We start from the raw sequence: 218,565 nt of genomic DNA, 5'->3' as shown, positions 1-218,565 counted from the left end.
TGTGGGGCTTCCCCATGTGAGAGTAGGTCATCGTCAAGATTAAATTCCGAAACCCCTATCTGCGTATGCAGGTAGGGGTTTTGTTTTGTCCGCAGGAAAAGAGCACTCTGGCGACAATACAAAATTGCACAGTTATTTTCGAGTCAGGACACTAGAATAGGTCCAACTTTTTTGGAGCCAGAGCCTTTATGCCAGATCCGGTTGACGCCCCAGGGCTGTCAGATTTACCGCTGGACGACTTGGTAGCGTGTCATGAGTGCGACTTGCTGATGCGCAAGCCTGAGCTTGCTCATGGTGAGAAAGCCATCTGTGTACGCTGCGGTTATGAGCTGTATGCCCATCGACACAATGTCGTGCAGCGCAGTCTCGCCTTGGTCATTTCCGCGCTGTTGTTGTTCATCCCGGCGAACTTTTTACCCATCATGCAACTCCATCTACTCGGACAGTCGTCGCACGATACTGTCTGGAGTGGCGTTGTCGGTCTGTTCGATACCGGTATGCGAGGTGTAGCGGCAGTGGTATTCCTTTGCAGCATGGGGATTCCGCTGCTCAAGCTGCTTTGCCAGCTGTTCGTGTTGCTGAGTATTCGTTTCGATATCGGACGCAGTTATGGCCTGCTGCTCTACCGCATTTATCACCATCTACGGGACTGGGGGATGCTCGAGGTTTACCTCATGGGCGTACTGGTTGCGATCGTCAAATTGGCCGATATGGCGGCGATCACCGTGGGTCTTGGTCTGGTGTGCTTCATCAGTTTGTTGTTGGTTCAGGTCTGGCTGGAAGTAGTGATGTCACCGCACCAGATCTGGCAGGCTCTATCAGGAGAGGATGCCCATGCGGGCGATTGATGCAGGCATTCTGATTTGTGCCGAATGCCACGAGTTGAACAAGCAGGAAGCCGATACCGACGAGCAGGTTTGCACCCGCTGCGGCGCGCTGGTTCACGCCCGCCGCCCGAACAGTCTGATGCGTACTTGGGCGTTATTAATCACGGGCGCGATTCTCTACATCCCGGCCAATGTGCTACCGATCATGACCGTCAATTCCCTGGGGCAGGGCGATCCGAGCACCATTATGTCCGGTGTGATCCAACTGGTTCAGCACGGCATGATTCCTATCGCTGCCGTGGTTTTTATCGCGAGCATCCTGGTACCCACGTTCAAGCTGGTAGGCATCGCATTGCTGCTGTTTTCGGTGCAGCGCCGTCAGCCGCTCTCGGCACGCCAGCGCATTCTGATGTACCGCTTTATCGAGTTCATCGGCCGCTGGTCGATGCTGGATATCTTTGTAATCGCCATCCTGGTGGCGGTTGTGAATTTTGGACGGCTTGCCAGCATCGAAGCCAATCTTGGCGCCATCGCCTTCGCCAGTGTGGTGATTCTGACGATGCTTGCCGCAGTAACTTTCGATCCCCGACTGATTTGGGATAACACGGAGTCGGACGACGACCATGACTGATTTGCCTAAAGCGAAAACCCGACCGGCCTCGAACTGGTCAGCCATTTGGGTGTTGCCCCTGATCGCCTTGATCATCGGCGGCTGGCTCGGCTGGCGTGCCTACAGCGAGACGGGCATCGAGATTCAGGTGCGCTTCGAAAGCGGTGAAGGCATTCAGGCCAACAAGACCGAAGTCGTCTACAAAGGCATGTCGGTCGGTAAGGTGAAAGCCCTCAAACTCGATGACGAAGGCAGCTCCAAAGGAGTGATCGCTACCATCGAGATGAACAAAGACGTGGAGCAATACCTCAGGACCAGCACACGTTTCTGGCTGGTCAAACCGAGCGTGAGCCTGGCCGGTATCACGGGCCTGGAGACGCTGGTCTCGGGTAACTATGTGGCCGTCAGCCCGGGTGAAGGCGAGCCCACCCGCAAGTTCAAGGCCTTGGCCCAAGAGCCTCCGCTATCGGACGCCCAACCCGGCCTGCACTTGACCATCAAGGCTGATCGCCTCGGCTCGCTGAATCGCGGCAGCCCGGTGTTCTACAAGCAGATCCAGGTCGGTCAGATCAAAAGCTACGTGCTCTCAGCAGACCAGAATACTGTCGAACTCAAAGTCTTCATCGAGCCTACCTACGCCAACTTGGTGCGTAAACACACGCGTTTCTGGAATGCCAGCGGCATCAGTATCGACGCCAACCTTTCCGGTGTGAAAGTGCGTAGCGAGTCCCTCGCCAGCATCGTCGCCGGTGGTATTGCATTTGCCACTCCGGAGAACCGCAAGGACAGCCCGCCCACCGATCCAAGCCTGCCGTTCCGTCTCTATGAGGATTTCGATGCAGCCGCAGCGGGTATTCGGGTCAAGGTCAAACTCAGCGATTTCGAAGGACTGCAGGCCGGTCGCACGCCGGTAATGTACAAAGGCATCCAGGTCGGTAATCTGAAAACGCTCAAGATTGACCCGGACCTGTCCAGTGCTAGCGCCGAGTTGACTCTCGACCCGTTGGCCGAGGATTACCTGGTCACTGGCACCCAGTTCTGGGTGGTCAAACCATCGATTTCTCTCGCCGGTATTACGGGCCTGGAAGCGCTGGTCAAAGGTAACTACATCGCCGTGCGCCCAGGCGACAAGGGCGGTGCACCGCAGCGCGAGTTCGAAGCACGGCCCAAGGCGCCGCCGCTGGATCTGCGTTCACCAGGCCTGCACTTGGTGTTGTTCACCGACAACCTTGGTTCTCTGGAAGTCGGCAGTCCGATTCTCTACAAACAGGTCAAGGTCGGTTCGGTTCAGAGCTATCAATTCTCCCGCACCAAAAAGCAGTTGGTGATCGGGGTGCATATCGAGAAGGAATACGAAGGGCTGGTCAACGCCTCGACCCGTTTCTGGAATGCCAGCGGCATCACGCTCACCGGTGGGTTGACCGGCGGCATCCAGGTCAAAAGTGAGTCGTTGCAAAGCTTGATGGCCGGTGGCATCGCCTTCGAAACCCCGGAAGCCAAAGCGCCGTTGCAGAAGCGTATTCCACGTTTCCGCCTGCATGCCAATCATGATGAGGCAACGCAGAAGGGCACTATGGTCACGATCAAGGTCGATCGCGCTGATGGCCTGCGCAGTGGCACGCCAGTTCGATTCAAAGGCCTGGACGTTGGCAAAATTGAGGACGTCGACCTCAGTGATGACCTGCAATCAATACTGCTGACCGCGCGGATCACAGAAGTGCCGGAGCGTATCGCTCGGGTCGGCAGTCAGTTCTGGGTGGTCAAACCTGAGCTTGGCCTGATGAAAACCTCGAACCTCGAAACTTTGGTCACCGGGCAATACATCGAAGTGCAACCGGCGCCGAAGAACCTCGGCCCGCAGAAGACCTTTGTGGCCTTGACCAATCCTCCGGAAACCGCCAAGGAAGAGGCTGGTTTAAGCCTGGTGTTGAGCGCTGCTCGTCGGGGTTCGCTGAAGACTGGCGTCCCCGTCACCTATCGCGAAATCACGGTAGGCAAGGTGACCGGTTATGAGCTGGGCCAGACGGCTGATCGAGTGTTGGTGCACATCCTGATCGAGCCGAAGTACGCACCCCTGGTGCGCAGTGGCACGCGGTTCTGGAACACCAGTGGTTTTGGTTTTGACTACGGCTTGTTCAAAGGCGCGACAATACGCACTGAATCGCTGGAGACGCTGGTTCAGGGCGGTATCGCCTTTGCCACACCGGATGGCGACCGCATGGGTGTCCCGGCGCGGCCTGAGCAAACCTTCCCGTTGTTCGATCAGTTCGAAGATGAGTGGCTGACCTGGGCGCCGAAGATCGCAATCGGCAAGTAATTTATCGGCGCCTGTGATCTGCCTTCGCGGGCAAGCCTCGCTCCTACAATGAAAAGATAAAAAAAGGCCGCGATCCATTTGGATCGCGGCCTTTTTGTTGGCTTGGATTAAGTCAAATCAGACCGCATCCAACTCTGGCTCATCAGCTTGTACAACAACGGTAGACTTCACTTCATCGTGGCGGCGGATGTACTTCCAGTCCGCTTCGTCGATGTAGATGCCGTTCGGGCCGCTGCCGCCTTCCAGGTCGATGGCGACACTGGCGCAAACTTGCGGCTTCACACTCGCCAGAATCGGCACGAAGCCCAGTTGCAGGCTGGTTTCCAGCAGCGCTGCCTGGTTCTTCTCGTCGATGTCCGCCGCCTCGTCGAGGTAGTACGGTAGGCGCACGCGCCCGGCCTGGTCGCGGTCCATCAAGTGCAGCAACAAGTACATGTTGGTCAGCGCCTTGATGGTCATCGTGGTGCCGTTGGACGCCGCACCGTCGATGTCGGTATGGATCACCGGTTGGCCGTTGACCTTGGTGATCTCGAACGCCAGCTCGAACAGATCCTTGAGACCGAGCTGGTTGTGGTTCGCCGCCACCAGCCGCGCCAGGTATTCCTTGGCTTCTTCGTTCTTGTTGTCCTGATCGGCGCTTTGGCTCAGGTCGAAGACGGAAAGGGTTTCGCCTTCTTCGTACTGACCGGCGCTGTGGATGATCTGGTCAATGTGCTTGAGCGCTTCCTTGTTCGGCGCGAGCACAATGCGGAAGCTTTGCAGGTTGGAGACCTGACGCTTGTTGATCTCGCGGTTGAACAGCGCCAGTTGATGCTCGAGGCTGTCATAGTCGCTGCGGATGTTACGCAGGGTCCGGGCGATGTCGGTGACTGCCGCACGGCGCGCCTTGCCGAGGGTCAGGGCTTCGTCGGTGCGGTGTGCATAGGCGTTGATCAGCAGTTGCAGGCGACGCTCCATATCGTCTTCGCTGTCAAACTTGGCCACGCCTTTCAGGCGAACCTGAGCGTAGAGCGCGTCGATTTGCCCGTCGCTGCGCAGCAGGCCTTGCCAGCTGTCCTGATAGTCGTTGAGCAACGGCAGCAGGTTGTCCATGGAATCGTCGATCGGGTCCATGAACGGCGTGCCGAATGGCAGGTCCGCCGGCAACAGCTGACGGCGGCGCAGGGCGTCGTCGAGGGTGCGTTGCTTGGCTTCCATGTCGCCGATCTGCCGGCCGACCAGTTGCAGCTTGGCCGACAGCTGCTGGACGCGCTCGGTGAAGGCATCGCTGGAACGCTTCAATTCGTCCTGAGCGGCTTCCATCTGCGCCAGTTGCTCAAGCTTGTCGCCTTCTTCGGCGCTCAGGGTTTGCGCGCGGCGGAAATCTTCCAGGGCTTTCTGCGCATCCAGCACTTGCTGGTACAGGGCTTCGGTCTGGGTCTTGCTGGCCGCACGGTCGGCTGCCACGGCAGCTTGCGTTTTCAGCTGCTTGAGTTCTTTTTCCAGGCGGTCTTTCTGATCGCGCAGCGCCGCGCGGTCAGCCAGGGCTTGCAGCGCTGGCGGCTCGATGTGCGAGATGTCGATGGACAGGCCCGGCACTTCGAAGCGCTCACCTTTGAAGCCATCCAGGATCAGTTCCATGGATTTGACCCACTGACCCTCCTCGTCCAGCGTAATGCCATGTTCACCCAGCGGGAGGCTGAACAGTGCGCTGTTGAACAGGCGCATCAGGCGCTCGACGTCCTGCTGCGAAAACTCTTCGCGCAAACGGGCGTAGCTGTTGTTGTCGGCGTGATCGAGTTGCTGCTTGACCGACTTCAGGCGTTTTTCCAGTTCCCGCAGACGCTCTTCCAGATCTTCGGCGCTGAACTGTCGCGACTGGGCCAGTGCACCGGCCAGTTCGTCGTGCGCGTCCTTGGCGGCCAGCAGTTGCTGCTCGAGGACTTTGACGTCATCGACCAGCGCGAAGCGATGCTTGAGCACCGACAACTCGCCGAGCCAGCGCTGGATACCGGTGATTTCCCGCTCCAGACGCATCAGCTCCTGAGTGCCACCACGCTGATCGTTTTGCAGCGCGTCCTGCTCGTTGCGGTAGTGCTCGGCCTGAATCGTCAGTTCTTCCTTGCGCGCACTGGCGTAGTCCGACCAGGTGCCGAGCAAGGAATCGAGCAGCGGCGAGATCCGGTGCAGTTTACCGCGCAGGATATTGCGCTGGGCCACGCCAGCGGCCAGTGCTTCAACCAGCGGGCCAGCGGTGACCAGCGAGTTGTAATCCTGCTCCATGCGACGTACATCGCGGAACGCTTCTTCACACGCTGCGATGTAATCGACGCTACCGGAACGCAGGCTGTGTTCGAAAGCATCGAGGAACAACTGCTTGAGTTTGGCCGCGGTGATTTCGCGCATGTGCAGCAAGTTGATAAACAGGGCCCGGAAAGTCTTCAGGCTCTGCTCGCTGGTGGAGCGCAGCGGGATCAACGTCAGGTCCAGCGGAATCGAAGTGTGGCCGCCAACCAGCAAACGACGCAGTTCATCCGGCTTGAGTTCGTAGGCTTTCAGGCCTTCGCGTTCGAGGTTGTTGAACAGCTCTTTCTGCCGCAGGCAGGTGTCGTCTTTCTGGTAATGGGCCAGGTCGAGTTTGCCGGCGTAGGCAAAGAACTGGTGACCGAAACCACCGCCCGGGCCGCGGCCGACCACGCCGATTACGTGCGGGCCGTGGGGCAGGGAGACTTCCACCAGGATGTAACTGGTGTCCGAGGCGAAGTAGAACCGCCGGGATTGCTCCAGGCTGTACTTGCCGAAACTCATGTCCGACATGCGCGCCAGAATCGGGAACTGCAAGGCGTTGATCGAAGCGGATTTACCGAGGTTGTTCGCGCCGTAAACCGACAGCGGCTCTTCCAGCGGGAACAGGCCGAGGCTGTAACCGGCGGTGTTCAAAAGGGCAAAGCGGCGAATGCCGTAGCGTTCCTTGCTCATGCGTCGGTCTCCTGTTCTTCGGCAATGGCGCGGGCCATGGCGAGTTCTTCGCTTTCTTCCTCGAAGTCGCTGAGGTCTAGCGGATCATCGGTTTGCAGCAGCTTCTCGTCGCTGTCGTCATCGATCAACACCGGAACGGGCAATGGCAACACGCTGTGCAGGCTGGCCGCCAGATCGCGGTCCTGCTGAACCGACAGGCACACATCGAGGAAGCGGTGCATCGGCGGCAGGAAACGGTAGATGCCGGGCTCTTCGCTGGCGAAACCGAGCTGGGTCATGCGACGCATGATCTTCTCTTCCAGTTCGTCCTGAGTCTGGACCTCGGCCTGGATGAACAGGTCGCGGTACTTTTCCAGAAGCGATGGCAGTTCATCACGGCCGAGACTGCCGCCGTCGAGCACGGAGATCGGGTCGCGGCCCTGGTCGGCCAGATGCTCGACGAGGATGAAGGTGAACAGCGCCAGACGTTGCGCGGTCTTGTTTACTGCCGCAGCAGCCAGGTCTGGCACAAAGTAATAGAAACCACGGGTGTCGCAGACCAGTTCAAAGCCTAGCGCCTTGAACAGCGTGCGGTACTGGTCCTGGAAGTTCGACAGTTGCGCGTACAGCTCCGGATCGCGGCGGCTGACGTGGTAGCCCTTGAACAGCTCGCGAAAGATCGGCGCCAGCTGGGACAGTTCGGATAGATCAAGATGCATTTGGAATGCTCGCAGAATTCTCGGCGGCGGTGTCACCGGACGAGAGCAGGGCGAAGGAGCGCAGGCTGACCTGATGCTCGTGAGTGTGGTAATCGCGGCGTTCCAGACGCTCGCGTTTGAAGCGTTTCTCCCGCGACAGGCGCGAGAACCAATAAAGCAATTCGTCAGTAGCGCCGTCCGGCTCCTGCTCGAGCAGCCAGGTCATCAGGTCAGGCATCGGCAGGGCGTCTTCGCAGCGTTCGAGCATCTCCCGAACCGTGCGTGGCGCGCGCGGGGCTTCGCCTTTCTGGGTCTTGTGAGCCTTGGGGAAACGCGCCGGTTTCGGCTCGAAACGGGCCAAGGCGTACACGTAGGCTTCGACCTGACTGGCGCTGCCGAGGAAGGTGCTTTGCGGCCGGGTGAACATCGGCATCGCGGCTTGCGGTACCGCATCGATACCTTTACGACGAATGGCCGACAAGGCCAGCGCCGCGCCACGGGTCACGGCGTTGTGCCGGCGCGCTTCTTCACGCAACGGCAGCAACAGTTCACGGGCATGACGCAACGTCAGCTGGGCACTGGTCTGCATTTCGAGAATGCGCGCGTGGGTGCGCAGCAGCATGTCGTCATCGACCAGATGCCCGAGGCGCTGCTGTTCAGTGAGCATCTTCAGCAGGACGTTTTCGACCTTGCGTACGCCTTGTTCGAAGGCGCCGTCGGCGTTCACCAACTGGATCATCGGCTCAACGTATTCATCCCAGGTCGCCAGTACTTCAGCGTAGCGTTGACGCAGCGGGATCTGCCGGTCGCTGGTCTTGGCCCGCTCGGCGACGGCCACCAGGGCCTGTTCGTCGTTGGCAAGCTTCTTCAGAACGTCCCGCACGCGCATGTCGAGCAGACGCAACTGGCGCGCCAGATCGTTGCCGTCGCGAATCTCGAAGGCGTCCTGAATGTAACCGGCCAGGCGCTCGAGATGGCGCAAATAGGCTTCGATTTCCAGACACAGGCCCAAACGGTGCTCGCGGCGCAGGTACGCGAGGAAATCGTGGATCTGCGCATTGAGCTCGAAACGGTTCGGGCTTTTCGCCACGGGAACCAGAATGTCGAGGCGGATCCACACGTCCAGCAGGCTGGTGATGTCCTGCGGTGTACTGTCGAGTTGCTGGGCGGCCAGTTGCGTGCGCAGTTCGTTGAGGCTCAGGGTGCCTTGGTCGAAGTGCTCGCACAGTGGCTCCAGAAGTGCCCAGTGTTCAGCGAGGGCGCGCAAGACGCGCTTGGGTTCGATCATCGGAATGGCCGGCTGGTTGGCGATTAAAAGTCGCGATTGTACTGCATCACGCCCGTTGCGATTCACTCTCGGGACGGACAGTTGGCTTTCTATCGATCAAGCGCGGGCGATCTTGAGCGAAGGGCGGTAGAATCAACGCACTTTAGTTATCCACAAGTGGCCGACCTTTGCTTATCGAGTCTCGTCGCCGCGCTTATTTGACCGCCATGCAGGTGGTCAACTGGCTGCCGCGCACCGAATTGCCCTTTGCTGCGCCCTCGCGCCCCGAACTGCTGGAGATGCCCGAGCCGTTGGTCGTCGCCCCGGTTGCGCCGGCTCCCGTGGCCGAGGCACCGATAGAGCCCGTGGTCAAACCGGCCGAACGGGTAAAAATCGAGGTGCCGCGGCCATCGTTGGCCAGCACCCGTACGAACGCCAAGGTCGAAGAAGAGGAGGCCCCGGTCGCGGTCAAGGCGCCGGTCGTTCCGCCACCGCGTTTCGCCCTTCAATTGCTGCGCGCAGGTCGTTGCCTGTTGCTGGTGGAGTTACCCACAGGCGAAAGCTTCCAGACCCGCGATCCGGCGTATCTGTTGCTCAAGGACATGCTGCGCGCCGCCGGCCTGCCAGATAGCCCGCAGATCGTCGGCGAGCCGGTGCGCTGGCCGCTGCTGGCTCGCGGCACCATGGATCAAGGGCCGGAAGCAGCTCGGGATTTCGTACAAGGCTTTCTCTCGGCCCGTCTGGAAGACGCTCCATGCGTCTGCCTGTGGCTGATCGGCTTGCCGGCGGTGCGTTTTGCCGGTGAGGCCAACGCCGAATCCTTCAACCGTGAACTTCAGGTCGAAGGCCTGGGTTCGGTCTGGGCCCTGCCGGGTCTGGAATTATTAATGGAAGAGCCACAGCGTAAGGCTGATGTCTGGCAAGCCATGCGTCGGCTGATGGCGCGCTGGAAAGAATCGAATGAGTGACGCTGTATCGTTCCGCCCGATGACCGAGGCGGACCTGGACACTGTACTGAAAATTGAATACGCGGCTTACAGCCACCCCTGGACCCGCGGGATTTTTCTCGATGGACTGGGTAAGTACCAGATCTGGCTGATGTTCGAAGGGCAGCAGCAGGTCGGTCATGGCGTGGTGCAGATCATTCTCGACGAGGCGCATTTGCTGAACATTACCGTCAAACCGGAAAATCAGGGCCGAGGCCTGGGTTTGACGCTGCTGGAGCATTTGATGTCGATTGCCTACAAGGCAGAGGCGCGGGAATGTTTTCTGGAAGTGCGCGACAGCAACCGGGCGGCATTTCGGTTGTATGAGCGGTATGGGTTCAACGAAATCGGACGTCGACGGGATTACTACCCGGCGGTTGGCGGGCGCGAAGATGCCGTGGTCATGGCCTGCACCTTGGTTGACTGAGCCCTGTACGAGCTGCCGAAGGCTGCGATCTTTTGATCTTTATAAGCGCACCATCGAAAAATCAAAAGATCGCAGCCTTCGGCAGCTCCTACGTTGGAATCTGGTCAGACCTGTAGATCAACGCTTGCCATCCATCGGATCGCGCCGCGCCATCTCTTCTTCATCCAGCCCATTGCCCCCGCCGATGTCGTCCTCATCGACAATGCTCAGATCCCAATCCGCCTGGTCGCCTTCACCCTCTTCGCGGGCGTCCCGTGCGCCGTCTTCACGGATCAAGGTTTCCGGGCTCATGTCATCGTCGGTGGATTCATGGTCATCGGTCGAGCCCCCGGTCATGCCAGCTTCACGGACGCGTTCCTCGGGCATCTTCTCGGGGATCAAGTCGCCGATTCTGGCGCTAGGTTCTTCCTTGTCGAAATCCAGCTCATGCACTGAGCCCATGCGGTCTTCGTTGTCGTCGATGGGCTCGGGTTGCGCCTCATCGAACGGACGTCGTGAATCAGTCATGGCATTCCCTCATACTGTAGGCCTTACTACAGTTGACCCACTGGGCTTGCGAGAATTCCACCGGCAGTGAGCGCCGGGTAGCCATTTAATGCATTAGGGAGTATCTGCATCTCGCGCGTGACCCCGACACACGGTTGTCTGTCAAAGCAGCAAATCATTCTTGAGGCTTCATTGCATGAACGAATTACAAGATCTGATTGATAACAATGAGCGCTGGGCCGACGCGATCACCCAGGAAGATCCTGATTTCTTCGCCAAGCTGGCCCGTCAACAAACCCCGGAATACCTGTGGATCGGTTGCTCCGATGCCCGCGTGCCAGCTAATGAAATCGTCGGCATGCTGCCGGGCGATCTGTTTGTGCACCGCAACGTGGCCAACGTTGTACTGCACACCGACCTCAACTGCCTGTCGGTGATTCAGTACGCGGTCGACGTACTCAAGGTCAAACACATCCTGGTCACCGGCCACTATGGTTGCGGCGGTGTACGCGCCTCGATGCAGGACCGTCAGCTGGGCCTGATCGACGGCTGGCTGCGCTCGATTCGCGATCTCTATTATGAAAAGCGCGACGAACTGGCCAAGTTGTCCACCGAAGAAGAAAGGGTCGACCGCCTCTGCGAGCTCAACGTGATCCAGCAGGTGGCCAACGTCGGTCATACCAGCATTGTGCAAAACGCCTGGCACCGTGGGCAGAGCCTGTCGATCCATGGTTGCATCTATGGCATCAAGGATGGACGCTGGAAAAGCCTCAACGCCACGATCAGCGGTTTCGAACAGTTGCCGCCGCAGTACCGTTTGCGTCCGGTCGAGGCGTTGTAAAAGCTTTTCAGTCGAGACTTCGTCGACGCCGGTGTTGAAAGAACTGTTCTCCATTGGCATTCGGCGACTCGTCGTAGCCGATGATCCAGCCACGGCAGCAAGAACAACCGCAGCGGCAGGCGAACTGTCGCTGCAGCTTGTCTTCTGTCGCGGCGAAATCCATCGTCAGCCGGTCATCCTTTTTGATGTCTTTGAGCGCCCATAACCACAGCTCGCTCATGTCGAGAAAGACGTTGGGGTCGCAGGAGTGGCTCAGCAAGCCGCAGAAGCGCGGATCGTAGACGTGGATGCCTGGCGCCAGCTGCCGGGTGTGTCGGCAGCGATAGGGCAACAGATGCCCGGAAACCCTGCAGATTCGGCTGATTCGGGGGAACTCGCGCAGCGCCGTGACAGCTATTGCCGATCCCTCAGCGTTGTAGATGATTTTAAAGTCGTCTTTGGAGGGGAATCCAAGGCGCAGGGGCAACTCTACAAATGGATAGATGCCATCGGATGAGGGTGGGGTTATTCCTTGTTCGGCATGGGCTCTCATAACAATCCTTGTCAGCTGGGTGCTACGAACTCTGTCTGCTGACATCCTGTCAGCTCTGCAGCACATGGGTACGCCCCAAGCCTCTCGCAAATGAAACATTTGATCTACTGTCAGATATGACAGACGAACAAGGCTCTTTCCCGCGTCAGCCATGGCTCACGCGGGAAAGACTTTCATCGTTTACAAGTGTGGGGCAGGAGCAGAGGTCGCAAGAGACGGGCTCTTCAGCTGTTTCAGCTGAGATTTGACCGTCGTTGTTGCGCATTTGGCCACGGCCTGTTCGGGCTTCAGGTTGCGGATCGAGGTGTAGAACAGTTCGCAGGTTTTTTCTTTCTGGGTCACTTGCCAGGTCTGAGTACAGCTTTTCAGCTGAACGGTAGGGTCAGTGCCCGGTTTGCTGCCCATACCGGCCTGCCAGCACGCGGCGCTCAGATCCTGCCCCATGACTTTCAGCCCCGCGGCGTCAGCCTTGGCCTGGGCATCGCTGCCGCTATAGGCCTCGGGATCGGCGGCGTACCAGATGTAGCTCGGATGGTTGGAACCCAGTACTGGCACCTTCACACCCTCGCTTGGGCTGATGGTTGCCAGGCCCAGCACGTCCACGGTCGGCCCGTACTGTTGCTTGATCCAGTTACGCACCGGTGCGCCGAAGGCAACCATTGGCAATGCAACGCCACTGGCGTTCTGGCTGACTTCCTTGACCATGGTGGTCTGGTAATCCTTGAAGTAGTCATAGACGCCTTCGAGGTCCTTGCCGGCGCTGGACGGCGCGGCAATCGGTGCGATGTCGATGATGGTCTGATAGCCCGGTGTCTGGTCGTCAGGGATGCCATTGGCGGTCAGCAGCGTGGCCCAACGATCGGTGGTCTTGGACTCCAGATAGTCCTGGGCCTGGGTCAGCGAATAATCCGGCGGGAAATGCAGCAGTTCGACGCTTTTGCGGTTTTCCAGCGCCATGCCCAGCGGCAGGAACAGGTACCAACTGTAGGTCCATTTACCATCGGCACTCAGCTTGCTGGCGCCGTTGTAAGCCAAATCCCCAGCCTTGAGCAATGCGGTCAATGGCTTGTCGTAGCCTTTGGGCACACCGCTGATATTGGCGTAGAGCTGCTTATTATCGGTTTTGACCACCACTTTTGCGGTTTTGTAGCCATCGCGTTGTACGCTCTGGGTCAGGTAGTGCTCGACTGTCTGTTCCAGCGTCCAGTTGCGATAGCAGATGACGTTGCAGTTGTTGGGGTAGGCGAACAGCCGGGTAACACGTTCGGTACTGCCCAGATTCAGATCGACATCGGCGTGAGCGGCGGCACTCAGGGTGAGGGCTGCGAGGGTGAGTCCTGTGAGTTTTAACATGCTCAGATCCTTTTCAGCGTGGTCCCGATGATGGGATGGATGCCATATTGGATCAGCGGCGTTACATATAAAAGCGGGTTCTCATGGTTTTTTTACAGGGCGGCCCCGGCCTATTTGCAGGCCTGCCGGAGCGAGAGTCCGGCCCCCAAGTAAATGTCCGGAGCCGGGTTAATATTAAGTATTACAACAAATGCAATGCCAAATGGCCGCCAGCGCGCAGGTATTCTATTTGCGCAACAACAGCATCCTTGACGATGGCTTCGCCTGTATCGGTCAACTTGGCTTTCTTGGCATCGATGATGGACGATTGCATTAATTGCATGACCACATCCATTGCTTTCTGGAACGCTGTCAGATTGTTGTGCGGGCCGAACTCGCGAACGACGGCGTCCATGCGGCGATCTGCATCATCACGCAACTTCCTATATTCAACGACTGAAACTCTACCGTCCTGGTAAATCTCATTGATCATTTCTTCCAGCGTTTTTGATACTAAAGACATCTGACTTGTTCATCCTTGGAGTGGTGTCGTTTTTAACTTTAAAAATCAAGTTGTGAGATGCCGAAGTTTAACCCGCTGATTTATATATTTGAGATAGGAACCGGCTGGATTTAATGTCAGGCGCAATCGAGCCTGTATGTAGGAGAAGTCTTGGTCGTTGCCGATTAGCCTGATGGCGAGGCCCGTTCGGTTGGTGCCAACAGTCAACCAATCGGTCCATTGCGGTGATGCTGTTTGGGACGATGGCCTAACGGGTTGTCCACAAGCGCATTTGCGTAGACCATGAGCGCCTTGGTTTTTTGCCTGCCAGAGTTTTTTCCATGACTACCCATAACGATGCGCGTCCGGCGCCCTTCACCCGCTCGGACTACAAGACACTGGGGCTTGCAGCCCTTGGCGGCGCGCTGGAAATCTACGACTTCATCATTTTCGTATTTTTCGCGCTGACCCTCAGCCAGCTGTTCTTTCCGCCAGAAATGCCCGAGTGGCTGCGTCTGCTGCAAAGCTTCGGGATCTTCGTTACCGGTTACCTTGCGCGGCCTCTGGGCGGGATCCTGATGGCGCATTTCGCCGATAAATTGGGACGCAAGAAGGTTTTCAGCCTGAGCATCCTGATGATGGCGTTGCCATGCCTGCTGATCGGGATCATGCCGACCTACGCCCAGATTGGTTATTTCGCTCCACTGCTGCTGTTGGCCCTGAGGGTCCTGCAAGGCGCTGCGGTAGGTGGTGAAGTGCCGAGTGCCTGGGTGTTCGTCGCCGAGCATGCACCGGTCGGGCATCGCGGTTATGCCTTGGGTTTCCTGCAGGCGGGGCTGACCTTTGGCTACTTGATCGGAGCCCTGACGGCGACATTTCTGGCACAGACGTTCACCCCGGCGGAAATCCTTGATTACGCCTGGCGCTACCCGTTTCTCCTGGGCGGTGTGTTTGGCGTCATTGGTGTCTGGCTGCGTCGCTGGCTCAGTGAAACTCCGGTATTCATGGCTATGCAGGCCCAGCGCGAGGCTACTGTCGAACTGCCACTGCGCACAGTCCTGCGCGAGCACCGCCTGGCGATGTTGCCGGCGATGATTCTCACCTGCGTGCTGACCTCGGCCGTGGTGGTGTTCGTAGTCATTACCCCGACCATGATGCAAAAAACCTTCGGCATGACCGCCAGCCATACTTTCGCCCTGAGTGCTTTGGGCATCGTGTTTCTGAACATCGGCTGCGTACTCGCGGGGCTGCTTGTCGACCGCATTGGCGCCTGGCGCACGGTGATGCTGTATAGCCTGCTGCTGCCTTTGGGCATCGGCGTGCTTTATACCTGCCTGATCATTGAAGGCCAGTGGCTCGGTTTGGCCTATGCGGTGGCCGGCCTCGGTTGCGGGGTAGTTGGTGCGGTGCCATCGGTGATGGTCAACCTGTTTCCGGCGCGGATTCGCGTCTCGGGGATTTCCTTTACCTACAACATTGCCTACGCCGCCTGGGCCAGTATCACGCCGCTGCTATTGATCGGTCTGATGCCGTGGAGTCCATGGATTTGTGTGATTTTCTGCGCAGTGATGGGGACGGTGGGCGTCAGCAGCGCAGCGTATTTCGGCGCGCGAGTACCGCGAATCGGGCGCTGTTCGGTAGCCGGCGCGGTATAAAGGTGATCGTGTTGCCACTATTTTTGTAGGACAACCCCGAAACACTCTTCAGAAAATATCCCCAAGGCCGATGGTTAGGCTGTATGCAGCTTTTTATCCCTGTCCATCGGTGCTTCCCATGTTCAACAAACGCTTGAAGCAGGAGCTGTCGGCTCTTCGCGAAGAACTCTCCAGCCTTCAGCAAGTCAAGGAGAGCCTGGACAGCGAGATGCTGGCCCTGACCCTTGATTCCGACGGCAGGATTCAATCGGTCAACCAGAACTTCATGGGTGAGATGCTCTACAAGGGCAACGATCTGGTCGGCCGACACATCGAAGACATCGTCCCCGTCCATGTGAAATCTGACGAATTCCACCGCCGCTTCAAGACTGCGCTGACCCGTGGCGAGCACTTTGCCGGCACGGTTCGTTTATTGCGGGGCAATGGTGCCGAAGCCTGGCTGCGGTCGATCATGCAACCGGTGCGGTCCTCGAATGGCCGGATCAAACAATTCTCGATTTACTCCAGCGACCTGACGCGCACCATTGAGGCCTCCCGTGAACATGAAAACCTGATCGGCGCACTGGTGCGTTCGACCGCGGTCATCGAGTTCGACCTCAATGGCAATGTGCTGTCGGCTAACGAGCGGTTTCTCAATGGCATGGGCTACAGCCTGGCGCAGATCCAGGGCAAACATCACCGCACCTTCTGCGCGCCAGAGGATTACAACAGCGCCGAGTATCAGAACTTCTGGCGCCGTCTGAACGCCGGCGAGTTCGTGGCCGGCCGTTTCAAGCGTATTGATAGCCACGGTCGCGTGGTCTGGCTGGAGGCTTCCTACAACCCGGTGGTCGATGCCAACAACAAGCTCTACAAAGTGGTGAAATTCGCCACGGTGATCACCGATCAGGTCAATCAGGAGCAGGCCGTTGCCGAAGCGGCCAACATCGCCTACAGCACCTCGTTGCAAACCGACAACAGCGCCCAGCGCGGTACCACCGTGGTGACTCAAGCGGTAGACGTGATGCGTGACCTGGCCAAACACATGCAAACCGCTAGCGAAGGCATCGAGGCGCTGAACGAGCAATCAGTGGTGATCGGCACTATCGTCAAAACCATCAGTGGCATCGCCGAACAGACCAACCTGCTGGCGCTCAACGCGGCCATCGAAGCGGCTCGCGCGGGTGAACAGGGTCGAGGTTTTGCCGTGGTGGCTGACGAAGTCCGGCAACTGGCCTCGCGCACGAGCCAGGCGACCGATGAAATTGTCGGCGTCGTACGCCAGAACCAGGACATGGCGCGCAACGCCGTGGCCCTGATGACCGATGGCAAACTCCAGGCCGAACAGGGGCTGGCGCTGGCGGCGGAGGCGGGCACAGTGATCGTCGAGATCCAGGATGGGGCGCAGAAAGTGGTGAGTGCGGTCGGGCAGTTTGCCAATCAGTTATCGACTTGATGCTATCTGTGCGGCATGAATAGCTCTAAAAAGGTCAGGCCTGCTTTTGCGGCTTGATCAGGCTAGGATTCTTCGCTAACAAAAAAGGCCTACCTCCCGGTAAGCCTTTTCTTATTCCTGCGTACGACTCAATCCCCCAACGCTTCCCCCTCGCGCCGTGGATCGGCCCCGCCGGCTAACGCTGCTTTGCCCTGCGCATCCTTGACCCGAACAATCGCCTGAGTCCCGCTGGTCATCTCGATCTCGTTCACGTTGTGTCCTTTGTCCTTCAGCGCCTGAATCAGCGCCGGGCTGAACTGCCCCTGTTCCAGTTCGGTCGGGCCGTTGCGGCTGCCGAAGTTGGGCAGGTTGATGGCCGCTTGCGGGTCGAGGTTCCAGTCGAGCAGGCCGATGGTGGATTTGGCCACGTATTCGATGATCTGTGAGCCGCCGGGGGAGCCGACGGTGACCAGGAACTCGCCGCTCTGTCGGTCGAAGATCAGTGTGGGTGCCATGGACGAACGGGGGCGTTTACCCGGTTCGACGCGGTTGGCAACTTTTTGCCCGTTCTCTTCGGAGATGAACGAGAAGTCGGTCATCTGGTTGTTGAGCAGAAAACCCTGGACCATCAGGTGCGAGCCAAACGCTGCTTCCACGGTGGTGGTCATCGACACCGCGCCACCTTCGTCATCGACCGCCACCACTTGCGAGGTAGAGATGCGCAGTGGCGAGCGGTCCGGCGCATAGGCAATCTGAATCCCCGGCGGGGTGCCGGGTTTGGCCTGGCCCATGCTGCGGTCACCAATCAGCGCGGCGCGGCTGGCCAGATAAGTCGGGTCGATCAGACCTTTTACCGGCACGGGTACGAAGTCGGTGTCGGCGACATACTGCGCTCGGTCGGCGTAAGCCAGGCGCTCGGCTTCGGCGATCAGGTGCACAGCTTCTGGGGCTGGTTCGATGCCCGCCGGTTTGCTGGTCTTGACCGGTTTGAGTGGTGCCAGGGCAAAACGCGGGTCGCGGGATTCCAGCGCCTGCAAGGTGCCGAGAATTTGTGCCACGGCGATCCCGCCCGACGATGGAGGTGGCATGCCGCAGACCTGCCAGCGTTTGTAGTCGGTGCAAAGCGGCCCGCGTTCCTTGGCCTTGTAGCCTTGGAGATCGTTCAGCGACAGGCTGCCGGGGTTGGCGTGACCCTGAACCTTGGCGACGATCTCTTTCGCGATCGGACCTTTGTACAGCGCGTCGGGACCTTCCTTGGCTATGCGTTTCAACACTGCGGCGAGTGCCGGGTTCTTCAGCTGTGTACCGATGGCTTTCGGGCTGCCATCGGCGTTCAGGAAGTAGGCGGCCATGTCGGGTGAACGCTGTATGAACGCGTCTGCCGCGATCAACTGATGCAGTCGTGGCGAGATGGCGAAGCCTTGTTCCGCGAGTTTGATGGCGGGTTCGAACAACTTCGCCCACGGCAGGCGACCATGCTTTTGATGGGCCAGTTCCAGTGCCCGCAACACGCCCGGCGTCCCCACTGAGCGTCCGCCGATCTGTGCCTGGGTGAACGGCATCGGTTTGCCGTCGGCTTGCAGAAACAGTTTCTCGGTGGCGCCCGCCGGAGCGGTTTCGCGACCGTCGTAGGTGCGAACAACCTTGCCATCCCACAGCACAATCAACGCGCCACCGCCGATACCCGACGATTGTGGCTCGACCAGTGTCAACACCGCTTGCATGGCAATGGCCGCATCAATCGCCGAGCCGCCCTCACGCATCATCTGCCGTCCGGCTTCGGCTGCCAGCGGGTTGGCGGCTGCGGCCATGTGTTTGGAGGCGTATCGGGTCTGCAGGTCGGTGCGATAACCAGAGGCGATTTCTGGCGCGACTGGCAGGGTTGAGACTGACGGCGAAGAGGGCGGGGCACTGCACGCGGCGAGGGTTAAAGCGGTTGCGATCAGCGAAAAGGCTGACAGGCGATAGCGACTCAAGTGGAAGGCTGAGAACACGCGGAGCACTCCGTCCATGGGATAAAAGGTCCGGGGGACTTTATCGACCTGAGGGGAGCGACGCAAATCAGGTCCGCGGTCTTGAAACGAATACCACTTTTCTCGAGGCATAAAAAAACGGCCTACCTTTCGGTAAGCCGTTTTTAGTACTTGGTGGCTACACAGGGACTTGAACCCCGGACCCCAGCATTATGAATGCTATGCTCTAACCAACTGAGCTATGTAGCCAAGTGGCGCGCATTATTCACCTGGAACGAAGATGCGTCAAGCGTAAATTTAAAATATTTCTCCACACTTTCAACCGCTTATCCCGCTGACCCGAAAAATCGGGCCAGGGGAGGGCGTCAACCGAGCTGAAATTTCCCGGTATTCGCACTCAAAGCCTTGCTGCCCTGGCTCAAGGTGTCCGCAGCCAGATTCACCGCCCGTGCGCCTTCAAGTAAGCGCACCGCGGCCTGATCGACTTGCTGGATGTTGCCGCTGACTTCATCGGCGGTGCTCGCTTGCTCTTCGACAGCGGTGGCGATCTGCGCCAGGGTGTCGGTGACGCTCTGCACCGCGCTGGCGATTTCCCCCAGTCGCTCGCCGAGACCGGTGACGGCTTGCGCATCCGATTGTGCCTGGCCGCAGGCGGCTTCCATCAGGCTTACGGCTTCATTGACGGTGCTGCGCAGGCTGTCGACGGTGCCGGCGATTTGCGCAGTGGAGGATTGGGTGCGTTGTGACAGGCTGCGCACTTCATCGGCTACCACGGCAAAACCGCGACCTTGCTCGCCGGCCCGTGCGGCCTCGATGGCGGCGTTGAGGGCCAGCAGGTTGGTCTGCTCGGCGACGCCGCGAATGGTATCGACCACCAATTGAATTTGCTGTCCTTGCTCGCTGACCCGGCCCAGTGCCGCCGCAGTGTCGTTCAAACGCTGATTGAGCTGCTGAATACTCGCTGTCGTGCGTTGGCTGTCACGGCTGCTGTCGGCGGCGATGCGCTGGGTGTGTTGAGCGCTGCCTGAGGCCTGTTCGCAACTCTGGGCGACCCCTTGAGAGGTCGCGGCCAGTTGCGTGGCTGCAGCGGCGATCTGGCTGATCTGCAACTGCTGAGCTTCGACTTCCCCAAGGGCACTGCTCGAGTGATGGTTGAGGGTGCGCACCGCGTTGCTCAGCTGCAAGGTCTCATGATCGACGCCCAGCAGGCTGTTGCGCAGTTGCACTACCGCAACGTTGAGGGCGGTGCTGATAGCAGCCAACTCGTCGCGGCCCTGCACCGGTACTTGCAGGCTCAGGTTGCCGTCACGCAACGCTTCGGCCAGTAGCGTGATGCCGCTGGCGCTGCGACGGATCGAGGCCTGCAAACAGATGAACAGGTACAACGCGGCCAGCAGCAGGCAGCCAAAAACTGTCGCCACCAGGATGAACTGGCGGATGGCCGAGCCGTGGTAATAATCCAGTCGCTGATCCAGAGAAACCAACGATTGCTGGCGCAGCGAGGCGAGGTCGCCGAGGAGGGCGTCGAGACTGCGTTCAAAGTCTTCCGGCTTCAGGTTGATGCTGCCGCCGAAGACACCCTCGTCCAGCACTTTCAAACCGGCGTCCAGGTGTTTGAGGCTGTCGTGGTATTGCCCGGCCCAGGTTTGCAGGGCGCTGGGCAGGCGTGCTTCCAGCAGGCTGGCGGTTTTCACCAGTTGCTCCCGGGCATCGCCGATGCGGCTGCGCAAGTCCCGCAGTTGCAGGCGGCTTTGCAGGGTGAACTGCCCGGATACTACTGAGGCCTGACCGACGGCGGCGAGGCGTCCGACCCGTTCGATCAGGTCCGGTGCGTGTTGAGTGGAGATTTGCGTCAGCAGCCAGGTTTCCAGCCATGGGGCGAGGGTCAGGCGACTGTCCATGGCGATTTGTTCGCGCAAGGCTTGCAGGGCGCTCAAGGCATTGGTGAAGCGATCGTAACCGTCCGGCCACCAACCGACGCTGCTCAGGCTTTTCGAGTCCAGGCCGGTGAGGGCGCTTTGCAGGGCTTGATAGCGGGTGAGGGTTTGACCCTCGGCGCCTTCGGTTTTCAGGGCATTGCCCAGGTCCGTGGTGGCTTGGGCGACAGCCGGCTGAACCGCGTCGAACGCTGCCATCGCCGCGATGGTTGCGGGTGTCGGCTGGCGATTGGTTTCGGTGGCGCGCCAACGAGCGGCGCGGTCACGCTGGGCGGTGAGCAGATTGTCGAGCGCATCCAGGGCGAGCAATTGACGAACTCCGGCGCGTTCGCCGGAAATCAGGTTCAACTTGTCACGATAATCCTGACCGATCATCCACAGACTCCCCGCGAGTGGCAGGATAAACAGCAGAAACAGCAGCTGAAATTTGCGCGCGAAGCCGAAGCGCCCCAGTAGCCCGATCCCCGGTGATAAAAAAGCCTGCATGCCCCATGACTCCTCTGGACACCACGCACCATTGGCGTGCGTCGAGGTCATTGCGACCGCGACTTGTGCCCTGCTAAAAGGCCTCGAAAGTTCACCCTTGGTCCGCTCTGTAGGCCGACTCTGTAGCGAAACTTCCCATTCTCGGTTCCCTTTGTAAGGGGCCGCGTTGAAGCGGATAAACAAGGCAAGATTCAGACCATGGCTTTGCGCTATCACCTTCTTTTTTGAAGTCGTTAGCAGGCTAAGGGGATGGCGCTACTGCACCGAAAAATGGCACATTGACCGGCCTGCCAGTGCGCACCCATCCGCAGTACGGAAACTCTCATGGCTATCAGCAACACTCAGTCCGCCGCCACGTCGGCGCCCGCCGCTTCACAAAGCAGCCCGCTGGTCATGCGCATCATTGGCGCGGTGGCGCTGGCGCATTTGATCAACGACCTGATTCAGGCGGTATTGCCGTCGATCTATCCGATGCTCAAGGCCAGCTATGGCCTGACCTTCACCCAGATCGGTCTGATCACCCTGACCTTTCAACTGACGGCCTCGCTGTTGCAGCCATGGGTCGGTTACCACACTGATCGTCATCCCAAACCCTGGCTGTTGCCGGCCGGTACTGTCTGCACATTGATCGGCATTCTGATGATGTCTGTGGTCGGTAGCTTCCCGATGATTCTGCTGGCGGCGGGGTTGATCGGTGTCGGCTCATCGACCTTTCACCCGGAAGCTTCTCGTGTGGCGCGATTAGCCTCAGGCGGACGTTTCGGCTTGGCACAGTCGACGTTTCAGGTCGGCGGTAATGCGGGCTCGGCTTTCGGGCCGTTGCTGGCGGCGGCGATCATCATTCCCTACGGTCAGGGGCATGTGGCGTGGTTCGGATTGTTCGCGCTGTTTGCGCTGTTCGTGCTGTATCGGATCAGTCGTTGGTACGCCAACCACCTGAACCTGTTCAAGCTCAAACAAGGTCAGGCAGCGACTCACGGCTTGTCGAAAGGCCGGGTGATCAGCGCACTGGTGGTCCTCGGGTTGCTGGTGTTCTCCAAGTATTTCTACATGGCCAGTCTCACCAGCTACTTCACGTTCTACCTGATTGAAAAATTCGACCTGTCGGTGGCCAGTTCGCAGTTGCACCTGTTCCTGTTTCTCGGTGCGGTAGCGGCGGGGACCTTCTTCGGCGGGCCGATCGGCGACAAGATCGGACGCAAGGCGGTGATCTGGTTCTCGATCCTTGGTGTCGCACCGTTCACCCTGATGCTGCCCCACGTCGATCTGTTCTGGACCAGCGTTCTGAGCGTGGTGATCGGTTTCATCCTCGCCTCGGCATTCTCGGCCATTGTGGTGTATGCGCAAGAACTGGTGCCGGGGAATGTCGGGATGATTGCCGGGGTGTTCTTCGGCCTGATGTTCGGTTTCGGCGGGATTGGCGCGGCGTTGCTTGGGCATCTGGCAGATGTCCACGGCATTGAGTACGTGTACTTCCTGTGTTCGTTCTTGCCGCTGCTTGGGGTGTTGGCGATCTTTCTGCCACGAACCAAAAAAGTCTGACCCGTACCGACCGGTATAGAGATTTGTAGTATTAAAGCGCGCTTGCAGCCGGGATTGCCGTTTGCGCAAATCACTGTCCTGATGGAAACTTCGCGCCTTTCTGGACTCGATAAGGACGCGAGCAGTGGAGTTTGACAGGAATCAATTTATCGCCAATCACGGCATTGTCTTCAGCGTCACCCGTTTCAGCGTCACCCCCAGTGACCGGGGTGGTCTCAGGACGCTCCATTTCGGGGAAGCGAAATCGGCCCATTTTGAGGTCAGCAGTTTGCTGGTCGAGCTGTATGACAAGATGCTCGCCAAAGACCTGCCCTGCGTGATGATGGCAGGTATCTCCAACCCGCTGACCCGAAAGCAAGGTGACCTGCTCAACGACCAGCGCATGAGTATTGCCAACATTACTGCCGGGATCTTTACAGCGGCTGGCTCTCGAGTGCCGATTATTGGTCTCGCCACCGGACCGGCGGCAGGCTATTTGGGCCGAGAGTTGGTGAAGAGCAAGTTACCGGCCTATCACGCTGGCGATGTCATCGTCAGTCTGGACGCTCAAGTCAGCGGCGGTATCGGACCGCAGCGCTTGGTGTCTTCCATGATCATCAAGTCCCAAGGGGCATAGGCCCATGAGTCTCTACAGTCAGTATGCGTTGGCCGGTCTGGGGATTGTGCTGTTGTACACTTGCATAAGGAGCTACGTACTCAGGAAATGGCTGGGTATTGCTCTGGTCGGTTTGGGCTTTGGTGTGATATTTGTGCTGCCGCCCTACATTGGCAGCATCGATGTCGGGATCTTTGCAATTGCGATAGTGGGGGCGGGGGCTTCGATGTTCTTCAATCGGAGTAAGTACCGAGTGTGAACATAACGGTGGCAGCGCCTGAAAAAGGAGCCGCCGTAGCCTTTGTTGTGCTGGTTTTATACGCGAAAAAAGAGGCACAAAAAAGCCGCGTCTAAACGCGGCTTTTTCTTGAGCGGGTGTTTACACGTTAAAGCGTAAGTCTGGCCTGCAGGTCCCGTTCTGCAAGGGGGTTGTGCCCCATCCCGCAGAATATAGTCACCCTCGTATACACTTTGGCTTTTGCTACCCTCTTCGCAGCTCTAGAAGCCAGGTTGGTACCGCGTCCTTCATCGAGGGAGCCAATCACGGATTTTCGAGATGTGAAAATAATAAAATGAGACTCCGTGACTTTGGAATGACCGCTGCTGACACTGCATGCAACTGATAAAGCGCAGAGGTAGTCATGCAGATCATTCGCCGGAAAGCCGTTTGTAAAAAGCTAGGGGGCATCAACCCTTCAACACTTTGGCGTCTGGAGCGTAACGACCCTTCATTCCCACCATCGGTGCAATTAAGCGGCGGGATAGTAGGCTGGTTCGAGCATGATCTTGATCATTGGCTCGAATCCAAAGCAGCCAAACGGCCCCCGATAGCCGAATCCGCCGCTCGGCAGAACCCCTGAATACAGAAGCCCGCTTTGGCAAGCGGGCTTCTGGTGACTACAGCAGGGGTGTGTCGCATTCTTCAGCTTGGCGGCTGAGGAACCACAATACGATGCAACTATCGACAAGTTAGCATCCTAGCCCCCATCCCTGCTGTTCGCAAGTAGGTGTGCTCTGACGCACAAGAGGCGAGTGTGCCCGATGGGAAATTCAATAAAACTCAATCCGATGTCTCATCGTTATAACGGTGGAAGCAATACGTATGCACTGAATCGGATTAGACAGATTGCTCAGTACAAGCCAGGGTGCGTTGGAGGTGAGGGATGACCTACCTCAAAGCCGTCAGGCTCTCCCCCTCTGATTCAAATCACGCGGACGAGGACCCGTCAGCAAGCAGTACGCATACCCCTCCTCCGCGTTTTTTCGAAGATGGTACTGCACTCAATCGTGTGTTGCTGGAAGCGCCTTACATGGCGCGTTGCAGTGACGATAAAACCGCGACGCGTATACGTCCTCGCGAGTACGCCCTGCGTTACCCCTATATGCAGATCAATCGCCCTGGCATGGTGTCGTGGCTGATTTTCGACCTCGATCATGCGAACTCATTGATTTGGGACGATGCTGGCTTGCCTGCACCGAACTTGATGGTGCGCAATCGCAAGAGTGGTCATACCCACCTGTACTATGCAGTCCCTTCGGTCTGCACTACCGAGAGCGCTCGACCCAAGCCGATTCAATTCATGAAAGCGATCTATGCCGCTTTTGCAGCTCGCCTCGATGCTGACGTCGACTACAACGGCGGCCCGGTTGCTAAGACGCCAGGTCATCCTTGGTGGGACACGACTGAACTGCACAACCACGTGTACGAACTGGGCGAACTGGCGAGCGCTGTGGAGTTGACTGTCAAACCGTGGGCTACCGGTCCCAAACTTGACCAAGTGAGTCATTCGCGGCATTGCATCTTGTTTGAGCAACTGCGCTATTTTGCTTACAGCATCGTCAATCGCGAGCGTGAGCTGGGTTCTTTCGAGTCCTTCATGCGCTCGCTCGATGCGTATGCCTACAACCACAATAGCTTTCTCAAACAAGGGTTTTCCGAAAACCTGCCGCTGTCTTCAATCCGCGCCACTGTCAAATCCGTTGGCCGCTGGACATGGGATCGCTACACCGGGGACCGCCGTTGCCATCGAGGCGCAATGCAGCTCGATCGGAGCCTATCGCTCGCTGAACGGCAAAGCCTCGCCGCTAAGCGCACCAATGAGATACGACACAGAGCCACGGAATCAAAGATCCGCGCCGCCTGCAGGCAGCTTCAGGCTCAAAGCAAAGCACTGGTGCGTTCGGCGATTGCGACTCTTGCCGGCGTTTCTGTAAGAACCGTGGCCAGCTACGCACACATCATGACTGAAGTTTCCAAACCGGCGACCGTGAGCGTGCTCAAGGTGAGTCCTGAAACTGCGCCTGAGACTAATAGACACGTCAACTCAGCATCCCCTAAGCCGGTTTCGGCCCTGAAACAGCAAGCCCGTTCAGGTAGCTCTCAGGGTGTGCAATCCGGTGTACATCAGATATCTGCGGTACCGGAGGGGCCGCAAGCCGGAGAGCGGCGCCTATCAGGCGATGAGAAAGCCTGTCTAAGCGGCTTAGGGCGAAGAAGCTGCCCCTGCCTTGGCCTCCGGCCACTCTGCGGGCGCTAAGACCCGGATAAATTGACCCAAACCGGCAAGTCGGCCCGGGATTCAACCGGGCGCCTTTGCGTGCTGGCTGAATCAAAAAATACAAAACGTTTAGGCCGTCATATGCCTTCAACGAATGCATGTTTTTTGAGGGCCGCGTCCGGTCAACTCAATGGCATCGACTGCAAGGAAATACTGATTGCCGTCACGAAGCACAGCGGAAAATGCTTGAGTGCAATTCTCCAACAGTCGCTGTACAGAGTGCATGCGGATTTTTAGTTGAGCCGGAGAGCAATGCTGGAATAGTGAAGCTTTCCGGCTTTGTTGTCAGGCCGACAACGAGCGAAGCGAGGCGTCAGTCACGACCGGAAGCCAGGTGCAGTGCAGAAACTTAAGATAGGACTGGGTGAGCGGACTTAGATAATTGCTATATTTTCAAGCGGCGTATCCACGCTGAAACGCAAATAATCACTGGCACACACAGATACCCTGAAACTGCGTTTCAACGAGTCTTATGATTTCACCGATTCAAAGAGCTTTGATGCCCACACAAGTGGGGAGTGCCGGAAACGGACCTGTGCGAGTTCTTCGAGCCTATGAGCCACAATGCGTGGGTGGGTAACTCCGACGACAGCCCTAGGAATCGCGCGTTCACTTGGGTCAGTGGCCAATGGCGTTCGTCATCAGTGTACAACGCGGTGCCCGTCCTTGAAGGAGGGCCTGCCCGATTGCTCGCAATGTCCCTGGGAAAGGAAGGGGCATCGGATCAATCTTGCAAATCTGCTTAGTGAACATGCCAGGTTTGCGGTGTCGTTGAATCATGCCGAGCACCTTTTGGAACAGGTGGCAGGGTGGGCAGAGGAGCTTCGTGAGCATTACAGCCAGAGTCTCTCGGGAGACGATTTGTAAACCGCGATTGAGGCAGCCTGCGTTGAGCGAATGTCCATTTAGATCATCCAATTGCCACTGGCCATTCAGGGGAGTCTCATGGTTTATTGAAACAGAAGATGCTCAGGCCAACCGGCTCGGGTTGTTGCGCTTTGGAGTTTTGTTTGGATTTGCCTATTCCTTTCAACCTGATCGTTAAAGCTGCTTCCTGGGTTTGGCAGCGTGTTACCAAGGTATTGCTGTACAAGACCTATGTTGGATCACATCGAAAATGGAATTCCCGCCATCGGCTCGGATCGCGGTGGGAGCCATTAGGAAACCACCTCGAATACTCCTTGAGGCTAGCGCAGCCTACCGATCACAAACCCCATGTTTCTCAGCTTGCCTTAAGATCGACCGGTCAAAGCTTGGTAAATGTGGATCTCTATTTCGAGGCCCGTGGCGCCGGAGTGCGCTATCAGGACAAGATTTCAGTATGCGACGTCGACCGAACCCCAATAGTCTGGAACTTGATGAATGTTCCGGTTCTGGAGTTTCTTGGAGCACCCCGAGAGCAAATAGCGTTCTCTGTTGAAGAAGTCGAATTGCGGCAGTGTGTTGTGAGGCTTCCGAGCGGTGAGGTTCTGCCACCTTATGACTCTATGCGTTCCTACCTCACCCAGAGTTGGCTCATGAGTGATGAATGGGTGTATCAATGGGGTCATTGGTGGAACTGTAATGCGATAAAGTTTGCTAAGGGAGAACTCGCTATGTATTGGCGTTTATGCTTTGGGCTCTCAAGAAATCGTGTGTATTCGCCTTACGCAACAGGTCCACGTCGCAAGCCAGTCATGCAGTCACTTCTTCGAGGTCTTGGTTGGGTCATGGCGCTACCCCTGGTTGTGACAGCGCAGTTCTGGTTGGCTATCTGGTCTGGGCTGTGTGTGATAGATCGCGATGACAGGCTCAGCTTCAGGTGGCGCGCTGGCAGGAAGGATGAAGCCGATCCTGCTTGATCGCACGGATTTCTTACTCCGTCTGTCGGCTAGCTCGGCATTCACCTAAGTACGGGATCTGGGTAGCTTAATGGGTGAGAGAGGTTCAACTGGCAAGTGGGGAGGCGTGATGAACGAACGCTTCTGGCCGTTCACTGCCGGTTATGTTGCTAAGGGTGCAGGGTAAAATATGGTGCAAATGGCTGGTTAGGTCGATTGCAAATGGGTCATGCGAATACGGCAGTTATAGGCTGCTGCCCCTCCTTCATGAACGAGTCCCGGTGAATGCTGAAAAAATGGGATTCTTCGGAAAGTGGGAAACTGCATTCCACGTGACCAACAGGCGTCGTAGTGATGACCGACACAGAACGGCCATTTGCAGACATTTATAACGCAGAGGTTCAGCCGCAGGCTTGCTGGAGCGAAGCGGTGGCAAGGCAGTGTCGGGACCGTTTGTTGGATACAGCTATTCGCACCATACATCGCATTTTTCGCGTGTTCTCAGGTTAAGAAGCTCTGCGCTTGAGCATGCACCGAGCGGACTTCCCTCTAAAAATAGAACTTCGTCTCCTTCTTCCCATCCCAGGCAATACGTTTGCGCTTCAAATTTTTCCCCGTTGATGATGAAAAGCTCATCGTTGTGAGCTACCTCGATTTCATAGCTCCCACGCCCAGAAGCTTTGCTTGGTGCGCTATAGCCCTGACGCGGAGCAGGGGACGCTGCTGCGCGTGGTTGTGGGGAGGCGGATTTTTCGCCACGAAGAGCAGCCGATTCTCTTTGAACGCATAACAGGAAGAGAGAAGGCCCCAGTGATGTGGAACAGGAGCTCGACAACCATTGCTTTTGTTCTTCGGTAAGAGACGAGATGTTTGGCAGCCCGTCTGCCAGTGCAGCCTTCTCGCGGTTGAGGCAACTAATGGTAAGGGACGGACCGAGGGAGTCGGAGCAGCTACTTATGACCCACGCTCGTAGCTCCGGCTTTAGGCTTGAGAGGTCTGGTTTCCCACGCGATGCAGCTGATGCTTCCCGCACGACGCAGCTAGACCAGAGCGATGGCCCGAGGCTGCGAGTACATGAGCGATTGACCCAATCGCGTGCGTCGGGAGAAAGCCTAGACAGGGCCGCGTCGGGATCTTGAGCAATCGCTGAGCGAGCGACCAGCATCGCAAGAATGGTGAAAAGCTTAGCTTGTAATCGCACGTGCTTCCCTCGACAGAATGCGGCGTGCTTACTCATCGACGGAGATCCTTCAGAGCGTTCGTGACGCACTGCAAATAGTTCACAGGTTTCGGACTGATGTCATACCGGTTAATTCCCCAGCAATCCGCTTCGCTGCCGCTAATCCAGACAACTTCGTCGGATGGGATCTTCTCGATAAAAGCCATCACTGCACCGTATGCTGTCCCATGGGCTATTGCATGCTCCGCAATCGCGTCGTTGCAGAGAGTTTCGATTTTTCTTGTTTGTGCATTAAAGCAGCCATGAAACCCGAGGTATGAACCAGGAACGGCTACATGCTCTCGTCCAGCAATGAAAATAATTGCGGCGCAAGCGGAGATGCACCTCCCGCCTGGAGCTATATAGGTATTTACGTAGTTGGCATCGATAACCCCGGATAGCGCAAACGCAGCTTGAACACTGCCCCCAGGGCTTTCCAGAACCAATGTGTAGTATCCATACGAATGTTTGGCATTCGGCGTCAGAGCAGCCTTGAAGCGAGTTGCATCTCCAGCCACAATCCCACCGCGACCCAGGATTGCGGGTTCACCTTTCATGGCCACCACGTCAAAGGTCATTGCAGATGAGCACTCACAAGCAAGTGACCATAAGGCGATTGCGACTAGCTGCATCACAGGCGCTCTCATGGTATTCGATTCATTTCGGCGCATTAGCGTCCAATTCCTTATAGACGGCAAACCGTGTCGCGGTGGCGTGTCGTATAACGCTTCTAGTCGGTCTGTAAGTCCTTATCTAGCTTAGACGTGAACACGGCAAACGCGACATTGCCCAGAGAGAAACACGAAAAGGTGATGGCCTCCATGGACCGAAATTGCGGTATCACTTGTTCGCTAGATAGGCGCTTGAGCAGCGCGCGAAGTCCGGTCACGCGAGACTATCAATTCAAACTCGTCATTCAAAACAATTAGTGTTGGTAGTAAAGTTCTCGAGCCTCCTCTCTCAGACGTATCGATTTTTCGTGATTGGTTTCGCTACCCTTATTCTTGATCACCGTCACGCCAGGGATTTTCGGTTTCAGACTGTCGAGATACTCCTCCTGAGCCCTTAAGCGTCGCTTGACACGACCATCCCTTGTATCTTCATCGGCGGAATCTTGGACTACGGTCGGCGAGTTATGAGACGAATCCGGATCCACGCTTTGGGTTTTCCGTTGCCCAGAAGATGGTTTGATGGGCTCTCCCATGTTGTTGATTTTCAGTTCTTGTAGTTCTGCGCTCCCGTTTGCGGTTCCGCATCCGGAGTTCGAGAAAACCACACGACCATCCGGGGTTGTGCATTTGTACACATCCGCAGCTTGGACGATGGTGGTACAAAGGGCCGCGAGTGCTAAGTGCGAAGTCCATTTCATGATGCAACCCCCAAGAAGGCTGGACGACACCGCAAACTGCTGTGACGCTTCCCATTTCTGAACTTAATCGTAAAAAGTACAGTGACATTGATGATAGCCGCAATGGTCAAGATTGCTGCCGGGCGCGCGCTCTATTATCGGAAAGGGGGAGACTGGCTTTCGAAGACTGACCGCCCCTTGGCTGGTACCTGCCCGTCAGGGAGGGCTACTGCCTGCATCAGTATTCCCCCAAATGGCAATCACCGCACAACACTCACGCTATCATAGTCAAGTCACTATGCACTGCCTGCGAGACCAACAAAACCAAAGCAGAGGGCAGCCTGCATTGGCATTATCCAGTTGACGGGTTCCCTGCACGATCCCGACCACCAAGGAGTAATCAATTGAACAACGGACATGTCATCCATGGCTTCATGTTATGTGCAGCACTTACCGCACTTTCAACCCATGCCTGGGCTGAGGACAAACAGTGGGTGACCACTGAGCGTACCGACCGCCATACCTGCCCTTCTACAGAATGTGGTGTGGTCGGGCATCTGATGTTCCGGGAAGGTGTCGATGTGCTGGAGACCAAGGGTATGTGGAGTCGAATTACCAAAGCCTACTCAGCATCCTGTGTAGAGGGGGAAAGTGAGTACGTGAAGGAGGACAATAAAGCCTGCACCACCGCCAATGGCATCAAAAATGGGCTGTTCGCTGAATGGATACAGAATAAGGATCTGAGCCAAAATCGACCTACAAACCCGGACGAGGACGCGAGCGGTGATGATGCGCTGATCAAAGGCTCCGATGATTACCGAATCTACAAGGATCAGTTCACCAAAGCAGCGCGCCAGCTGATCAACGACGGCACCTGCACAGAAGGCGACTTCAAAGAGATGGGCGGCTGGATGGCCTCCACCAATCGTGGCCAAGACGTGTACTTCACCTACTGCGGCGGCATGACTCTGAGCAACAAGGTGTACCTGAATGCCAAATCCGGCAAGGTTAGCCGATAGCTCGCTCAGCTACCGACGATCTTCCAAACATAGTTTGTGTTGGTCATGGTTGACCAAGCTCACTTCGACTGATTGGGGCGAACCGCGTGAATGCGTTGGTCCTGGCTACGGTTCCTGGGAATCGCTACTGTTTTCACGCCAAGACGTGGGTGCATAAGAAAACGCGATGAATCGCCCATTGAGTATCGTTCTCGCTGAAGCCTTCGACAGCGTCGTGCACGATGTTCTTGTTGCTCCGCAGGTCTTAAAACAATAAATACTTTTTCTATTTTAAGGTAAACCTCACTGAAATTCCCTACAGTAAAGCGGCATTCTGAAATCCTCGCTTTCGGAAATATGCCCGGTAATTACGCCTTTTATAACAGTTCTATCCCACCTTTCTGCAAGTTTGGCGCATTCCTTTCGGCGCGATGAAATATAGTCATCCCAACTATCCCTAGACTTCTTGATGCGATTTTTGTCTACTGAAACCCCAGCGCGCGCAAAAATGTTAATAATTAATTTCTGGTTATTTGAATTATAATATATGGCACTTTCTGGAACGTTCAAGCCATTGCCGTCGCGGTATTTTGGGTTGCCGCCAAGCTTTCTAATAAGTCTGAATATTTCAAGTTTAGGGTCCGCTTGAATTCCGAGCTTCGAAATCAATCCAGTATAAGAAAAGTAGGTATAATCCTTTCCTATAGGGCACCCTTTGTCGATTAAAAAATGGAATGTTTTGGGTTTTCCATAATTTAAGGCGGCGTCAGGCCACGCTGCGCTACCTCCGTAGTTCGGATTGGAAATATTGACTCCATGACTTTCTGCCAGCTGAAGTAATTCGATTGTTTGATCATCACTTAATTGATTTTCTTTATTGTCTGACCGAAAAAATTCGCTGACGACTCCTCCTATGTTTTTGTTTAGGCTGGATGAGTCAAGCTTGCCGCTCTCAAGCAAAATCTTTATTAAATCGTATGGCAGTTGCGGAATAAGTGTTGCCGGGTCAGCCGCGTAATAATAGGGTCTTTGTTGCGCTTGATAATCCACGGTATTTTTCTTAGTCCCAATATTTTCTGACCCTGTGACCCCGTTGTCTTTTAGGAGGATAGCAATCTGTCGGGTCTTGATGTCGAGTGATACATAGCCATTTTTTAGTACAAAATAAACCTCATCGAAACATCCACTATTGCAGTATCCCGACGCTACTACTTCCTCGACCAACTGGATTTTGTCGGCGTGCATAAGTGCTGTTTGCATATAAAATTGAGAGAGCTCATGCTCTTCATTGGTTTTCTTCTTGTTTTTAGGTGGCGCGTTAATTTCAGTGTTGTCGCATCCTGACAACGATAAAGCAAGCGTCATTATGGATGTAAAAATGCAAGTGCTAACTTTGCGCTCCATGCTTAAGCTGGCAGATGCGGCCATTGTGATCGCGCGCGGAGTGTTAATCATGACGAACCCCGAGCTGCTATATCAAACGCTGAGTAGGTCGGCATCAAAGTTATCCATATCTGCTTTAAGTCTATACATTAAGATTGGAGAGCTTAGTAGTAAACCGCTACGCGAGATCTCTTTTAATGCAGCATAGCCATCCTTGCCGATTTCACCCAATTCATTCGCAATTCGATGCAGTCACCGTAAGCAGCGCCACCGAAAGCGGCCAGAAGCGGACGCTCAACCCACGTCTTTTTTCGGCCAGAAGTCGCCGGCCGGAATACCATCACGAAAAGGATTTACACTCGTTTGGCCCCGACTCAGATCGCTGTCTAGATACGGAAAATAGATTTGTGCAGATTCAAATTATCTACACTCAAACAGACATGTTGCTCTCCAAGCACCCTTACCCATCGTGGAGAGAGATTCAAAATCAGTACCCTGACTACGTGACTTCGCTCGGTCCCTGGGATGAAGATACGGTTATCGAATACCTAGCAGATGAATACCCCGATCTTTCCCCACATCCAAAAGAGCAAGTCGTTGCATTAATTGAGGATACTGAAGAGACAAGAGTGCCCGTGTCAAAAATCTCCCTGACAACCATTCGCAGATATTCGTGCGCAATTGCATGGACTTGACCACCCATTTGCATTGCCACAGACCAGTCAATTGCATCCGTGCTGACCAACCGTTTGCATTCGACTTGACCAGCACACGCCGAAGTGACGACCGGCAGAGAACGGCTGTGGATTCAACTGGTCGACGCACCAGATTGGCGAAATCGTTCGGTATTCACCGGCCTTCCGGCATCAGCCAGCCCTTGGGTGGCCCGCTCCAGGTAGACAGTGTTCCACAGTACGATAGCAGCTGTTACCAGGTTGAGGGGTTTGGGGAGCAACGGAACAGAAAGTGCACTTAAGCCCTACCTGTAGCAGCCGCTGGGTCTGATCCTCCTCGAATATTCCCCCTGGATCTCGAGTCCCCTCATCGACACCTACATCGGGTTTCGAACGAGAAGCTACCCACGCTGGCTCAGATGCGCGGGAGCGTGCATCCGCCGATCCCCGGAAGGCCCTATCCAAAAACTGCCGGTTGGCCGGCTTCCGGGGCATAGGCGGCGTCCCCTGCTACGCTGAATTCGCAGACGGGCATACCTTCACCCCTGCTGCGCCTTGACGCGACTAGATCAAGACGGGCCGAGGGAAACATGGTGCAACCGATGAACTTGACACCGTATGTCGCCTAATTAAGTGCAAGGGAGTTCAGCAATGGCAATCATCAAGTGCAAAGAGTGCGGCAAGGACAAGAGTCAGACGGCTGAGGTATGCCCTCACTGTGGTTTCAAGCAGCGCAAAACTAGTTTTGTCACATGGCTATTCGCTATCCTCATCGGCTTGCCGATGCTTGCCAGCATCTTTATAGGCGCAAGCCATGAGAGTGCTGCTCCAAGGTCGATGACGCCAGAAGAACTTGCTGTAAAGAAAAAAGAAGATGCAGCCACCCAACGAGCCGCTGCTGGCGCTGTTCTATTGAAGAAGACGATGCGTGATCCGGATAGTTTTAAGCTGGAGTCAGCTTTAGTTATCGATGGCAGCGGAGCGGTTTGCTATAACTACCGAGCAAAGAATGGCTTCGGCGGTGTAAATCGGGGCCATGCTGTCCTTTCTACAGATGGCAAAAGATTTAAGACTGATGATATGGATGGCTTTACTACGCTTTGGAACAAAGAGTGCGCGAATAAATCAGGCTCAGAAACGGCAACTGCAATTAATTGGTTCACTCTGTAGCACACCAGGTTCCTGGGGGTATATCGCTTCGCGCTGGACTGTTGGAGCCGACGTCGAATTGACCCAGTTGCCGAGATATCGCTGGCCCGGTCTGATTTCTCGCGAACCATTACCTTTACTGGATTTGTACCGGTATGGAGGTGGGTTAGTCTTGCGCCAGCACGTGGGTCAATTTGGCGTTGGCGTCAACAGCAGTAGTCAGCCAGGCGTGGCAGGTTCTTTGCTTTCTCGTCGGATTCAATGGGCCCGAAACGCCCTTGGTGTAAAGCAAGTCGAGACGATTTCTGAGAAAAAAATTTTCGAGCAGTGAATCGCCCCAGATTTCGTAGACACTCTCATCGGCTGCTGTGGGTTGGTAGCTGCCCTTGGTGAAAGGCAGCTATCGGCCAATCGATGACAGACATAGTGGCTCCTGGAGATGTACTCAGATTTGAGTGTATCTCTGTAAGCCAGTCAAAAACCCTGCGAAATCACGCACCCATAGTGGAATATCGCGCAATGTGAGTTTTTGGTCTCAGTAAGACAGTTCGGTCTACTGGGCATCAGTGATTCCTGCTCTGAGACATGAACAACCAGGTGTAGCTAGTGAGCCTTAGTAGTCATCGAAAATAGGTATCCCAAGGATCGTCATGCCATGGATAATGGTAAGGTGATATCACCATCCTCCCTGCCACCAGGAAAAATATATAGAAATCTGTAACTATACGATGCCCGTTAGATTCCTGAACTTAGTATGCATAGCACAAGCATATTCTGGATGGGGCATACTAAAACTGCTAGAGGATCGCGCCTTTTTCGAAAAGGAAGGGCTCAAAGAATATCTCAAAGCTTGGCACGATTTGAAACAACAGCTCACGATTAATCCGCGAGCTCACACTTGAAAATTTTTTAAGAGTGCGCCTGACCAAGAAATTTAAACATCGCACCTAACTCACGGTGAAAAATGTCTAAGATACAAAATACGGGCAAGGATTTTGAGAGTTACGTCCAGTACGTCTACAGCACGCTACTCAATCTCCGCGGCGAAAAAACACAAGTATCTCGCCGAACCACCTTCCAACTACCCACCGGCGATAGTTATGAAGTTGATGTATACTATGAATTTTCGAGGGTCGGCGTTCGACATAGGGTAGCTATCGAGTGTAAAGATTGGAAGCGCCCCATTGACCAAGGAAAAATCCTCGAATTTCACCAGAAAATTAAAAACATCGGACATGATGTTATTGGAATAGTTGTGTCTCGATCTGGCTACCAAGCAGGTGTTGAGATGGTAGCCGCTAGACACAACATATCACTACTCGCCGCGGACGACCTGCCATCACTTCCAGAGTTAGTAGGTCGGCAGCTTATCAGTTCTGGACTGCATGAACCTGATTTACTAGGCGAGCCTTTCTGGATTATCGCTGAGCGGAGTAATAGTCCAACCCAGTACAGTACTGGAAGCTACCATGCTCCAGTGGCCGACGGCCGACCCACAGTCCCTTTATTTTTATCGAAAAGGTATGCAGAACTTTACTTAGCAAAGCTTAAGGATCGGGAGCTATGGTCGGTTTACGGCATGCCGCAATACAAGTTGAAGGTATTCCTTGCGCTCGCGAAACTTCATGATTTGAATACTGCGATTGTTTACGCCCCCCCAGAATCAAACGGCACCATTTCTGCGGTAAAAGCCTCGGTGAGCGAACTAGAGCGCGACTTTATCGTTTGATCCCCCTGACGGCAGGCTGGAGCAGACGCGTTAACGCGTGTACCGAGACGGTAAGGGGCTAGGTCAACGCCGCGATGTACGCCGGCAGATCGCCCGGCACGGGCCTCAACATCTGCTCGACCAAGACCATTTTCTCGCCGTAACCACCTGGATAACGGTTGGAAAAACCGATGTGGTGGAAATATTGCGGAGTGGTCACGAACGACAGTAAACACACTCGCGTACCCTATTCATCGAAGACCAAGCTGAGGAGCGAGCTCTCTGGAACACTTGCTGCGTGTTTGAAAAACACCTTCCTATGGAAGGAAGCTACGCCGACATTCTTAAGATGGCGCGGGAAAGGCTCAGGGATGAATGACTGCAATGGGTCGATTGCAGCCCTCACTAGATACTGCTGATACGAAACGTGCTGGAGTATGGATCGTATCTAAAATTTCGAGTTTTTTCTAGTTATTCAAATTGTGGCTTTACTGTGGCTCTACTGTGGTTTGATTGCGGTGAGACTGTGGCGAGACCTCGGTAAGAGTACGGCTAGTCAGTGGTTAGATTGTGGTTAGATTGTGATAGTTATTTAGTTGATTTGGAAAGAGTGTAGAAACATTGTGGCGAAAGTGTGGCGTTAGTGGGTATATATTGAATATCCATAAGCGTGTTGACACTCTTCGTACTCCAATTTAGTTTCAAATACGAGGACAGGGTGTGGTTTGAGCTACCGCGCACTTCGTGCTGGTATCTCACCGGGGTTCTTCCTCGCTCCGCTCGTCATCGCCCCTAACCTGCCCTGCTCAGGGCTGTGCCCCGAGACCCCTGCCGCTGTGCGGCCACTAGAAGCGGAGTTTGTTATGGCCTCAAATGGTCGTTCTGGTTCGAATACAAGGAAGCGGACTGTGGTCGTTCACACTCGCTGTCTGCCCGAAGAGGCAGACGCGCTAAAGGTTAAAGCCGAGGATGCAGGCATATCGTTGTCGATGTTTATTCGTTGCGCCGGATTGAATCGCCGTATACGGAATCAAACAGACCGTATTATCTGTGCAGACATAAAGACGTTTGCCGCCCAATTGCGTAGTTTAGGTGGCTTGCAAAAAGAGCTATTTAATAGCAGTGGTGGTGCCTATTCACAGCAGACGTCGGAGATATTGATTGCGTTTAAATATGCCGTTGACGAGGCGGCATTGGCACTTAAACGCATAGCCCCAGACATTGAGGAAGCGGACAGCGATGATCGCTAAAATTGGCGGTCGTCGAAGCGATGGAAAAACAAGCTTTCGTAGTTTGTCTAAGTACATTAACAGTCTTCGAGATGGTGTTGATCCTGAGACTGGGGAAGTCACAGTTGGAGCAGTGGCAGTGCAAACAAACTGCCTTTCTGAAGACACTGCGTGGATTGAAATGTGGGGTACTTCTGTTCGTAGTACGCGCACGAAAGACCCGGTAATGCACCTTGTTCTGAGCTGGTCAGTAGGAGAGTCCCCAACCGACGATCAAGCTTTTGATGCGGGTAAATTTGCGCTCGCCGCTATTGGGCTCGACGGCCACGAGTATCTGTCGGCTGTACACCGTGATACCGACAATGCGCACTTGCATATCATGGTGAATAAGGTTCACCCGGATACGCACCGAGTACCGAAAATGTCGTTTTCGAAATTCACCTTAGATAAGGCAATGCGACAGATCGAAATTGACCAAGGGTGGAAACACGATAATGGGCCTTTTTCTGTCAGAGAGGTTGACGGTAAGAAGTCTATAGATTGGACCCATACGAGTGCAGCAAACCGGTTCAAGGCACGGGAAGGGACGCGCGCAGATCTGCCAGAGAAGGCCCGGCAGTTTGAGGTTCACAGTGGCAATGAGTCGTTAGCAGGCTATGCCAAAGGCCAGCCCAAAGATGATGCCGGGGCGCTAATGAAATCCGCCAAGGCGTCGTGGCAGGCGTTGCATACCATACTAGCCACTCATGGACTTGAGTTAAGACCAGCAAATGAACGAAACAACGCTTTCTATGTGGCGTCGGTACGTGATCCCGCTCAAGCTCCGATCAAGGCATCTGACATGGGGTTGGGAGGGGGAAAACTTATAAAGCAGCTTGGCCCATACGAGCCACTTGAAACCAGGTATTTTGACCGGGAGGCGGTAGAGAATCAGACCTATAGCAAGCATCGCCCATTGCGTGATCCCACTAAGCGTGCCGAAAACCGCGAGAAGCGCGCCAAAGAACGCGCAGAGCTGCGCGGAAAATATGACGGTTTTGTCGTTGAGTGGAAGGCCATGAAAGCCCCGGCTAAGGCTGAGCTAGCCAACACCCAGAAATTGCGCCGTAAAGCTCTCACTGATCGACTTAGGGCAGAACGGGAAGCCATCCGTCGAAGTGGGCTAGACGGCAATCATCGCAGAGCACTTCTATCGGTCGCAGCGTTTACTGCTGCGGCCAAACGAGACGAATTAAAAGTCATATTCAAGGCTGAAAATGCCAGTCTACGAAAAGAGAAATATCCATCTTATCGGGACTGGGTGGGGGATCGTGCAGAGGCAGGCGATCTCGCAGCCATATCGCAGCTTCGGGGCTTTGCCCACGCAGACAAGCGGAAGGGCAAGCATCCGCAAGAGCCAGACATTGCGAACGCACAGCGGGCATATTTTTCAGCTTTTTCGGATAGTGATCTTGACCCGGTGTGGCCTACGAGGCTTTCGGAGCGCGTTACATGGGCTGTCGATCGTTCTACAGGTTCGGTGAACTATTTGATTAATAACCGCCTGGCGTTCCGAGATGAAGGGCGGCGTATCACCCTCAACAATGACAGCCACAACGATGCGGACAGCATCGAGATGGGCCTGCTTCTTGCGAAAGAAAAATTCGGAGCTGTAGTCGTGCATGGCGATCAAGAATTCTGGGATCGTGTACTTGCGGTGGCGGCTGAGCGGCGGCTAGACGTACGGTTTGCCGATCCTGAGCTTGAGCAACGACGTAAGGACGCTATCAAGGCCGATATAGACCAAAAGCGGCAGCGCGTTGTGGAAGATCAAAAGCAGGTCGATGTTTTGCGGACGCAGGCGGAGGCCAAGATAGCAACCCAGCAGCCTGGAATGGTGCGAGACGCGGCAAAACAAGTTTTATCAGCAAGGGAGCCGGTCCGGCCAGTCCGTGACTATGTAGAGATGGAAGCAATCGATGCCGAGATAATTCGGTATCGGTCTAAGCTGGATTGTACATTCCGGGAGTCGTTGGGCGAACGTCCAGACCCGGAGAAGGCGGGCGGCTTTATTGGTCGACATATGGCGAAAGGCAAGGCCATGCAGTGGGACGAAGATTTTGACAAGAATGTGACCCGGCCATTGGCGGCGCGGCGCGAGCACTTAAATAGCAATCATCCCGATGCCGTTAAGTTTAGAGATGATGCTTGGAAGCGGGCGATCATAGAACACGATTCATCGGTCATTGATTGGACAGAGATGCGCGATTATGCGAGGCAGACACTAATGGATTTTCACCTAGATAGCGAGCCTCCACCGAGCCAGCACGATCAGCGAGCCGCTCGACAAGCCGAGACTCAGCGATTGCAGCAGCGACAGGAAGAGCAGGAGCGGGAGCGTCAAAACTCACTCGACCGAGACACGCCGGACTTGGATATATGAGGGCTGGATCATGTTAGAAAGAATGAAGTATGCATGGCGGTTCGACCCGGACGCGCAGGAGTTCCACGCTGTTCTGCCGCTCATGGTGTGGAATGATCCCGGCGCGTATTACGTCATCCGGGACGGTCTGGGTGATTTATGGGTGCACGATCCTTGGGGTCGTGAGTGCCCGGCACATTTTGAATATGTAGAGGTATACGGTATGACATTCGATAGAGAGCAGTTCGACCCGGAAAGGGTAGATGGTCAGCGCATGACCAAAGAGCCACCCTTGCGGTCGTTGTTTTCGCTGCTGCCTGAACAGGTCGATGAACTGCGGGCAGAGATGAGGCGGGATGGTCAGTGGATGCGCGAGCAACTGAACACCCGTCGTGGCTGCTAAGCAATGTCTTCGTTTTCGTTGGCGAGCTTACTGCGCGCTTGTAAGGCCTTGTAGCGTTCTACGAGGGAGCGGTATGCACACTCAAGTGGGGAGCCGAGCTGATCGAGGTTAGACATTATGGGCAGCCCCTCTTCTGGCGCAGGTAGGTCCATTGCAGGCGGGCGACCGCGCCCTCGTGGTGGTCGCTCCACTCCGGCCTTCTCCAAGGCTCGTGTGAAGGCGTCCAGGGCCGACCAGATGGCGGTCTTTTGTACCTCCTTGACGGTGTGTGCGCTCTCAGCCAGCGCCGCCGCCGCATAGCGCAATGTGAGCGGCAAGGCATCCAGCGAAGCCTCAAGTTGCTTGCGTCTGAATCCAGCATCGTGGGACTTCTTCCACGCTTTCCACTCCCCTATTTCAACCTCTGTCAGTAACCGGACAGCATGCTCCGGTAGCTCGGTGTCCCATCGACTAATCGTGCAGACGTAGCTTTGCTTTTGATTGCCGCTTTTTGTCGTTTCATTCAGGAGGCGAAAACAAGTCACAGGGTTGCCGATGTACTGGATGCCTAGTGTTTTGCTGTCCTGGTACTTCAGCTTAAATCTCAATTTTGCCATCTCTGCTAGCAAGTTCTGGAATGCCCTGAGTCTAAGTTATGCCCAATTTTTAATAAACATTATTGTGATCGCTTTTTTTAGCGTCTATTCGCGTTGCTGAAAATATATTTAAACCAATAAAATCAGCTAGTTAATGAGGCGTTTTCCAAAAGTTATGGACTATAGTCCATGTGCGAATTTTTCCCGTATTTTAAAGGAGGTTTTTGACCTATAGACTTAATTGTAAATATCCCACGAGGCTCTACAAATGGCAGGCATGCCCTTTTCACCGTGCGGCACTACGGACGGCGCGAGCAGTTGCTCAGACGCAAGTGTTGGAGTGCTTCAAGCGGTCTTTGGGCCGGTCATTGACTCTTTGGCACAAGGCAGCGACCCGGAAACCGTTACTGCCAGCTCTAACGTGCTGGCCTCGATGTTCGTGCAATACAACTCGGGCCTGATGGTGCTGGCCTCCTTATTCGTTTCGTATATCGCCATTGTCGGCGTCGCCAACACGGCCAATGAAGGCGAAGCGATGGGCAAGGCATGGAGCACGCTTTGGACTCCCTTGCGTATCGTGTTTGGCGGTGGGGCCTTACTGCCCGCATCAAGCGGCTATTCATTTATCCAGATCATCGTGCTGACGATTGGACTTTGGGGCATTGGCTTTGCCAATGGCGTGTTTAAATCCGGTGTTGAAAACGGGATCGTCAACGGCTCTCTCAGCAGCGTAAGCAGCCAGCTTGGGTTTGGCAGCGGCGCGAAGCCTAACCCCAATTACCCGCTGTACGACATTCGCCAGTTCGGCCAAGCCTATTTGGCGTCGAGCTGGTGCGCCCGGTCACTGAATGCCATTTACGGCTCGCTTGACCAGCCTGCTGCTGTACACGCGCTTTCCACGCCTGACTACAAGGTGGATGACGGCATCGGCCGACAGGCTGCGACTTATCTCGTCAAGGATCGCAATGCGGTTACCAACCTTGGCGGTGGCACCCCAATTTGTGGGTCGATCAAGGTCTATAGCTTTAGCACTCCTGCGGAGTTGGTGACAACCTCGACCTCTACGGGTTCTATTTTCGACCCCGCTACGATCACCAGTAACAAAGCCGCGATGCAGGCGGTACGCCATGCTGCTCTTAACGCCAAGATAGTCGCCATGAACAAGGTGATGGCCGATATTGATGCATGGGTGAACACTTGGCCCAGCGACCTAACTCAGACTGGCTGGGACACCGTTAACAGTGACCGCTTTAACACCATTATCAATCAAGCCCAAAATACGCTTACTCAAAATCTAACGTCGCAAATGACGAACGATACGACGCTACAACAAATAATGGCGAAGTACGTCGATGACGTGACTAAAGACGGCTGGGCGATGGCTGGGGGTTTTTATCAGCGTCTCTCTGGTATTCGGCAAGAGATGGGGACTATGTTTGCGGAGCCTGTAGCTGTTGCAACGCAGCCAAACCTCAATATGTTGCCCAGAGACGCTGCGGGCCAGTTGGCATTGAGCAGCTATCAGACGGTTTATCAGGCGATTATTAGTAAGTCGCTTGATGGTTCAAGCTATAAGCAGCCCGTAACGCCCAATGCAGCAGACATTAAAGCGGCTTTAGCCCCGTCATCGCTGGATGATTTAAATATTGATACCTTAGGTAGTCGCGGCGACAGCATCATGAGCAACTTCATCGGCTGGGGCATGGAGCGAGTTACGGCCACGCTAATTGGTACGGACGGTGATGTTGATGCAATTGCCCGGATCAAGACGACTGGCGATGTTCTGGCACTCATGCAGGCGTCCGCTGTAGCAACAAATCGCATCGTGCATACCGCTCTATCAGGCGCTAAAGCGGTAGCTGCTGGGGTTGGTTCAGTATCGTTTTTCGGAACTAGTATTGATGCAACCCCGTTGGCTGATACATTGCTTGAATGGGTGATCTATAATTTCTTAACGCCACTCGTTGAAGTCGCTAGTTGGGTCGGAGTATTAGCATTTTACTTCGGTGTTTTTCTGCCATCCCTGCCTTATAGCATTTTCATTATTGCCGTGGTCGGATGGGTTCTTGGTGTTCTGCAATCAGTTGTGGCCGCGCCACTTTGGGCGCTGATGCACATGACGCCAGAGCGTTCGTTTGTCGGTTCGCAGACCCAAGGTTATTTAATGCTGTTGTCGTTGTTTGCTCGACCTGTACTGATTGTTTTCGGTTTGTTTGCAGCAATGGCTATAGCAAATCCGATCCTGTTGTATATCAGTAAAGCGTTTTGGGCGATGCACGCGGCCAACGTGACCAGTGCGGAATCTTTGGGCTGGTTTGTTGAGTTCTTCCAATGGCGCAACTGGCTCATCATGTACGGCCTGTTGTTGCTGCCTGTCATCTACATGATCTTTGGGCTTTCGCAGACTTTGCCGGATGTGGTCTTGAAATGGATCGGCGTTGGCATCGACTCTATGGGGTCTACGCAAGCCACGGGTGAGATGCGCTCTTACACAGAGAAATATGGCCCAAGTCGTTTGGGTGGTGGTGGTCAAAAAGTCGGGGCGGATAAGCCGGACGGTATACAGCGCGACGGCTCTACCGGGAATGCACCGAGTGGCCCGCGTGGTGGTGGCGGCGGCCCGAGCAGTGCGCCTATGTTGCTCAGCTCAGGCCAGCAGGGGGTTACTCCGTCCGGTGGGGCTGATGAAGGGCCTAGCGGATTCGGTGGAGGGTCGCCCTCCTTTGAAACTTCGTCGAAGCCTAATGGCCGAGATAGCAATGCTAACAATGACAAGCCGATAATTATTTAAGGGACTAGAACTATGTCTTATGACTTTAACGCTGAAACCACTGGCGTAGTTATTGGCCGCAGGCAGGGATATAAAAAAGGCTATGACGAAGGCTTTAAAGACAGTTGGGTAATGCATTGACTTGACCAGCCTTTTGCATTGCCACGGACCAGCCGACTCGTGGTGGATATCTTCAGCGAGTGCCGCTCTAGGGCTCACGGATCCTAAAGCTCAAGGACTGCAATCAACCCTTAGCTGCCCTTCGCAGAGGGCAGATAGGGGGCGATTGCTACCCGTCACCACAGGCAGCTTTTGGATCGCCAACAGTCGGTTGTGAATTAATCGATGAGCTGGGTGGGGCGTCTTCTCGGTGAGGGCTTATCTTGAGTCAAACCTGCGCAATTACTATAGCCAGCTTGATGACATTCCTTTGATTGGATATGGGCAGACCCCAGTCGGCCATGCCACTAAAACATCCGTGTGAGACTCACATGTGGACTACGCTTCGGACTCCAGGTTGGAAAGTTCAGATTCTTTCAGGGCACTGAAAAAACCTGACCACCCCCTAAGTACTACAGGGAGTTATGACCATGACGTTTTCGCATTGCACGCAGCCCTCCTCACAACCGTATTTGGACGGTAGCGATACTCTGGTAGGCAAGGAGACTCGTATGCGGCGCAACCGGGTCGTTCACACCGGTGTCGGTATCCTGGGGGCTTTCGCGCTCGGTCTGCTGTCCACTTCGGCCATTTCAGCCACCGATACCGCAACCTTCGCCGTCTCCGCGAGCATTGTGGCCGGTTGCGGGATCACGGCTTCTCCCTTGGCCTTCGGCGCCTATACAGGCGTGCAAACCGATGTCGAGACCAGCCTCTCGGTCAACTGCACCAACACGACGGCCTATAGCGTCGGCCTCGGTGCCGGGACGAGCGGCGGGACCGCGACAGCCCGGCAGATGCAGATGTCCGGTACTCCGGCTACCAAGCTGTTCTATGCGCTGTACTCGGACACCACGCGGTTGATCAATTGGGGCGACACAGGTGGCACTGGTCTCGCTACCGGAACCGGCAGTGGCTCTGCCCAAGTGATCCCGGTCTATGGCCGGATGGCGGCAGGGCAGCTTAGTCCGCCGGGCACGTACGCCGACACAATAACGGCCACCGTCACCTTTTGACCTCAAGGGCCGTGGTCAGACCCGCTTCTTCCCACCAGAAATATTACCGGTACCAAAACAATCACTGACACACACACGAAATGTGCCCCTTCGTCGCAAAGGTGCGGATTTGACAGGTTAAATGCCGCCTTGACTGGTTGTTTCCCCCTTGGATGCTAACCTCAGCTTGCAAATAACCCCTTAATGGGAATGGGTATTCGAATGGACTCGGGTTTTTGGCAATCATTAGCACGATGCTCAGTGCAACTGCGTTGGCGGCGCAGCTACAGATTGAGGTCCGGGTCAATGTGCAGCGCGGTTGCCAGTTGGTAGGTCGACAGCGCGAGGCGGATGGCGAGCAATTGGGAGTGCTCGGCTTCGGCACCATCGCCCGCCTGGACGATTCGGCCGGGCCATTGAGCGCGGCACTGGTGACCACACGCCTGTCACGCCTGGAATGCAATCCCGATACCCCTTACCAATTACAGGTCGATGGCGGCCTGCATGGCGGCATAGGCGAGGTCCGCTACCTGACGGGCAGCGCAGAGCACAGCAAACCCATTCCTTATTGTCTCTATCGAGACGCCGCGCGGCAGATTCCGCTGCCGGTGAACGCGTTATTGAGCGGACGGGTGCCGGATTCTGGCACGGTGGACTTGCCCCTGTACGCACGTATTGAACGGCTGGCCGAGATCCCCCATGTCAGCTGCTATTCCGACCTTTTGAAAGTGACCGTGAGCTGGTAGCAAGGCGTTGAGTGACACCTGCCCGATGGATTCGGGCAGCACAAGGAACGTCGTTCGCAAGCGGACGACCAATGTTTGAATCCTGATGGAACTAGGGTCGGTGCAAGACGATGAAGAGTTGGGTGGTGATGACCCTTGGCACAGTTCTACTACTGGCTGAGGAGACGCAAGCGGCGATCAGCGGGCAGATTGATGCGCGGCTGACAATCATCGCCAGCTGTGAAGTGACCAATGATGCCACCAATACCTCCGGCATCCCGGTCAGTGATTTCGGGCTGCTGGATTTCGGCTCGCAAGGTCCGACCTGGACCAACCCGATCAATGCCAACCTGAGTGATACCAGCAACGGCAAGCTGAAGGTTTCCTGCAACCCTTCGGTCACCGGTTTTACCGTGACCATCGATGGCGGCGCCCATGGCGACGGCACCACGCGGCGCCTGAGCAACGGCACCGAGACCGTCCCTTATCGATTGTTCTTCGGTGCTTCCGGTGACGGCAGCTACAGCATCGGTCAAAAACGCAATTTCGCTGTTACCAATGGAGGCCAGATACCAATCCCGGTATTTGGCTCGGTGGTCGCGAATACCCGCGCGGTCCCTGTGGGGGCTATACCGACACCCTGAAGGTCACGCTGGATTGGTAAACCTCAGAGGATGGACATCATGCAGATGCGTGTACCAAGGATTGGATTTTCAGCGCTCGTTCTGGCGCTGGTCAGCAATGCTCAGGCGGGTTCGAATACCGGCCTGATCACCTTCAGCATGACACTCAGCAGCAGTTGTCTGGTCAACGGTGCCGACGGGGCTACCGCGGTGAGCTTCGGCGCGCTGGACTTTGGCACCACCGGCAGTCTGTTCACCGTGAACGGGGAGGTGCTCGCTGGCGGGGGCGGCGCGCTGTCGATTCTCTGCTCCAGCGGCATCTCACCTGTCGTCACAATCGGTGCTGGCGCCCATGACGGTGAATCTGTCGGCGGCACCCGGGCGCTGGCCGATATCAGCGGCAACTTCGTGCCTTACGACCTGTATACCGACTCCGGTCGTACGCAGGTCCTGGCGATAAATGGGGAGATCGCGCTCGAAGGCAGTACCGGTGCGGCACGGACGGTGAACATCTATGGCAAGGCCGTGGGCAAGGCAGATTTGCCCGCAGGCACCTATTCGGACACCGTCGCTGTTGAGCTGACCTTCTAATGAGGTGGAGTTCTGCCGCGCTGACCCTGCTCTGCGCGGTCAGCATACCGTTGCCATTGCCAGCGGTGACCAGTGAGAGCTTTCAGGTCAGCGCGACAGTGGCGGCTGCGTGCCTGGTGGAGGATGGCGTTTCCAATTACGGCGATCTCAACTTCGGCACTCAATCGGCGCTGGCTACCAACAGGGTGCAGGTGCAATTAAGCGTCGGCATGCAGTTGCAATGTACACCGGGCGTGACCCTGAACATGAGCGTCGATGGCGGCCAGCACAACAGCAACGGGCGGCACCTGCAGCTCGAAAGCGGCAGTGCGCGGGTGGCCTATCAGCTGTTCAGTGACGCGGCTTTAAGTAACAGCCTGGGTATCGGTCAGAGCGTGACCGTGGTCTACAACGATGCGAACAACATCAGATTGCTTATTTACGGGCAAGTGCAGTTGCCGGGTGATCAGCCCGGGGGGATTTATAGCGACGTGCTGCAGGTGCAGCTGTCGTGGTAGCAAGTTGATTTGGATCAAGCCTGTAAGACATAAGGAGTAGGAATATGTGTTCACTTTCCCGCAGGTCACCGGCCGCGCGTTGCGCTGTGCTGGCGATGGTCTTGCTGGGCGCAGTCAAGGTCCAGGCAGCCAGTTCGGTGCTGATTTGGCCGATTGATCCGGTGCTCGAGGCTGATCAACAGGCCAGTGCGCTATGGCTGGAAAATCGCGGCAATGAAACGGCCAACCTGCAGATCCGGGTGTTTGCCTGGAGCCAGAGTGGTTTCAGCGATCAGTATCAGAATCAACGCGACGTCATCGGCAGCCCGCCGGTAGCGAAAATCGAACCCGGCCAGAAGCAACTCGTGCGTCTGACTCGTACCCGTGACATACCGGCGGGGCAGGAGTTGGCCTACCGCATCATCATCGATGAAATTCCCTCGGCCAGCCCCGTGACGACTGACGACGGCAAAACCGCTGCTGCCATTCGGTTCCAGATGCGTTATTCGGTGCCGTTGTTTGCTTATGGCGCCGGTCTGTGGAGCAAGGAAGACATGACCCGCAAGCGCGACCCCAAAGGTGCCGGCGTGCCTGATCTGAGCTGGCGCAAAGTGGCGGTCGATGGTCGTTCCTACATGGAGGTGCGCAATCAGGGCGCCGTGCATGCACGGCTGACCGAGGTTGCATTCAAGCAGGGCGGCCAGACACGGCCAGTGGTTGAAGGGTTGCTCGGCTATGTGTTGCCGGGGGCGATCATGCGTTGGCCGACACCGGAGTCGATTACCGCGGATCAGACATTGAAAATGCGGGTCAACGGTACGCCGCAGCCTCAGATTATTTCGCCGGGACGGTGAGTTTGAGACCGGTAAATCAAGAAAAGTGAGGTGTCGAATGTTAAGTCTGTGGCGAGGGGCAAGCCCTCTCGCAAAAAGTACGTCGACTGAGAGGCACTCAGGCATCCGCTAGTCATAGTAAGGAAATGTCCATTGACGGACGTAAAGCGGAGGTGAGCCGAGATCGGGCTCGCAGCATCAAGTGTCCGCTGTGGGCTGCGATTGGCCTGTGCTGTCTGGTATTCACCCACCACGGCCTGACGGCTGACCTGCCGCCAGCGCCCAGCGGCATGGAGGCGATTGCCGATGCACAGTTGTTTTTGGAACTGGTGGTCAACCAAATGAGCACCGGGCGCGTGGTTGCGGTGGAACAGCGTGGCGGACGCTTCTTTGTCCCGGTCGCGGTGTTGCGCGAAATCGATATGAAGTTGCCCCAAGAACTCAGCGGTGAGGTCGCGCTCGACAGCTTGCAAGGCCTGCATAGCGATTATGACCGCGAGGGTCAGCGGCTGTTGTTGAACGTCCCGCCGGGCTGGTTGCCGGAGCAGTTTTTCGGCAGTCGCGAGGTGTATCCGCGCACTCCGGCGTTGAGCAGTTTCGGCGCCTTGCTCAACTACGACCTGTACCTCAATGACACCGACGACAGTGGCACCTACCTCGCGGCATGGAACGAGGTGCGGCTATTCGACAGCTGGGGCACGCTGTCCAACACCGGGCAATACCGGCGCACTATTTCCGGCATCAGCAGCGGCACACTGAACAATGGTTATCGGCGGTACGACACCACGTGGCGTTACTCCGATGACGAGCGCCTGCTGACTTACGAGGCGGGCGATCTGGTCAGCGGTGCCTTGCCCTGGAGCAGTTCGGTGCGCCTGGGCGGTGTGCAAATGTCGCGCGATTTCGGCGTGCGCCCGGACCTGGTGACTTACCCTTTGCCGCAGTTCGCCGGGGAAGCGGCTGTACCGTCCTCGGTCGACCTGTTCATCAACGGCTACAAATCCAGCAGCGCCGAGCTGCAGCCTGGCCCCTACACCCTGACCAACATTCCGTTCATCAACGGTGCGGGCGAAGCGGTGGTGGTCACTACCGATGCCCTCGGCCGACAGGTCTCGACCACCGTGCCGTTCTATGTCACCAGCAACCTGCTGCAAAAAGGCCTGATGGATTTCTCGATAGCCGCCGGTACCCTGCGCCGTGACTTCGGGATTCGTGATTTCGGTTACGGTCCGGGTGTGACCTCCGGCAGCCTGCGTTACGGACTGAACGACAGTCTGACCCTCGAAAGCCATGCCGAGGCCTCGGACGCGCTGACCCTTGGCGGCGTTGGTGGCAACCTGCGCCTGAGCAATTTCGGTGTGCTCAACACGGCGGTCAGTCAAAGCCGGTTTGACGGCAATCGCGGACAGCAAGTCAGCCTCGGATATCAATACAGCAGCCAGCGCTACAGCGTTTCTTATCAGCGTCTGCAGCGCCGCGACCAGTATGCCGACCTGACTGTTGTCGACAGCCCCTATATCAGCCTCAGCCAGCGCAGCGAGCAGTTGACCCTGAGCGTGAATCTCAACGACTGGGGTAGCTTGGGTGCGGGCTATTTCGATGTGCGGGCGGCCGATGATTCGCGTACCCGGTTGCTTAACCTGACCTGGAGCAAGCCGCTGTGGCGCAATAGCAGTTTTTACTTGTCGGCCAATCGCGAGATCGGCGATAGCGACTGGGCGATGCAGGCGCAACTGGTCATCCCCTTCGATCTGCGCGGTAGCCTGAGTGTGAGTGGCGAGCGCAGCAAAACCGGCGAAAGCCGCCAGCGCGTCAATTACAGTCGCGCGGTACCCAGCGGAGGCGGTGTCGGTTTCAACCTCGGTTATGCCAACGGTGAAGGCCCGGATTTTCGTCAAGCCGACCTGACCTGGCGTCTGCAATCGGTGCAATTGCAGGCTGGGGTTTACGGCAGCAGTGATGCTGAAACGCGCTGGGTCGATGCCAGCGGTTCGCTGGTGTGGATGGACCACCAGGTGTTCCTCGCCAATCGTATCGACGATGCCTTTGTTGTGGTCAGCACCGGTGGATATGCCGATATTCCGGTACGTTACGAGAATCAATGGGTTGGGCAGACGGATAAAAATGGTCATCTGCTGGTGCCATGGAGCAGCGCCTACTACCGCGGCAAATATGAAATCGATCCACTGAACCTGCCGACCAATGTACAGAGTTCGAATGTCGAACAACGGATCTCGGTACGTCGTGGCAGTGGCTATCTGCTGGAGTTTCCCCTCAGCCGGATCATTGCTGCGAGCGTCGTGCTGGTGGATGCACAGCAGCACGAATTGCCCTTGGGCAGCAGCGTGCGACACGAACAGAGCGGCGGGTATGCGGTGGTCGGTTGGGACGGGCTGGTCTATCTGGAGAACCTGGAAGAACACAACAGTTTGCGTGTGACCCTGGCCGATGGTCGGACCTGCCAGGCGCAGTTCACGCTGGACATGCAGCAGAAACAGGTGCCGTTGATTGGGCCGCTGCCGTGTCAATGAAAGCGCCAAATAAATAGAACAGGGAGATGGTGCGTGCAATTTTCTGATGGATGGCCGGGTAAACTGATCGGGTTGATGGCGATTTTTCTGCCGTGTCAGGCTTATGCCTTGTGCGAGGTGGTCAGTACTTCACCGGCCGGTTTTGGTTCGATGAGTTCGATCGCGGTGCGTACCACTTCGCAACCCAGTTCCACCACCAATGCGGGGCTGAGTTGCACCGGATCCTTGCTGTCGTTGTTGGCGACCAACGACCATTTCTATGCCACGGTCACCTCCACTCAAACCGGTTTGCTCGGTCCGACTGGAGACGTCATTGGCTATACGCTGTATGCCAACAGCTCCACCAATTACCCGCTGACCCGAGGCGTGGCGTTCGACTTTGCGCGCAACGGCATTATCGATGCCTTGGGTCTGTTGGGGAGCGAGGTGCCAAAGACTGTGCCGATTTACTTGGGAACAACGATCGGCAGCAACGTCGCGGCCGGGATCTACAGCGAAACGTTGAGCATCGCCTGGGACTGGAATTACTGCTCCGGCATCGGCATTGGCAACATTTGCCTGGGGCGCGACATCAGCAGCGGCAACACCACCCTGACCGTCAATATGACGGTGGTCAACGATTGCACGATCACTGCGCCAAACATCAGTTTTGGCAGCGCCTCGATGATCAGTACGTTCGCCACCGTCACTGGCCAGACTATTAACCTGGCCTGCACCAAGGGCAGTGCCTACACGGTGGGGTTGGACGATGGTCAGCATGCTGTCGGCGTGGGTGGGCGCAGGCAAATGATCTCGGGCAGCAATTATCTGGCTTACGACATCTTCAAGAGCGCCGGAACTACCCGCTGGGGCAGCGTCAGCACGGCCCGCCGCACCAGTTCCGATGCAGAGGTCAACCCCGGCAATGGCCTGGGCACCGGCAGTCAGATCTTCAACTACAACGCCAAAATCTACACCGACCAGAGCACACCGCCACCGGGAACCTATCTGGACAGTGTGGTGCTGGATGTGGGGTTTTAGAAAGACTCTGAATACAGGGTTGCGACCGTTGTAATTGAGTGGACTCGCCCAAGCCGAGGCGTCTGTGCGCCGCGGTGGCATTCTTATAGAAGCCAACGACAGCAAGTCCGGAGCATGCGGAAACTTTTGCGAAAATCCAGCCGATGGGCGCGCTATGGTCTGGTCGCCGTTTTGCTGACAATCAACGGCTTCGCGGTGTGGTCTTCAATTACCACCGGGCGCCTGGGGCAGGAGGCGATCGCCTCGAGCGTTCTGTCCGACCACTACACGGCGGCTGCGACTGCGGCTGCTGCCGCTGCCGCCAAGTCGCTGGAGAGTAAATATCGGCTAGACCCCAGTCCGAAGATACGTCGTAGCTTCAAGACTGTCGTAGCGCAACTGATCATTGCACTCGAGCGTATTCACCGCTCCGGATCGCCTGCGGACCACCTTCTGGTCGAGGATGCTCGCACGGCACTGACCTCCTACCTGGAAAGCATCAATAAGATGTTCAATGGCGTCGATCGTGGAGATGACGCGCGGGTGCACCGGATCGACTACGAGGAGGCTGCCCCGCGATTCGAAACGATTGAAAGAGCCGTCCTGCAAGCCGCGGCCGATCAGCATGAGGAGCCTATCCGGTCGCCGGAGAAGCTGCGCACCCGGAAGGCCTTCAACGCCAATAGCACGCCCATCGTTTTTATCGCCGGGCTGCTTCTTACCGGCCTGTTCGCCCAAGTGTTGTGGCGTATGCGGGTCGAGCTCGACAGTCAACGCGAGGACGTCTTGCACGCATCGCTGCACGACAAGCTCACCGGGCTGGCCAACCGAACCCTGCTGTTGAGATCAGCGGACGATATGGAGCGCGAAGGCCTTATCACCAGCACCGAGTGGCGCAAGCTCGTTCAACAAGCAGGTACGTTGTTCGCGAGGACAGCCGAATGCATGAGGAAGGGGAAGTAGGAGGCGAAATTCGCATCTTGCCAATCAAAGTGGGCTCTGGCGACAGTCCGCTCCTGGCCGAGGCTGTGTAAAAACGTTTTTGACCAGCAGATGCGGACGAAAACAGTCCGGAAATCGTGTTCCTACGCAAATTGTAGGTCCATTGAATAAGCGAGCGCTGGCAGATTTTACATAGCAACGCAGACTTCAAAATGACGGATTCGTTTTTACACACTCTGGGCCGATTGCGGCCCGTTTGCGAAGGGCCGTCTTCAACCCAAAACCGACTGTCGTTACAAGGCGGAACCTGTCTGAGAGAGGCAAGATGGTTTGAGCTCTGCATTCCTTGTAGGAATGCAGTACATAAAATTAATGAATTTTTATTATTTCTGAGGTTGGCGTAGCTTGATTTGAGGACATGGAGAACCGCCTTGAAATCATCCCATCTCAACTCAGCTGAAAAATTTGATATCTCACGGGCCAATGAGTACGGTCGACAGAGCCGCATTGCACTAGCAGGATACGACGCCTGCCAAGACTTGGCGGCATGCATGCTGGCGGCGATCCTTGGCAATATGGGCTCGGCAAAAATACTTGTGGTGGGCGCTGGCGGTACGGCGCAGGAGATCATTGCTATGGCCAAGCTTGAGCCGGGTTGGCGCTTCACTGCCGTTGATCCGTCCGGGCCTATGCTGGAGGCAGCGAAGCAGCAGTTAGACGCAAACAACTTGCTCGGAAGAACAGCCATGCATCTTGGGCAAGTTGAAGACCTGGCGGCAGACGAGTCATACGACGCAGCCACCTTGATCGGTGTACTCCATCATCTCGATGGGGACGATGCCAAGCGAAACATATTACGATCCATTCGGGCTCATCTTAAGCCGGGGGCGCCGCTGATTGTCGCGGGGAATCAATATGCGTATGCCAGCCAGCCGTTACTCCTCGCAGCCTGGGGGCACCGGTGGCGACAGCATGGAGCCAGCCCGGAGGAAGTGAAGGTCAAGCTTGGGAAAATCCTTCAAGGCGCCGACCCTCCACATTCCGAGGCAGCGGTTCAAAAGCTGCTGGATGATGCAGGATTCGGGAGCGCAACCCGCTTCTTCAGCAGCCTTTTCTGGGGCGCCTGGTTGACGTGCAAAACGGCCTGAACATGGACGCGTAAGGCCGCTTTTGGCCGATTGTTGCCTGTCATGAAGGGCCGCAATCGACCGAGGCTGTGTAAAAACGTTTTTCAGCGCGATTGGAGCCCAGTGTTGGACTGAAAATCGCGTTTCTACGCAAAATCCAGATCGGCTGAACAGCCGATTATTAAACAGAAACTCAACCACCTTTGACTTTGAGGGCGTGAGTCATGATTTCCATCCTTGAGCTTCGCCACATCATTGAGTGCGGTTTTTTGCCTCTTACTTGCGTCTGCACCTCAAATCCAGATGGATCGCTCATGATAAAAGTGTTCAAGCCGTCATCTGGTCATGTCGAATTGTTAGTTACTGGGGTGAAGATCGAGAAATTAACGTCCAGTCGAGCCATCGCGGAGCTAATCAGCGAACTACACGGTGAAATGTTGGCTTTGAAAACGGAGTACGCATAAGGAATGGTCGTGCAGGGGCGTGGTAATGGCTGTCGATCTCACCGACGTATTGGTGCCCAGGACGCCTGCTTTTGCCAATTGCTGCCATAACCATAGGCTGATACCGACCCTTTGTGGAGGTTCGTGTTGGCTGGACAAAAAGCGGTTGGCGTACACATGACAACTGCTTCTTTGCAGCTGTAGCTACAAGGGAAGGAGTTCAGGCGTAGCGGCGATCAAGTCAGTGTGAACTATCCCCCTGCAACCGCACTCAACCGTCCGAGGAACATCGGTTCTTCAATGGCGGTGAGGTCCGCCAAAGGCAAAGACCATGGCATCTATCGACGACTTCAGAATCGAGTCACATAAACTCTTAATGGAGCTGGACGCCGCCACAATGGGAATGATGATGCTGGTGTCAGCTAGATGTGTTTCAGGCCCCGACTGGGACGCTGCGAGCAAGAGGCAGCGCGATGCCTACGAAAGCTGGGACGCGTTTATAAATTTTCCATTAGGGGCGGCCCCTAGCAATGCTCCGTTTGTCAGCTGAATTGTTGCTCTTCCTCTGGAGATTTTTATTGCGCCGGCGAGTAGCGTTTTTAAAGGAAGCCATTGAGGTCCATCGTGCTTACGAGCAGGCCACGGATACTTTGCGTCAGTTATTGAGAGAGAACAAAGCATGTAGCCCTGAGTGGGATGAGGTAATTGCACATCAGCAGCAGCTTTTGGCGGCCTGGTCGGCACTTCCGCTCAAATACGGCGACTTCGATTCTGAGGACAATCCGGGTTGAGCGCCGTGTCGGCACGCACCTTTAAATTGGTCGTTGGCGCTCGTGGGATATATCTTGTTGTCCGTGAAGATGTCAGCAAACGGTAGACCGCTTTTGGCCGATTTCTGCCTGTCCTAAGGAGCCCCTGACAGCCTTGGACGAACCCGGTTGACGATGGGGTGACCCGCTGGGTTGCAAACTCAGGGGGGTGGGGATTCGCTCGGCGTCGGCTTCAGCACTATCGCTCCGTCAATCACCTCAACAGTAAACACGTCGCCGATGCTCAATCCTAAGTCAGCGACTAGGTCCAGTGGCAAGTCAACGATAACGTCGCCGCTTCCATCCGCAGGATCTTGGCATTTCACTGTCCAACGTTGGGCTTTGTTCATGATGTCGTTCGAGCTGCGTTGTTGGGGGCGTTTCATTATGCTCGCGGTGTCTTACCCAATTGAAGCGTAATGCTGAGCAGTAATGTCCCTTATGGGTCGGTTAGCGACCACCACGCACCGTAACTGATCCACCCTTGCCCTCCCTCAACGTGGAGGACAAACCATGAAGATCATTGCTACATATAGTCATCAGCCTTGGAACAAGGGAAAGCTTGTCGGACAGAAAGCCCCGCTCCGAGTCAGAGATATCTGGGCCATTCGGGTAAGACTCCAGCTCGCGGAGAAAACACGGGATCTGGCTCTCTTCAACTTGGCCATCGACAGCAAGCTGCGTGCCTGTGACTTAACCAAGCTGCGAGTACGAGACATAGCCCATGGGGAACATGTGTCGTCACGGGCCATCGTGATGCAGCAGAAAACCCAGCACCCAGTGCAATTTGAAATCACAGAGCAAACCCGAACAGTTCTGGAGGCTTGGATGCATCAGGCCCGCCTCCGCAGCGAGGACTTCTTGTTTCCGACCCGGTTGCACGGCTCAGACCATCTATCCACCAGGCAATACGCTCGAATAGTCAAAGCGTGGGTGACAACCATTGGCCTTGACCCAACCATGTACGGTACTCACACGCTCCGGCGAACCAAGGCATCGCTGATCTATCGCAGGACGAAGAACCTGAGAGCTGTGCAACTCCTGCTTGGTCATACGAAGCTTGAAAGCACTGTCAGATACCTGGGTATCGAGGTCGATGATGCCCTAGAAATGGCTGAACAGACGGAGGTGTAATTCCTCTGCGATGGTCGCAACTGTCGCCAATAGCTGCCAGTGAGGTGAACCGGACTGACTAACCGAATTGTAAGTGCTCCATAAAACCCTCCTGCACATGAAGCGCCGATTCAAGGATGCTGAGCTCCCATTTCTCGCTCGGATCGACCGATCCGCCGGATGGTCTGTTAGTCGTTACGTGTCTGTTCAAGCCGCTTATCAAGCTCGCTTGCCGGCAAGTTCGGCGTCGAGTGAAGCGTCAGCCAGACGGCCCGCAGAATGTTGATCGCGGCCATGTTCAGGTGTTGTTCGGCGGCGTGCAGGGCCAGTTCGGCTGCCAGGCGCTTGTCGGCAGCACTGAGGTGCGCCGTTTTGTGGGTCATGTCCGCATCGACGTTGGCCAACAACCCCTGGAGTTCCTGCACCGCCTGATCCGATGCCAGACGCATGTCCGCCAGCAGGCGGCTGGCTTCGGCAGGCGTCATGGCCAAGGCGCGGACGCTGCGAAAAGTCAGGCGGGCGGGCAAGGTGGCCAAACTGAAACCCGTCGAAATTAACTTGCCAATCATGCGAATAACTCCTGTAAACGAGTGCTTCAGCAGCGTATCAGAGTAAATCGCAAAAAAATGTCTGCTCATCGCTTGCCAGAATCAACTCTCCGCCTCTTTTTGGCATCAAGCGTCTGATCGTCGTCAGAACCCTCGAACGATGCGCCCATTGGCACTTTGGAGTCGGATTCAGGCAGCCTTGGCAAAGGTGTTGCACCTAGCCGATGTCCAATTTCTTCAATCGAGCCAGGCCTTGTTTGATATGACCGGCGTTTTCACCCATGGTCCACAGTGCACCACGGACATTTCCGCCCACTTCCTGTGCCCCTTGCTCCTCAATCAGCAGGGTCAACTCCATAATGGCCGCCTCTAAGGCCTGCTGATTTTCGAACAGCCTTTCCAGTACATCCGACAGTGAATAATCGCTTGGCATGGTGTCGATTCCTTTCGAGAAAGCTCAAGCATAGCAGCGACAGTGCCCCCAATTGGAACCTGCAATAGGTTGATTGGAGTATGGTCAATTGAAAAAGGCTGTCACCGGCTACTTTCAACCCAAACCGGTCATTCGCGATAGGCAGAAAACGGCCAAATGCGGTCGTTCTGTTGGCGCTGTGCGATTTTGACCCTGGGTCAAAATCGCATCAGCGCCAACACTTTGCACCACATGGTGGATGTCATGACGCCAAAGATTGGTATTAAGTAGCGATTGCCTGCTCGTCGTCGGTCCGGAGCTCGCCCAATACTGAGCGCACCGGACGAGGTGCACCGAGATGCAGGTAACGTAGTTCATCCATCAAGGCACTCCAAAGCGAAGGGCCGCCCTTTTCCAGCACCTCCGCGCGCAAAGACGCTTCCTTGCTCGGATGCGTATGCCGAACACCCCAGGCAGCCATATGCGCGAGCAGAGGTACAAGCTGTATTGCCGCTTCCGTGAGGCTGTAAATTCCTTTCTGCTGGTGATTCGGATCCGGACATCGTGTCAGCAGGCCAGACGCAGCCAAGTGTTTCAGCCTACTCGCGAGGATGTTCGTGGCGATGCCTTCCTGGTTTTTCTCCAGCAGGATGCCATAACTGCGTCTGTTCTCGAACATAACATCGCGGATAACGATCAGGCTCCAGCGGTCGCCGATCTGCTCAAGCGTCAGGTTGATCGGGCAGCCCGATCGTCTTGTTTGTTGCACAGCTACTCTCCTTAAATTCCACTTGCATTGTGCAAGTTGCTCGAATATTATTCAACCACTTGCACATTGCAAGTACTATAGTAACTCAGGGGGATCAGCAAAAGAATCGAACCTCCGGGCTTTCATCACGGGTAACACCGGCAATTCGGTGCTGCGAATGGCCGGAAAGGCGGTAACAGCGACATGGCACGATGAGCTGGCGTTTTGCTAAAGATCATTACAGCTGTACGTACCTACATACCCACCACACATAATGGTTAGGAACACTATGAAATTCTCCACCATCACTTCGCGTACCCTGCTCGCGGTATCGTTAGCATTCGCGGGCACCTTCGCTGCTGTAGTACCGGCCCAAGCTGCAGCACCGATGCAGCACAAGCAGGTGCCGGGCTTCTATCGCACGATGATTGGCGACTATGAAGTCACTGCGCTCTATGACGGCGGCGGCAGTATCGACTCCAGCCTCCTACAAGGTGATCCCGCGCTCATTCAGTCCCTCTTGGCGCGCTCCTTCCAAAACGATCCCAAGCATGTTTCGGCAACCGTCCAAGGCTTCCTCGTCAACACTGGCTCCAAACTCGTTCTCATCGATACCGGTGCAGGCGGCCACTGGGGCCCTCCCACTTTGGGCAAGCTCGTGCAGAACTTGAAGGCCTCCGGCTACAAGCCGGAGCAGATCGACCTGGTTCTACTGACTCATCTTCACGCTGACCATGCTGGCGGTATTTACCAAAACGGGAAACGCGTCTTTCCGAACGCGACCGTGATGATGACGAAGGCCGACGCCGACTTCTGGCTGTCGAAGGAAATCATGGCCAAGGCCCCGGAAGAAGCAAAAATCTTCTTCAAAGTCGCACAGGATGGCGCCGCGCCTTACATCGCTGCAGGCAAATGGAAGCCGTACGAAGGCATGGCCGAAATCGTCCCCGGTATCGCACCGTATGCCATTCCCGGCCACACGCCCGGTCACACCGGCTACATGATTTCCTCAAAGGGTCAGTCGCTGCTGGTCTGGGGCGACGTAGCTCATGTTGGCGCCGTCCAAATGCCGCATCCGGAAATCAGCATCGCCTTCGACTCAGACAGCGCGTCGGCCATCAAAACGCGTGAAGACCTGCTGGTGAAACTCGCTGCGGACAAGACGATGATTGCCGCAGCCCACATGCCGTTCCCTGGACTGGGCCGTCTTCGCAAAGCCGACAACGGCGCGGGCTACGACTGGGTACCGGCGACTTTCCTCAACCTGGAGTGAACTGACCATGACTTACGATTCATCTTCCGTCCGTGAGCTTCGGGATGCGATGTTCGCCTTCGACTTTGCGCATCCCGTACGCACCATCGAGACGCTCCGCGTCGGCATGGAGGCAATTTCACAAGCGAACCCGCCGGCGGCCGACCTAACCGTCGAGACGATCCAACTCGGTGGCGTAGCCGCAGTGGCGATTACGGCTCCTGGCGCATCTAAGGACCGAGTCATCTACCATTTCCATGGTGGTGGCTGGGTGGCTGGCTCTCCTGCCTCGCATTTGGGCATGCTCGGAGAGCTGTCTCGAGCGGCAAAGTCCCAGGTCATCGTTCTGGACCACTCCAAGGCACCCGAGCACCCATTTCCGGCGTCCTACGACGAGTCCATCCGCGGCTACGAAGCAGTGCGTGCGCTTGGCAAGCCATTCGCCGTGACAGGTGACTCCAGTGGCGGTGGCATGGCTCTCAACGTTCTGGCCTATGCAGCCTCGAAAGGCCACAAGGACGCGCGAGCAGCGCTACTAATTAGCCCATGGGCAGACTTAACGCTGACGCTGCCCTCGTTAACGCAACTGGCTCACCGCGACCCAATGGTCAACGCGAGCGCGATGCGGGAGATGGTAGAGGCTTACGCTGGCAACCACGATTTGAAGGATCCGCGCATCTCACCCATGTTCGCCGACATGCACGGTTTTCCTCCGCTGCTCATACATGTCGGAAGCGACGAAGTACTTCTCGACGACGCGCTTGAAATTGACAGAAAGGTGCGCGCGGCCGGCGGCGAGTCACACCTTGAGGTCTGGCCGGAGATGCTGCACGTCTGGCACATTCAGACAGCTTCTTTACCTCAGGCCCACGACGCACTCCAGAGAGCCGGCGAGTTTCTCATCGGGCACCTCGCTGACTAGCACGCGCACGCACACTGCAAAACTGCAGACACTAGATAGGAGATTGTAATGACTACTGACGCCACCGCGCCGGGAACGGCATGGATGCAAATCGTCAAGAAGAAAGGAACGAGCGACTTCGCGGCGTCGTTCACTGCTGACGCCAGCCTTCAGACCTCAGCCCTAAGCAAGACCGTGATCGGCCCGACATCCATCGGTGCATTCTTTGCCGCGACGAGTACGATGTATGAAGACTTCGTGTTCACTGCGGAGACGGTTGACGGTGCGAAGACTTACCTTGAGTGGGATGCCATCCACGGTGGTAAGCCGATCGCCGGCACCACCATCATCACTCGGAATGAGTCTGGCCTCGTCCACAATATCAAGCTCTTTCAAAGCCCGTTCCCCGTCGTTCGTGAGTTCTCGGCTGGCCTGAAAGAGCGACTCGAAGAAACACTCGGTCAAGACTTCTTTAGCTAAGCCGGGCCAATTCGTCGCCGCGTATTAGCTGAACAACACAACTGAGGAAACACTCATGCCAATTTTTCACGCCCACATTCCAGCTCAAAAATTCTCTAGCGAAGAGAAACGCGCGCTGGCGGATGCCTTGAATCTCGCTCTTCATGAAGCCATGGATACTCCCAAGGATGACCGTTTCGTCATCATCAGTGAGCACAAGGACGATGAGCTTTTCATCCATCCGACTTTTCCTGACATGAAGAGATCTGACAAGCGCATGGTCGTAACGGTGACGATAGGCACGAGCAGGACAGTGGAGCAGAAACGCAAGCTCGCGGAGCTGGTCACCCGTTACGCGGTAGAAAAGGCGGGCGTCAGTCAGGACGATATCAGCCTGATCATGTATGCCGTTCCCTTGGAGAACATGAGCTTCGGCGGTGGCAAGCTGGTCTCTGACATTGACCTCTCCATGCCTTGGGTAAACAAGTAAGAAATACGAAAGCCGCCCCGTTCTTCAGAAACGGCGCAGCAGAATTGACTCGAAACGAATGTCTCGTTCGTTTCTCAGGCGTGGGGCTCATGTGGCTCCGATCCGACACCATGTTCTGGACGGGTATCGGGATGAATGCAGCCATCACTTCGACCATGGTGTTGCGCACGCGCACCGAGCCGGAGGCGCTGTAGGCGGCAGTCCTTGCGCTCGTCCCAAAAGAGGTAAAGCTATGACCGATTGGCATGTCTACGAACCGGCGCAGGGACATTCCCTGCGGCACGATCCACTCAACGCCATCGTCGCTCCGCGCCCGATTGGCTGGATCAGTACTGTCTCCAACGACGGCGTACGTAACCTTGCTCCCTACAGCTTTTTTAACCTATTCAGCTACAAGCCGCCGATTATCGGCTTTTGCTCGCTTGGCGCGAAGGACTCGCTCGCCAATGCGCGTGCGACCGGCGAGTTCGTATGGAATCTGGCGACGCGAGAACTCGCCGAGGCGATGAACGCCTCTGCGGCGATGGCGCCAGCGGACGTCGATGAGTTCGAGTTGGCCAAGTTGGAGACGCTGCCCTCCGAAAAAGTACGGCCATCGCGCGTTGCGGCTAGCCCGGTGCAGTTCGAGTGCGTGGTCACCCAGATCGTGCAGCTTGAGGCGCAAGGCGGTGCTGCGCTCCCGGCGTGGCTGGTGTTGGGCGAAGTAGTAGCGATCCACATTGACCAGCAACTGATCAAAGACGGCGTGTATCAGACTGCGCAGGCGCGCCCGATCCTGCGCGGAGGTGGGCCGGCCGACTATTTCGAAATCGGCGCGGAGCAACTCTTCACGCTTGAGCGGCCAGGCAATTGACCTGGCATCGAGTGACCGAGGCAAAAGGGTGGAAGGCATGAACTGCCGCTGCGCATAGGGTTTACGGCGCCGCCTGACCTCTTTTTACAAGGAGAACTTCCATGTTTCGACGTACCGATATCGCGTTCGAAGCCGAGGGCGGCGTCACGCTGCGCGGCTGGCTCTATATTCCCACCGGCGGCACCGCCCCCTATCCTGCCATCACGATGGCGCATGGTTATGCCGGCGTGAAGGAGCACGGCCTGGAGCCATTCGCTGAGAAATTTGCCTCCAACGGCTTTGTCGTCCTCCTGCACGATCACCGCAACTTCGGCGCCAGCGAAGGCACGCCGCGCCAGGATATCGACCCATGGAGTCAGATCGCCGATTGGCGGCGCGCGATCAGCTTCCTCGAAGACCAGGACGCCGTCGACGCGAAGCGCATCGGCTTATGGGGCACGAGCTATTCCGGCGGTCACGCACTCGTGCTTGGCGCAACCGAACGCCGCTTGCGTGCGGTCGTCGCGCAGGTGCCGACGATCAGCGGCTTCGAGCAAGGACTGCGCCGCATTCCGCCCGATGCTGTCGCCGCTATCGAGGATGCCTTCACGGCGGACGAGCGCGCGCAAGCACGCGGCGAGCCGCCGCGTAGGCAGGCAATCGTCAGCGCCGATCCGGCCGTCCCTGCTTCGTATCGCACCAAGGAAGCCATCGAGTTCTATCTGCAGCCCGTACCCGACGGCGCCTGGGAGAACAGCGTCACGGTGCGCTCGACGCGCGCTGCGCGCATGTACGAACCGGGCACGTGGATTGCGCGCGTGTCCCCCACGCCGCTGCTGATGGTCGTCGCGCTGCAGGACACGATCACGCTGACCGATCTTGAGCTGGCCGCCTACGAGCGTGCCGTTGAGCCAAAGCGCCTCGTGACGATTCCCGGCGGCCACTTCGATCCGTACATCACCAGATTCGATCAATCAAGTACCGCCGCGCTGGACTGGTTCAAGGAACACCTCTCCTAACCTCAACTTGCGACAACGCAGGAGCCCGACATGTCTCATCTCACCCATACCATCGAGAACGGCATAGCAACGATCATTCTTGATCGCTCGCCGCAAAACCGCATCGACGACCAGATGGTTGACGAACTGGCTACGGCAGTCAGCGCGATCGAACGCAGTGACGCACGCGTCGTGCTGGTGCGCGCCGAAGGCGAGAGCTTCAGCTTTGGCGGCGACATCACGTCCTGGCCCGATGACACCCCCCGCCAGTTGCGTGCACGCTTCGAGGGTTACATGGACGTCTTCAATCGCTTCGAACGTCTGCCCTTGCCTGTCATCGCCGTGGTGCAAGGCTTGTGCGCAGGCGGTGGTTTCGAACTGGCGTTGCGTGCCGATGTAATCTTTGCCGCCGAAAGCGCAACATTCTGCCATCCGGAACAGTCGCTTGCTTTAGTGACCCTGTTGGGCGGCATCTACCGCGTCGCCGAACGTGCAGGACGCGTACGAGCCATGGAATGGGCGCTGACTTCCGAGCGTGTCCCCGCCGCGACGATGGAGCGCTTCGGCGTAATCAACCGCGTCGTCGCCGATGCCGAACTGTTTGCAACGGCGCATGCGTTCGCCGCGAAGTTTGTGCATGGCCCCACACGCGCCCACGCAGCTCACAAAGCCTTGCTGCGAGCCTGGGCAAACGGCGGTATCCAGGCGGCCGACGATGTGATGTTCAACATTGCCATGCCCTTGTTCGAGACAGAAGACGTGAAGAACGGGCTTGCTTCGGCCATCAAGGCCCTGAAGGCCGGTACGCCGCGTCTGGAGCTCGAATTCAAGGGGCATTGATTCCCGCTACGCAAACCGACTCAAGACGAGGACCATTTACAAATTGCTGGCGCGGGTAGGCGAGGTGCATGAAAGAATCGGTGCGCTGGAAGCGGCATGAAACGCTCAGCGTCACTATCGTTACCGGGCGCACTACGGGCGCTGAAGGCACTGGTTCATGATGTCAATACGCGTACAGCTTCTGCGCGCATGCACATCCGAACGGGTCGCGATTGAAACGCTCCAGGGTGAAGTCGTGCAAGAGCGCAGGGATGCGCGGTTCGAGACACCGATCAATGCTGCGCAGAAGGTGATTGGCTGGGATGTGATCTTCAAGGTGGAACGAGTAAAACAGCCGTTCCTGCCCACTCGATAACTGTCCCATCATGCTGCGTGCTTCCCTGCTGGCCAATGTAGAGATTTTGCCGCAGGCCAGGCAGGGGAGTTACTTTTTCAACAGAATCGGCCGATTTCAGCCCTTCGTGACAGGCAGAAATCGACCCGAAGCTGCCTCTCGAATGAGTCTACGGATGTAGGGGCGGCTCAGTAATTGGAAGCTTGACTAAAAAAGTGGTGCCTCCACTCGAGTCAGAGCTGACATCGATTGAACCGTTATGTGATGCCACGATCTCTGACGCGATGAACAGGCCCAAGCCCAGCCCCTCTGTCGGCCCGTGATCAATTGCAGATCTCTGAGAGAAACGACCCATAGGGTTAAATATAAACGGGAGAACGTCCTCTGGTATGGGCTCACCACGGTTATGGACGGTGAAAATAGCGCAGTCTTCTGAGGTCTCTAACTCCACCTTGATAGAGAATTGATTATCTCCATGCTGTACAGCGTTGCTGATTATGTTCGAGAAGACTTGTTCCATTCTGGCGCCGTCGAATTGCCCTTGAACTGGAGTCTTCGCGTCGAACAAGACCATTGCCTCCGGATGAAACGCTCGGATTTCTTCGACAACACGTTCGCAAACGTGTGAGAGATCTACATCCGCCGTTTTGACAGGAATGCCTGGGCCCATTTGGCAGCGTGTTAAATCAAGTAGGTCTCCAACAATTTGGCTCGCTCGCCGCACGCTTGTATATATCTGATTGGCAACCTTGGTAGCCCGGGCTCCGGTCCCTTCTGAGCGCCTCAATATATCGGCACCCAGCAAGATCGCTCCAAGCGGGGTGCGCAGGTCGTGGCCGAGAATGCCTAAAAATACGTTGCGTGACGCCTCCACCGCGCGGGAGTAACTGGCGATGGATTCGGCGAGAGCCTGATCGATGGCCTCATGGAATCGGGTCATGTCATCGACATTAATCGGCCTGCCATCCTTCACTTGCCTCATCCACTGACTGACGACACTCGTTCTTAGTGCTCGATATTCCGACACCATTTGATCGATCGTGAAACCTGCCATTAGCCGCGTCATTGCATGAGTTTCAGCTGCGGTTTCTTCATCATCTGAAGGGGCTTGGCCTTGAGACTTGGCAGCTTGCTCTCGCTTCGTCTGCTTTGTTCGCAGGTCACTTACTATTGCCCGCAACATCTGTTCGGCATGATCTCGCAGAGCTTCACTATCGAGGTCCGCACCCGGCGTCTCAATGGTTCTGGCGAAATCTTCCCAGGCCTGCAAAATCGGCTCAAGGTTCTCAAGAATGAAATCGGACAGGCGCATGTCGGTGATCCTAATGGGAGGCGATGCAGAGGCCGGCAGGAGAGCGAGGCTGCGCAGATACGGTGTGAGCGGGTGTTCAGCAGTGTAGGAGGTTGTTTATAGCTTTTAAAGCTCAGCGCGTATGAAGCCTGCTTTGTCGATACGCATGATCAAGGCGTCGCCAGCTTTGACACTGACCTTGATCTCTTGCGTCCATTGCCTAGAGCACCCCTCCGAAGTTCGCGCCGAGAGGGTGTGTGATCCGAACGTGAGCCCGAAATGGGCTACTTCTGCGCCGAAAAAGTCAGCGGCCGGCTTTTCGTCTATTGAAATACGGATCGCGCAATCATTTCCTAATGAGGTCGCGGCCAAGATGACGAGATGGGTATCAGATGTTTTTGTAAAACCCAAAAGCCGCTCTTGGGGAACAGTGGTGATCTCTTCCGGAACGGGTGCCGTTTTGCAGCCTGCTATTAGAGCAAGTGTTAAAAGGAAAGTGACGTACCTCATCCGTTTCCTCTACGCAGCTTCTTCAATCCAGCTGACGCTACAGCCCTAATGTCAGCGACCTCAATCTTTGCTCCACGATGCTGTCAAAATGATCTGATAACAGTTCACAGCGCTCTGTGGGCAGGCCGTCACAGCATGTTATTCCGAGTATGAATCCCTGGGCTTTAGCGCCACTTTTAACCGCGAGAATCATCGAGCCTGCGAGTTCGATCTCGCGGAGAATTCTCTCAGCCTGCCGCTTTATAGGCTCGGGCAAATCGTTTGTAGCTTCTATCATGGCTTTCTCCACCAGCGCTTACGATCGAACAACAACAAGAGGCACCAGTACGCTCTGAAAGCATGGACCAAAGGTTGCTTCAGGAGTTTCGCTGGTTTCATATCATGAGACCTTCACCCGTCGACCAGCCATAGTACTGCTGCTTCCGACAATGCTCAGTTGCTGCCGCTCTTGACAGGCCGCGCTTCTGGCCGATTTCTGCCTGTCCTAAGGAGCCCTGACAGCCTTGGACGAACCCGGTTGACGATGGGGTGACCCGCAGGGTTGCAAGCTCAGGGGGTTTGGGATTCGCTCGGCGTCGGCTTCAGCACTATCGCTCCGTCAATCACCTCAACAGTAAACACGTCGCCAATGCTCAATCCTAAGTCAGCGACTAGGTCCAGCGGCAAGTCAACGATAACGTCGCCGCTTCCATCCGCAGGATCTTGGCATTTCACTGTCCAACGTTGGGCTTTGTTCATGATGTCGTTCGAGCTGCGTTATTGGGGACGTTTCATTATGCCCGCGGTGCCTTACCCAATTGAAGCGTAATGCAGAGCAGTAATGTCTCCTATTGGTCGATTGCTGACCGTCGCATAGGGCAGCAAGCGATCCTCATCATGTAAAATTGGCATTTGCCGAGATAAGTAAGGCGAATACCTCGTTATCCGAATCCATCGTTAACGCTATATGGTGTGTTAGTGATATTGCCGTGGTTTCTGCTCTAGCGATTTAAAGTCAGGTAGTAGTTGCATTAAACGAAACTCTTCTTCCTGTTCCTTAACTAGTGCTTCGTCCGGCTCGAAGTCAATTGATTCTACGGTATGGGCCATCGCTCTATGGAGGGATTCAATAAGCGGCGACGCCAGCTCACGAAGTTGCCTACCAACAGCATCGTTATGGGCGACCTGCTTAGCAAAATCTTTACCGTATTCGATCATTGTGATTGTGGTGCTCCAATCTAATTTTGATTTGTTCATGGAAAACAGATTTAGCATTACGCATTTCATTGCTAAGGTAGTGTTCGCAGTTAAATCAGGTAGAAATATGTTTTTGTCCACGTCTTTAGCGCCGGTACCTCTGCTCGTAAAATCATTTCGAGTGTTTGGAGGAATATTGTAGAGAGCAAGTGTGTTCAATAACGGAAACGCATGCAATGCCTTAAAGAATCGAACGAGGGTAGGGGTTCTTTTCGATTTTTCTAAAATTTCATTAATGACTATCTCTAGGCGATCAGCCGTGGCATCGAGCGATTTAATCTGACTAGAAATTTTGAGACTCTCACCACAGCCGTGATCAAAGTGTTCGACATCTAGCTCGACGACTAGCTTCAGGGATTGAGAAAGGCGCCTAGCATCAGAAGCGGCTTTTCTCAAAGATCGTAGTCTTGGTTGGATGTCTAAGGACTGAGGCTCAATGATTTTTTCCCCCGGTCTGTCTAAGGCTTCAAACAAAGCGGTGCGCTGATCATCAGAAAGTAACTGAATCTCAACGTGCTCCAAGATACGCCCAGTCAGCGCGAGCCTAAAAGCCGCGCAATCCATCTCGCTATCAACTCTAAGCATGTGAAACCTCCGTTTTCCACTGATCCAGCTGATCGGCCCAGTGCTGCATCATTTTGATCCGCTCATCCATATACGTTGCGTGATTATATGCACGGCGCACAGCGTTCGGTTCTGCATGGGCAAGTTGGGCTTCAATTGCGTCCGCCCTGTAACCCATTTCGTTGAGTCTAGTGCTTCCGGTGGTCCGCGTACCGTGTGGACTATAGATTGTCGCCCATCCAAGCTTTTTCAGCGCCTGACGAAAGGATGCATCGGCCATCGGCCGCTGGCGATCGTCCCGATTGGGAAAAACGTATGTACCATTCCCGGTAATCGGGTGCATCGCCTTCAGGATTGAAATTGCTTGGCGAGGTAAGGGAAGCGTGTGCTCCCTTCGGGCTTTCATCCGCTCCTTCGGGATTTTCCATAAGGCATTTGGGAGGTCGAACTCCTGCCATTGAGCTTGCACGCTTTCGTTGGCACGGGTCAGCGTCAACCACATGAGTTGAAAAGCCATGACGGTTTGAAAGTGACCACCATGTGATTCGAAAGCGTTGAGCAGGTTGCCAACCTGGACAGGAGATAGTGCCGCTTTGTGTTGTGTCTTGTTCGGTGGCAAAGCCTTTCTTACCGGCCAAACAGGGTCACTGTCGGCTCTCAGGGTTGCGACAGCTAATTCGAATACTGCCGACATCGTGCGTTTAGCTTCCGCCGCAACGGATGGTGCGCCACGCTTAACCGTCCTGTTAAGAATGTCTAAAACGTGTGCTGGCTTGATAGTCCGCACAGGGAGTTTTCCAATTGATGGAAACACAACTCTTTTGAGCATCCCCAAGCGACGTGTTTTCGTCACAGGCTCCCAGTCTTTCAATGCGAGCCATTCCGAGGCGACAGATTCGAACGTATTCGAGGCATCGAGCTCTCGCGTAATTTTCTCCAATTGTCGATTCTGTACTGGGTTAATTCCCTGCCTGACTAGCCTGCGAGCCTCGTCGCATTTCTCGCGAGCATTTGCCAGCGAGATACTAGGGTAGTCGCCTAGAGCGAACCAGGAGGCCTTTCCACTCAGTTTGAATCGGTAACGCCAAGCGCGTACGCCGTTCGGTTTCACCTCTAGGTAAAGGCCTCTAGCATCGTTGATGCGGTACAGCTTGGCTTTGGGCTTGGCAGCCCGGCAGTGAGCGTCCGTAAGCATCCAGGCACTGTCCCTTTCCGGAAAATTGCCATCGTATACACCTAATCGAGTGCTGTCCAAGAACCGTATACACCGGTGTAGTCGTTTTTTTTGTGCATGCTGCTGCAATCTCATGCATGCCATAGAAACGCGAAAGCCCCCATAAATGGGGGCTTTCTGGATGATTAAAGGACTGTCTCGCAACCCTAAGCAATCACCTGCAATGCCAGCTACAACTCAGACGTTGAAGCGGAAGTGCATCACGTCGCCGTCTTTAACGATGTAGTCCTTGCCTTCCAGGCGCCATTTACCGGCTTCTTTGGTGCCGGCTTCGCCCTTGTACTGAATGAAGTCGTCGTAGGCAATAACTTCGGCGCGGATGAAGCCTTTTTCGAAGTCGGTGTGGATCACACCAGCGGCTTGTGGTGCGGTGGCACCGACGCGGACGGTCCAGGCGCGGACTTCTTCGACACCGGCGGTGAAGTAGGTCTGCAGATGCAGCATCTCGTAGCCGGCACGAATCACGCGGTTCAGGCCAGGCTCTTCGAGGCCCAGGGCTTCGAGGAACATGTCTTTCTCTTCACCGTCTTCCAGCTCGGCGATTTCGGCTTCGATCTTGTTGCAGACCGGAACCACCATGGCGCCTTCTTCTTCGGCGATGGCTTTGACGATGTCCAGCAGCGGATTGTTCTCGAAACCGTCTTCAGCGACGTTGGCGATGTACATGACCGGCTTGGTGGTCAGCAGGTGGAAGCCACGAATCACCGCTTTGTCGTCGGCGCCCATGTTCTTCATCAGCGTGCGCGCTGGCTTGCCGAGGGTGAAGTGAGCGATCAGTTGCTCCAGCAGGCCTTTCTGGACCACGGCGTCCTTGTCGCCACCCTTGGCGTTGCGGGCGACTTTCTGCAGTTGCTTCTCGCAGCTGTCGAGGTCGGCGAAGATCAGTTCCAGGTCGATAATCTCGATGTCGCGTTTCGGGTCGACGCTGTTGGAGACGTGAATCACGTTCTCGTCTTCGAAGCAGCGGACCACGTGAGCGATAGCATCGGTCTCGCGGATGTTGGCGAGGAATTTGTTGCCCAGGCCTTCACCTTTCGAGGCGCCGGCAACCAGGCCAGCGATATCGACGAACTCCATGGTGGTCGGCAGGATGCGCTTTGGATTGACGATGGCTGCCAGGGCTTCCAGACGCGGATCCGGCATCGGCACGATACCGGTGTTCGGCTCGATGGTGCAGAAGGGGAAGTTCTCGGCCGCGATCCCGGATTTGGTCAGGGCGTTGAATAGGGTGGACTTGCCGACGTTAGGCAGGCCGACGATGCCGCAATTGAATCCCATGGTGTATTCCCCGAGGAGTGAGTCAGGCCTTCTGGCTGTGCAGGTTTTTCATCGCGCGGTTCCATTCACCGGCGAGGATATCCGGCAGCACGCCGAGGGCAAAGTCGATGCTGGCATCGAGTTTTTCCTGTTCGGCGCGTGGCGCACGACCCAGGACGAAATTTGAAACCATACTGGCAACGCCCGGGTGGCCAATGCCAAGCCGCAAGCGGTGAAAGGTATTCTGATTGCCCAGTTGCGCGATGATGTCGCGCAACCCGTTGTGACCGCCATGGCCGCCGCCCTGTTTGAGCTTGGCAACGCCCGGAGGCAGATCGAGTTCGTCATGCGCCACCAGGATTTCTTCAGGCTTGATGCGGAAGAAGCCGGCAAGTGCCGCGACGGCTTGGCCGCTGCGGTTCATGTAGGTGGTGGGAATCAGCAGACGAACATCCTGACCCTGATGCGAATAGCGCCCGGTCAGGCCGAAATATTTGCGATCGGCCACAAGGTTGACACCCTGCGCGTGCGCGATGCGCTCAACAAAAAGGGCCCCTGCGTTATGCCGGGTCTGTTCGTATTCAGCGCCTGGATTTCCCAGGCCAACGATCAGTTTGATGGCAGTCACGATAGGGGCCCTTCTTTGGAGTGGTGGATAACATCGCCGCAATCAGGGAGTGCGGCGAAAGTGGACGACAAGTGCTCATTTACCATTATGTAAACTCCGCGTTCTCGCCCGCTTTCTCGCTACGCTCTAGTCCGCGATGTTTCCGGTCACTCCGGCGAACAGAGTGAAATTACTCTGCTGCGCCTTCTTCAGTAGTAGCTTCTGGAGCAACACGTGGAGCGTGGACGTTGGCAACAGCCTTGTCATCACCGTGGGCCAGAGCAACAAACTCAACGCCTTTAGGGGCTTTGAGGTCAGACAGGTGAATGATCGAGCCGATTTCGGCGTTAGCCAGGTCGACTTCGATGAATTCAGGCAGGTCTTTTGGCAGGCAGGTCACTTCGATTTCAGCAACAACGTGCGAAACTTCGCCGCCTTTCTTGATCGGAGCTTCTTCACCAACAAAGTGTACAGGCACGATAGCGGTCAGTTTCTGGCCAGCTACTACGCGTACGAAGTCAGCGTGCAGCACGTGGCCTTTGGCCGGGTGACGCTGCAGGGCTTTGATGATTACGTTTTGCTTGGTGCCGCCAACGTTCAGCTCGATGATGTGGCTGTAAGCCGCTTCGTTTTCGAGCAGTTTGGCAACTTCTTTAGCCAGCATGCTGATGGATTCAGGGGCTTTGTCGCCACCGTAAACTACAGCTGGAACCAGGCTTGCGAGACGACGCAGGCGGCGGCTCGCACCTTTCCCCAGGTCGGAACGCACTTCAGCATTCAGAGTAAAATCGTTCATGTTGTATCTCCAAAATAACCACATCCGCCCCAGCGTTTGCGACCAGCGCTTAAAGGCGATATGGGCAAAAAAGCCCCGCCCCGACAGGAATGCCGGGGCGGGGCGCTTTTCGTCAACGAGATGTAATGAGAAGGGCAGGGCCCTTAACGGAACATCGCGCTGATCGATTCTTCGTTGCTGATGCGGCGAACCGCCTCGGCAACTACCGGTGCGATATCCAGTTGACGGATACGTGCACAGGCTTGTGCTGCAGCGGACAGCGGGATGGTGTTTGTTACCACCAGCTCGTCCAGCACGGAATTTTCAATGTTTTCGATCGCCCGACCCGACAGCACAGGGTGCGTGCAGTAGGCGAAAACCTTGGCAGCGCCATGCTCTTTCAGGGCCTTGGCCGCGTGGCACAGAGTGCCGGCGGTATCGACCATGTCATCGACCAGAATACAGGTACGCCCTTCGACATCACCGATGATATGCATCACTTCAGAGTGATTGGCTTTCTCACGGCGTTTGTCGATGATCCCGAGATCCACGCCCAGGGATTTGGCAACAGCCCGTGCACGCACGACGCCACCAATGTCCGGGGACACGATCATCAGGTTTTCGAAGCGCTGATCTTCAATGTCATCCACCAGTACCGGGGAGCCGTAGATGTTATCTACCGGAATATCGAAGAAGCCCTGAATCTGGTCAGCATGCAAATCAACCGTGAGAACACGGTCGATGCCGACTACGGTAAGCATGTCAGCAACGACTTTCGCGCTGATAGCCACACGTGCGGAACGCGGACGGCGATCCTGACGGGCATAACCAAAGTAAGGAATAACAGCAGTGATACGAGTAGCCGAGGAGCGGCGGAAGGCATCAGCCATCACTACCAGTTCCATCAGGTTATCGTTGGTCGGAGCGCAAGTCGGCTGAATAATGAAAACGTCTTTACCGCGAACGTTTTCATTGATCTCGGCAGTAATTTCGCCGTCGGAGAACTTACCGACAGAGATGTCACCGAGAGGGATATGCAGCTGACGTACAACACGCCGAGCCAGATCGGGGTTAGCGTTCCCCGTAAAGACCATCATCTTGGACACGCGCAGTACCTGAAGGCTGAGGGTAACCTGGATGAGTATAGGAAAATGGCAGGGGCGGCTGGATTCGAACCAACGCATGGCAGGATCAAAACCTGCTGCCTTACCGCTTGGCGACGCCCCTGTATCTGTTGCAACGAGTACCCAGTACTCGATTCCTTTTAGAGCAGACTTTGCAGCTTGCGATGCAACATCGAAATGTTGCTTCCTTTTGCTACAAACCCTGTAAGGGTCTCTGTCAGAAGGGCCGAGACTTTATCAGCTTCAGCTTTGCTTGGGAAGCCCCCAAACACACAACTTCCAGTTCCGGTGAGTTTTGCTTCGGTAAATTTACCTAACAAATTCAATGCGTTACGTACATCTGGATAACGCCTTGCTACCACCGGCAAGCAGTCATTTCGACTGTTTCCCTTGGGAACGGGGCGCACTTTAATGGGAGGAGTGTTACGTGTCAACAGTGGATCTGAAAAAATTTCTGCTGTACTTACAGATACTTGCGGCACCAGCACGAGATACCACGGTTCTTCGGGCTCTACAGGGGTGAGTTTCTCCCCCACACCCTCGGCGAAAGCCGCGTGTCCACGCACGAAAACCGGGACGTCGGCGCCAAGCGTAAGGCCCAGCGCAGCCAGCCGATCCTCATCCCAACCCAGTTGCCAAAGATGATTGAGGCCCAGCAATGTGGTCGCCGCATTCGAACTGCCGCCACCGATTCCACCGCCCATGGGCAGGATTTTTTCGATCCAGATGTCGATACCCAGTGAGCAACCGGATTGTTCCTGAAGCTTTTTTGCGGCTTTGACGATCAGGTTGCTGTCGTGAGGGACGTCGGCGAATTCGGTGTGCAGCCGAATCACGCCATCGTCGCGAACGGCAAAGGTGATTTCATCGCCGTAATCGAGGAACTGAAAAATCGTCTGCAACTCGTGGTAACCGTCTTCACGGCGGCCGAGGATGTGCAGCATCAGGTTGAGCTTGGCGGGCGAGGGCAGTGTCAGGCGTGGCGCAGTCATGTTCACTGCCCCAGTTTGCGTGGCTGCCATTCCTTGATCACCAGCGTGACATCAAGGTCGGTGCCGTGCAGTTTGATCCGGTCGGGCAGCCAGTAGCCGTTTTGCTCGGCATAACTCAGGTACTCAACCTTCCAGCCATCCTGTTCGAGATTGGCCAGGCGGCTGTCGGCGTCGAGGGTCAGGCGACTTTTGCTGTCCGGGGCCGGGAGCCCGCGAACCCACCATGCCAGATGCGATACCGGCAATTTCCAGCCCAGTTGTTCTTCAACCAGGGCTTCCGGGGTCTGAGCGTCATAGCGGCCCTGATTGGCCACTTCCAGCGAGACTTTGCCCGGGCGACCGGTCAAGCGGGCTGCACCACGACCCAGCGGGCCGGAGAGGCGGATGTCGTAGTAATCCTGGCGTTGCAGCCAGAACAACGTGCCGCTACCCGAATCTTTTGGCGCGCGGATGCCGATTTTGCCGTTGATCTGCCAGCCGTCGAGGCCGGTCAGTTGCTGTTTGTGCTCGCGCCATTGGGCCTTGTTGCCTTGACCCTGGACCGATTCGCGGGCAACGAAGCCCGCGCAACCGGCGAGCAGGGCGATGAAGCTGAAAACGATGATGTGGCGCAAAAACATAACTTAAAGAGTCTCTGATCCGGTCAGGCGCTTGATGGTGCCGCGCAGGGTAGGGCTGTCGGGCTGTTCCTTGAGGAACTTGCTCCAGATTTGCTTGGCTTCGCGTTGTTTGCCGTTGGCCCACAGCACTTCGCCCAGGTGAGCGGCGACTTCCTGATCGGGGAAGCGCTCCAGCGCCTGGCGCAAATACCGCTCGGCTTCATCGAGGTTACCCAGGCGGAAATTGACCCATCCGAGGCTGTCGAGGACTGCCGGGTCTTCCGGGTTGATCTGGTGCGCCTGTTCGATCAAGGCCTTGGCTTCGGCGTAGCGTGTGGTGCGGTCGGACAGGGTGTAGCCGAGAGCGTTCAACGCCATTGCATTGTTCGGGTCACGCTTGATGATCAATCGCAGATCTTTTTCCATCTGCGCCAGGTCATTGCGTTTTTCTGCCAGCATGGCCCGGGTATACAGCAGATTCAGATCGTCGGGGTATTGCTGCAGCGCTTGCTGCAAGACTTTCCAGGCCTTGTCGCCCTGTTTGTTGGCGGACAAGGTTTCGGCTTCGATCAGATACAACTGGATCGCGTAATCGGGTTGCTCGCCGCGCTCGGCTGCCAGACGGCTTTGGGCTTCGGCGGTCTTGCCGTTGCTCATCAGAATATCGGCCTGACGCAATTGCGCCGGCAGGTAATCGTTGCCCGCCCCGACCTGAGCGTATTCGATCAATGCGCCCTGCGGGTCGTTACGCTCTTCAGCAATGCGCCCCAGGTTCAGGTGTGCCGAGTCGACATGGCTTTCCCGAGCGATCAAATCTTCCAGATAACCTTTGGCCTCGTCCCACGCCTTGGCTTCCAGGCAGACCAGGGCCAGGGAGTAACGCAGTTCGTCGTCTTCGGGGTATTGCTGCACCAGGCTCGAGAACTCGGCCTTGGCATCTTCCATGCGGTCCTGCTCAACCAGCATGCGCGCATAGGTCAGGCGCAGGCGTTTGTCGTCCGGGTATTTCTTGATGCTTTTTTGCAGCAGCGGCAGGGCTTCATCACCACGGTTGAGCCCTTGCAGCAGGCGCGCGCGCAGCAGGATCGGCGCTATTTCGCCCTCTTCCGGCGGGTTGTCTTCGAGCAGGGTCAGGGCACCTTTGGTATCGCCGTCCTGTTGCATCAGCAAGGCCTTGCCGAAAATCAGCTGGTTGTTGTGCGGATGGCGCTGCAACAAACGGTCAAAACCTTTCATCAGGCCGTTGCGCGTGTCCTGGTCGGTATCGGCCGCGGACAGGGCGAGGAAGTCGAAATGCGTGTCGCCTTTGCCTTGCAGGACTTTCTCCATATAGACCATGGAGTCGTCATAACGCCCTGCGCGGGCAAGTTGCACGGCAGCCGCCCGTTGCGCCTCGAGATCGTCCGGGGCGTTTTTCGCCCAGACCAGTGCGGTGTCGAGGGCAGCCTGATCGGCACCCAGATACTCGGCAATGCGAAATGCCCGCTCGGAGATGCCCGGATCCTGGGTATTGATGGCCTGGGTCACGTAGTTGTCCAGGGCAATGTCGTAACGATTGCGCTGGCCAGCCAGTTCGGCGCTCAATAGGCTGAAGACGGTTTCTTCACTGAACGAGCTGTAAACCTTGGGCTTTTCAGGAACCGGAGTGCTGTCTTCGACCGGCGGCGTACCGTCCGACGAAACGGGTGCCAAGGCCTGGCAGCCGCTGAGGAAGACAAAAGCGAGGAGCAACGCGGAAGATCTATTCATATAGGAAAAGGACGACTAACCTGCGGTCGGATCATCATGACACAAGCCTTCAGCCAAACATAACCGCCCGGCCAATTTACCCGCGCGGGCAATCCCCGCAGGCCCGGCGCCCTTGTAAACGAGAACGGATCGCAGCCTTTGGCAGTTCTTACAGGAGCGATAGATATCGAGTGGTTGTTCTGGCTCTGTCGAAGTAGGACAATTGTCGGCTTCACGTCACCATCAGCGACCTTGAATGGCCTTCCTTGCACTCGGTATTAACCACAAGACTGCTTCAGTAGACGTCCGCGAGCGCGTGGCCTTTACCCCTGAGCAGCTGGTTGAGGCCTTGCAGCAGCTCTGCCGACTCACCGACAGCCGCGAAGCTGCGATCCTCTCCACCTGCAATCGCAGTGAACTGTATATAGAACAGGATCACCTTTCGGCTGACATCATATTGCGCTGGCTGGCCGATTATCATCATTTGAGCCTCGATGAGCTGCGCGCGAGCGCTTATGTGCACGAAGATGATGCGGCAGTTCGTCACATGATGCGGGTTGCCTCCGGGCTCGATTCGCTGGTGTTGGGTGAGCCGCAGATTCTCGGTCAGATGAAATCGGCCTACGCTGTCGCTCGCGAGGCCGGCACCATCGGTCCGCTGCTCGGAAGGTTGTTCCAGGCCACGTTCAATGCGGCCAAACAGGTGCGGACCGACACCGCCATCGGCGAAAACCCGGTATCCGTGGCGTTTGCCGCGGTCAGCCTGGCGAAACAGATTTTCAGTGATTTGCAACGCAGCCAGGCTTTGTTGATTGGCGCCGGCGAGACCATCACCCTGGTCGCCCGCCATCTGCATGAGCTGGGTGTGAAGCGAATCGTGGTCGCCAACCGCACCCTGGAGCGCGCGAGCATTCTGGCCGAACAGTTCGGCGCCCACGCAGTGCTGCTCTCAGACATCCCGGCAGAACTGGTGCGCAGCGACATCGTCATCAGTTCCACCGCCAGCCAGTTGCCGATTCTCGGTAAAGGCGCGGTTGAAAGTGCCTTGAAATTGCGCAAGCACAAGCCGATTTTCATGGTGGATATCGCCGTCCCTCGGGATATCGAACCGGAAGTCGGCGAGTTGGACGACGTATACCTATATAGCGTCGACGATCTCCACGAAGTGGTCGCCGAAAACCTCAAGAGCCGTCAGGGCGCAGCCCAGGCCGCCGAAGAGATGGTGTCGATCGGTGCCGAAGATTTCATGGTTCGCCTGCGCGAACTGGCGGCGGTGGATGTGCTCAAGGCCTATCGTCAACAAAGCGAACGCATGCGCGACGAAGAATTGCAGAAAGCCCAGCGCATGCTCGCCAATGGCAGCAGCGCCGAAGACGTGCTGGTGCAACTGGCCCGCGGCCTGACCAACAAACTCTTGCATGCTCCGAGCGTGCAATTGAAAAAGCTCTCTGCCGAAGGCCGCCTCGATGCGCTGGCCATGGCCCAGGAACTCTTTGCCCTCGGTGAGGGCTCATCGGATAGCTTTTCGGATAAAAAACCGCAATGAAAGCGTCACTGCTCAATAAGCTGGACATCCTCCAGGACCGTTTCGAGGAATTGACCGCCCTGCTTGGCGACGGCGAGGTCATTTCCGATCAAAACAAGTTCCGCACCTATTCCAAGGAATACGCGGAAGTCGAGCCGATCGTTGGCACCTATAAACAGCTGCTTAAAGTGCAGGGCGACCTCGAAGGGGCTCAGGCGCTGCTCAAGGACAGCGACCCGGACATGCGCGAAATGGCCGTGGAAGAAGTCCGCGAAGCCAAAGAGCAACTGATCGAAATCGAAGCCCAACTGCAACGCATGCTGCTGCCCAAAGATCCCAACGACGGGCGCAACGTATTCCTCGAGATCCGTGCCGGCACCGGCGGTGACGAAGCCGCGATTTTCTCCGGCGATCTGTTCCGCATGTATTCGCGTTACGCCGAGCGGCGTGGCTGGCGGGTAGAGATTCTCTCGGAGAACGAAGGTGAACACGGCGGCTATAAAGAAGTCATTGCCCGGGTCGAAGGCGAGAACGTTTACGGTAAGCTGAAGTTCGAGTCCGGTGCGCACCGTGTACAGCGGGTTCCGGCCACTGAATCCCAGGGCCGCATCCACACCTCGGCCTGCACCGTGGCCGTGTTGCCCGAGCCGGACGAGCAGGAAGCGATCGAGATCAATCCGGCGGATCTGCGGGTCGACACCTATCGCTCCTCCGGTGCCGGTGGTCAGCACGTCAACAAGACCGACTCGGCGATTCGTATCACGCACTTGCCGTCCGGCATTGTCGTCGAGTGCCAGGAAGAACGTTCCCAGCACAAGAACCGCGCCCGGGCGATGTCCTGGCTGTCGGCCAAGCTTAACGACCAACAGACCAGCGCCGCCGCGAACGCAATCGCTAGCGAGCGTAAGTTGCTGGTAGGTTCCGGTGACCGCTCCGAGCGTATTCGCACCTATAACTTTGCCCAAGGCCGGGTCACCGACCACCGGGTCAATCTGACGCTGTATTCGCTCGACGAAATTCTCGCCGGTGGCGTGGATGCGGTGATCGAACCGCTGCTGGCCGAATTCCAGGCCGACCAATTGGCAGCGATAGGTGAGTAAATGACGATCATTGCCAGTTTGTTGCGCGCCGCTGATTTGCCCGACTCGCCCACCGCGCGTCTGGATGCCGAATTGCTGCTGGCGGCTGCCTTGGGCAAGTCCCGCAGTTTTCTGCACACCTGGCCTGAACGTATCGTCCCGAGCGAAGCGGCACTGAAGTTTGCCGAGTACCTGCAGCGCCGCCGTAGCGGTGAGCCGGTGGCCTACATTCTGGGGCAGCAAGGCTTCTGGAAACTCGATCTGGAAGTCGCACCTCACACGCTGATTCCACGTCCCGACACCGAATTGCTGGTAGAGACCGCGCTGGAACTGTTGCCGGCCACACAGGCCTTGGTGCTCGATTTGGGCACCGGCAGTGGCGCCATCGCCCTGGCCCTGGCCAGCGAACGTCCGGTCTGGAAAGTCACCGCCGTGGATCGCGTGCTGGAAGCCGTGGCCCTGGCCGAGCGCAATCGCCAGCGGCTGCACCTGAACAACGCCACGGTGCTGAGTAGCCATTGGTTCAGCGCTTTGGAAGGCCAACGCTTTCAATTGATCATCAGCAATCCGCCCTACATTGCTTCGACCGATCCGCATCTGGCGGAGGGCGACGTGCGCTTCGAGCCAGCCAGTGCCTTGGTGGCCGGCGTCGATGGGCTCGACGATTTGCGTCTGATCGTCGATCAGGCACCGGATCATCTTGAGGTGGGTGGCTGGTTGATGCTCGAACATGGTTACGATCAAGCCGAGGCCGTGCGCGATTTGCTGCTGACCCGCGGCTTTGAAGAGGTCCACAGTCGCACCGATCTGGGCGGTCACGAACGCATCAGTCTGGGGCGCTTGCCGTGCTGAATGATCAGGAATTACTGCGCTATAGCCGGCAGATTCTGCTGCAACACGTCGACATCGACGGTCAGTTACGGCTCAAAGAAAGCCGCGTGCTGATTGTCGGCCTCGGCGGTCTCGGATCACCGGTTGCGCTGTATCTGGCGGCGGCCGGTATCGGTGAGTTGCATCTGGCGGACTTCGACACGGTCGACCTGACCAATCTGCAACGCCAGATCGTTCACGACACCGACAGCGTCGGCCTGAGCAAGGTCGATTCGGCGATCCGTCGCCTGACCGCGATCAATCCCGAGATTCAGCTGATTGCCCATCGCTCCGCCCTGGATGAGGATTCCCTGGCGGCAGCAGTTGCGGCGGTGGATCTGGTGCTGGACTGTTCCGATAATTTTTCCACCCGCGAAGCGGTCAACGCCGCGTGTGTGGCTGCGCGCAAACCGCTGGTCAGCGGCGCGGCGATTCGGCTGGAAGGGCAATTGTCGGTCTTCGACCCTCGTCGTCCGGAAAGCCCGTGCTACCACTGTTTATACGGGCACGGCAGCGAAGCCGAGCTGACCTGCAGCGAGGCCGGTGTACTCGGTCCGTTGGTGGGCCTGGTCGGTAGCCTGCAAGCCCTCGAAGCGCTGAAATTGCTGGTGGGGTTCGGTGAACCGCTGGTGGGGCGTTTGTTATTGATCGATGCCTTGGGCACTCGCTTCCGTGAATTGCGGGTCAAGCGTGATCCGGGTTGCAGCGTCTGCGGGTCAAGCCATGCGTGAAGCGCCGATTGGAGTGTTCGATTCCGGCGTCGGAGGGCTGTCGGTACTGGCCGAGATTCAGCAGTTGCTGCCCAACGAATCTCTGTTGTACCTCGGCGATTGCGGGAATATTCCCTACGGTGAGAAATCCCCGGCATTCATCAGTCAGCGTTGCAGTGTCATGGCGCAGTTCTTTCAGCAGCAGGGCGCCAAGGCGCTGGTGCTCGCTTGCAACACCGCGACCGTCGCGGGAGTTGCGGACTTGCGGCGCGATTTCCCCGAGTGGCCCATCGTCGGCATGGAGCCCGCGGTCAAACCGGCAGCAGCGGCGACGCGCAGCGGTGTAGTTGGCGTACTCGCCACCACCGGCACTTTACAGAGTGCCAAGTTCGCCGCCTTGCTCGACCGTTTCGCCGCCGATGTGCGAGTCATCACCCAGCCATGCCCAGGGTTGGTGGAGCTGATTGAAAATGGCGATTTGCACAGCGAGGCATTGCGTCAGTTGCTGCAAGGGTATGTCGATCCGCTGCTGGCTGCAGGTGCAGACACGATCATTCTTGGCTGCACGCATTATCCCTTTCTAAAGCCACTGCTTAAGCAGATGATCCCCCAGAACATCAGCCTGATCGATACCGGTGCCGCTGTGGCACGGCAGCTTCAACGATTGTTGGCCGAGCGTGAGTTGCTGGCCGAGGGACCTGCTCGCGCTGCCCGGTTCTGGACGAGTGCGGATCCGGAACATTTCAGGAATATCTTGCCGGTTTTATGGCATTCGACGGGTGTTGTGCAAAGCTTCGACTTGTAGATAAAAAAGAGATGACACGAATAATTGAGCTGAACTTCTGATCAAGCTTCAACTTCTATAGCTTTGTCTGTTGGGCAGCATAAAAACCATACGAAATTGTTCGGAAAAGGATGTTTCTAATGAAGCGACTATTCTGCTTGGCCGCGATTGCGACCGCATTGATGGGGCACAGTTTTACCGCACAGGCAGCAGGGGTGGAATTCGGGGTCGGCCAGACCAGCGATTCGACCATGACCTACCGATTGGGGATGCAATTCGATTGGGACAAAAGCTGGCTTCAGAGTGACATCGGTCGCTTGACCGGCTACTGGAGCGGCGCTTACACCTATTGGGAGGGCGATGAAACGTCGAGCAATCACAGTTTGTCATTCTCGCCGGTGCTGGTGTATGAGTTTGCCGGTCAGACCATCAAACCCTATGTTGAGGCGGGTATCGGTATCGCGGTGTTTGCCAACACCGAAGTCGAAGACAACAAACTTGGCGGGGCCTTTCAGTTCGAAGACCGTTTCGGGTTTGGTCTGCGCTTTACCGGCGGACATGAAGTGGGGATTCGCGCCACGCACTATTCCAATGGCGGGATCAGCAGCCCGAACGATGGCGTAGAGAGTTACTCGCTGCATTACACGATGCCGTTGTAAGCCAGCGATGTCTTAAATTTGGGAGCGGACTGTGGCGAGGGGGCTTGCCCCCGTTCGGCTGCGAAGCAGTCGTAAATCCTTTACATGCGGTTTAACTTTGAAATGCCGGGGTCGCTTCGCCACCCAACGGGGGCAAGCCCCCTCGCCACCGCTCGCTCCCACATTGGTATCGGGTGATCTGGCCGTCACCGATACGCCGTCGCAATCCCCTGGCGTTCGGTGATGCATTCCGGTGCGCCCATTTCGAACTCCCGGCAGATCAGCGGACGTTTTTCGTAGATGGTGCACATCATGCTGTTGCGATCCAGCGCGGCGCACCAGCCGTCATCCAGTCGCAGCATGACTTCCCCGCCCCAATCATCGGTATCGATAAAACGCTCGGGCACGCCGGTGTCGGTGATCAGCATGACTTCAAGCTGGCAACAGCAGGCCGCGCAGGTTGAGCAGGTGACCGCAGGTTCGACGATTTGCGTGTGGGGAATGGTTTTCATGGCACGCAGTGTAAGGCAGTGAGCCCACGCTGTGTGAAAGGCCTGACGGACGCTCAGGCTTCACGGCAGATCCTCGATCGGCGGATTGTTTCGCTCCCTGCGCTTGCCTATTTCCAGTCCCGTCTGGCCGGGCTTTTGCGGCAGAGGCCAAAGGACAGGCATGAGCAGTTCCGGTAAGGAGAGCTCCAGTGGACGATGCTTGAGCATGTCGAAGAGGTATCGCGCAGCTTTGTCTGCCGACCAGCCGACGTGTGTCGAGAGGTCGTTGTTCAGAGGTGTATCGATAACCCCTGGACTGACCACGGTCATTTCGATGTTTTCCGGCTTCACGTCGATGCGCAACGACTCGAAAAGATGACGCAACCCGGGCTTTGAATCGCCGTAGGCTTCTGCCCGTGGCAGGGGCAGATAGGTCACCGAGCTGGCCATGCCTACCAGGTGCGGCGCAGTACCCGCCTGCAGCAGGGGCCGGGCGGCTTCGATGCAATAGCTGCTGGCAAGCAGGTTGGTACGCACGATGTGCTCGATGATTGACGAGTCGAACTGATGGGCGTCGACGTATTCGCAGGTGCCCGCGTTGAGGATCATGGTGTCCAGAGAACCCCATTCGTTGGCAATCTGCTCGCCGATTTCGCGCACCTGTTGGCCGTTGGTCAAATCACCCGCGACCACCAGCACTTGTCCGGGATAACGCTGAGACAGGGCTTTCAATGGCGCCAATGAGCGGGAGCTGATGGCCAGATGGGCACCGGCTTTCAGTATTTCTTCGGCCAGCGCGGCACCAATACCGTTGCTGGCACCGGTCAACCAGTATCGCCTTGGAGGTGTGCGACTCATCCCAATTCCCTTTTTAACCAGATAATTTCCCGGCTCAACACCGTATTTATAACGCAATGCGGCGGCATCAACTTAATTCCGGTGGTGATAAACCCTGTCGGGATGGCAGGTTTTTGAACGCGGCCAGGGCCCGTTCGCGGGAAGTGCTCAGGTTGACGATAGGCGATGGATAATCCGTTACCCCGAATAATCCATCGAGTCTCGCGGGATTGTGCAGGTCTTTTTTGCTCATTTCATTGATCTGCGGCAACCAATGCTTGATGAAAACCCCGTCGGCGTCGAATTTTTCCGACTGGCTCAGTGGGTTGAAAATCCGGAAGTAGGGCGCCGAATCGGTGCCGGTGGACGAACTCCACTGCCAGCCACCGTTGTTCGCTGCCAGATCGCCGTCAATCAGATGCCGCATGAAGAAACGCTCGCCTTCACGCCAGTCGATCAGCAGGTTTTTGGTCAGGAACATTGCCACGATCATGCGCAAACGGTTGTGCATCCAGCCGGTCTCCAGCAATTGGCGCATGGCGGCATCAATGATCGGCAGGCCGGTACGGCCTTGTTGCCAGGCCTTGAGGTCTTCCGAGGCGTCACGCCAGGCGAGGGCTTCGGTTTCCGGGCGAAAGGCGCGGTGCCGAGAGACCCGTGGGTAGCCCACCAGAATGTGTTTGTAGAATTCGCGCCACAGCAACTCGTTGATCCAGGTGACCGCACCGACCTTGCCGCCTTCGAACTCCCCCTGATTGCTTCGCAACGCGGCGTGCAAACACTGGCGCGGGGAGATGACCCCAGCGGTGAGATAGGCCGAGAGTTGGCTGGTGCCGGGTTTTGCCGGGAAATCGCGCTCGCTGTGGTAATAGTCGATCTGCGCGTCGGTAAAGGTCTCGAGGCGGCGTCGGGCCTCGGCTTCGCCGGCCGGCCAGAGAGCACGCAAACTGTCGCTGGGCGTGTCGAAACCCTCGACACGAGAGGGCGGTTCGTCGCTGGCGATACCCAGTGACGCCTGAATGGCGGGGGCGGTAACCAATCTCGGCAATGATGCGTGCAAACGTTCGTAGCAGACCTTGCGGAACTGGCTGAAGACCTGGAAATAGGTACCGGTTCTGGACATCACGGTGCCAGGCTTGAACAGCAGTTGATCGAGGTAGCTGTAAAAGTCGATGCCCTGGGCTTTCAGGGCTTGGGCCACCGCAGCATCACGACGGGTTTCATGAATGCCGTATTCCTCGTTGACGTGCACTGCGTCGATCTTCAATTGCTGGCACAACTCGAGCAGGACTTTCGGTGCCTCATCCCAACGGGACGCCTTGCGAATCAGCAGCGGGATGTTCAGGGCGCCCAGCGCATGGCGTAATTCGCTCAGGTTGCGCAGCCAGAAATCCACTTTGCACGGCGCATCGTCATGCGCCAGCCATTGCTGCGGACTCAGCAAATACACAGCCACACTCGAGCCGCGCGCTGCGGCGGCCGAGAGGGCGGTGTTGTCATGTAGACGCAAGTCGCTGCGCAGCCAGATCAATTGCATGGTGGTATCCGCGCGATCCATTAAAAATCCGATTTAAATGAGCCCACGCTGAATCAGGCCCTGATGGGCCGACAACGGGTCTTCGGCCAGGGACAAGTCAGCGATGGCGGCGGTTCTTGCGGATAACTCGGTGTGGTGAATACGCACCGTTGATCCGGCAATCATTTTTGGGCAGCTGACGCCATTCAAAAGTTTCGTCAGCTGCGAAAGATTCATGGCTTTGCTGGAATACAGCAGTACGCCGCGGGCTTGCAGGTGATCGACCGCCAGCGCAAGTTCGCCAGCGGGGAGCGGCCAGTCGAAGACTTCCACCGGGCAATCGACGCTGCTGATCAGCCAGGCGGTGAGCCACAGATAAGGCTCCAGCGGCAGGTCCGAGTGATTGATCAGCAGCAGCGGCGCGGTGCGTAACTGACGATTGTTATGGTAGATCCTCGCGCCGAATTTGCTGCGCAACCAGGAATAAACAAACACCCGCTCCATCTGCGCGCCGAACTGGCCTTGCCAGCGTTGTTCCAGTTCCGCCAGCAACGGCATCAACAATTTTTCACACAAGGTGCGTGGCGGATACAGCGCCATCGCCTGATTCACCGTGTCATCGAGGGTGCGTTCGGCCAGCTGAGTGACCGCTTGCAGCAGTGTCTGGCGCAGCACCAGCCAATCGTTCCCGATGGGATCGGTAAGCCCCTGAGGCGTGTCGAGCAGTTGTTTGACCTGGCTGACAGCCACGCCGCGATTGAGCCAGGTGAGGATCGTCAGGATCCGTTGAACGTGTTCGGCACAGAACAGCCGATGTCCCTTGGGCGTACGCTGGGGCACGATCAACCCATAGCGCCGTTCCCAGGCGCGTAAGGTGACGGCATTGACCCCGGTCTGCCGGGCCACTTCACGAATAGGCAGCCAACCAGCGTCCAAGGCCTTCTTGAAGTCGCTGCCAAGGTCTTCGCTGGCGCTGGTGTCCGGTGGATTTTTCATTAAATCGCGTTTCGCAGGCTGAGGTTTTCCGGGTGCGGTTGCAGGTAAACCTGTTGCGCAATATATGGATCCGGGTGTTGGCGAAAGTAGTGTTTGAGCAGCGTCAATGGCACCACCAGCGGCACGATTCCCTGGCGATACTGGCCGATGACGTGCTGCACTTCCTGTTTGTCTTCAGGGCTGATGACTTGTTTGAGATAGCCGCTGAGGTGCTGCAGCACGTTGGTATGGGTGCGGCGTGTGGCGCATTTTTTCAGGGCCACCATCAGCTCGCTGAAATAGCGCGGGCCGAGTTCTTCGAGATCGGACTGGCCCATGTTGCCCAGCAAGTTGCCCAGGGTTTTGTATTGCACCGGGTTGTGGGCCATCAACAGGTATTTGTAGCGCGAGTGAAAGTCAGTAAGGCTGCGCCGGGTCAGGCCTGTGTGCAGCAACTGCTGCCAGGCGCTGTAGGCGAACACGCGGGTGAGGAAGTTTTCCCGCAGCACCGGGTCGTTGAGGCGGCCGTCTTCTTCCACCGGTAGATCAGGATGCAACGCACAGAAGGCTTGGGCGTAGATGCCACGGCTACCGCCGTCCACTGGCGCGCCATTGTCGTGGTAGACCTTGACCCGTTCCAGCCCGCACGAAGGGGATTTCTGCATGAAGATATAGCCGCAGATGTCGCCCAACTCCATCGCCATTTTTTGACCGTACTCGGCCAGCGGTCGGGTGACGTTGATCTCCGGATGGATCGTGCCGACAGCCTCCGGATGTGCAGGGTTGCCGACCAGCCGGATTGGTTGGCGAGGGATACCCAGGCCAATGGCGACTTCCGGGCACACCGGGACGAAATCGAAATAATCGATGAGGGTAATGCTGCACAGCCGCGATGCTTTGTGCCCGCCGTTGAAACGCACTTCGGCTCCCATCAGGCAGGCGCTGATGGCGATTTTGGGTTTCATGGCTGTAGGGGGCATCGGAGCGCCTCGAATCCAGATCTGTACAGATAATTAGGTCTGTACAACATGACTTCATCATAGATTCAAAGGTGTACAAGTCAAATTTTTTGTATAGGTTTTTGCGGGGCTGCTGCCCATGTCGACAGCAGCGATGGGCAGGACTTGATTCAATTCACTGCAGGTGTTCATGCAGCCGGCGGGCTGCTTCCTGACCACTGAGCCAGGCACCTTCGACACGGCCAGACAGGCACCAGTCACCGCACACATACAGGCCCAGATCGGCATCGGCCAGGGCACCCCATTCATGGCTGCTGGCCGGCCGGGCATACAGCCAGCGGTGAGCGAGACTGAAAGTCGGAGCAGGCATGGCGTCGTGCAGCAGTTCGGCAAAGGCTCCGTGCAATTGCTCGATCACCGCTTCCTTGGGCAGGTCGATATGCTGCCGGCTCCAGGGACTGGTGGCGTGCAGCACCCAGGTGTCGAGGGTGGTGTCGCGTCCCGGCTTGCTGCGGTTGCGCGCCAGCCAGTCGAGAGGACTGTCCTGCACGAAGCAACCTTCGATGGCGGTTTCCAGTGGCGTGTCGAACGCCAGGGCGACGGCCCAGGTGGGTTCCATTTTTACCCCGGCAGCGGCCCCGGCGAGTTTCGGCGCGGCCGCCAGCAGTGCGGTCGCCTGAGGGGCGGGCGTGGCGATGACGACATGGCTGAATGGACCGTGAGTGAAACCCTCGGCGTCTTGCAGGTGCCAGTGTTCTTCACCGCGATAGACCTCGGTGATGCGGCAAGCGAAATGCACTTCCAGATCACCGAGCAGGCCGCGCGTGATCGCGCTCATGCGTGGTGTGCCGACCCAGCGTGTCTGTTCGTCCGGCGAAGGCCTGAGCTGGCCGCCGTGAAAGGTATAGAGCTGCGGCGTCCATACGGCGACCCAGCCGTTGGCTTGCCAGCGCTGGACTTCGGTGACGAAGCGGCGGTCGCGGGCAGTGAAATATTGCGCGCCCATGTCCAGAGCACCCGCATCGCTGCGCTTGCTCGACATGCGTCCGCCACTGCCGCGGCTTTTATCGAAAAGTTGAACGACATGCCCGGCCTCCGTAAGGGCCTGGGCGGCTGAGAGTCCGGCGATGCCGGTGCCGATGATTGCGATAGGTACAGTCATAGGGGCCTCGTTTACCTTTCTGTACAGACTACGCCGTGGTTCAAACCTGTACAATATTGTTTTTTGGTATAACTTTTAGCGTTCTCGTTCTGACAGCTTGGCCTATTGTTAAGCACAGAGCCTGCCCGATACCAAAGATCCCTGCTTATAAAAATAGACTAGTGATCAGGGTAAAACGCCACGCGAGGAAGATGTCATGCACATATTGCTGACCGGCGGTACTGGTTTGATAGGACGTCAACTCTGCCAACACTGGTTGAGCCAGGGACATCGCCTGACGATCTGGAGTCGCACGCCTGCCAAAGTCGCCAAAGTCTGTGGCACTCAGGTTCGTGGAATCGCACGGCTTGAGGACTTGGGTCAAGAACCGGTGGATGCCATTATCAACCTCGCGGGGGCACCGATTGCCGATCGGCTCTGGACTCATAAACGCAAAGCGTTGTTGTGGAGCAGCCGGATTACCCTGACCGAAACCCTATTGGCCTGGCTCGAAAGCCGCGAGCAGAAACCGCAGGTATTGATTTCTGGCTCCGCGATCGGTTGGTACGGCGACGGTGGTGAGCGGGAGTTGACTGAAGAATCTCCACCGGTCATTGATGATTTCGCCAGCCAGTTGTGCGTCGCCTGGGAGGAAACCGCGCAGCGCGCCGAAGCCTTGGGCATTCGCGTTATCCTCATTCGTACCGGGTTGGTACTGTCCGCCGAGGGCGGCTTTTTGTCACGGCTGTTGTTGCCGTTCAAACTAGGGCTAGGCGGGCCGCTCGGCAGTGGTCGGCAGTGGATGCCGTGGATTCATATCAAGGATCAAATCGCCCTGATTGATTTTCTTCTGCACCGCAATGAGGCCAGCGGTCCATATAATGCCTGCGCGCCCAAGCCGGTACGCAATCGCGAATTCGCCCAAACGTTGGGCAGCGTGTTGCATCGTCCGGCGTTCATGCCGATGCCGACTCTCGTGTTGAAGGTGGGCCTGGGCGAGTTGTCATTGTTGCTGCTGGGTGGTCAGAAGGCCATGCCGGCTCGCTTGCTGGAAGCGGGCTTCACTTTCCAGTTCACTGATTTGCGCGCGGCGTTGGACGATCTGTCCAGCCGCCTCTGAAATAGGACGTTACATGACCGATCACGCGCTGCTTCTGGTCAACCTGGGTTCACCTGCTTCCACCTCGGTAGCGGATGTGCGCAGCTACCTCAATCAATTTCTGATGGACCCGTATGTGATCGACCTGCCGTGGCCGGTGCGGCGTTTGCTGGTGTCGTTGATTCTGATCAAGCGCCCAGAGCAATCGGCCCACGCTTATGCGTCGATCTGGTGGGCGGACGGCTCGCCATTGGTGGTGCTCAGCCGTCGTCTGCAACGGGCCATGACCGCGCAGTGGACCCACGGGCCGGTGGAACTGGCGATGCGCTACGGCGAGCCATCCATTGAGTCGACGCTGGTTCGTCTGGCGGCTCAGGGTCACAAAAAAATCACCCTGGCGCCGCTCTATCCGCAGTTCGCCGACAGCACCGTGACCACGGTGATCGAAGAAGCCAAGCGAGTGGTGCGGGAGAAGAAACTCGACGTGCAGTTCTCGATTCTCCAGCCGTTCTACGATCAGCCGGAATACCTCGATGCCCTGGTGGCCAGCGCTACGCCATATTTGCAGCAGGATTACGATCACCTGCTGCTGAGCTTTCATGGTTTGCCGGAGCGGCACCTGACCAAGATCGACCCCACCGGTCACCATTGCTTTAAAAGCGAAAATTGCTGTCAGAACGCTTCACCGGAAGTATTAGCCACCTGCTACCGTGCTCAATGCCTGCGCACTGCGTCAGAGTTTGCCCGGCTCCTGGGCTTGCCGGATGGCAAATGGTCGGTGTCGTTCCAGTCGCGTCTGGGCCGGGCCAAGTGGATCGAACCCTACACCGAAGCGCGCCTTGATGAGTTGGCCAAAAGCGGCGTGAAGAAAGTCCTGGTGATGTGCCCGGCGTTCGTCTCCGATTGCATCGAAACCCTGGAAGAGATCGGTGATCGCGGGAAGGAGCAGTTCCGCGAAGCGGGAGGGGAGGAGTTGGTGCTGGTGCCGTGCCTCAACGATGATCCGCAATGGGCCGAGGCGTTGAACGTATTGTGTGAAAGAGCGCCGTTGGCGTTGTAGGAAACACACCTTGAAGTGAAGGCGGGCTTGTTGTGGCGAGGGAGCTTGCTCCCGCTGGGTCGCGAAGCGGCCCCAAAATCTTTGCAGTCGATGAGGATTTTGTGAGTGCTGCGCACTCAAGCGGGAGCAAGCTCCCTCGCCACAGGGGATTGAGTCGCCTGTTACAACAACGGCTCTTCCGCCTGCTTGTGCTTCCAGCTGTCATGGCCCGGCAGCAACAGGTTCAGCGCAATCGCCACCACCGCGCACAACGCGATGCCTTTGAGGCCGAAATCGTCCGGGCCGGTGCCGGTGCCGACCAGCACACCGCCAATCCCGAACACCAACGTCACCGAGACAATCACCAGATTGCGTGCTTCGCCCAAGTCGATCTTGTGGCGAATCATTGTGTTCATCCCCACCGCAGCGATCGAACCGAACAACAGGCACAGAATCCCGCCCATCACCGGTACCGGGATGCTTTGCAGCAGGGCACCGAACTTGCCGATGAACGCCAGGCTGATCGCAAAGATCGCCGCCCAGGTCATGATTTTCGGGTTGTAGTTTTTGGTCAGCATCACCGCGCCAGTCACTTCGGCGTAGGTGGTGTTGGGTGGGCCGCCAAACAGGCCGGCAGCAGTGGTGGCAATGCCATCGCCGAGCAGGGTGCGGTGCAGGCCGGGCTTTTTCAGGTAATCGCGACCCGTCACGCTACCGACCGCGATTACGCCGCCGATATGCTCGATCGCCGGGGCCAGGGCAACCGGAACGATGAACAGAATCGCCTGCCAGTTGAATTCCGGCGCCGTGAACTGTGGAATCGCGAACCACGGTGCAGCAGCAATCTTCGCGGTGTCGACCACCCCGAAATAGAACGCCATGGTGAAACCCACCAACACGCCGGAGATGATCGGCACCAGGCGGAAAATGCCTTTGCCGAACACCGCGACGATCAGGGTGGTCAGCAGCGCCGGCATCGAGATCAACATCGCCGTCTGGTAAGGAATCAGCTCGGTGCCGTCGCCAGCCTTGCCCATCGCCATGTTGGCTGCGATCGGCGCCATGGCCAGACCGATGGAGATGATCACCGGACCAATCACCACCGGTGGCAACAGGCGATCGATGAACCCGGTGCCTTTGATCTTCACGGCGAGGCCGAGGAAGGTGTAGACGAAACCCGCCGCCATCACACCGCCCATGGTCGCCGCGAGGCCAAATTGGCCCTTGGCGAGAATGATCGGCGTGATGAAGGCAAAGCTCGAGGCGAGGAACACCGGCACCTGACGCCCGGTGACGATCTGGAACAGAATCGTCCCAAGGCCTGCGGTGAACAGCGCCACGTTGGGATCGAGGCCGGTAATCAACGGCATCAACACCAGCGCGCCAAAGGCCACGAACAGCATCTGCGCACCCGACAGCACTGTGCGCCAGAGCGGATCGTTGAACTCTTGCTGCATGCTCAAGCGTCCTTCTGCTTGGTGCCGAAGATCTTGTCACCGGCATCGCCCAAGCCTGGGATGATGTAACCGTGTTCGTTGAGTTTTTCGTCAATGGAAGCGGTGTAGATCATCACGTCCGGGTGAGCCTTCCCCACCGCGGCGATGCCTTCAGGGGCGGCCACCAGGACCATCGCGCGGATGTCCTTGCAGCCGGCCTTTTTCAGCAAATCAATGGTGGCGACCATGGAACTGCCGGTGGCGAGCATCGGGTCGATGATCATCGCCAGGCGTTCGTCGATTTCCGGCACCAGTTTTTCCAGGTAGGTGTGGGCCTGCAGGGTTTGTTCATTGCGGGCCACGCCCACGGCGCTGACTTTGGCGCCCGGGATCAGGCTCAGCACGCCTTCGAGCATGCCGATACCGGCACGCAGGATAGGCACCACGGTAATTTTCTTGCCGGCGATTTTCTCGACCGACACCGTGCCGCACCAGCCTTCGATGTCGTAGCTTTCCAGTGGCAGGTCTTTGGTGGCTTCATAGGTCAGCAGGGCACCGACTTCCTGAGCGAGCTCACGGAAATTCTTCGTGCTAATGTCGGCGCGGCGCATAAGGCCAAGTTTGTGACGGATCAGCGGATGGCGGATCTCGAGAATGGGCATGGGAAAGGCTCCGGCGGCGGGCAAAAAAACCGGCCTAGATTAATCTATCCGAGGGTGTTGTCCTATAGACATTCAGAACGTTAGTCCACAAACGCTTGATCTGGCCTCGCTTGATGCGTACCTTTGCCCGCTTTTCCTCACTTAGTCCCCCCGTTACCACCCCCAGGAGAGCGCCATGTCCGCTGATCTCGAGCATATCCGTCAAATCATGCGAGAGGCTGACTGCCTGTACACCGAAGCTGAAGTCGAGGCGGCCATCGCCCGCGTTGGTGCACAAATCAACGATCAGCTGGCTGAACGCAACCCGGTGGTGTTCTGCGTGATGAACGGCGGGCTGATTTTCTCCGGCAAGTTGCTGACGCATCTGAACTTCCCGCTGGAAGCGTCCTACCTGCACGCCACCCGCTATCGCAACGAAACCAGCGGCGGCGACCTGTTCTGGAAAGCCAAGCCGGAAGTCTCGTTCATCGACCGTGACGTACTGATCATCGACGACATCCTCGATGAAGGTCACACCCTGGGCGCGATCATCGACTTCTGCAAACACGCCGGCGCCCGCGCTGTGCACACCGCCGTGCTGATCGACAAGGACCACGACCGCAAGGCTCGCCCGGACCTGAAAGCCGATTTCGTCGGCCTGCCGTGCATCGACCGTTACATCTTCGGTTACGGCATGGACTACAAAGGCTACTGGCGTAACGCCAACGGGATTTTTGCCGTTAAAGGCATGTAAGCAGGCTGACTGTCTGGGGGCGATTGGCCGTCAGGCGCGTTGAGGCTTGAATACAAGGCCTCACATCAGGATGCGTGCGCAGTTTGCTTGAGCTGCGCGCTCAGCCCTGTCCGGCGAGCCAGCGTTCGCTTTTGCGTCGAGCCTGTTCCAGATTATTCACGTAGGCCAACTGTCGCTGTTCCCGATGGATGCCCGCGCGCCTGAGTTTCAGGCGTACCCGTGGAGCGGTTCCGACCAGAATCAGGCCGATGCCGTCGGTGCGGTAATCCCTGAGGATATTGTCGAAGGCCGCCAACGCCGTCATGTCCAGCATGGGCACGGCACTCATCTCGACAATCACCACTTTGACCTCCGGGCTGAATTTGCGCAGTACGCCCAGGGCTTTTTCCGCAGCACCGAAAAACAGCGGTCCGCGTATCGCATAGCAACGCACATGCTCCGGCATATCCTGTAAGGCTTGATGGAACTCGCGAGGCAGTTCGGCGGTGTCCGTGAGGTCGCTCATGCGTTTGATGAACAAACCGGCGGCCAGCAGCAGGCCGACGGCGACGGCCAGCACCATGTCAAACAGCACCGTCAGGCTCAGGCAGGTCAGCAAGACCAGCACGTCGCTGCGCGGTGCAATGCGCAAGGTGTGCACGACGTGCCGGGCTTCGCTCATGTTCCACGCCACCATCACCAGCAATGCCGCCAGCGCCGCCATCGGCAAGTAGCTGAACAGGGGCGCGAGGGCGAGTATCGCCAGCAACACCACCGCACTGTGGATAATCGCCGCTAATGGTGAAAACGCTCCGCTGCGCACGTTGGTGGCACTGCGGGCGATTGCCGCGGTGGCAGTAATGCCGCCGAACAGCGGTGCGACCAGATTGCCCAGGCCTTGACCCAGAAGTTCGGCGTTAGGGTCGTGTTTGCTGCCCGTCATGCCGTCGGCCACCACCGCGCACAATAATGATTCGATGGCACCGAGCATGGCGATGGCAAAGGCTGGCGCCATTAATTGGCGGATCAGGTCGTAAGACAGGTGCAGCGGCTGGCCGTAGGGCCCCGGCAGATCCCACGGCCAGTCGAAGCTCGGCAGAAACGGCGGTATGCCGGGATGGCTGACGCCATCGACGATATAGCTGAAGCGCTCCCCCAGTGTCGCAACCGGTAACCCGCCGCTTTCCAGTGCCACCCCCAGCAATGCGCCGACGGCCAGCGCCACCAGATGCCCCGGAATCCTCGGCACATAACGCGGCCAGACGATCAAAACCGCCAGGCACATGACACCGATGATCCCGTCCCCCAGACGAGCGCTGGGTAACGCCTGGAGCACCCCGCCTAATTGCTCGATGTAATGTTCGGCATGCCCGGTGGTACTCAGGCCCAGCAAATCCTTTAATTGAAGGGTGGCGATGACAATGCCGATCCCGGCGGTAAAGCCCAAGGTCACCGGATAAGGAATGTACTGAATCAGCCGTCCAGCCCGAATCAGCCCCAAGGCAATCAGGATTGCCCCGGCAAGCATGGTGCACAGCAGCAGGCCACCCAGACCATATTGTTGGGTGATCGGCAGCAGTATCACCACGAACGCGGCTGTCGGCCCGCTGACATTGAAGCGCGAGCCTCCCGTCAGGGCGATCAGGGGCGCGGCGATCAGCACCGTATACAGACCTTGCTGGGGCGCTACCCCCACCGCAATCGCCAGGGCCATGGCCAGAGGGATGGCGATAATCCCGACTGTCACCCCGGCGCTGATATCGCCGCGCAAACGTCTGAGGCTATAACCTGCGCGCCAAGTCTGACGCCAGGCGGCGAATAACGGGGGCATGGAGAATGACATGGGTACTCCACAACAGAGGGTGCACTGTCGAAATGGGGCTGAAAGCTCTTTCAGTATGCCCAGCCTTGTCTTCCAGAGTATTGACCTTGATCGGTTATTCGCCGGGTAGATCCTCATGCTAGAGTGCTCGGCCCCGTCCCCGGAGCCATCCATGAGCCTTTTGATCCGCAGCTGCGCCGCCCTGTTGCTGACCGTTAGCCTGCCCCTGGCCGCCGCCCCGTCGCCGATGCATGCGCAGTTTTTGCCCCCGGACGACCTGACTCTGCGTGATGCCGAACCCGAGCAGCAGCAATTGTTGCAGATCACCGAGTATTCGGTGGTGATCGGTAGCCAGCGCCAGTCCAACCAACAGCCGATCCCGGTCACATCGCCATTGCTGATCCGCCTCAAGGGCAAATCCTTGAACAAGGGCGCGACCATCAGCCAGGTGCTGGTCAACTTCGATGGCGAAAGCAAAAGCCTGAAAAAGCCGATCTACGACGAAAAAAGCAAAACCCTGACCCTCTATTACCCGCTGGCCCAATACCGGGTGGTGATCGACTTGTTGCGCAATGACACGGTGTATTGCCAGTTCCTCAGTTACGCCAACGGCCATATCTGGGCCGATTTGCACACAGGCAGCGTTCGTCCGCGTTGAGCCTGGCGCCTGCGCAGGGGTAAACTGCCCGCCCCGTGAAATGTCTGCGAGCTGGAGTCGGCAATGCGTAAAGATAAGAAGCAAGTGATTGGTGACGAGATCGGCGATGAGCAGATCAAGCTGTTCCTCGATTTTGAGCCGGTCGACGCCACTTCACCGTCGCTGCACAAACTGATCAAGGCGTACCGTGGCCTGCGCATCGATGACTTCGAGCGTTTTCTGACGTTCTTTGTTGAAGCCGGCTATGACCTGGATGGCAAGGATGAGCACGGCAATGACTTCGTCGCCCTGATCAAGGATCAGCGCAACGCGGCCGAGTACATCGAGCTGATCAGCAAGGCTCGCGGTTAAGATCAAAAGATCGCAGCCTCGCTACGCTCGACAGCTCCTACAGATGGTTCGCTCATACCTGTAGGAGCTGTCGAGCGTAGCGAGGCTGCGATCTTTTAAGGCACAAAAAAACGCCCCGCCCTCAATGAGGACGGGGCGTTTTTTTAGGCCGAATCAAGCGTAGCTTTCGGTCTCGTTACTGGCTTCAACCAGTTCCAGCGCGACGTTGTTGTGCGCGTTGATCTTGCGATACAGCGCAGCGTCGGTTTCCAGAACCTTTTCCCGAGCCGGGAAGATTTCCGCCAGTTTGGCAGCCCATTCACCGGACGCTTTGTTCGGGAAGCATTTTTCGATCAGCTCAAGCATGATCGAAACAGTCACCGAAGCGCCAGGGGACGCGCCGAGCAGGGCGGCAAGGGAACCGTCCTTGGCTGCGACCAGTTCGGTACCGAACTGCAGAACGCCGCCTTTCTTCGGGTCTTTCTTGATGATCTGCACCCGTTGGCCGGCCACTTCCAGGCGCCAGTCTTCGGCTTTCGCCAGTGGATAGAAGCGACGCAGGGATTCCAGGCGCTGTTCCATCGACTGCATCACTTCGCTGACCAGGTACTTGGTCAGGTCCATGTTGTTTTTGGCCACGGCCAGCATCGGGCCGATGTTGCCGGCGCGGACCGACATCGGCAGGTCCATGAACGAACCGTGCTTGAGGAACTTGGTGGTGAAACCGGCGTAAGGCCCGAACAGCAGGGACTTCTTGCCATCGACCACACGGGTGTCCAGGTGCGGCACCGACATCGGTGGCGAACCTACCGCGGCCTGGCTGTAGACCTTGGCCTGGTGGTGCTTGACCACTTCCGGGTTATCGCAACGCAGCCATTGGCCGCTGATCGGGAAACCGCCGAAGCCTTTGCTTTCTTCGATGCCCGAAGCTTGCAACAGTGGCAGTGCGGCACCGCCGGCGCCGAGGAACACGAACTTCGCATCGACCTCACGGGTATTGCCGCTGTTGACGTCCTTGATGCTGACAGTCCAGCCACCGTTGTTACGCTTCAGACCCGTCACACGCTTGCAGTACTTGACCTGGGCATCAGGTGCGCTGGTCAGGTGCTTGAGCAATTGGTTGGTCAGGGCGCCGAAGTTGACGTCGGTGCCGTTCATCACGCGGGTGGCGGCGACGACTTCGTCAGCCGGGCGGCCCGGCATCATCAACGGCATCCACTCGGCCATGGTGGCCTTGTCTTCGGTGTATTCCATGTCCGAGAAGGCATGGTGCTTGCTCAGCGTCTTGAAACGTTCCTTGAGGAAGGAGACGCCGTCGTCGCCCTGCACGAAGCTCAGGTGCGGCACCGGGCTGATGAACGACTTGCACGAGCCGAACGTGCCTTTCTTGGTCAGGTAGGACCAGAACTGCTTCGACACCTCGAACTGGGTGTTGATGTGCACGGCTTTCTTGATGTCGACGGCGCCGTCGGCGGCCTGTGGCGTGTAGTTCAGCTCACACAGCCCGGCGTGACCGGTACCGGCGTTGTTCCACGGATTGGAACTCTCCGCGGCACCGGAATCCATCAGCTCGACGACTTCCAGCTTGATCGCGGGGTCGAGCTCTTTGAGCAGTACAGCAAGGGTGGCACTCATGATGCCGGCCCCAACCAGTACTACGTCGACTGCTTCGTTATGCGCCATTTAACGCGTCTCCAAAATCTGCAGCACCAAATTGTCGGCATAGCTGCCAGGAGTGACGGGGCGTGTCAGTGATGCCCCAGGTACCCATGGCCAGGATCGCCATGTCCGAATCTTCGCAATTTTTTGCAACTTCGACGGATGCATGCGGCCTGGCTTCAAGAGTCACATGAACTCATTTCGGCACGCGGCTGGCAATTCGACTTATGGTCGAGACATCCGTTTGTGCAACCAAATCCGTAGCGGACAGGCTTCAGGCTCCGGTGTTCGAGGAATACTCGGTCCTGTGTCGTTGGGCTGTTGTAGACGCTAATGGTGCATGTTCAGACGCAAAACTATTCATTTGCTCGCCACACTCTTGTGAAGTTGTGAAAACCCGTTTTTTTCACGCTCTTTTGAAGACGTGAACCTCAAAAAAGGGCTGTCCCAGCCTGGCACCGTGCCCGGATGGATTGCAGCCATGGGATACATGACAAGCAAAACGGGCAAACAGCTCAGTGACCGAGCGTAATGACAGCTCTGCAGATTCGCGAAAAGTGGTGTTTTTGCTTAGAGAACAGCAAGCGCGCCAGCTTCACTCGATCTGTGTGGGCGGCTCTCTGTGGGCGGTGCGGGGGTGTCAATACCGAGGCATTAACGATGCTGCGAGGCCCGATCAGGAGACGTCCTTATAATCGGGGGGAGATTGTATCTAAGAAACGCAGGGAAATGGTCGTGTTTAATGACTTTTATTAGGCGTCCGGTCAGGTGGTCAACAGTTGTTGCGCACGAGCACGTGGCTGGCGCTGGCTGACACGGGCGCTGGCGGGCAGGGGATGGTGCAGCCAGTTGAGGCGGATTTCTTCGATTTCGACCCAGCCATCGCCCATGGGCTGAAGGCTGCACTGTTTGAATGCCTGGCAACGGCCGTCGCGGTCGAGCAGGGCAAAGCAGCGATGCAGTGGGCGTGGCGCGAACAGGGAGATGAGAACACGCATGGCAAAGTACCTTGTGGGTTGACTGCAGTGAAGGTTGCCAGTGAGCCATGACATGCATGTGTATGGGTGATGACAGATGTGTGACAGGAACCGCGCTGCGCCGGGTTTGTCAGAGATTTCAGTAATCGTTGTGCGAAGCTAGTTCGCCGCAGTGGCGCACCGCTATACTGCGGGCCTGTTTGTGCCTGATTCTGGAGAGAAGAGCATGTTGCAACGCCTGTTGTTCGGTTTGATCACTGTGACCAGTTTGACCCTCGTCGGCTGCGCCCACAGCCCGCAACAACTGAACCCGGAACCCAAGCTGACAGCTCAGCTGGCGCCGGTCGGCCGTGGTCAGCCGGTGGTGGTGCGTGTGGTGGACGGTCGTCCGTCGCCAACGCTGGGGACTCGTGGTGGTCTGTATCCGGAGACCAGTGCGATCACCGTGCAGGGCGCGCAGATTCTGCCGAAGCTGCAGGCTCAGGCTGAAGCGGCCGTGCGCTTGCTGGGCTTTACCCCGACGGCCAATGCGCTGAATGCACCGCAATTGACCGTGACCCTGGCCGAGCTGAAGTATCAGTCGCCCAAGGAAGGCCTGTATGTGACTGAGGCAACGATTGGCGCGACGTTCCGTTCGGATGTGCAGAATGCCAACCGTCGTTACAGCGGTCGCTATGGTGCGTCGCTGGATCAGCGTTTTGGCATGGCGCCGAATCAGGAAACCAATACCAAGCTGGTCAGTGATGTGTTGAGTGATGCGTTGACCCGCTTGTTCAAGGACCCGACGATTGGTCAGGTGCTTGCCGAGTAACGGTTAGCTTCTTGTTTAAAGAACCCGGTGCCAGTGATGGCACCGGGTTTTTTTGTGCCTGCATATTCATTGTGGGAGCGAGGCTTGCCCGCGATGGCTGAGTGTCAGTCAATATCAATGTTGAATGTTAATCCGTCATCGCGGGCAAGCCCGGCTCCCACAGGGATCAGCTGTGTAGCGCGGGTTTTGGTACGGCCACGTTATCCAGCATCCGGTTCACCGCCAGTTCTGCCAGCATGACGATCTGTTGAATCGCCATCGCCGTGTGCCGGTGCGGCCCTTCCAGATACCCCGCAAAATCACCCGCCATCACACTGGCCTGGGCCAACGATTCACAGGTATGGGCCAACAGGTCTTCGTCTTTGATATCCGGCGCAACCATATACATCGTGCTCGGTTTACGGGCCACGGGTGATTTGAGGGCGGCTGGGTTGAGGTAGTGATCGAGCGCGCGGTTAGCGGCTTCGTGGAGTTTTTTTGAATCGAGGGATTCGTAGGGGGAAACGTCGTCGGTTTCAGGGGGATTCGGTGTTTCTTTGAACATGGTGATGCTCCGAATGAAAGGTTTAGCTGCCACGATCGCTGCGACGCGATTGAAGGAGGCAGCTTTACGCGGGGTCGCAGACCGAGTCATTCGGAAACCCGGCATACCCGAAGGTATCCCGCGCACAGCCACCATCAAACCAAACGACTAGCACCGAAGCGCTCCGGTTTGGGCCGGCGATTATGCACCAAATGAGCTGAACTGAACGGACTGCGACGCCCGGTCGCTGATGTGCAGCGACCCCCAAAGCCTATCCACCCCATTTCCGAGCGACAACCTTCAAAACCTGTCGGAATCTTCCCTTTCAATCACTGCGTTTGTAGGACGCTCAAGCCGCCTCCGAATAAAAATCCAGAACACTCACCCCCGTCAGCAAATCCGTCTCCGGCAAGTCCGCATGTTGATGCCCACCCAGCGCGCAATACACCAGCCAATGCCGGTCTTGTACGTTGAAGGCGAGGCTGCCGACTAAGGTTTGTTGTTCGTCGCTTTGGGCAATGAGGTAGAGGCGGTCCTGGTTTTCGGCGTGGAGCATGACGGAGTCCGTGTCGGTTTCGAGGGGCGACAGACTGGCGGATTCAGATGACGGCGCCGTGACACAGGACAGCAATCGGTTAAATGGTTTCGTTATTTGTCGGAAAGCCGGGGCAGGTCGGAGCGCTTTCGGTAGAATCCGCGCCGTGGTCGTCGGTCCGGCGTCTGCTACACCGGTTAGCCTGAGGTTTGTGATGTCGCTGCAATTGATTTCGCTTCTTACTTCTCATCCCGCCAAATTGATCAACTTGCTGGCCTTGCTGTTCGCCTTCCCGGGCGGCTGGTTGCTGCACGCCACCCGTCGTCGCGAACAGCGCGCCATGGCCAGTATCGAGGCGCAGCGCCAAAGTCGTCCCAGTGAAGAGCCAACGCTGGATTGGGCGACCCTGCGCATGAACCGGTTTTTCTACCGCTTCGGTTTCGCCTGCCTCGGGATGGCGTTGCTGGTGTCGTGGATCAGCACTCGCGTCTGAAAATCACAAGATCGCAGCCTGCGGCAGCTCCTACGGGGGATTGCGCATACAGGTGGGATATCGGGTGTACTCGGTCAATGTAGGAGCTGCCGAAGGCTGCGATCTTTTGATCTTGCATAAAAGAAACGGCGCCCGAAGGCGCCGTTGTCATTTCCAGCCATTGCCTTACAGCGGCAACCCGGCCTTCACCCGATACTGATTACGCACCGGTGTCGCATATTGCAGCACCAGGAACGGACGATGTTCCTCTGGGCAGGCATCCAGCCGGCGCTGCCACTCTTCCTGGGCCTTGGCCAGTTCGTCGGCCGCAAACACCTCGGCCGCTTTCGGCACCTGCAGTTGCGGGTCGGCGTCTTTCCACTGCGCATACGCCAGGTAGTGCGCCGGGAACAACCGGTAACCGCTGAGGATCTGCTTGTCCATTTCGATCGCTAATTGCTTGGTGTCTTCGAACAGTTCGGTGATCGGCGCGGCGAAATTCACGTGAACCCGGCCTTTGTAACCGGTGATGCCTTTGGCGATGCTCACGTCATCCTCGCCCGGCACCTTGGTGTAGCTGCCGGTGGTGGCGCGGATGTACAGCTCGCGGGCCTTGGCCTGGTCGCACGGGTCGTATTCGTAGCTGATCGACACCGGGGTGAGGTTCAGCGAGCGAATGACTTCGCCGAACGGCTCATCCTTGCGGCTCATGTGGAACATCTTGAGGATCGCCGACTCGGTGCGGTCGTCGCCGTCCTTGGCCCGGCCTTCAGCCTGGGCGATCCAGATCGAGGCGCAATCGTTGCGGATCGAGTGGTTGATGTACGCCGACAACAGCTGATAGGCCGCCATTTTTTCCCGGCGACCAGTGATCGAACGGTGCACGATGAAGCTCTTGTTCAGGCGCATCAAATCGCTGACAAAAGGCTTTTGCAGCAAGTTGTCGCCAATGGCGATGCGCGGGGTCGGCAGGCCGGCGTGGTACACGGCATAGTTGACGAAAGCCGGGTCCATCACGATGTCGCGGTGGTTGGCGATGAACAGGTAGGCGCTGCCGGACTTGAATTGCTCCACGCCGGTGTAGGTCACACCGTCCGTGGCTCGCTCGATGGTGTGGTCGACGTACATCTCGACTTTATCTTGCAACGTGGCCACCGACGTAACACCGGCGAACTCACGGCGCAGCCGATGAGCTATAAGAGGTTTGAGCATCCAGCCGAAGGCACCGGCATAGCGCGGGAAGCGGAAGTGGATGAGGATATCTAGAAACGCCTTGTCACCAAGCAACCGGTTCAGTACTGCCGGGACTTCGCTGTCGTCGTAAGGTCGGATGGCATCGAATTCGCCCATCATGCTCTCTTGTTAGAAACGGCTAGGGTAAGTAAAGGTTTTGATAAAAAACCAACGGGGCACGGTCTGAAAAGGTAGCCAGACGAAAATAGCCCTGCAAATAGACCGGCGATTATACGCACAAGTCACCTGGGAGACCGCGATGCTGGAAACTGCGCAGTATGAATGTCCGTATTGTGGTGAAGTGGTTGAGACTTCTGTAGACCTGTCAGGAGGCGATCAGACCTATATCGAGGACTGTCAGGTGTGTTGTCGGCCGATTACGTTTGTGTTGCAGGTTCACGGAGAGGAATGGCATCTCGAAGTCCGCAGCGAAAATGAATGAGAGGGACGGCCCATGCAGCGCATCTACGAACCGGAAAACCTGATGGAAGGCGAATTGCTGCAGAGCATGCTTGCCAGTGAGGGCATCGAAGCGCACCTGGTTGGGCGCGATTTGGTCGGCGGCACCGGGGAGTTGCCGATGTTCGGCCTGCTGGGCTTATCGGTCGAGAACGATCAGGTCGAATACGCCCGGGAGCTGATCACCGCGTACAATGCCGCGCTGCCGCTGCCCGGCGATGAACCGGACAGTTTTCCCGGCACGCTGGTCTGTTAGGCTGACGTTCGTTTGATCAAGAGTCGTATTGCCCCATGTGTGGACGTTATGCCCTGTTTCGCTGGAACCCCGCCTTTGCGGCCCTGCCCGGATTCCCCGCCGATCAGCAGGCCCAGTGGAATATCTCTCCCAACGATTCAGTGTTGATGCTGCGTGCCGGCGCAGACGGGCAACGTGAGTTGGCCCGCGCCCGCTGGGGCCTGACGCCGCCGTGGCTGACCGACCTGTCCCGCACCCCGGCCCATGCCCGCGCCGAAACCGTTGCCGAACAACCGATGTTTCGCGAAGCCTTGCGCCTGCGTCGTTGCCTGCTGCCAGCCAATGGTTTCTACGAATGGCGCGGCACCACGCGCAAACGTCCGTACTGGCTGACCCCGGGGGAGGGCTCGGCGCTGTTCTTCGCGGCAATCTGGGAGGCGTATCCGGTGCAGGAGCAGGTGTGGCTGAGCACGGCAGTGATCACCCAGCCGGCTTCGAGTCAGCGTCGGCCGTTGATTCTGGATGCAGCGGGGCAGGAAGCCTGGCTCAACCCCGAAACGCCGTTGCATGCCTTGCAGGCGTTGCTGGCCAGCGAGCCCGCGGCGTTGCGTGAGCGGGTGCTGGCGAACCTGGTGAATGATCCGAAGCTTAATGGGCCGGAGTGTTTGACCCCCGGCTGATGAGTTGTCTGGGCTGACGTCTTCGCGGGCAAGCCCGCTCCCACAGGGTTTTGTGGCGTTCACAAAACCTGTGGGAGCGGGCTTGCCCGCGATGGGGTCTCTGGATCAAACCTTGAACTGATTGATCAACCGCCGTTGCTGTTCCGCCAACTTGGTCAAATCCGCACTGGCCGCGCTCGATTCATCTGCGCCGCCGGCCACTTCATTGGCCACTTGCCCGATGTTGATCACATTACGATTGATGTCGTCGGCCACCGCGCTCTGCTCCTCGGCCGCGCTGGCGATCTGGGTGTTCATGTCGTTGATCACCGACACCGCCTGCGTAATGGTCTCCAGCGCCTCGGCCGCTTTCGCCGCGTGTTGCACGCTTTCGTCGGTGCGGTTCTGGCTGTCTTCCATGACCCGCACCACATCGCGGGTGCCTTGCTGCAGATGCTGGATCATGGTCTGGATTTCTTCAGTGGCCTTCTGGGTTTTCTGCGCCAGGTTGCGCACTTCATCGGCCACCACTGCAAACCCACGACCCTGCTCACCGGCACGGGCGGCTTCGATGGCCGCGTTCAAGGCCAATAGATTGGTTTGCTCGGCGATGCCGCGAATGGCTGTCAGGATCGCATTGATGTTTTCGCTGTCCTTGGCCAGGGTCTGCACCACGCCGACGGCTTTGCTGATCTCCACCGCCAACACGCCGATCGAGTTCGAGGTGTCACGGACGATTTGCATGCCCTGCGCCGCTGCCTGATCCGCATGGCTTGCGGCTTGCGCGGCCTGGGTCGCATTGCGCGCGACATCCTGGGCGGTGGCGGTCATTTCATGCACGGCGGTCGCGACCTGATCGATCTCGGCCATTTGTTTGTGCACGCCGATGTTGGTGCGAATGGCGATGTCGGCGGTGTGTTCCGAGGAATCACTGACGCTCTGCACCGACGTCACCACCTGGGTGATCATTGCCTGCAACTTGGTGAGAAAGGTGTTGAAGCCTTTGGCGATCGAGCCCAATTCGTCGGCACGGTCACTGGTCAGACGGCGGGTCAGGTCGCCTTCACCCTGGGCAATATCATCAAGCATCGCGACCATTTGCTTGAGTGGTCGAGCAATGCCGTGGCCCACCAGCCAGATCACCAACAAACCGATACCGGCGATCAACAGGCCGACCATGGCCATGCCAAAGGTGTCGGATTTGCGCTGTGCGTTCAGATCGCCCTGAAGTTTTTGCAGATCGGCCATCACCGCGTTCAGCGGCAATTGCAGCATCAAGGTCCAGCGGGCGTCGGTCTGACCGATGCCGAAGGGCAGGTACAACTCGATCCGGCCCTGGGCCTTGTCGACGGTGTAAGTCACTTCGCCGCGCTTGAGATTGGCCATGTTGGCAATCTGCTTGCTGTCGAGAATGTCACTGACCTTTTCGCCGAATTTGCTCGGGTCCTTGGTGTAGGCGACGATCCGGCCGTTACCGCCGATCAGGGCCATTTCACCGGCGCCGCTGTACAGTTTCTGATTCGCCCCCAGGAGCATTTCCTGAATGAAGTTCACCGACAGGTCGGCGCCGACAATGCCCTGGAACGCGCCATTGAGCATGATCGGTTCAATGAAGGAGGCTAGCATGACGATCTTGTCGCCGACCTTGTAGGGCGCCGGATCGATCACGCAGGATTTTTGGGTTTCCTTGGAGCACAGGTAGTACTCGCTGGCGCGCACACCGGTGGACAGGGTTTTCTGGTCATCGACGTCCACCAGTTTGTCCAGGCCCAGGCTGCCGTCTTCGTTGCGGAACCACCACGGCAGGAAGCGCCCGTTGCTGGCGTCGATGCCGACCACTGGGGTGTCGACGTAGGCCGCATCATTGTGGTCGAGTGCGTTTTTTTCCCAACCGATGTAGGTGCCGAGAATTTTCGGGTTCCGGGCGACGTTTTCCTTGATCAGGCTGATCAGTTGCTCACGGCTCAGGCTCAACTGTGGCTGACCATCGACGCCCGGGGTACCGATCAACGCGTTCACCCGCACCAGGCCACCGGCGATCAGCAGCGGTGCTTCGAGTTCGCGCTGGATCTGGCTGACCTGGGTTTGTGCCAACGAGGTCAGGCGTTGTTCGATGACTTGCTCGAACTGCGCCTGAGTCCGTTCCTGAACCATGTCTTGGGTCCGGGCGCCGGAAAACAGCGCATACAGCACCAGGGCTGCCACGACGCTGAGCACAATAGCGCCGGCCAGGGCGGCAACGGAAAACTGGATCGACTTGAATTTCATGAGTGCTCCGCACGCAAGAGGACGTCTGCGGTGCTGTATCGGCAGGCTGGCGGAGGGTCATGAACGAGGTGTCACGAATTGGCTGTTTTGGAGTGCTGGATGTCGTAAATGAATCATTGCTGGCCGTGATCGGCCGTGGCGGGCGCTGGTATGTGAATTTTTTCCTACGGTGATAAGGGCTTTATCTGAAATGTACGTGCTACACGTCCGTTGTATCTGGCGCCGATACAAATCCCCACCTAGGATACGCGGCATGTTTCCAGGGAGCTTCTTGATGAATAAGACATTGGTTTTGTGTGCACTGAGCGCAGGTTTGCTGCTCGCCGGTTGTCAGTCGGTCAACACCACCAGCGGTGGCGCCGTGGGCGTTGAGCGCAAGCAATACATGTTCAGCATGTTGTCGACCGCCGAGGTCAACCAGATGTACGCCCAGTCTTATCAAAAGACCGTCGGTGAGGCGAGCAGCAAAGGCGTGCTGGACAAAACCAGTAACGATGCGAAGCGCGTGCAGGCGATCTCCAGGCGGCTGATTGCCCAGGCGCCGGTGTTCCGTCCGGATTCGGCCCAGTGGCAATGGGAAGTGAACCTGATCAAGAGCGACGAACTGAATGCCTCCTGCGGGCCTGGCGGCAAGATCATTTTCTACTCGGGGCTGATCGACACCCTGAAACTCACCGACGACGAAATCGCCGCCATCATCGGCCATGAAATCGCTCACGCCTTGCGCGAGCACGGTCGCGAAGCGATGTCCAAGGCTTACGGTATCGAAATGGCCAAGCAGGGTGCTGGTGCGTTGTTCGGTCTGGGCGAGGGCAGCCTGGCCCTGGCGGACACCGTAGCCCAATACGGCATGACCTTGCCCAACAGTCGCGGCAATGAAAACGAAGCAGACTTGATCGGCCTCGAATTGGCCGCCCGCGCCGGGTACAACCCGAACGCGGCGATCACCCTGTGGAACAAAATGAGCAAAGCCTCGAATGGCGCGCCGCCAGAGTTCTTGAGCACTCACCCGGCGTCGGCCAGTCGGATTGCTGCCTTGCAGGCGGCGATTCCGAAGGTGATGCCGTTGTACGAGAAGGCACCGAAATCCTGATAGATATGCATTGATACCGCTGACGCCTTCGCGGGCAAGCCCGTTCCCACAGGTTTTGTGTCGTACACACATTATGTAATCGACCGAAAACCTGTGGGAGCTAGGCTTGCCCGCGATGAACGATAACGCGGTCTACCGACCTACCGCATCAAACCCACCCACTGCTCTCCATCGCCTTGTACACCGCAACAATCGCCAGGATCAGGAACGCCGACGCCGCCAGGCGACGGATCAGGGTCAAGGGCAGTTTGTCTGCCGCAAAGTTACCTGCCAGTACCACCGGCACGTTGGCAATCAACATCCCGGCGGTGGTGCCGATGATCACCAGCCACAGATCCGGGTATTGCGCGGCAAGCATCACGGTTGCGACTTGGGTCTTGTCGCCCATTTCCGCGAGGAAGAACGCAATCAACGTAGTCAGGAATGGCCCGAATTTGCGGGCGGTGCTGGCTTCGTCTTCGTCCATCTTGTCCGGCACCAACGTCCACAGGGCCGTGGCGGTAAAGCTCGCGGCGAGGATCCAGTGCAACGTCGCATTCGAGAAGAAGCTGCCGAACCAGGCGCCTACCGCACCGGCTGCCGCATGGTTGGCCAGGGTCGCGGCGACGATGCCGGCGATGATTGGCCAGGGTTTGCGAAAGCGGGCAGCGAGAATGAGCGCGAGCAGTTGCGTCTTGTCGCCGATTTCGGCCAAGGCAACGATTGCGGTGGGAACGAGCAGAGAGTCCAGCATCATCAGGGTTTTCCTAAGGGGCGGGTCGACACGGCTATGACACGTACAGCCTTCCCGCCCCGGGTAAGGTGTTCGTGTCATAGGTCTTGTCAAACCCTGCGATCCGTCTGATGCGGACGCTTGGGTCGCATACGCCATGGTCTGAGGACCAAGTATGTTGACGTATGCCGGACGAGCATGGTGCTCGTGGGAGACTACTCCCCTAGGACGGAGCGGATTCTGCCTAGGCAAATCCGATTGGGCAAGCCCCAATGGCGGTAGTTAAGTTGCAGAACCTGTGGGAGCGTGGCTTGCCCGCGAAGAACGATGACGCGTAATACCTGAAAAACCGCGGTGCATTCTTCGCGGGCAAGCCACGCTCCCACAGGTTCTTCGTCGCTCCAGGGCAAGCCTGTTTTGCAAAAGTGTTTTCAGCCGCGCTTGGCCCGGTAGATTCGGAAACCCTGTCCTTCAGCCTTGATCGCACACACGCCCAGGTGCTCCTCGATCAGCGGTTGATACTTCAGGAAGCTGTTCGCTACCAGTCGAAGTTCGCCGCCGTTTTTCAGATGTTTAGCTGCTTTTCGCAGCAAGTTTTCGGTGGCGAAGTAGTCGGTGTGTACGCCGACATGGAACGGTGGATTGCTCAGAATCGCGCTCAAACCCATGGGCGCGGCATCGATGCCGTCACCGGTCATTACCTCCGCGTCCAGGCCGTTGGCGGCCAGAGTCAGGCGACTGCTGGCAGCGGCAAACGCGTCCACATCGAGCAGGGTGACCTGGTTGTGTGGATAACGCCGCTTGACCGCCGCCCCCAACACACCCGCGCCGCAACCGAAGTCCAGCAAGTGGCCGCTCGGCAGTTTGTCCAGATGTTCCAGCAGCAGGGCGCTGCCGCGATCCAGGCGACCGTGGCTGAACACGCCCGGCAGGCTGATGACTTTCAATGGGCCTTCGGCCAACGGCAGTTCGTAGGTCTGTGCCAGGCTTTCCAGCGACTTGGCTTCTGGTGCATTGGCCACGGTGACCTGCCAGAGTTGGCAATGCCGTGCGCTGTCGAGCTTGCGGGGTTTGCCGAAGGGGTTCAGTTGCTTGGCCGCGCCTTCGATGCCGCTGCGCTTTTCGCCCACCAAATACAACTCACGGCCGGCCAAACGAGAGGCGAGGGCGTTGAGGATGTAGTCGGTCAGGTCTTTGGATTTAGGCAGAAACACCACGGCACTGTCGAACTCGCGCTCCGGCGCATTCACGCCGAAATGGCTGCGCTCGGCGAAACGGGCGTCCAGCGCCGCTTGATCGCCGGCGTGCCAGCACCAGCCGTGGGCATCGGGCAAGCGGCCCAGCAAATCATCGGCGGGCAAACCGGCCAGCAGCACCGAACCCTGGAATAACTCGGCCTGACGAAGCAGTACTTCACTGCGCGGATCCATACTCTGCTCCTGGAAAAAAAGTGCCGCAGTTTATCAACTGACGACCCGCAGCGCTTGACCGCTGAAGTAGCCTTGGGCGTTTTCGGTCAACTGGCCAACGATTCGCTGCCGCGCCTCGCGACTGCCCCAGGCGTTGTGCGGGGTGACGATCAGCCGTGGAATATCCTGGGCCAACAACGGATTGCCCGCGGTGGGTGGTTCGACGCTCAACACGTCGGTGGCCGCGCCGCCCAAGTGACCGTTGCGCAGGGCGTCGGCCAATGCTTGCTCGTCAATCAAACCACCGCGCGCGGTGTTGACTACGAAAGCACCGGGTTTCATCGAGGCCAGTTCACGGGCGCCGATAAAGTGGCGAGTGTGTTCGTTGAGCGGGCAGTGCAGGGTCAGGGCGTCGATTTGCGGCAGCAGCTCATCCAGCGGCAAACGATCCGGCCGGGCAGGACGCCCCGGAATCTGCCCCAGCAACACGCGCATACCGAACGCCTCGGCCAACCGCGCCACGGCACTGCCCAGTTCACCGTGGCCAAGCAGGCCGAGGGTTTTGCCTTCGAGTTCGACGATCGGGTAATCAAGCAGGCAGAATTGTTTCGCCTGTTGCCAGCGACCTTCGGCGACGGCTTTTTGATAGTCAGTCAGGCGCGTCGCCAGATTCAGCAGCAACATGATCGTGTGCTGAGCCACCGACGGCGTGCCGTAACCCTGGCAGTTACAGACAGTGATTCCGTGAGCACGGGCGGCGGCGAGGTCGACGTTATTGGTGCCGGTGGCGGTGATCAGGATCAGCTTCAGCTCGGGACTGGCCGCCATGGCCGCCGCATCGATCAGGATTTTGTTGCTGATGGCGACGGTGGCGCCCTTGAGGCGTTCGATCACCTGATCAGGCGTGGTTTGCGCGAACAGCTGCAAGTCGCTGAAGCACTCACGAAGTGGGTTGAGATCGAGATCGCCGAGGTCCAGGGACGGATGGTCGAGGAAAACGGCGCGGCGAGAGTTCGTCATCAACTGTACCTTTTGTGCATTGAACTGAAGGCGTAATCTGCCGAGCCTACCAGATGAAATAAACAGTTACGCATTGTCTGGCCTGGCACAAACCTGTGGCGAGGGAGCTTGCTGTGGCGAGGGGCTTGCCCCCGTTGGGTCGCGAAGCGGCCCCAAACCAGGGCGACATTGTTTCGTCAGGCAGAACGCATCATCCGGTTTAGCGACTGCTTCGCAGCCGAACGGGGGCAAGCCCCCTCGCCACATGTTTGGCGGATGCCACAGATTTGAGAGTTGGCACAGAGGCGAAGTCGGCCTCAGAATTTTTTATTGATCGCCCTGCCCAAAAGGAGCCCCCATGTACTGGACAGAGTTCTTGACCGTTGCCCTGATTCACCTGCTGGCCGTCGCCAGCCCCGGCCCGGACTTTGCCGTAGTGGTGCGTGAGAGCGTGACCCACGGTCGCCGTGCCGGGACCTGGACGGCGCTGGGCGTCGGCTCGGCGATTTTCCTGCACGTTGGCTATTCGCTGTTGGGTATCGGATTGATCGTGTCCCAGTCGATCGTGCTGTTCAACGCCTTGAAATGGGCCGCCGCCGCGTATCTGCTGTACATCGGCTTCAAGGCCTTGCGCGCGCAACCGGCCCCACCTGTGGCTGACGACCTGCATCAGGAGGCCGGCGAACGTACCGCGCGTGGCGCTTTCACCTCGGGATTCGTGACCAATGGCCTGAACCCGAAAGCCACGTTGTTTTTCCTGTCGCTGTTCACCGTGGTGATCAGCCCGCACACACCATTGGCGGTACAGGCCGGTTACGGGATTTATCTGGCCGCGGCGACGGCAGTCTGGTTCTGCCTGGTGGCGATGCTGTTCAGCCAACAACGCGTGCGCGCCGGTTTCGCCCGCATGGGCCACTGGTTCGACCGGACCATGGGCGCGGTGCTGATCGCCATCGGCGTGAAGCTAGCGTTCACCGAGATGCATTGATCAAACACTACTCTGCCAAACGGCGCGGTCCCTTGTAGGAGCTGCCGAAGGCTACGATCTTTTGATCTTCTGCGATATCGAAATCGCCCAAGATCAAAAGATCGCAGCCTTCGGCAGCTCCTACGCCTGATTCAGCAGCGCATCCGATATAGATAACGAATTCCTGCAAGTAATGGCGCAAAGCTAGCATTTATACGGCTCTGCAAATCATCCCTTTGGCTGATTTGGCTGGCGTTCAAGGGCTCTAGAGTGCTTAGCTTTAAAAGCCAAGACCGTGCAGTCAGAAAAGGGACTCTTATGTTGCAGACTCGCGTTATCCCCCCAGCCGAGGGCGCTTACCAGTATCCGCTGTTGATTAAACGGCTGCTGATGTCCGGTGCCCGTTATGAAAAAACCCGCGAGATCATCTACCGCGATCAATTGCGCTACAGCTATCCGACTCTGATCGAGCGGGTCGCGCGGCTGGCCAACGTGCTGACGGCCGCCGGCGTGAAGGCCGGAGATACCGTGGCAGTGATGGACTGGGACAGCCATCGCTACCTGGAATGCATGTTTGCCATCCCGATGATCGGCGCGGTGATCCACACCATCAACGTGCGCCTGTCGCCAGAACAGATTCTCTACACCATGAACCACGCCGAGGACCGCTTCGTGCTGGTCAACAGCGAGTTCGTCGGGCTGTATAAGGCGATTGCCGGGCACCTGACTACTGTGGAGAAAACCCTGCTGCTGACCGACTTGCCGGAAAAAAACGCCGACCTGCCAAACCTGATTGGCGAGTACGAGCAATTGCTGGCCGCTGCGAGCCCGCAGTACGACTTTGAAGATTTCGACGAAAACTCGGTCGCCACCACGTTCTACACCACCGGCACCACCGGTAACCCCAAAGGCGTGTATTTCACCCATCGCCAGCTGGTGCTGCACACCATGGGCGTGTCGACCATCATGGGTTCCATCGACAGCGTGCGCCTGCTGGGCACCAACGACGTGTACATGCCGATCACCCCGATGTTCCATGTGCATGCCTGGGGCTTGCCATATGTAGCAACCATGCTCGGGCTCAAACAGGTCTACCCCGGCCGTTACGATCCCGAGTATCTGGTGGAACTGTGGCGCAAGGAGAAGGTGAGCTTTTCCCACTGCGTGCCGACCATTCTGCAAATGGTCCTCAATGCCAAGGCGGCGCAAAACATCGATTTCGGTGGCTGGAAAATCGTCATCGGCGGCAGTGCGCTCAACCGTGCGCTGTATGAAGCGGCCAAAGCCAAGGGCATTCAGTTGACCGCCGCTTACGGCATGTCGGAAACCGGGCCATTGGTATCGTGCGCGCACCTTAACGATGAGCTGATGGCCGGCACCGAAGACGAACGCACCACCTACCGGATCAAAGCCGGTGTACCGGGGCCGTTGGTCGAAGCGGCGATCATCGACACCGATGGCAACTTCCTGCCTGCCGATGGCGAGACCCAGGGCGAACTGGTGCTGCGTGCGCCGTGGCTTACCGAGGGCTATTTCAACGAGCCACAGAAAGGCGCCGAACTCTGGGCCGGGGGCTGGCTGCACACCGGCGACGTGGCGACGCTGGACAGCATGGGCGTGATCGACATTCGCGACCGGATCAAGGACGTGATCAAGACTGGCGGCGAGTGGATCTCCTCCCTGGACCTGGAAGACCTGATCAGCCGCCACCCTGCGGTACGCGAAGTAGCAGTGGTGGGCATCGCCGATCCGCAGTGGGGTGAGCGGCCGTTTGCGCTGTTGGTCGTCAGGGAAGGGCATGAGATCGGGGCCAAGGAACTCAAGGAGCACCTCAAACCGTTCGTTGAACAGGGGCACCTGAGCAAGTGGGCTATCCCGAGCCAGATCGCCATTGTTACTGAAATTCCCAAGACCAGTGTCGGCAAACTCGACAAGAAGCGCATCCGCGTCGACATCACCGAATGGCAGGCTAACAACAGTACCTTCCTCTCGACGCTTTAAGCGTCCGCTGGCGCGCCGAAAACGGCGCGCCAGCCCCACCAAGCAAGCGCTTGACTTGTGAAATCCGAATTTTCAGCCATCCTTGCCGGGCCGACATGTGTCGGACTGGCGAAAGGACTGTTCCAGAGTGGCCGGCAGCTGCAAATCACACTTTAGAGGGATCAAGCACTACTACCTGCTGGCTATAGTCCGCTCAAGGATTTTTAAGAACGGAGCTCACGCACAAAACGGGGCGATGCAACTTTGGAGTGACTTCGGACCGCTTGGCTTCCGGTCACCCACAACGTTTTTAAAAGTACTCAGCCATAACAATAATGCACATGGAGTAGCGTCGATGACATCAGTAAACCAGTTCTGGCGCCGGGCGAAACTGCCCCTGGCGGTCAGTCTCGCCTCTTCGCTCGCCGGGCCTGCATTCGGCGTCAGTTTCAACGTCGGTGAGATCGAAGGTCAATTTGACTCATCCCTGTCGATCGGAGCCAGTTGGTCTACTCAGAGCCCCAACAAGAATCTTATCGGCGTCAATAACGGGGGCCACGGCCTGTCCCAGACGTCCGATGACGGTCACAACAACTTCAAGAGCGGCGAAACTTTTTCGAAGATCTTCAAGGGCATCCATGACCTTGAATTGAAATACGGCGACACCGGTGTCTTCGTCCGGGGCAAATACTGGTACGACTTCGAACTCAAGGATGAAAGCCGCGAGTTCAAGGACATCAGTGACAGCAACCGCAAGGAAGGCGCCAAGTCCGCCGGCGGCCAGATCCTCGATGCCTTCGTCTACCACAACTACGCCATTGCCGATCAGCCGGGTTCCGTGCGTCTGGGCAAACAGGTTGTGAGCTGGGGTGAAAGTACTTTCATCGGCGGTGGCATCAACTCGATCAACCCGATCGATGTGTCCGCATTCCGTCGTCCCGGTGCCGAGGTCAAGGAAGGTCTGATCCCGGTCAACATGTTCTACGTGTCCCAGAGCCTCACCGACAATCTGTCGGCCGAAGCCTTCTATCAGCTGGAATGGGACCAGACGGTTGTCGATAACTGCGGCACCTTTTTCTCCCAGCCAGACATCATTGCCGACGGTTGCGACAACAACCTGCGCGTGCTGAACAAGCGCTCGACCATTCCGGCCGCGGCCCTGCCTACATTGACCAGGCTGGGCGTCGACGTGAACGATGAAGGTGTGCTGGTGCGTCGTGGGGCGGATCGCGATGCGCGGGACAGCGGCCAGTGGGGCGCGTCCCTCAAATACATGTTCGAGCCGCTAGACACCGAGTTCGGTGCCTATTTCATGAATTATCACAGTCGTGCGCCGATCTTCAGCGCCACCGGTGCTCCAGCGGCGGCCTATGCCCGGGCAGCGGCTTTGCCAGGGGCGCTTCGCGCTCTGGCGCCGTTGGTGGTCGCAGGTAATTCCGAGTACTTCGTCGAGTACCCGGAAGATATCCGCCTCTACGGCTTGAGCTTCTCCACTACCCTGCCTACCGGTACGGCGTGGAGCGGTGAGATCAGCTATCGTCCGAACGCGCCGGTGCAACTCAACTCCACCGACATCCTGTTTGCCGGCGTACGCCCATTGGGTGGCGCCCTGACCAATGCTTCGCTGCTCCCCGGTGTACCGGGTCAGGATCTGCACGGCTATCGCCGCAAGGAAGTCACCCAGTTCCAGACAACTCTGACGCACTTCTTCGATCAGGTCATGGGCGCCAGTCGTCTGACCCTGGTGGGCGAAGTGGGCGTCACCCATGTTGGCGGCCTGGAAAGCAGCTCTGATGTCCGTTACGGCCGTGACCCGGTCTACGGGCCTGGTGAACTGCCGGCTACCGGCGGCCTCAACACCTGCTCGGCGATCCTTAACACCAGCACCATCAACGGTGCCGGCGCGGGTGCTGCTACCAACAACCGCAGCCGCAACTGCGAGGACGATGGCTTTACCACATCGATGTCGTGGGGTTATCGCGGTCGCGCCATCTGGGATTACAACGACGTGTTCGCCGGTGTGAACCTCAAGCCGAACGTGGCCTGGTCCCATGACGTGAGCGGTTACTCGCCTGGCCCTGGCGGCAACTTCGAGGAAGGTCGTAAAGCGGTGAGCCTGGGTGTCGATGCCGAATACCAGAACACCTACACCGCGAGCCTGGCGTACACCAACTTCTTCGACGGCAAGTACACCACCGTGGATGATCGCGACTTCGTTGCGCTCAGCTTCGGCGTGAACTTCTAAGCACTGTATTTTCAGGACGAACACATTTATGAAAATAACAAAGAGTCTGTTCCACGTTGGCGTTCTGGGGCTGTCGCTGCTGGCAACCGGTGTCATGGCGGCGGTCCCTGCGGCCGAAGCGGACAAGCTGGGCAAGAGCCTGACCCCGATGGGCGCCGAGATGGCGGGCAACGCCGACGGCTCGATCCCGGCCTGGAAACCCATGGCGAAAAACGCCGGTAGCGTGGATAGCAAGGGTTTTCTGTCTGATCCGTTCGCGAGTGAAAAACCGCAGTTCACCATCACCGCGCAGAACGTCGACCAGTACAAGGACAAGCTCGCGCCGGGCCAGTACGCGATGTTCAAGCGCTATCCGGAAACCTTCAAGATGCCGGTCTACCCGTCCCATCGCGGTGCCACCGTGCCGGATGACGTGTTCGCCTCCATCAAGAAGAACGCCACCAACACTAACCTGGTGTCCGGCGGCAACGGTCTGGAGAACTTCGAAACCGCAATCCCGTTCCCGATTCCGAAAAGTGGCGTTGAAGTCATCTGGAACCACATCACCCGTTATCGCGGCGGCAGTGTGACCCGTCTGATAACCCAGGCCACGCCGCAGCCGAACGGCTCGTTCAGCCTCGTGTACTTCGAGGACCAGTTCGTGTTCCGCGACAAGATGAAGGATTACGACCCGAAAAATCCGGGCAACATCCTGTTCTACTTCAAGCAGAAAGTGACCGCGCCGGCGCGTCTGGCCGGTGGTGTGCTGTTGGTACACGAAACCCTCGACCAGGTTAAAGAACCGCGTTCGGCGTGGGTCTACAACGCCGGGCAACGCCGTGTACGTCGTGCGCCGCAAGTGTCCTATGACGGGCCGGGTACCGCTGCCGATGGCCTGCGTACCTCCGACAACCTGGACATGTACAACGGTGCGCCGGATCGCTATGACTGGAAGCTCGAAGGCAAGAAAGAGATGTACATCGCCTCCGACAGCTACAAGCTCGATTCGCCACAACTGAAGTACGCCGACATCATCAAGGCCGGTCACATCAATCAGGACCTGGCTCGTTATGAACTGCGTCGGGTCTGGCATGTGGTCGCGACCCTGAAGGAAGGTCAGCGTCACATCTACGCCAAACGTGACTTCTACATCGACGAAGACACCTGGCAGGCGGCGGTGGTCGACCACTACGACGGTCGCGGGCAACTGTGGCGCGTCGCCGAGGCTCACTCCCAGAACTACTACGACAAGCAAGTGCCGTGGTACACCCTCGAAACCCTGTACGACCTGCAATCGGGCCGCTACCTGGCCCTAGGCATGAAGAACGAAGAGAAGTCGGCATATAACTTCGGCTTCACTGCCAGCACCGCAGACTTCACCCCGGCAGCCTTGCGTCAGGAAGGCGTTCGCTAATACGTTGTAAATCGAGGCCGCATCCTCGAAAAAACGCCCCGACTGGTTCGGGGCGTTTTTTTGGAAGTTCATAAAGATCGTTGTAGCAGCTGCCGAGCCTGCGAGGCTGCGTTCGACTGCGAAGCAGTCGTGAAATAAAGCGCTGCGGTGTTTCAGGACAATATTGCATTCAGGTTTTACGACTGCTTCGCAGCCGAACGCAGCCTCGCAGGCTCGACAGCTGCTACGAGCTGGTGTGGCTGTCCGGTTTACCGACACTTCTGCTTGTAGTCTTTTTGTAGCCATTTGTAGCAATAACCTTCAATAGCTCTTCGTTTACCGCTAGGCTGCGGACATCTGTAACGCCGCCATCAGCCTTTCAAACAAGAGCCGGCCATGACTGATCTGTCCCCACTTCCGGGCCCTGCAAGCGTTGCCGTCGCCGCATTGGACGGGCGCTTTTTCCGGCCTCCGCTGCCCGACGGCCATGTGCTGCGGCCGCGTTTGTGCGAGCGCCTGAGCGCCGGCCTCGGTGGCAGGCTGTTGCTGGTCAGCGCGCCAGCGGGGTTCGGCAAGAGTTCATTGGCGGTGGAGTTTTGCCAGGGGTTGCCGGATCACTGGCAAAGCCTGTGGCTAGGGTTGAGCCCTCGGGACAGCGATCCCGGTCGTTTTCTTGAACGCCTGCTTGAAGGACTTCAAGAGTATTTTCCGCAACTGGGCAGCCAGGCGCTGGGGCTGCTGAAAATGCGCCAACGTCATCAGCCATTCGCTTTCGAAGAATGGCTGGACGGTTTGCTCGATGAACTGGCTGTGCACCTTTCACCCGTTACACCGCTGTTGCTGGTACTTGATGATTATCATCTGGCCCAGGGCCCGGTGCTTGATCGTTGCCTGCAATTTTTTCTCAATCATTTACCCGATGGCCTGCTGGTCATGGTCACCAGTCGGCAACGTCCCGACTGGCATCTGGCACGCCTGCGACTGTCGCGGCAACTGCTCGAATTGCATGAGCAGGATCTTCGACTGACCCACGATGAAGCCCTGAGCCTGCTTGATCGGCACAGCATTTCATTGCGTGGCGAGGCGCTGGAGAGTTTGATCCAGCGCAGCGAAGGCTGGGTGGCAGGGCTGCGTTTCTGGCTGCTGGCGGCCTCCGAGGCGGGCAGCGAGGGCGCCTTGCCCCAATCGCTGTACGGTGGGGAAGGGCTGATTCGCGATTACTTGCTCGAAGAAGTCATCGATTGCCTGCCCGCCGAGGTGCAGTCATTCCTGTACGAGACCGCGCCTCAAGAGCGCTTTTGCAGCGAGTTGTGCGACGCCGTGCGCGAAGCCCATGACAGTGCCGAGATCCTGCGTTTCCTGCTGGCGCATCAGGTGTTTCTGGTGCCGCTGGACGAACACGGTCACTGGTACCGCTATCACCACCTGTTTTCCGACCTGCTGCGCAGCCGGCCCACAGCCCAGGCGATGGTACCGACGGCCAGCCTGCATCTGCGTGCCTGCCGCTGGTTCAACGCCCAAGGGTTACTCGATGAGGCGGTAGAGCAGGCGTTGCGTGCCGGGCATCTGGACGTTGCAGCGAATCTGGTACAAAACCTCTCTGAAGAACAGCTGCTGGCCGAGCAGAACGTCGGCATGCTGCTGCGCTGGAAAATGGACTTGCCCGACAGCCTGCTGATCAGCACGCCTCGGCTGATCGTGCTCTACAGCTGGGCGTTGGGGCTGGCCTGCCAACTGGACGCCGCCGAGGAACTGGCCAGCCACTTGAGCCGCTTCCTGCCGGCCCCGTCGGCCACTGCGCAAAAATCCATGCTGGCGCAATGGCTGGCCCTGAGCGGCATCATTGCCCGGGGACGAGGCAATCGCGAGCTGACGTTGCTCTATTGCACCGAAGCGCTGGAGAGCCTGCCGGCCAAACGCTATGGGCAGCGCCTGATGTGCCTCTCGACATTGTCTAACCTGGCCATTGCCGACAGCGACCTTTGGCGTGCACGGGGGTTGAATCGTGAGTCCCTTGAACTGGCACAACGGGTCGGCAATCCGCTGTTCGAGGCGCTGGCCCATTACGACCGCGCTCGCGTGCTGCAAGCGCGCGGTGAGATTCTTCGCTCACTGGATGAAGTCCGCCAAGGGCTGCAACGCCTGCAAGGTTTATCCCCGCAACGGCTGTATGCGGTGCGCGCGCGCCTGACCTTATACGAGGGTTTTTTGCTGGCGCTGCGTTTGCAACCCCAGGCCGCGCGGGCACGTTTGCTCGCGGGTTTGGGTGAAGCGCGGGCCTGTCGCGACATCAGCGTGCTGATCGGCCACTGCGTGATTGCCCGTCTGGAGGGCAGCAGCGGCGAGTTCGCCAAAGCCTTCGCCGAACTCGCCGAGGCCGAGCGCCTGATGCACATCTGGGACGTCCCGCCGATTTACTACCTGGCGATGATCACCCTGGTCAAATGCGAACTCTGGCTGGCCCAGGGCCGCACCGACCTCGCCGAAGCCTGGCTCACGCGATTGGGTCAGACCTACAACGGCGAGCATCCGGCGGCCCCCCCGGAATTCCATCCGCAACTGCCATTGCACATTGAACTGCAACAGGCGGTGCTGGACATGATGAAAGGCCAGTCCATGCTTGCCGAAGGGCGCTTGAACGCGTTGCATGAACACGGTCAGCACAGCGGCCGGCAGATGCTCAGCGTGATGGCGCTAAGTCAGAAAATCATCCTGTTGCTGGCGGGTGGGCGCGAATCCGAGGCCCGCAAGGCATTGGCCCAGGCTCTGGAAGCGGCCGCCGGTGGTGTCCTGCAACCGTTTGACCCATTGTTGACCGAACACCCGGACTGGCTGCGCGGGCAACTTCAACTCTGTGCGCCGACGGCTGTTTCGCAGAGTCTCTCGGAAAAACTTCCGGCCCTGGCCTCCCGCCCGATGGTGGAGTCATCGCCTGCTGCCGAACAACTCAGTGCGCGTGAACTGGCCGTTCTGCGACTGATCGCCCAAGGGTGTTCAAACCAGGAAATCAGCGAGCAGTTGTTTATTTCGCTGCATACGGTGAAGACCCATGCCAGTCATATCAACAGTAAGTTGGGGGTTGAGCGGCGCACGCAGGCGGTGGCACGGGCGAAGGAGTTGGGGGTGTTGGCGTAACGCATTTTAACGATGCATATGGGGTAAATGGCTCAGGGCAATTCTGTGCCAAAATTGGCCATTCCTGTTTTCCGAGCGTGCCCCGATGTCCCAGCAACCCACTCTCATCCGCGAAACCTTTCCCGTCGGGCCGTTGCAGTGCAACTGCACAATCATCGGCGACCCGATCACCAAAAAAGCCATCGTCGTCGACCCGGGCGGCAACCACGAACTGATCCTCGCGCGCCTCGATGCGTTGGGCCTGAAGGTGGTCAGCATCATCCACACCCACGCGCACCTGGATCATTTCCTGGCTTCCGGGCAGCTCAAGGAGAAAACCGGCGCGACGCTGCATCTGCATAAAGAAGATCAATTCCTCTGGGACAACCTGGAGATGCAGTGCCAGATGTTCGGTGTGCCTTACACCCCCGTGCCATCGCCAGATCGCTGGTTGGCCGACGACGAGGAGCTGGCTTGCGGGTGTGGCGTGGCGTTGCACACGCCGGGTCATACACCAGGTTCCATGAGCTTTTGGTTTTCAGAGGCTAAGCTGCTGATTGCCGGTGATACGCTGTTCAAGCGTGGGGTAGGGCGCACGGATTTATGGGGAGGCGATCAGGCGACTCTCGTGCGGTCGATCAAACAACGGTTGTATACCCTCGACGAAGAGGCGACGGTGGTGACCGGTCATGGTCCGGATACTCGTCTGGGCGATGAAATGCGCGGTAACCCCTTTGTACGAGCCTGAAGATGCAGTTGTGAAAGGCACGACGGAATTTTTGGCGTTGGCCATGATCCAACGCCCGCAAAGGTTCATTGCTTAAGTCCGCTGCACCACAGAATGCAAAAAAAGTAGGAGCTCTCCATGTTCACCTCGCGTCGTTTGATTATTGTCGCTACTGCTGTGGCTTTGTTGTCCGGTTGCGCATCGCAAAACCCTTATGACAACCAGGGTCAGGCTGATGGCGGTTCTACGGGCATGAGCAAAACCGCCAAATACGGTGGCCTCGGCGCCTTGGCCGGTGCACTGGCCGGTGCTGCCATCAGTCACGATAACCGTGGCAAGGGCGCGCTGATTGGCGCCGCCGTGGTGGGGGCTTCTGCCGCCGGTTACGGTTACTACGCCGACCAGCAGGAGAAAAAACTGCGGGCCAGCATGGCTAACACTGGGGTTGAAGTGCAGCGCCAAGGCGATCAGATCAAGCTGATCATGCCGGGCAACATCACATTCGCCACTGATTCGGCGAACATCGCGTCGGGCTTCTACCAGCCGCTGAACAACCTGGCGGGCTCGCTCAAGGAGTTCAACCAGAACCAGATCGAGATTGTTGGCTACACCGACAGCACCGGCAGCCGTCAGCACAACATGGACCTGTCCCAGCGTCGCGCCCAGAGTGTGGCGACTTACCTGACCTCCCAGGGTGTCAGCGGCGCCAACCTGTCGGCGCGTGGTGCCGGGCCGGATAACCCGATTGCCAGCAATGGTGATGTGAATGGCCGGGCGCAGAACCGTCGCGTCGAGGTCAACCTGAAGGCGATTCCGGGTCAGGAATATCAGCAGCAGGGCCAGCCTGTTCAGCAGTATCAGTAACACCAGCCCATAAAAACTGTGGGGGCGGGCTTGCTCGCGAAAGCGGTGTGCCAGGCGACATTAATCTCGACTGACACGGCCTCTTCGCGGGCAAGCCCGCTCCCACAGTGTTCTTCGTCGATCACAAGATAGTGGCCAAACACAAATCCTGTGGGAGCGGGCTTGCCCGCGAAGAGGCCCTGACAGACACCAGGGATATTGGATAAGAAACAAAAAAGCCCTCGGACAATCACTCATCCGAGGGCTTTTTCATGTCGCGCGAAACCTGATTACTTCTTCAGGCCGTAATGCTCATCGAGCATGCCCGGCGCGTTCGGCATTTTAGGGGCGTAGTCGCGAGGCGGTTCCTGATCGCGCGGTGGCGTCAGGCGTTCCCGTGGAGCCTGTGCCGCGTCGGCGTGCAGGGCAGCCAGCAAGCGTTGGCGAGTCTGCTCGTCCAGGGCCAGACGGTTGGCGCCCTCGGCGAGGTGATCTTGCACTTCCTGATAGCTCTGAGTCAGTTTCTTGACCAGTGTTGCAGTGCTGTTGAAGTGGGTGACCACTTCGTTCTGATAATTGTCAAAACGTTCCTGAATATCATCCAGCTGACGTTGCGTGCGGTTAGGCGCGGCATTCGGCACCAGGCGAGCGATCAGGAATCCAATGGCGACACCCACAACCAGGGCAAGAGTCGGCAACAACCAAACTAAGAGCGAGTGTTCCACGAGTCCTTCCTCTATAAACGGCTTTGCTTTACGTTAACGGCTCGAACCTGCGCTGTATACCGCGATTCACTCGCAATAGATTGGCACAGACAATTTGCTAGACGAGTCGACCCGATTCGAGGTCACGGAGTTCCTTCCTTGCTTATGCGCGAAACCCCTGTAGTGATTGATGGCCCGGTCGGCCAACTGGAAGCCCTGTACTTAAATAGCGAGGGGCCGGATAACGAGCAGCCCCGCGGCCTGGCGCTGATCTGCCACCCGAACCCGGTGCAGGGCGGCACCATGCTCAACAAAGTCGTCTCGACCTTGCAGCGCACCGCGCGCGACGCCGGTTTGATTACTTTGCGTTTCAACTACCGTGGCGTCGGCACCAGCCAAGGCTCGCACGACATGGGCACTGGCGAAGTCGACGATGCCCAGGCGGCGGCCGAGTGGCTGCGAGCCAGACATCCTGACTTGCCCCTGACCCTGTTCGGTTTCTCCTTCGGCGGATTTGTTGCAGCAAGTCTCGGCGGACGCCTGGAAGCCAAGGGCGAGCAACTCAAGCATTTGTTCATGGTCGCGCCCGCCGTCATGCGTTTGGGCGATCAGGATCAACTGCCGCAACAAGGTACATTGACCCTGATTCAGCCGGAAACCGACGAAGTCATCGATCCACAGCTCGTTTACGATTGGTCGGACGCACTCGATCGCCCCCATGAGCTGCTGAAAGTGGCAGAATGCGGACACTTTTTTCATGGCAAGCTGACCGATCTCAAGGATCTGATCCTGCCGCGTCTTTCGAATTGATTGCAGTCTGACAAGCGATTACCCATGACGACTCGTACCCGTATCCTCACCGGCATCACCACCACCGGCACGCCGCACCTGGGCAACTACGCCGGCGCTATCCGTCCGGCGATCGTCGCCAGCCGTGACAGCAATGCCGATTCGTTCTACTTCCTGGCCGACTACCACGCCCTGATCAAATGCGATGACCCGCTGCGCATCCAGCGCTCGCGTCTGGAAATCGCCGCGACCTGGCTGGCCGGTGGCCTGGACGTGGACCGCGTGACTTTCTATCGCCAGTCCGACATCCCGGAAATCCCTGAACTGACCTGGCTGCTGACCTGCGTGGCCGCCAAGGGCCTGCTCAACCGCGCCCATGCCTACAAGGCCTCGGTGGACAAGAACGTCGAGACCGGTGAAGACCCGGATGCCGGCATCACCATGGGCCTGTACAGCTACCCGGTGTTGATGGCGGCGGACATTCTGATGTTCAACGCCCATAAGGTGCCGGTCGGTCGTGACCAGATCCAGCACGTGGAAATGGCGCGGGACATCGGCCAGCGCTTCAACCACTTGTTCGGCCAGGGCAAAGAGTTCTTCACCATGCCCGAAGCGCTGATCGAGGAGAGCGTCGCCACCTTGCCAGGGCTCGACGGTCGCAAGATGTCGAAGAGCTACGACAACACCATTCCGTTGTTCAGCAGCGCCAAAGAGATGAAAGACGCGATTTCGCGGATCGTCACCGACTCCCGTGCCCCGGGCGAAGCCAAGGATCCGGACAATTCGCACCTGTTCACCTTGTTCCAGGCCTTCGCTACGCCGGCACAATCCGACGAATTCCGCAGCGAATTGCTTCAGGGGCTGGGTTGGGGCGAGGCGAAGAATCGTCTGTTCCAACTGCTCGACAGCGAATTGGGCGAATCCCGCGAGCGTTATCACCAGCTGATCGAACGCCCGGCGGATCTGGAAGACATGCTGCAGATCGGCGCCAAAAAGGCCCGTTCGGTGGCGACGCCGTTCCTCCACGAACTGCGCGAGGCGGTCGGCCTGCGCTCTTTCGTCGCTCAGACCCAAGTCGCAGCGACCACCAAGAAGAAAGCTGCGAAAGCCGCGCGCTTCGTCAGCTTCCGTGAAGACGACGGCAGTTTCCGCTTCCGTCTGCTGGCGGCCGATGGCGAGCAACTGTTGCTGTCGCGCAACTTCGCCGACGGTAAAACCGCAGGGCAAGTGACCAAGCAACTGCAATCCGGTCAGGCCTTGGACGTGCGCAGTGAAGACCTGAGCTTCAGCGTCTGGCTGGAAGGCGAGTGCGTTGCCGACAGTCCGGCCTTCGCCGACAGCGCTGCTCGCGATGCTGCCATCGGTGCTTTGCGCGTTGCCCTGACACCGGTTCAGGAATAATCAACGGCTCGGTCCGACCAAGGGCCGATTGCCATTCCCACGGGCCGTCGCTACAGTGACGGCCCGTTTTTGTTGCCTTGCTAACGAATTATGACGCCCCTAGAACGATATCAAGCTGATCTGAAACGCCCGGAATTCTTCCACGATGCTGCCCAGGAAACGGCGGTGCGTCATTTGCAGCGTCTGTACGACGATCTGGTCGCGGCCTCGCAGAACAAACCGGGCCTGCTCGGCAAACTGTTTGGCAAGAAAGACCAGGTGCCGGTCAAGGGCCTGTACTTCTGGGGCGGCGTTGGTCGCGGCAAGACTTACCTGGTCGATACCTTCTTCGAAGCGCTGCCGTTCAAGGAAAAGACTCGCACTCACTTCCACCGCTTCATGAAGCGCGTGCATGAAGAGATGAAGACCCTCGGCGGCGAGAAAAACCCGCTGACCATCATCGCCAAGCGTTTCTCCGACGAGTCGCGAGTGATTTGTTTCGATGAGTTCTTCGTCTCCGACATCACTGACGCGATGATTCTTGGCACGTTGATGGAAGAGTTGTTCAAGAACGGCGTGACCCTGGTCGCGACGTCGAACATCGTGCCGGACGGCCTGTACAAGGACGGCCTGCAGCGTGCGCGTTTCCTGCCGGCCATTGCGCTGATCAAGCAGAACACCGAGATCGTCAACGTCGACAGCGGCGTCGATTACCGTCTGCGCCACCTCGAGCAAGCGGAGCTGTTCCACTTTCCGCTGGATGACGCTGCCCAGGAAAGCCTGCGCAAGAGCTTCCGGGCCCTGACGCCGGAATGCACGGCAGCCATCGAGAACGACGTGCTGGTGATCGAGAACCGTGAAATCCGTGCCGTGCGCACCTGCGATGACGTGGCCTGGTTCGACTTCCGCGAACTCTGCGACGGCCCACGCAGCCAGAACGATTACATCGAACTGGGTAAAATCTTCCACGCCGTGTTGCTCAGCAACGTCGAGCAGATGAGCGTCACCACCGACGACATCGCCCGCCGCTTTATCAACATGGTCGACGAGTTCTACGACCGTAACGTGAAGCTGATCATTTCTGCCGAAGTCGAGCTCAAAGACCTCTACACCGGCGGTCGCCTGAACTTTGAGTTCCAGCGCACGCTTAGTCGTTTGCTGGAAATGCAGTCACACGAATTCCTGTCTCGGGCGCATAAGCCGTAGAGCTATTCAAAAATAAGTAGAACTTTTCGGAAAATAAAAAGGGCCTGCAATGCAGGCCCTTTTTTGCGCGCTGTTTTGTCAGTTCTGAACGAGAAAGCGCGCCAGTTCATCTTGTTGCTGGCAGCCAATGAGCAGCCACAGCAAGATTCTGGTTTTGCGTGGACAGAGAAATCCAGCCATCGATGCACCTTTACGGATCAGGTCCATCTCGCTGCCAATAAACCCGTAGGTCGATTGAGCCGTGCTGCCCGAACCCGTCCGGGTGGCGACGATGACAGGGATTTTTCTGGCAATGGTTTCAATCACCTCCGCCCAGCTCGCGCAAACGTGTCCTGCACCGAAACCCGCAATCACTAGCCCGTCGTAGCCCAGTTCGAGGATGTTCTCGAGTAACAGGGTATTGGCGCCAAGCGACGCTTCCAGAAGGGCAATCTTCTGTGTGGTCTGCTGAGGCAATGGTAGAACCCTGCGCTGAACCGGCAAGCGCAGATAGTTGACGGTGTTTTCCATCAGCATGCCGGCAGGACCAACGATAGGGGAGGAAAAAGCCTGCAATGCCAATGAATCGGTTTTGCGGACGGCGTTCGCTGAATGAATCTGCCCGTTCATCACCACGTGAACGCCTCGTTGACGGCTGTTTTCAGCCAGTGCGACCCGGCAAGCATCCAGTAGATTCGCCGGACCATCGGCCCCTGCCTGATTTGCCGAACGCATGGCGCCGGTCAGGACCAAAGGTTCGTCGTGATCCCACAAGTAATCGAAAAATGTGGCCGTTTCTTCCAGGGTATCCGTCCCCTGAGTGATGACAACACCTGCAGCGCCTTGCTTGACCTGAAAATTCGCCCAAGCAAGAACACTCAACAAGAACTCGAAATCCAGCGAGGCGCTGGGCAACAGTCCGAGCGTTTCTACGGTGACCCGTGCCAGCGTCGTCAACTCTGGTACCGAGGCCAGCAGGATTTCGCCGCTGACGGTCGGGATCACCCCTTCGGCGGCGTTGCTGGCTTGCATGCTCACGGTGCCGCCGAGCGCCGCGATGGCGAGTTTGGGCAGGTCCATGTGATACCTCATTTGCTTGTGATGAGAAGTGGCTGTATCCGGAGCTGGTCCGTGATACAGCCCAATCGCGACACTCTTCAGCTGGCTATCAGCAGCCCTATGAACGGAATGATCAGCAACGTACTGATGGCCATGGCTAGTACATTGCCGATGAAACCATGCATGTCGGCCGGCAACCGCTTGGCAATTGCGCACGCCAGCGGTGGCGCAATCAGGGCCCCCAGCAGTGCGCTTGAGGCGATGACCTGCCAACTGCCCCCATACGTCAGAACGGTGGCCGGCACGACTGACACCAACGGAACGTAGGTCGGATACCAGCCGCGCAATATCCATTGCCGACGCCAGATCACCACCCCTAGCGCCGAGGTCAACGCCTGCGCGGCGATCAGTTGCGGCAGCAAGCCCGTGCCGTACACCGGGCTTGTCGGGTTCAAGGTGTAAGCCAGCAAGGCACCCGCTATCAAGCCGAGACTGGCCCATTCATTGCCAAAGAACGGCGCTTCCGAAAAGTCGGCCAACACCCGGCGAAGGCTCCACACGACACCATAATCAGGCGTTTTGGTGATGGCGGGTGCGAGCACAGGGGCGGACGGTTTCTTGGATGGGGCGGACTTCACCAGGCTCGGCAGGTAACGGCAGAGCAGAAAAGCGCCGACACTGGCGACCGCCATGCCCGTGACATTGCCGATCACAGCCGGCAATCCGAGGGGATTGCAGACGTAATTGACGATCAGCAAGCACATCGGAGTGACGAAGACGGCGCCCATGATTGCGCCATTGATCGTGACCTTCCAGCCGCCGCCAAACATCAGCACCATTGCCGCCGGCAATGAAACAAAGGCTGCAAACGTGGGTTGCCAACTGGTGGCCGTGACCGTCCAGCCCCACAGCAGGTTGCTCAGCAACAGGCCCAGTAACGAACTGGTGACGAGCCATGGCCATAATCCGCTGCCGTAACAAATGGTAAAGCCTTGCCAGGCTTTTCCCGTTCGATTCGCCCAGTAGGCCAGATAGGCACCTGCCAACAGCCCGATCGAAGCGAATTCGTGTTTATAGAACGCAACCTCGCTGATGTCTCCCAGGACCCAGCGCAACCAGGCGCTCGGCTCCGGAAGGCTCGATACCATGTGACTGTAGTCTGGCCAATGGGCTGACCAGGATATGCGGTAGGTGAATGAAAGCCAGATGACTAACAGTGTCGTGCCGAGCATCAACCAGATGATCGTTATATCTAGCGTCGATCTGGCGGCAAGCTGGTTTTGCGGTTTTTCATTTGTGGTTCCCATCAGTCATGCCCCCTTATCAGCGCGGCAGACAAGGGTGCAGGGTGTAACCGAGCATCTGATCGTAGAGATCGGCTCGACGATCGCGATGCAAATCGTTCAGGTTGTTCCAGATGGGCGCGCTGCGCGAGCTGGTCAGGTCGATATCGGCAAACAGGATTTCCTGCTTGTCCGCTGAAGCTACTTGGCCAATCGGCCAGCCGTTGGTGCCCGCGATCAGCGAGCAGCCCAGGTAACGTGCACCGCGCTCTTCGCCGATCCGGCTTGCGGCCGCAATAAATACATTGTTGACGTGAGCAGCCGTCATCGTCAGGTACGACGCCATGCACTTGCCGGCGTCATCGAATAGAGGCGGCGGGGTCCAGACCCAGTTGTTCAGGCTGCAAATGATGTCGGCGCCTTGCTGACTCAAAATGCGCGGTACTTCCGGGAACCAGATGTCCCAGCAGATCAACAACCCTATGCGACCGATTGGGGTGTCGAAAACCGGGAAGCCCAGATCGCCCGGCGTGAACCACAGTTTCTCCATATTCCATAAATGAGCTTTTCGATATTTGCCGATAAAGCCGTCCGGTCCGACCAGAACGCCGGTGTTGAACAGGCGCATGCCGTCGCGTTCTGTCAAACCGGCGACCAGATAAACCTTGTGCTGACGGGCAAAGTCCATCCAGCTCTGCACGCTCGGCCCGCCAGGAACCTCCTCCGAATGTTCGAACGCATCCTGTCGGCTGCTGAAGAAATAACCTGTGCTTGAAAGCTCAGGCAGGACAATGAGATTCGCACCATCATTTGCCGCTTCCAGAGCCAATTCCAGGCTACGACGCAGATTTGTTTCGTGATTTTTCATGCCGACTTGTGGATCGAATTGCACGACTGCTACACGAACAGGGCTTGTTGGCTCGCTCATTCCCGATGACCTCTTTTTTATTGTTATTCACGCTGTTTAATTGCGTATTCATAAGAGTCGAATCGGCGCGAGGGCGTAAGTCAGCCATTTCCGTTTAGGGTGTAGTCCGTATCCCAAGATGAAAGGGCGAGGCGCTTGGTTTGTGGGGGCGAAGACAGAGCCAATGCACGCCGTGCATGGCTCTGAAGGGGGGATCAGGTTCCGACGTTATAGTGCGGGTAGTCGCTCATGGAAAAACCGCCTTGGAAGGCCGCGGCAGTTTTGTTGCAGATATGGATGACCGCATCGACGGCGCCCCGAAAGCATGGCTCGGTCCAGCCGGCATCAACTGAAAATGACTCCCCGGAAAAATACAGACCTGAAACATGCGCGAAGTCCCGGTTGTACTTCATCAGGCTCACGGCGTCGTAGTAGGTGCCAGGTCGGTATAACTTTGCGCAACCCAACGCATTTTTATCGGTCATCCAACGTTGGACCACTGCTTGATCAAGGCCAATATACGAAGAGATTTTCTCCTGGATGTTGGCGGAATTCATGAGGATCCGGTCCAGCTCTTTGGCGCACTTGTACACCAATTCCTTGTCGGTGAATGAGGCCAGTTTGGTGGCGTCATCCTCCCATGTGTAACTTAAAAGGATGCAGTCATAGCTATAGTTATCGTTGTAGCGATAGGTGTAGACGTCATGAATGAAACTGTCAGTGACGATGGCTTGCGGGATTTTGCTGTTTTTTGAAAGGAAGGATTTTTTTAACGGTGCGAAGACTTTGCAACTGGTTTCCCAATGCGCGGTTTTGTAGGCATTGATCGTCTCGAACGGCAGCATCTGTGGCGTGAAGTTTTCAAGCTTGATGCGAGTTTCTATCAGCCACGAGGGAAGGGTCATGATGACCGAATCAAAGTCATCGAAGTGCTCCTGGATTTGCTCGGGTTGGCTGTGTTTCCAGTTGTAGTAGACGCGTGTTTTCTGGTTCGTCAGTTTTTGAAGTTTTGTAACGGAGGAGTCCGTGAGCAAACCGTTGTTCCTTTCCCGGCAGTGTTCGTAGAAGGACTTTCCGGTTTCGTCGGTTTTCATGAACAGCAGGCATTCGTCCAGCGCAGAGAGCCCGATGTAGCGGGGTCTGTCGAAACTCAGCCCCATCGAGTCAAAAACGGCTTCGTTGTGCAGGTAGGGTGAATCTATCGGATCGCCAGTTGAGTCCACCCGACCATGGATCAATTGCAGTTGGCTGCTGAATCCAAAAATGGCAGTGCGCAGGGGGTAAAGGGAGCAGACATCGTAAAACGCACCCCAGCTACCGTCGCCGATGCCAATGGCATAGAAAATCGCGGACTCCTGTGCGGACATTCCCATTCCGCCAAAGTCCCCCGGTGAACGTTCATCCCAGGCTTGCAGAGCGGGCATGCTGACCAGATCGCGAAACGAAACACTCTCGTATTTTTCAACGATAGCGGCCCACATGGCTTCCCATTCCTGGCTGGCGTAAACCTCTGCGACGTGCCGGGTCATGCGATCGGCAAAGGCTTTCCACTTTGCATAAACTTTTTGCAGTTCTTCACCGGGAGGTGGTGTCTGGCCATCTTCATTTTTCCAGATCAGCATCTGCGGAGTCGGTCCGCCGCACATGCTGCCTTCTCGCAGATAGATGCCGGTCGAGGTGACCCACTGGCTTCCGGGATTGGCGAAATCCGAAAACGCCAGGTCGAACGCCTTTGCGTAGTAAGCCATCAGTGACCGGCCCTCTGTCGGTGGCTCGCCCGCCCGGTTGAAGAAGGGCATGCGCATGGCCCCCATTTCAAACGGTGTATGGCTCATCGGCGAGTGCGGGCTTCCAGGAACGGTCAGGTGCCTGCCACCGATGCGTCTGGATTGTTCTATGAGGGTGATGTGGGTGAACCCGCAACGATAAAGTTCTCTGGCAGCAGTCAGTCCGGTGACACCGGCGCCAATAATGCAAATTTTATGTTGTGGGTCAGTTGCCTTGGCGATGCCGTTTTCCTGTTCAACCAAAGCTCGATAGTCGAAGCACAAGTCGGGTGGATTCGGAAAGCGGGTCGCCCATTTGTTTTCAGCCGAGCGCTTGGTTCGAACGGCTTCCTTTGCTACGAATGACGGGTAGTTGTAGCTTGATCCGATGGTCACTGTTGATCTTCCCTGATGGTGTTTTTAGGGAACGATGTTGAAGTTTTTAAGGGGCGGGGTCTGTGAGCAGAATCGAATGCTCTGGCGCTCTGTATTCCGCTTTTTGCGTAGGAAAATGCATAGCGAAAGAATTGCGCACGCAAAACTTGATGTGGGGGCGAGTTTGCTCGCGATAACAATGTGTCAGTCACATCAATGCTGGATGTGCCGTCATTATCGCGAGCAGGCTCGCTCCTACTTGGGATGTGTGTTGGATTTGAGTATTACGCCGCTTGCTGAAACTGCTGCCGATACTGGTTCGGGGACAACTCCGTGTGCTGGCGGAACAGTCGCGCGAAGAAGCTCGCATCGTCGTAACCAACTTCATAGCTGATGGTCTTGATGCTCTTGCGGCTGCCGGACAACAAGCCCTTGGCCGTCTCGATGCGCAGTCGCTGCAGGTAATGCAGCGGTTTGTCGCCGGTAGCAGTCTGGAAACGACGCATGAAGTTGCGGATGCTCATGCCGTGTTCGCGGGCCACGTCTTCGAAGCGGAACTTGTCGGCGAAGTGTTCTTCGAGCCAATGCTGGATCTGCAGAATGATCACGTCCTGGTGCAGCTTCTGCCCGCCGAAACCGATCCGCCCCGGCGCATAGCTGCGCTGCACTTCGTAAAGAATGTCGCGGGCCACGGCCTGGGCCACGTTGGCGCCGCAAAAACGCTCGATCAGGTAAATGTAGAGATCGCAGGCCGAGGTGGTGCCGCCGGCGCAATACAGGTTGTCGGCGTCAGTCAGGTGTTTGTCCTGATTGAGCTGGACCTGCGGGAAGCGCTCGGCAAACGCATTGAAGAAACGCCAGTAGGTCGTCGCTTCCTTGCCATCGAGCAGCCCTGCCTCGGCCAGCCAGAACACCCCGGTAGCCTCGCCACACAACACGGCACCGCGTGCATGCTGCTGACGCAGCCACGGCAGGACCTGTGGATAACGTTTGCAGAGGGTATCGAAATCGTCCCAGAAGGCGGGAAGGATGATGACGTCGGCATTTTCCAGGCCGCCGTCCACCGGCATGATCACGTCGCTGAAGCTGTTCACTGGTTTGCCGTCGGGGCTGACCAGCCGGGTTTCAAACGCCGGTGTCAGGCCGTGGCCCAGTTGTTTGCCATAGCGCAGGCTGGCCAGATGGAAGAAATCCTTGGCTTGCATGAGGGTGGAAGCGAAAACCCGGTCGATAGCCAGGATGCTGACGCGCCGCAAGGGCGTGGAGACTTGGTTAGACATAATTCAACTTTATTCTTATAGGGGAAAGTGGTCACCAGACGGCTGGATCGTCTTATTTTTTGTCGGATGTGTCCAGTGTCCTGTATCGGAAGCGAGGCTTAGTCTCTAAAGGTCAATTCCGGCTAACAATAACCACAGGTGCCGCATGATCCCCAGAACCTTGTTCAGCTCCGAGCACGAACTTTTTCGCGACAGCGTGCGAACGTTCCTCGAAAAAGAGGCCGTGCCGTTCCATGGACAATGGGAAAAACAAGGCTATATCGACCGCAAACTCTGGAACAAGGCGGGGGAGGCGGGGATGCTCTGTTCGCATTTGCCGGAAGAATACGGCGGGCTGGGGGCAGACTTTCTCTACAGCGCGGTGGTGATCGAAGAGGTCGGTCGCCTGGGTCTGACCGGCATCGGCTTTTCTCTTCATTCGGACATTGTGGCGCCTTACATCCTGCATTACGGCAGTGAAGCGCTGAAACACAAATACCTGCCCAAACTGGTGTCCGGCGAGATGGTCACCGCGATTGCCATGACCGAACCGGGTGCCGGTTCCGATCTGCAAGGGGTGAAAACGACCGCTGTGCTAGATGGTGACGAATACGTGATCAACGGTTCGAAGACCTTCATCACCAATGGCTTTCTGGCTGACCTGGTGATCGTCGTGGCCAAGACCGATCCGAAGGCGGGGGCGAAGGGCACCAGTCTGTTTCTGGTGGAGGCCAATACGCCGGGCTTCGCCAAGGGCAAGCGTCTGGAAAAGGTCGGCATGAAGGCTCAGGACACCTCGGAGCTGTTCTTCCAGGACGTTCGGGTGCCGAAGGAAAATCTGCTGGGCCAGGCCGGGATGGGTTTCGCTTACCTGATGCAGGAACTGCCGCAGGAGCGTCTGACGGTCGCGGTGGGTGGCTTGGCGTCAGCCGAAGCGGCGTTGCAATGGACGCTGGATTACACCCGTGAGCGCAAGGCTTTCGGCAAGGCCATCGCCGACTTCCAGAACACCCGCTTCAAACTCGCTGAAATGGCGACCGAAATCCAGATCGGCCGGGTTTTCGTCGATCGCTGCCTGGAACTGCATCTGCAAGGCAAACTCGACGTGCCGACAGCGGCAATGGCCAAGTACTGGGGCACCGACCTGCAATGCAAGGTGCTCGATGAATGCGTGCAGCTGCATGGCGGTTACGGATTCATGTGGGAATACCCGATCGCCCGGGCGTGGGCAGATGCGCGGGTGCAGCGGATCTATGCCGGGACCAATGAGATCATGAAGGAGATTATTGCGCGGTCGCTGTAATTTGCAGTGACTGGGCGGACGCCATCGCGGGCAAGCCCGCTCCCACAAGGATTGCGCTGCACCTGTGGGAGCGGGCTTGCCCGCGATTGGATCTAAAGATCAATCAAGGAGCAGGATTCGGATGATCCTGGTGAATCGCCTCGATCCCAGCCAACACTTCGTCGGAAAGTTTGAGCTCGAAGCTGGCAATGTTGCTGTCCAGTTGCTCGAGCGTGGTGGCGCCGATGATGTTGCTGGTGACGAACGGTTGCTGTGTGACGAATGCCAGTGCCATCTGCGCCGGATCCAGACCGTGTTCACGAGCCAATGCCACATAACGGCTGCACGCTGCCTCTGACTGAGGATTGAAGTAGCGGCTGAAGCGGCTGTAGAGGCTCAGGCGACCTTTGGGCGGACGCGCGCCACCTTCGTATTTGCCCGACAGGAAGCCGAACGCCAGTGGTGAATAAGCGAGCAGGCCGCACTGTTCGCGGATGGCGATTTCCGCCAGGCCGACTTCGAAGCTGCGATTGAGCAGGTTGTAGGGGTTCTGGATCGATACGGCGCGCGGCCAGCCACGGGCTTCGGCGAGGGCGAGGAAACGCATGGTGCCCCATGGGGTTTCGTTGGACAGGCCGATGTGGCGGATCTTGCCGGCCTTGACCTGTTCGTCCAGTGCTTCGAGGGTGTCTTCCAATGGCGTGAGGTTGACTTCGCTCGTGTGCTTGTAGCCCAGTTGTCCGAAGAAATTGGTGCTGCGTTCCGGCCAGTGCAACTGATAGAGGTCGATGTAGTCGGTCTGCAAGCGCTTGAGGCTCGCATCCACGGCCTGGACGATGTGCTCGCGGTTGTGCTTGAGGTTTTTGTCGCGGATGTAGTCGATGGTATTTCCGGGGCCGGCGATCTTGCTTGCCAGGATCCAGTCGGCGCGATCGCCGCGACTTTTGAAGTAATTGCCGATGTAACGCTCGGTGGTGGCGTAGGTTTCGGCCTTGGGCGGCACCGGGTACATTTCGGCGGTGTCGATGAAATTGATGCCCGCGCTCTTGGCCCGTTCGATCTGGGCGAAGGCTTCAGCCTCGCTGTTTTGCTCGCCCCAGGTCATGGTGCCGAGGCAGATTGCACTCACGTTCAGATTGGTACGGCCTAGCTGGCGATAGTCCATCGGGTGCTCCTTGGGCAAAACAATCATAAAAGCAGGTTGAATTATTTTTCGCAATCTGCATAATTGCGCACCTCTTTCTGCAGTGGAAGTGATGCGCCGCCGCCGAAGAATCTTGCCGTTGAACGGACGCGCCGACCCGAGCCCCCGAAAGCGTCTGTATCCGGCTGCCTTTGACTTGTCAAAGTACGCACTATTCAGTAAGATCCGCCGTCTAATTTACAGGGCGGCCCCTGAGGCTATAAAGAATGAAAACTTTTACTGCTAAACCGGAAACAGTACAGCGCGACTGGTTTGTCGTCGACGCTGCAGGTCAGACCCTGGGTCGTCTGGCCACCGAAATCGCGAGCCGTCTGCGTGGCAAGCATAAAGCTGAGTACACTCCTCACGTTGACACCGGCGATTACATCGTCGTTATCAATGCCGAGCAGATTCGTGTAACCGGTGCTAAAACCACCGACAAAATCTACTACTCCCACTCCGGTTTCCCGGGCGGCATCAAGTCGATCAACTTCGAAAAGCTGATCGCTAAAGCCCCTGAGCGCGTGATCGAGACCGCGGTCAAAGGCATGCTGCCTAAGAACCCGCTGGGTCGCGACATGTATCGTAAGCTGAAAGTCTATGCGGGCGCTGTACACCCTCATACTGCTCAGCAGCCCCAAGAACTGAAGTTTTAACGGAATAGTTCATTATGTCGGCGACTCAAAATTACGGCACTGGCCGTCGCAAGACCGCAACCGCACGCGTTTTCCTGCGTCCGGGTACTGGTAACATCTCCATCAACAACCGTTCGCTGGATAATTTCTTCGGCCGCGAAACTGCCCGCATGGTAGTTCGTCAGCCGCTGGAATTGACTGAGACTGTCGAGAAGTTCGACATCTACGTCACCGTGATCGGCGGTGGTGTAAGTGGTCAAGCTGGCGCAATCCGCCACGGTATCACTCGCGCACTGATGCAGTACGACGAAACCCTGCGTGGCGCTCTGCGCAAAGCTGGCTTCGTTACTCGCGATGCTCGTGAAGTTGAACGTAAGAAAGTTGGTCTGCGTAAAGCGCGTAAGCGTCCGCAGTACTCGAAGCGTTAATTCGCTTTCGCGTTCAAAAAGAACGCCCAGTTTCCTCGCGAAGCTGGGCGTTTTTTTATGGGCGCGATTTATCAATGAATTGCGCTGTGACAACTTGCCACATCCGCAGAAGCCCTATACTGCAAGGCTTGGCAGTGGAGCCCCTCGGTAATTACCTTGTCAGAATTGGGGCTTTTCATTACCATTCGGCAAAATTTTTATAAGTTCAGATTTTTACTTAGTAGACGCCTGATTTAACAGGCCACAAAGCTGATGGGAGAGGACTGAATGAGCAATGACGGCGTGAATGCAGGCCGGCGTCGCTTCTTGGTAGCAGCCACATCCGTGGTGGGTGCTGCAGGAGCGGTGGGGGCTGCGGTCCCGTTCGTGGGGTCATGGTTTCCCAGTGCCAAGGCGAAAGCTGCAGGTGCACCGGTGAAAGTGAATGTCAGCAAAATCGAGCCAGGTCAGCAAATGATTGCTGAGTGGCGCGGCCAGCCGGTGTTCATTGTCCGCCGTACGGAGGAAATCCTGGGGAATCTGAAAAAGATCGAGGGCCAGCTGTCTGACCCGACCTCCAAGAACTCTACGCAACCGACCTATGTCGACCCGGAGACGCGTTCGATCAAGCCAGAAGTTCTGCTGCTGATCGGTATCTGCACTCACCTGGGTTGCTCTCCGACCTTCCGTCCAGAAGTGGCACCTGCCGACCTGGGCAAGGATTGGGTAGGTGGTTATTTCTGCCCTTGCCACGGTTCCCATTACGATTTGGCTGGCCGCGTCTACAAGTCGCAACCTGCGCCTTTGAACCTGCCAGTTCCCCCGCATTCCTATGAGACCGATGACATCATTGTCATTGGCGTCGATACGGAGAAAGCGTGATGAGCAAGTTCATGGATTGGGTTGATGCGCGCTTCCCCGCGACCAAAATGTGGGAAGACCATCTCAGCAAGTACTACGCCCCGAAGAACTTCAACTTCTTCTATTTCTTTGGCTCCCTCGCACTGCTCGTTCTGGTCAACCAGATCGTTACCGGTGTCTGGCTGACGATGAGCTACACCCCGTCGGCGGAAGAAGCGTTTGCTTCCGTCGAATACATCATGCGCGACGTCGAGCACGGCTCGATCCTGCGCATGTTGCACGCAGTCGGTGCTTCGATGTTCTTCATCGTCGTTTACCTGCATATGTTCCGTGGTCTGCTTTACGGTTCGTACCAGAAGCCGCGTGAGCTGGTGTGGGTGTTCGGCATGCTGATCTACCTGGCATTGATGGCTGAGGCCTTCATGGGTTATCTGCTGCCGTGGGGCCAGATGTCCTACTGGGGCGCCCAGGTGATCATCTCGCTGTTCGGTGCGATCCCGGTCATCGGTAACGACCTGACCCAGTGGATTCGTGGTGACTACCTGATTTCCGGTATTACCCTGAACCGCTTCTTCGCCTTGCATGTGGTTGCGCTGCCGATCGTGATCCTCGGTCTGGTGGTGGTGCACATTCTGGCGCTGCACGAAGTCGGTTCGAACAATCCGGATGGCGTCGACATCAAGAAGCACAAAGACGAAAACGGCGTACCGCTGGACGGCATTGCCTTCCACCCGTACTACACCGTGAAAGATATCGTCGGCGTGGTGGTGTTCCTGTTCATCTTCTGCTCGATCGTATTCTTCTTCCCGGAAATGGGCGGCTACTTCCTCGAGAAGCCGAACTTTGAAGTGGCGAACGCCTTCAAGACGCCTGAGCACATCGCTCCGGTCTGGTACTTCACACCGTTCTACGCGATTCTGCGGGCGGTTCCGGACAAGCTCCTGGGCGTAATCGCCATGGGCGCGGCCATCGCTGTGCTGTTCGTCCTGCCGTGGCTCGATCGCAGCCCGGTCAAGTCGATGCGCTACAAAGGCTGGCTGAGCAAGATCTGGCTCTGGGTGTTCTGCATCTCGTTCGTGATCCTGGGTGTGTTGGGTGTTCTGGCACCAACGCCAGGCCGTACGTTGCTGTCGCAGGTGTGTACCTTCCTGTACTTCGCCTACTTCATTCTGATGCCGTTCTACACCAGGCTCGAGAAGACCAAACCGGTTCCGGAAAGGGTGACTGGCTGATGAAAAAGCTATTTGCTGTAATGATTCTTGCGGCGATGCCTGTACTGTCTTTCGCATCGACATCGAGTGGCCCGGAGCTGGAAAAGGTCGATATCGACGTTTCTGACAAGGCTGCCATGCAGGACGGCGCACGTACGTTCGCCAACTATTGCATGGGCTGCCACAGCGCCAAGTTCCAGCGCTACGAGCGTGTTGCCGATGACCTGGGCATTCCTCATGAGCTGATGCTCGAGAAGCTGGTGTTCACCGGCGCCAAGATTGGCGATCACATGAACATCGGCATGCAGCCGGCTGATGCCAAGACCTGGTTCGGTGCGGCGCCGCCCGACCTGACGCTGGTGGCTCGTGTTCGTGGCACAGACTGGCTCTACGGCTACCTGCGTTCCTTCTATGAAGACCCGTCGCGTCCTTGGGGCGTGAACAACAAGGTGTTCCCGAACGTCGGCATGCCTAACGTTCTGGTCGGCCTACAGGGTCGTCAGGTGGTAGGCTGTAAGCAAGTTCAAATCGTCGAAGACGGCAAGAAGCAATACGATCCGCTGACCGGCACCGCTTTGACCCATGAAGCCTGCGATCAACTGACTGTATTGCCGAAAACCGGCACGCTGAACGAAGAGCAGTTCGACGAGAAGGTCAAGAACCTGGTGACCTTCCTGGCCTACTCGGCCAACCCGGTGAAGCTGCAGCATCAGCGCATCGGTACCTATGTGTTGCTGTACCTGGCGTTCTTCTTCGTATTCGCTTACTTGCTCAAGCGTGAATACTGGAAAGACGTCCATTGATAAAGCTGTAAGCCATTGCTGTTAATCGCGCGCGCCCAGGGGCGTCTCTGAAGGTGTAACGAGTCTGGTGATCCAGGCGTTACGGGAGGCGCCCTCTGGGCGCGCGTGTTTTTCCGTTTCCGATAATTTCAACAAGCGAGGAGGACCGCCATGGGCGTGACCAATCGGTTGGCCTGTTACTCCGACCCCGCCGACCACTATTCCCACCGAGTGCGCATCGTACTTGCAGAGAAGGGTGTCAGCGCCGAGATCATTTACGTGGAAGCTGGTCGCCAGCCGCCTAAACTGATTGAGGTGAACCCTTACGGAAGTCTACCCACCCTGGTCGATCGTGACCTGGCGTTGTGGGAGTCGACCGTGGTGATGGAGTATCTGGATGAGCGTTACCCGCACCCGCCATTGCTGCCGGTTTATCCTGTGGCGCGTGCCAACAGTCGTCTGCTGATTCATCGCATTCAGCGTGACTGGTGTGGTCTGGTGGATTTGATTCTGGATTCGCGGACCAAGGAAGCAGCCCGTGTCGTGGCTCGTAAAGAGCTGCGCGAAAGCCTGACAGGCGTGTCGCCGTTGTTTGCCGACAAGCCGTTTTTCCTCAGTGAGGAACAAAGTCTGGTGGATTGCTGCCTATTACCAATACTCTGGCGATTGCCGATTCTGGGTATTGAACTGCCGCGGCCTGCCAAGCCGCTGCTTGATTATATGGAGCGCTCGTTTGCGCGTGAGGCTTTCCAGGCGAGTCTGTCTGGTGTCGAACGCGATATGCGCTAAGGCTTAAGGAGCCGCTATGAACTCCAGTCGACCTTATCTGGTCCGCGCGCTCTACGAGTGGATTGTGGACAACGATTGCACCCCGCACATGCTGGTTAATTCCGAGTATCCATCGGTGCAGGTGCCTCAGGGTTTTGCCAGTGACGGACAGATTGTCCTGAACGTTTCCCCGGCAGCCGTGCGTCATCTGCACATGGACAACGAGGCAGTCAGTTTCGAGGGGCGCTTCGGTGGCGTTCCGCACACCCTGTACGTGCCTATCGCATCGATCCTGGGCATTTACGCTCGGGAGAACGGTCAGGGCATGGTGTTCGATATGGAATCGCCTCTGGAAGACGAGGAAGATATCGAGGCGGATGATGATGTTCCGCCACCCGACAGCGAGCCGCCGCGTCCCAGCGGTCGACCGAGTTTGAAGGTGGTGAAGTAAAAAAAAAGGCGATCCGAATGGATCGCCTTTTTTTTTACTTCACCACCTTCAAACGGGTAGGAGCTGCCGAAGGCTGCGATCTTTTGACTTTGTTTTTCAAGATCAAAAGATCGCAGCCTTTGGCAGCTCCTACAGGGCGGTGGCAATCTCGAGGATGCCATCGCCGGTAAGCAAGTATCAGTCGATGTACTCAAACAACTTCACGATCTTCTGCACGCCGGAAACGCCTTGTACCAGATTGGTCGCCTGGGCTGCTTCCTGCTTGGTCAGAAGACCCAGCAGATAGACGATGCCGTTTTCCGTCACAACCTTGATGCGCGACCCCGGGATGGAAGCGTCGGTGAGCATCTGGGTCTTGATCTTGGTAGTCAGCCAGGTGTCGTTCTGGCGCGCCAGCAGCGAGGAGGGCGCCAGTACTTGCAGCTCGTTGTGCACCTTCTTTACCCGCTGAACGGCCGAGGCAACCTGTTCGGCCTTGGCCTTGAGGTCGGCGCGAGGGGTTTGCCCGGCGAGCAGCACCACACCATTGAAGCTGGTGACGACGATGTGCGAGTTGTTGTCCAGGTCTGGATCGGCCTTGGCGATGTTTACACCGGCCTTGGTTTCGATCAGGGAGTCGTCGATCTTGCTACCGAAGGTGCGGGTGCCACGGTCATCATCGATCGGCGCTTCACGGCTGGCGTTAACCACCGAGGTGCAGCCGCTGATGCCAAGGCACAGGGTCAAGGCCAGAAGGCCTAGGCGATTAGGGGTCATTCTTCACTCCCGAACAGTTGGCTGTCGATCAAATCGCAAAGGCAATGGATCGCCAGCAGGTGGACTTCCTGAATACGTGCGGTGACGTTGGCCGGTACGCGAATCTCGACGTCCTCAGGCAAAAGCAGTGACGCCATGCCGCCGCCATCACGACCGGTCAATGCTACGACAATCATTTCGCGATCATGTGCGGCCTGGATCGCTTGAATTATGTTTGCCGAGTTGCCGCTGGTGGAAATCGCCAGCAAAACATCACCCGGCTGGCCGAGGGCGCGAATCTGTTTGGAGAAGATTTCGTTGTAGCTGTAATCGTTGGCGATCGAGGTGATCGTCGAGCTGTCGGTGGTCAGCGCGATGGCGGGCAGGCTCGGGCGCTCGCGCTCGAAGCGGTTGAGCAGCTCGGATGAGAAGTGCTGTGCGTCACCGGCGGAGCCGCCGTTGCCGCAGGACAGCATTTTGCCCTCGTTGAGCAGGGCGTTGACCATGACCTGGCTGGCTTGCTCGATGTGCGGTGCAAGTACGTCCATCGCCTGTTGCTTGGTGTCGATACTGGCCTGAAAAAGCTGGCGAATTCGCGATTGCATGTCCATCTGTGTGACCTTAATTAGCGCGGCTACTCGGCACATGAATGTGCAGCCCGCAAAGCAAAGAGCAAAAGTGTTGGGTGAAGGTGTCCGGTTTGGGGGGCGCGCGATCAGCTGTCGAAGGCATTCTGCAACCAGTTCAACTGATCAAGGTTGCTGTCGATGGCAACCACGTCGAAGCGGCAGGGGGAATTGGCCCAACGCGACTCGCGCTGAAGAAAATACTGCGCGGCGAAAATCAGTTTCTGCCGTTTGCGCCCATCGATGCTATCGAGCGCGCCACCCCATTGGGTGTTTTTTCTGTAGCGGACTTCGACGAATACTACTGTATCGCCATCAAGCATGACCAGATCAAGCTCGCCGCGTTTACACAACCAGTTCTGCGCCAGCAGGCGCAGACCTTGTTGTTGAAGATGCTCGAGCGCATGACGCTCGGCATCTTTACCGCTTTGCTGGCGTGACCTGTCAGGCATCAGCGCGAGGTATCCGGCAGGCGTTGAATCTGACCGTTGGTGAACTCTGCCCATGGCAACTGACGCTCGACCCGTTGATTCTGAGTCATGCCCAGGCTACCCGATTGGCCCTGGATGCGGCTGTCCGGCAAGGCCTTGAGTTGCCCCAGGCGCGGTGCCAGGCGATAGGCGTCCACGCCCATCGCGTACAGGCGGCCCAAGCTGCCGCCGGCTTGTGGCCATTGTGCAGTGACTTGTTTGCGCAGCGGGTCGTTGGCATCCAGCAGCCATGGGGTTTCGCAGAAGCGAATACCGTTCATGTCGTTGTACTGGTTCTGGTCGCCGCTGGCGCTGAATACGTGGGAGGTGGCGTAAACCGGCACGTCACCCGCGTACTGGAAGTTCAGGGTCGGTTTGATCTGTTGAGCCTGTTGCGGCGTTGCGGCCAGGAAGATGAACTCGATGTCCTGGCGGCGCGAAGGTTGTGCGGCAACCTGCGAGCCAACGGTGCTTTGCAGGCTCTTGGCGCGGCCTTCGCTCTGGCGCAGCTGGAACATGTCGGCAATCTGCTGGGCCAGTTGCACTGGCTGGTCGACGCGTTCAGTGGCGACGATGCTGCCACCGTTGGCTTGCCAATCCTGGCTGAACGCCCGGAGTACGCGATCACCCCATTCGCCTTTCGGCACCATGATGGCGGCGCGGTGCAGGCCATCGGCGCGCGCACGACGGGACACTTCGCGGGCTTCGTCTTCAGCAGCAAGGCCGAACTGGAACAGTTGGGCCGGACCTTGTTCGCCTTCGCTGTAGTTCAGCGCCAGGGTGGTGATCGGCAGTTGTGGGCGTGCGCTGAGCTGTTTGACCAGCGGCTTCTCCAGCGGGCCGACTACCAGTTGCACGCCATCAGCCTGGGCCTTGCGATAGAACTCGTCGAGGGAGGTCAGGCGCGAGCTGTCATAGAACTCGATGGCTGGCGGCTTCTGCCCGGCTTGTTGCGCCTGGTAGTGAGCGGCCATGAAGCCTTCGCGTAGTGCTTTGCCAACTGAACCCAGCGGGCCGTCTTGCGGCAGCAGCAGGGCGATCTTGCTCAGGGGCTGGCTGGCGAGCTCCTTGAGTTTGGTCAGTGGCAACGGCAGCTGGATGGCAGCCGGGTGCTTTGGATTCTGTTCGCGCCAGTTGTCGATCGCAGCTTGCTGCTGTTCCAGGGTGCCGGCTGTTTTCACCGCCAGCGCCAGACGTATCCAGCCGCCGAGGTCGTCGTCGGTGGTCGGCTGCAATTGATCGGTCGGCAGCGAAGCGATCAGGGTCCAGATCGCTTCGTGGTTTTTGCTGGCTGCTTCACCTTCAAGCATCGGGGCAATAAAGATGCGCTCCCGTGCGGCGGCCAGGGTCTGGCCGTCGGCCTCAAGGGCGCGAGCATGAACGGTGCCGGTGCGAACTTGTTGTTCGACGGGCAGTTCGCCCAGGCGTTGCAGGCTCGGATGGCTCAGGGCAGTCAGCGCCGCTTTGGGCTGATTGCGGGCCATGGCCAGTTCAGCCGCCAGGGTGCTGGCGAAGACTTGTTGGCCAGGCTTGAGTTGTTCCACCGGGACCTGTTGCAGGATTTGCGCGGACTGGCCGGCATTGCCCTGACGATAAGCCAGGTCTGCTGCGCTCAAGCGCAATAGAGCGGCTTTTTCCGGATCTTTACTTTTAGTGGCCTGTTCGAGCAGTTGCTCGATACTGGCGTCCGGGGTCCGTGGAAGTTCGCCAAGGCTGGAAGAGGGCGAGCTGGCGCAAGCCGCCAGCAAGGCAGCGAGGCAGAGGGCAGTGAACAGCCGCAGGCAAGCGATCATGTAAGTGTTCCTGATACTCGATCAAATTAGCGTGGAATTGTACCCAAGCACTGGCCGGGGCGCGATGTTACTGGCGTGAATCGATCAATTTAGCTCGTGCAAATGTTGCAGCGCTGCACAAAAGGCTGGAAAACCCGGGGAGGGCAAGGCGTATCGCAAGCGCCGCTACGCGCTACAATGTCGCCTTTTACCGATCATGAGGTGTGCGCTTTGACTGCTCCAGGTGCTTTGAATTCCGCTGCTGGCTCGCTTTATGTGGTGGCGACGCCCATCGGCAACCTGGACGATATCAGTGCGCGTGCGCTGAAGATCCTGCGCGAGGTCGCCTTGATCGCGGCCGAAGATACTCGCCATTCCCAGCGATTGATGCAGCATTTCGGTATTCCCACGCCGCTGGCGGCCTGCCATGAACACAACGAGCGGGAGGAGGGTAACCGCTTTATCACGCGTCTGCTGGCGGGCGACGATGTGGCGTTGATTTCCGACGCCGGGACGCCACTGATTTCCGATCCGGGTTATCACTTGGTGCGTCAGGCCCGTGCCGCAGGAATCAATGTGGTGCCGGTTCCGGGTGCATGCGCATTGATTGCGGCGTTGTCGGCGGCGGGGCTGCCGTCCGACCGTTTCATCTTCGAAGGGTTTTTGCCGGCCAAGGCTGTCGGCCGACGTGCTCGTCTGGAACTCGTTAAAGAAGAACCGCGCACGCTGATTTTCTATGAAGCACCGCATCGCATCCTTGAATGCCTGCAAGACATGGAGCTGGTATTTGGTGCTGAGCGTCCGGCATTGCTGGCGCGGGAACTGACCAAGACCTTCGAAACCCTTAAAGGCTTGCCGTTGGCCGAGTTGCGCGAGTTCGTCGAATCGGACAGCAATCAACAGCGTGGCGAGTGTGTGGTGCTGGTGGCGGGCTGGACTGCCCCTGAGACGGAAGACGCTGTCAGCAGTGAGGCCATGCGCATTCTCAATCTGTTACTCGAAGAGATGCCGCTCAAGCGTGCGGCGGCATTGGCCGCGCAAATTACCGGCGAACGCAAGAATGTGCTTTATCAGGTCGCGCTGGATAAACAGAAGGGCGAGTAAAACCGACATGCAGCGCCGGCCAGAGGCTTTTAGCGCTTGTTCTTCGGCCGCTCTGCCGTTAATCTTCGCGGCGGAGAGTCGATCGGACAGTCGCTGCCCTCTATGAAAATTAGGGGGGGGAGGAAAGTCCGGGCTCCATAGGGCGAAGTGCCAGGTAATGCCTGGGAGGCGTGAGCCTACGGAAAGTGCCACAGAAAATAACCGCCTAAGCGCTTCGGCGCCGGTAAGGGTGAAAAGGTGCGGTAAGAGCGCACCGCACGTCTGGCAACAGTTCGTGGCTAGGTAAACCCCACTTGGAGCAAGACCAAATAGGGTCCCAAGGCGTGGCCCGCGCTGGGACCGGGTAGGTTGCTAAAGATGTCCAGTGATGGCCATCGTAGACGAATGACTGTTCAAGACAGAACCCGGCTTACAGATCGACTCTCCACCTTTTTTTCCTCTCTGCCGAGTCATTGGCAGCGATGTGTGTAATGGCAATTTCCCTCCCTGCTGAATCAATAGCAGAAGCGCTTTTGTAATACCGAAAAAATCTTACTCTTAACAAACTACTTTAACTTCTGAACGCAGCCTTCTGTGCTGATTCAAGTTATTGAGCGAATTCATCCGTCAGATTCTCGTTAACCCTCCTTTTACGCTCCTAAATCTCCGTTCTGTAAGGCTTTTCCTTTAATCCGCGCCTTGACGGTGTGGTGGGCGCATTCCTATAGTGTGCGCAAGTGGCGGAAAGTGGCATGAAGTGGGTTTTTTGAGCGTAAAACGCTAATATTTGGAGAAACGCTGACGTGTTTCGCGGAGCTAACGCTATCAGTCTCGATGCAAAGGGCCGTCTCGCTATGCCGAGCCGGTACCGTGACGAGCTGGTTTCGCGAAGTTCCGGTCAGTTAATCGTCACCATCGATGCCGTTGATCCGTGTTTGTGTGTTTATCCCCTCGATGAGTGGGAAATTATCGAAACCAAACTGCGCGCACTGCCTTCGCTTCGCGAAGAGAACCGCCGCCTGCAACGTTTACTGATTGGTAATGCCGTCGACCTCGAGCTCGATGGCAGTGGTCGTTTTCTGGTTCCACCACGTCTTCGCGAATATGCCAAGTTGGATAAGCGCGCAATGTTGGTAGGCCAACTGAACAAGTTCCAATTGTGGGACGAGGATGCCTGGAATGCGGTTTCTGCCGCTGACCTGGCTGCTATTCAACAACCGGGCGCTATGCCTGATGAACTGCGTGATTTGATCCTGTGACTATTGATAGCGGCTTTAACCACATCACCGTACTGCTTGACGAAGCCGTCGAGGCTCTCGCCGTACGTCCTGATGGCTGCTATCTGGACGGTACGTTCGGACGTGGCGGACACAGTCGGTTGATCCTCATCCAGCTCGGGCCTGATGGTCGGTTGCTCGGATTCGACAAAGATCCTCAAGCGATTGCCACCGGGCAAACGCTAGCGGCCGAAGACGGCCGCTTTGTCGTTGTGCAGCGCAGCTTTGCCGAGCTCGGTTCGGAAGTTGCCGAGCGCGGTCTGGCCGGCAAGGTCAGCGGCGTTCTGCTCGACCTCGGCGTGTCTTCGCCGCAGCTCGACGACCCTGAGCGCGGTTTCAGTTTCCTCAATGACGGTCCGTTGGACATGCGCATGGACCCGTCCCGCGGGATCAGCGCCGCCGAGTTCGTCAACACCGCGCCGGTGGAAGAAATCGCCCGGGTGTTCAAGCAATACGGCGAAGAGCGTTTCTCCGGTCGCATGGCACGTGCCGTGGTCGAGCGTCGCGACATCAAGCCGTTCGAGCGCACTGGCGATCTGGCTGAAGTGCTGAAAGTCGCCAACCCGGCATGGGAAAAGGGCAAGAACCCGGCCACCCGTGCATTCCAGGGCCTGCGTATCCACGTAAACAACGAACTGGGCGATCTGGAAGCTGGCCTCGAAGCCGCGCTGGAATGCCTGGAAGTGGGCGGCCGTCTGGTCGTCATCAGCTTCCACTCGCTGGAAGACCGCATCGTCAAACTGTTCATGCGCAAACTGGTGAAAGGCGAAGCCGACAACCTGCCGCGCAACCTGCCGGTCCGTCACGTCGCTTTCGAACCGAAAATCAAAATCCATGGCAAAGCGCAGTCCGCCTCCGAGGCCGAACTCAAAGCCAACCCACGTTCCCGTAGCGCCATCATGCGTGTCGCGGAGAAGTTGCGGTGAGCAAGCTTTTCGCCAAGCCACTTCCGGGCGGAAGCTTTTTCATGCTGCTGCTGTTTGTCGGCGTGCTCGTGTCGGCCATCGGCGTGTCCTATAGCGCGCACTGGAACCGTCAGTTGCTGAATTCTCTGTACGGCGAATTGAGTGTGCGCGACAAGGCGCAGGCGGAGTGGGGCCGGTTGATTCTCGAGCAGAGCACCTGGACCGCTCATAGCCGTATCGAAGTCCTGGCCACCGAGCAACTGAAGATGCGCATTCCCGGCGCCGCTGAAGTGCAGATGGTGGCGCCATGATGAAACTCGAAGGCGCGCTCTTTCCATGGCGGTTCCGTCTGGTGGTCGGGTTGCTCGGCATCATGGTGGCGGCGATTGCCTGGCGCATCATTGATTTGCAAGTGGTCGACCGTGCCTTCCTTAAAGGTCAGGGCGATGCGCGCAGCGTTCGTCATATTCCAATTCCGGCTCACCGTGGTCTGATCACCGACCGTAACGGCGAGCCGTTGGCCGTGAGTACCCCGGTCACCACCCTGTGGGCCAACGCCAAGGAAATGCAAACGGCCAAAGAGAAGTGGCCGGCACTGGCGGCTGCCCTGGGGCAGGACCCGAAAGCCCTGGCCGAACGTCTCGAAGCCCAGGCCAATAAAGAATTCATTTATCTGGTGCGCGGGCTGACCCCCGAGCAAGGCCAGGCTGTGCTCGATCTGAAAGTGCCGGGCGTTTATGGCATCGAAGAGTTCCGGCGTTTCTACCCGGCCGGCGAAGTCACCGCTCACATGGTCGGCTTTACCGACATCGATGACCACGGACGCGAAGGCGTCGAGCTTGCCTACGACGAATGGCTGGCCGGCGTGCCCGGCAAGCGACAGGTGATCAAGGACCGGCGCGGCCGGCTGATCAAAGATGTCCAGGTCACCAAAAACGCCAAGGCCGGCAAGCCCTTGGCGTTGTCCATTGACCTGCGTCTGCAATACCTGGCCAACCGTGAACTGCGCAACGCGATCATCGAGAACGGCGCCAAGGCTGGCAGCCTGGTGATCATGGACGTGAAGACCGGCGAGATCCTGGCCATGGTCAACCAGCCGACCTACAACCCGAACAACCGTCGCAACCTGCAGCCGGCGATGATGCGTAACCGCGCGATGATCGACGTGTTCGAGCCGGGTTCGACCATGAAAGCGATTTCCATGAGCGCCGCGATTGAAACCGGCCGCTGGAAGCCGACCGATACCGTTGAGGTGTATCCAGGCACCTTGCAGATTGGTAAGTACACCATCAAGGACGTATCCAAGAGTGAAGGCCCGGTACTCGACCTGACCGGTATTCTGATCAATTCCAGTAACGTCGGCATGAGTAAGGTCGCGTTCGATATTGGCGGCGAAACGATTTTCCGCCTGGCGCAGAAAGTCGGCCTCGGCCAGGACACCGGCCTCGGCTTCCCGGGCGAGCGCGTTGGCAACCTGCCGAACTACCGCGAATGGCGCAAAGCTGAAACCGCGACGCTGTCCTACGGCTACGGTATTTCCGTGACCGCGATCCAGTTGGTCCACGCCTTCTCGGCCCTGGCCAACAATGGTCGCCTCGCGCCGCTGACCCTGATCAAAACCGACAAGGCGCCGCAAACCACACAGGTGTTGCCGGAAGCCGTCGCGAAAACCATGCAAACCATGCTGCAACAAGTGATCGAAGCCCCGCGCGGTGTATTCCGTGCGCAGGTGCCGGCGTATCACGTGGGCGGCAAGTCGGGTACTGCACGTAAAACGTCGGTCGGCACCAAGGGCTACGCCGAGAATTCCTACCGCTCGCTGTTCGCCGGCTTCGGCCCGATGAGCGATCCGCGTTACGCAATCGTGGTGGTGATCGATGAACCGACCAAGGCCGGTTACTTCGGTGGTCTGGTATCGGCGCCGGTGTTCAGCAAAGTGATGTCCGGGACCCTGCGCCTGATGAACGTCACCCCGGACAACCTGCCTGCCACTCAACAAGCGAACGCCGCACCGGTCGTTCCGCTGAAAGCTAATGGAGGGCGCGGCTGATGTCGCTGAGCCTGAACAAGATTTTCGCCCACGCCGGCCGCGATCTGTTGATCCGCGAATTGGCGCTGGACAGCCGTAACGTACGGGCAGGCGATCTGTTTCTCGCGGTTCCTGGTGGCAAGTTCGACGGGCGTGCGCACATCGCCGACGCCTTGCAACGCGGCGCTGCTGCCGTGGCTTATGAAGTCGAAGGCGCGACCGTGCTGCCGATTACCGACGTGCCATTGATTCCGGTCAAAGGCCTGGCGGCGCAACTGTCGGACATCGCCGGGCGTTTTTATGGCGACCCGAGCCGTCATTTGAACCTGATCGGCGTGACCGGCACCAACGGTAAAACCAGCGTGACCCAACTGGTTGCCCAGGCGCTCGACCTGCTTGGTCAGCACTGCGGCATTGTCGGCACCCTGGGCTCCGGTTTCTACGGCTCGCTGGAAAGCGGTCTGCACACCACACCGAACCCGATTGCGGTGCAAGCGACCCTCGCCGACCTGAAAAAAGCCGGCGCCAAGGCCGTGGCCATGGAAGTCTCTTCCCACGGTCTGGATCAGGGCCGCGTGACTGCGTTGGCATTCGATGTGGCGGTGATGACCAACCTGTCGCGCGATCATCTGGATTACCACGGCACCATGCAGGCCTATGGCGAAACCAAGGCCAAGTTGTTTGCCTGGAATGATCTGAAGTGCCGGGTGGTCAACCTGGACGACGATTTCGGTCGGCAACTGGCTGCCGATAAAGGCGAGTCGCGACTGATCACTTACAGCCTGGAAGATTCCAGCGCCTACCTGTATTGCCGCGAAGCGCAGTTCGATGACGAAGGCGTGCGCGCCACGCTGGTCACGCCGCAAGGCGAGCACCATTTGCGCAGCACCTTGCTCGGTCGTTTCAACTTGAGCAACGTGTTGGCTGCGGTCGGCGCTTTGCTCGGGCTGGACTACGCGCTGGATGAAATTCTCAAAGTGCTGCCGAAACTCGAAGGCCCGGCCGGTCGCATGCAGCGCCTGGGCGGCGGTACCCAGCCGTTGGTGGTGGTCGATTACGCCCACACACCGGATGCGCTGGAAAAAGTCTTGATGGCCCTGCGTCCTCACGCCAAAGGCCGGTTGCTGTGCCTGTTCGGTTGCGGTGGTGATCGCGATCGTGGCAAGCGTCCGCTGATGGCGGAAGTGGTCGAGCGTCTGGCCGATGGCGTACTGGTCACCGATGACAATCCGCGCACCGAAGACCCTACCGTGATTTTCGACGACATCCGCGCCGGTTTCACCGCTGTGGATAAAGTTGCCTTCGTCGCCGGCCGTGGCCAGGCGATTGCCCAATTGATCGGCAGTGCTTCGGCGGATGATGTGGTTGTCCTGGCCGGTAAAGGTCACGAGGACTATCAGGAAATCAACGGCGAGCGCCACGCTTTCTCCGATCTGGTCGAGGCCGATCACGCCCTGACCGCGTGGGAGGTGGCCCATGCTTAAAGCCTTGAAACTGAGCGAACTGACCAGCGCATTGAATGGCCGTCTGATTGCCAGCGACGCCAGCTTCGACGGCGTCAGCATCGACAGCCGCGCAATCAAGCCCGGCCAGCTGTTTATTGCTCTGGCCGGCCCGCGTTTCGATGGCCATGACTACCTCAATGACGTCGCCGCCAAAGGCGCCGTGGGTGCCCTGGTCGAGCGCGAAGTTGCCGACAGCGCGCTGCCGCAACTGCTGGTCAAGGACACCCGCCAGGCCCTCGGCCAATTGGGCGCGATGAACCGTGCGGCATTCACTCAGCCGGTCGTGGCCATCACCGGTTCCAGCGGCAAGACCACGGTCAAGGAAATGCTCGCGAGCATCCTGCGCACGCGCGGTCCGGTGTTGGCGACCCGAGGCAACCTGAACAATGACCTGGGTGCTCCGCTGACCCTGCTCGAATTGGCACCGGAACATACCGCTGCCGTGATCGAACTCGGCGCTTCGCGGCTCGGCGAGATTGCCTACACCGTCGGCATGACCAAGCCCCGCGTGGCTGTTATCAACAACGCTGGGACCGCCCACGTCGGCGAGTTCGGCGGGCCGGAAAAAATCGTTGAAGCCAAGGGCGAGATTCTCGAAGGGCTGGATGCCGATGGCGTCGCCGTGCTGAATCTCGACGACAAGGCTTTTGAAATCTGGAAAACCCGAGCCGCCGGTCGCAAAGTGCTGACGTTTGCCCTGAGCAACATCAGCGCCGACTTCTACGCCAGCGATCTGGACCGCGATGCCCGCGGTTGCCCGGCGTTCAACCTGCACAGCCCTGAAGGTGTGGAACGGGTTCAGCTGAACCTGCTCGGCACCCATAACGTCGCCAATGCCATGGCCGCCGCCGCTGCAGCCCATGCCTTGGGCGTGTCGCTGTTCGGCATCGCCACCGGTCTCGGCGCCGTGCAACCGGTCAAGGGTCGCACCGTCGCGCAACTGGCAACTAACGGTATGCGCGTGATCGATGACACGTACAACGCAAACCCCACCTCCATGTGCGCCGCCGTTGATATACTCGCCGGCTTTTCCGGCCGCACCGTTTTGGTGCTCGGAGATATCGGCGAGTTGGGCGATTGGGCGGAGCAGGGGCACCGCGATGTGGGCGAGTACGCTCGCGGCAAGGTTTCCGCGCTTTACGCGGTCGGGCCAATGATGACCCACGCCGTAAACGCTTTCGGCGAGCAGGCTTTTCACTTCAGCACTCAGGCTGAGCTGATCAAGGCCCTGGAAGCCGAGCAGGACACAAACACCACCATTTTGATCAAGGGCTCGCGCAGCGCCGCGATGGAAAACATCGTCGCCGCTTTGTGCGGGACCCGTCTGGAGAAACATTAATGCTGCTGCTGCTAGCGGAGTATCTGCAACAGTTCTACAAAGGCTTCGCGGTCTTTCAGTACCTGACCCTGCGCGGGATTCTCGGTGTGCTGACTGCGCTGGTCTTGTCGCTGTGCTATGGCCCCTGGATGATCCGCACCTTGCAGAACCGTCAGATCGGTCAATCCGTTCGCAACGACGGCCCGCAATCGCACCTGTCCAAATCCGGCACCCCGACCATGGGCGGCGCGCTGATTCTGTCGTCCATCGGCGTCAGTACGTTGCTTTGGGCCGACCTGAGCAACCGTTATGTCTGGACCGTGTTGCTGGTGACGTTGCTGTTCGGCGCCATCGGCTGGGTCGATGACTACCGCAAAGTGATCGAGAAAAACTCTAAAGGCCTTCCGAGCCGCTGGAAGTATTTCTGGCAGTCGGTGTTCGGCCTCGGCGCGGCGATCTTCCTTTATATGACCGCGGCAACGCCGGTAGAAACCACCCTGATCCTGCCGATGCTCAAGGACTACAGCATTCCGCTGGGCGCGGGTTTCATCGTCCTGACCTATTTCGTAATCGTTGGCTCGAGCAACGCGGTCAACCTGACCGACGGCCTCGACGGTCTGGCGATCATGCCTACCGTGATGGTCGGCGGCGGCTTGGGGATTTTCTGCTATCTGTCGGGTAACGTGAAATTCGCCGAATACCTGCTGATTCCTTACGTACCGGGCGCGGGTGAGTTGATCGTGTTCTGCGGCGCGTTGATCGGCGCGGGCCTGGGTTTCCTCTGGTTCAACACCTATCCGGCCCAAGTGTTCATGGGCGACGTCGGCGCACTGGCGCTGGGCGCGGCCTTGGGCACCATCGCGGTGATCGTCCGTCAGGAAATCGTCCTGTTCATCATGGGCGGCGTGTTCGTGATGGAGACCCTGTCGGTTGTCATCCAGGTTGCCTCCTTTAAGTTGACCGGTCGCCGTGTGTTCCGCATGGCACCGATACACCACCACTTTGAACTCAAGGGCTGGCCCGAGCCGCGTGTGATCGTCCGTTTCTGGATCATCACCGTGATTCTGGTACTGGTCGGCCTTGCCACCCTGAAGCTGAGGTAGAACGAGTGTCTCTGATCGCTTCTGACCACTTCCGCATCGTTGTCGGCCTCGGCAAGAGCGGCATGTCCCTGGTTCGCTTCCTGGCGAACCGGGGCGTGTCGTTTGCTGTCGCCGATACGCGGGAAAATCCACCGGAACTGGCCACGCTCAAGCGTGACTATCCGCACGTGGAAGTGCGTTGTGGCGAGCTGGACGTCGAATTCCTGTGCCGTGCCGACGAGCTCTACGTGAGCCCCGGCCTGGCGCTGGCGACCCCGGCCCTGCAGGCTGCTGCCGCCCGTGGCGTGAAGTTGTCCGGCGACATCGAGCTGTTCGCGCGTAACGCGAAGGCACCGATTGTCGCCATCAGCGGTTCCAACGCCAAAAGCACCGTTACCACCCTGGTCGGCGAGATGGCGGCTGCGGCCGGCAAGCGTGTTGCCGTCGGCGGCAACCTCGGTACGCCGGCGCTGGATTTGCTCAGCGACGACGTCGAGTTGTACGTGATGGAACTGTCGAGCTTCCAGCTCGAAACCACCGATCAACTCAACGCCGAAGTGGCGACCGTGCTCAACATCAGCGAAGACCACATGGACCGCTACAGCGGTCTGCCGGCTTATCACCTGGCCAAGCACCGGATCTTCCGGGGCGCCAGGCAGTTTGTGGTCAACCGTCAGGACGCCCTGAGCCGTCCGCTGATGGGCGAAGGCCAACCGTGCTGGACCTTCGGTTTGAGCAAACCCGACTTCAAGGCCTTTGGTATCCGGGAAGAGAATGGCGAGAAATACCTGGCCTTCGAATTCCAGAACCTGATGCCAGTGCGCGAGTTGAAGATTCGTGGCGCGCATAACCAGTCCAACGCCCTGGCGGCCTTGGCGCTGGGCCACGCCGTGGGGCTGCCGTTCGACGCCATGCTCTCGAGCCTGCGTACTTTCGCCGGCCTCGAGCATCGCTGCCAATGGGTTCGCGACCTGAACGGCGTGAGCTACTACAACGATTCCAAAGCCACCAACGTAGGTGCCGCACTGGCCGCCATCGAAGGTCTGGGTGCAGACATCGACGGCAAACTCGTGCTGATCGCCGGTGGCGATGGCAAGGGTGCCGAGTTCAAGGACCTGCGTGATCCGGTCGCGGCCAACTGCCGTGCGGTGGTGCTGATGGGCCGGGATTCCGAGCTGATCGCCCAAGCCATCGGCGATGGCGTACCGCTGATTCGCGTCAATTCGCTGGACGAAGCCGTCGCGCAATGCCGCGCCATCGCCGAACCGGGCGACGCGGTGCTGCTGTCACCGGCCTGCGCCAGTTTCGACATGTTCAAGAACTACGAAGATCGCGGTCACCAGTTTGTCCGCGCCGTGGAGGACTTGGCATGAGCCTCCTGAATATCATCAAGCCGTATCCGTCGCCGATCATCACCGGGCGTGGCATCGACCTCGACTTCCCGATGCTCGCCGGTTGCCTGGCGCTGCTGGGTCTTGGGCTGGTGATGATTGCATCGGCATCGACCGAAGTGGCGGCGGTGCAGTCGGGCAGTGCCCTGTATTACATGATTCGCCACCTTATCTATGTGGTGCTGGGCCTTGGTGCCTGCATCGTTACCATGATGATTCCGATCGCTACCTGGCAACGCCTGGGCTGGCTGATGCTGATTGGTGCGTTCGGTTTGCTGGTGATGGTGATCGTCCCCGGGATCGGCCGTGAAGTGAACGGTTCGATGCGCTGGATCGGCTTCAGTTTCTTCAACGTCCAGCCTTCCGAGATCGCCAAGGTATTCGTGGTGATCTACCTCGCCGGTTATCTGGTGCGTCGCCAGAAAGAAGTGCGTGAAAGCTGGATGGGCTTCTTCAAGCCGTTCATCGTTCTGCTGCCGATGGCTGGACTGTTGCTGATGGAACCGGACTTCGGTGCCACCGTCGTGATGATGGGGGCTGCGGCGGCGATGCTGTTCCTCGGCGGGGTCGGGCTGTTCCGTTTCTCCTTGATGGTCGTCCTGGCTGTCGGTGCGGTGGTGTTGTTGATTCAAATGCAGCCGTATCGAATGGCGCGACTGACCAACTTTGCGGATCCGTGGGCCGACCAATTCGGTGCTGGCTATCAGTTGTCTCAAGCCTTGATCGCTTTCGGTCGCGGCGAATGGCTGGGCGTTGGCCTGGGCAACAGCGTGCAGAAACAGTTCTACCTGCCGGAAGCCCACACTGACTTCGTGTTCTCGGTCCTGGCCGAAGAGCTGGGTGCCGTGGGTTCTTTGTGCACCGTAGCGCTGTTCGTCTTTGTCTGTATTCGTGGCATGTACATCGGTTATTGGGCCGAGAAGGCCAAGCAGTTTTTCGCCGCCTACATCGCGTACGGCTTGTCGTTCCTGTGGATTGGTCAGTTCCTGATCAACATCGGAGTGAACGTCGGCCTGCTGCCAACCAAGGGTCTGACCCTGCCATTCCTCAGTTATGGCGGCAGTTCGTTGGTGATCTGCTGTGCCTGTCTTGGCTTGTTGCTGCGCATCGAGTGGGAGAGTCGAACCCACTTGGGCAGTGAAGAGATGGAGTTCCATGAGAGCGACTTCGCCGAGGAGCCGAATCATGGGCGCTAACGTATTGATCATGGCTGGCGGCACCGGGGGCCACGTGTTCCCGGCACTGGCCTGTGCTCGCGAGTTCCAGGCCCGCGGTTATACCGTGCACTGGTTGGGCACGCCGCGCGGGATCGAAAACGATCTGGTGCCGGCGGCCGGTCTTGAATTGCATCGGATCAACGCCAGCGGTTTGCGCGGCAAGGGCAAATTGTCCCTGCTCAAGGCACCGTTCATGTTGCTCAAGTCGATCTGGCAGGCGCGGGCGATTATTCGTCAACTGCGGCCGGTGTGTGTGGTCGGCTTCGGTGGTTACGTGACCGGTCCCGGCGGCGTTGCAGCCAAACTGGCTGGCGTACCGGTGATCGTTCATGAACAGAACGCAGTGGCGGGTACCGCCAATCGGTTGCTGGTGCCGTTGGCCGCCCGAGTCTGTGAAGCGTTCCCCGACACCTTTACCCTGTCGAACAGCCGTCGCACCACCGGTAACCCGGTGCGCACGGAGCTGTTCCTCGAAACACCGCGACCTGCCCTGGCCGGTCGCAAGGCGCGTTTGCTGATCCTGGGCGGAAGCCTGGGCGCAGAGCCGTTGAACAAGTTGCTGCCTGAAGCCCTGTCGCAAGTCGCCCCCGACCTGCGCCCGGACGTGTTTCATCAGGCCGGCAAAAACCACGATGAAGTGACTGCAGAGCGCTATCGCGCGGCTGGCGTCGAGGCGCAAGTGCAGCCTTTCATCAAAGACATGGCCCAAGCCTATGGCTGGGCCGACCTGGTGGTGTGCCGCGCAGGCGCATTGACCATCAGTGAACTGGCGGCTGCCGGTCTGCCCTCGATGCTGGTGCCTTTGCCCCATGCGATCGACGATCACCAGACCCGCAACGCCGATTATTTGGCCCGTGAAGGCGCTGCCTTCCTGATGCCGCAAAGAACGACTGGCGCAGCGGATCTTGCCGCTCGCCTGACAGAGGTCTTGATGCAACCGCAACGACTCAACGACATGGCCACCGCGGCACGCCGCCTGGCCAAACCCGATGCCACTCGTAACGTGGTCGATACCTGCCTGGAGGTGGCCCATGGTTGAGAACAAGAAAGCCATGCCGCACCCGGAAATGCGCCGCATCCGTCGCATCCACTTCGTCGGTATCGGCGGCGTGGGCATGTGCGGCATTGCTGAAGTGTTGCTGAACCTGGGCTATGAAGTGTCCGGTTCCGACCTGAAAGCATCGCCGGTGACCGAGCGCCTTGAATCCTTCGGTGCCCACATCTATATCGGCCACCGTGCCGAGAACACCGCGAACGCCGATGTGCTGGTCACCTCCAGCGCCGTGAACACTTCCAATCCGGAAGTGGCCACGGCCCTGGAACGCCGGATTCCGGTGGTGCCGCGTGCCGAGATGCTGGCCGAACTGATGCGCTACCGCCACGGCATCGCCGTCGCCGGTACCCACGGCAAAACCACCACCACCAGCCTGATCGCCTCGGTGTTCGCTGCCGGTGGCCTGGACCCGACATTCGTGATCGGTGGTCGTCTGAATGCCGCGGGCACCAATGCCCAGCTCGGCACCAGCCGTTACCTGATTGCTGAAGCCGACGAAAGCGATGCCAGTTTCCTGCACTTGCAGCCGCTGGTAGCCGTGGTCACCAACATTGACGCCGACCACATGGCGACCTACGACGGCGACTTCAACAAACTGAAGAAAACCTTCGTCGAGTTCCTGCACAACCTGCCGTTCTACGGTCTGGCGGTGGTGTGCCTGGACGATCCGGTGGTGCGTGAAATCCTCCCGCAGGTGAAACGTCCGACGGTCACTTATGGCTTTGGCGACGATGCCGACGTGCGCGCGATCAATGTGCGCCAACAAGGCATGCAGACCTTCTTTACCGTGCTGCGCCCGGACCGTGAGCCGCTGGATGTCTCGGTGAACATGCCGGGCAACCACAACGTGTTGAACGCGCTGGCGACCATTTGCATCGCCACCGACGAAGGCGTCAGCGATGAAGCTATCGTCCAGGGCCTGTCCGGGTTCCAGGGTGTCGGTCGTCGCTTCCAGGTGTACGGCGAACTGCCCGTTGAAGGCGGCAACGTGATGCTGGTGGACGACTACGGTCACCACCCGACCGAAGTCGCGGCCGTGATCAAAGCCGTGCGCGGTGGTTGGCCGGAGCGACGTCTGGTGATGGTTTACCAGCCGCACCGTTACAGCCGCACCCGCGATCTGTACGACGATTTCGTCAATGTACTGGCCGACGCCAACGTGCTGTTGCTGATGGAAGTTTACCCGGCCGGCGAAGAGCCGATCCCGGGCGCCGACAGCCGCAAGCTGTGCAACAGCATTCGTCAGCGCGGTCAGCTCGACCCGATCTACATCGAGCGCGGCATCGACCTCGCGCCAATCGTCAAGCCGCTGCTGCGTGCCGGCGACATTCTGCTGTGCCAGGGCGCCGGTGATATCGGCGGTCTCGCACCGAAATTGTTGAATAGTCCGTTGTTCGCTGGCGCGGTTGCCGCGCCAAGCGTGGGGAAGTTGAAATGACTGCTGCTTACGCCAACCTCGTCTCCACTATCGCGCCGAAAGACTTCGGCCGCGTCGCTGTGCTGTTCGGCGGCAAGAGTGCCGAGCGTGAGGTCTCCCTGAAATCGGGTAACGCGGTGCTCGAAGCACTGCAAAGCGCCGGTGTGGACGCCTTCGGTCTTGATGTGGGTGATGACCTGCTGCAGCGTCTGATGAGCGAAAAAATCGATCGCGCTTTCATCATTCTCCACGGTCGTGGCGGTGAAGACGGCAGCATGCAGGGCTTGCTCGAATGCCTGGGCATTCCGTACACCGGCAGCGGCATTCTGGCCTCGGCACTGGCCATGGACAAACTGCGCACCAAGCAGGTCTGGCACAGCCTCGGTATTCCGACGCCACGCCATGCGGTACTGAGCTCTGAGGCCGATTGTATTTCGGCGGCCACGGAACTGGGCTTCCCTTTGATCGTCAAACCGGCCCATGAAGGTTCCAGTATCGGGATGGCCAAAGTGACTTGCGCGTCTGAATTGATCGACGCGTGGAAAGCGGCCAGTACCTACGATTCGCAAGTGTTGGTCGAGCAATGGATTCAAGGTCCGGAGTTCACCATCGCCACCCTGCGTGACCAGGTGTTGCCTCCGATTGCCTTGGGCACGCCACACACTTTCTACGACTACGACGCCAAGTACGTGGCTTCCGATACCCAGTACCGGATTCCGTGTGGCCTGGACAGCAATAAAGAAAAAGAACTCATGGACCTCACGGCCAAAGCCTGTGAGGCGCTGGGTATCGCCGGTTGGGGAAGGGCAGACGTGATGCAGGACGCCGACGGGCAGTTCTGGTTCCTGGAAGTCAATACCGCACCGGGCATGACCGATCACAGTCTGGTTCCGATGGCGGCCCGTGCCGCTGGCCTGGATTTCCAGCAACTGGTTCTGGCGATTTTAGCTGCCAGTATTGAGCCGCGAGGTTAAGACCATGCAAGGCGCTCAGCTACGTCATCAGCCCTCCGCACCCGGCCGCAAGCCGGTGCCGCGGGGTGCCAGCCGAATGGTTGCCAAAGAGCCGATGTCCGCGCGCCTGCCGAAAGCCAACTTTGGTTTTCTGAAAAGCCTGTTCTGGCCCGTGCTGCTGGTTGCATTGGGGTTCGGCACTTATGAAGGCGCACAGCGTTTGCTGCCGTACGCCGACCGCCCGATCACCAAAATCGCGGTGCAGGGCGACTTGAGTTACATCAGCCAGAAAGCGGTGCAGCAGCGGATCGCCCCCTACGTGGCGTCGAGCTTCTTCACCATCGACCTGGAGAGCATGCGTACCGAGCTTGAAACGATGCCATGGATTGCCCACGCCGAAGTGCGCAGGGTATGGCCGGATCAAGTAGTGATTCGCCTGGAAGAACAACTGCCGGTGGCCCGTTGGGGCGATGAGTCGCTGTTGAACAACCAGGGGCAGGCGTTCACCCCGCGTGAGCTGGCGAACTACGAACACTTGCCACAGCTGTTCGGCCCACAACGGGCCCAGCAGCAAGTGATGCAGCAATACCAGGTGCTGAGCCAGATGCTCAGGCCATTGGGCTTCTCGATTGCACGCCTGGAGTTGCGTGAACGAGGCAGCTGGTTCCTGACCACCGGCGCCGGCAGCGCGGGCCCGGGAATCGAACTGCTGCTGGGACGCGGCAACCTGGTGGAAAAGATGCGCCGCTTCATTGCCATCTATGACAAGACGCTCAAAGAGCAGATTACGAACATTGCGCGCATCGATCTGCGCTACGCCAACGGCCTTGCTGTTGGCTGGCGGGAACCTGTAGCGCCCACGACAGCCCAACCCGCTGTCGCGAAGAATTAAGAAGAGGCAGGACCCATGGCAAACGTGCAAAGCGGCAAAATGATCGTCGGTCTCGATATCGGCACCTCCAAGGTGGTGGCGCTGGTCGGCGAGGTCTCGGACGACGGCACGCTCGAAATCGTCGGGATCGGTACTCATCCGTCCCGCGGCCTGAAAAAAGGCGTGGTGGTGAACATCGAGTCCACCGTCCAGTCGATCCAGCGCGCGATCGAAGAAGCGCAGCTGATGGCCGGTTGCCGAATCCACTCGGCGTTTGTCGGCGTGGCCGGCAATCACATCCGCAGCCTGAACTCCCACGGCATCGTGGCGATTCGTGATCGCGAAGTCAGCTCCGCCGACCTTGAGCGCGTTCTCGACGCCGCCCAGGCTGTGGCGATTCCGGCTGACCAGCGCGTGCTGCACACCCTGCCGCAGGATTACGTGATCGATAACCAGGAAGGCGTTCGTGAGCCGCTGGGCATGTCCGGCGTGCGTCTGGAAGCCAAGGTTCACGTGGTCACCTGCGCCGTCAACGCCGCACAGAACATTGAAAAATGCGTGCGCCGCTGCGGTCTGGAAATCGACGACATCATTCTCGAGCAGTTGGCCTCGGCCTACTCGGTCCTGACCGACGACGAGAAAGAGCTGGGCGTGTGCCTGGTGGACATCGGCGGTGGGACCACCGACATCGCGATCTTCACCGAAGGCGCGATCCGTCACACCGCGGTGATCCCGATTGCGGGCGACCAGGTAACCAACGACATCGCCATGGCGCTGCGTACCCCGACCCAGTACGCCGAAGAAATCAAGATTCGCTACGCCTGCGCCCTGGCCAAACTGGCCGGTGCCGGTGAAACCATCAAGGTGCCGAGCGTCGGCGATCGTCCACCGCGCGAGCTGTCCCGTCAGGCCCTGGCCGAAGTGGTGGAGCCGCGTTACGACGAGCTGTTCACCCTGATCCAGGCTGAACTGCGCCGCAGTGGCTACGAAGACCTGATCCCGGCCGGCATCGTGCTGACCGGCGGTACCTCGAAGATGGAAGGCGCGGTCGAACTGGCCGAAGAGATCTTCCACATGCCGGTTCGCCTGGGCGTGCCGCATGGCGTCAAGGGCCTGGACGACGTGGTCCGCAACCCGATTTATTCCACCGGCGTTGGCCTGTTGATGTACGGCCTGCAGAAGCAGTCCGACGGGATTTCGTTCTCGGGCATCGGCAGCCGCGACAGCTACAGTAATGACGAACCGAAAGTCGCCTTGCTCGATCGCTTCAAGAGCTGGGTACAAGGCAATTTCTAAAGCTTTACCGCAACACCGCTTCAAACAGCAGTAGGCGAAAAAACTAGAGAATGTAAGGAGAGGGAAAATGTTCGAACTCGTAGACAACATCCCCGCAAGCCCGGTAATTAAAGTTATCGGTGTTGGCGGTGGCGGCGGCAACGCTGTCAATCACATGGTCAAGAGCAACATTGAAGGCGTTGAATTCATCTGCGCCAACACTGATGCCCAAGCGCTGAAAAGCATCGGCGCGCGGACCATCCTGCAACTGGGTACCGGTGTGACCAAAGGCCTGGGCGCCGGCGCCAACCCTGAAGTAGGTCGTCAGGCCGCTCTCGAAGACCGTGAGCGCATTGCCGAAGTCCTGCAGGGCACCAATATGGTGTTCATCACAACCGGCATGGGCGGTGGTACCGGTACCGGTGCTGCGCCGATCATTGCCGAAGTGGCCAAGGAAATGGGGATCCTCACCGTTGCGGTGGTGACCCGTCCTTTCCCGTTCGAAGGTCGCAAGCGTATGCAGATCGCCGACGAAGGTATTCGTCTGCTGTCTGAAAGCGTCGACTCGTTGATCACCATTCCCAACGAGAAGCTGCTGACCATCCTCGGTAAAGACGCAAGCCTGCTGTCGGCTTTCGCCAAGGCCGACGATGTACTGGCCGGTGCCGTTCGCGGTATCTCCGACATCATCAAGCGTCCGGGCATGATCAACGTCGACTTTGCCGACGTGCGTACCGTGATGAGCGAAATGGGCATGGCGATGATGGGCACTGGCTGCGCCAGCGGTCCGAACCGTGCACGTGAGGCCACCGAAGCGGCCATTCGCAACCCGTTGCTCGAAGACGTGAACCTGCAAGGCGCACGCGGCATCCTGGTGAATATCACCGCCGGTCCTGACCTGTCCCTGGGTGAGTACTCCGACGTGGGTAGCATCATCGAAGCCTTCGCTTCCGAGCACGCGATGGTCAAGGTCGGTACCGTTATCGATCCAGACATGCGCGACGAGCTGCACGTGACTGTTGTTGCCACCGGTTTAGGCGCTAAAATCGAGAAGCCTGTGAAGGTCATCGACAATACCGTTCACACCTCGATGGCTTCCCAGCCACAACAACAAGCCCCTGTTCGTCAAGAACAGCCTGCGGTGAACTACCGTGACCTGGATCGTCCGACCGTCATGCGCAACCAGGCTCAGGCCGGTGCTGCGACTGCCGCGAAGATGAATCCGCAAGATGACCTGGACTACCTGGACATCCCGGCTTTCCTGCGTCGTCAGGCCGATTGATGAAATGTATCAGGGGTATTAGGGTGATTGGTGTTCAGCAAAGGTCTGGTCTGCTATCATCGCCAGCCTTTGTTGATACCAGTTCGCAATTTGCGCTGAAGCGGCCCATGCCATGATAAAACAACGCACCCTGAAGAATATTATCCGTGCCACAGGTGTCGGCCTGCACTCCGGGGAGAAGGTCTATCTGACCCTCAAGCCAGCGCCCGTCGACACCGGCATTGTGTTTTGTCGTGCTGACCTCGACCCTGTGGTGCAGATTCCTGCCCGCGCGGAAAACGTTGGCGAAACCACTATGTCGACCACGCTTGTTAACGGTGACGTCAAAGTGGACACGGTGGAGCACCTGCTCTCGGCCATGGCTGGCCTGGGCATCGATAACGCCTACGTCGAGCTCTCCGCGTCCGAAGTCCCGATCATGGATGGTAGCGCTGGACCCTTCGTATTCCTGATTCAATCGGCCGGCCTGGAAGAACAGGACGCCGCCAAGAAGTTCATCCGGATCTTGCGGGAAGTGACAGTGGAAGACGGCGACAAGCGCGCCACTTTCGTCCCTTTCGAAGGTTTCAAAGTGAGCTTCGAGATCGATTTCGATCACCCGGTTTTCCGTGACCGCACACAAAGTGCAAGCGTGGATTTTTCCAGCACTTCGTTCGTAAAAGAAGTCAGCCGCGCCCGTACCTTTGGTTTCATGAGTGATATCGAGTACCTGCGCAAGCACAACCTCGCACTCGGCGGCAGCGTTGAAAACGCTATTGTGGTCGACGCGGATGGTGTACTGAACGAAGACGGCCTTCGCTATGAAGACGAATTCGTGAAGCACAAGATCCTCGATGCAATTGGTGATCTCTACCTACTGGGCAATAGCCTGATTGGTGAGTTCAAGGGCTTCAAGTCCGGACATGCATTGAACAACCAGCTGCTGCGCAAGTTGATTGAGCAGACAGATGCTTGGGAAGTCGTGACTTTCGAAGACGCCAGCACTGCACCGATCTCTTACATGCGTCCTGTTGCGGCCGTGTAAGCAAAAAAACCTCTCTAGTTTTTAAAGGCTACCTTCGGGTGGCCTTTTTTTATGGCTTCGGGAAAGTGGTGTGGTGTCTGTTATGACCCCATCGCGGGCAAGCCCGCTCCCACAGGTTGTGCGGTTGACGCGGATTCGGGCACGACGCACAACCTGTGGGAGCCGGGCTTGCCCGCGATAGGGCCAGTCGTCACAACGCAAATTTCACTACGTAGCAACCACCCGATTGCGCCCATTTTCCTTGGCCTGATACAGCGCCTTGTCCGCCGCAAACAGCAACTGCTCCAGGCTGATATCGGCCGCCGTCGTCCAGGTACTGATACCAATACTGACAGTAATCGGCGACGTATCGCCCCCCACCAACGGCAACTGCTCCACCGCTGCGCGGACGTTGTCGGCAATCTGTTGTGCGCCGGCGCTGTCGGTTTCGGCCAGGATCACCGAAAACTCCTCGCCACCGTAACGGGCGACCAGATCCGCCGGCCGTCGAACATGAGTGCCGATCACCTTGGCCACCCAGCGCAAGGCATCGTCGCCGCCCTGGTGGCCATGGCGATCATTGAACGCCTTGAAGTGATCGACATCGATCATCAGCAACGACAATGGCAGGCCGGAACGTTGGGCGCGAAACCATTCATGGCGCAGGGCCTGATCCAGGCTTCGACGGTTGGCCAGACCGGTCAGGGGATCGGTGGCGGCCAGTTGCGCCAATTCCTGCTCGGCACTTTGGCGCCGACGCAATTCCCGGCAGAGCAGCCAGGTCAGCCACAACAGGCTCACGCAGAGGGCAATGGTCGCAAAGCTGACCACCACCGCAGTGCGCTTCCAGGCCGCAAAGACCTCTTCGCTCGAGAGCGCAACGATGACGATCAACGGCAAGTTCCCGACCTTGGAGAAGGTGTACAAACGCTTGGCCTGGTATCGATCGGACATGCTTGTGAAGCTGCCGTTGCCTTCTTTGACGATGCGCTGGAAATTGGGGCGGTTACTGAAGTTCTTGCCGATCAGCTCTTCGGCAAGGCGTGGTTGCTGAGCCAGAAGAGTCCCGTCCTTGCTGATCAGATTGACCGTGCTATCACGACCGATGTTCAAGCTGTTGAACAACTGATCGAAGTAACTCAAGCGCATGGCAGCTTCGGCCACGCCCAGGAACTCACCCTGGGAGCCGTTCACCCGGCGGCTGAAACTGATCCGCCAATCCTGTTCGGGCGACCTGGCTCTGAAGGGGGGACTGATGAACATACCCGGGTCCGGGTTATTCACGTGGGACTGGAAGTATTCGCGATCGGCATAGTTGCCCTGCATGGGCTCCACTGAGGCCGAGTCGGCGATCACGTCGCCCTTGTTGTCGAGCAACAAAATGTTGCCCTTGTACGGCGCGGCAGTGGCGCGGTCGAAATAGGCCAGATGGCGAACGGCTGGAGAAACGCTCTTGAGGTCTTCTCGCTGGGAGGCAGCGATCAAACCCAGCAGGGACACATCATAGAGTTCGACATTGCGCAGCACGTCGGCATCGATCAATTGCACGATATTGTTGGCGGCGCGAGCAGCGGACAATTCGGCATTGGCGCGTTCACGGATCAGCAGAAAGGTCACGATGCTGAGTATCGCAATCACCAACAACAAACTACCGAGAACCAGAAGCCGCTCCGATCGTGTCGAACGGATCGGATATTGAGATTTCGCACTGCTCACACTCATGGTTCTGACTTCTGCAAATAAGGCGTTATGAAAGTTCTTTTACAAGAATCGGGCAGAGTCCCAGAAACCGGTCGCGTCCAGAGCGCCTATATAAATGCCGGATATAAAAAAGGCCAGCAAAACATGCTGGCCTTTTGCTAATTGAAGCTTAGAAGACATTCATCGGGTCGTCGACAATTACCGAAAACCGACGGAGCAGGTTCAACACCACAACAAAAAAAAGCCGCTGATAGCTGCGGCTTTGAAAACAACTTTTCAAAGGGAAGAGCCGATGAAAAGTGTCGAGGGAAATAGGGCGATACGTAAGGATCAGCTGTCTTTCTCAACCTGTGGCAGGGCTTGAGTACTCGACGCTTGAGGGATTTGCGCAGCTTCCTGGGCCTTGGCCGTCAGTTCGCTTTGAAACTGTTCGTAAGCCTTGGCTCGCACCGCGTTTTGCGCGACGAATGTCTGTGACTCTTCAGCCATGGCGAACGGAGACAGAAACAAGGAAGACAAAACAAAAGCGCTGGCAATACCCATACTGCTGGACATCTTTAAACCCTTCTTGCTTGGCAAGTGCTGTTTGATGGGGCAACGATAAGGGGCTTGGGCGAGGGGAAAAAGAGCGGGTTGCAGAAAGGACTGTTGCGCTTTAGGTAAGAGTGGTAGTGCGAAGAAGGACACCTGTGGCGAGGGGGCTTGTCGGAACGCCGCATCGCCCCGTTCGGCTGCGAAGCAGTCGTAAAACCGGCTTGCGCGGTGTGAATGATGTAACGCGGTTGGATGTTTTAAGGGCCGCTTCGCAGCCCAACGGGGGCAAGCCCCCTCGCCACAGAGGGATTAAACCGGGAGGTGGATGCCGAAAGTATTCATCCCATGATCACTGCGCACAAACACATCCCCGCCATGCATCAGCGCAATCGCCTTGACGATTGCCAGTCCCAGACCGTGATTGTTGCCACTGTTGCTGCGCGATGCATCGACCCGGTAGAAGCGCTCGAACAATCGCGGCAGATGCTCATTGGCAATTGGCGATCCCGGGTTGGCGACGCCAATGCTGACCTGATGCTCTTCGACTTCGATCCGTACCTGAATCACTTGCCCGGGCTCGGTGTGCTGCACCGCGTTGCTCAGCAAGTTGATCAACGCCCGGCGCAGATGGGCGATCTCGATTCGTACCTGCGCATCGCCACTGACCTCGACCTGAACCTGCGCATCCTCAAGAATGAAATCCAGATATTCCAACGTGGTCGCCACTTCGTCGGCCAATGAGGTGGACGTCAGTTTAGTGGCCTTGCTGCCCTGGTCGGCGCTGGCGAGGAACAGCATGTCGTTGATGATCGAGCGCAGCCGCTCGAGTTCTTCGAGGTTCGATTGCAGCACTTCAAAATAGTGTTCGGCCGAACGCCCGCGTGTCAGCGCAACCTGGGTCTGGCCAATCAGGTTGGTCAGCGGTGAGCGCAGTTCATGGGCCACGTCGGCGTTGAACGATTCCAGCCGCGAGTAGGCCTGTTCGACCCGTTCCAGAGTAGCGTTGAACGAGCTGACAAACTGATTCAGTTCAGGTGGCAATGGCGACAGTTGCAGGCGCCCGGACAATCTCGGCGGCGCCAGTCGCTGGGCTTCCTGCGACAACTTGATCAGCGGCTTGAGGCCGATCCGCGCCACCCAGTAACCGAGTAGCGAGGCCAGCAATACACCCACGATCGCCAGGCTGATCAGGGCGATCAGCAAGTGATGCTGCGTCTCGTAAAAGGTTTCGGTGTCGATGCCGATCATGAAGCGTAGCGGCGGGCGTTGGTCCTTGGCCGGCAACTCAGTGACCAGCACTTTCAGCGGGTACGGATGGTCGGGCAATTGCATGTCGCGCATACCCAACGGGCCTTGGGCGAAAGCGCGGATCGGCGCGTCGGGCTGGCCGTATTCATAACCGGGATTGCCACTGACTACCCAAAAGCGGATGCGCTTGTCTTCTTCGCTCAGCAGCTTGAGCTTGGCGTTGATCTTCACCCAATGCTCGGGCGTGCCATAACGGTTGAGCGCCGATTCGAGCACGCTGTAACGCGCATCGAGTTCGGCTTCGGGCAGCAGGCCCAGACCCTTGTCGACCTGTTGATACAGCGCACCGCCGATCAACAGGAACACTAGTAGTGCCACCAGCGTAAACATCCCGCTCAGGCGTAGCGCGATCGAATTACTGGACACCACGGCTCTCCAGCACATAACCCATGCCGCGAATGGTGTGCAGCAATTTCTCTTCGAACGGCCCGTCGAGTTTGGCCCGCAGGCGTTTGATCGCGACTTCGACCACGTTAGCGTCGCTGTCGAAATTGATGTCCCAGACCATCTCGGCGATGGCGGTTTTCGAGAGGATTTCCCCTTGTCGCCGCGCCAGTACGCTGAGCAACGAAAACTCCTTGGCGGTCAGGTCCAGGCGAGTGCCGGCGCGAGTGGCCTTGCGGCTGATCAAATCTATCCACAGGTCGGCGATGCTCACCTGCACCGGTTCGTGGCCACCGCTGCGACGGGTCAGCGCTTGCAGACGCGCCACCAGTTCGAGGAAGGAAAACGGTTTGCCGAGGTAATCGTCGGCACCGTCGCGCAAGCCTTTGATGCGGTCTTCAACCCGCTCGCGGGCGGTGAGCATGATCACCGGCGTTTGTTTGCGTGCCCGCAGCGCACGCAATACACCGAAGCCGTCGAGGCCTGGCAGCATGACGTCGAGGACAATCACCGCGTAGTCGCTTTCCAGCGCCAGGTGCAGGCCTTCGACACCATCGCCAGCCACGTCCACGGTGTAACCCTGTTCCGTCAGGCCGCGATGCAGATAGTCCGCGGTTTTTTCTTCGTCTTCGATAATCAGAACGCGCATGACCCCGCCTCAGTCTGTGGTCGCCAGCGCCGGTAGCGGTGCTGATGCTGGTGGGAGAGAGTGTCGATGGAACAGCCGCTCGAGCCACAAGTATATGACCGGCGTAGTGAACAGTGTCAGCGCCTGGCTCACCAGCAAACCGCCGACCACCGCGATGCCCAATGGCTGGCGCAGTTCGGCGCCGGTGCCGTAGCCGAGCATCAGCGGCAGGGCGCCGAGCAGGGCGGCGAGGGTGGTCATGATGATTGGCCGGAACCGCGTCATACACGCCTCATAGATCGCCTCTTCCGGCGGCAAGCCACGGTTGCGCTGGGCTTCCAGTGCGAAGTCGATCATCAGAATGCCGTTCTTCTTGACGATGCCGATCAGCAACACCAGCCCGATCAGCGCCATGATCGAAAAGTCCTGGCCGCAGATCCACAGCATGATCACCGCCCCGAGCCCCGCCGAGGGCAGGGTCGAGATGATCGTCAGCGGGTGCACGAAGCTTTCGTACAGAACGCCAAGAATGATGTACACCGCCACCAGCGCCGCCAGAATCAGCCACGGCTGGCTGGCCAGTGAACTCTGGAAGGCCTGGGCCGCGCCCTGGAAATTACCGCTGATGGCTACCGGCATGCCGATGTCGGTCTTGGCCTGATTGAGCATGATCACCGCATCACCCAACGCGACGCCGGGCGCCAAGTTGAACGACAGGTTGGCCGCCGGGAACATCCCGTCGTGAGCGATAGACAACGGGCCGATAGTTGGCGCATCGAATTTCGCCAGGGCCGACAGCGGCACCATTTCCCCGCTCAGCGGCGAGCGCAGGTAGAAATAGTTGAGGCTTTCGGCTTTGCCGCGCTGCTTGGTGTCCAGCTCCAGAATCACGTTGTACTGGTTGGTCTGGGTCTGGAATTCGTTGATCTGGCGCTGGCCGAAGGCGTCGTACAACGCTTCATCAACATCGCTGGCGGTCAGGCCGAAACGCGCCGCAGCACTACGGTCGATGCTGATGTGGGTGATGCTGCCGCCCAGTTGCAGGTCATTGGAAATGTCGCGGAACGCCGGGTTGCTGCGCAGTTTTTCCGTCAGGCGCTGGGTCCAGGTGCTCAGGAGTGCCCCGTCGTTGCTCTTGAGCACGTATTGGTACTGAGCACGGCTCGGGCCGGAGCTGAGGTTGATGTCTTGCCCGGCGCGCAGGTACAGCACGATGCCCGGGACTTTCATCAGTTGCGGGCGAATCCGGTCGATGAATTGACTGGCGGACACATCGCGGTCGCCACGTTTTTTCAGCGAAATCCAGAACCGTCCGTTGGCGATGGTCTGGTTGCTGCCCGAAACACCGACCGAGTGGGAGAACGTCTCGACGGCAGGATCGGCGGCGACGATTTCGGCCATCGCCAGGTGTTTTTTCACCATGTCTCCGTAGGAAATATCGGCGGCTGCTTCGGTGGTGCCCAGGACGAAACCGGTGTCCTGCACCGGGAAGAAACCCTTCGGAATGAAAATGTATCCGGCGACCGCCAGGCCGAGGGATAGGCCGAACACACCGATCATCAATTTCTGATGGGCGAGGGCGCGGCGCAGGCCTTTCTCATACAGCGCCAGCAAGCGTTCGCCGAAACCCGGTTTGCCGTGGGCGTGATGTACCGGCGCGCGCATGAATAGCGCGGCCAGGGTCGGCGCCAGCGTCAGGGACACCACCACGGAAATCATGATGGTCGAGGTGGCCGTCAACGCGAATTCCTTGAACAGCCGCCCGACCACGCCACCCATGAACAGCAGCGGAATGAACGCCGCCACCAGCGAGAAACTGATGGAAACCACGGTAAAGCCGATCTCGCCGGCGCCCTTGATCGCCGCCTCACGCATGCCGTCGCCGGCCTCCAGATGGCGGTGAATGTTTTCCACCACCACAATCGCATCGTCCACCACAAACCCGACGGACACCACGATCGCCACCAGCGTCAGGTTATTCAGGCTGAAGCCCATGATGTACATCAGCGCAAAACTGGCGATCAGCGACACACCGAGCACCGACGCCACGATCAGGGTCGCCGACAACTGCCGCAGGAACAGCGCCATCACCGCCACCACCAGCAGGATCGCGATCAGCAGGGTGACTTCCACTTCATGCAGCGAAGCGCGGATGGTCTGGGTGCGGTCGATCAACACCTTGACCTGCACCGAGGCCGGCAGCATGGCCTCCAGCGTCGGCAGGGCCGCTTGAATACGGTCGACGGTCTCGACGATGTTGGCCCCCGGTTGGCGGAAAATCACCAGGTTCACCCCCGGCTGACCATCGGCCCAGGCCTGAATGTAGGCGTCTTCCGAACCGTTGACGACTTTGGCTACATCCTTGAGATGAACCGGTGCGCCGTCCTTGTAGGAAACAATCAGCTGACCGTATTCCTGGGGGTGGAACAATTGGTCGTTGGTGGACAAGGTCGAAATGCTCGACTCGCCATACAACGCACCCTTGGCCAGGTTGAGGCTGGTCTGTTGGATCGCCAGGCGAATGTCCGCCAGGGTCAGGCCAATGGCGGCGAGTTTGTCCGCCGAGGCCTGCACGCGGATCGCCGGACGTTGCTGACCGGTGATGTTGATATTGCCCACGCCGTCGATCTGGCTGATCTGACGGGCGAGCAGGGTTTCCACCAGGTCACTGACCTCGGTGCCGGGCATTTGCGGCGAGTTGATGCTGAGGATCAGCACCGGACTGTCGGCCGGGTTGACCTTCCTCCAGTTCGGCAGGTTCGGCATGTCTTTGGGCAGCTTGCCGGCGGCGGTGTTGATCGCGGCCTGGACTTCCTGCGCGGCTGTATCGATGCTTTTGTCGAGGGTGAATTGCAGGGTCAGGATGGTCGAGCCCAGGGCGCTGCTCGAGGTCATCTGGGTCACGCCGGGGATGGCGCTGAATTGCACTTCAAGCGGCGTGGCCACCGACGAGGCCATGGTTTCGGGATTGGCGCCAGGCAGTTGCGCGGCCACCTGGATGGTCGGGAATTCCGCTTCCGGCAGTGGCGCAATCGACAGCCGTGGAAAGGCGATCACCCCCAGCAGTACCAGGGCAAAGGTCAGCAGGGCCGTCGCCACCGGATGATCGATGCACCACGCGGAAATCGAGCCATGGCCCTTCATGGTTTCGGCTCCGATTGCACCACTTGCGGCGGGTCGGTCACTACCTGCACGGTCGAACCCGGTTTGAGCCGCGACTGGCCGTCGCTGACCAGCACATCGCCCGGTTTCACGCCTTTGATGATGTCCTGCCTGCTGCTTTGATAAACCATCTGCACCTGAACGGCTTCGACTTTGTCGCCGTTGACCCGGTAGACGAAATGTTGATCGAGGCCACGTTGTACGACGGTGGGCGGCACCACCAGCGCATTTTTATCCAACGCTGTCTGAATCTTTACCGTAACCAGCAGGCCCGGCCAGAGTTTCTGTGCGGGGTTAGCGAACTCGGCCTTGGCGCGGATGGTCCCGGTGTTGGCGTTGATTTGGTTGTCGATCAGGGTCAGATGACCTTCGCCCAGCAGGTTGCCGGTTTCGCCGTCTGTGTCGGCCCCGATGTAAGCCTTGACCGGCGTGTGCTGTGGATCGTTGATCAGGCCTTGCAGGGTCGGCAGCATTTGTTGCGGCAGGGAAAACTCCACGGCGATCGGGTCGATCTGGGTCACTGTGAACAAGCCTTGAGTGTCAGTCATGCGCAGGAAGTTGCCTTCATCCACTGTGCGAATACCGACGCGACCGGTGACCGGGGAGCGAATCTGTGTGTAGGAAAGCTGCACCAGAGCGGCGTCGATCGATGCCTGATTGCCTTGGGCGGTGGCTTTGAGTTGATTGACCAGGGCTTGTTGCTGGTCGTAGGTCTGCTTGGACACGCCGTCGTCGACGCTCAGCAGTTTGTAGCGTTTGAGGTTGACCTGTGCCACTTGCAGTTGCGCCTGGCTTTCGCCGAGTTGGGCGCGAGCCTGATCGAGGCTGGCGCGGATCGAGCGGTCATCGATGGTAGCCAGCAGATCACCTTTGTTCACCAGTTGGCCTTCCTTGACCAGCAGCTTGGTGAGGATGCCGTCGATCTGCGGACGCACGACCACGCTGTGCAACGACAGCACCGAGCCGATGCCGCTGATGTAGCGGGGCACGTCTTTTTCGGCGACGCTGACCACTCGCACGGGGATGGCGGTGGAGGTGGCCAGTTTGGTCGTGGCGGGTTTGGCGACGTACCACACACCCAGCGCTGCCAGGGTGATCAGAAGGGCGGCGAACAGGGCGGTTTTTTTCTGAGTTCGCATGCGAGTGGGGCGCCGGGCAGAGTGGTCGGAATTTTGTCAGGTTTATACCTTCCTTTATAAACCTGTTAGCCCGTCAGGAGAGTGACTGGTAACTGACGGCGCTGTCAGTTTGGACCTCTTTGGGTTGATGCTGATTCCCGTGATCAAAAGCGGCAGGTGGGGTAATGAGTGGTGAGGGGCTGGTGCACACCGCTCCACTGTGGGAGCGGGCTTGCCCGCGAAGGCGGCCCGGCAGCCGACCAATCTATCGCGGGTGTACACAACTCCACGTAGGAGCTGCCGAAGGCTGCGATCTTTTGACGTTGATTTTCAAGATCAAAAGATCGCAGCCTCGTTTCACTCGACAGCTCCTACAGCAATGAGTGTCAGACGTGGGATTGGTGGGTGAGTGCTGTTTTTGAATGTTTAATCGATGTGTCGGAACGCAGATCTTTCCCACGCATTTTTCAGGTTGTCCGTCGGAAGCAGGCTCTTTAGTCTTTGGCTGTCGCTGCACATTCAGCGACCGGGCGTGAGATCCCCGAAACGAGTAGGCGAAAGCCTCACGACCATAACGGCAAGTGATGGCTCCAATTGAGATTAGGAGCTACAAATGGAAAACGATAATTCTGATTCGAAATTCAACAAAGCCAACCCCGACACCCTGTGCACCGAAGAATTACTCAAAGACCGCGAAGCCATAAAGCGCGCCCTCGACTACTACCTCGATCCCCCGGCGCAATACACCGAAAAGCCCCGTCGCCCCAGCACCATGTTCATGGTCGCCCCGGGTGCCGGCACCGAAAGCCTGCTGGCCCACGCCTACGAATCGTTGGCCTCAGCGAGTGTCCTGGCCACCGATTTCGCCAACAATCTGATCGGCCCGCAGCGCCACACGGCGTTGGCGATCCAGCAGGTCATCATGCTGGCAGAGCTGGCGGTGAATCGGGCGCTGGATAACGTCGATCCGGCGTAGACCGCGTTATCGTTCATCGCGAGCAGGCTCGCTCCCACAGGATGTGTGTCATACACAGATTTTGTATATGACCACTGCCCCCTGTGGGAGGCTTGCCCGCGATGACGGCGGCACATCCAACATCCCTGTGACTGACACACCGCTATCGCGGGCAAGCCCGCTCCCACAGGATTTGTGTCATACATAGATTTTGTATATGACCGCTGTCCCTGTGGGAGCGGGCTTGCCCGCGATGGCGGCAGGTCGGTCAGCACAAAACCCGACGGACTCGCTTGCGGCGTGAAGCTTGCGGCCCCCGACACAGGTATACTGCCGCCTTTCGCGGCTCGCCTACCGGGCCCGACTCTTTGAGCATCACCCGGAGCTTTCATGACTTCCCCGACACAACCGCCGGTTGCCGACGCTTTGAGCGACGACCAGGCAGACCTGCCAGACAGCGTCGACTCCAGCGCAGACAGCGAAACCAAAGCGGCGATTCCAGCGTTCAAGTTTCCGTTCAAACCGGGTGAATTGGCCGCGGCGAAGAATGCCAGCCAGCCTTGGTACAAGAACGGCGCCAAGAATGGTCACACCAAGACCCCGGGTGCAGCGCCTCCTGGCACTCGTCGTTCGATGGGTAAACGCTGAGTTTTTGCCTCTGCGGTGCCTGATCTATCGTCATCGCGAGCAGGCTCGCTCCCACATTTGATCTTCATGAGACACAGATATTGTGTACGACGAAATCCACTGTGGGAGCGAGCCTGCTCGCGATGAGGCCATTACATACAGCACACACCTCGGGCTCAGGCCACCCTCAACGAAATAAACGCATAGTTCACTGGCGCTTCAGTCGCCACCTGCGCCCCGGCTGCCAGCACTTGCCCGGCAATATCATCGCCTGACACATGAAAGACCCATTCACCGCCCGATCCCGCCAACGGCTGTTGCGCCACCTGATCAATGACCATGGCAAACGCTGTCATGTCCGGCAGATAAGCAGTAAATCCATCGCCCTTCAACGCTGTCGTCCGAATCCCCAATAACGCGCAAATCGCATCCTTGGTCTGAATCTCATCACGATCCGCCTGACGCGAGCGCTGAATCAATCCTGCCAGTTCCTGATCCACCAGCTCACCCCCAATGATCAAATCCGGCCCTGTTTCCCAGGACTCGGGCGGGCATTCTTTGATCGCCGGGTTGAGCGGGATGTGCGGATTGATTTCCATCGGGTAGATGCGGCACACCAACGGTCGGCGTTCGTAGATGCGGCAGAGGTTGTCTTCGTCAAGATTCCGGCAGCGACCGACGTTATAGGCGGCGAAGGTGATCGCCACATGTGCCTCGCAGGCGCCGCTTCGAACTACCACCGAACGGCGTTCGGCGTGTTCGCGTTGCTGCGTGGGCAGGCCCAGGCCATTGGCGAGGAAGGCCTCCACCAGCACGATCACCTGACCGCCATCGGCCGCCCACATCCGGGCTTCGGCCAGTGTCAGGGGCACGTGGTGGTCGTTGCAGCATTTGCCACAACCTATGCAGGAAAACGTTGTATTCATCGAACGGCCAGTCACCTGTGGGGGCATGAAATGGCGACAAAAAGCCACCGCAAAGGCCTGTACCGAAGCAAGTTATGCGCCATTCACTGCGCTTTTGCTGTTGGGCGGATGGAGTCCCATTCGGTCACGTAGGCGGTTTTGCTTTTCTTGTTGTAGAGGCACAGCTCGGTGCCTTGCTGGCCTTTCATGTTTTTTTGCGGGTACTGGCCTTGCAGCAGGAGCGCGGTATAACCGACCCGGTCATCGAATTGCGCGGCGTTGCCGACGGGTTTGACGTTCTTCAGGCCGCTGGTTTTGGTGCAACTGGCGAGCACGGCTTTGTCGTAGGCGGCCCAGGCGTCGGGGCTGGAGGCGTGGGCTTGGGTGGCGAGGGCGGTGAGGCAGAGGAAGGTCAGGGTGGTGGTTTTCATGGTTTGGGCATCCTTGGCGTGTAGTGGCCGAGGTCGGAGTATGCCTGATGGTTTTGGATTGGTTATGCGGGCCTCTTCGCGGGCAAGCCACGCTCCCACGGGGATCACCTAAATCCTGTGGGAGTGAGGCTTGCCCGCGAAGGCGGTGTCAGGTTGGAACCGGTTCCCGGCGGACCACATACATCCCGGCACTTTCATACAAACGCTGGGCCCGAAGGTTGTTTTCCAGCACCTTCAGATCCACAAAGCCTTCGCGGCGTTGCCGAAACACGTTGAATGCATTAAGCAGCAGCGCACGACCAAGTCCGAGGCCTTGAGCGCGCGGGTGCACCACCAGACTCTTGATGTAAGCGCTGGTCCAGCACTGGGCGACGCCGACGATTCCTTCGGCATCCAGGGCAATAAAGCACAGGGACGGATCGTATTCAGGATCGGTTTCGAAGCGCCGTTGCCAGACTTCCAGCGCCGGTACCCGCCCGCTACCTTCCCGATAACCGAGTTCCATCAAGTGATGAACGGCTTCGGCGAGTTCGGGACGGTACTCGGTCAACTCAATGCCATTTGGCCAAGTGAAAGGCGGCACATCCTCAGCGAGGTTGCGCCGCATCAGAAAACAAAAAACCTCAGCCAAAACTCAGTGACCTTGTTCGGCGACGGCCCTGGCCGCCGCGATCAGGCATTTGGTCAGCTCCGGTGAGGAGAATTTGGTCAGCACCGCGTTAGCCCCGGCCAGTCGCGCTTTCTCGCTGTTCATGGCGCTGTCCAGCGAGGTGTGGAGCAACACATAGAGGTGTGAGAAGTCCGGCGTTTCGCGCAATGTGCGGGTGAGGGCATAGCCGTCCATTTCCGACATTTCGATGTCCGAGACGATCAGGTTGATCTGCTGGGCAGTACCTTGCAGGTCCAGCAGGCAGTCGATGGCTTCCTTGGCGCTGCGAGCAGTGTGGCATTGCAGGCCGAGGTTGCGCAGGGTGTGCACCGATTGTTGCAGGGCGACCTGGCTGTCATCGACCACCAGAATCCGCGCGTTGCCGAGTACTTCGGCGTCTTCCATGCTCAGTTCGGTCGGGGCCGTTTCGATCTGCGCCGGAGCGATGCCGTGGATGACCTTTTCGATGTCCAGCACTTGCACCAGCGTGCCGTCGACCGACGTCACGCCGGTGATGTACGAGCGCACGCCGCCGGAGCCGAAGGGTGGTGGACGGATGTCGGTGGTCAGGCAATGGACGATCTTGCTCACCGCTTGAACGTGCAGGCCCTGCTTGGAGCGGCTGACGTCGGTGACGATCAGGCAGCCACCGTTCGGGTCTTCCAGCGGTCGCTCGCCGATGGCGCGGCTCAGGTCGATTACCGACAGCGATGCCCCGCGCAGGGTGGCGATGCCTTTGACGTGAGGGTGCGACTCCGGCAGCTTGGTCAGCGGCGGGCAGGGGATGATTTCGCTGACTTTCAGCAGGTTGATCGCCATCAGCTTGCCGCTGCGCAAGGTAAACAGCAGAAGCGAAAGTGAATCTGCGCGGGCTTTGTTGGAAGACATAAAAACCTTCTGTGGAAAAAGGTGATGGGCGATTGTGAAGATCGCCAACAGCTATCGATGCCGGGTTATCGACTTGTTGGGGGCAGGCTTTAGTGCCAATGAATGTTGGGTAGATCAAAAGATCGCAGCCTCGCTTCGCTCGACAGCTCCTACAAGGGATTGGCGTAAACCTGTAGGAGCTGCCGAAGGCTGCGATCTTGGCTTATTTCATGCCAAGCCGCTTGGCCATCCGTCCAAGGTTCGCCCGATCCAGACCCAACTCCCGCGCCGCGCTGGCCCAGTTGTTCTGGTGCCGTTCCAGGCATGCGCTGATCAGTTGGCGCTGATAATGCTCGGTGGCCTCACGCAAATCCCCTGCAATTAATGCAACCGCCGGCGCAGCAACCGCCGGTTCTGGCGCGGGTTCAACGCTGCCATTGGGCAAGTCCAGATCCGCCGCGCTCAAGCTGAGAATCTTCGGCCGTTGCTTGCAGTTACCCAACGCCTTCAGCGCACTGCGACCAATCAAATGCTCCAGCTCCCGCACGTTCCCTGGCCAGTCATACGCCAATAGCGCCGCTTGCGCATCGCTGGTCAGGCGCAGGCTGTTGAGGCCCATTCGTGAGCGGTTTTGTTCCAGGAAATAGCCGCTGAGCAACAGCACATCCCGACCGCGATCGCGCAGTGCGGGCACCAGCAACGGGTAAACGCTCAGGCGATGATAGAAGTCGGCACGGTAGCGACCGCTGCGCACTTCTTCGGCCAGGTCGCGGTTGGTCGCTGCGATCAATCGCACGTCGACCTGATGCTCCTTGTCCGACCCCAAGCGCTGCAATTGCCCGCTCTGCAGCACCCTCAATAATTTGGCTTGCACCGTCAGCGACAGTTCGCCGACTTCATCGAGAAACAGCGTGCCGCCATTGGCCAGTTCGAACTTGCCGCGCCGATCATTCGTTGCGCCGGTGAAAGCACCGCGCACATGGCCGAACAATTCGCTCTCCACCAGCGTGTCTGGCAGGGCGGCGCAATTGAGGCTGATGATCGGTTTGTCGGCCCGTGGGGATGCCGCGTGGATGGCCTGGGCCACCAGCTCTTTACCGACTCCGGTTTCGCCGGTGATCAGCACCGTCAGGTCGCTGCCGCCCACCAGGCTGATCTCTTCCACCAGTCGTTTGTAAGTCTTGCTCTGGCCGATCATTTCGCGGTTCTGTTGGCCGCTGGCCTGACGGTAAACCTCGGCGCGCTGATGTTCGTCCTCGACGCGATTGGCCAGCCGCTCAATGCGCTCGGCGGCGTTGACCGTGGCGGCGGCGAGGCTGGCGAAGGCTTGCAGGGCGTCCAGTTCGATCGGTTCGAAACGCTCAGGGTCGAGCGCGTCGAGGGTCAGCAAACCCCATGGGCGCTCGTCTATAAACAGCGGGCAGCCCATGCAGTCGTGGACTTCCAGGTGATCGTGCAGGCCATCGATCAAGCCGTCATAAGGATCGGGCAAATCGCTGTCGGCGGCGAAGCGAGTCGGGCCGGGACTGCTGAGCAACGCTTCGAAGCGCGGATGTTCACTGATCTTGAAACGTCGACCGAGGGTGTCAGTGCTCAACCCGTCCACGGCCAGCGGCACCAACCATTCGCCATCGAGTCGCAGCAGGGCCGCAGCGTCGCAAGGGAGCAGGGCGCGCATGGCTTCGAGCAGGCGTCGGTAGCGTTCGCCTTCAGGCAATTCGCGGGACAGGTCGGAGACCAGGGGCAGCAGGGTCGTGAGCAGTAATTTTGCAGTCATAATGACTCCGTGTAGTCGGTGTGACTATAAAGCGTCGCGTGTCGATATGACTACTATGTTATTAACTATATGATTTATAAGGATTTAACTGTTGGCATGGAAACTGATACGTAAAGGCTATTCATATAAAGCCCAGGGGTTGCTCTTATGCTTAGCGTTCAAGACCGTGCCATCGTCAAGTCCACCGTGCCGTTGCTGGAAAGCGGCGGCGAAGCGTTGATCACTCACTTCTACCGCATGATGCTCTCCGAATACCCGGAAGTCCGCCCGCTGTTCAACCAGGCACACCAAGCCAGCGGCGATCAGCCTCGCGCCTTGGCCAACGGTGTGTTGATGTATGCGCGGCACATCGACCAGCTCGATCAGTTGGGCGACCTGGTGGCCAAGATCATCAACAAGCACGTGGCACTGCAAATCCTCCCGGAACATTACCCGATTGTGGGTAGCTGCCTGTTGCGAGCGATCTCCGAAGTGCTCGGCGAAGAGATTGCCACGCCTGAAGTGATGAGTGCCTGGGGCGCGGCCTACGGTCAATTGGCCGAGATCCTGATCGGCGCCGAAGCCAGCATCTACGACCAAAAAGCGCAGGCGCCGGGCGGCTGGCGTGGCGCGCGGGAGTTCATCGTGGCGGCCAAGGTCGAGGAGAGCGCGGAAATCACCTCGTTCTACTTCGAACCGGCGGACAAGGGCCCGATTCTCGCGGCAGAGCCTGGCCAGTACATCGGCATGAAACTGATCCTCGATGGCGAAGAAATTCGACGTAACTATTCGCTGTCGGCGCTGGCCAACAAGGGCCAGTACCGCATCAGCGTCAAGCGCGAAACCGGCGGCCGCGCTTCCAACCATTTGCACGATCAACTGCACGTCGGCGCGAGCATCATGCTGTTCCCGCCAGCGGGCGATTTCACCCTGACCGCCAGCGACAAACCGCTGGTGCTGATCAGTGGCGGCGTCGGCATCACCCCGACGCTGGCGATGCTCGAAGCGGCGCTGGCGACCGAGCGGCCGGTGCACTTTATCCACTGCGCGCGCAACGGTAGCGTGCATGCTTTCCGTGACTGGATCGATGGCCTGGCCGAGCGTCATCCGCAGCTCAAGCGTTTTTATTGCTACGCCGAAGACGATGGCGTCAGCCCGGCGGCGGACAAGGTTGGCCTGTTGAGCCAGGCGCAACTTGGCGAGTGGTTGCCGGAAGAGCGCGATGTGGATGCCTACTTCCTGGGGCCTAAAGGCTTCATGGCGGCGATCAAGCGTCACCTCAAGGCTTTGGGTGTGCCAGAGAAGCAGAGCCGTTACGAGTTCTTCGGGCCGGCTGCCGCGCTGGAATAACTGTCTGGGCGGTTCCTGAGGGCCGGGTCGGTGTTTCGCTTGTTTTGCGAAGCACCGACCCGGCCTTTTTTGCATTTGGCTAGCACCCGACCAGAGGCCGGGTATAAGGCTGTCTGCCCGATTGACGGATAATACGTAAAAGTCCAGTATGGAATTATAAGTACAAAAAAGTGCTTCCCTGTTTCAGCTTCTTCTGTCTTGCCAAACCAACAACAACCCGCGAGAGAACGAATATGAAGAAATTCCCCCTCATCACCGGTCTGGCCCTGAGCCTGTTGGCGTGCAGTAGCTTGTTCGCCGCCGAGAAAAACCTGCGCATCGGCATCGAAGCGGCTTATCCGCCGTTCGCGTCCAAAACCCAAGAAGGCAAAATAGTCGGTTTCGACTACGACATCGGCAATGCCTTGTGCGCGCAGATGAAGGTCAAGTGTGAGTGGGTCGAAGGCGAGTTCGACGGTCTGATTCCTTCCCTGAAAGTGAAGAAAATCGATATGGCGCTATCGTCCATGACCATCAACGAAGACCGCAAGAAATCGGTGGATTTCACTCACAAGTATTACTTCACCTCATCGCGTCTGGTGATGAAAGACGGCGCAGTGGTGGATGACCAGTACGCCAGCCTCAAGGGCAAGAATGTCGGCGTGCAGCGCGCAACCACCACCGACCGTTACGCCACCGAGGTTTTCGAACCCAAGGGCATCAACGTCAAGCGCTACGGTAACAACGAAGAGATCTACATGGATCTGGCCGCCGGTCGTCTCGATGCGATTTTTGCCGACACCATCCCGTTGAGTGACTTCCTGTCGATGCCTCGTGGCGCCGGTTACGCGTTTGTCGGGCCGGAACTCAAGGATCCGAAATACGTGGGCGAGGGCGCCGGGATTGCCGTGCGCAAGGGCAACACGCAGTTGGTGGCGGATCTGAACAAGGCGATCGACGAGATTCGCGCCAATGGCGAGTATCAGAAGATTTCGCAGAAGTATTTCAAGTCGGATATCTACGGCGACTGATTGATCGCCATCGCGGGCAAGCCCGCTCCCACAGGTTCTGCGGTGTACTCATGTTTTGTGCACGACACGGACACTGTGGGAGCGGGCTTGCCTGCGATGAGGCCGGAACATTCACTACAAATCTTTAGCCCTTCAATTCCTTCAAATGCTTGTACACCGTCGCTCGCCCCATGTTCAGCACATTGGCCACATAGTTGGAGGCGCTTTTGCCTTTGAAGGCGCCTTCGGCGTGCAGCGCCAGCACCAGTTCGCGTTTGTGGTCGCGGGTCAGCACGTTCAGGCTCAACTGACGCTCGCGCAGCCAGGCGTGCAGAAAGGTGTTGATCCGTTCCTGCCAGTCATCGCGAAACAGTGAGTCCGGTTGCGGGATCAGCTTGGTCGGCGACAGGAACAAATCCAGCGCCGCTTTCGCGTTCTCGAACAGCGAGATATTCAGGTTGATGCACAGCACCGCCAGCGGACGACCCTCGCTGTCGCGCAGCACACTGCTGAGGCTGCGAATCTTCTGGCCGTCCCAGTTGAGCTTTTCGTACGGCCCGATGTTTCGTTCGCTGACCTCTTCGCTGAGCATGTCTTCCAGCGAGGAGTCGTCGCCGATTTCCCGTTTGGACAGGTTGTTGGCGATGTAATCGACCTTTTGCGTGCGCAGGTCGTGCAGCACCACCTCGGCATGAGGGAAGAACAACGTGGCGATCGCATCGGCAATCGCGCGGAAGTTGTCCATGGACGTAGCGTCCAGGGCCGAGTCTTTTTCAGGTGCGTTCATACAGTGGAACTCCAGGCAGCGTCAGCGCCCGTTAAAAAAGGGGGCGCTGGAAGTTTGCCGCAATCGTGTGGACACGTCACCTGAGAGGCAGGATCAGGATCAGCTCAGGCGGGCGGGGGAGAGCATCTCGGCGTCCAGGCCGAAACGGGTGAGCTGCTCGGGCAAGGCTTCACCGCGTACCAGTGCAGCGCTGGCCTGGCCCATGGCCGGCGACGTCTGGATGCCGTAGCCGCCTTGCGCCGCGACCCAGAACAGCCCCGGCACCTGCTGATCGAAGCCGGACAGCAAATCCCCGTCGCGCACAAAACTGCGCAGACCGGCCCAAGTGCGGGTCGGGCGGCGGATGGTCAGGGTGGTGGCTTCTTCGATCTGGTAAATGCCCATGGCGATGTCCAGCTCTTCGGGCTGCACGTCGTGCGGTTCTACCGGGTCGGCGTTGGCCGGTGAGCCGAGGAACATGCCGGCGTCAGGCTTCATGTAGAAGGATTCATCGAGGCTGACCAGCATTGGCCAGTCATGGATATCCAGGCCCTCGGGGCCGGCAAAGATAAAGGCTGCCCGGCGCTTGGGTTGCAAGCCCAGCGGTTGGGCGCCGGCCAGCTCGCCAATCTTGTCGGCCCAGGCACCGGCGGCGTTGATGATGATCGGGGCGCTGAAGGTCTGAGTGTTGGTTTGAACCTGCCATTGCCCTTCGACATCACGGCTCAGGCTCAACACTTCGCTGTCGGTATGAACCTCACCTTTATTGCGTCGGATACCGCGCAGATAGCCCTGATGCAGAGCATCGGTATCGATGTCGCTGGCGGTCGGATCGTAGATCGCGCCATGGACTTTTTCCCGACGCAGGATTGGTAGGCGCGCACAGGCTTCGTCGGCGCTGAGCCATTGCATTTCCGGCACCGTGGCTTTGGCGCTCAGGTATTGATTGCTCAGCTCGGCCGGATCGCCGGTGAAGTCGACGGTCATCTCGCCGCGCGGGGTCAGCAGCGGGTGTTCGCAGAAACCGGGCGGCGGTGCGTCGAAGAAGTCGCGGCTGGCCTGAGTCAATGCCCGAACCTGCGGTGTGCCATAGGCGGCGGTGAACAGCGCCGCCGAGCGTCCGGTGGAGTGATAGGCCGGATGGGATTCGCGTTCGAGCACAATCACCCGCCCGTGCTGCGACAGCCAGAAACCGGTGGAAGCGCCGGCAATCCCGCCGCCGATGATGATGAAATCTGCCTGGCTCATGAACGTCTCCTGTGGGGGCGCAAATGCCGAAATTGTGGAGTTCCCCTGTAGGAGCTGACGAGTGAAACGAGGCTGCGATCTTTTGACTTTGCTTTTTAAAGGCAAGATCAAAAGATCGCAGCCTTCGGCAGCTCCTACAGGGGTTTGTGGTGTTAGCGCTGTAGTTGGTAAAGGGCATTGGCCAGTGCGATGTCTTCCAGGCCCAGGCCGATGGAGCGGAAGAACACCGGGCGATCGTATTCAGGGCGCTGGACTTTTCCGCTGAGCAAGTCGGGCAGGTCGCCGACAATCGAACGCTTGTCCCAGCCATGCTGCTCACCGGCGATCAGCATTTCACCCGCCGAGCCCGGGGTGGTTTGACGATAGTCACAGAACACCTGCATGTCATTGAGGCTCTGCGGCGGCACTTCATGGGCGCGTGGGGCGTTGGTGCTGATGGAGGTGATCAGCGCCGGTTTGCTTAAGTTCGACGGGTCGATCACCGGACCGGCAGACGAAGTGCAGAGCATGATCACGTCGGCATCCTGAATCGCAGCTTCGCAACTGTCGGCGAGGGTCAGCCGTGGATCGAGGCTGTTGAGCTGTGCCAACGCTTCGGGATTCTTGCCGCTCAGGCTCGGCGAGTAGAGGCTGATGCTTTGCCAGTCTCGCAGGTCCTTGACGTAGTGCAGGTGCGCCTGGGCCACCTTGCCGCTGCCGATGATTGCCAGGCGCTGGGCCTTCAGCGGCGCGAGGGCATCGACCGCCACCGCCGTCGTCGCGGCGGTGCGTGCGGTGGTCAGTTCACCGGCATCGCAGAGCAGCAGCGGCTGGCCGGTCTGCATCGACATCAGCAGCGTCCAGGCGGTTACTAGCGGGCCTTGCTCGCGCACGATGTAAGGCGAGGTCTTGACGCCATATACCCCGTCTTCGCCCAGCACACCCAAGTAGTTGATGAAGTCCCCGGCACCCTGCGGGAATTCCACCAACTGTTGCGCCGGTTGCACGGCTTGCCCGGCGGCCAGGTCACGGAACAGCTTGCGCAGGATCTGCGGCACGTCAACTTGTGCCAGCAGTTCGCGGGCTTGAGATTGGGTGATCACGTAAGGCGTGCTGGGCATGGTCGGCTCCGGGCGCTGAAAGTAAACTAATTTGTCCATTATGGACTTTTAGTGGTCTCTAGCAAGCTCCTGTTGAAAAGCCGGACGAAAAAAAAGCGCAGTCCGTTGCCGGCTGCGCCTCTTTCTGAAAGGCCCGAGTTACGGGCGCTTGCGCTCAACCGCCCGCAGCAGATGCGTCGGTGGCGTTTCACAACTGATCTTGCGACCCAGCAACGCCTCGATGGACGGTAGCTGGTAGGAGTCGTCTTCACCGGCAAAACTGATGGACACGCCATCCGCGCCGGCACGGCCGGTACGACCGATGCGGTGCACGTAGTCGTCCGGGACTTCCGGCAGGGTGAAGTTGATCACATGGCTGATGCCATCGATGTGAATGCCACGACCGGCCACATCGGTGGCCACCAGCACGCGGATTTTGCCTTCGCGGAAACCTTCGAGGGTCTTGATGCGCTTGTGCTGCGGCACATCGCCAGACAGTTGCGCCGCGTTGACGCCATCGCGTACCAGGCGTTCTTCGATGCGCCGCACTTCATCCTTGCGGTTGGCGAAGACCATCACCCGTTCCCAGCCGTTATCGTTGACCAGGTTGTAGAGCAATTTGTATTTGTCGGCACCGGCCACCGCGTAGATGTGTTGCTCGACGTTTTCGCTGGCCACGTTCTGCGCTTCGATCTCGACGATCGACGGGTCGGTGGTCCATTGCTTGGCGAGGTTCATCACGTCTTCGGTGAAGGTCGCGGAGAACAGCAGCGTCTGACGCTCGTTCTTCGGCGGAGTCTGGCGAATGATCTGACGCACTTGTGGGATGAAACCCATGTCGAGCATCCGGTCGGCTTCGTCCAGCACCATCACTTCGACCATGTCCAGGTGCACATCGCCGCGCTGGTTGAAGTCGAGCAAGCGGCCCGGAGTGGCCACCAGGATGTCGCAGTGACGGGCTTCGAGGTGCTTGAGTTGCTTGTCGAAGTCCATGCCGCCGACAAATGTCATGACGTTGAGGCCGGTGTACTTGGTCAGGTCGGCTGCGTCCTTGGCGATCTGCACCACCAGTTCCCGGGTCGGGGCGATGATCAGTGCCCGCGGTTCACCCATGTAGCGCTCTTTGGGCGGCGGGGTTTGCAGCAGCTGAGTGATGATCGAAATCAGGAAGGCGGCGGTTTTACCGGTGCCGGTCTGGGCGCGACCGATGGCGTCTTTGCCCGCGAGGGTGAAGCCAAGCACCTGCGCCTGGATCGGCGTGCAATACGGAAAGCCCAGGTCCTGAATGGCGTGCATCAGTTCGGGGGCGAGTTTGAAATCGTGGAAGCGGGTTTTGCCTTCCTGGGGCTCAACGACGAAGTCTTCGAGTTTCCAGGGAATAACCGGCGCTTTTGGCTTTGGTTCGCGACGCGGTTTTGCCGGTTTCGGGGCTTCGCTGCGCGGCTGCTCAGAGGCGATGGTCTCGGCTGCGGGGGCGGTCGGTGTGGTCACCGGCTCGTGTTTCGGTGCCGCTACGGTTGCGGTCCGGCCAGGCTGATTACCGTCGGTGCGGTGGCTGGGAGTATGAGAAGGAGCGCTGGAGACTGGCGCGAGCTGCTCAGTCTCGCTTTTACCGAACATTTTCTTGAGTGCTTTGAGCACGGTCATCTCATCAATTGATTAAGGAATATACGCCGGCCAGTGTAATGCAAGAATCGGGCGCGGCGTAGTGGGATGGATCAATGGGTAGCTTTTAACGCAAACGCTCGGCGAGCCAGACGCCAATGTCGCGGATTTCTTCGGGTAACACTTCGTGGCCCATTGGGTATTCCTGCCATGTCACGGTGACACCATGTTGCTTTAAATACTCGTAGGCGGTCCGGCCCATGGAGTTTTGAACCACGTCATCGTACTGGCCGTGCAATGACAGCACCGGAATGCGTTGCTGGCTGGCGGAAAGCTCCAGTTCGTCGCTGAAAGTCGGTGCGTAAGTAGAGAGAGCTAGTACGCCACCCAGCGGTCCCTGCCATTTCAGAAAGGCCGTGTGCAACACCACTGCACCTCCCTGGGAAAATCCGGCGAGAAAGATGCGCGAGGCATCTATTCCGCTGGCCTTCTGCTCTTCGATCAAATCAAACACACGTTGCGCGGACGCTTCCAGCTGCTCGCGACTGATCGCGCGCGCCGGGCTCATGGCCAATATGTCGTACCAGCTCGGCATTTCGTAGCCACCATTAATGGTGACGGCGCGAGTCGGTGCCTGGGGCAGGACGAAGCGAGTGGTCAGCAAGCTTTCCTGCAGCGCTTCAGCCACCGGCAGGAAGTCGTAGCGGTCGGCGCCCAGCCCGTGTAGCCAGATAACGCAGGCGTCTGCGGGCTTGACGGGTTGCAGAATCAAGGGCTCGGTCATGGGTGCTCCATATTTGTGCGTGTGCTCTCATTTAAGTGCGAGGTTCGAGTGCGCAACGGGTTGATCAGTTAAGAAGATGTCGCAAGGCTACAAGTTTTGCTATTGACCTGCCGCTGAATCGCTTTGGCGAGCGGTCTGGTACGGGGTTTGCTATAGGGAAGCCTGTGCAACCAATCTCATGCCTGGCGGTAACACTATCAGTGTACGGCTGGTCGTGGGATAGCAAAGAATCCGGTGATGGATGTTCGCCAAAGGCCGCTACGGGCTTCGCGAACGTGAAAGGGCTACCGCCCGTTCGGCCGATTGGTGAGAAGGGAGTTGTCCATGATGTGGATTTTCTCCTACTAGACTCATAGCGACGGTCCTGCGTCGGTTGACCCTAAAAAAAGCCAACACGGGTCAACAACGCCTCATAAGGGTGCGACAGGGCTCAAGCTCCGACACAACAAGAGCAAAACTGGAGGTTTGAATGAAGTTATTGAAATCCACCCTGGCCATCGTGACTGCAGCCGCAGTGCTCGGTGTCAGTGGGTTCGCTCAGGCGGGTGCAACCCTGGATGCAGTGCAGAAGAAAGGTTTCGTACAGTGCGGTGTAAGTGACGGTCTGCCGGGCTTCTCGGTTCCGGACTCTACCGGCAAGATCGTTGGTATCGATGCTGACTTCTGCCGCGCTGTGGCCGCTGCCGTTTTCGGCGATGCGACCAAGGTCAAATTCAGCCAGTTGAACGCCAAGGAGCGCTTCACCGCGCTGCAGTCCGGTGAAATCGACATTCTGTCGCGAAACACCACCATGACCAGTTCCCGTGACGCGGGCATGGGCCTGAAGTTTCCTGGCTTCATCACCTACTACGACGGCATCGGCTTCCTGGTGAACAACAAGCTGGGTGTCAAGAGCGCCAAAGAGCTGGATGGCGCGACCATCTGCATCCAGGCCGGTACCACCACCGAGCTGAACGTTTCCGACTACTTCCGCGGCAATGGTCTGAAATACACCCCGATCACTTTCGACACCTCCGATGAAAGCGCCAAGTCGCTGGAATCCGGTCGTTGCGACGTGCTGACCTCCGACAAGTCCCAGTTGTTTGCCCAGCGCAGCAAGCTGGCCTCGCCGAAAGACTACGTAGTTCTGCCGGAAACCATTTCCAAGGAACCGCTGGGCCCGGTCGTGCGTAATGGCGACGACGAGTGGCTGTCCATTGTGCGCTGGACTGGCTACGCCATGCTCAACGCTGAAGAAGCAGGCATCACTTCGAAGAACGTCGAAGCCGAAGCCAAGGCCACCAAGAACCCTGATGTGGCTCGTATGCTCGGCACTGACGGTGAATACGGCAAAGACCTGAAAGTGAAGAAAGACTGGGTTGTGCAAATCGTCAAGCAAGTCGGTAACTACGGTGAAGTGTTCGAGAAAAACCTCGGCAAGGGCACTCCGCTGGAAATCGACCGCGGGCTGAACGCCTTGTGGAACGCTGGCGGCATTCAATACGCACCACCAGTGCGCTGATGGTTCTATCACCCGGTGGGCCAACCACCGGGTGATGTTCTGTTCCATTATTTCCGGGGCACTTCATGCAAAATTCAATCGGCGCACCAAAGCAGAGGCTCAGCCTCAGCGATCCACGAGTGCGTGCGTGGGTATTCCAGATCATCACCATTGTGGCGGTGGTCTCGCTGGGCTGGTTTCTGTTCGACAACACTCAAACCAACCTCCAGCACCGGGGCATCACCTCGGGGTTCGACTTTCTTGAGCGCAGTGCCGGTTTCGGCATAGCTCAGCACCTGATCGACTACACCGAATCGGACAGCTATGCCCGGGTGTTTGTCATCGGCCTGCTCAACACCCTGCTGGTCACCTTTATTGGTGTGATCCTGGCGACGATCCTCGGTTTCATCGTCGGTGTGGCACGGCTGTCGAAGAACTGGATCATTGCCAAGCTGGCGACGGTGTATGTAGAGGTCTTCCGTAACATTCCGCCGCTGCTGCAAATCCTGTTCTGGTACTTCGCAGTGTTCCTGACCATGCCAGGGCCGCGCAACAGCCATAACTTCGGCGACACCTTCTTTGTCAGCAGCCGCGGCCTGAACATGCCCGCAGCGTTGGCGGCGGATGGTTTCTGGCCGTTTGTGGTGAGTGTCGTCGTGGCCATCGTCGCGATCGTGCTGATGTGCCGCTGGGCCAACAAGCGTTTCGAAGCGACCGGCGTACCGTTCCACAAATTCTGGGTAGGCCTGGCGCTGTTCCTGGTAATCCCTGCGCTGTGCGCATTGATCTTCGGCGCTCCGTTGCATTGGGAAATGCCACAGCTGCAAGGTTTCAACTTTGTAGGCGGCTGGGTGCTGATCCCGGAACTGCTGGCGCTGACCTTGGCACTGACGGTGTACACCGCTGCGTTTATCGCCGAGATCGTGCGTTCGGGCATCAAGTCGGTCAGCCACGGCCAGACCGAAGCCGCCCACTCGTTGGGGCTGCGCAACGGTCCGACCCTGCGCAAGGTGATCATCCCGCAAGCCCTGCGCGTGATCATTCCACCGCTGACCAGCCAATACCTGAACCTGGCGAAGAACTCCTCGCTGGCGGCCGGTATCGGTTATCCGGAGATGGTGTCGTTGTTTGCCGGTACGGTGCTGAACCAGACCGGGCAGGCGATCGAAGTCATTGCCATCACCATGAGCGTGTACCTGGCGATCAGTATCAGCATTTCCCTGCTGATGAACTGGTACAACAAGCGCATTGCGCTGATCGAGCGGTAAGGAAAAGCGCATGACGACTCATACTTTCAAACCCGACATGCCACCACCGAGCAGCAGCATCGGTGTCGTGGCGTGGATGCGGGCGCACATGTTCTCCAGCTGGATCAATACCCTGCTGACGCTGTTCGCGTTCTATCTGATTTACCTGATAGTTCCGCCTATCGTGAGCTGGGCGATTCTCGACGCCAACTGGGTCGGCACCACTCGCGCCGATTGCACCAAGGAGGGCGCCTGCTGGGTGTTCATCCAGCAGCGCTTCGGCCAGTTCATGTATGGCTACTACCCGACAGACCTGCGCTGGCGCGTGGACCTGACCGTGTGGCTGGCAGTGATTGGTGTGGCGCCGTTGTTCATTTCGCGCTTCCCGCGCAAGGCGGTCTACGGGCTGAGCTTTCTGGTGCTCTATCCGATCATTTCCTACACCTTGTTGCACGGTGGCTGGTTTGGTCTGACCGAAGTGCCGACCAGCCAGTGGGGCGGCCTGATGCTGACCCTGGTCATTGCTACCGTCGGTATCGTCGGCGCATTGCCGCTGGGTATCGTTCTGGCCCTGGGCCGGCGTTCGAACATGCCGGCGATTCGTGTGGTCTGCGTGACCTTCATCGAATTCTGGCGCGGCGTGCCGTTGATCACGGTGCTGTTCATGTCTTCGGTGATGTTGCCGTTGTTCCTGCCCGAAGGCATGAACTTCGACAAACTGCTGCGGGCGCTGATCGGAGTGATCCTGTTCCAGTCGGCCTACATCGCTGAAGTGGTGCGTGGCGGTCTGCAAGCGATCCCCAAAGGTCAGTACGAAGCGGCTGCAGCGATGGGCCTCGGTTACTGGCGCAGCATGGGCCTGGTGATTCTGCCGCAAGCCCTGAAGCTGGTGATCCCTGGCATCGTCAACACCTTCATTGCGCTGTTCAAGGACACGAGCCTGGTGATCATCATCGGCCTGTTCGACCTGCTCAACAGCGTCAAGCAAGCCGCCGCCGACCCGAAATGGCTGGGCATGGCCACTGAAGGCTATGTGTTCGCGGCCCTGGTGTTCTGGATTTTCTGTTTTGGTATGTCCCGCTATTCCATGCATTTGGAACGCAAGCTGGACACTGGCCACAAGCGCTAAAGCAGTACCTAATTTAGGAAGTTTTGTGATGAGCGAAGCAATCAAAAAGACAGTGAGCCCCGAAGGCATTATTCAGATGCAGGGCGTGAACAAGTGGTACGGCCAGTTCCACGTGTTGAAAGACATCAACCTGAACGTCAAGCAGGGCGAGCGTATCGTTTTGTGCGGCCCGTCGGGTTCCGGCAAATCCACCACCATCCGCTGCCTCAATCGTCTGGAAGAACACCAGCAAGGCCGCATCGTGGTCGATGGCGTGGAACTGACCAACGACCTCAAGCAGATCGAAGCGATCCGCCGTGAAGTCGGCATGGTGTTCCAGCACTTCAACCTGTTCCCGCACCTGACCATCCTGCAGAACTGCACCCTGGCGCCAATGTGGGTACGCAAGATGCCCAAGCGCAAGGCCGAAGAAATCGCCATGCATTACCTGGAGCGCGTACGCATTCCGGAGCAGGCGCATAAATACCCGGGGCAACTGTCTGGCGGTCAGCAACAGCGTGTGGCGATTGCCCGTGCCCTGTGCATGAAACCGAAAATCATGCTGTTCGACGAACCTACTTCGGCACTCGACCCAGAGATGGTGAAAGAGGTTCTGGACACCATGATCGGCCTGGCCGAAGACGGCATGACCATGCTCTGCGTTACCCACGAAATGGGCTTCGCCCGTACCGTGGCCAACCGCGTGATCTTCATGGACAAGGGTGAAATCGTCGAACAGGCGGCGCCGAACGACTTCTTCGACAACCCGCAGAACGAGCGTACGAAGCTGTTCCTGAGCCAGATTTTGCATTGATTGGCACCAGGCAGTGAAATAAACCCGGACTATGTTCCGGGTTTATTTTTGTCTGGGGTTATTGCGTCAGTACGGTTTCTTGTTCCGGATGATGTGTCGCCAACAGCTGCTTTAAATCGGCGCCCTCGCTGAGCGCGTGCACCTCGGCCATCAGGTGTGGGTGACGGTCAAGCAAGCGCATCAGCGTAAACAGCGGCTGAGGCGGGGCTAACTCGCCGCGCTCATAGCGGGAAAAAGCATTGTGCCCACCGCCGGAGAGTAGCTTCACCGCTTCTTTCTGTGTGAGGTGCAATTTGCGGCGGATACGTTTTATCTCGGACCCCATGATTTGAAAGCAGTCTTCCAGCAGCTTGTCGCCTGTATCGACATATCGCTGGGCGCTGTCTGTGGTGTCATCGAAGATGATTTCACCGCACACCTTGCACTCCCACCCAGCAAGATCAGGCACCAGTCGCGACATTTTTTTGTAATTGACGGTGAGACTGCGATCGATGAAGTGATGCATGCCGTCGTGGGCGCCACAGCTCATGCATTGCCGTATGTTCATTGATTTTTCTCCTTAAAGGAGATCACTGGGGCGCCACCGCCGGGGCAGTAGGTCACTTTAATGTAAATCTCCTGATCATTAAGTTGCGCGTGGTAGACGTCCTGCCAGGTTCGGTGATCCAAATAAGTGGTCATGGATTTGTAGAGCATCCTTCTCTCCAATGCATAAATGACCTTTTGCATGTTCTGGTAATTGAGTCCCATGCTCCGGCCTGTCTCCAACGCTTGGTTAGTAAAAGCGTGGACCCCCATCCTGGCAACCTCCGCCTTGACCACCGCCAAGTCGTAATGAGGTGTGTTCTTTTCCATAAGACACTTCAACTCTGAGATGAAAATTACCCTTAAAGGGTAATTTTAACAATCGAAAATCCCGCTTTGTTTCCTGCCTTCTAACCCTAGGCGGTTGTCCTCTCGGACGAAGCTGACTAACATGTCAGAAAATTCATCCTATGATTGGATGAAAGGGCGAATCCTATGTCAGACATTTCTCCATTAATTAAACGATCCCTGGTCGATCAGGCCCTGGACCAGTTACGTCTGCGCATCAATCAAGGGGTCTGGACGGTCGGCCAGCGCTTGCCCACCGAGCCGGAACTGGCGACTGAGCTGGGCATCAGCCGCAACACGGTGCGTGAAGCCATGCGCGTGTTGGCGTTTTCCGGGTTGATCGAAATTCGCCAGGGAGACGGCAGTTATCTGCGGGCGGTGATTGATCCACTGGACACCATGAAGGCGCTGTCCCGTTGCACCCAGGAACAGGCTCGGGAAACCCGGCACATTCTGGAAGTCGAAGCCATCGGCCTCGCGGCGTTACGCCGCACCGATGAAGACCTGGTGGCATTGCGCGAGGCGCTAGGTGTCAGTGGCAGTCATTACCACGGCGATCTCGACACCTACATCGCCTGCGATCTGGTGTTTCACCGTCGACTGGTGGATGCGGCGCACAACCCGACACTCAGCGAGCTGTATCGCTATTTCTCCAGCATCGTCGGCGCGCACTTGCGCCAGACCCTGAACATCTCACCCCGACGCCAAGCGGTGTTCGACCTTCATGTCGAACTGCTCGATGCCGTCGAGCAACGCGACCCGGAACGGGCCAAAGCCCTGTCGAGGCAGTTGATCAATGAACCTTGAAACCGAGAACCCCATGTCCACCCAGCAGGTCAGCAGCATCACTGAGCTCAAGCGTACGGCGGAGCTCGAAGAGCTGTTGATCGACGCCGAGGCCGATGACGAACAGGTTCAGCAAACTCACCCGGTCCTGCGGCGGCCATGGCTGTTGTTGCTCGGCCTGATTCTGGTGGCGCTGAACCTGCGTCCGGCGTTGTCGAGCATGGCGCCGATGCTCAGCGAAATCTCGAAGACGCTGGGGCTATCGGCCGCCCAAGCCGGGTTGCTGACGACCTTGCCGGTACTCTGCCTCGGTCTGTTCGCGCCATTGGCGCCGGTGCTGGCACGACGTTTTGGTGCCGAGCGAGTGGTGTTGGGGATTCTTCTGATGCTGGCCGGCGGGATCATTTTGCGCAGTTCATTCGGCGAGGTCGGCCTGTTCGCCGGCAGCGTGCTGGCCGGCGCCAGCATCGGGGTGATCGGCGTGTTGCTACCCGGCATTGTCAAACGCGACTTCCCGAAACAGGCCGGCACCATGACCGGTGTCTACACCATGGCACTGTGCCTGGGCGCGGCCATGGCGGCAGGGGCAACCGTGCCGTTGAGCGAACATTTCGACAAAAGCTGGCCCTTGGGTCTCGGCTTCTGGGTGGTTCCAGCGTTGGTCGCGGCGATTTTCTGGCTGCCGCAAGTCGGTCAGAAGCACGGCGCGCATCATGTTGCCTATCGGGTCCGAGGCCTGCTGCGTGATTCGCTGGCCTGGCAAGTGACCTTGTACATGGGTCTGCAATCGTCTTTGGCCTACATCGTGTTTGGCTGGCTGCCGTCGATTCTGATCGGCCGCGGTCTGACGCCAACCCAGGCTGGGCTGGTGTTGTCGGGTTCGGTGATTGTCCAGTTGATCAGCTCGCTGGCAGCACCCTGGCTGGCGACGCGCGGCAAGGATCAGCGGCTGGCAATCGTGATCGTCATGGCAATGACCCTCGGCGGTTTGTTCGGTTGCCTTTATGCGCCGATTGATGGCTTGTGGGGCTGGGCGATCCTGCTGGGGTTGGGGCAGGGCGCCACGTTCAGCCTGGCGTTGACCCTGATCGTGCTGCGCTCGCGGGATGCTCATGTCGCGGCCAATCTGTCGAGCATGGCTCAGGGCTTCGGTTACACCCTGGCGTCCATGGGGCCGTTCGCGGTCGGCGTGGTGCATGACTGGACCGGCGGCTGGAGTTCCCTGGGCTGGATCTTCGGCGTCATCGGCCTCGGCGCGATCATCGCCGGCCTCGGTGCCGGGCGTTCGTTGTACGTTCAGGTTCAAAGCGAGAGAGTCTGACGTTCTGCGCACTGTCGGTATTCGGGCCACGAATGCCGATAGTGTTCTGCGCATTTGTTGACTATCGTGCAGGCAATCTTTCGACGCCACTTTGCAACCCAGAGAGCCTGCCCATGAGTGATGCCCACAACGCCTTGATCACCCGGTTCTACCAAGCCTTCCAACGACTGGACGCCGAGGCCATGAGTGCCTGCTACACCGACGACGTGGTGTTCAGTGATCCGGCGTTCGGCGAACTGCGCGGGCGCGATGCTGGCGACATGTGGCGCATGCTCACCACCCGGGCCAAGGACTTCTCCCTGACCTTCGATAACGTGCGCAGTGATGAGCGCACCGGCGGTGCCCATTGGGTGGCGACGTACCTGTTCAGCCAGACCGGCAATACCGTGGTCAACGATATCCAGGCGCGTTTCGTGTTTCGCGACGGCAAGATCTGCGAGCATCACGACAGCTTTGATCTGTGGCACTGGTCGCGTCAGGCGCTGGGTTTCAAAGGGCTGTTGTTGGGCTGGACGCCGGTGGTGAAAAACGCCGTGCGCGCTCAGGCCTTGAAGGGGCTGAAGGCATTTCAGGCCAGTCGCTGATAAGATCGCGGCTTGTTTCCTACAAGCCTTGATCGTCACGTGAACACCTCGAGCGAATCTTCCGTCATTGCCGCCGAACCGCCGCTGCCCGTCAGCAAACCCTGGTTCGTCTACCTCGTTCGCGCGGCCAATGGTTCGCTCTACTGCGGGATCAGCGACGACCCCGTCCGCCGTTTCGCCACCCACCAAAGTGGCAAAGGCGCACGCTTCTTCCTGTCCAGCCCGGCTGTGGCATTGGTCTACACCGAAATCTGCCGCGATAAAAGCGAAGCACTGCGCCAGGAACGACTGATCAAAAAACTCAAGAAAAGCGCCAAGGAATGTCTGGTCGCGAGCGCGGCTGCGGGCTTATCAATCTGACTGATAAGCGCCCATCAGGCAGATGGGTAGGCTGCTTGTGGATTGCGCGTTAAGCTGCGAGCTCCTTATCCGAGCGGCGGAGCCGAGCATGTCCGAGTTGATTCTTCATCACTACCCGACGTCCCCTTTCGCCGAAAAGGCCCGCTTGCTGCTGGGCTTCAAGGGGCTGTCCTGGCGCTCGGTGAACATCTCGCCAGTGATGCCAAAACCCGATCTGACTGCCCTGACCGGCGGCTACCGCAAGACGCCGGTGTTGCAGATTGGTGCTGATGTCTATTGCGACACCGCGCTGATGGCTCGTCGTCTGGAGCAGGAAAAAGCCTTGCCGGCGTTCTTCCCGGAAGGTCAGGAAATGATTACCGCAACCTTCGCGGCGTGGGCCGATTCGGTGGTGTTCCAGCATGCGGTCAGCCTGGTGTTCCAGCCGGCGTCGGTGGCGGTGCGCTTTGGCAAGTTGTCACCGGAAGCGATCAAGGCCTTCCTGGCCGATCGCGCCGGATTATTCAGCGGTGGCAGTGCCACACGGCCGTCTGCCGAACAGGCTCGGCATCAATGGCCAACGATCATGGCGCGTCTGGAGCAGCAACTTCAGCGTGAGCAGGGGGACTTCCTGTTCGGTGAGCCATCGATTGCCGACTTTGCCCTGGCCCACTCGTTGTGGTTCCTCAAAGCGACGCACGTGACATCACCGTTGGTGGATGCTTATCCGGCGGTTTTGGCGTGGTTTGGCCGTGTGATGGGGTTTGGTCATGGCGCGTTCAGCGAGATGACTTCTGAGGAAGCGCTTGAAGTCGCGCGCAACGCCACACCGGCTGCGTTGCCGGATGAGCAGTTTGAGGAGCCGAACGGGTTCGAGGTTGGTCAGCAGGTGGTGATTGCCGCGACTGATTATGGGGTTGATCCGGTGGCGGGTGAATTGTTGTTTGCGGGTAGCGAAGAATTGATTTTGCGTCGCGAGGACGAGCGGGCCGGCGTGGTGCATGTGCACTTTCCGCGGTTCGGGTTTCGCATCGAAGCGCTCTAGGTGCTAACCACTGATTTTCTGGCCATGCACTAACCTGTGGGAGCTGGCTTGCCTGCGATGAGGTCAGCCCAGCAATATTGATGTTGCCTGACACTGCGCTATCGCAGGCAAGCCAGCTCCCACAAGGGACGGGGTCGGGTCTGAAGAGCTATTCCAGCGCCGCAAGAACCTTGTCCGGGTCATACCCGCGTATCAACGTTCCGTTGACATCGATCAGCGGAATCCCGCGTCCTCCCAGCGCCTCATAGGCCGTGCGCGCCTGCGCATCTTTCTCGATATCGAATTCCTTGTACGGAATGCCCTTCTGGTCGAGAAAGCGCCGGGTCAGCTTGCAGTAGCCGCACCAATCGGTGGCGTAGAGCACGACATTGGCCTTGGCCTGAGTCTGCTCGGACACCACTTGCGAGGGGTGAAACACGCGCTCGATCTTGCCCCAGTTCTGGTAAACCACGACCACCAGCAAGATCAGCAGGCATTTCTTCAATACGCCGCCGAGCATCAGTTGCGTCGCTTGAGCTGGTCGGTCAATTGGGTCGGCAGGCCTTTGATGATCAGCGTACCGGCTTCTTCGTCATATTCGATCTTCGAGCCCAGCAGGTGCGCTTCGAAGCTGATGGACAAGCCCTCGGCGCGGCCGGTAAAGCGGCGGAACTGGTTCAGGGTGCGCTTATCCGCAGGGATCTCAGGCGACAGGCCGTAGTCCTTGTTGCGGATGTGATCGTAGAAAGCTTTCGGGCGCTCTTCGTCGATCAGCTCGGACAGTTCTTCCAGGCCCATGGGCTCGCCCATTTTTGCCTGGCTGCTGGCGTAATCCACCAGGGTCTTGGTCTTCTCGCGTGCGGACTCTTCCGGCAGGTCTTCGCTTTCGACGAAGTCACTGAAGGCCTTGAGCAGGGTGCGGGTTTCGCCGGGGCCGTCGACGCCTTCCTGGCAGCCGATGAAGTCGCGGAAGTACTCCGAAACCTTTTTGCCGTTCTTGCCTTTGATGAACGAGATGTACTGCTTGGACTGCTTGTTGTTCTGCCACTCGGAGACGTTGATCCGCGCTGCCAGGTGCAACTGGCCAAGGTCCAGGTGTCGCGAAGGGGTCACGTCCAGCTGATCGGTCACTGCCACGCCTTCACTGTGGTGCAGCAGGGCGATGGCGAGGTAATCGGTCATGCCCTGCTGGTAATGCGCGAACAGCACGTGGCCGCCCACAGAGAGGTTCGACTCTTCCATCAGCTTTTGCAGATGTTCCACCGCCACCCGGCTGAAAGCTGTGAAGTCTTTACCGCCGTCGAGGTATTCCTTCAGCCAGCCGCTGAACGGATGCGCCCCGGACTCGGCATGGAAGAAACCCCAGGCCTTGCCTTGTTTGGCGTTGTAGCTCTCGTTGAGGTCGGCAAGCATGTACTCGATGGCGCTGGACTCGGCCAGTTCGGAATCGCGGGCATGAAGAACTGCGGGTGTGCCGTCGGGTTTTTTGTCGATCAGGTGGACGATGCAATGACGGATCGGCATGGGCTTCTCGGCTGATTGAAGAGAGGAGGGCGTGCTCCCCCGAAAAAGCGCTCAGTGTACCGCAACCACTGGTTTTGGCGTGGTGCCAAGGGCAATTTGCAGCTGTCCGCCGGCCCTTATGCAGTTTTTTGCCGATTTAGAGCAATAAAGCTGACCAAATGGGTAGCTAGAGGCGGATATTTCCCCGTCTCTGTGCTAGTTTTGCCCGGTCTTACGCGAAGTCACTGCGTTAAGCGTGCATTCAGCATTTGTCAGGTCGAACCAAACCCTGATTTCGGTATCTATAACCCCGACTCGTCGTGGTTATGGCCGAGGGTGCCAGATCCAGAAGATCGGGCTCGATGGCTGACACTGCACTCTGCAATCCATATGAATTTGATAGGGAAGGAACATTACATGGCTCTTACTAAAGACCAACTGATCGCCGACATCGCTGAAGCTATCGACGCGCCAAAAACCACCGCGCGTAACGCTCTGGACCAACTGGGCCAAATCGTTGCTGATCAGCTGGAAAACGGCGGCGAAATCACCCTGCCAGGTATCGGCAAGCTGAAAGTGACTGAGCGTCCTGCCCGTACCGGCCGCAACCCTTCGACTGGCGCTGCCATCGAAATCGCTGCCAAGAAAGTTATCAAGCTGGTTGTGGCCAAAGGCCTGACCGACGCTGTTAACAAGTAAGACTTGTTATAAAAAAACCGTGCTTCGGAGCAATCCGGGCACGGTTTTTTTGTGCCATAAATTCTTCAAACACCGCCGATCCTTGTGGGAGCGGGCTTGCCCGCGATGGCGGCGTGTCAGTCGCCTTCTTTGACGCCTGGCACACTGCTTTCGCGGGCAAGCCCGCTCCCACAGGGATTTCAGCACTCAGTAATTTGGCTTGTCAGCAATTACTCAGCTTTTACGCGCCCAACGTTCGCGCCAGACCTGCTGCTCGCTTTTAGTCTGGAACGTCCAGGCGACGAAGCGGCTTTGCTTCTGCCCTTGCGACATTTCCACGACCTGGCTTTCCAGCACGCCAGCCTTTTTCAGCGCCGTCTGGATCGCAGGCAGGTTTGAGGCTTTCGAGACCAGGGTGCTGAACCAAAGCACTTTGTGTTGAAAATGCGCGCTCTCGGCGATCAGTTGCGTCACAAACCGTGCTTCCCCGCCTTCGCACCACAGTTCGGCCGATTGACCGCCAAAGTTCAGCACCGGCAGTTTGCGTTTCGGATCGGCGCGGCCCAGTGCGCGCCATTTACGCTCGCTGCCCTTGGTGGCCTCGTCCATCGAAGCGTGGAACGGCGGGTTGCACATGGTCAGGTCAAAGCGTTCGCCGGGCTCGAGCAGGCCCAGCAGAATGTGCTTGGGATTGCTTTGCTGGCGCAGCTGGATGGCTTTGTTCAGCCCGTTGGACTGCACGATGGCTTTGGCGGCGGCCACGGCCGTCGGGTCGATTTCCGAGCCGAGGAAGTGCCAGCGGTAGTCGCTGTAGCCGATCAGCGGATAGACGCAGTTGGCGCCCATGCCGATATCGAGCACCTTGACCGGCGCACCGCGAGGAATCTCGCCGTCGTTGACGCTGGCCAGCAGGTCGGCCAGGAAATGCACGTAGTCAGCGCGACCCGGCACCGGTGGGCACAGGTAATCGGCCGGAATGTCCCAATGGGCAATGCCGTAGAACGACTTGAGCAGCGCCCGGTTGAACACCCGAACCGCGTCCGGGCTGGCGAAGTCGATGCTTTCCTTGCTATACGGGTTGATGATCACGAACTTCGCCAATTCCGGCGTAGTTTTGATCAGCGCCGGGAAGTCATAACGACCCTGGTGGCGATTGCGCGGATGCAGGCTGGCCTTCTCACGGGGTTCCACGGCTTTGGCCGGGGTAGCGGAGTCAGGCTTCTTGCGCGCAGGTCTTGGTGTGCGGGGGGCGTTCATGGGCGTTGTCGATTCGGGTATGGCTAAAAGTGGCGGGTATTGTCCCACATCCAGCCGTTGTGAACCCAATTGTAAAGTTCGCCGCTGTTCCCTGTGGGAGCGGGCTTGCCCGCGATGAGGACATCACATCCATCATTGATGTGGCTGCAAGGACGCCATCGCGGGCAAGCCCGCTCCCACAGGGATTTTTGGTGTGTGGAGGAAAGAGGCGGGCATAAAAAAGGAGGCCGTTGCGGGCCTCCCTTTTTCATTGCGACTTGCCGTTACAAACTGGCAATCCGCGCATGTTGCTCGGCCAGCTTGCCCAAAGCCTGTTCAGCTTCAGCCAGTTTGGCGCGTTCCTTCTCGATGACTTCGGCCGGGGCCTTGTCGACGAAACCGGCGTTGGACAGCTTGCCGCCGACGCGCTGAACTTCGCCCTGCAGACGCAGGATTTCCTTGTCCAGGCGAGCCAGTTCGGCGTCCTTGTCGATCAGGCCAGCCATTGGCACCAGCACTTCCATCTCGCCAACCAGAGCGGTGGCGGACAGCGGTGCTTCTTCGCCTGCCTTCAGAACGGTGATCGATTCCAGACGCGCCAGCTTCTTCAGTAGCGCTTCGTTCTCGGTGAGACGGCGCTGATCTTCGGCGCTGACGTTTTTCAGGAACAGGTTCAGCGGCTTGCCTGGACCGATGTTCATTTCGCCACGGATGTTACGCGTGCCGAGCATCAGGCCCTTGAGCCATTCGATGTCGTCTTCGGCGCCCTGATCGATGCGTGCTTCGTTGGCCACTGGCCAAGGTTGCAGCATGATCGTCTTGCCTTCGATACCGGCCAGCGGCGCGACACGCTGCCAGATTTCTTCGGTGATGAACGGCATGAACGGGTGCGCCAGACGCAGCGCGACTTCCAGCACTCGAACCAGCGTGCGGCGGGTGCCGCGCTGACGTTCGACCGGTGCATTTTCGTCCCACAGCACAGGCTTGGACAGTTCCAGGTACCAATCGCAATACTGGTTCCAGATGAACTCGTACAAGGCTTGTGCGGCCAGGTCGAAACGGAACTGATCGAGCTGACGAGTCACTTCGGCTTCAGTGCGTTGCAGCTGCGAAATGATCCAGCGATCTGCCAGGGACAGCTCGTAGGCTTCGCCGTTCTGACCGCAGTCTTCGCCTTTGTCCAGCACGTAGCGCGCAGCGTTCCAGATCTTGTTGCAGAAGTTGCGATAGCCTTCGACGCGGCCCATGTCGAACTTGATGTCGCGACCGGTCGATGCCAGCGAGCAGAACGTGAAACGCAGGGCGTCGGTGCCGTAGCTGGCGATGCCGTCGGCGAACTCGTCGCGGGTCTGCTTCTCGATCTTCTTCGCCAGTTTCGGCTGCATCATGCCGGAGGTGCGTTTCTGCACCAGCTCCTCCAGCTCGATGCCGTCGATGATGTCCAGCGGGTCCAGGACGTTGCCCTTGGACTTGGACATCTTCTGGCCCTGGCCATCACGTACCAGACCGTGCACATAAACGGTCTTGAACGGAACCTGCGGCGTGCCGTCTTCGTTTTTCACCAAGTGCATGGTGAGCATGATCATCCGGGCAACCCAGAAGAAAATGATGTCGAAACCGGTCACCAGCACGTCGGTGGAGTGGAATTTCTTCAGGAATTCGGTCTGCTCCGGCCAGCCGAGAGTGGAGAAAGTCCACAGGCCCGAACTGAACCAGGTATCCAGAACGTCGTTGTCCTGTTGCAGCGCAACGTCCGGGCCGAGGTTGTTCTTGGCACGCACTTCGGCTTCGTCGCGACCGACATAGACCTTGCCCGACTCGTCGTACCAGGCCGGAATCCGGTGGCCCCACCACAGCTGACGGCTGATGCACCAATCCTGGATGTCGCGCATCCACGAGAAGTACATGTTTTCGTATTGTTTCGGCACGAACTGAATGCGGCCGTCTTCAACCGCAGCGATGGCCGGCTCGGCCAATGGCTTGGTAGAGACGTACCACTGGTCGGTCAGCCACGGCTCGATGATGGTGCCGGAGCGGTCGCCTTTCGGCACTTTCAGGGCATGATCGTCGACGCTGACCAGCAGGCCGGCGGCTTCGAATGCAGCCACGATCTGTTTACGCGCTTCGAAGCGGTCGAGGCCGGCGTATTCGGCCGGGATCTTGCCGTCGATGCTTTCGTTAAGCTTGCCGTCGAGGTTGAACACCTGACAGGCCGGCAGCACGTGGGCATTCTTGTCGAAGATGTTCAGCAGTGGCAGGTTGTGGCGCTTGCCGACTTCGTAGTCGTTGAAATCGTGGGCCGGGGTGATTTTCACGCAACCGGTGCCGAATTCAGGATCGCAGTAATCGTCGGCGATGATCGGGATGCGGCGGCCAACCAGCGGCAGCTCGACAAATTTGCCGATCAGGGCTTTGTAGCGTTCATCGTTCGGGTTAACGGCCACGGCGGCGTCGCCGAGCATGGTTTCCGGACGCGTGGTCGCGACGATCAGGTAGTCGTTGCCTTCAGCGGTTTTGGCGCCGTCGGCCAGCGGGTACTTCAGGTTCCACAGGAAACCTTTCTCGTCGTGGTTTTCCACTTCGAGGTCGGAAATCGCCGTGTGCAGCTTGGTGTCCCAGTTGACCAGACGCTTGCCGCGGTAGATCAGCCCGTCTTCGTGCAGGCGCACGAACGCTTCTTTAACTGCTTCCGAGAGGCCGTCGTCCATGGTGAAGCGCTCACGGCTCCAGTCCACGGACGAGCCGAGGCGGCGGATCTGACGGCTGATGTTGCCGCCGGACTGATCCTTCCATTCCCAGACTTTCTCGAGGAATTTTTCGCGGCCCAGATCATGGCGATTCTGGCCTTGGGCTTCGAGTTGGCGCTCCACCAGCATTTGCGTGGCGATACCGGCGTGGTCGGTACCCGGCTGCCACAGGGTGTTGCGACCCTGCATGCGGCGGAAACGGATCAGGGCGTCCATGATCGCGTTGTTGAAGCCGTGACCCATGTGCAGGCTGCCGGTGACGTTCGGCGGCGGGATCATGATGGTGTAGGACTCGCCCGCGCCTTGCGGGGCGAAGTAATTCTCAGACTCCCAAGTGTTGTACCAGGAAGTTTCAATGGCGTGCGGCTGGTAGGTCTTATCCATGCGCGGCGGGACCCTATTGGCATTTATTCAGGAAAAGCCGGCAAGTATAGCGGGGCATGGGGCGTAGGGCGAGCAGGTGCGGACAGGGCGCAGATCAAAGTGTGGAATGGACCTGTGGCGAGGGAGCTTGCTCCCGCTGGGGCGCGAAGCGGCCCCGACATCAGCAAGTCAGGTGTGTCAGGTACTCCGCGTGTTCAGGCTTTGCGGCTGCTTCGCAACCGAGCGGGAGCAAGCTCCCTCGCCACAGAAGCCCGCTCGACTCAGTGTTATTCGTACTGGCTCAACAACCGTTCCATCCGCGCATCTAGACGGCGTTTGATTTCGGTTTCGATGTGCGGGGCGAAGTCGTCGATCACGTCTTGCATGATCAATAGCGCGGCGGCGCGCAGTTCGCTGTCCAGGTGCAGCAGGGCGTCGGGGCCTTTGCTGGCGGCAGGCGACGGTTGCGCGGCTGGGGCGGGCGGCGGTGTCGTTTCGACCGGTTGCGGCGCATTGCCGACCGTGTCGAACAGCATGGGGATCTGTTCCTGATCACCTTCAATGACCGTGTCGGTCAGCAAGGGCGGTTGCAGGTTGTCATCACCGAGCAGTTGGCGGATCGACTCGAGGTCATCCAGCAGATGCGCGGAATTTTGCTGCGGTTTTGGAGTGTCCATCGGAATGCTCAGAGTCGCTGTAAACGGTGATCTTGCAGAGGATAGCCCTGTTCGCGGTAGAAACGGAAACTCTCCCGCGCAGCCGAACGAATCGTCGGATCTTCCACCACCACTTCCGCCACGCGGGCGAACTGTTTGGCAAATACCGGGACTTTCAGGTCGAGATTGACCAGCAGATCCTGATGCTGACCGCAGTCCTCGCCAAGACCCAGGACAATCAAACCCTCCGGCTCGCTTTCGGCGGGACCGTGGGGCACGAAGCTTTCGCCCTTGAAGGCCCACAAACGTGCATCGAGATCATCACGCTGGGCGGCATCGCTGCAGTGCAGGTAAATGCGGTGGCCCATGCGCCAGGCTTTTTCGGTGAGCTTGCAGGCGAAATCCAGCCGTGCCGAAGGATCGGCGCTGGGCAGGATATAGAAGTCGACTTTGGTCATTGCGGTTCCTGAGCCCAGAGGGCGTCACCGGAAAGTGACGCCCTCTGGGTCATCGGTTTCAGGCTTTGGCGCGGTCCAGCAGGTATTGGGTCAGCAGGGGAACCGGGCGGCCAGTGGCGCCCTTGTCCTTGCCGCCGCTGGTCCAGGCCGTGCCGGCGATGTCCAGGTGCGCCCAGTTCAGGTTCTTGGTGAAGCGCGACAGGAAGCAGGCAGCGGTGATGGCGCCGCCTTTCGGGCCGCCAATGTTGGCGATGTCGGCGAACGGGCTGTCCAGCTGCTCTTGATATTCATCGAACAGCGGCAGTTGCCAGGCGCGGTCGTCGGCGGATTGGCCGGCGCTCAGCAGTTGGCCGATCAGCTCGTCGTTGTTGCCCAGCAGGCCCGAGGTGTGAGAACCCAGTGCGACGACACAAGCGCCGGTCAGGGTAGCGATGTCGATCACTGCTTGCGGCTTGAAGCGTTCGGAGTAGGTCAGGGCATCGCACAGCACCAGACGGCCTTCGGCGTCGGTGTTGAGGATTTCCACGGTCTGGCCGCTCATGGTGGTGACGATGTCGCCCGGACGCGAAGCGTTGCCGCTCGGCATGTTCTCGGCGCAGGCCAGGATGCACACTAGGTTGATCGGCAGTTTCAGCTCAAGCACGGCACGCAGGGTACCGAACACGCTGGCGGCGCCGCCCATGTCGTACTTCATTTCATCCATGCCGGCGCCCGGCTTGAGGCTGATGCCGCCGGTGTCGAAGGTAATGCCTTTGCCGACCAGTGCGTATGGCTTCTCGGATTTCTTGCCGCCGTTGTATTGCATGACGATCAAGCGCGGCGGCTGGGCGCTGCCCTGGCCGACGGCGTAGAACGAGCCCATGCCCAGGTCCTTGATCTTCTTCTCATCGAATACTTCGACTTTCAGGCTCTTGAATTCTTTGCCCAGGTTCTTGGCTTGCTCGCCCAGGAACGTCGGGTGGCAGATGTTTGGCGGCAGGTTGCCCAGGTTACGGGTGAAGGCCATGCCATTGGCGATTGCGGTGGCGTGGGCCACGGCGCGTTCGACTTCGGCCTGTGCTGCCTTGATGGTCACCAGGGTGACTTTTTTCAAGGAGAGCGGGTCGGCTTTCTGGCTCTTGAACTGGTCGAAGGTGTACTCGCCATCCACCAGGGTTTCGGCCAGCAGGCGGGTCTTGCCATAGCTGTCGCGGCCTTTGACCACGACTTCGTCCAGGGCCAGTACTGCATCGCTGCCACCCAGGCCTTTAAGGGTGTTGAGGATGCCGGCGATGATTTTGCGGAACGGGCGATCGCCCAGCTCTTCATCCTTGCCCACGCCTACCAGCAACACGCGCTCGGCCTTGAGGTTAGGCAGGCTGTGCAGCAACAGGCTCTGGCCGACTTTGCCGGCCAGGTCGCCGCGCTTGAGCACGGCACTGATGGTGCCACCGCTCAGCTCGTCGAGTTGTTTGGCAACGGCGCCGAGTTTGCGGCCCTCGCCGACGGCGACCACCAGCGTGGCGGTCTTCAACGTTTCCGGGCTAACGCTTTTTACAACCAGTTCCATGTCTGGGTCCCTGAATTAATGGTCAAAGTGCGCGACGCGCAGAGTCTTGCTTATAAGTAGAAAGACGCAGGTGCAGTGCCAGCGACAAAGGCCGCAGTTTGAACCTCGCTACCGGCGCCTGACAACCCTCGGTCGTGCGAACTTCGGTGGTTCAGGTGTCTGCTTGAGCGTGCGCAGTGACAGGCGCACCCAATCACAGGATAATGCGCCATCTTTTTCGGCGGCTCTGCTCTGCGGGCCGACCGATACGTTTGTTTGTTTGGCCGCTTAGCCTGACAACCCTGGAGTGTCTGGTTTGATTGTCTTCCGTTATCTATCCCGCGAAGTCCTGTTGACCTTGAGCGCCGTCAGCGCCGTGCTGCTGGTCATCATCATGAGCGGACGCTTCATCAAGTACCTCGCCCAGGCGGCCTCTGGCCTTCTGGATCCGGGTTCGCTGTTCCTGATCATGGGTTTCCGTCTGCCGGGTTTCCTGCAGTTGATTCTGCCTTTGGGGCTGTTTCTCGGCATCCTGCTGGCCTACGGTCGTCTGTACCTCGACAGCGAAATGACCGTGCTGTCCGCCACTGGCATGAGCCAGCAGCGACTGTTTCGCATCACCCTGTTTCCGGCCACGCTGGTTGCGCTGGTGGTGGCATGGTTGAGCCTGAGCCTGGCGCCACAGGGTGCCAACCAGTTCCAGTTGCTGCTGAACAAACAGGACGCACTGACTGAATTCGATACCCTTGAGCCAGGCCGCTTCCAGGCCTTGCGCGACGGCACTCGAGTGACCTACACCGAACAACTGTCGGATGACCGCATCAACCTTGGCGGCGTATTCATTTCGCAGAAGAACATCAATTCCGATAAGAAGGATCGTGGAATTTCCGTGTTGGTGGCCGAGAAGGGGCGCCAGGAAATTCGCCCCGACGGTAACCGCTACCTGATTCTCGACAACGGCTACCGCTACGACGGTAATCCGGGTCAGGCCGATTACCGCGCCATCAAATACGACGAGTACGGCGTATTGCTGCCCAAGCCGGACGTCAGCGACGAAGTTACCGACCGCGATGCAATGACCACCAGCTCCCTGCTGGGCAATGATGACATCCGCTCGCGCACCGAACTGCAATGGCGTCTGTCTCTGCCGTTGCTGGTCTTCATCGTGACCCTGATGGCGGTGCCGCTGTCGCGGGTCAACCCGCGTCAGGGCCGTTTCCTCAAGCTGCTGCCGGCGATTCTTCTTTATATGGCTTACCTGACCATCCTGATTGCCGCTCGCGGCGCCCTCGAAAAGGGCAAGATCCCGGCGGCATTGGGCTTGTGGTGGGTACATGCGATCTTCCTGGCCATTGGCCTGGGCTTGCTGTACTGGGAGCCGCTGCGCTTGAAAATGGCGAGTCGCCGCAGCGCGCTGGAGGTGGCCCGTGGATAAGCTCGATCGCTACATCGGTAGCAGCGTATTCGTCGCGATCCTGGCAGTGCTGGGGATCATCCTCGGTCTGGCAACGCTGTTTGCCTTCATCGATGAGATGAGTGAGGTCAGCGATACCTACACGCTGATGGATGTCCTGAGCTACGTGCTGCTGACCGCTCCACGCCGTCTGTACGACATGTTGCCGATGGCGGCGCTGATCGGTTGCCTGATCGGCCTCGGCAGTCTGGCCAGCCACAGTGAACTGACCATCATGCGTGCTGCGGGCGTGTCGCTGGGGCGGATAGTCTGGGCTGTCATGAAGCCGATGCTGCTTTTGATGGTGGTGGGGTTAGTGATTGGCGAGTACGTCGCGCCGGCCACGGAAGTCACCGCTCAGGCCAACCGCTCGCTGGCCCAGGGCAGTGGCGACGCGCAAAGCGCCAAGCACGGTCTGTGGCACCGGCAGGGTGACGAGTTCATTCACGTCAACTCTGTGCAACCCAATGGTCTGCTGTACGGCGTGACCCGTTATCGCTTCGACGATCAACGCCACATGCTGTCTTCGAGCTTCGCCAAGCGCGCGGAATTCGACACGGATCACTGGCAACTGAGCGATGTCACGACCACGTTGTTCCATGAAAAGAACACCGAAGTGGTGACAATTCCGGAGGAGCGTTGGGAAGTAGCCTTGAGCCCGCAACTGCTGAGCACCGTGGTGATGGCGCCTGAATCACTGTCGATCACCGGTCTGTGGAGTTACATCCACTACCTGGCTGACCAGGGTTTGAGCAATGGTCGTTACTGGCTGGCATTTTGGGTCAAGGTGTTGCAGCCGCTGGTGACCGCCGCATTGGTGCTGATGGCGATTTCCTTCATCTTCGGCCCGCTGCGTTCGGTGACCCTCGGTCAGCGGGTCTTTACCGGTGTGCTGGTGGGCTTCACCTTCCGCATCGTCCAGGATTTGTTGGGGCCTTCGAGCCTGGTATTCGGTTTCTCGCCGCTGTTTGCGGTGCTGGTACCGGCCGGTGTCTGTGCCCTGGCCGGGGTCTGGTTGTTGCGCCGGGCTGGTTGATCGCGGGTTATTCCCGATGTGGCTTGTCACTCAAAACGCCCCTGTCGCAAGACCGGGGCGTTTTTGTACGCGCCGTCTGACCTGCGAACGTGACGCTTGCGCCGTGGATCAGGTACAATTCCCGGCTATTTTTCGGCGGGCTATGCCTGCAGCCTTTTTGAGTGTTGATCCGTGAGTGATTTGAGTCATATCCGCAATTTCTCCATCATCGCCCACATTGACCATGGCAAGTCGACGCTGGCCGATCGCTTCATCCAGATGTGCGGCGGCCTTGCCGAGCGCGAAATGGAAGCCCAGGTGCTGGACTCCATGGACCTGGAGCGTGAACGCGGGATCACCATCAAGGCCCACAGCGTCACCCTTTATTACACCGCTCGCGATGGCATCAAGTACCAGCTGAACTTCATTGATACCCCCGGCCACGTTGACTTCACCTACGAAGTCAGCCGGTCGCTGGCGGCCTGTGAAGGTGCATTGCTGGTGGTCGATGCCGGTCAGGGCGTTGAGGCGCAGTCGGTTGCCAACTGCTACACGGCGATCGAGCAGGGCCTGGAAGTCATGCCAGTCCTGAACAAGATCGACCTGCCACAGGCCGATCCGGACCGCGTCAAAGAAGAAATCGAAAAAATCATCGGCATCGATGCCACCGATGCTGTCGAGTGCTCTGCCAAGACTGGCCTGGGCGTCGACGAAGTGCTCGAACGTCTGGTTCACACCATTCCTGCGCCGACCGGCAACTACGAAGATCCGCTGCAAGCGTTGATCATCGACTCCTGGTTCGACAACTACCTGGGCGTTGTTTCCCTGGTACGCGTGCGTCACGGTCGTGTGAAGAAGGGCGACAAGATTCTCGTTAAATCCACCGGCAAGATCCACCTGGTGGACAGCGTCGGTGTCTTCAACCCGAAACACACCGCCACCGTTGACCTGAAGGCCGGCGAAGTGGGCTTCATCATTGCCGGTATCAAGGACATTCACGGTGCACCGGTCGGTGACACCCTGACCTTGAGCTCCACGCCAGACGTTGACGTGCTGCCAGGCTTCAAACGCATTCAGCCGCAGGTTTACGCCGGTCTGTTCCCGGTCAGCTCCGACGACTTCGAAGATTTCCGTGAAGCGCTGCAAAAGCTCACGCTCAACGACTCGTCCCTGCAGTACACCCCGGAAAGCTCCGACGCCCTGGGCTTCGGCTTCCGTTGCGGGTTCCTCGGCATGCTGCACATGGAAATCATCCAGGAGCGCCTGGAGCGCGAGTACGACCTGGACCTGATTACCACTGCGCCGACGGTAATTTTCGAGCTGTTGCTGAAAACCGGTGAAACGATTTACGTCGATAACCCGTCGAAGCTCCCGGACCTGTCGTCGATCGAAGACATGCGTGAACCGATCGTGCGGGCCAATATCCTTGTGCCGCAAGAGCACCTGGGTAACGTCATTACCCTGTGTATCGAAAAGCGTGGCGTGCAGCACGACATGCTGTTCCTCGGTACCCAGGTACAAGTGACCTACGATTTGCCGATGAACGAAGTGGTCCTCGACTTCTTCGACCGTCTGAAATCCACCAGTCGTGGCTATGCTTCGCTGGATTACCATTTCGACCGTTATCAATCAGCTAATCTGGTGAAACTGGATGTGCTGATTAACGGTGACAAGGTCGACGCCCTGGCGCTGATCGTGCACCGCGACAATGCGCACTACAAAGGTCGCCAGTTGACCGAGAAGATGAAAGAACTGATTCCGCGCCAGATGTTCGACGTCGCGATCCAGGCCGCCATCGGCGGGCAGATCATTGCGCGGACTTCCGTCAAGGCACTCAGAAAGAACGTATTGGCCAAATGCTACGGCGGTGACGTTAGCCGTAAGCGCAAGCTGTTGGAAAAGCAAAAGGCCGGTAAAAAACGCATGAAGCAGGTCGGTAACGTGGAGATTCCACAAGAAGCCTTCCTTGCAGTGCTCAGGTTGGATAGTTAGGTCCTATGTCACTAAATTTCCCGCTGTTGCTGGTCATCGCCGTGTTCGTCTGCGGCCTGTTGGCGTTGCTCGATCTGCTGTTCCTGGCGCCACGGCGCCGGGCTGCCATTAACTCTTACCAGGGTAGCGTCAGCCAGGCTGACATGGTGGTGGTCGAGAAACTGAACAAAGAGCCGCTGCTGGTCGAATACGGCAAGTCGTTCTTCCCGGTGTTGTTCATTGTGCTGGTGCTGCGTTCGTTCCTGGTGGAACCGTTCCAGATTCCTTCCGGCTCGATGAAACCGACCCTGGACGTCGGCGACTTCATTCTGGTGAACAAATTTTCTTACGGGATCCGCCTGCCGGTGATCGACAAGAAAGTCATCGAAGTCGGTGATCCGCAGCGCGGCGATGTCATGGTGTTCCGCTACCCGAGCGACCCGAACGTCAATTACATCAAGCGTGTGGTCGGCCTGCCGGGTGACCAGATTCGCTACACCGCTGACAAGCGTCTGTTCGTCAACGGTGAGTCGATTGCCGAACAACTGGTCGGCTCCGAGCCGGGCACGTTGGGCAGCGCAGAGCTCTACAAGGAAAAACTCGGCATCGCCGAGCACCTTATCCGCAAGGAAATGAGCCGCTACCGCGCAGCGCCGGATCGTTCGTGGACCGTGCCTGCCGGGCACTACTTCATGATGGGCGACAACCGCGACAACTCGAACGACAGTCGCTACTGGGATGATCCGACTATTCCCAAGGATCTGCTGGGCATGGTTCCCGACAAGAATATCGTCGGCAAGGCCTTCGCAGTCTGGATGAGCTGGCCGGAACCCAAACTCAGTCACCTGCCGAATTTCTCGCGGGTTGGCCTGATCAAGTAATCACACACGGCGCTGTTGAACACAGCGCCGAATGCATTTCTGGAGTCGGCATAATCGGCGACAGAAGCATGAAAACAACGATATTCAGGACGTTATTTTTGAACACAGCGTTAATTGTCCCAAGCCTGCGCCGCACCACGGCGATGGCGGTGGAATCCAGCCACGAACTCAGCGTGGGTAAACCGTGAGCGTCTCCTTAAGCCGTCTAGAGCGTCAGCTCGGCTACACCTTCAAAGACCAGGAGCTGATGGTCCTGGCCCTGACTCACCGCAGCTTTGCCGGGCGCAACAACGAACGCCTGGAGTTCCTCGGTGATGCCATCCTCAACTTCGTTGCTGGCGAGGCGCTGTTCGATCGCTTCCCGCTGGCCCGCGAAGGCCAGTTGTCGCGTTTGCGCGCCCGTTTGGTGAAAGGTGAGACCCTGGCCGTACTGGCCCGTGGTTTCGACCTGGGCGAATACCTGCGCCTGGGCTCCGGCGAATTGAAAAGCGGCGGTTTCCGTCGCGAGTCGATTCTGGCCGATGCCCTGGAAGCGCTGATCGGTGCGATCTACCTGGACGCCGGCATGGACATGGCGCGCGAGCGCGTGCTGGCCTGGCTGGCCGGAGAGTTCGAAGGCCTGACGCTGGTCGACACCAACAAAGATCCGAAAACCCGCCTGCAGGAATTCCTGCAGTCCCGTGGTTGTGAGCTGCCGCGTTACGAAGTGGTGGATATCCAGGGTGAGCCGCATTGCCGGACGTTCTTCGTCGAATGTGAAATCATCTTACTGAATGAAAAAAGCCGAGGTCAGGGTGTGAGTCGTCGTATTGCCGAACAGGTAGCGGCCGCCGCAGCACTGATTGCCCTGGGCGTGGAGAATGGCCATGACTGATTCAACCGCAACTCGCTGTGGCTATGTTGCCATCGTCGGCCGTCCGAACGTGGGCAAGTCCACGCTGCTGAACCACATTCTGGGTCAGAAGCTGGCGATCACCTCGCGCAAGCCGCAGACCACCCGTCACAACATGCTCGGCATCAAGACCGAAGGCGCCGTTCAGGCGATCTACGTCGACACCCCGGGCATGCACAAGGGCGGCGAAAAGGCCCTGAACCGCTACATGAACAAGACCGCTTCGGCGGCGTTGAAAGACGTCGACGTGGTGATCTTCGTGGTTGACCGCACCAAGTGGACCGACGAAGACCAGATGGTCCTCGAGCGCGTTCAATACGTGACCGGCCCGCTGATCGTGGCGCTGAACAAGACCGACCGTATCGAAGACAAATCCGAGCTGATGCCGCACCTGAGCTGGTTGCAGGAGCAGCTGCCGAACGCGCAGATCATGCCGATCTCGGCCCAGCACGGGCACAATCTGGACGCGCTGGAACGAGTGATCTCCGAGCACCTGCCGGAAAACGATCACTTCTTCCCGGAAGATCAGATCACTGACCGCAGCAGCCGTTTCCTCGCCGCCGAACTGGTGCGCGAGAAAATCATGCGCCAGTTGGGCGCCGAGCTGCCGTACCAGATCACCGTGGAAATCGAAGAGTTCAAGCAGCAGGGCAAAACCCTGCACATTCATGCGTTGATCCTCGTCGAACGTGACGGCCAGAAGAAAATCATCATTGGCGACAAGGGCGAGCGCATCAAGCGCATCGGCACCGAGGCGCGCAAGGATATGGAGCTGCTGTTCGACTCCAAGATCATGCTCAACCTGTGGGTCAAGGTTAAGGGCGGCTGGTCTGACGACGAGCGTGCGCTGCGTTCGCTGGGTTACGGCGATCTGTAAACCCGGTCTGCGCTGCACCGTAGAACCCTGTGGGAGCGGGCTTGCCCGCGATGAGGATGTAACATTCAGCAGAGATGTTGAATGTAAGTCCGCCATCGCGGGCAAGCCCGCTCCCACATTGGTTTTGGTTGTTTGTAGAACTGCGCTCCTTCATTGAGAACTGCGATTTCCATGTCCCCAACCCAGCCCATCGGCCAACCCGCCTACGTCCTCCACAGCCGCGCCTACCGCGAAAGCAGTGCGCTGGTGGATTTCCTTACGCCGCAAGGTCGGCTACGGGCGGTGTTGCGTAGCGCACGGGGTAAGGCCGGGACATTGGCGCGGCCGTTCGTGCCGCTGGAAGTCGAGTTCCGTGGTCGGGGTGAGTTGAAAAACGTCGGTCGCATGGAAAGCGCCGGTGTTTCCACCTGGCTCAACGGCGAGGCACTGTTCAGCGGCCTCTACCTCAACGAATTGCTGATTCGCCTGCTGCCCGCCGAAGACCCTCACCCCGCGGTTTTCGATCACTACGCCGCGACCTTGCTCGCCTTGGCCGAAGGCCGTCCATTGGAGCCTTTGCTGCGCTCCTTCGAATGGCGTTTGCTCGACGACCTCGGCTACGGCTTTGCGTTGAATGCCGACATCCATGGCGACCCCATCGCGCCGGACGGTCTCTATCGCTTGCAAGTGGATGCGGGCCTGGAGCGGGTCTATCTGCTGCAACCGGGTCTGTTCAACGGCATCGAGCTGCTGGCCATGGCCGATGCCGACTGGTCCGCGCCCGGTGCGCTGTCCGCTGCCAAGCGCCTGATGCGTCAGGCATTGGCCGTTCATCTGGGCGGTCGTCCTCTGGTCAGTCGCGAGTTGTTTCGCAAGCCATAGTTTCTCAAGCCATAGGAACTGTTGATGCTTGCGTCAACAGACCCAAGCTCCCCGTGTATGCTGTGCACCGAACTTTCCCTTATTTCAGGAGCGCTTCCGTGACCACCAGCAATCGCATTCTTCTTGGCGTGAACATCGACCACGTTGCCACCCTGCGTCAGGCCCGGGGCACTCGCTACCCGGATCCGGTCAAGGCAGCGCTGGACGCGGAAGAGGCGGGCGCTGACGGCATCACCGTGCACCTGCGCGAAGACCGTCGGCACATCCAAGAGCGCGATGTGCTGCTGCTCAAGGACGTGCTGCAAACCCGCATGAACTTCGAAATGGGCGTCACCGAAGAAATGATGGCGTTCGCCGAACGCATCCGCTCGGCGCATATTTGCCTGGTTCCGGAAACCCGTCAGGAGCTGACCACCGAAGGCGGTCTGGACGTGGCAGGGCAGGAGGCACGGATCAAGGCAGCGGTGGATCGCCTGGCGAAGATCGGCTGTGAAGTGTCGCTGTTCATCGACGCGGACGAGCGGCAGATCGAAGCGTCCCGCCGTGTCGGTGCGCCGGCCATTGAATTGCACACCGGGCGTTATGCGGACGCCGAGACGCCAACCGAAGTCGCTGAAGAGCTGAAGCGCGTGGCCGATGGCGTAGCATTCGGTCTGGCCCAGGGGCTGATCGTCAATGCCGGTCACGGCTTGCACTATCACAACGTCGAGGCTGTTGCGGCCATCAAGGGCATCAACGAACTGAACATCGGCCATGCGCTGGTGGCCCATGCGTTGTTCGTCGGGTTCAAGTCGGCGGTGTCGGAAATGAAGGCATTGATTCTGGCTGCCGCTTTGAAAGGCTAGATCGGCGGCGCTGCCATCGCGGGCAAGCCACGCTCCCACAGGTCCGAGTTGAACGACAATTATGTACTCGACGCGGACCTGTGGGAGCGTGGCTTGCCCGCGATGGCGTCTTTGAAGACGGCGAAGATTTAAAGCGGAGGGGTTTCCTGGCTCGGCTTGGTCTTGTCGACCCCCGGCACATGCAGGTTGCCCTCGGCGACCTGATTGCCTTCCAGCTGCGGCTGCGTGACCCACGTCAGGATGTCGTAGTAACGACGAATGTTCGCCACGAAGTGCACCGGCTCGCCGCCCCGGGCGTAGCCGTAACGAGTCTTGCTGTACCACTGTTTTTGCGACAGACGCGGCAGGATTTTCTTCACATCCAGCCACTTGTCCGGGTTCAACCCTTCCTTGGCCGCCAGTTTGCGCGCGTCATCCAGGTGACCGCTGCCGACGTTGTAGGCGGCCAGTGCGAACCACGTACGATCCGGCTCCTGGATCGACTCGTCCAATTGATCCTTCATATAAGCCAGGTACTTTGCGCCGCCCATGATGCTTTGCTTGGGGTCGAGGCGATTGGACACGCCCATGGCTTGCGCCGTGTTCTGGGTCAGCATCATCAATCCGCGCACGCCGGTCTTGGACGTGACCGCCGCTTGCCACAGCGATTCCTGATAACCGATTGCCGCCAACAAACGCCAGTCGACTTTCTCTTTCTTGGCGTATGTCTTGAAGTGTTGTTCGTACTTGGGCAGCCGTTGCTGCAGATGTTGGGCGAAGGTGTAGGCGCCCATGTAACCCAGCACGTCGACGTGCCCGTAATAGCGATCCTTGAGCCGTTGCAGGGTGCCGTTTTTCTTCACTTTGTCGAGATAGGTATTGATCTCGTTGAGCAGGCTGTTGTCTTCGCCGGCGGCCACGGCCCAGCTCTGATTGCTGGCGTCACCGAGATCAAAGGCGACCCGCACGTTGGGGAAGTACACCTGGTTCATCGCGACTTCGTTGGAATCGACCAGCGTCAGATCTATCTGAGCTTCGTCAACCATGCGCAGCAAGTCGACGACTTCGACCGCGTCGGACTCTTCGTATTCAATGCCGGGATATTTCTTTTTCAGCTCTGCCAATTGCTCGGCGTGGGTACTGCCCTTGAGCACCATGATCTTCTTGCCGACCAGATCGCCTGCGTCGGTCGGCCGTGACTGACCGTTGCGGTAGATGATCTGTGGGGTGACTTCGAGGTAAGAGTGGGAAAACCGCACCTGTTGTTTGCGTTGCTCGCTGCTGACCAGACCGGCAGCAGCCAGCACCGGGCCATTAGGCTTGCCCACCTGATTGAACAGGTCATCGAGGTTGTCGGCGGTTTCGATCTTGAGTTCCACCCCCAGATCGTCGGCGAAGCGCTTCACCAGCTCGTATTCGAAGCCGGTCTCACCGTTGCGATCCTGAAAGTAGGTGGCGGGACTGTTACGGGTGACCACCCGCAGCACGCCATCCTCCTTTACGCGCTCCAGCGTGTTGGGTTTATCAACACAGCCACTGAGCACCAGGAAGAGTCCGGTTGCGATCAGCCATTTGGCGTACCGCGGACGCAAAGCCGTTGGGGAAAACATCTGCGCAGTATACGCAAAGGACCACGAGCGCCATATCTCGACAGCGAAGGGCTTGTCTGCTAAGCAACTGAAAACCGCTCCGGAGCCCGCAGGAATGGGCCCGAGCGGTATTTTGTGACAGAAAAAATATCCCTCGGCACGCACCTGTTACAGGTCCGAAAACCCCGCCCGACGTTCGGGTATAGCCGCGCATACCGTTTCGGGTGCTGTCGCGGGCGGTTTAGGCTAGAATGCACGGCCTCAAAGCACACCCCTTCCCGAGGCTGTCCCGAAGATGTTGATCCTGCGCGGCGCTCCTGCCCTTTCTGCCTTTCGCCACAGCAAACTCCTTGAGCAACTGAGCCAGAAGGTTCCGGCTGTCAGTGGCTTGTATGCTGAATTCGCTCACTTCGCCGAAGTTACCGGCGTCCTGACCGGCGACGAACAGCAGGTGCTTGCGCGCCTTCTGAAGTACGGCCCAAGCGTTCCAGTACAAGAGCCAACCGGTCGTCTGTTTCTGGTGTTGCCACGTTTCGGCACTATCTCGCCGTGGTCCAGTAAAGCCAGCGACATCGCTCGCAACTGCGGCCTGACCAAGATCCAGCGCCTGGAGCGCGGTATCGCGTTCTACGTCGCCGGCCAGTTCAGCGATGCCGACGCGCAGCTGATCGCAGGCGCGCTGCATGACCGCATGACCCAGATCGTATTGGACAACCTTGAACAAGCCGCCGGCCTGTTCAGCCACGCCGAACCCAAGCCCCTGACCGCGATCGACGTGTTGGGTGGCGGCCGCGCCGCGCTGGAAAAAGCCAACACCGAACTGGGCCTGGCCCTGGCCGAAGACGAAATCGACTACTTAGTCAACGCCTTCGTCGGCTTGAAGCGCAACCCGCATGACATCGAATTGATGATGTTTGCCCAGGCGAACTCCGAGCACTGCCGTCACAAGATCTTCAACGCCAGTTGGGACATCGACGGTCAGAGCCAGGAAAAAAGCCTGTTCGGCATGATCAAGAACACCTATCAGATGCACAGCGAAGGTGTTCTGTCGGCTTATAAGGACAACGCCTCGGTAATCGTCGGCTCCGTTGCCGGCCGTTTCTTCCCGGACCCTGAAACCCGTCAGTACGGGGCGGTGCAGGAACCGGTGCACATCCTGATGAAAGTCGAAACCCACAACCACCCGACCGCGATTGCCCCGTTCCCGGGTGCGTCCACCGGTAGCGGCGGTGAGATTCGTGACGAAGGCGCAACCGGTCGCGGCGCCAAGCCCAAGGCTGGCCTGACTGGTTTCACCGTGTCCAACCTGCAAATCCCGGGCTTCGAACAGCCGTGGGAAGTGCCGTACGGCAAGCCTGAGCGCATCGTTACCGCGCTGGACATCATGATCGAAGGCCCACTGGGTGGCGCCGCGTTCAACAACGAATTCGGTCGTCCGGCCCTGACCGGCTACTTCCGTACCTTCGAACAATCGATCACCACCCCGCGTGGCGACGAAGTTCGCGGTTACCACAAGCCGATCATGCTGGCCGGCGGTATGGGTAACATCCGTGCCGAACACGTACAGAAAGGCGAGATCACCGTCGGCTCCAAGCTGATCGTGCTCGGCGGCCCGGCAATGCTCATTGGCCTGGGCGGCGGCGCTGCCTCTTCCATGGCCACCGGCACCAGCTCGGCGGATCTGGACTTTGCATCCGTACAGCGCGAAAACCCGGAAATGGAACGTCGCTGCCAGGAAGTCATCGACCGTTGCTGGCAGTTGGGTGACAAAAACCCGATCAGCTTCATCCACGACGTCGGCGCGGGCGGTCTGTCCAACGCCTTCCCGGAATTGGTCAACGACGGCAACCGTGGCGGTCGCTTCGAACTGCGCAACATTCCAAACGACGAGCCGGGCATGGCCCCGCACGAAATCTGGAGTAACGAATCCCAGGAACGCTACGTTCTGGCGGTGGGACCTGCGGACTTCGAACGCTTCCAGGCGATCTGCGAACGTGAGCGTTGCCCGTTTGCCGTGGTCGGCGAAGCCACTGCCGAACCGCAGCTTACTGTCACGGATAGCCACTTCGGCAACAGCCCGGTGGACATGCCGCTCGAAGTGCTGCTGGGCAAAGCCCCGCGCATGCACCGTTCGGCCGTTCGCGAAAACGAGCTGGGCGACGATTTCGATCCGTCGACCCTCGAGATCGCCGACTGCGTCGAGCGCGTTCTGCATCACCCGGCCGTGGCCAGCAAAAGCTTCCTGATCACCATCGGCGATCGCACCATCACCGGCCTCGTGGCCCGTGATCAGATGGTCGGTCCGTGGCAGGTTCCGGTGGCTGACGTTGCCGTCACCGCCACCAGCTTCGACGTCTACACCGGTGAAGCCATGGCCATGGGCGAGCGCACTCCGCTGGCTCTGCTGGACGCTCCGGCGTCGGGCCGCATGGCCATCGGCGAAACCCTGACCAACATCGCGGCGTCGCGCATCGCCAAAATCTCCGACATCAAACTGTCGGCGAACTGGATGTCCGCCGCCGGTCACCCGGGTGAAGACGCGCGTCTGTACGACACCGTGAAAGCGGTCGGCATGGAATTGTGCCCTGAGCTGGGCATCACCATTCCGGTAGGCAAGGACTCGATGTCCATGGCCACCCGCTGGAACGACGAAGGCGTCGACAAGACTGTCACTTCGCCGATGTCGCTGATCGTGACCGGTTTCGCGCCCGTGGCTGACATCCGTCAGACCATGACCCCGCAACTGCGCATGGACAAGGGCACCACCGACCTGATCCTGATCGACCTCGGTCGCGGTCAGAACCGCATGGGCGCTTCGATCCTCGCTCAGGTTCACGGCAAACTCGGCAAGCAGGCCCCGGACGTCGATGACGCCGAAGACCTGAAAGCCTTCTTCGCTGTGATCCAGGGCCTCAACGCCGACGGTCACTTGCTGGCTTACCACGACCGTTCCGACGGTGGTCTGCTGACCAGCGTGGTGGAAATGGCCTTTGCCGGCCACTGCGGTCTGAGCCTGAACCTCGACGGTCTGGCAGAAACCTCCGCCGACATCGCCGCGATCCTGTTCAACGAAGAACTGGGCGCTGTGATCCAGGTTCGCCAGGACGCCACTCCAGACATCCTCGCGCAGTTCAGCGCAGCTGGCCTGAGTGACTGCGTTTCGGTGATCGGTCAGCCAATGAACAACGGCCAGATCAACATCACCTTCAACGGCGACACCGTGTTCGAAGGTGAGCGTCGTCTGCTGCAACGTCAGTGGGCCGAGACCAGCTACCAGATCCAGCGTCTGCGTGACAACGCCGACTGCGCCGAACAAGAGTTCGACGTGCTGCTGGAAGAAGACAACCCGGGCCTGAGCGTCAAGCTCAGCTACGACGTCAACCAGGATGTCGCCGCGCCTTACATCAAGAAAGGCATCCGCCCACAGGTTGCCGTGCTGCGTGAGCAGGGCGTCAACGGTCAGGTGGAAATGGCGGCCGCGTTCGACCGCGCCGGTTTCAACGCGATCGACGTGCACATGAGCGATATTCTGGCCGGCCGTGTCGACCTGAACGAGTTCAAAGGTCTGGTGGCTTGCGGCGGTTTCTCCTACGGCGACGTACTGGGTGCCGGTGAGGGCTGGGCCAAGTCCGCGCTGTTCAACAGCCGTGCTCGCGATGCCTTCCAGGGCTTCTTCGAACGTAACGACAGCTTCACCCTCGGCGTGTGCAACGGTTGCCAGATGATGTCCAACCTGCACGAGCTGATCCCGGGCAGCGAGTTCTGGCCGCACTTCGTGCGTAACCGTTCCGAGCAGTTCGAAGCTCGCGTGGCGATGGTACAGATCCAGGACTCGAACTCGATCTTCCTGCAGGGCATGGCCGGTTCGCGCATGCCGATCGCCATCGCACACGGCGAAGGCCATGCCGAATTCGCTAGCGAAGAAGCGTTGCTGGAAGCTGATCTGTCGGGTTGCGTGGCAATGCGTTTCGTCGACAACCACGGCAAGGTCACCGAAAACTACCCGGCCAACCCGAACGGCTCGCCGCGCGGGATCACCGGTTTGACCAGCCGTGACGGTCGCGTGACCATCATGATGCCGCACCCGGAGCGTGTATTCCGCGCCGTGCAGAACTCGTGGCGTTCGGAAGACTGGAACGAAGACGCACCTTGGATGCGTATGTTCCGTAATGCTCGCGTGTGGGTTAACTAAGCGCCGTGTACAAGCTCAGTTTTTTTGTTCCGGCCAGTCATGTCGAGGTGGTCAAGAGTGCTGTGTTCGCTGCCGGTGGTGGGCGGATCGGGGCTTATGATCATTGTGCGTGGCAGGTGTTCGGGTTGGGTCAGTTTCGTCCACTGGATGGCAGTCAGCCGTTCATTGGCGAAGCGGGGCAGGTCGAGCAGGTTGAGGAATGGAAGGTTGAGCTTGTGGTCAGCGATGAGTTGATTCGGGCGGTGGTGGTGGCTCTGAAAGAGAGCCATCCCTATGAAACGCCGGCTTACGAGGTGTGGCGGTTGGAAGATTTCTGATCTTCCTGGTCGCTGAAATGAGAAACCCGCTGAAAGTGATTTCAGCGGGTTTTTTATTGGCTGCGATTTAGGGCGTGGCGGCCTTAGGGCCGACCAGGTTCTTGTTGGTTGAGTACATATCCATTGCTGCGGTAACGGCGGCTTATGGTTTCGCCCTTACGGCGCCTCCCTTTGGCAAACGCCCCAAAGGAAGCAAAGGTCTTCGCCCCAAGCGTCCGGCCCCTCGCTAAGGCTCGGCGTTCCTTCGCTCCGGTATCCATCTGGGGGCATCGCCCTACG

Annotated in this window: 202 protein-coding genes, 2 tRNA genes, 1 other RNA gene, 1 pseudogene and 1 riboswitch; of the genes and pseudogenes, 120 read left to right on the top strand and 86 right to left on the bottom strand. The window is 58.1% G+C overall.

Annotated features, from left to right (window positions below):
• Positions 1-188: 188 nt before the first annotated feature.
• The 3 genes from JFU11_RS24490 to JFU11_RS24480 are packed head-to-tail and all read left to right on the top strand — an operon-like array spanning position 189 to position 3,754.
• Positions 189-848 carry a paraquat-inducible protein A gene (locus JFU11_RS24490; RefSeq protein ID WP_123719115.1) on the top strand — a complete coding sequence of 220 codons (660 nt, stop codon included), beginning with the start codon at positions 189-191 and terminating at the stop codon, positions 846-848.
• Complete coding sequence (locus tag JFU11_RS24485) at positions 835-1,458, top strand: paraquat-inducible protein A (protein ID WP_007896874.1); 624 nt, start codon at positions 835-837, stop codon at positions 1,456-1,458. Before JFU11_RS24490 ends, JFU11_RS24485 begins: the two co-directional genes overlap by 14 nt.
• Positions 1,451-3,754, top strand: a complete 2,304-nt coding sequence (locus JFU11_RS24480) for an MlaD family protein (protein ID WP_123719114.1) — start codon at positions 1,451-1,453, stop codon at positions 3,752-3,754. Before JFU11_RS24485 ends, JFU11_RS24480 begins: the two co-directional genes overlap by 8 nt.
• A gap of 117 nt (positions 3,755-3,871) precedes the next feature.
• On the opposite strand, the gene mksF is transcribed toward JFU11_RS24480, so the two are convergent.
• The 3 genes from mksF to mksB are packed head-to-tail and all read right to left on the bottom strand — an operon-like array spanning position 3,872 to position 8,677.
• Entirely contained in the window at positions 3,872-6,712 is a 2,841-nt protein-coding gene (mksF, locus tag JFU11_RS24475) for an Mks condensin complex protein MksF (RefSeq protein WP_123719113.1), read from the bottom strand.
• On the bottom strand, positions 6,709-7,410 hold the full coding sequence (gene mksE / locus JFU11_RS24470) for an Mks condensin complex protein MksE (protein WP_123719112.1): 702 nt from the start codon (positions 7,408-7,410) through the stop codon (positions 6,709-6,711). The genes mksF and mksE overlap by 4 nt, the downstream gene beginning before the upstream one ends.
• Positions 7,400-8,677, bottom strand: coding sequence for an Mks condensin complex protein MksB (mksB, locus tag JFU11_RS24465; RefSeq protein ID WP_048397728.1), 1,278 nt, complete (start codon positions 8,675-8,677; stop codon positions 7,400-7,402). The genes mksE and mksB overlap by 11 nt, the downstream gene beginning before the upstream one ends.
• Positions 8,678-8,883: 206 nt before the next feature.
• Between mksB and JFU11_RS24460 the strand changes: the two genes are divergently transcribed.
• Positions 8,884-9,624, top strand: a complete 741-nt coding sequence (locus tag JFU11_RS24460) for an energy transducer TonB (protein ID WP_201121392.1) — start codon at positions 8,884-8,886, stop codon at positions 9,622-9,624.
• Positions 9,617-10,069 carry a ribosomal protein S18-alanine N-acetyltransferase gene (gene rimI / locus JFU11_RS24455; RefSeq protein WP_007896888.1) on the top strand — a complete coding sequence of 151 codons (453 nt, stop codon included), beginning with the start codon at positions 9,617-9,619 and terminating at the stop codon, positions 10,067-10,069. Before JFU11_RS24460 ends, rimI begins: the two co-directional genes overlap by 8 nt.
• 117 nt (positions 10,070-10,186) lie before the next feature.
• Here the strand turns inward: rimI and JFU11_RS24450 are convergent, their stop codons facing one another.
• Positions 10,187-10,576: a hypothetical protein gene (locus JFU11_RS24450; protein WP_201062346.1), complete on the bottom strand. Its 390-nt coding sequence runs from the start codon at positions 10,574-10,576 to the stop codon at positions 10,187-10,189.
• A 175-nt stretch (positions 10,577-10,751) separates the two neighbouring features.
• Here JFU11_RS24450 and can point away from each other — a divergent pair, with 175 nt between their 5' ends.
• A complete protein-coding gene (gene can / locus JFU11_RS24445; RefSeq protein WP_052965823.1) occupies positions 10,752-11,396 on the top strand; it encodes a carbonate dehydratase in 645 nt (214 codons plus the stop codon).
• Between the two features lie 7 nt (positions 11,397-11,403).
• On the opposite strand, the gene JFU11_RS24440 is transcribed toward can, so the two are convergent.
• From JFU11_RS24440 to JFU11_RS24430, 3 genes are all read right to left on the bottom strand, one after another.
• Positions 11,404-11,928: an SET domain-containing protein gene (locus JFU11_RS24440; RefSeq protein WP_201062345.1), complete on the bottom strand. Its 525-nt coding sequence runs from the start codon at positions 11,926-11,928 to the stop codon at positions 11,404-11,406.
• A 180-nt stretch (positions 11,929-12,108) separates the two neighbouring features.
• Positions 12,109-13,281: a hypothetical protein gene (locus JFU11_RS24435; RefSeq protein ID WP_201062343.1), complete on the bottom strand. Its 1,173-nt coding sequence runs from the start codon at positions 13,279-13,281 to the stop codon at positions 12,109-12,111.
• Positions 13,282-13,462: 181 nt separating this feature from the next.
• Positions 13,463-13,783: a hypothetical protein gene (locus tag JFU11_RS24430; protein WP_201062342.1), complete on the bottom strand. Its 321-nt coding sequence runs from the start codon at positions 13,781-13,783 to the stop codon at positions 13,463-13,465.
• Positions 13,784-14,103: 320 nt separating this feature from the next.
• Here JFU11_RS24430 and JFU11_RS24425 point away from each other — a divergent pair, with 320 nt between their 5' ends.
• Both JFU11_RS24425 and JFU11_RS28300 read left to right on the top strand, forming a co-directional pair.
• Positions 14,104-15,417, top strand: a complete 1,314-nt coding sequence (locus tag JFU11_RS24425) for an MFS transporter (RefSeq protein ID WP_123719105.1) — start codon at positions 14,104-14,106, stop codon at positions 15,415-15,417.
• 118 nt (positions 15,418-15,535) lie between these two features.
• On the top strand, positions 15,536-16,852 hold the full coding sequence (locus tag JFU11_RS28300) for a PAS domain-containing methyl-accepting chemotaxis protein (protein ID WP_123719104.1): 1,317 nt from the start codon (positions 15,536-15,538) through the stop codon (positions 16,850-16,852).
• A 128-nt stretch (positions 16,853-16,980) separates the two neighbouring features.
• Here JFU11_RS28300 and ggt read toward each other — a convergent pair whose 3' ends face one another.
• From ggt to JFU11_RS24405, 3 genes are all read right to left on the bottom strand, one after another.
• A complete protein-coding gene (ggt, locus tag JFU11_RS24415; RefSeq protein WP_201062341.1) occupies positions 16,981-18,825 on the bottom strand; it encodes a gamma-glutamyltransferase in 1,845 nt (614 codons plus the stop codon).
• Positions 18,826-18,976: 151 nt separating this feature from the next.
• Positions 18,977-19,053, bottom strand: a tRNA-Met gene (locus JFU11_RS24410).
• 116 nt (positions 19,054-19,169) lie between these two features.
• A complete protein-coding gene (locus JFU11_RS24405; RefSeq protein ID WP_201062340.1) occupies positions 19,170-21,227 on the bottom strand; it encodes a methyl-accepting chemotaxis protein in 2,058 nt (685 codons plus the stop codon).
• A gap of 324 nt (positions 21,228-21,551) precedes the next feature.
• Here JFU11_RS24405 and JFU11_RS24400 point away from each other — a divergent pair, with 324 nt between their 5' ends.
• The 6 genes from JFU11_RS24400 (at position 21,552) to JFU11_RS24375 (ending at position 27,763) form a co-directional block, all read left to right on the top strand.
• On the top strand, positions 21,552-22,769 hold the full coding sequence (locus JFU11_RS24400) for an MFS transporter (protein ID WP_123719101.1): 1,218 nt from the start codon (positions 21,552-21,554) through the stop codon (positions 22,767-22,769).
• Between the two features lie 124 nt (positions 22,770-22,893).
• Positions 22,894-23,385 carry a hypothetical protein gene (locus JFU11_RS24395; protein ID WP_201062339.1) on the top strand — a complete coding sequence of 164 codons (492 nt, stop codon included), beginning with the start codon at positions 22,894-22,896 and terminating at the stop codon, positions 23,383-23,385.
• Positions 23,386-23,389: 4 nt separating this feature from the next.
• Positions 23,390-23,623, top strand: coding sequence for a hypothetical protein (locus tag JFU11_RS24390; RefSeq protein WP_123719100.1), 234 nt, complete (start codon positions 23,390-23,392; stop codon positions 23,621-23,623).
• Positions 23,624-24,005: 382 nt separating this feature from the next.
• Positions 24,006-24,224, top strand: coding sequence for an AlpA family phage regulatory protein (locus tag JFU11_RS24385; RefSeq protein ID WP_201062338.1), 219 nt, complete (start codon positions 24,006-24,008; stop codon positions 24,222-24,224).
• Between the two features lie 303 nt (positions 24,225-24,527).
• Complete coding sequence (locus tag JFU11_RS24380) at positions 24,528-25,901, top strand: replication initiation protein (RefSeq protein ID WP_201062337.1); 1,374 nt, start codon at positions 24,528-24,530, stop codon at positions 25,899-25,901.
• Positions 25,902-26,875: 974 nt separating this feature from the next.
• A complete protein-coding gene (locus JFU11_RS24375; RefSeq protein ID WP_201062336.1) occupies positions 26,876-27,763 on the top strand; it encodes a hypothetical protein in 888 nt (295 codons plus the stop codon).
• Positions 27,764-28,975: 1,212 nt separating this feature from the next.
• Here the strand turns inward: JFU11_RS24375 and JFU11_RS24370 are convergent.
• Positions 28,976-29,632, bottom strand: a complete 657-nt coding sequence (locus JFU11_RS24370; RefSeq protein WP_201062335.1) for a hypothetical protein — start codon at positions 29,630-29,632, stop codon at positions 28,976-28,978.
• Between the two features lie 254 nt (positions 29,633-29,886).
• Positions 29,887-30,330, bottom strand: coding sequence for a DUF4124 domain-containing protein (locus JFU11_RS24365; protein WP_201062334.1), 444 nt, complete (start codon positions 30,328-30,330; stop codon positions 29,887-29,889).
• A 383-nt stretch (positions 30,331-30,713) separates the two neighbouring features.
• On the opposite strand from JFU11_RS24365, the gene JFU11_RS24360 reads away from it, so the two are divergent.
• Positions 30,714-31,328, top strand: a complete 615-nt coding sequence (locus JFU11_RS24360) for a hypothetical protein (RefSeq protein WP_201062333.1) — start codon at positions 30,714-30,716, stop codon at positions 31,326-31,328.
• 282 nt (positions 31,329-31,610) lie between these two features.
• Here the strand turns inward: JFU11_RS24360 and JFU11_RS24355 are convergent, their stop codons facing one another.
• Positions 31,611-32,762 (bottom strand): hypothetical protein, encoded by a 1,152-nt coding sequence (locus tag JFU11_RS24355; protein ID WP_201062332.1) that lies wholly within the window; start codon positions 32,760-32,762, stop codon positions 31,611-31,613.
• A gap of 125 nt (positions 32,763-32,887) precedes the next feature.
• Here JFU11_RS24355 and JFU11_RS28210 point away from each other — a divergent pair, with 125 nt between their 5' ends.
• From JFU11_RS28210 to JFU11_RS24335, 3 genes are all read left to right on the top strand, one after another.
• Positions 32,888-33,385 carry a hypothetical protein gene (locus JFU11_RS28210; RefSeq protein ID WP_201062331.1) on the top strand — a complete coding sequence of 166 codons (498 nt, stop codon included), beginning with the start codon at positions 32,888-32,890 and terminating at the stop codon, positions 33,383-33,385.
• Between the two features lie 630 nt (positions 33,386-34,015).
• Positions 34,016-34,534 carry a zinc ribbon domain-containing protein gene (locus JFU11_RS24340; protein WP_201062329.1) on the top strand — a complete coding sequence of 173 codons (519 nt, stop codon included), beginning with the start codon at positions 34,016-34,018 and terminating at the stop codon, positions 34,532-34,534.
• Between the two features lie 943 nt (positions 34,535-35,477).
• Complete coding sequence (locus JFU11_RS24335; RefSeq protein WP_201062328.1) at positions 35,478-36,242, top strand: restriction endonuclease; 765 nt, start codon at positions 35,478-35,480, stop codon at positions 36,240-36,242.
• 58 nt (positions 36,243-36,300) lie between these two features.
• On the opposite strand, the gene JFU11_RS24330 is transcribed toward JFU11_RS24335, so the two are convergent.
• Entirely contained in the window at positions 36,301-36,459 is a 159-nt protein-coding gene (locus tag JFU11_RS24330; protein ID WP_201062327.1) for a hypothetical protein, read from the bottom strand.
• A 670-nt stretch (positions 36,460-37,129) separates the two neighbouring features.
• Here JFU11_RS24330 and mobA point away from each other — a divergent pair.
• The 3 genes from mobA to JFU11_RS24315 are packed head-to-tail and all read left to right on the top strand — an operon-like array spanning position 37,130 to position 40,254.
• Positions 37,130-37,471, top strand: a complete 342-nt coding sequence (mobA, locus tag JFU11_RS24325) for a plasmid mobilization protein MobA (protein WP_201062326.1) — start codon at positions 37,130-37,132, stop codon at positions 37,469-37,471.
• Positions 37,461-39,872 carry a TraI/MobA(P) family conjugative relaxase gene (traI, locus tag JFU11_RS24320; protein ID WP_201062325.1) on the top strand — a complete coding sequence of 804 codons (2,412 nt, stop codon included), beginning with the start codon at positions 37,461-37,463 and terminating at the stop codon, positions 39,870-39,872. Before mobA ends, traI begins: the two co-directional genes overlap by 11 nt.
• A gap of 22 nt (positions 39,873-39,894) precedes the next feature.
• Complete coding sequence (locus tag JFU11_RS24315) at positions 39,895-40,254, top strand: hypothetical protein (RefSeq protein ID WP_201062324.1); 360 nt, start codon at positions 39,895-39,897, stop codon at positions 40,252-40,254.
• On the opposite strand, the gene JFU11_RS24310 is transcribed toward JFU11_RS24315, so the two are convergent.
• The gene (locus JFU11_RS24310; protein WP_201062323.1) at positions 40,251-40,841 is read right to left on the bottom strand and encodes a hypothetical protein; all 591 of its coding nucleotides are present in this window, start codon (positions 40,839-40,841) and stop codon (positions 40,251-40,253) included. The genes JFU11_RS24315 and JFU11_RS24310 overlap by 4 nt on opposite strands.
• A 256-nt stretch (positions 40,842-41,097) precedes the next feature.
• Between JFU11_RS24310 and JFU11_RS24305 the strand changes: the two genes are divergently transcribed.
• From JFU11_RS24305 to JFU11_RS24240, 14 genes and pseudogenes are all read left to right on the top strand, one after another.
• A complete protein-coding gene (locus JFU11_RS24305) occupies positions 41,098-43,620 on the top strand; it encodes a DotA/TraY family protein (RefSeq protein WP_201062322.1) in 2,523 nt (840 codons plus the stop codon).
• A gap of 650 nt (positions 43,621-44,270) precedes the next feature.
• Positions 44,271-44,774: a spore coat U domain-containing protein gene (locus JFU11_RS24300; protein ID WP_201062321.1), complete on the top strand. Its 504-nt coding sequence runs from the start codon at positions 44,271-44,273 to the stop codon at positions 44,772-44,774.
• A gap of 233 nt (positions 44,775-45,007) precedes the next feature.
• Positions 45,008-45,499: a spore coat U domain-containing protein gene (locus tag JFU11_RS24295; protein ID WP_201121391.1), complete on the top strand. Its 492-nt coding sequence runs from the start codon at positions 45,008-45,010 to the stop codon at positions 45,497-45,499.
• A 110-nt stretch (positions 45,500-45,609) separates the two neighbouring features.
• Positions 45,610-46,142, top strand: a pseudogene (locus tag JFU11_RS24290) (spore coat protein U domain-containing protein).
• Positions 46,143-46,161: 19 nt separating this feature from the next.
• On the top strand, positions 46,162-46,692 hold the full coding sequence (locus JFU11_RS24285; RefSeq protein WP_201062318.1) for a spore coat U domain-containing protein: 531 nt from the start codon (positions 46,162-46,164) through the stop codon (positions 46,690-46,692).
• Positions 46,692-47,189 (top strand): spore coat U domain-containing protein, encoded by a 498-nt coding sequence (locus JFU11_RS24280; protein ID WP_201062317.1) that lies wholly within the window; start codon positions 46,692-46,694, stop codon positions 47,187-47,189. Before JFU11_RS24285 ends, JFU11_RS24280 begins: the two co-directional genes overlap by 1 nt.
• Before the next feature lie 44 nt (positions 47,190-47,233).
• A complete protein-coding gene (locus tag JFU11_RS24275; RefSeq protein WP_201062316.1) occupies positions 47,234-48,022 on the top strand; it encodes a molecular chaperone in 789 nt (262 codons plus the stop codon).
• 152 nt (positions 48,023-48,174) lie between these two features.
• Positions 48,175-50,532 carry a fimbria/pilus outer membrane usher protein gene (locus tag JFU11_RS24270; RefSeq protein ID WP_201121390.1) on the top strand — a complete coding sequence of 786 codons (2,358 nt, stop codon included), beginning with the start codon at positions 48,175-48,177 and terminating at the stop codon, positions 50,530-50,532.
• 75 nt (positions 50,533-50,607) lie between these two features.
• Entirely contained in the window at positions 50,608-51,552 is a 945-nt protein-coding gene (locus JFU11_RS24265; protein ID WP_201121389.1) for a spore coat U domain-containing protein, read from the top strand.
• 114 nt (positions 51,553-51,666) lie between these two features.
• The gene (locus JFU11_RS24260; protein ID WP_201062313.1) at positions 51,667-52,494 is read left to right on the top strand and encodes a hypothetical protein; all 828 of its coding nucleotides are present in this window, start codon (positions 51,667-51,669) and stop codon (positions 52,492-52,494) included.
• Positions 52,495-52,904: 410 nt separating this feature from the next.
• Positions 52,905-53,621: a class I SAM-dependent methyltransferase gene (locus tag JFU11_RS24255; RefSeq protein ID WP_201062312.1), complete on the top strand. Its 717-nt coding sequence runs from the start codon at positions 52,905-52,907 to the stop codon at positions 53,619-53,621.
• A gap of 203 nt (positions 53,622-53,824) precedes the next feature.
• On the top strand, positions 53,825-54,064 hold the full coding sequence (locus JFU11_RS24250; protein WP_201062311.1) for a DUF1652 domain-containing protein: 240 nt from the start codon (positions 53,825-53,827) through the stop codon (positions 54,062-54,064).
• Between the two features lie 509 nt (positions 54,065-54,573).
• Positions 54,574-54,834: a hypothetical protein gene (locus JFU11_RS24245; protein ID WP_201062310.1), complete on the top strand. Its 261-nt coding sequence runs from the start codon at positions 54,574-54,576 to the stop codon at positions 54,832-54,834.
• Between the two features lie 531 nt (positions 54,835-55,365).
• Entirely contained in the window at positions 55,366-55,986 is a 621-nt protein-coding gene (locus JFU11_RS24240; protein ID WP_201062309.1) for a tyrosine-type recombinase/integrase, read from the top strand.
• Positions 55,987-56,153: 167 nt separating this feature from the next.
• On the opposite strand, the gene JFU11_RS24235 is transcribed toward JFU11_RS24240, so the two are convergent.
• The 3 genes from JFU11_RS24235 to JFU11_RS24225 all read right to left on the bottom strand — a co-directional run bounded on the left by JFU11_RS24235 (position 56,154) and on the right by JFU11_RS24225 (position 57,694).
• Positions 56,154-56,534: a hypothetical protein gene (locus tag JFU11_RS24235; protein WP_201062308.1), complete on the bottom strand. Its 381-nt coding sequence runs from the start codon at positions 56,532-56,534 to the stop codon at positions 56,154-56,156.
• A gap of 196 nt (positions 56,535-56,730) precedes the next feature.
• On the bottom strand, positions 56,731-56,946 hold the full coding sequence (locus JFU11_RS24230; protein WP_053184852.1) for a hypothetical protein: 216 nt from the start codon (positions 56,944-56,946) through the stop codon (positions 56,731-56,733).
• 262 nt (positions 56,947-57,208) lie between these two features.
• The gene (locus tag JFU11_RS24225; protein ID WP_201062307.1) at positions 57,209-57,694 is read right to left on the bottom strand and encodes a helix-turn-helix domain-containing protein; all 486 of its coding nucleotides are present in this window, start codon (positions 57,692-57,694) and stop codon (positions 57,209-57,211) included.
• A 268-nt stretch (positions 57,695-57,962) separates the two neighbouring features.
• On the opposite strand from JFU11_RS24225, the gene JFU11_RS24220 reads away from it, so the two are divergent.
• The 8 genes from JFU11_RS24220 to JFU11_RS28345 all read left to right on the top strand — a co-directional run bounded on the left by JFU11_RS24220 (position 57,963) and on the right by JFU11_RS28345 (position 63,800).
• Positions 57,963-58,946, top strand: coding sequence for an MBL fold metallo-hydrolase (locus JFU11_RS24220; RefSeq protein WP_201062306.1), 984 nt, complete (start codon positions 57,963-57,965; stop codon positions 58,944-58,946).
• Between the two features lie 7 nt (positions 58,947-58,953).
• The gene (locus tag JFU11_RS24215; RefSeq protein WP_201062305.1) at positions 58,954-59,847 is read left to right on the top strand and encodes an alpha/beta hydrolase; all 894 of its coding nucleotides are present in this window, start codon (positions 58,954-58,956) and stop codon (positions 59,845-59,847) included.
• A gap of 48 nt (positions 59,848-59,895) precedes the next feature.
• Positions 59,896-60,306: a hypothetical protein gene (locus JFU11_RS24210; protein WP_201062304.1), complete on the top strand. Its 411-nt coding sequence runs from the start codon at positions 59,896-59,898 to the stop codon at positions 60,304-60,306.
• A 55-nt stretch (positions 60,307-60,361) separates the two neighbouring features.
• The gene (locus JFU11_RS24205) at positions 60,362-60,775 is read left to right on the top strand and encodes a tautomerase family protein (protein WP_008006066.1); all 414 of its coding nucleotides are present in this window, start codon (positions 60,362-60,364) and stop codon (positions 60,773-60,775) included.
• Positions 60,776-61,007: 232 nt separating this feature from the next.
• Positions 61,008-61,628 (top strand): flavin reductase family protein, encoded by a 621-nt coding sequence (locus tag JFU11_RS24200; protein WP_201062303.1) that lies wholly within the window; start codon positions 61,008-61,010, stop codon positions 61,626-61,628.
• 101 nt (positions 61,629-61,729) lie between these two features.
• Positions 61,730-62,626, top strand: coding sequence for an alpha/beta hydrolase (locus JFU11_RS24195; RefSeq protein ID WP_201062302.1), 897 nt, complete (start codon positions 61,730-61,732; stop codon positions 62,624-62,626).
• 30 nt (positions 62,627-62,656) lie between these two features.
• Positions 62,657-63,445 (top strand): enoyl-CoA hydratase/isomerase family protein, encoded by a 789-nt coding sequence (locus JFU11_RS24190; RefSeq protein ID WP_134104835.1) that lies wholly within the window; start codon positions 62,657-62,659, stop codon positions 63,443-63,445.
• Positions 63,446-63,602: 157 nt separating this feature from the next.
• A complete protein-coding gene (locus JFU11_RS28345) occupies positions 63,603-63,800 on the top strand; it encodes a hypothetical protein (protein WP_201062355.1) in 198 nt (65 codons plus the stop codon).
• A 148-nt stretch (positions 63,801-63,948) separates the two neighbouring features.
• Here the strand turns inward: JFU11_RS28345 and JFU11_RS24180 are convergent, their stop codons facing one another.
• The 13 genes from JFU11_RS24180 to JFU11_RS24120 form a co-directional block, all read right to left on the bottom strand.
• Entirely contained in the window at positions 63,949-65,091 is a 1,143-nt protein-coding gene (locus tag JFU11_RS24180; protein ID WP_201062301.1) for a sensor histidine kinase, read from the bottom strand.
• A 105-nt stretch (positions 65,092-65,196) separates the two neighbouring features.
• Positions 65,197-65,580 (bottom strand): hypothetical protein, encoded by a 384-nt coding sequence (locus JFU11_RS24175; RefSeq protein WP_201062300.1) that lies wholly within the window; start codon positions 65,578-65,580, stop codon positions 65,197-65,199.
• Positions 65,581-66,129: 549 nt separating this feature from the next.
• Positions 66,130-66,318 carry an AbrB/MazE/SpoVT family DNA-binding domain-containing protein gene (locus JFU11_RS24170; protein WP_201062299.1) on the bottom strand — a complete coding sequence of 63 codons (189 nt, stop codon included), beginning with the start codon at positions 66,316-66,318 and terminating at the stop codon, positions 66,130-66,132.
• A 216-nt stretch (positions 66,319-66,534) separates the two neighbouring features.
• Positions 66,535-67,401, bottom strand: a complete 867-nt coding sequence (locus tag JFU11_RS24165; protein WP_201062298.1) for a hypothetical protein — start codon at positions 67,399-67,401, stop codon at positions 66,535-66,537.
• Entirely contained in the window at positions 67,394-68,575 is a 1,182-nt protein-coding gene (locus tag JFU11_RS24160; RefSeq protein WP_201062297.1) for an integrase arm-type DNA-binding domain-containing protein, read from the bottom strand. The genes JFU11_RS24165 and JFU11_RS24160 overlap by 8 nt, the downstream gene beginning before the upstream one ends.
• A 216-nt stretch (positions 68,576-68,791) precedes the next feature.
• Positions 68,792-69,892, bottom strand: coding sequence for a redox-regulated ATPase YchF (ychF, locus tag JFU11_RS24155; protein WP_008011955.1), 1,101 nt, complete (start codon positions 69,890-69,892; stop codon positions 68,792-68,794).
• A 22-nt stretch (positions 69,893-69,914) separates the two neighbouring features.
• Positions 69,915-70,499: an aminoacyl-tRNA hydrolase gene (gene pth, locus JFU11_RS24150; protein ID WP_007905795.1), complete on the bottom strand. Its 585-nt coding sequence runs from the start codon at positions 70,497-70,499 to the stop codon at positions 69,915-69,917.
• A 169-nt stretch (positions 70,500-70,668) separates the two neighbouring features.
• On the bottom strand, positions 70,669-71,274 hold the full coding sequence (locus tag JFU11_RS24145; RefSeq protein WP_201062353.1) for a 50S ribosomal protein L25/general stress protein Ctc: 606 nt from the start codon (positions 71,272-71,274) through the stop codon (positions 70,669-70,671).
• 143 nt (positions 71,275-71,417) lie between these two features.
• Complete coding sequence (locus tag JFU11_RS24140) at positions 71,418-72,359, bottom strand: ribose-phosphate pyrophosphokinase (RefSeq protein WP_003171603.1); 942 nt, start codon at positions 72,357-72,359, stop codon at positions 71,418-71,420.
• A 46-nt stretch (positions 72,360-72,405) separates the two neighbouring features.
• A tRNA-Gln gene (locus JFU11_RS24135) sits at positions 72,406-72,480 on the bottom strand.
• A 37-nt stretch (positions 72,481-72,517) separates the two neighbouring features.
• Positions 72,518-73,369: a 4-(cytidine 5'-diphospho)-2-C-methyl-D-erythritol kinase gene (ispE, locus tag JFU11_RS24130; protein ID WP_123359251.1), complete on the bottom strand. Its 852-nt coding sequence runs from the start codon at positions 73,367-73,369 to the stop codon at positions 72,518-72,520.
• Positions 73,370-73,371: 2 nt separating this feature from the next.
• Positions 73,372-73,989 (bottom strand): lipoprotein insertase outer membrane protein LolB, encoded by a 618-nt coding sequence (gene lolB, locus JFU11_RS24125; protein WP_123719520.1) that lies wholly within the window; start codon positions 73,987-73,989, stop codon positions 73,372-73,374.
• 3 nt (positions 73,990-73,992) lie between these two features.
• Positions 73,993-75,717 carry a tetratricopeptide repeat protein gene (locus JFU11_RS24120; protein ID WP_123719519.1) on the bottom strand — a complete coding sequence of 575 codons (1,725 nt, stop codon included), beginning with the start codon at positions 75,715-75,717 and terminating at the stop codon, positions 73,993-73,995.
• Positions 75,718-75,952: 235 nt separating this feature from the next.
• On the opposite strand from JFU11_RS24120, the gene hemA reads away from it, so the two are divergent.
• From hemA to JFU11_RS24090, 6 genes are all read left to right on the top strand, one after another.
• Complete coding sequence (gene hemA / locus JFU11_RS24115) at positions 75,953-77,242, top strand: glutamyl-tRNA reductase (protein WP_123359227.1); 1,290 nt, start codon at positions 75,953-75,955, stop codon at positions 77,240-77,242.
• Positions 77,239-78,321 carry a peptide chain release factor 1 gene (prfA, locus tag JFU11_RS24110; RefSeq protein WP_123359226.1) on the top strand — a complete coding sequence of 361 codons (1,083 nt, stop codon included), beginning with the start codon at positions 77,239-77,241 and terminating at the stop codon, positions 78,319-78,321. Before hemA ends, prfA begins: the two co-directional genes overlap by 4 nt.
• Positions 78,322-79,152 carry a peptide chain release factor N(5)-glutamine methyltransferase gene (gene prmC, locus JFU11_RS24105; protein WP_201062296.1) on the top strand — a complete coding sequence of 277 codons (831 nt, stop codon included), beginning with the start codon at positions 78,322-78,324 and terminating at the stop codon, positions 79,150-79,152. It begins immediately after the preceding gene.
• A complete protein-coding gene (locus JFU11_RS24100; protein ID WP_123719517.1) occupies positions 79,146-79,901 on the top strand; it encodes a molybdopterin-synthase adenylyltransferase MoeB in 756 nt (251 codons plus the stop codon). Before prmC ends, JFU11_RS24100 begins: the two co-directional genes overlap by 7 nt.
• Positions 79,894-80,685 carry a glutamate racemase gene (murI, locus tag JFU11_RS24095; protein ID WP_123719516.1) on the top strand — a complete coding sequence of 264 codons (792 nt, stop codon included), beginning with the start codon at positions 79,894-79,896 and terminating at the stop codon, positions 80,683-80,685. Before JFU11_RS24100 ends, murI begins: the two co-directional genes overlap by 8 nt.
• 119 nt (positions 80,686-80,804) lie before the next feature.
• Complete coding sequence (locus JFU11_RS24090) at positions 80,805-81,323, top strand: acyloxyacyl hydrolase (RefSeq protein ID WP_123719515.1); 519 nt, start codon at positions 80,805-80,807, stop codon at positions 81,321-81,323.
• A 185-nt stretch (positions 81,324-81,508) separates the two neighbouring features.
• On the opposite strand, the gene JFU11_RS24085 is transcribed toward JFU11_RS24090, so the two are convergent.
• From JFU11_RS24085 to JFU11_RS24060, 6 genes are all read right to left on the bottom strand, one after another.
• Positions 81,509-81,814, bottom strand: a complete 306-nt coding sequence (locus JFU11_RS24085; RefSeq protein WP_201062295.1) for a YkgJ family cysteine cluster protein — start codon at positions 81,812-81,814, stop codon at positions 81,509-81,511.
• 60 nt (positions 81,815-81,874) lie between these two features.
• Positions 81,875-82,651 carry an SDR family oxidoreductase gene (locus JFU11_RS24080; RefSeq protein ID WP_201062294.1) on the bottom strand — a complete coding sequence of 259 codons (777 nt, stop codon included), beginning with the start codon at positions 82,649-82,651 and terminating at the stop codon, positions 81,875-81,877.
• A 67-nt stretch (positions 82,652-82,718) separates the two neighbouring features.
• Complete coding sequence (gene phrB, locus JFU11_RS24075; protein ID WP_201062293.1) at positions 82,719-84,167, bottom strand: deoxyribodipyrimidine photo-lyase; 1,449 nt, start codon at positions 84,165-84,167, stop codon at positions 82,719-82,721.
• A gap of 33 nt (positions 84,168-84,200) precedes the next feature.
• Entirely contained in the window at positions 84,201-85,142 is a 942-nt protein-coding gene (locus tag JFU11_RS24070) for a MerR family transcriptional regulator (RefSeq protein WP_201062292.1), read from the bottom strand.
• Positions 85,142-86,101 (bottom strand): DUF523 and DUF1722 domain-containing protein, encoded by a 960-nt coding sequence (locus JFU11_RS24065; protein ID WP_201062291.1) that lies wholly within the window; start codon positions 86,099-86,101, stop codon positions 85,142-85,144. The genes JFU11_RS24070 and JFU11_RS24065 overlap by 1 nt, the downstream gene beginning before the upstream one ends.
• A gap of 154 nt (positions 86,102-86,255) precedes the next feature.
• Positions 86,256-87,242: an FAD-dependent oxidoreductase gene (locus JFU11_RS24060; RefSeq protein WP_123719511.1), complete on the bottom strand. Its 987-nt coding sequence runs from the start codon at positions 87,240-87,242 to the stop codon at positions 86,256-86,258.
• Between the two features lie 196 nt (positions 87,243-87,438).
• On the opposite strand from JFU11_RS24060, the gene JFU11_RS24055 reads away from it, so the two are divergent.
• Both JFU11_RS24055 and hemH read left to right on the top strand, forming a co-directional pair.
• Entirely contained in the window at positions 87,439-88,341 is a 903-nt protein-coding gene (locus JFU11_RS24055; RefSeq protein WP_201062290.1) for a TIGR01777 family oxidoreductase, read from the top strand.
• Positions 88,342-88,354: 13 nt separating this feature from the next.
• Positions 88,355-89,380 carry a ferrochelatase gene (hemH, locus tag JFU11_RS24050; protein ID WP_201062289.1) on the top strand — a complete coding sequence of 342 codons (1,026 nt, stop codon included), beginning with the start codon at positions 88,355-88,357 and terminating at the stop codon, positions 89,378-89,380.
• Positions 89,381-89,541: 161 nt separating this feature from the next.
• On the opposite strand, the gene JFU11_RS24045 is transcribed toward hemH, so the two are convergent.
• A complete protein-coding gene (locus JFU11_RS24045) occupies positions 89,542-90,816 on the bottom strand; it encodes a uracil-xanthine permease family protein (protein WP_123719508.1) in 1,275 nt (424 codons plus the stop codon).
• Between the two features lie 2 nt (positions 90,817-90,818).
• Entirely contained in the window at positions 90,819-91,457 is a 639-nt protein-coding gene (upp, locus tag JFU11_RS24040) for a uracil phosphoribosyltransferase (RefSeq protein WP_008011992.1), read from the bottom strand.
• A 175-nt stretch (positions 91,458-91,632) separates the two neighbouring features.
• On the opposite strand from upp, the gene JFU11_RS24035 reads away from it, so the two are divergent.
• Positions 91,633-92,190, top strand: coding sequence for a hypoxanthine-guanine phosphoribosyltransferase (locus JFU11_RS24035; protein ID WP_052965782.1), 558 nt, complete (start codon positions 91,633-91,635; stop codon positions 92,188-92,190).
• 100 nt (positions 92,191-92,290) lie between these two features.
• On the opposite strand, the gene dauA is transcribed toward JFU11_RS24035, so the two are convergent.
• Positions 92,291-94,012 (bottom strand): C4-dicarboxylic acid transporter DauA, encoded by a 1,722-nt coding sequence (gene dauA, locus JFU11_RS24030; RefSeq protein WP_123719507.1) that lies wholly within the window; start codon positions 94,010-94,012, stop codon positions 92,291-92,293.
• A gap of 151 nt (positions 94,013-94,163) precedes the next feature.
• Here dauA and JFU11_RS24025 point away from each other — a divergent pair, with 151 nt between their 5' ends.
• The gene (locus tag JFU11_RS24025) at positions 94,164-94,649 is read left to right on the top strand and encodes a hypothetical protein (RefSeq protein ID WP_123719506.1); all 486 of its coding nucleotides are present in this window, start codon (positions 94,164-94,166) and stop codon (positions 94,647-94,649) included.
• 63 nt (positions 94,650-94,712) lie between these two features.
• Entirely contained in the window at positions 94,713-95,000 is a 288-nt protein-coding gene (locus tag JFU11_RS24020; RefSeq protein WP_123719505.1) for a PA4642 family protein, read from the top strand.
• 153 nt (positions 95,001-95,153) lie between these two features.
• Here the strand turns inward: JFU11_RS24020 and mqo are convergent, their stop codons facing one another.
• Both mqo and JFU11_RS24010 read right to left on the bottom strand, forming a co-directional pair.
• A complete protein-coding gene (gene mqo, locus JFU11_RS24015; protein ID WP_123719504.1) occupies positions 95,154-96,662 on the bottom strand; it encodes a malate dehydrogenase (quinone) in 1,509 nt (502 codons plus the stop codon).
• A gap of 740 nt (positions 96,663-97,402) precedes the next feature.
• On the bottom strand, positions 97,403-97,636 hold the full coding sequence (locus JFU11_RS24010) for a hypothetical protein (RefSeq protein WP_123719503.1): 234 nt from the start codon (positions 97,634-97,636) through the stop codon (positions 97,403-97,405).
• Positions 97,637-97,841: 205 nt separating this feature from the next.
• On the opposite strand from JFU11_RS24010, the gene JFU11_RS24005 reads away from it, so the two are divergent.
• Positions 97,842-98,426: a YajG family lipoprotein gene (locus JFU11_RS24005; protein WP_007905851.1), complete on the top strand. Its 585-nt coding sequence runs from the start codon at positions 97,842-97,844 to the stop codon at positions 98,424-98,426.
• A 166-nt stretch (positions 98,427-98,592) separates the two neighbouring features.
• Here JFU11_RS24005 and JFU11_RS24000 read toward each other — a convergent pair whose 3' ends face one another.
• Complete coding sequence (locus JFU11_RS24000) at positions 98,593-98,970, bottom strand: DUF6124 family protein (RefSeq protein ID WP_123719502.1); 378 nt, start codon at positions 98,968-98,970, stop codon at positions 98,593-98,595.
• Positions 98,971-99,298: 328 nt separating this feature from the next.
• Positions 99,299-99,505: a hypothetical protein gene (locus JFU11_RS23995; protein ID WP_007939788.1), complete on the bottom strand. Its 207-nt coding sequence runs from the start codon at positions 99,503-99,505 to the stop codon at positions 99,299-99,301.
• 193 nt (positions 99,506-99,698) lie between these two features.
• Here JFU11_RS23995 and JFU11_RS23990 point away from each other — a divergent pair, with 193 nt between their 5' ends.
• Entirely contained in the window at positions 99,699-99,977 is a 279-nt protein-coding gene (locus JFU11_RS23990) for a hypothetical protein (RefSeq protein WP_038981598.1), read from the top strand.
• A gap of 165 nt (positions 99,978-100,142) precedes the next feature.
• Here the strand turns inward: JFU11_RS23990 and JFU11_RS23985 are convergent, their stop codons facing one another.
• A complete protein-coding gene (locus tag JFU11_RS23985) occupies positions 100,143-101,306 on the bottom strand; it encodes a 1-acyl-sn-glycerol-3-phosphate acyltransferase (RefSeq protein ID WP_187326381.1) in 1,164 nt (387 codons plus the stop codon).
• Between the two features lie 142 nt (positions 101,307-101,448).
• On the opposite strand from JFU11_RS23985, the gene JFU11_RS23980 reads away from it, so the two are divergent.
• From JFU11_RS23980 to JFU11_RS23970, 3 genes are read left to right on the top strand one after another with little or no spacing between them, the layout of a single operon-like run.
• On the top strand, positions 101,449-101,631 hold the full coding sequence (locus JFU11_RS23980) for a CPXCG motif-containing cysteine-rich protein (protein WP_123501273.1): 183 nt from the start codon (positions 101,449-101,451) through the stop codon (positions 101,629-101,631).
• A 12-nt stretch (positions 101,632-101,643) separates the two neighbouring features.
• Complete coding sequence (locus JFU11_RS23975; protein ID WP_201062288.1) at positions 101,644-101,904, top strand: DUF2007 domain-containing protein; 261 nt, start codon at positions 101,644-101,646, stop codon at positions 101,902-101,904.
• Between the two features lie 35 nt (positions 101,905-101,939).
• Positions 101,940-102,563, top strand: coding sequence for an SOS response-associated peptidase (locus JFU11_RS23970; protein ID WP_038981601.1), 624 nt, complete (start codon positions 101,940-101,942; stop codon positions 102,561-102,563).
• A 105-nt stretch (positions 102,564-102,668) separates the two neighbouring features.
• Here JFU11_RS23970 and JFU11_RS23965 read toward each other — a convergent pair whose 3' ends face one another.
• Positions 102,669-104,810 (bottom strand): methyl-accepting chemotaxis protein, encoded by a 2,142-nt coding sequence (locus JFU11_RS23965; protein WP_201062287.1) that lies wholly within the window; start codon positions 104,808-104,810, stop codon positions 102,669-102,671.
• A gap of 274 nt (positions 104,811-105,084) precedes the next feature.
• Between JFU11_RS23965 and JFU11_RS23960 the strand changes: the two genes are divergently transcribed.
• On the top strand, positions 105,085-105,903 hold the full coding sequence (locus JFU11_RS23960; protein WP_201062286.1) for a M48 family metallopeptidase: 819 nt from the start codon (positions 105,085-105,087) through the stop codon (positions 105,901-105,903).
• 148 nt (positions 105,904-106,051) lie between these two features.
• Here the strand turns inward: JFU11_RS23960 and JFU11_RS23955 are convergent, their stop codons facing one another.
• The 3 genes from JFU11_RS23955 to JFU11_RS23945 all read right to left on the bottom strand — a co-directional run bounded on the left by JFU11_RS23955 (position 106,052) and on the right by JFU11_RS23945 (position 109,044).
• The gene (locus JFU11_RS23955; RefSeq protein ID WP_032836242.1) at positions 106,052-106,636 is read right to left on the bottom strand and encodes a TMEM165/GDT1 family protein; all 585 of its coding nucleotides are present in this window, start codon (positions 106,634-106,636) and stop codon (positions 106,052-106,054) included.
• A gap of 92 nt (positions 106,637-106,728) precedes the next feature.
• Positions 106,729-106,851: riboswitch (yybP-ykoY riboswitch) on the bottom strand.
• A gap of 195 nt (positions 106,852-107,046) precedes the next feature.
• Positions 107,047-108,045 carry a class I SAM-dependent methyltransferase gene (locus JFU11_RS23950; protein ID WP_038981604.1) on the bottom strand — a complete coding sequence of 333 codons (999 nt, stop codon included), beginning with the start codon at positions 108,043-108,045 and terminating at the stop codon, positions 107,047-107,049.
• 33 nt (positions 108,046-108,078) lie between these two features.
• Positions 108,079-109,044 carry a 2-hydroxyacid dehydrogenase gene (locus JFU11_RS23945; RefSeq protein ID WP_123719496.1) on the bottom strand — a complete coding sequence of 322 codons (966 nt, stop codon included), beginning with the start codon at positions 109,042-109,044 and terminating at the stop codon, positions 108,079-108,081.
• A gap of 337 nt (positions 109,045-109,381) precedes the next feature.
• On the opposite strand from JFU11_RS23945, the gene JFU11_RS23940 reads away from it, so the two are divergent.
• From JFU11_RS23940 to JFU11_RS23910, 7 genes are all read left to right on the top strand, one after another.
• Positions 109,382-110,011 carry a LysE family transporter gene (locus JFU11_RS23940; RefSeq protein WP_123719494.1) on the top strand — a complete coding sequence of 210 codons (630 nt, stop codon included), beginning with the start codon at positions 109,382-109,384 and terminating at the stop codon, positions 110,009-110,011.
• Positions 110,012-110,308: 297 nt separating this feature from the next.
• The gene (locus tag JFU11_RS23935) at positions 110,309-111,991 is read left to right on the top strand and encodes a fatty acid--CoA ligase (RefSeq protein WP_201062285.1); all 1,683 of its coding nucleotides are present in this window, start codon (positions 110,309-110,311) and stop codon (positions 111,989-111,991) included.
• 334 nt (positions 111,992-112,325) lie between these two features.
• Positions 112,326-114,215 (top strand): DUF1302 domain-containing protein, encoded by a 1,890-nt coding sequence (locus tag JFU11_RS23930; RefSeq protein ID WP_123719491.1) that lies wholly within the window; start codon positions 112,326-112,328, stop codon positions 114,213-114,215.
• Between the two features lie 28 nt (positions 114,216-114,243).
• Positions 114,244-115,608 (top strand): DUF1329 domain-containing protein, encoded by a 1,365-nt coding sequence (locus JFU11_RS23925; protein ID WP_123719490.1) that lies wholly within the window; start codon positions 114,244-114,246, stop codon positions 115,606-115,608.
• 375 nt (positions 115,609-115,983) lie between these two features.
• Complete coding sequence (locus JFU11_RS23920) at positions 115,984-118,722, top strand: LuxR C-terminal-related transcriptional regulator (protein ID WP_201062284.1); 2,739 nt, start codon at positions 115,984-115,986, stop codon at positions 118,720-118,722.
• A gap of 85 nt (positions 118,723-118,807) precedes the next feature.
• The gene (locus JFU11_RS23915) at positions 118,808-119,449 is read left to right on the top strand and encodes an MBL fold metallo-hydrolase (protein ID WP_123719488.1); all 642 of its coding nucleotides are present in this window, start codon (positions 118,808-118,810) and stop codon (positions 119,447-119,449) included.
• Positions 119,450-119,566: 117 nt separating this feature from the next.
• The gene (locus JFU11_RS23910) at positions 119,567-120,292 is read left to right on the top strand and encodes an OmpA family protein (protein ID WP_123719487.1); all 726 of its coding nucleotides are present in this window, start codon (positions 119,567-119,569) and stop codon (positions 120,290-120,292) included.
• 269 nt (positions 120,293-120,561) lie between these two features.
• On the opposite strand, the gene JFU11_RS23905 is transcribed toward JFU11_RS23910, so the two are convergent.
• The gene (locus JFU11_RS23905; RefSeq protein WP_030129754.1) at positions 120,562-120,996 is read right to left on the bottom strand and encodes a DUF1043 family protein; all 435 of its coding nucleotides are present in this window, start codon (positions 120,994-120,996) and stop codon (positions 120,562-120,564) included.
• A gap of 144 nt (positions 120,997-121,140) precedes the next feature.
• Between JFU11_RS23905 and JFU11_RS23900 the strand changes: the two genes are divergently transcribed.
• From JFU11_RS23900 to zapE, 3 genes are all read left to right on the top strand, one after another.
• Positions 121,141-121,785 (top strand): alpha/beta fold hydrolase, encoded by a 645-nt coding sequence (locus JFU11_RS23900; RefSeq protein ID WP_201062283.1) that lies wholly within the window; start codon positions 121,141-121,143, stop codon positions 121,783-121,785.
• Positions 121,786-121,809: 24 nt separating this feature from the next.
• Positions 121,810-123,165 carry a tryptophan--tRNA ligase gene (locus JFU11_RS23895; RefSeq protein ID WP_007905282.1) on the top strand — a complete coding sequence of 452 codons (1,356 nt, stop codon included), beginning with the start codon at positions 121,810-121,812 and terminating at the stop codon, positions 123,163-123,165.
• A gap of 90 nt (positions 123,166-123,255) precedes the next feature.
• Positions 123,256-124,350, top strand: a complete 1,095-nt coding sequence (zapE, locus tag JFU11_RS23890) for a cell division protein ZapE (RefSeq protein WP_008004987.1) — start codon at positions 123,256-123,258, stop codon at positions 124,348-124,350.
• Between the two features lie 78 nt (positions 124,351-124,428).
• Here zapE and JFU11_RS23885 read toward each other — a convergent pair whose 3' ends face one another.
• From JFU11_RS23885 to JFU11_RS23865, 5 genes are all read right to left on the bottom strand, one after another.
• Entirely contained in the window at positions 124,429-125,409 is a 981-nt protein-coding gene (locus JFU11_RS23885; protein ID WP_201062282.1) for an asparaginase, read from the bottom strand.
• Positions 125,410-125,486: 77 nt separating this feature from the next.
• Positions 125,487-126,695 (bottom strand): hypothetical protein, encoded by a 1,209-nt coding sequence (locus tag JFU11_RS23880; RefSeq protein ID WP_201121386.1) that lies wholly within the window; start codon positions 126,693-126,695, stop codon positions 125,487-125,489.
• A 16-nt stretch (positions 126,696-126,711) separates the two neighbouring features.
• On the bottom strand, positions 126,712-127,599 hold the full coding sequence (locus JFU11_RS23875; protein WP_123719483.1) for a nitrilase family protein: 888 nt from the start codon (positions 127,597-127,599) through the stop codon (positions 126,712-126,714).
• A gap of 194 nt (positions 127,600-127,793) precedes the next feature.
• Positions 127,794-129,740, bottom strand: coding sequence for an FAD-dependent oxidoreductase (locus JFU11_RS23870; protein ID WP_123719482.1), 1,947 nt, complete (start codon positions 129,738-129,740; stop codon positions 127,794-127,796).
• A 263-nt stretch (positions 129,741-130,003) separates the two neighbouring features.
• Positions 130,004-130,900, bottom strand: coding sequence for a GlxA family transcriptional regulator (locus tag JFU11_RS23865; protein ID WP_173667540.1), 897 nt, complete (start codon positions 130,898-130,900; stop codon positions 130,004-130,006).
• 244 nt (positions 130,901-131,144) lie between these two features.
• Here JFU11_RS23865 and JFU11_RS23860 point away from each other — a divergent pair, with 244 nt between their 5' ends.
• Positions 131,145-132,281 (top strand): acyl-CoA dehydrogenase family protein, encoded by a 1,137-nt coding sequence (locus JFU11_RS23860; protein ID WP_038981619.1) that lies wholly within the window; start codon positions 131,145-131,147, stop codon positions 132,279-132,281.
• A gap of 103 nt (positions 132,282-132,384) precedes the next feature.
• On the opposite strand, the gene JFU11_RS23855 is transcribed toward JFU11_RS23860, so the two are convergent.
• A complete protein-coding gene (locus JFU11_RS23855) occupies positions 132,385-133,425 on the bottom strand; it encodes an NADP(H)-dependent aldo-keto reductase (protein ID WP_123719481.1) in 1,041 nt (346 codons plus the stop codon).
• 245 nt (positions 133,426-133,670) lie between these two features.
• On the opposite strand from JFU11_RS23855, the gene rplM reads away from it, so the two are divergent.
• The 7 genes from rplM (at position 133,671) to JFU11_RS23820 (ending at position 138,558) form a co-directional block, all read left to right on the top strand.
• Entirely contained in the window at positions 133,671-134,099 is a 429-nt protein-coding gene (gene rplM, locus JFU11_RS23850) for a 50S ribosomal protein L13 (protein WP_007905295.1), read from the top strand.
• Positions 134,100-134,113: 14 nt separating this feature from the next.
• Complete coding sequence (gene rpsI, locus JFU11_RS23845; RefSeq protein ID WP_002555064.1) at positions 134,114-134,506, top strand: 30S ribosomal protein S9; 393 nt, start codon at positions 134,114-134,116, stop codon at positions 134,504-134,506.
• A gap of 267 nt (positions 134,507-134,773) precedes the next feature.
• Complete coding sequence (gene petA, locus JFU11_RS23840; protein ID WP_007905300.1) at positions 134,774-135,367, top strand: ubiquinol-cytochrome c reductase iron-sulfur subunit; 594 nt, start codon at positions 134,774-134,776, stop codon at positions 135,365-135,367.
• A complete protein-coding gene (locus JFU11_RS23835) occupies positions 135,367-136,578 on the top strand; it encodes a cytochrome bc complex cytochrome b subunit (protein ID WP_038981622.1) in 1,212 nt (403 codons plus the stop codon). Before petA ends, JFU11_RS23835 begins: the two co-directional genes overlap by 1 nt.
• A complete protein-coding gene (locus JFU11_RS23830) occupies positions 136,578-137,360 on the top strand; it encodes a cytochrome c1 (RefSeq protein WP_123719480.1) in 783 nt (260 codons plus the stop codon). Before JFU11_RS23835 ends, JFU11_RS23830 begins: the two co-directional genes overlap by 1 nt.
• Positions 137,361-137,510: 150 nt before the next feature.
• Positions 137,511-138,128 (top strand): glutathione S-transferase N-terminal domain-containing protein, encoded by a 618-nt coding sequence (locus JFU11_RS23825; RefSeq protein ID WP_007905304.1) that lies wholly within the window; start codon positions 137,511-137,513, stop codon positions 138,126-138,128.
• A 16-nt stretch (positions 138,129-138,144) separates the two neighbouring features.
• Positions 138,145-138,558 carry a ClpXP protease specificity-enhancing factor gene (locus JFU11_RS23820; protein WP_201062279.1) on the top strand — a complete coding sequence of 138 codons (414 nt, stop codon included), beginning with the start codon at positions 138,145-138,147 and terminating at the stop codon, positions 138,556-138,558.
• A gap of 177 nt (positions 138,559-138,735) precedes the next feature.
• Here JFU11_RS23820 and JFU11_RS23815 read toward each other — a convergent pair whose 3' ends face one another.
• From JFU11_RS23815 to JFU11_RS23800, 4 genes are all read right to left on the bottom strand, one after another.
• The gene (locus JFU11_RS23815; RefSeq protein WP_052966293.1) at positions 138,736-139,314 is read right to left on the bottom strand and encodes a BON domain-containing protein; all 579 of its coding nucleotides are present in this window, start codon (positions 139,312-139,314) and stop codon (positions 138,736-138,738) included.
• Positions 139,311-139,904, bottom strand: coding sequence for a phosphoheptose isomerase (locus JFU11_RS23810; RefSeq protein WP_007904374.1), 594 nt, complete (start codon positions 139,902-139,904; stop codon positions 139,311-139,313). The genes JFU11_RS23815 and JFU11_RS23810 overlap by 4 nt, the downstream gene beginning before the upstream one ends.
• Before the next feature lie 104 nt (positions 139,905-140,008).
• A complete protein-coding gene (locus JFU11_RS23805) occupies positions 140,009-140,371 on the bottom strand; it encodes a YraN family protein (RefSeq protein WP_007904371.1) in 363 nt (120 codons plus the stop codon).
• Positions 140,371-142,182 (bottom strand): penicillin-binding protein activator, encoded by a 1,812-nt coding sequence (locus tag JFU11_RS23800; RefSeq protein ID WP_123719479.1) that lies wholly within the window; start codon positions 142,180-142,182, stop codon positions 140,371-140,373. The genes JFU11_RS23805 and JFU11_RS23800 overlap by 1 nt, the downstream gene beginning before the upstream one ends.
• Positions 142,183-142,359: 177 nt before the next feature.
• Between JFU11_RS23800 and rsmI the strand changes: the two genes are divergently transcribed.
• The 18 genes from rsmI to lpxC all read left to right on the top strand — a co-directional run bounded on the left by rsmI (position 142,360) and on the right by lpxC (position 161,844).
• Complete coding sequence (rsmI, locus tag JFU11_RS23795; RefSeq protein WP_162130595.1) at positions 142,360-143,265, top strand: 16S rRNA (cytidine(1402)-2'-O)-methyltransferase; 906 nt, start codon at positions 142,360-142,362, stop codon at positions 143,263-143,265.
• Between the two features lie 74 nt (positions 143,266-143,339).
• Positions 143,340-143,693, top strand: an RNA gene (gene rnpB, locus JFU11_RS23790) — RNase P RNA component class A.
• Between the two features lie 354 nt (positions 143,694-144,047).
• Positions 144,048-144,503, top strand: a complete 456-nt coding sequence (gene mraZ, locus JFU11_RS23785; protein WP_003205355.1) for a division/cell wall cluster transcriptional repressor MraZ — start codon at positions 144,048-144,050, stop codon at positions 144,501-144,503.
• Between the two features lie 2 nt (positions 144,504-144,505).
• Entirely contained in the window at positions 144,506-145,447 is a 942-nt protein-coding gene (gene rsmH, locus JFU11_RS23780) for a 16S rRNA (cytosine(1402)-N(4))-methyltransferase RsmH (RefSeq protein ID WP_201087486.1), read from the top strand.
• Positions 145,444-145,737 (top strand): cell division protein FtsL, encoded by a 294-nt coding sequence (gene ftsL, locus JFU11_RS23775; RefSeq protein WP_038981628.1) that lies wholly within the window; start codon positions 145,444-145,446, stop codon positions 145,735-145,737. The genes rsmH and ftsL overlap by 4 nt, the downstream gene beginning before the upstream one ends.
• Entirely contained in the window at positions 145,737-147,476 is a 1,740-nt protein-coding gene (locus JFU11_RS23770) for a penicillin-binding protein 2 (protein ID WP_187326384.1), read from the top strand. The genes ftsL and JFU11_RS23770 overlap by 1 nt, the downstream gene beginning before the upstream one ends.
• Entirely contained in the window at positions 147,476-148,939 is a 1,464-nt protein-coding gene (locus JFU11_RS23765) for a UDP-N-acetylmuramoyl-L-alanyl-D-glutamate--2,6-diaminopimelate ligase (RefSeq protein ID WP_123719477.1), read from the top strand. The genes JFU11_RS23770 and JFU11_RS23765 overlap by 1 nt, the downstream gene beginning before the upstream one ends.
• Positions 148,932-150,299: a UDP-N-acetylmuramoyl-tripeptide--D-alanyl-D-alanine ligase gene (gene murF, locus JFU11_RS23760; RefSeq protein ID WP_123719476.1), complete on the top strand. Its 1,368-nt coding sequence runs from the start codon at positions 148,932-148,934 to the stop codon at positions 150,297-150,299. The genes JFU11_RS23765 and murF overlap by 8 nt, the downstream gene beginning before the upstream one ends.
• Positions 150,299-151,381 carry a phospho-N-acetylmuramoyl-pentapeptide-transferase gene (gene mraY / locus JFU11_RS23755; RefSeq protein ID WP_008037292.1) on the top strand — a complete coding sequence of 361 codons (1,083 nt, stop codon included), beginning with the start codon at positions 150,299-150,301 and terminating at the stop codon, positions 151,379-151,381. The genes murF and mraY overlap by 1 nt, the downstream gene beginning before the upstream one ends.
• A gap of 5 nt (positions 151,382-151,386) precedes the next feature.
• A complete protein-coding gene (gene murD, locus JFU11_RS23750) occupies positions 151,387-152,733 on the top strand; it encodes a UDP-N-acetylmuramoyl-L-alanine--D-glutamate ligase (RefSeq protein ID WP_123719475.1) in 1,347 nt (448 codons plus the stop codon).
• A complete protein-coding gene (gene ftsW, locus JFU11_RS23745) occupies positions 152,730-153,947 on the top strand; it encodes a putative lipid II flippase FtsW (RefSeq protein WP_123719474.1) in 1,218 nt (405 codons plus the stop codon). Before murD ends, ftsW begins: the two co-directional genes overlap by 4 nt.
• Positions 153,937-155,007, top strand: coding sequence for an undecaprenyldiphospho-muramoylpentapeptide beta-N-acetylglucosaminyltransferase (gene murG / locus JFU11_RS23740; RefSeq protein WP_052966285.1), 1,071 nt, complete (start codon positions 153,937-153,939; stop codon positions 155,005-155,007). Before ftsW ends, murG begins: the two co-directional genes overlap by 11 nt.
• On the top strand, positions 155,000-156,460 hold the full coding sequence (gene murC / locus JFU11_RS23735; protein ID WP_123719473.1) for a UDP-N-acetylmuramate--L-alanine ligase: 1,461 nt from the start codon (positions 155,000-155,002) through the stop codon (positions 156,458-156,460). Before murG ends, murC begins: the two co-directional genes overlap by 8 nt.
• On the top strand, positions 156,457-157,413 hold the full coding sequence (locus tag JFU11_RS23730; RefSeq protein WP_201062276.1) for a D-alanine--D-alanine ligase: 957 nt from the start codon (positions 156,457-156,459) through the stop codon (positions 157,411-157,413). Before murC ends, JFU11_RS23730 begins: the two co-directional genes overlap by 4 nt.
• 4 nt (positions 157,414-157,417) lie before the next feature.
• A complete protein-coding gene (locus JFU11_RS23725; protein WP_201062275.1) occupies positions 157,418-158,284 on the top strand; it encodes a cell division protein FtsQ/DivIB in 867 nt (288 codons plus the stop codon).
• A gap of 15 nt (positions 158,285-158,299) precedes the next feature.
• Positions 158,300-159,559, top strand: coding sequence for a cell division protein FtsA (gene ftsA / locus JFU11_RS23720; RefSeq protein WP_007904319.1), 1,260 nt, complete (start codon positions 158,300-158,302; stop codon positions 159,557-159,559).
• A gap of 67 nt (positions 159,560-159,626) precedes the next feature.
• Positions 159,627-160,820, top strand: coding sequence for a cell division protein FtsZ (gene ftsZ / locus JFU11_RS23715; RefSeq protein ID WP_007904318.1), 1,194 nt, complete (start codon positions 159,627-159,629; stop codon positions 160,818-160,820).
• A gap of 112 nt (positions 160,821-160,932) precedes the next feature.
• Positions 160,933-161,844, top strand: a complete 912-nt coding sequence (lpxC, locus tag JFU11_RS23710) for a UDP-3-O-acyl-N-acetylglucosamine deacetylase (RefSeq protein WP_007939852.1) — start codon at positions 160,933-160,935, stop codon at positions 161,842-161,844.
• Between the two features lie 207 nt (positions 161,845-162,051).
• On the opposite strand, the gene JFU11_RS23705 is transcribed toward lpxC, so the two are convergent.
• From JFU11_RS23705 to JFU11_RS23680, 6 genes are all read right to left on the bottom strand, one after another.
• On the bottom strand, positions 162,052-163,545 hold the full coding sequence (locus JFU11_RS23705) for a sensor domain-containing diguanylate cyclase (protein WP_201062274.1): 1,494 nt from the start codon (positions 163,543-163,545) through the stop codon (positions 162,052-162,054).
• A gap of 309 nt (positions 163,546-163,854) precedes the next feature.
• Complete coding sequence (locus JFU11_RS23700) at positions 163,855-164,079, bottom strand: hypothetical protein (RefSeq protein ID WP_201062273.1); 225 nt, start codon at positions 164,077-164,079, stop codon at positions 163,855-163,857.
• 288 nt (positions 164,080-164,367) lie between these two features.
• Positions 164,368-165,732 (bottom strand): heavy metal sensor histidine kinase, encoded by a 1,365-nt coding sequence (locus JFU11_RS23695; RefSeq protein ID WP_201062272.1) that lies wholly within the window; start codon positions 165,730-165,732, stop codon positions 164,368-164,370.
• Complete coding sequence (locus tag JFU11_RS23690; protein WP_123719467.1) at positions 165,722-166,399, bottom strand: heavy metal response regulator transcription factor; 678 nt, start codon at positions 166,397-166,399, stop codon at positions 165,722-165,724. Before JFU11_RS23690 ends, JFU11_RS23695 begins: the two co-directional genes overlap by 11 nt.
• 9 nt (positions 166,400-166,408) lie before the next feature.
• A complete protein-coding gene (locus tag JFU11_RS23685) occupies positions 166,409-169,522 on the bottom strand; it encodes a multidrug efflux RND transporter permease subunit (protein WP_201062271.1) in 3,114 nt (1,037 codons plus the stop codon).
• Positions 169,519-170,679, bottom strand: coding sequence for an efflux RND transporter periplasmic adaptor subunit (locus tag JFU11_RS23680; RefSeq protein ID WP_201062270.1), 1,161 nt, complete (start codon positions 170,677-170,679; stop codon positions 169,519-169,521). The genes JFU11_RS23685 and JFU11_RS23680 overlap by 4 nt, the downstream gene beginning before the upstream one ends.
• 592 nt (positions 170,680-171,271) lie before the next feature.
• On the opposite strand from JFU11_RS23680, the gene JFU11_RS23675 reads away from it, so the two are divergent.
• Together JFU11_RS23675 and JFU11_RS23670 are read left to right on the top strand one after the other, a co-directional pair.
• Positions 171,272-171,634: a DUF6124 family protein gene (locus JFU11_RS23675; RefSeq protein WP_201062269.1), complete on the top strand. Its 363-nt coding sequence runs from the start codon at positions 171,272-171,274 to the stop codon at positions 171,632-171,634.
• A 369-nt stretch (positions 171,635-172,003) separates the two neighbouring features.
• Positions 172,004-172,261, top strand: a complete 258-nt coding sequence (locus JFU11_RS23670; protein ID WP_007905458.1) for a hypothetical protein — start codon at positions 172,004-172,006, stop codon at positions 172,259-172,261.
• Between the two features lie 155 nt (positions 172,262-172,416).
• On the opposite strand, the gene JFU11_RS23665 is transcribed toward JFU11_RS23670, so the two are convergent.
• The 5 genes from JFU11_RS23665 to norR form a co-directional block, all read right to left on the bottom strand.
• Positions 172,417-173,166 carry a YkgJ family cysteine cluster protein gene (locus tag JFU11_RS23665; RefSeq protein ID WP_201087481.1) on the bottom strand — a complete coding sequence of 250 codons (750 nt, stop codon included), beginning with the start codon at positions 173,164-173,166 and terminating at the stop codon, positions 172,417-172,419.
• 83 nt (positions 173,167-173,249) lie between these two features.
• Entirely contained in the window at positions 173,250-173,576 is a 327-nt protein-coding gene (locus JFU11_RS23660; RefSeq protein WP_201062267.1) for a hypothetical protein, read from the bottom strand.
• Between the two features lie 148 nt (positions 173,577-173,724).
• Positions 173,725-174,183 carry a GNAT family N-acetyltransferase gene (locus JFU11_RS23655; RefSeq protein WP_123719461.1) on the bottom strand — a complete coding sequence of 153 codons (459 nt, stop codon included), beginning with the start codon at positions 174,181-174,183 and terminating at the stop codon, positions 173,725-173,727.
• Positions 174,184-174,210: 27 nt separating this feature from the next.
• A complete protein-coding gene (locus JFU11_RS23650; RefSeq protein ID WP_007905472.1) occupies positions 174,211-175,113 on the bottom strand; it encodes a chemotaxis protein in 903 nt (300 codons plus the stop codon).
• A gap of 202 nt (positions 175,114-175,315) precedes the next feature.
• Entirely contained in the window at positions 175,316-176,869 is a 1,554-nt protein-coding gene (gene norR, locus JFU11_RS23645; RefSeq protein ID WP_201062266.1) for a nitric oxide reductase transcriptional regulator NorR, read from the bottom strand.
• Between the two features lie 147 nt (positions 176,870-177,016).
• Between norR and hmpA the strand changes: the two genes are divergently transcribed.
• Positions 177,017-178,198 carry an NO-inducible flavohemoprotein gene (gene hmpA, locus JFU11_RS23640; protein WP_201062265.1) on the top strand — a complete coding sequence of 394 codons (1,182 nt, stop codon included), beginning with the start codon at positions 177,017-177,019 and terminating at the stop codon, positions 178,196-178,198.
• Between the two features lie 233 nt (positions 178,199-178,431).
• Positions 178,432-179,208, top strand: coding sequence for an ABC transporter substrate-binding protein (locus JFU11_RS23635; RefSeq protein ID WP_201062264.1), 777 nt, complete (start codon positions 178,432-178,434; stop codon positions 179,206-179,208).
• Between the two features lie 124 nt (positions 179,209-179,332).
• Here JFU11_RS23635 and JFU11_RS23630 read toward each other — a convergent pair whose 3' ends face one another.
• From JFU11_RS23630 to JFU11_RS23610, 5 genes are all read right to left on the bottom strand, one after another.
• Positions 179,333-179,974, bottom strand: coding sequence for a PAS domain-containing protein (locus JFU11_RS23630; RefSeq protein ID WP_038981650.1), 642 nt, complete (start codon positions 179,972-179,974; stop codon positions 179,333-179,335).
• A gap of 99 nt (positions 179,975-180,073) precedes the next feature.
• A complete protein-coding gene (locus JFU11_RS23625) occupies positions 180,074-181,201 on the bottom strand; it encodes an FAD-binding oxidoreductase (protein WP_123719457.1) in 1,128 nt (375 codons plus the stop codon).
• A 152-nt stretch (positions 181,202-181,353) separates the two neighbouring features.
• Complete coding sequence (locus tag JFU11_RS23620; protein ID WP_201062263.1) at positions 181,354-182,301, bottom strand: ornithine cyclodeaminase family protein; 948 nt, start codon at positions 182,299-182,301, stop codon at positions 181,354-181,356.
• Positions 182,302-182,439: 138 nt separating this feature from the next.
• The gene (gene rhlB / locus JFU11_RS23615; protein ID WP_123719456.1) at positions 182,440-183,927 is read right to left on the bottom strand and encodes an ATP-dependent RNA helicase RhlB; all 1,488 of its coding nucleotides are present in this window, start codon (positions 183,925-183,927) and stop codon (positions 182,440-182,442) included.
• An 85-nt stretch (positions 183,928-184,012) separates the two neighbouring features.
• Positions 184,013-184,669 carry an alpha/beta hydrolase gene (locus JFU11_RS23610; RefSeq protein ID WP_123719455.1) on the bottom strand — a complete coding sequence of 219 codons (657 nt, stop codon included), beginning with the start codon at positions 184,667-184,669 and terminating at the stop codon, positions 184,013-184,015.
• A 469-nt stretch (positions 184,670-185,138) separates the two neighbouring features.
• Between JFU11_RS23610 and JFU11_RS23605 the strand changes: the two genes are divergently transcribed.
• The 4 genes from JFU11_RS23605 to JFU11_RS23590 all read left to right on the top strand — a co-directional run bounded on the left by JFU11_RS23605 (position 185,139) and on the right by JFU11_RS23590 (position 189,318).
• Positions 185,139-186,170, top strand: coding sequence for an amino acid ABC transporter substrate-binding protein (locus JFU11_RS23605; RefSeq protein ID WP_123719454.1), 1,032 nt, complete (start codon positions 185,139-185,141; stop codon positions 186,168-186,170).
• Positions 186,171-186,235: 65 nt separating this feature from the next.
• Positions 186,236-187,417: an amino acid ABC transporter permease gene (locus JFU11_RS23600; RefSeq protein WP_123719453.1), complete on the top strand. Its 1,182-nt coding sequence runs from the start codon at positions 186,236-186,238 to the stop codon at positions 187,415-187,417.
• A gap of 10 nt (positions 187,418-187,427) precedes the next feature.
• Positions 187,428-188,525: an amino acid ABC transporter permease gene (locus JFU11_RS23595; RefSeq protein ID WP_123719452.1), complete on the top strand. Its 1,098-nt coding sequence runs from the start codon at positions 187,428-187,430 to the stop codon at positions 188,523-188,525.
• A gap of 28 nt (positions 188,526-188,553) precedes the next feature.
• Complete coding sequence (locus tag JFU11_RS23590; protein ID WP_123719451.1) at positions 188,554-189,318, top strand: amino acid ABC transporter ATP-binding protein; 765 nt, start codon at positions 188,554-188,556, stop codon at positions 189,316-189,318.
• A 58-nt stretch (positions 189,319-189,376) separates the two neighbouring features.
• On the opposite strand, the gene JFU11_RS23585 is transcribed toward JFU11_RS23590, so the two are convergent.
• Together JFU11_RS23585 and JFU11_RS23580 are read right to left on the bottom strand one after the other, a co-directional pair.
• Positions 189,377-189,865 carry a type II toxin-antitoxin system MqsA family antitoxin gene (locus JFU11_RS23585; RefSeq protein WP_123719450.1) on the bottom strand — a complete coding sequence of 163 codons (489 nt, stop codon included), beginning with the start codon at positions 189,863-189,865 and terminating at the stop codon, positions 189,377-189,379.
• On the bottom strand, positions 189,862-190,173 hold the full coding sequence (locus JFU11_RS23580; RefSeq protein ID WP_123719449.1) for a type II toxin-antitoxin system MqsR family toxin: 312 nt from the start codon (positions 190,171-190,173) through the stop codon (positions 189,862-189,864). Before JFU11_RS23580 ends, JFU11_RS23585 begins: the two co-directional genes overlap by 4 nt.
• 165 nt (positions 190,174-190,338) lie before the next feature.
• Here JFU11_RS23580 and JFU11_RS23575 point away from each other — a divergent pair, with 165 nt between their 5' ends.
• The 5 genes from JFU11_RS23575 (at position 190,339) to JFU11_RS23555 (ending at position 194,266) form a co-directional block, all read left to right on the top strand.
• Positions 190,339-190,998, top strand: coding sequence for a FadR/GntR family transcriptional regulator (locus JFU11_RS23575; RefSeq protein WP_038981661.1), 660 nt, complete (start codon positions 190,339-190,341; stop codon positions 190,996-190,998).
• Positions 190,988-192,298 carry a CynX/NimT family MFS transporter gene (locus JFU11_RS23570; protein WP_123719448.1) on the top strand — a complete coding sequence of 437 codons (1,311 nt, stop codon included), beginning with the start codon at positions 190,988-190,990 and terminating at the stop codon, positions 192,296-192,298. Before JFU11_RS23575 ends, JFU11_RS23570 begins: the two co-directional genes overlap by 11 nt.
• A 113-nt stretch (positions 192,299-192,411) precedes the next feature.
• Positions 192,412-192,882, top strand: coding sequence for a nuclear transport factor 2 family protein (locus tag JFU11_RS23565; RefSeq protein ID WP_052966258.1), 471 nt, complete (start codon positions 192,412-192,414; stop codon positions 192,880-192,882).
• A gap of 39 nt (positions 192,883-192,921) precedes the next feature.
• The gene (locus JFU11_RS23560; protein ID WP_038981663.1) at positions 192,922-193,242 is read left to right on the top strand and encodes a GIY-YIG nuclease family protein; all 321 of its coding nucleotides are present in this window, start codon (positions 192,922-192,924) and stop codon (positions 193,240-193,242) included.
• Positions 193,243-193,330: 88 nt separating this feature from the next.
• Positions 193,331-194,266, top strand: a complete 936-nt coding sequence (locus tag JFU11_RS23555) for a glutathione S-transferase family protein (RefSeq protein WP_201062261.1) — start codon at positions 193,331-193,333, stop codon at positions 194,264-194,266.
• A gap of 148 nt (positions 194,267-194,414) precedes the next feature.
• Here the strand turns inward: JFU11_RS23555 and JFU11_RS23550 are convergent, their stop codons facing one another.
• A complete protein-coding gene (locus JFU11_RS23550) occupies positions 194,415-194,765 on the bottom strand; it encodes a glutaredoxin family protein (RefSeq protein ID WP_123719445.1) in 351 nt (116 codons plus the stop codon).
• Positions 194,765-195,769 carry a nucleoid-associated protein YejK gene (gene yejK, locus JFU11_RS23545; protein WP_038981666.1) on the bottom strand — a complete coding sequence of 335 codons (1,005 nt, stop codon included), beginning with the start codon at positions 195,767-195,769 and terminating at the stop codon, positions 194,765-194,767. Before yejK ends, JFU11_RS23550 begins: the two co-directional genes overlap by 1 nt.
• Positions 195,770-196,165: 396 nt before the next feature.
• Here yejK and JFU11_RS23540 point away from each other — a divergent pair, with 396 nt between their 5' ends.
• A complete protein-coding gene (locus JFU11_RS23540; protein WP_007905514.1) occupies positions 196,166-196,447 on the top strand; it encodes an HU family DNA-binding protein in 282 nt (93 codons plus the stop codon).
• A gap of 213 nt (positions 196,448-196,660) precedes the next feature.
• On the opposite strand, the gene rlmF is transcribed toward JFU11_RS23540, so the two are convergent.
• The 5 genes from rlmF to JFU11_RS23515 form a co-directional block, all read right to left on the bottom strand.
• On the bottom strand, positions 196,661-197,683 hold the full coding sequence (gene rlmF / locus JFU11_RS23535) for a 23S rRNA (adenine(1618)-N(6))-methyltransferase RlmF (protein WP_201062260.1): 1,023 nt from the start codon (positions 197,681-197,683) through the stop codon (positions 196,661-196,663).
• Positions 197,684-197,946: 263 nt separating this feature from the next.
• Positions 197,947-200,793 (bottom strand): valine--tRNA ligase, encoded by a 2,847-nt coding sequence (locus tag JFU11_RS23530; RefSeq protein ID WP_123719444.1) that lies wholly within the window; start codon positions 200,791-200,793, stop codon positions 197,947-197,949.
• Positions 200,794-201,059: 266 nt separating this feature from the next.
• Positions 201,060-201,449, bottom strand: a complete 390-nt coding sequence (locus tag JFU11_RS23525; protein WP_008072054.1) for a hypothetical protein — start codon at positions 201,447-201,449, stop codon at positions 201,060-201,062.
• A gap of 8 nt (positions 201,450-201,457) precedes the next feature.
• Entirely contained in the window at positions 201,458-201,886 is a 429-nt protein-coding gene (locus JFU11_RS23520) for a DNA polymerase III subunit chi (RefSeq protein ID WP_201062259.1), read from the bottom strand.
• Positions 201,887-201,944: 58 nt separating this feature from the next.
• Positions 201,945-203,435 carry a leucyl aminopeptidase gene (locus JFU11_RS23515; protein ID WP_123719443.1) on the bottom strand — a complete coding sequence of 497 codons (1,491 nt, stop codon included), beginning with the start codon at positions 203,433-203,435 and terminating at the stop codon, positions 201,945-201,947.
• 295 nt (positions 203,436-203,730) lie between these two features.
• On the opposite strand from JFU11_RS23515, the gene lptF reads away from it, so the two are divergent.
• From lptF to pdxJ, 8 genes are all read left to right on the top strand, one after another.
• Entirely contained in the window at positions 203,731-204,849 is a 1,119-nt protein-coding gene (gene lptF / locus JFU11_RS23510; protein WP_123719442.1) for an LPS export ABC transporter permease LptF, read from the top strand.
• Positions 204,842-205,903, top strand: coding sequence for an LPS export ABC transporter permease LptG (gene lptG / locus JFU11_RS23505; protein WP_123719441.1), 1,062 nt, complete (start codon positions 204,842-204,844; stop codon positions 205,901-205,903). The genes lptF and lptG overlap by 8 nt, the downstream gene beginning before the upstream one ends.
• Before the next feature lie 171 nt (positions 205,904-206,074).
• Complete coding sequence (gene lepA / locus JFU11_RS23500) at positions 206,075-207,874, top strand: translation elongation factor 4 (protein WP_038981674.1); 1,800 nt, start codon at positions 206,075-206,077, stop codon at positions 207,872-207,874.
• Positions 207,875-207,879: 5 nt separating this feature from the next.
• Positions 207,880-208,734 carry a signal peptidase I gene (lepB, locus tag JFU11_RS23495; RefSeq protein WP_123719440.1) on the top strand — a complete coding sequence of 285 codons (855 nt, stop codon included), beginning with the start codon at positions 207,880-207,882 and terminating at the stop codon, positions 208,732-208,734.
• 184 nt (positions 208,735-208,918) lie between these two features.
• Positions 208,919-209,608, top strand: a complete 690-nt coding sequence (gene rnc, locus JFU11_RS23490; RefSeq protein ID WP_052966248.1) for a ribonuclease III — start codon at positions 208,919-208,921, stop codon at positions 209,606-209,608.
• Positions 209,601-210,503, top strand: coding sequence for a GTPase Era (gene era, locus JFU11_RS23485; protein ID WP_123719439.1), 903 nt, complete (start codon positions 209,601-209,603; stop codon positions 210,501-210,503). Before rnc ends, era begins: the two co-directional genes overlap by 8 nt.
• Before the next feature lie 171 nt (positions 210,504-210,674).
• On the top strand, positions 210,675-211,364 hold the full coding sequence (recO, locus tag JFU11_RS23480) for a DNA repair protein RecO (RefSeq protein WP_123358192.1): 690 nt from the start codon (positions 210,675-210,677) through the stop codon (positions 211,362-211,364).
• A gap of 98 nt (positions 211,365-211,462) precedes the next feature.
• Complete coding sequence (pdxJ, locus tag JFU11_RS23475; RefSeq protein WP_201062258.1) at positions 211,463-212,209, top strand: pyridoxine 5'-phosphate synthase; 747 nt, start codon at positions 211,463-211,465, stop codon at positions 212,207-212,209.
• A 128-nt stretch (positions 212,210-212,337) separates the two neighbouring features.
• Here pdxJ and mltF read toward each other — a convergent pair whose 3' ends face one another.
• Positions 212,338-213,798: a membrane-bound lytic murein transglycosylase MltF gene (gene mltF / locus JFU11_RS23470; protein WP_201087480.1), complete on the bottom strand. Its 1,461-nt coding sequence runs from the start codon at positions 213,796-213,798 to the stop codon at positions 212,338-212,340.
• A gap of 274 nt (positions 213,799-214,072) precedes the next feature.
• Here mltF and purL point away from each other — a divergent pair, with 274 nt between their 5' ends.
• The gene (gene purL, locus JFU11_RS23465; protein ID WP_201062256.1) at positions 214,073-217,969 is read left to right on the top strand and encodes a phosphoribosylformylglycinamidine synthase; all 3,897 of its coding nucleotides are present in this window, start codon (positions 214,073-214,075) and stop codon (positions 217,967-217,969) included.
• Positions 217,970-217,974: 5 nt separating this feature from the next.
• Entirely contained in the window at positions 217,975-218,286 is a 312-nt protein-coding gene (locus JFU11_RS23460) for a YqfO family protein (RefSeq protein ID WP_038981681.1), read from the top strand.
• Positions 218,287-218,565: the final 279 nt, after the last annotated feature.

The sequence above is a fragment of the Pseudomonas sp. TH37 genome (genome assembly GCF_016650735.1).
In the GTDB taxonomy this organism is placed as follows: Bacteria; Pseudomonadota; Gammaproteobacteria; order Pseudomonadales; family Pseudomonadaceae; genus Aquipseudomonas; species Aquipseudomonas farris.
The sequence above is the reverse complement of the archived record's forward strand: the minus strand, read 5'-3'. Positions and strand labels throughout refer to the sequence as shown.

Bases quoted from the DNA above. Each gene is read 5' to 3' on its own strand.
- JFU11_RS24355 (WP_201062332.1), bottom strand. From the start codon at position 32,762: ATGATTAACACTCCGCGCGCGATCACAATGGCCGCATCTGCCAGCTTA.
- JFU11_RS23525 (WP_008072054.1), bottom strand. From the start codon at position 201,449: ATGGACACTCCAAAACCGCAGCAAAATTCCGCGCATCTGCTGGATGAC.
- JFU11_RS23945 (WP_123719496.1), bottom strand. From the start codon at position 109,044: ATGACGAACTCTCGCCGCGCCGTTTTCCTCGACCATCCGTCCCTGGAC.
- JFU11_RS23965 (WP_201062287.1), bottom strand. From the start codon at position 104,810: ATGAAATTCAAGTCGATCCAGTTTTCCGTTGCCGCCCTGGCCGGCGCT.
- JFU11_RS23570 (WP_123719448.1), top strand. From the start codon at position 190,988: ATGAACCTTGAAACCGAGAACCCCATGTCCACCCAGCAGGTCAGCAGC.
- JFU11_RS23915 (WP_123719488.1), top strand. From the start codon at position 118,808: ATGTCCCAGCAACCCACTCTCATCCGCGAAACCTTTCCCGTCGGGCCG.
- JFU11_RS23595 (WP_123719452.1), top strand. From the start codon at position 187,428: ATGACGACTCATACTTTCAAACCCGACATGCCACCACCGAGCAGCAGC.
- JFU11_RS24180 (WP_201062301.1), bottom strand. From the start codon at position 65,091: ATGCGCCTGTCCGATTTCATTCTTGAGAACCTTGAGCCGATTTTGCAG.
- JFU11_RS24235 (WP_201062308.1), bottom strand. From the start codon at position 56,534: ATGATTGGCAAGTTAATTTCGACGGGTTTCAGTTTGGCCACCTTGCCC.
- JFU11_RS23815 (WP_052966293.1), bottom strand. From the start codon at position 139,314: ATGACCCCTAATCGCCTAGGCCTTCTGGCCTTGACCCTGTGCCTTGGC.
- JFU11_RS23530 (WP_123719444.1), bottom strand. From the start codon at position 200,793: ATGGATAAGACCTACCAGCCGCACGCCATTGAAACTTCCTGGTACAAC.
- phrB (WP_201062293.1), bottom strand. From the start codon at position 84,167: ATGCAATTGATCTGGCTGCGCAGCGACTTGCGTCTACATGACAACACC.
- JFU11_RS24000 (WP_123719502.1), bottom strand. From the start codon at position 98,970: ATGTTCAAAGAAACACCGAATCCCCCTGAAACCGACGACGTTTCCCCC.
- dauA (WP_123719507.1), bottom strand. From the start codon at position 94,012: ATGTCATTCTCCATGCCCCCGTTATTCGCCGCCTGGCGTCAGACTTGG.
- JFU11_RS24175 (WP_201062300.1), bottom strand. From the start codon at position 65,580: ATGAGGTACGTCACTTTCCTTTTAACACTTGCTCTAATAGCAGGCTGC.
- JFU11_RS23675 (WP_201062269.1), top strand. From the start codon at position 171,272: ATGGAAAACGATAATTCTGATTCGAAATTCAACAAAGCCAACCCCGAC.
- JFU11_RS23765 (WP_123719477.1), top strand. From the start codon at position 147,476: ATGTCGCTGAGCCTGAACAAGATTTTCGCCCACGCCGGCCGCGATCTG.
- JFU11_RS23900 (WP_201062283.1), top strand. From the start codon at position 121,141: ATGCGCGAAACCCCTGTAGTGATTGATGGCCCGGTCGGCCAACTGGAA.
- JFU11_RS23770 (WP_187326384.1), top strand. From the start codon at position 145,737: ATGAAACTCGAAGGCGCGCTCTTTCCATGGCGGTTCCGTCTGGTGGTC.
- JFU11_RS24435 (WP_201062343.1), bottom strand. From the start codon at position 13,281: ATGTTAAAACTCACAGGACTCACCCTCGCAGCCCTCACCCTGAGTGCC.
- JFU11_RS23800 (WP_123719479.1), bottom strand. From the start codon at position 142,182: ATGATCGCTTGCCTGCGGCTGTTCACTGCCCTCTGCCTCGCTGCCTTG.
- JFU11_RS23990 (WP_038981598.1), top strand. From the start codon at position 99,699: ATGTCGCTGCAATTGATTTCGCTTCTTACTTCTCATCCCGCCAAATTG.
- JFU11_RS24240 (WP_201062309.1), top strand. From the start codon at position 55,366: ATGAAGATCATTGCTACATATAGTCATCAGCCTTGGAACAAGGGAAAG.
- JFU11_RS23895 (WP_007905282.1), top strand. From the start codon at position 121,810: ATGACGACTCGTACCCGTATCCTCACCGGCATCACCACCACCGGCACG.
- JFU11_RS24380 (WP_201062337.1), top strand. From the start codon at position 24,528: ATGACCTACCTCAAAGCCGTCAGGCTCTCCCCCTCTGATTCAAATCAC.
- rsmI (WP_162130595.1), top strand. From the start codon at position 142,360: ATGTCGCCTTTTACCGATCATGAGGTGTGCGCTTTGACTGCTCCAGGT.
- JFU11_RS23920 (WP_201062284.1), top strand. From the start codon at position 115,984: ATGACTGATCTGTCCCCACTTCCGGGCCCTGCAAGCGTTGCCGTCGCC.
- prfA (WP_123359226.1), top strand. From the start codon at position 77,239: ATGAAAGCGTCACTGCTCAATAAGCTGGACATCCTCCAGGACCGTTTC.
- JFU11_RS23955 (WP_032836242.1), bottom strand. From the start codon at position 106,636: ATGCTGGACTCTCTGCTCGTTCCCACCGCAATCGTTGCCTTGGCCGAA.
- JFU11_RS24450 (WP_201062346.1), bottom strand. From the start codon at position 10,576: ATGACTGATTCACGACGTCCGTTCGATGAGGCGCAACCCGAGCCCATC.
- JFU11_RS23600 (WP_123719453.1), top strand. From the start codon at position 186,236: ATGCAAAATTCAATCGGCGCACCAAAGCAGAGGCTCAGCCTCAGCGAT.
- ispE (WP_123359251.1), bottom strand. From the start codon at position 73,369: ATGACTGCGCCACGCCTGACACTGCCCTCGCCCGCCAAGCTCAACCTG.
- rpsI (WP_002555064.1), top strand. From the start codon at position 134,114: ATGTCGGCGACTCAAAATTACGGCACTGGCCGTCGCAAGACCGCAACC.
- rimI (WP_007896888.1), top strand. From the start codon at position 9,617: ATGAGTGACGCTGTATCGTTCCGCCCGATGACCGAGGCGGACCTGGAC.
- JFU11_RS23665 (WP_201087481.1), bottom strand. From the start codon at position 173,166: ATGAATACAACGTTTTCCTGCATAGGTTGTGGCAAATGCTGCAACGAC.
- JFU11_RS24300 (WP_201062321.1), top strand. From the start codon at position 44,271: ATGCGGCGCAACCGGGTCGTTCACACCGGTGTCGGTATCCTGGGGGCT.
- JFU11_RS24220 (WP_201062306.1), top strand. From the start codon at position 57,963: ATGAAATTCTCCACCATCACTTCGCGTACCCTGCTCGCGGTATCGTTA.
- JFU11_RS23580 (WP_123719449.1), bottom strand. From the start codon at position 190,173: ATGGAAAAGAACACACCTCATTACGACTTGGCGGTGGTCAAGGCGGAG.
- JFU11_RS24335 (WP_201062328.1), top strand. From the start codon at position 35,478: ATGTCTAAGATACAAAATACGGGCAAGGATTTTGAGAGTTACGTCCAG.
- JFU11_RS23655 (WP_123719461.1), bottom strand. From the start codon at position 174,183: ATGCGGCGCAACCTCGCTGAGGATGTGCCGCCTTTCACTTGGCCAAAT.
- JFU11_RS24080 (WP_201062294.1), bottom strand. From the start codon at position 82,651: ATGAGTCGCACACCTCCAAGGCGATACTGGTTGACCGGTGCCAGCAAC.
- JFU11_RS23705 (WP_201062274.1), bottom strand. From the start codon at position 163,545: ATGAGTGTGAGCAGTGCGAAATCTCAATATCCGATCCGTTCGACACGA.
- JFU11_RS24165 (WP_201062298.1), bottom strand. From the start codon at position 67,401: ATGCTTAGAGTTGATAGCGAGATGGATTGCGCGGCTTTTAGGCTCGCG.
- hemA (WP_123359227.1), top strand. From the start codon at position 75,953: ATGGCCTTCCTTGCACTCGGTATTAACCACAAGACTGCTTCAGTAGAC.
- JFU11_RS24260 (WP_201062313.1), top strand. From the start codon at position 51,667: ATGCGGAAACTTTTGCGAAAATCCAGCCGATGGGCGCGCTATGGTCTG.
- JFU11_RS23685 (WP_201062271.1), bottom strand. From the start codon at position 169,522: ATGAAGGGCCATGGCTCGATTTCCGCGTGGTGCATCGATCATCCGGTG.
- hemH (WP_201062289.1), top strand. From the start codon at position 88,355: ATGACCGATCACGCGCTGCTTCTGGTCAACCTGGGTTCACCTGCTTCC.
- JFU11_RS23630 (WP_038981650.1), bottom strand. From the start codon at position 179,974: ATGAACGCACCTGAAAAAGACTCGGCCCTGGACGCTACGTCCATGGAC.
- JFU11_RS24120 (WP_123719519.1), bottom strand. From the start codon at position 75,717: ATGAATAGATCTTCCGCGTTGCTCCTCGCTTTTGTCTTCCTCAGCGGC.
- JFU11_RS24005 (WP_007905851.1), top strand. From the start codon at position 97,842: ATGTTGCAACGCCTGTTGTTCGGTTTGATCACTGTGACCAGTTTGACC.
- JFU11_RS24190 (WP_134104835.1), top strand. From the start codon at position 62,657: ATGTCTCATCTCACCCATACCATCGAGAACGGCATAGCAACGATCATT.
- JFU11_RS24285 (WP_201062318.1), top strand. From the start codon at position 46,162: ATGCAGATGCGTGTACCAAGGATTGGATTTTCAGCGCTCGTTCTGGCG.
- JFU11_RS24170 (WP_201062299.1), bottom strand. From the start codon at position 66,318: ATGAACAAAGCCCAACGTTGGACAGTGAAATGCCAAGATCCTGCGGAT.
- JFU11_RS23975 (WP_201062288.1), top strand. From the start codon at position 101,644: ATGCAGCGCATCTACGAACCGGAAAACCTGATGGAAGGCGAATTGCTG.
- JFU11_RS24400 (WP_123719101.1), top strand. From the start codon at position 21,552: ATGGCTATCAGCAACACTCAGTCCGCCGCCACGTCGGCGCCCGCCGCT.
- JFU11_RS24085 (WP_201062295.1), bottom strand. From the start codon at position 81,814: ATGAAAACCATTCCCCACACGCAAATCGTCGAACCTGCGGTCACCTGC.
- JFU11_RS23520 (WP_201062259.1), bottom strand. From the start codon at position 201,886: ATGACCAAAGTCGACTTCTATATCCTGCCCAGCGCCGATCCTTCGGCA.
- JFU11_RS23930 (WP_123719491.1), top strand. From the start codon at position 112,326: ATGACATCAGTAAACCAGTTCTGGCGCCGGGCGAAACTGCCCCTGGCG.
- JFU11_RS23680 (WP_201062270.1), bottom strand. From the start codon at position 170,679: ATGCGAACTCAGAAAAAAACCGCCCTGTTCGCCGCCCTTCTGATCACC.
- mksE (WP_123719112.1), bottom strand. From the start codon at position 7,410: ATGCATCTTGATCTATCCGAACTGTCCCAGCTGGCGCCGATCTTTCGC.
- JFU11_RS23820 (WP_201062279.1), top strand. From the start codon at position 138,145: ATGAACTCCAGTCGACCTTATCTGGTCCGCGCGCTCTACGAGTGGATT.
- JFU11_RS28210 (WP_201062331.1), top strand. From the start codon at position 32,888: ATGCAGCATAGCCATCCTTGCCGATTTCACCCAATTCATTCGCAATTC.
- JFU11_RS24295 (WP_201121391.1), top strand. From the start codon at position 45,008: ATGCTCAGTGCAACTGCGTTGGCGGCGCAGCTACAGATTGAGGTCCGG.
- JFU11_RS24365 (WP_201062334.1), bottom strand. From the start codon at position 30,330: ATGAAATGGACTTCGCACTTAGCACTCGCGGCCCTTTGTACCACCATC.
- JFU11_RS24070 (WP_201062292.1), bottom strand. From the start codon at position 85,142: ATGAAAAATCCACCGGACACCAGCGCCAGCGAAGACCTTGGCAGCGAC.
- purL (WP_201062256.1), top strand. From the start codon at position 214,073: ATGTTGATCCTGCGCGGCGCTCCTGCCCTTTCTGCCTTTCGCCACAGC.
- JFU11_RS24020 (WP_123719505.1), top strand. From the start codon at position 94,713: ATGCGTAAAGATAAGAAGCAAGTGATTGGTGACGAGATCGGCGATGAG.
- JFU11_RS23590 (WP_123719451.1), top strand. From the start codon at position 188,554: ATGAGCGAAGCAATCAAAAAGACAGTGAGCCCCGAAGGCATTATTCAG.
- JFU11_RS23620 (WP_201062263.1), bottom strand. From the start codon at position 182,301: ATGCCCAGCACGCCTTACGTGATCACCCAATCTCAAGCCCGCGAACTG.
- era (WP_123719439.1), top strand. From the start codon at position 209,601: ATGACTGATTCAACCGCAACTCGCTGTGGCTATGTTGCCATCGTCGGC.
- JFU11_RS24160 (WP_201062297.1), bottom strand. From the start codon at position 68,575: ATGCTTACGGACGCTCACTGCCGGGCTGCCAAGCCCAAAGCCAAGCTG.
- JFU11_RS23935 (WP_201062285.1), top strand. From the start codon at position 110,309: ATGTTGCAGACTCGCGTTATCCCCCCAGCCGAGGGCGCTTACCAGTAT.
- JFU11_RS24405 (WP_201062340.1), bottom strand. From the start codon at position 21,227: ATGCAGGCTTTTTTATCACCGGGGATCGGGCTACTGGGGCGCTTCGGC.
- JFU11_RS23575 (WP_038981661.1), top strand. From the start codon at position 190,339: ATGTCAGACATTTCTCCATTAATTAAACGATCCCTGGTCGATCAGGCC.
- JFU11_RS24215 (WP_201062305.1), top strand. From the start codon at position 58,954: ATGACTTACGATTCATCTTCCGTCCGTGAGCTTCGGGATGCGATGTTC.
- JFU11_RS23970 (WP_038981601.1), top strand. From the start codon at position 101,940: ATGTGTGGACGTTATGCCCTGTTTCGCTGGAACCCCGCCTTTGCGGCC.
- ftsW (WP_123719474.1), top strand. From the start codon at position 152,730: ATGAGCCTCCTGAATATCATCAAGCCGTATCCGTCGCCGATCATCACC.
- JFU11_RS24205 (WP_008006066.1), top strand. From the start codon at position 60,362: ATGCCAATTTTTCACGCCCACATTCCAGCTCAAAAATTCTCTAGCGAA.
- traI (WP_201062325.1), top strand. From the start codon at position 37,461: ATGATCGCTAAAATTGGCGGTCGTCGAAGCGATGGAAAAACAAGCTTT.
- JFU11_RS23860 (WP_038981619.1), top strand. From the start codon at position 131,145: ATGATCCCCAGAACCTTGTTCAGCTCCGAGCACGAACTTTTTCGCGAC.
- JFU11_RS23980 (WP_123501273.1), top strand. From the start codon at position 101,449: ATGCTGGAAACTGCGCAGTATGAATGTCCGTATTGTGGTGAAGTGGTT.
- murG (WP_052966285.1), top strand. From the start codon at position 153,937: ATGGGCGCTAACGTATTGATCATGGCTGGCGGCACCGGGGGCCACGTG.
- can (WP_052965823.1), top strand. From the start codon at position 10,752: ATGAACGAATTACAAGATCTGATTGATAACAATGAGCGCTGGGCCGAC.
- JFU11_RS28300 (WP_123719104.1), top strand. From the start codon at position 15,536: ATGTTCAACAAACGCTTGAAGCAGGAGCTGTCGGCTCTTCGCGAAGAA.
- JFU11_RS23585 (WP_123719450.1), bottom strand. From the start codon at position 189,865: ATGAACATACGGCAATGCATGAGCTGTGGCGCCCACGACGGCATGCAT.
- JFU11_RS24195 (WP_201062302.1), top strand. From the start codon at position 61,730: ATGTTTCGACGTACCGATATCGCGTTCGAAGCCGAGGGCGGCGTCACG.
- JFU11_RS24385 (WP_201062338.1), top strand. From the start codon at position 24,006: ATGCAGATCATTCGCCGGAAAGCCGTTTGTAAAAAGCTAGGGGGCATC.
- JFU11_RS23700 (WP_201062273.1), bottom strand. From the start codon at position 164,079: ATGTCCAGCAGTATGGGTATTGCCAGCGCTTTTGTTTTGTCTTCCTTG.
- murC (WP_123719473.1), top strand. From the start codon at position 155,000: ATGGTTGAGAACAAGAAAGCCATGCCGCACCCGGAAATGCGCCGCATC.
- JFU11_RS23985 (WP_187326381.1), bottom strand. From the start codon at position 101,306: ATGGGCGAATTCGATGCCATCCGACCTTACGACGACAGCGAAGTCCCG.
- JFU11_RS28345 (WP_201062355.1), top strand. From the start codon at position 63,603: ATGATGTCAATACGCGTACAGCTTCTGCGCGCATGCACATCCGAACGG.
- rlmF (WP_201062260.1), bottom strand. From the start codon at position 197,683: ATGAACGCCCCCCGCACACCAAGACCTGCGCGCAAGAAGCCTGACTCC.
- JFU11_RS23565 (WP_052966258.1), top strand. From the start codon at position 192,412: ATGAGTGATGCCCACAACGCCTTGATCACCCGGTTCTACCAAGCCTTC.
- JFU11_RS24275 (WP_201062316.1), top strand. From the start codon at position 47,234: ATGTGTTCACTTTCCCGCAGGTCACCGGCCGCGCGTTGCGCTGTGCTG.
- JFU11_RS23830 (WP_123719480.1), top strand. From the start codon at position 136,578: ATGAAAAAGCTATTTGCTGTAATGATTCTTGCGGCGATGCCTGTACTG.
- JFU11_RS24065 (WP_201062291.1), bottom strand. From the start codon at position 86,101: ATGCCCCCTACAGCCATGAAACCCAAAATCGCCATCAGCGCCTGCCTG.
- JFU11_RS24200 (WP_201062303.1), top strand. From the start codon at position 61,008: ATGACCGATTGGCATGTCTACGAACCGGCGCAGGGACATTCCCTGCGG.
- JFU11_RS24440 (WP_201062345.1), bottom strand. From the start codon at position 11,928: ATGAGAGCCCATGCCGAACAAGGAATAACCCCACCCTCATCCGATGGC.
- JFU11_RS24025 (WP_123719506.1), top strand. From the start codon at position 94,164: ATGAGCCTTTTGATCCGCAGCTGCGCCGCCCTGTTGCTGACCGTTAGC.
- JFU11_RS23810 (WP_007904374.1), bottom strand. From the start codon at position 139,904: ATGGACATGCAATCGCGAATTCGCCAGCTTTTTCAGGCCAGTATCGAC.
- yejK (WP_038981666.1), bottom strand. From the start codon at position 195,769: ATGCCGATCCGTCATTGCATCGTCCACCTGATCGACAAAAAACCCGAC.
- JFU11_RS24090 (WP_123719515.1), top strand. From the start codon at position 80,805: ATGAAGCGACTATTCTGCTTGGCCGCGATTGCGACCGCATTGATGGGG.
- JFU11_RS24010 (WP_123719503.1), bottom strand. From the start codon at position 97,636: ATGCGTGTTCTCATCTCCCTGTTCGCGCCACGCCCACTGCATCGCTGC.
- JFU11_RS24490 (WP_123719115.1), top strand. From the start codon at position 189: ATGCCAGATCCGGTTGACGCCCCAGGGCTGTCAGATTTACCGCTGGAC.
- JFU11_RS24305 (WP_201062322.1), top strand. From the start codon at position 41,098: ATGGCAGGCATGCCCTTTTCACCGTGCGGCACTACGGACGGCGCGAGC.
- JFU11_RS24340 (WP_201062329.1), top strand. From the start codon at position 34,016: ATGGCAATCATCAAGTGCAAAGAGTGCGGCAAGGACAAGAGTCAGACG.
- JFU11_RS23835 (WP_038981622.1), top strand. From the start codon at position 135,367: ATGAGCAAGTTCATGGATTGGGTTGATGCGCGCTTCCCCGCGACCAAA.
- lolB (WP_123719520.1), bottom strand. From the start codon at position 73,989: ATGTTTTTGCGCCACATCATCGTTTTCAGCTTCATCGCCCTGCTCGCC.
- JFU11_RS24280 (WP_201062317.1), top strand. From the start codon at position 46,692: ATGAGGTGGAGTTCTGCCGCGCTGACCCTGCTCTGCGCGGTCAGCATA.
- JFU11_RS24060 (WP_123719511.1), bottom strand. From the start codon at position 87,242: ATGACTGTACCTATCGCAATCATCGGCACCGGCATCGCCGGACTCTCA.
- JFU11_RS24210 (WP_201062304.1), top strand. From the start codon at position 59,896: ATGACTACTGACGCCACCGCGCCGGGAACGGCATGGATGCAAATCGTC.
- JFU11_RS24425 (WP_123719105.1), top strand. From the start codon at position 14,104: ATGACTACCCATAACGATGCGCGTCCGGCGCCCTTCACCCGCTCGGAC.
- JFU11_RS23730 (WP_201062276.1), top strand. From the start codon at position 156,457: ATGACTGCTGCTTACGCCAACCTCGTCTCCACTATCGCGCCGAAAGAC.
- JFU11_RS24370 (WP_201062335.1), bottom strand. From the start codon at position 29,632: ATGCGCCGAAATGAATCGAATACCATGAGAGCGCCTGTGATGCAGCTA.
- hmpA (WP_201062265.1), top strand. From the start codon at position 177,017: ATGCTTAGCGTTCAAGACCGTGCCATCGTCAAGTCCACCGTGCCGTTG.
- JFU11_RS24460 (WP_201121392.1), top strand. From the start codon at position 8,884: ATGCAGGTGGTCAACTGGCTGCCGCGCACCGAATTGCCCTTTGCTGCG.
- lpxC (WP_007939852.1), top strand. From the start codon at position 160,933: ATGATAAAACAACGCACCCTGAAGAATATTATCCGTGCCACAGGTGTC.
- JFU11_RS23650 (WP_007905472.1), bottom strand. From the start codon at position 175,113: ATGTCTTCCAACAAAGCCCGCGCAGATTCACTTTCGCTTCTGCTGTTT.
- JFU11_RS24485 (WP_007896874.1), top strand. From the start codon at position 835: ATGCGGGCGATTGATGCAGGCATTCTGATTTGTGCCGAATGCCACGAG.
- murF (WP_123719476.1), top strand. From the start codon at position 148,932: ATGCTTAAAGCCTTGAAACTGAGCGAACTGACCAGCGCATTGAATGGC.
- lepB (WP_123719440.1), top strand. From the start codon at position 207,880: ATGTCACTAAATTTCCCGCTGTTGCTGGTCATCGCCGTGTTCGTCTGC.
- JFU11_RS23825 (WP_007905304.1), top strand. From the start codon at position 137,511: ATGGGCGTGACCAATCGGTTGGCCTGTTACTCCGACCCCGCCGACCAC.
- JFU11_RS23910 (WP_123719487.1), top strand. From the start codon at position 119,567: ATGTTCACCTCGCGTCGTTTGATTATTGTCGCTACTGCTGTGGCTTTG.
- mksF (WP_123719113.1), bottom strand. From the start codon at position 6,712: ATGAGCAAGGAACGCTACGGCATTCGCCGCTTTGCCCTTTTGAACACC.
- JFU11_RS23610 (WP_123719455.1), bottom strand. From the start codon at position 184,669: ATGACCGAGCCCTTGATTCTGCAACCCGTCAAGCCCGCAGACGCCTGC.
- JFU11_RS23660 (WP_201062267.1), bottom strand. From the start codon at position 173,576: ATGAAAACCACCACCCTGACCTTCCTCTGCCTCACCGCCCTCGCCACC.
- JFU11_RS24035 (WP_052965782.1), top strand. From the start codon at position 91,633: ATGTCCGCTGATCTCGAGCATATCCGTCAAATCATGCGAGAGGCTGAC.
- recO (WP_123358192.1), top strand. From the start codon at position 210,675: ATGTCCCCAACCCAGCCCATCGGCCAACCCGCCTACGTCCTCCACAGC.
- norR (WP_201062266.1), bottom strand. From the start codon at position 176,869: ATGACTGCAAAATTACTGCTCACGACCCTGCTGCCCCTGGTCTCCGAC.
- ychF (WP_008011955.1), bottom strand. From the start codon at position 69,892: ATGGGATTCAATTGCGGCATCGTCGGCCTGCCTAACGTCGGCAAGTCC.
- JFU11_RS23605 (WP_123719454.1), top strand. From the start codon at position 185,139: ATGAAGTTATTGAAATCCACCCTGGCCATCGTGACTGCAGCCGCAGTG.
- prmC (WP_201062296.1), top strand. From the start codon at position 78,322: ATGACGATCATTGCCAGTTTGTTGCGCGCCGCTGATTTGCCCGACTCG.
- JFU11_RS23690 (WP_123719467.1), bottom strand. From the start codon at position 166,399: ATGCGCGTTCTGATTATCGAAGACGAAGAAAAAACCGCGGACTATCTG.
- JFU11_RS23555 (WP_201062261.1), top strand. From the start codon at position 193,331: ATGTCCGAGTTGATTCTTCATCACTACCCGACGTCCCCTTTCGCCGAA.
- JFU11_RS24315 (WP_201062324.1), top strand. From the start codon at position 39,895: ATGAAGTATGCATGGCGGTTCGACCCGGACGCGCAGGAGTTCCACGCT.
- JFU11_RS24250 (WP_201062311.1), top strand. From the start codon at position 53,825: ATGATTTCCATCCTTGAGCTTCGCCACATCATTGAGTGCGGTTTTTTG.
- JFU11_RS23855 (WP_123719481.1), bottom strand. From the start codon at position 133,425: ATGGACTATCGCCAGCTAGGCCGTACCAATCTGAACGTGAGTGCAATC.
- JFU11_RS23725 (WP_201062275.1), top strand. From the start codon at position 157,418: ATGCAAGGCGCTCAGCTACGTCATCAGCCCTCCGCACCCGGCCGCAAG.
- ftsZ (WP_007904318.1), top strand. From the start codon at position 159,627: ATGTTCGAACTCGTAGACAACATCCCCGCAAGCCCGGTAATTAAAGTT.
- JFU11_RS23625 (WP_123719457.1), bottom strand. From the start codon at position 181,201: ATGAGCCAGGCAGATTTCATCATCATCGGCGGCGGGATTGCCGGCGCT.
- JFU11_RS23875 (WP_123719483.1), bottom strand. From the start codon at position 127,599: ATGAGCGAGCCAACAAGCCCTGTTCGTGTAGCAGTCGTGCAATTCGAT.
- upp (WP_008011992.1), bottom strand. From the start codon at position 91,457: ATGCCCATTCTCGAGATCCGCCATCCGCTGATCCGTCACAAACTTGGC.
- JFU11_RS24480 (WP_123719114.1), top strand. From the start codon at position 1,451: ATGACTGATTTGCCTAAAGCGAAAACCCGACCGGCCTCGAACTGGTCA.
- JFU11_RS24145 (WP_201062353.1), bottom strand. From the start codon at position 71,274: ATGAACGATTTTACTCTGAATGCTGAAGTGCGTTCCGACCTGGGGAAA.
- rplM (WP_007905295.1), top strand. From the start codon at position 133,671: ATGAAAACTTTTACTGCTAAACCGGAAACAGTACAGCGCGACTGGTTT.
- JFU11_RS23515 (WP_123719443.1), bottom strand. From the start codon at position 203,435: ATGGAACTGGTTGTAAAAAGCGTTAGCCCGGAAACGTTGAAGACCGCC.
- JFU11_RS24230 (WP_053184852.1), bottom strand. From the start codon at position 56,946: ATGCCAAGCGATTATTCACTGTCGGATGTACTGGAAAGGCTGTTCGAA.
- JFU11_RS24390 (WP_123719100.1), top strand. From the start codon at position 23,390: ATGAGTCTCTACAGTCAGTATGCGTTGGCCGGTCTGGGGATTGTGCTG.
- JFU11_RS23885 (WP_201062282.1), bottom strand. From the start codon at position 125,409: ATGGACCTGCCCAAACTCGCCATCGCGGCGCTCGGCGGCACCGTGAGC.
- JFU11_RS24055 (WP_201062290.1), top strand. From the start codon at position 87,439: ATGCACATATTGCTGACCGGCGGTACTGGTTTGATAGGACGTCAACTC.
- murI (WP_123719516.1), top strand. From the start codon at position 79,894: ATGCGTGAAGCGCCGATTGGAGTGTTCGATTCCGGCGTCGGAGGGCTG.
- JFU11_RS23995 (WP_007939788.1), bottom strand. From the start codon at position 99,505: ATGCTCCACGCCGAAAACCAGGACCGCCTCTACCTCATTGCCCAAAGC.
- rhlB (WP_123719456.1), bottom strand. From the start codon at position 183,927: ATGACCGTGCTCAAAGCACTCAAGAAAATGTTCGGTAAAAGCGAGACT.
- ftsA (WP_007904319.1), top strand. From the start codon at position 158,300: ATGGCAAACGTGCAAAGCGGCAAAATGATCGTCGGTCTCGATATCGGC.
- mraY (WP_008037292.1), top strand. From the start codon at position 150,299: ATGCTGCTGCTGCTAGCGGAGTATCTGCAACAGTTCTACAAAGGCTTC.
- mltF (WP_201087480.1), bottom strand. From the start codon at position 213,798: ATGTTTTCCCCAACGGCTTTGCGTCCGCGGTACGCCAAATGGCTGATC.
- JFU11_RS23670 (WP_007905458.1), top strand. From the start codon at position 172,004: ATGACTTCCCCGACACAACCGCCGGTTGCCGACGCTTTGAGCGACGAC.
- JFU11_RS23960 (WP_201062286.1), top strand. From the start codon at position 105,085: ATGAATAAGACATTGGTTTTGTGTGCACTGAGCGCAGGTTTGCTGCTC.
- JFU11_RS23925 (WP_123719490.1), top strand. From the start codon at position 114,244: ATGAAAATAACAAAGAGTCTGTTCCACGTTGGCGTTCTGGGGCTGTCG.
- mksB (WP_048397728.1), bottom strand. From the start codon at position 8,677: ATGATCGAACCCAAGCGCGTCTTGCGCGCCCTCGCTGAACACTGGGCA.
- JFU11_RS23950 (WP_038981604.1), bottom strand. From the start codon at position 108,045: ATGGATCCGCGCAGTGAAGTACTGCTTCGTCAGGCCGAGTTATTCCAG.
- JFU11_RS24245 (WP_201062310.1), top strand. From the start codon at position 54,574: ATGCTCCGTTTGTCAGCTGAATTGTTGCTCTTCCTCTGGAGATTTTTA.
- JFU11_RS23805 (WP_007904371.1), bottom strand. From the start codon at position 140,371: ATGCCTGACAGGTCACGCCAGCAAAGCGGTAAAGATGCCGAGCGTCAT.
- zapE (WP_008004987.1), top strand. From the start codon at position 123,256: ATGACGCCCCTAGAACGATATCAAGCTGATCTGAAACGCCCGGAATTC.
- JFU11_RS24265 (WP_201121389.1), top strand. From the start codon at position 50,608: ATGGCGATTTTTCTGCCGTGTCAGGCTTATGCCTTGTGCGAGGTGGTC.
- JFU11_RS23540 (WP_007905514.1), top strand. From the start codon at position 196,166: ATGGCTCTTACTAAAGACCAACTGATCGCCGACATCGCTGAAGCTATC.
- JFU11_RS23550 (WP_123719445.1), bottom strand. From the start codon at position 194,765: ATGCTCGGCGGCGTATTGAAGAAATGCCTGCTGATCTTGCTGGTGGTC.
- JFU11_RS23635 (WP_201062264.1), top strand. From the start codon at position 178,432: ATGAAGAAATTCCCCCTCATCACCGGTCTGGCCCTGAGCCTGTTGGCG.
- JFU11_RS23880 (WP_201121386.1), bottom strand. From the start codon at position 126,695: ATGGGAACCACAAATGAAAAACCGCAAAACCAGCTTGCCGCCAGATCG.
- mqo (WP_123719504.1), bottom strand. From the start codon at position 96,662: ATGGCGCATAACGAAGCAGTCGACGTAGTACTGGTTGGGGCCGGCATC.
- petA (WP_007905300.1), top strand. From the start codon at position 134,774: ATGAGCAATGACGGCGTGAATGCAGGCCGGCGTCGCTTCTTGGTAGCA.
- JFU11_RS23940 (WP_123719494.1), top strand. From the start codon at position 109,382: ATGTACTGGACAGAGTTCTTGACCGTTGCCCTGATTCACCTGCTGGCC.
- JFU11_RS24430 (WP_201062342.1), bottom strand. From the start codon at position 13,783: ATGTCTTTAGTATCAAAAACGCTGGAAGAAATGATCAATGAGATTTAC.
- JFU11_RS24045 (WP_123719508.1), bottom strand. From the start codon at position 90,816: ATGCAGCAAGAGTTCAACGATCCGCTCTGGCGCACAGTGCTGTCGGGT.